The organism is Kribbella sp. NPDC006257, from assembly GCF_040613535.1.
GTDB lineage: Bacteria > Actinomycetota > Actinomycetes > Propionibacteriales > Kribbellaceae > Kribbella.
Genome location: NZ_JBEXSJ010000004.1, coordinates 1 through 224,912, shown reverse-complemented (window position 1 = coordinate 224,912; position 224,912 = coordinate 1). Strand labels below are relative to the sequence as shown.

224 protein-coding genes and 1 riboswitch (1 of these 225 running past the window's edge) are annotated in these 224,912 nt (G+C 67.2%); of the genes, 132 read left to right on the top strand and 92 right to left on the bottom strand.

The genetic code is table 11. The annotated features are described in order from the left end of the window. On the top strand, positions 1 to 1,316 hold the 3' portion of the coding sequence (locus tag ABZ004_RS07205) for a transglycosylase domain-containing protein (RefSeq protein ID WP_355678879.1). The gene continues 925 nt to the left of window position 1, outside the view; the window shows 1,316 of its 2,241 coding nt (coding positions 926-2,241); its start codon lies off the left edge, out of view; it ends in the stop codon at positions 1,314 to 1,316. 6 nt (positions 1,317 to 1,322) lie between these two features. Beyond that, on the top strand, positions 1,323 to 2,507 hold the full coding sequence (locus tag ABZ004_RS07200; protein ID WP_355678878.1) for a mannosyltransferase family protein: 1,185 nt from the start codon (positions 1,323 to 1,325) through the stop codon (positions 2,505 to 2,507). Here ABZ004_RS07200 and ABZ004_RS07195 read toward each other — a convergent pair. Further along, positions 2,504 to 3,733 (bottom strand): transglutaminase domain-containing protein, encoded by a 1,230-nt coding sequence (locus ABZ004_RS07195; protein ID WP_355678877.1) that lies wholly within the window; start codon positions 3,731 to 3,733, stop codon positions 2,504 to 2,506. The genes ABZ004_RS07200 and ABZ004_RS07195 overlap by 4 nt on opposite strands. Positions 3,734 to 3,971: 238 nt before the next feature. After that, positions 3,972 to 7,940, bottom strand: coding sequence for a GH92 family glycosyl hydrolase (locus ABZ004_RS07190; protein WP_355678876.1), 3,969 nt, complete (start codon positions 7,938 to 7,940; stop codon positions 3,972 to 3,974). A gap of 278 nt (positions 7,941 to 8,218) precedes the next feature. Between ABZ004_RS07190 and ABZ004_RS07185 the strand changes: the two genes are divergently transcribed. After that, positions 8,219 to 9,136 (top strand): NAD-dependent epimerase/dehydratase family protein, encoded by a 918-nt coding sequence (locus ABZ004_RS07185; RefSeq protein WP_355678875.1) that lies wholly within the window; start codon positions 8,219 to 8,221, stop codon positions 9,134 to 9,136. Continuing rightward, entirely contained in the window at positions 9,112 to 11,337 is a 2,226-nt protein-coding gene (locus ABZ004_RS07180; protein ID WP_355678874.1) for a glycosyltransferase family 2 protein, read from the top strand. Before ABZ004_RS07185 ends, ABZ004_RS07180 begins: the two co-directional genes overlap by 25 nt. Here the strand turns inward: ABZ004_RS07180 and ABZ004_RS07175 are convergent. Together ABZ004_RS07175 and ABZ004_RS07170 are read right to left on the bottom strand one after the other, a co-directional pair. Then, the gene (locus ABZ004_RS07175; protein ID WP_355678873.1) at positions 11,329 to 12,048 is read right to left on the bottom strand and encodes a methyltransferase; all 720 of its coding nucleotides are present in this window, start codon (positions 12,046 to 12,048) and stop codon (positions 11,329 to 11,331) included. The genes ABZ004_RS07180 and ABZ004_RS07175 overlap by 9 nt on opposite strands. Positions 12,049 to 12,065: 17 nt before the next feature. After that, positions 12,066 to 12,503, bottom strand: a complete 438-nt coding sequence (locus ABZ004_RS07170; protein WP_355678872.1) for a GtrA family protein — start codon at positions 12,501 to 12,503, stop codon at positions 12,066 to 12,068. A gap of 139 nt (positions 12,504 to 12,642) precedes the next feature. Between ABZ004_RS07170 and ABZ004_RS07165 the strand changes: the two genes are divergently transcribed. Then, positions 12,643 to 13,800, top strand: coding sequence for an NAD-dependent epimerase/dehydratase family protein (locus ABZ004_RS07165; protein WP_355678871.1), 1,158 nt, complete (start codon positions 12,643 to 12,645; stop codon positions 13,798 to 13,800). Positions 13,801 to 13,820: 20 nt separating this feature from the next. Here the strand turns inward: ABZ004_RS07165 and ABZ004_RS07160 are convergent, their stop codons facing one another. Genes ABZ004_RS07160 through ABZ004_RS07150 form a run of 3 tightly spaced genes read right to left on the bottom strand, consistent with a single transcriptional unit; the run spans position 13,821 to position 16,723 of the window. Then, positions 13,821 to 14,543: a methyltransferase domain-containing protein gene (locus tag ABZ004_RS07160; RefSeq protein WP_355678870.1), complete on the bottom strand. Its 723-nt coding sequence runs from the start codon at positions 14,541 to 14,543 to the stop codon at positions 13,821 to 13,823. A gap of 42 nt (positions 14,544 to 14,585) precedes the next feature. Then, positions 14,586 to 15,587 (bottom strand): alanine racemase, encoded by a 1,002-nt coding sequence (locus ABZ004_RS07155; RefSeq protein WP_355678869.1) that lies wholly within the window; start codon positions 15,585 to 15,587, stop codon positions 14,586 to 14,588. Between the two features lie 5 nt (positions 15,588 to 15,592). Beyond that, positions 15,593 to 16,723, bottom strand: a complete 1,131-nt coding sequence (locus tag ABZ004_RS07150) for a peptidoglycan bridge formation glycyltransferase FemA/FemB family protein (protein ID WP_355678868.1) — start codon at positions 16,721 to 16,723, stop codon at positions 15,593 to 15,595. A gap of 121 nt (positions 16,724 to 16,844) precedes the next feature. On the opposite strand from ABZ004_RS07150, the gene ABZ004_RS07145 reads away from it, so the two are divergent. From ABZ004_RS07145 to ABZ004_RS07135, 3 genes are all read left to right on the top strand, one after another. After that, positions 16,845 to 17,402 carry a TetR family transcriptional regulator gene (locus tag ABZ004_RS07145; protein WP_355678867.1) on the top strand — a complete coding sequence of 186 codons (558 nt, stop codon included), beginning with the start codon at positions 16,845 to 16,847 and terminating at the stop codon, positions 17,400 to 17,402. 26 nt (positions 17,403 to 17,428) lie between these two features. After that, positions 17,429 to 18,145: an SDR family oxidoreductase gene (locus tag ABZ004_RS07140; RefSeq protein WP_355678866.1), complete on the top strand. Its 717-nt coding sequence runs from the start codon at positions 17,429 to 17,431 to the stop codon at positions 18,143 to 18,145. Positions 18,146 to 18,277: 132 nt separating this feature from the next. Then, the gene (locus ABZ004_RS07135) at positions 18,278 to 19,492 is read left to right on the top strand and encodes an MFS transporter (protein ID WP_355678865.1); all 1,215 of its coding nucleotides are present in this window, start codon (positions 18,278 to 18,280) and stop codon (positions 19,490 to 19,492) included. Positions 19,493 to 19,586: 94 nt separating this feature from the next. On the opposite strand, the gene ABZ004_RS07130 is transcribed toward ABZ004_RS07135, so the two are convergent. Beyond that, on the bottom strand, positions 19,587 to 20,126 hold the full coding sequence (locus ABZ004_RS07130; protein ID WP_355678864.1) for an NUDIX domain-containing protein: 540 nt from the start codon (positions 20,124 to 20,126) through the stop codon (positions 19,587 to 19,589). Between the two features lie 34 nt (positions 20,127 to 20,160). On the opposite strand from ABZ004_RS07130, the gene ABZ004_RS07125 reads away from it, so the two are divergent. After that, positions 20,161 to 20,535, top strand: coding sequence for a hypothetical protein (locus tag ABZ004_RS07125; protein WP_355678863.1), 375 nt, complete (start codon positions 20,161 to 20,163; stop codon positions 20,533 to 20,535). Between the two features lie 184 nt (positions 20,536 to 20,719). Here ABZ004_RS07125 and ABZ004_RS07120 read toward each other — a convergent pair whose 3' ends face one another. Next, a complete protein-coding gene (locus tag ABZ004_RS07120) occupies positions 20,720 to 21,523 on the bottom strand; it encodes a deoxyribonuclease IV (protein ID WP_355678862.1) in 804 nt (267 codons plus the stop codon). A 383-nt stretch (positions 21,524 to 21,906) separates the two neighbouring features. Between ABZ004_RS07120 and rpsF the strand changes: the two genes are divergently transcribed. From rpsF to rplI, 4 genes are all read left to right on the top strand, one after another. Further along, positions 21,907 to 22,197, top strand: a complete 291-nt coding sequence (gene rpsF, locus ABZ004_RS07115; protein ID WP_112245171.1) for a 30S ribosomal protein S6 — start codon at positions 21,907 to 21,909, stop codon at positions 22,195 to 22,197. Between the two features lie 92 nt (positions 22,198 to 22,289). Further along, positions 22,290 to 22,883 (top strand): single-stranded DNA-binding protein, encoded by a 594-nt coding sequence (locus ABZ004_RS07110; protein WP_355678861.1) that lies wholly within the window; start codon positions 22,290 to 22,292, stop codon positions 22,881 to 22,883. A 74-nt stretch (positions 22,884 to 22,957) separates the two neighbouring features. After that, complete coding sequence (gene rpsR / locus ABZ004_RS07105; protein ID WP_012924539.1) at positions 22,958 to 23,191, top strand: 30S ribosomal protein S18; 234 nt, start codon at positions 22,958 to 22,960, stop codon at positions 23,189 to 23,191. A gap of 14 nt (positions 23,192 to 23,205) precedes the next feature. After that, a complete protein-coding gene (rplI, locus tag ABZ004_RS07100) occupies positions 23,206 to 23,652 on the top strand; it encodes a 50S ribosomal protein L9 (protein ID WP_355678860.1) in 447 nt (148 codons plus the stop codon). 525 nt (positions 23,653 to 24,177) lie between these two features. Here rplI and ABZ004_RS07095 read toward each other — a convergent pair. Further along, positions 24,178 to 25,608 carry a hypothetical protein gene (locus tag ABZ004_RS07095; protein ID WP_355678859.1) on the bottom strand — a complete coding sequence of 477 codons (1,431 nt, stop codon included), beginning with the start codon at positions 25,606 to 25,608 and terminating at the stop codon, positions 24,178 to 24,180. Between the two features lie 246 nt (positions 25,609 to 25,854). Here ABZ004_RS07095 and ABZ004_RS07090 point away from each other — a divergent pair, with 246 nt between their 5' ends. From ABZ004_RS07090 to ABZ004_RS07065, 6 genes are read left to right on the top strand one after another with little or no spacing between them, the layout of a single operon-like run. Next, positions 25,855 to 26,481: a DUF6668 family protein gene (locus ABZ004_RS07090; protein WP_355678858.1), complete on the top strand. Its 627-nt coding sequence runs from the start codon at positions 25,855 to 25,857 to the stop codon at positions 26,479 to 26,481. A 12-nt stretch (positions 26,482 to 26,493) separates the two neighbouring features. Further along, a complete protein-coding gene (locus ABZ004_RS07085) occupies positions 26,494 to 26,763 on the top strand; it encodes a conjugal transfer protein TrbC (RefSeq protein ID WP_355678857.1) in 270 nt (89 codons plus the stop codon). 26 nt (positions 26,764 to 26,789) lie between these two features. Continuing rightward, positions 26,790 to 28,298, top strand: a complete 1,509-nt coding sequence (locus ABZ004_RS07080) for an SCO6880 family protein (protein ID WP_355678856.1) — start codon at positions 26,790 to 26,792, stop codon at positions 28,296 to 28,298. A 16-nt stretch (positions 28,299 to 28,314) separates the two neighbouring features. Next, entirely contained in the window at positions 28,315 to 30,009 is a 1,695-nt protein-coding gene (locus tag ABZ004_RS07075; protein WP_355678855.1) for an ATP/GTP-binding protein, read from the top strand. Continuing rightward, positions 30,009 to 31,865 (top strand): TraM recognition domain-containing protein, encoded by a 1,857-nt coding sequence (locus ABZ004_RS07070; protein WP_355678854.1) that lies wholly within the window; start codon positions 30,009 to 30,011, stop codon positions 31,863 to 31,865. The genes ABZ004_RS07075 and ABZ004_RS07070 overlap by 1 nt, the downstream gene beginning before the upstream one ends. Further along, a complete protein-coding gene (locus tag ABZ004_RS07065) occupies positions 31,855 to 32,229 on the top strand; it encodes a DUF4913 domain-containing protein (protein ID WP_355678853.1) in 375 nt (124 codons plus the stop codon). The genes ABZ004_RS07070 and ABZ004_RS07065 overlap by 11 nt, the downstream gene beginning before the upstream one ends. Here ABZ004_RS07065 and ABZ004_RS07060 read toward each other — a convergent pair. Beyond that, positions 32,215 to 32,901: a TetR/AcrR family transcriptional regulator gene (locus tag ABZ004_RS07060; protein ID WP_355678852.1), complete on the bottom strand. Its 687-nt coding sequence runs from the start codon at positions 32,899 to 32,901 to the stop codon at positions 32,215 to 32,217. The genes ABZ004_RS07065 and ABZ004_RS07060 overlap by 15 nt on opposite strands. 129 nt (positions 32,902 to 33,030) lie before the next feature. On the opposite strand from ABZ004_RS07060, the gene ABZ004_RS07055 reads away from it, so the two are divergent. From ABZ004_RS07055 to ABZ004_RS07045, 3 genes are read left to right on the top strand one after another with little or no spacing between them, the layout of a single operon-like run. Continuing rightward, on the top strand, positions 33,031 to 33,375 hold the full coding sequence (locus tag ABZ004_RS07055; protein ID WP_355678851.1) for a YrdB family protein: 345 nt from the start codon (positions 33,031 to 33,033) through the stop codon (positions 33,373 to 33,375). 45 nt (positions 33,376 to 33,420) lie between these two features. Beyond that, a complete protein-coding gene (locus tag ABZ004_RS07050; RefSeq protein ID WP_355678850.1) occupies positions 33,421 to 33,756 on the top strand; it encodes a MerR family transcriptional regulator in 336 nt (111 codons plus the stop codon). 36 nt (positions 33,757 to 33,792) lie between these two features. Continuing rightward, the gene (locus ABZ004_RS07045) at positions 33,793 to 34,761 is read left to right on the top strand and encodes a zinc-binding dehydrogenase (RefSeq protein WP_355678849.1); all 969 of its coding nucleotides are present in this window, start codon (positions 33,793 to 33,795) and stop codon (positions 34,759 to 34,761) included. Here ABZ004_RS07045 and ABZ004_RS07040 read toward each other — a convergent pair. Next, positions 34,758 to 36,074 (bottom strand): MATE family efflux transporter, encoded by a 1,317-nt coding sequence (locus ABZ004_RS07040; protein WP_355678848.1) that lies wholly within the window; start codon positions 36,072 to 36,074, stop codon positions 34,758 to 34,760. The two genes, ABZ004_RS07045 and ABZ004_RS07040, sit on opposite strands and share 4 nt — an antisense overlap. Positions 36,075 to 36,506: 432 nt before the next feature. Between ABZ004_RS07040 and dnaB the strand changes: the two genes are divergently transcribed. Continuing rightward, positions 36,507 to 38,300 carry a replicative DNA helicase gene (gene dnaB, locus ABZ004_RS07035; protein ID WP_355678988.1) on the top strand — a complete coding sequence of 598 codons (1,794 nt, stop codon included), beginning with the start codon at positions 36,507 to 36,509 and terminating at the stop codon, positions 38,298 to 38,300. 11 nt (positions 38,301 to 38,311) lie between these two features. Here dnaB and ABZ004_RS07030 read toward each other — a convergent pair whose 3' ends face one another. Beyond that, positions 38,312 to 38,881 carry a TetR/AcrR family transcriptional regulator gene (locus ABZ004_RS07030; protein WP_355678847.1) on the bottom strand — a complete coding sequence of 190 codons (570 nt, stop codon included), beginning with the start codon at positions 38,879 to 38,881 and terminating at the stop codon, positions 38,312 to 38,314. Between the two features lie 80 nt (positions 38,882 to 38,961). Here ABZ004_RS07030 and ABZ004_RS07025 point away from each other — a divergent pair, with 80 nt between their 5' ends. Next, the gene (locus ABZ004_RS07025) at positions 38,962 to 39,303 is read left to right on the top strand and encodes a DUF2218 domain-containing protein (protein WP_355678846.1); all 342 of its coding nucleotides are present in this window, start codon (positions 38,962 to 38,964) and stop codon (positions 39,301 to 39,303) included. A gap of 21 nt (positions 39,304 to 39,324) precedes the next feature. On the opposite strand, the gene ABZ004_RS07020 is transcribed toward ABZ004_RS07025, so the two are convergent. Then, complete coding sequence (locus ABZ004_RS07020; protein WP_355678845.1) at positions 39,325 to 39,957, bottom strand: MerR family transcriptional regulator; 633 nt, start codon at positions 39,955 to 39,957, stop codon at positions 39,325 to 39,327. A gap of 84 nt (positions 39,958 to 40,041) precedes the next feature. Here ABZ004_RS07020 and ABZ004_RS07015 point away from each other — a divergent pair, with 84 nt between their 5' ends. Then, the gene (locus ABZ004_RS07015) at positions 40,042 to 40,449 is read left to right on the top strand and encodes a hypothetical protein (protein ID WP_355678844.1); all 408 of its coding nucleotides are present in this window, start codon (positions 40,042 to 40,044) and stop codon (positions 40,447 to 40,449) included. A gap of 40 nt (positions 40,450 to 40,489) precedes the next feature. Next, complete coding sequence (locus tag ABZ004_RS07010) at positions 40,490 to 41,437, top strand: deoxyribonuclease IV (RefSeq protein ID WP_355678843.1); 948 nt, start codon at positions 40,490 to 40,492, stop codon at positions 41,435 to 41,437. On the opposite strand, the gene ABZ004_RS07005 is transcribed toward ABZ004_RS07010, so the two are convergent. After that, positions 41,322 to 42,293, bottom strand: coding sequence for a WYL domain-containing protein (locus tag ABZ004_RS07005; protein WP_355678842.1), 972 nt, complete (start codon positions 42,291 to 42,293; stop codon positions 41,322 to 41,324). The genes ABZ004_RS07010 and ABZ004_RS07005 overlap by 116 nt on opposite strands. Before the next feature lie 52 nt (positions 42,294 to 42,345). Here ABZ004_RS07005 and ABZ004_RS07000 point away from each other — a divergent pair, with 52 nt between their 5' ends. Further along, positions 42,346 to 43,644, top strand: coding sequence for an FAD-binding oxidoreductase (locus ABZ004_RS07000; RefSeq protein ID WP_355678841.1), 1,299 nt, complete (start codon positions 42,346 to 42,348; stop codon positions 43,642 to 43,644). On the opposite strand, the gene ABZ004_RS06995 is transcribed toward ABZ004_RS07000, so the two are convergent. From ABZ004_RS06995 to ABZ004_RS06975, 5 genes are all read right to left on the bottom strand, one after another. Then, positions 43,641 to 44,036, bottom strand: coding sequence for a RidA family protein (locus ABZ004_RS06995; RefSeq protein WP_355678840.1), 396 nt, complete (start codon positions 44,034 to 44,036; stop codon positions 43,641 to 43,643). The two genes, ABZ004_RS07000 and ABZ004_RS06995, sit on opposite strands and share 4 nt — an antisense overlap. 31 nt (positions 44,037 to 44,067) lie before the next feature. Next, a complete protein-coding gene (locus tag ABZ004_RS06990) occupies positions 44,068 to 44,883 on the bottom strand; it encodes an alpha/beta hydrolase (RefSeq protein ID WP_355678839.1) in 816 nt (271 codons plus the stop codon). After that, positions 44,880 to 45,743 carry an alpha/beta hydrolase gene (locus tag ABZ004_RS06985; protein WP_355678838.1) on the bottom strand — a complete coding sequence of 288 codons (864 nt, stop codon included), beginning with the start codon at positions 45,741 to 45,743 and terminating at the stop codon, positions 44,880 to 44,882. Before ABZ004_RS06985 ends, ABZ004_RS06990 begins: the two co-directional genes overlap by 4 nt. Positions 45,744 to 45,876: 133 nt before the next feature. Next, positions 45,877 to 46,479, bottom strand: a complete 603-nt coding sequence (locus tag ABZ004_RS06980; RefSeq protein WP_355678837.1) for a hypothetical protein — start codon at positions 46,477 to 46,479, stop codon at positions 45,877 to 45,879. A 34-nt stretch (positions 46,480 to 46,513) separates the two neighbouring features. Next, positions 46,514 to 47,413 (bottom strand): LysR family transcriptional regulator, encoded by a 900-nt coding sequence (locus ABZ004_RS06975; RefSeq protein ID WP_355678836.1) that lies wholly within the window; start codon positions 47,411 to 47,413, stop codon positions 46,514 to 46,516. Positions 47,414 to 47,495: 82 nt separating this feature from the next. On the opposite strand from ABZ004_RS06975, the gene ABZ004_RS06970 reads away from it, so the two are divergent. Then, positions 47,496 to 48,725 (top strand): MFS transporter, encoded by a 1,230-nt coding sequence (locus tag ABZ004_RS06970; protein ID WP_355678835.1) that lies wholly within the window; start codon positions 47,496 to 47,498, stop codon positions 48,723 to 48,725. Positions 48,726 to 48,735: 10 nt separating this feature from the next. Beyond that, positions 48,736 to 49,446 (top strand): dienelactone hydrolase family protein, encoded by a 711-nt coding sequence (locus ABZ004_RS06965; RefSeq protein ID WP_355678834.1) that lies wholly within the window; start codon positions 48,736 to 48,738, stop codon positions 49,444 to 49,446. On the opposite strand, the gene ABZ004_RS06960 is transcribed toward ABZ004_RS06965, so the two are convergent. Next, positions 49,443 to 50,387 (bottom strand): AraC family transcriptional regulator, encoded by a 945-nt coding sequence (locus ABZ004_RS06960; RefSeq protein ID WP_355678833.1) that lies wholly within the window; start codon positions 50,385 to 50,387, stop codon positions 49,443 to 49,445. The two genes, ABZ004_RS06965 and ABZ004_RS06960, sit on opposite strands and share 4 nt — an antisense overlap. A 94-nt stretch (positions 50,388 to 50,481) precedes the next feature. On the opposite strand from ABZ004_RS06960, the gene ABZ004_RS06955 reads away from it, so the two are divergent. The 4 genes from ABZ004_RS06955 to ABZ004_RS06940 all read left to right on the top strand — a co-directional run bounded on the left by ABZ004_RS06955 (position 50,482) and on the right by ABZ004_RS06940 (position 53,479). Next, positions 50,482 to 51,330 carry an NAD(P)H-binding protein gene (locus ABZ004_RS06955; RefSeq protein ID WP_355678832.1) on the top strand — a complete coding sequence of 283 codons (849 nt, stop codon included), beginning with the start codon at positions 50,482 to 50,484 and terminating at the stop codon, positions 51,328 to 51,330. Further along, a complete protein-coding gene (locus ABZ004_RS06950; protein ID WP_355678831.1) occupies positions 51,327 to 51,911 on the top strand; it encodes an anthrone oxygenase family protein in 585 nt (194 codons plus the stop codon). The genes ABZ004_RS06955 and ABZ004_RS06950 overlap by 4 nt, the downstream gene beginning before the upstream one ends. 117 nt (positions 51,912 to 52,028) lie before the next feature. Continuing rightward, the gene (locus tag ABZ004_RS06945) at positions 52,029 to 52,877 is read left to right on the top strand and encodes an alpha/beta hydrolase (RefSeq protein ID WP_355678830.1); all 849 of its coding nucleotides are present in this window, start codon (positions 52,029 to 52,031) and stop codon (positions 52,875 to 52,877) included. A gap of 170 nt (positions 52,878 to 53,047) precedes the next feature. Continuing rightward, entirely contained in the window at positions 53,048 to 53,479 is a 432-nt protein-coding gene (locus ABZ004_RS06940) for an SRPBCC family protein (protein ID WP_355678829.1), read from the top strand. A gap of 22 nt (positions 53,480 to 53,501) precedes the next feature. Here the strand turns inward: ABZ004_RS06940 and ABZ004_RS06935 are convergent, their stop codons facing one another. Continuing rightward, positions 53,502 to 54,314: an ABC transporter permease gene (locus tag ABZ004_RS06935; RefSeq protein WP_355678828.1), complete on the bottom strand. Its 813-nt coding sequence runs from the start codon at positions 54,312 to 54,314 to the stop codon at positions 53,502 to 53,504. After that, positions 54,311 to 55,285 carry an ATP-binding cassette domain-containing protein gene (locus ABZ004_RS06930; RefSeq protein WP_355678827.1) on the bottom strand — a complete coding sequence of 325 codons (975 nt, stop codon included), beginning with the start codon at positions 55,283 to 55,285 and terminating at the stop codon, positions 54,311 to 54,313. The genes ABZ004_RS06935 and ABZ004_RS06930 overlap by 4 nt, the downstream gene beginning before the upstream one ends. Before the next feature lie 87 nt (positions 55,286 to 55,372). On the opposite strand from ABZ004_RS06930, the gene ABZ004_RS06925 reads away from it, so the two are divergent. Together ABZ004_RS06925 and ABZ004_RS06920 are read left to right on the top strand one after the other, a co-directional pair. Further along, entirely contained in the window at positions 55,373 to 56,329 is a 957-nt protein-coding gene (locus ABZ004_RS06925) for a WYL domain-containing protein (RefSeq protein WP_355678826.1), read from the top strand. 43 nt (positions 56,330 to 56,372) lie between these two features. Beyond that, the gene (locus ABZ004_RS06920) at positions 56,373 to 56,876 is read left to right on the top strand and encodes a VOC family protein (protein ID WP_355678825.1); all 504 of its coding nucleotides are present in this window, start codon (positions 56,373 to 56,375) and stop codon (positions 56,874 to 56,876) included. A 9-nt stretch (positions 56,877 to 56,885) separates the two neighbouring features. Here the strand turns inward: ABZ004_RS06920 and ABZ004_RS06915 are convergent, their stop codons facing one another. From ABZ004_RS06915 to ABZ004_RS06905, 3 genes are all read right to left on the bottom strand, one after another. Next, positions 56,886 to 57,572 (bottom strand): 2OG-Fe(II) oxygenase, encoded by a 687-nt coding sequence (locus tag ABZ004_RS06915; protein ID WP_355678824.1) that lies wholly within the window; start codon positions 57,570 to 57,572, stop codon positions 56,886 to 56,888. A gap of 25 nt (positions 57,573 to 57,597) precedes the next feature. Further along, on the bottom strand, positions 57,598 to 58,428 hold the full coding sequence (locus ABZ004_RS06910; protein ID WP_355678823.1) for a UbiA family prenyltransferase: 831 nt from the start codon (positions 58,426 to 58,428) through the stop codon (positions 57,598 to 57,600). 163 nt (positions 58,429 to 58,591) lie between these two features. Then, complete coding sequence (locus ABZ004_RS06905) at positions 58,592 to 59,461, bottom strand: virginiamycin B lyase (protein ID WP_355678822.1); 870 nt, start codon at positions 59,459 to 59,461, stop codon at positions 58,592 to 58,594. A 48-nt stretch (positions 59,462 to 59,509) separates the two neighbouring features. Here ABZ004_RS06905 and ABZ004_RS06900 point away from each other — a divergent pair, with 48 nt between their 5' ends. From ABZ004_RS06900 to ABZ004_RS06890, 3 genes are all read left to right on the top strand, one after another. Beyond that, the gene (locus tag ABZ004_RS06900; protein WP_355678821.1) at positions 59,510 to 60,115 is read left to right on the top strand and encodes a TetR/AcrR family transcriptional regulator C-terminal ligand-binding domain-containing protein; all 606 of its coding nucleotides are present in this window, start codon (positions 59,510 to 59,512) and stop codon (positions 60,113 to 60,115) included. A 66-nt stretch (positions 60,116 to 60,181) separates the two neighbouring features. Beyond that, on the top strand, positions 60,182 to 61,003 hold the full coding sequence (locus ABZ004_RS06895; RefSeq protein ID WP_355678820.1) for a phosphotransferase: 822 nt from the start codon (positions 60,182 to 60,184) through the stop codon (positions 61,001 to 61,003). Positions 61,004 to 61,057: 54 nt separating this feature from the next. Next, positions 61,058 to 61,630, top strand: a complete 573-nt coding sequence (locus ABZ004_RS06890; RefSeq protein ID WP_355678819.1) for an SDR family NAD(P)-dependent oxidoreductase — start codon at positions 61,058 to 61,060, stop codon at positions 61,628 to 61,630. 112 nt (positions 61,631 to 61,742) lie between these two features. Here the strand turns inward: ABZ004_RS06890 and ABZ004_RS06885 are convergent, their stop codons facing one another. From ABZ004_RS06885 to ABZ004_RS06875, 3 genes are read right to left on the bottom strand one after another with little or no spacing between them, the layout of a single operon-like run. Further along, positions 61,743 to 62,240, bottom strand: coding sequence for a hypothetical protein (locus tag ABZ004_RS06885; RefSeq protein WP_355678818.1), 498 nt, complete (start codon positions 62,238 to 62,240; stop codon positions 61,743 to 61,745). Further along, positions 62,237 to 62,746 (bottom strand): SigE family RNA polymerase sigma factor, encoded by a 510-nt coding sequence (locus ABZ004_RS06880; protein WP_355678817.1) that lies wholly within the window; start codon positions 62,744 to 62,746, stop codon positions 62,237 to 62,239. Before ABZ004_RS06880 ends, ABZ004_RS06885 begins: the two co-directional genes overlap by 4 nt. 56 nt (positions 62,747 to 62,802) lie before the next feature. Further along, positions 62,803 to 63,786 (bottom strand): LacI family DNA-binding transcriptional regulator, encoded by a 984-nt coding sequence (locus ABZ004_RS06875; RefSeq protein WP_355678987.1) that lies wholly within the window; start codon positions 63,784 to 63,786, stop codon positions 62,803 to 62,805. A 108-nt stretch (positions 63,787 to 63,894) separates the two neighbouring features. On the opposite strand from ABZ004_RS06875, the gene ABZ004_RS06870 reads away from it, so the two are divergent. Further along, positions 63,895 to 64,827, top strand: a complete 933-nt coding sequence (locus ABZ004_RS06870) for a phosphotransferase (protein WP_355678816.1) — start codon at positions 63,895 to 63,897, stop codon at positions 64,825 to 64,827. On the opposite strand, the gene ABZ004_RS06865 is transcribed toward ABZ004_RS06870, so the two are convergent. Next, entirely contained in the window at positions 64,812 to 66,266 is a 1,455-nt protein-coding gene (locus tag ABZ004_RS06865; RefSeq protein WP_355678815.1) for an LCP family protein, read from the bottom strand. The two genes, ABZ004_RS06870 and ABZ004_RS06865, sit on opposite strands and share 16 nt — an antisense overlap. A 394-nt stretch (positions 66,267 to 66,660) precedes the next feature. Here ABZ004_RS06865 and ABZ004_RS06860 point away from each other — a divergent pair, with 394 nt between their 5' ends. Next, entirely contained in the window at positions 66,661 to 67,560 is a 900-nt protein-coding gene (locus tag ABZ004_RS06860) for a DUF3152 domain-containing protein (RefSeq protein ID WP_355678814.1), read from the top strand. 85 nt (positions 67,561 to 67,645) lie between these two features. Here ABZ004_RS06860 and ABZ004_RS06855 read toward each other — a convergent pair whose 3' ends face one another. Further along, positions 67,646 to 68,011 carry a VOC family protein gene (locus ABZ004_RS06855; protein ID WP_355678813.1) on the bottom strand — a complete coding sequence of 122 codons (366 nt, stop codon included), beginning with the start codon at positions 68,009 to 68,011 and terminating at the stop codon, positions 67,646 to 67,648. Between the two features lie 274 nt (positions 68,012 to 68,285). Next, positions 68,286 to 68,864, bottom strand: coding sequence for a MarR family transcriptional regulator (locus tag ABZ004_RS06850; RefSeq protein ID WP_355678812.1), 579 nt, complete (start codon positions 68,862 to 68,864; stop codon positions 68,286 to 68,288). A 270-nt stretch (positions 68,865 to 69,134) separates the two neighbouring features. On the opposite strand from ABZ004_RS06850, the gene ABZ004_RS06845 reads away from it, so the two are divergent. The 4 genes from ABZ004_RS06845 (at position 69,135) to ABZ004_RS06830 (ending at position 72,390) form a co-directional block, all read left to right on the top strand. Then, a complete protein-coding gene (locus ABZ004_RS06845) occupies positions 69,135 to 69,365 on the top strand; it encodes a hypothetical protein (protein ID WP_112245252.1) in 231 nt (76 codons plus the stop codon). A 424-nt stretch (positions 69,366 to 69,789) separates the two neighbouring features. Next, complete coding sequence (locus ABZ004_RS06840; RefSeq protein ID WP_355678811.1) at positions 69,790 to 70,155, top strand: VOC family protein; 366 nt, start codon at positions 69,790 to 69,792, stop codon at positions 70,153 to 70,155. Positions 70,156 to 70,165: 10 nt separating this feature from the next. Beyond that, positions 70,166 to 71,092, top strand: coding sequence for a GNAT family N-acetyltransferase (locus ABZ004_RS06835; RefSeq protein ID WP_355678810.1), 927 nt, complete (start codon positions 70,166 to 70,168; stop codon positions 71,090 to 71,092). 119 nt (positions 71,093 to 71,211) lie between these two features. Then, positions 71,212 to 72,390 carry an epoxide hydrolase family protein gene (locus ABZ004_RS06830; protein ID WP_355678809.1) on the top strand — a complete coding sequence of 393 codons (1,179 nt, stop codon included), beginning with the start codon at positions 71,212 to 71,214 and terminating at the stop codon, positions 72,388 to 72,390. 3 nt (positions 72,391 to 72,393) lie between these two features. Here the strand turns inward: ABZ004_RS06830 and ABZ004_RS06825 are convergent, their stop codons facing one another. Continuing rightward, complete coding sequence (locus ABZ004_RS06825) at positions 72,394 to 73,008, bottom strand: M23 family metallopeptidase (protein ID WP_355678808.1); 615 nt, start codon at positions 73,006 to 73,008, stop codon at positions 72,394 to 72,396. Positions 73,009 to 73,388: 380 nt separating this feature from the next. Here ABZ004_RS06825 and ABZ004_RS06820 point away from each other — a divergent pair, with 380 nt between their 5' ends. Both ABZ004_RS06820 and ABZ004_RS06815 read left to right on the top strand, forming a co-directional pair. Beyond that, a complete protein-coding gene (locus ABZ004_RS06820; RefSeq protein ID WP_355678807.1) occupies positions 73,389 to 75,155 on the top strand; it encodes a histidinol-phosphatase in 1,767 nt (588 codons plus the stop codon). Further along, positions 75,113 to 75,733: a hypothetical protein gene (locus ABZ004_RS06815; protein WP_355678806.1), complete on the top strand. Its 621-nt coding sequence runs from the start codon at positions 75,113 to 75,115 to the stop codon at positions 75,731 to 75,733. Before ABZ004_RS06820 ends, ABZ004_RS06815 begins: the two co-directional genes overlap by 43 nt. On the opposite strand, the gene ABZ004_RS06810 is transcribed toward ABZ004_RS06815, so the two are convergent. Next, positions 75,727 to 77,976, bottom strand: a complete 2,250-nt coding sequence (locus tag ABZ004_RS06810; protein ID WP_355678805.1) for an ATP-binding domain-containing protein — start codon at positions 77,974 to 77,976, stop codon at positions 75,727 to 75,729. The two genes, ABZ004_RS06815 and ABZ004_RS06810, sit on opposite strands and share 7 nt — an antisense overlap. 162 nt (positions 77,977 to 78,138) lie before the next feature. On the opposite strand from ABZ004_RS06810, the gene ABZ004_RS06805 reads away from it, so the two are divergent. The 4 genes from ABZ004_RS06805 to ABZ004_RS06790 all read left to right on the top strand — a co-directional run bounded on the left by ABZ004_RS06805 (position 78,139) and on the right by ABZ004_RS06790 (position 81,994). Continuing rightward, the gene (locus ABZ004_RS06805; protein WP_355678804.1) at positions 78,139 to 79,491 is read left to right on the top strand and encodes a M4 family metallopeptidase; all 1,353 of its coding nucleotides are present in this window, start codon (positions 78,139 to 78,141) and stop codon (positions 79,489 to 79,491) included. A gap of 89 nt (positions 79,492 to 79,580) precedes the next feature. Then, complete coding sequence (locus tag ABZ004_RS06800; protein WP_355678803.1) at positions 79,581 to 80,114, top strand: NAD(P)H-dependent oxidoreductase; 534 nt, start codon at positions 79,581 to 79,583, stop codon at positions 80,112 to 80,114. Between the two features lie 134 nt (positions 80,115 to 80,248). Beyond that, on the top strand, positions 80,249 to 81,253 hold the full coding sequence (locus tag ABZ004_RS06795; protein WP_355678802.1) for an LLM class flavin-dependent oxidoreductase: 1,005 nt from the start codon (positions 80,249 to 80,251) through the stop codon (positions 81,251 to 81,253). Positions 81,254 to 81,262: 9 nt separating this feature from the next. Further along, positions 81,263 to 81,994: a sulfotransferase domain-containing protein gene (locus ABZ004_RS06790; protein ID WP_355678801.1), complete on the top strand. Its 732-nt coding sequence runs from the start codon at positions 81,263 to 81,265 to the stop codon at positions 81,992 to 81,994. A gap of 85 nt (positions 81,995 to 82,079) precedes the next feature. On the opposite strand, the gene ABZ004_RS06785 is transcribed toward ABZ004_RS06790, so the two are convergent. Continuing rightward, positions 82,080 to 82,853 (bottom strand): class I SAM-dependent methyltransferase, encoded by a 774-nt coding sequence (locus ABZ004_RS06785; RefSeq protein ID WP_355678800.1) that lies wholly within the window; start codon positions 82,851 to 82,853, stop codon positions 82,080 to 82,082. 102 nt (positions 82,854 to 82,955) lie between these two features. Next, positions 82,956 to 83,471: an Lrp/AsnC family transcriptional regulator gene (locus ABZ004_RS06780; protein WP_355678799.1), complete on the bottom strand. Its 516-nt coding sequence runs from the start codon at positions 83,469 to 83,471 to the stop codon at positions 82,956 to 82,958. A gap of 126 nt (positions 83,472 to 83,597) precedes the next feature. Between ABZ004_RS06780 and ABZ004_RS06775 the strand changes: the two genes are divergently transcribed. Continuing rightward, the gene (locus ABZ004_RS06775) at positions 83,598 to 84,740 is read left to right on the top strand and encodes a PLP-dependent aspartate aminotransferase family protein (protein ID WP_355678798.1); all 1,143 of its coding nucleotides are present in this window, start codon (positions 83,598 to 83,600) and stop codon (positions 84,738 to 84,740) included. On the opposite strand, the gene ABZ004_RS06770 is transcribed toward ABZ004_RS06775, so the two are convergent. Beyond that, positions 84,737 to 85,309 carry an ATP-dependent Clp protease proteolytic subunit gene (locus ABZ004_RS06770; protein WP_355678797.1) on the bottom strand — a complete coding sequence of 191 codons (573 nt, stop codon included), beginning with the start codon at positions 85,307 to 85,309 and terminating at the stop codon, positions 84,737 to 84,739. The two genes, ABZ004_RS06775 and ABZ004_RS06770, sit on opposite strands and share 4 nt — an antisense overlap. A 124-nt stretch (positions 85,310 to 85,433) precedes the next feature. Between ABZ004_RS06770 and ABZ004_RS06765 the strand changes: the two genes are divergently transcribed. The 3 genes from ABZ004_RS06765 to ABZ004_RS06755 are packed head-to-tail and all read left to right on the top strand — an operon-like array spanning position 85,434 to position 87,198. Further along, complete coding sequence (locus ABZ004_RS06765; RefSeq protein ID WP_355678796.1) at positions 85,434 to 85,793, top strand: helix-turn-helix transcriptional regulator; 360 nt, start codon at positions 85,434 to 85,436, stop codon at positions 85,791 to 85,793. After that, a complete protein-coding gene (locus tag ABZ004_RS06760) occupies positions 85,794 to 86,804 on the top strand; it encodes a pyridoxal-phosphate dependent enzyme (RefSeq protein ID WP_355678795.1) in 1,011 nt (336 codons plus the stop codon). A gap of 1 nt (position 86,805) precedes the next feature. Continuing rightward, the gene (locus ABZ004_RS06755) at positions 86,806 to 87,198 is read left to right on the top strand and encodes a GNAT family N-acetyltransferase (protein WP_355678794.1); all 393 of its coding nucleotides are present in this window, start codon (positions 86,806 to 86,808) and stop codon (positions 87,196 to 87,198) included. On the opposite strand, the gene ABZ004_RS06750 is transcribed toward ABZ004_RS06755, so the two are convergent. Further along, positions 87,141 to 88,064 (bottom strand): hypothetical protein, encoded by a 924-nt coding sequence (locus ABZ004_RS06750; RefSeq protein ID WP_355678793.1) that lies wholly within the window; start codon positions 88,062 to 88,064, stop codon positions 87,141 to 87,143. The two genes, ABZ004_RS06755 and ABZ004_RS06750, sit on opposite strands and share 58 nt — an antisense overlap. Positions 88,065 to 88,136: 72 nt before the next feature. On the opposite strand from ABZ004_RS06750, the gene ABZ004_RS06745 reads away from it, so the two are divergent. Together ABZ004_RS06745 and ABZ004_RS06740 are read left to right on the top strand one after the other, a co-directional pair. After that, complete coding sequence (locus ABZ004_RS06745; protein ID WP_355678792.1) at positions 88,137 to 88,736, top strand: DUF4865 family protein; 600 nt, start codon at positions 88,137 to 88,139, stop codon at positions 88,734 to 88,736. Between the two features lie 91 nt (positions 88,737 to 88,827). Then, a complete protein-coding gene (locus tag ABZ004_RS06740; RefSeq protein ID WP_355678791.1) occupies positions 88,828 to 90,027 on the top strand; it encodes an MFS transporter in 1,200 nt (399 codons plus the stop codon). Here the strand turns inward: ABZ004_RS06740 and ABZ004_RS06735 are convergent. After that, on the bottom strand, positions 90,013 to 90,825 hold the full coding sequence (locus tag ABZ004_RS06735; RefSeq protein ID WP_355678790.1) for a hypothetical protein: 813 nt from the start codon (positions 90,823 to 90,825) through the stop codon (positions 90,013 to 90,015). The two genes, ABZ004_RS06740 and ABZ004_RS06735, sit on opposite strands and share 15 nt — an antisense overlap. 282 nt (positions 90,826 to 91,107) lie before the next feature. Here ABZ004_RS06735 and ABZ004_RS06730 point away from each other — a divergent pair, with 282 nt between their 5' ends. Continuing rightward, the gene (locus ABZ004_RS06730; protein ID WP_355678789.1) at positions 91,108 to 92,211 is read left to right on the top strand and encodes a DMT family transporter; all 1,104 of its coding nucleotides are present in this window, start codon (positions 91,108 to 91,110) and stop codon (positions 92,209 to 92,211) included. Here the strand turns inward: ABZ004_RS06730 and ABZ004_RS06725 are convergent. Next, positions 92,136 to 92,837, bottom strand: a complete 702-nt coding sequence (locus ABZ004_RS06725; protein WP_355678788.1) for a TetR/AcrR family transcriptional regulator C-terminal domain-containing protein — start codon at positions 92,835 to 92,837, stop codon at positions 92,136 to 92,138. The genes ABZ004_RS06730 and ABZ004_RS06725 overlap by 76 nt on opposite strands. A 30-nt stretch (positions 92,838 to 92,867) precedes the next feature. Here ABZ004_RS06725 and ABZ004_RS06720 point away from each other — a divergent pair, with 30 nt between their 5' ends. Beyond that, positions 92,868 to 93,923, top strand: a complete 1,056-nt coding sequence (locus ABZ004_RS06720; protein WP_355678787.1) for an SDR family oxidoreductase — start codon at positions 92,868 to 92,870, stop codon at positions 93,921 to 93,923. A 578-nt stretch (positions 93,924 to 94,501) separates the two neighbouring features. Here the strand turns inward: ABZ004_RS06720 and ABZ004_RS06715 are convergent. Then, on the bottom strand, positions 94,502 to 95,389 hold the full coding sequence (locus tag ABZ004_RS06715; protein WP_355678786.1) for an MBL fold metallo-hydrolase: 888 nt from the start codon (positions 95,387 to 95,389) through the stop codon (positions 94,502 to 94,504). 15 nt (positions 95,390 to 95,404) lie between these two features. Then, the gene (locus ABZ004_RS06710; protein ID WP_355678785.1) at positions 95,405 to 96,004 is read right to left on the bottom strand and encodes a LysE/ArgO family amino acid transporter; all 600 of its coding nucleotides are present in this window, start codon (positions 96,002 to 96,004) and stop codon (positions 95,405 to 95,407) included. A gap of 72 nt (positions 96,005 to 96,076) precedes the next feature. On the opposite strand from ABZ004_RS06710, the gene ABZ004_RS06705 reads away from it, so the two are divergent. Next, positions 96,077 to 96,964, top strand: a complete 888-nt coding sequence (locus ABZ004_RS06705; RefSeq protein WP_355678784.1) for a LysR family transcriptional regulator ArgP — start codon at positions 96,077 to 96,079, stop codon at positions 96,962 to 96,964. Here ABZ004_RS06705 and ABZ004_RS06700 read toward each other — a convergent pair. Next, positions 96,918 to 98,126 carry an FAD-dependent monooxygenase gene (locus ABZ004_RS06700; protein WP_355678783.1) on the bottom strand — a complete coding sequence of 403 codons (1,209 nt, stop codon included), beginning with the start codon at positions 98,124 to 98,126 and terminating at the stop codon, positions 96,918 to 96,920. The genes ABZ004_RS06705 and ABZ004_RS06700 overlap by 47 nt on opposite strands. A 94-nt stretch (positions 98,127 to 98,220) precedes the next feature. Between ABZ004_RS06700 and ABZ004_RS06695 the strand changes: the two genes are divergently transcribed. Both ABZ004_RS06695 and ABZ004_RS06690 read left to right on the top strand, forming a co-directional pair. Then, a complete protein-coding gene (locus ABZ004_RS06695) occupies positions 98,221 to 98,808 on the top strand; it encodes a TetR/AcrR family transcriptional regulator (RefSeq protein WP_355678782.1) in 588 nt (195 codons plus the stop codon). A 25-nt stretch (positions 98,809 to 98,833) separates the two neighbouring features. After that, entirely contained in the window at positions 98,834 to 99,031 is a 198-nt protein-coding gene (locus tag ABZ004_RS06690) for a hypothetical protein (protein ID WP_355678781.1), read from the top strand. On the opposite strand, the gene ABZ004_RS06685 is transcribed toward ABZ004_RS06690, so the two are convergent. Continuing rightward, complete coding sequence (locus tag ABZ004_RS06685) at positions 99,028 to 99,879, bottom strand: hypothetical protein (RefSeq protein WP_355678780.1); 852 nt, start codon at positions 99,877 to 99,879, stop codon at positions 99,028 to 99,030. The two genes, ABZ004_RS06690 and ABZ004_RS06685, sit on opposite strands and share 4 nt — an antisense overlap. Positions 99,880 to 99,934: 55 nt before the next feature. Between ABZ004_RS06685 and ABZ004_RS06680 the strand changes: the two genes are divergently transcribed. After that, positions 99,935 to 100,330: a VOC family protein gene (locus tag ABZ004_RS06680; RefSeq protein ID WP_355678779.1), complete on the top strand. Its 396-nt coding sequence runs from the start codon at positions 99,935 to 99,937 to the stop codon at positions 100,328 to 100,330. On the opposite strand, the gene ABZ004_RS06675 is transcribed toward ABZ004_RS06680, so the two are convergent. Next, the gene (locus tag ABZ004_RS06675) at positions 100,327 to 100,821 is read right to left on the bottom strand and encodes a GNAT family N-acetyltransferase (protein WP_355678778.1); all 495 of its coding nucleotides are present in this window, start codon (positions 100,819 to 100,821) and stop codon (positions 100,327 to 100,329) included. The two genes, ABZ004_RS06680 and ABZ004_RS06675, sit on opposite strands and share 4 nt — an antisense overlap. A gap of 69 nt (positions 100,822 to 100,890) precedes the next feature. Here ABZ004_RS06675 and ABZ004_RS06670 point away from each other — a divergent pair, with 69 nt between their 5' ends. After that, complete coding sequence (locus tag ABZ004_RS06670) at positions 100,891 to 101,991, top strand: ionic transporter y4hA (protein ID WP_355678777.1); 1,101 nt, start codon at positions 100,891 to 100,893, stop codon at positions 101,989 to 101,991. 55 nt (positions 101,992 to 102,046) lie between these two features. Here ABZ004_RS06670 and ABZ004_RS06665 read toward each other — a convergent pair whose 3' ends face one another. Further along, positions 102,047 to 103,483: an ankyrin repeat domain-containing protein gene (locus tag ABZ004_RS06665; RefSeq protein WP_355678776.1), complete on the bottom strand. Its 1,437-nt coding sequence runs from the start codon at positions 103,481 to 103,483 to the stop codon at positions 102,047 to 102,049. A 224-nt stretch (positions 103,484 to 103,707) separates the two neighbouring features. On the opposite strand from ABZ004_RS06665, the gene ABZ004_RS06660 reads away from it, so the two are divergent. From ABZ004_RS06660 to ABZ004_RS06645, 4 genes are all read left to right on the top strand, one after another. Then, positions 103,708 to 104,742, top strand: coding sequence for an amidohydrolase family protein (locus tag ABZ004_RS06660; protein ID WP_355678775.1), 1,035 nt, complete (start codon positions 103,708 to 103,710; stop codon positions 104,740 to 104,742). A gap of 96 nt (positions 104,743 to 104,838) precedes the next feature. Beyond that, positions 104,839 to 105,303, top strand: a complete 465-nt coding sequence (locus ABZ004_RS06655; protein ID WP_355678774.1) for a hypothetical protein — start codon at positions 104,839 to 104,841, stop codon at positions 105,301 to 105,303. A 3-nt stretch (positions 105,304 to 105,306) separates the two neighbouring features. After that, on the top strand, positions 105,307 to 105,732 hold the full coding sequence (locus ABZ004_RS06650; protein ID WP_355678773.1) for a DCC1-like thiol-disulfide oxidoreductase family protein: 426 nt from the start codon (positions 105,307 to 105,309) through the stop codon (positions 105,730 to 105,732). Continuing rightward, entirely contained in the window at positions 105,704 to 106,372 is a 669-nt protein-coding gene (locus tag ABZ004_RS06645) for a TetR family transcriptional regulator (protein ID WP_355678772.1), read from the top strand. Before ABZ004_RS06650 ends, ABZ004_RS06645 begins: the two co-directional genes overlap by 29 nt. Here ABZ004_RS06645 and ABZ004_RS06640 read toward each other — a convergent pair whose 3' ends face one another. Then, positions 106,373 to 106,894: a DinB family protein gene (locus ABZ004_RS06640; RefSeq protein WP_355678771.1), complete on the bottom strand. Its 522-nt coding sequence runs from the start codon at positions 106,892 to 106,894 to the stop codon at positions 106,373 to 106,375. A 189-nt stretch (positions 106,895 to 107,083) separates the two neighbouring features. Here ABZ004_RS06640 and ABZ004_RS06635 point away from each other — a divergent pair, with 189 nt between their 5' ends. Then, positions 107,084 to 108,799 carry a DEAD/DEAH box helicase gene (locus ABZ004_RS06635; RefSeq protein WP_355678770.1) on the top strand — a complete coding sequence of 572 codons (1,716 nt, stop codon included), beginning with the start codon at positions 107,084 to 107,086 and terminating at the stop codon, positions 108,797 to 108,799. A gap of 70 nt (positions 108,800 to 108,869) precedes the next feature. Beyond that, the gene (locus ABZ004_RS06630) at positions 108,870 to 109,502 is read left to right on the top strand and encodes a histidine phosphatase family protein (RefSeq protein WP_355678769.1); all 633 of its coding nucleotides are present in this window, start codon (positions 108,870 to 108,872) and stop codon (positions 109,500 to 109,502) included. Between the two features lie 38 nt (positions 109,503 to 109,540). Here ABZ004_RS06630 and ABZ004_RS06625 read toward each other — a convergent pair whose 3' ends face one another. Next, on the bottom strand, positions 109,541 to 111,391 hold the full coding sequence (locus ABZ004_RS06625; protein WP_355678768.1) for a DUF222 domain-containing protein: 1,851 nt from the start codon (positions 111,389 to 111,391) through the stop codon (positions 109,541 to 109,543). Positions 111,392 to 111,525: 134 nt separating this feature from the next. Here ABZ004_RS06625 and ABZ004_RS06620 point away from each other — a divergent pair, with 134 nt between their 5' ends. From ABZ004_RS06620 to ABZ004_RS06605, 4 genes are all read left to right on the top strand, one after another. Continuing rightward, complete coding sequence (locus ABZ004_RS06620) at positions 111,526 to 112,329, top strand: hypothetical protein (protein WP_355678767.1); 804 nt, start codon at positions 111,526 to 111,528, stop codon at positions 112,327 to 112,329. Continuing rightward, on the top strand, positions 112,314 to 112,445 hold the full coding sequence (locus ABZ004_RS06615) for a hypothetical protein (protein ID WP_355678766.1): 132 nt from the start codon (positions 112,314 to 112,316) through the stop codon (positions 112,443 to 112,445). Before ABZ004_RS06620 ends, ABZ004_RS06615 begins: the two co-directional genes overlap by 16 nt. Next, positions 112,442 to 112,810 carry a DUF1304 domain-containing protein gene (locus ABZ004_RS06610; RefSeq protein WP_355678765.1) on the top strand — a complete coding sequence of 123 codons (369 nt, stop codon included), beginning with the start codon at positions 112,442 to 112,444 and terminating at the stop codon, positions 112,808 to 112,810. Before ABZ004_RS06615 ends, ABZ004_RS06610 begins: the two co-directional genes overlap by 4 nt. Positions 112,811 to 112,876: 66 nt before the next feature. Then, the gene (locus ABZ004_RS06605) at positions 112,877 to 114,256 is read left to right on the top strand and encodes an MFS transporter (protein ID WP_355678764.1); all 1,380 of its coding nucleotides are present in this window, start codon (positions 112,877 to 112,879) and stop codon (positions 114,254 to 114,256) included. A gap of 43 nt (positions 114,257 to 114,299) precedes the next feature. Here the strand turns inward: ABZ004_RS06605 and ABZ004_RS06600 are convergent, their stop codons facing one another. Next, the gene (locus ABZ004_RS06600) at positions 114,300 to 114,938 is read right to left on the bottom strand and encodes a LysE family translocator (RefSeq protein WP_355678763.1); all 639 of its coding nucleotides are present in this window, start codon (positions 114,936 to 114,938) and stop codon (positions 114,300 to 114,302) included. 137 nt (positions 114,939 to 115,075) lie between these two features. Next, a riboswitch (cobalamin riboswitch) is annotated at positions 115,076 to 115,142 on the top strand. 55 nt (positions 115,143 to 115,197) lie between these two features. On the opposite strand from ABZ004_RS06600, the gene ABZ004_RS06595 reads away from it, so the two are divergent. The 3 genes from ABZ004_RS06595 to ABZ004_RS06585 all read left to right on the top strand — a co-directional run bounded on the left by ABZ004_RS06595 (position 115,198) and on the right by ABZ004_RS06585 (position 116,773). Beyond that, the gene (locus ABZ004_RS06595; RefSeq protein ID WP_355678762.1) at positions 115,198 to 115,392 is read left to right on the top strand and encodes a CbtB domain-containing protein; all 195 of its coding nucleotides are present in this window, start codon (positions 115,198 to 115,200) and stop codon (positions 115,390 to 115,392) included. Between the two features lie 65 nt (positions 115,393 to 115,457). Further along, on the top strand, positions 115,458 to 116,231 hold the full coding sequence (locus tag ABZ004_RS06590) for a CbtA family protein (RefSeq protein ID WP_355678761.1): 774 nt from the start codon (positions 115,458 to 115,460) through the stop codon (positions 116,229 to 116,231). Further along, on the top strand, positions 116,228 to 116,773 hold the full coding sequence (locus ABZ004_RS06585) for a histidine phosphatase family protein (protein ID WP_355678760.1): 546 nt from the start codon (positions 116,228 to 116,230) through the stop codon (positions 116,771 to 116,773). The genes ABZ004_RS06590 and ABZ004_RS06585 overlap by 4 nt, the downstream gene beginning before the upstream one ends. 4 nt (positions 116,774 to 116,777) lie before the next feature. Here ABZ004_RS06585 and ABZ004_RS06580 read toward each other — a convergent pair whose 3' ends face one another. Genes ABZ004_RS06580 through ABZ004_RS06565 form a run of 4 tightly spaced genes read right to left on the bottom strand, consistent with a single transcriptional unit; the run spans position 116,778 to position 119,373 of the window. Further along, complete coding sequence (locus tag ABZ004_RS06580) at positions 116,778 to 117,155, bottom strand: VOC family protein (RefSeq protein ID WP_355678759.1); 378 nt, start codon at positions 117,153 to 117,155, stop codon at positions 116,778 to 116,780. Next, on the bottom strand, positions 117,152 to 117,778 hold the full coding sequence (locus ABZ004_RS06575; RefSeq protein ID WP_355678758.1) for a methyltransferase domain-containing protein: 627 nt from the start codon (positions 117,776 to 117,778) through the stop codon (positions 117,152 to 117,154). The genes ABZ004_RS06580 and ABZ004_RS06575 overlap by 4 nt, the downstream gene beginning before the upstream one ends. Before the next feature lie 31 nt (positions 117,779 to 117,809). Further along, positions 117,810 to 118,658: a fumarylacetoacetate hydrolase family protein gene (locus tag ABZ004_RS06570; protein WP_355678757.1), complete on the bottom strand. Its 849-nt coding sequence runs from the start codon at positions 118,656 to 118,658 to the stop codon at positions 117,810 to 117,812. A gap of 10 nt (positions 118,659 to 118,668) precedes the next feature. After that, positions 118,669 to 119,373 carry a GntR family transcriptional regulator gene (locus tag ABZ004_RS06565; protein ID WP_355678756.1) on the bottom strand — a complete coding sequence of 235 codons (705 nt, stop codon included), beginning with the start codon at positions 119,371 to 119,373 and terminating at the stop codon, positions 118,669 to 118,671. 139 nt (positions 119,374 to 119,512) lie between these two features. On the opposite strand from ABZ004_RS06565, the gene ABZ004_RS06560 reads away from it, so the two are divergent. The 6 genes from ABZ004_RS06560 to ABZ004_RS06535 are packed head-to-tail and all read left to right on the top strand — an operon-like array spanning position 119,513 to position 126,156. Further along, a complete protein-coding gene (locus tag ABZ004_RS06560) occupies positions 119,513 to 120,610 on the top strand; it encodes a sugar ABC transporter substrate-binding protein (protein ID WP_355678755.1) in 1,098 nt (365 codons plus the stop codon). A gap of 27 nt (positions 120,611 to 120,637) precedes the next feature. Then, positions 120,638 to 121,738, top strand: coding sequence for a mandelate racemase/muconate lactonizing enzyme family protein (locus ABZ004_RS06555; protein WP_355678754.1), 1,101 nt, complete (start codon positions 120,638 to 120,640; stop codon positions 121,736 to 121,738). Next, complete coding sequence (locus ABZ004_RS06550) at positions 121,735 to 122,814, top strand: ABC transporter permease (protein WP_355678753.1); 1,080 nt, start codon at positions 121,735 to 121,737, stop codon at positions 122,812 to 122,814. The genes ABZ004_RS06555 and ABZ004_RS06550 overlap by 4 nt, the downstream gene beginning before the upstream one ends. Next, positions 122,811 to 123,806 (top strand): ABC transporter permease, encoded by a 996-nt coding sequence (locus ABZ004_RS06545; RefSeq protein WP_355678752.1) that lies wholly within the window; start codon positions 122,811 to 122,813, stop codon positions 123,804 to 123,806. Before ABZ004_RS06550 ends, ABZ004_RS06545 begins: the two co-directional genes overlap by 4 nt. Then, complete coding sequence (locus ABZ004_RS06540) at positions 123,803 to 125,317, top strand: sugar ABC transporter ATP-binding protein (RefSeq protein WP_355678751.1); 1,515 nt, start codon at positions 123,803 to 123,805, stop codon at positions 125,315 to 125,317. The genes ABZ004_RS06545 and ABZ004_RS06540 overlap by 4 nt, the downstream gene beginning before the upstream one ends. Continuing rightward, positions 125,314 to 126,156 carry an amidohydrolase family protein gene (locus ABZ004_RS06535; RefSeq protein ID WP_355678750.1) on the top strand — a complete coding sequence of 281 codons (843 nt, stop codon included), beginning with the start codon at positions 125,314 to 125,316 and terminating at the stop codon, positions 126,154 to 126,156. The genes ABZ004_RS06540 and ABZ004_RS06535 overlap by 4 nt, the downstream gene beginning before the upstream one ends. 58 nt (positions 126,157 to 126,214) lie before the next feature. On the opposite strand, the gene ABZ004_RS06530 is transcribed toward ABZ004_RS06535, so the two are convergent. Next, positions 126,215 to 126,853, bottom strand: coding sequence for a hypothetical protein (locus ABZ004_RS06530; RefSeq protein ID WP_355678749.1), 639 nt, complete (start codon positions 126,851 to 126,853; stop codon positions 126,215 to 126,217). A 104-nt stretch (positions 126,854 to 126,957) separates the two neighbouring features. Next, positions 126,958 to 128,022: a DNA polymerase IV gene (locus ABZ004_RS06525; RefSeq protein WP_355678748.1), complete on the bottom strand. Its 1,065-nt coding sequence runs from the start codon at positions 128,020 to 128,022 to the stop codon at positions 126,958 to 126,960. Positions 128,023 to 128,111: 89 nt separating this feature from the next. Here ABZ004_RS06525 and ABZ004_RS06520 point away from each other — a divergent pair, with 89 nt between their 5' ends. Continuing rightward, positions 128,112 to 128,972 carry an NAD-dependent epimerase/dehydratase family protein gene (locus tag ABZ004_RS06520; protein ID WP_355678747.1) on the top strand — a complete coding sequence of 287 codons (861 nt, stop codon included), beginning with the start codon at positions 128,112 to 128,114 and terminating at the stop codon, positions 128,970 to 128,972. Here the strand turns inward: ABZ004_RS06520 and ABZ004_RS06515 are convergent. Beyond that, a complete protein-coding gene (locus ABZ004_RS06515; RefSeq protein WP_355678746.1) occupies positions 128,969 to 129,439 on the bottom strand; it encodes a GNAT family N-acetyltransferase in 471 nt (156 codons plus the stop codon). The two genes, ABZ004_RS06520 and ABZ004_RS06515, sit on opposite strands and share 4 nt — an antisense overlap. A gap of 232 nt (positions 129,440 to 129,671) precedes the next feature. Between ABZ004_RS06515 and ABZ004_RS06510 the strand changes: the two genes are divergently transcribed. Together ABZ004_RS06510 and ABZ004_RS06505 are read left to right on the top strand one after the other, a co-directional pair. Continuing rightward, positions 129,672 to 132,065, top strand: coding sequence for an immune inhibitor A domain-containing protein (locus tag ABZ004_RS06510; RefSeq protein WP_355678745.1), 2,394 nt, complete (start codon positions 129,672 to 129,674; stop codon positions 132,063 to 132,065). 157 nt (positions 132,066 to 132,222) lie between these two features. Next, positions 132,223 to 132,537: a WhiB family transcriptional regulator gene (locus ABZ004_RS06505; protein ID WP_355678744.1), complete on the top strand. Its 315-nt coding sequence runs from the start codon at positions 132,223 to 132,225 to the stop codon at positions 132,535 to 132,537. On the opposite strand, the gene ABZ004_RS06500 is transcribed toward ABZ004_RS06505, so the two are convergent. Next, a complete protein-coding gene (locus tag ABZ004_RS06500) occupies positions 132,538 to 132,912 on the bottom strand; it encodes a zf-TFIIB domain-containing protein (RefSeq protein ID WP_355678743.1) in 375 nt (124 codons plus the stop codon). Between the two features lie 191 nt (positions 132,913 to 133,103). Between ABZ004_RS06500 and ABZ004_RS06495 the strand changes: the two genes are divergently transcribed. Further along, positions 133,104 to 133,880 (top strand): aminoglycoside 3'-phosphotransferase, encoded by a 777-nt coding sequence (locus ABZ004_RS06495; protein WP_355678742.1) that lies wholly within the window; start codon positions 133,104 to 133,106, stop codon positions 133,878 to 133,880. Here ABZ004_RS06495 and ABZ004_RS06490 read toward each other — a convergent pair. Further along, on the bottom strand, positions 133,858 to 135,180 hold the full coding sequence (locus ABZ004_RS06490) for a glycosyl hydrolase family 18 protein (protein WP_355678741.1): 1,323 nt from the start codon (positions 135,178 to 135,180) through the stop codon (positions 133,858 to 133,860). The two genes, ABZ004_RS06495 and ABZ004_RS06490, sit on opposite strands and share 23 nt — an antisense overlap. Positions 135,181 to 135,295: 115 nt before the next feature. On the opposite strand from ABZ004_RS06490, the gene ABZ004_RS06485 reads away from it, so the two are divergent. Continuing rightward, a complete protein-coding gene (locus ABZ004_RS06485; RefSeq protein WP_355678740.1) occupies positions 135,296 to 136,009 on the top strand; it encodes a pirin family protein in 714 nt (237 codons plus the stop codon). Here the strand turns inward: ABZ004_RS06485 and ABZ004_RS06480 are convergent. After that, the gene (locus ABZ004_RS06480; protein ID WP_355678739.1) at positions 136,006 to 136,329 is read right to left on the bottom strand and encodes an L-rhamnose mutarotase; all 324 of its coding nucleotides are present in this window, start codon (positions 136,327 to 136,329) and stop codon (positions 136,006 to 136,008) included. The genes ABZ004_RS06485 and ABZ004_RS06480 overlap by 4 nt on opposite strands. Positions 136,330 to 136,454: 125 nt before the next feature. Between ABZ004_RS06480 and ABZ004_RS06475 the strand changes: the two genes are divergently transcribed. Continuing rightward, the gene (locus ABZ004_RS06475; RefSeq protein WP_355678738.1) at positions 136,455 to 137,222 is read left to right on the top strand and encodes a VOC family protein; all 768 of its coding nucleotides are present in this window, start codon (positions 136,455 to 136,457) and stop codon (positions 137,220 to 137,222) included. Between the two features lie 72 nt (positions 137,223 to 137,294). Further along, positions 137,295 to 139,202 carry a penicillin-binding transpeptidase domain-containing protein gene (locus ABZ004_RS06470; protein WP_355678737.1) on the top strand — a complete coding sequence of 636 codons (1,908 nt, stop codon included), beginning with the start codon at positions 137,295 to 137,297 and terminating at the stop codon, positions 139,200 to 139,202. A 371-nt stretch (positions 139,203 to 139,573) separates the two neighbouring features. On the opposite strand, the gene ABZ004_RS06465 is transcribed toward ABZ004_RS06470, so the two are convergent. The 3 genes from ABZ004_RS06465 to ABZ004_RS06455 form a co-directional block, all read right to left on the bottom strand. Continuing rightward, a complete protein-coding gene (locus ABZ004_RS06465; protein ID WP_355678736.1) occupies positions 139,574 to 141,001 on the bottom strand; it encodes a trypsin-like peptidase domain-containing protein in 1,428 nt (475 codons plus the stop codon). Between the two features lie 130 nt (positions 141,002 to 141,131). After that, positions 141,132 to 142,862, bottom strand: a complete 1,731-nt coding sequence (locus tag ABZ004_RS06460; RefSeq protein ID WP_355678735.1) for an ATP-binding protein — start codon at positions 142,860 to 142,862, stop codon at positions 141,132 to 141,134. Then, complete coding sequence (locus tag ABZ004_RS06455) at positions 142,859 to 143,551, bottom strand: response regulator transcription factor (protein ID WP_133980052.1); 693 nt, start codon at positions 143,549 to 143,551, stop codon at positions 142,859 to 142,861. The genes ABZ004_RS06460 and ABZ004_RS06455 overlap by 4 nt, the downstream gene beginning before the upstream one ends. A 132-nt stretch (positions 143,552 to 143,683) precedes the next feature. Here ABZ004_RS06455 and ABZ004_RS06450 point away from each other — a divergent pair, with 132 nt between their 5' ends. Beyond that, positions 143,684 to 144,676, top strand: a complete 993-nt coding sequence (locus ABZ004_RS06450; RefSeq protein ID WP_355678734.1) for an acetamidase/formamidase family protein — start codon at positions 143,684 to 143,686, stop codon at positions 144,674 to 144,676. Here ABZ004_RS06450 and ABZ004_RS06445 read toward each other — a convergent pair. Continuing rightward, complete coding sequence (locus ABZ004_RS06445) at positions 144,673 to 145,608, bottom strand: DMT family transporter (RefSeq protein WP_355678733.1); 936 nt, start codon at positions 145,606 to 145,608, stop codon at positions 144,673 to 144,675. The two genes, ABZ004_RS06450 and ABZ004_RS06445, sit on opposite strands and share 4 nt — an antisense overlap. Positions 145,609 to 145,682: 74 nt before the next feature. Between ABZ004_RS06445 and ABZ004_RS06440 the strand changes: the two genes are divergently transcribed. Together ABZ004_RS06440 and ABZ004_RS06435 are read left to right on the top strand one after the other, a co-directional pair. Then, entirely contained in the window at positions 145,683 to 146,168 is a 486-nt protein-coding gene (locus ABZ004_RS06440) for an Lrp/AsnC family transcriptional regulator (protein WP_355678732.1), read from the top strand. A 113-nt stretch (positions 146,169 to 146,281) separates the two neighbouring features. Then, positions 146,282 to 147,493, top strand: coding sequence for a pyrophosphate--fructose-6-phosphate 1-phosphotransferase (locus tag ABZ004_RS06435; protein WP_355678731.1), 1,212 nt, complete (start codon positions 146,282 to 146,284; stop codon positions 147,491 to 147,493). A gap of 52 nt (positions 147,494 to 147,545) precedes the next feature. Here ABZ004_RS06435 and ABZ004_RS06430 read toward each other — a convergent pair whose 3' ends face one another. From ABZ004_RS06430 to ABZ004_RS06415, 4 genes are all read right to left on the bottom strand, one after another. Further along, on the bottom strand, positions 147,546 to 149,009 hold the full coding sequence (locus ABZ004_RS06430) for a M1 family metallopeptidase (RefSeq protein ID WP_355678730.1): 1,464 nt from the start codon (positions 149,007 to 149,009) through the stop codon (positions 147,546 to 147,548). A gap of 79 nt (positions 149,010 to 149,088) precedes the next feature. Then, entirely contained in the window at positions 149,089 to 149,523 is a 435-nt protein-coding gene (locus tag ABZ004_RS06425) for a low molecular weight protein-tyrosine-phosphatase (RefSeq protein WP_355678729.1), read from the bottom strand. Between the two features lie 5 nt (positions 149,524 to 149,528). Continuing rightward, a complete protein-coding gene (locus ABZ004_RS06420) occupies positions 149,529 to 149,912 on the bottom strand; it encodes a phage holin family protein (RefSeq protein WP_355678728.1) in 384 nt (127 codons plus the stop codon). 521 nt (positions 149,913 to 150,433) lie between these two features. Further along, the gene (locus tag ABZ004_RS06415) at positions 150,434 to 151,102 is read right to left on the bottom strand and encodes a GntR family transcriptional regulator (protein ID WP_355678727.1); all 669 of its coding nucleotides are present in this window, start codon (positions 151,100 to 151,102) and stop codon (positions 150,434 to 150,436) included. A gap of 165 nt (positions 151,103 to 151,267) precedes the next feature. On the opposite strand from ABZ004_RS06415, the gene ABZ004_RS06410 reads away from it, so the two are divergent. The 5 genes from ABZ004_RS06410 to ABZ004_RS06390 all read left to right on the top strand — a co-directional run bounded on the left by ABZ004_RS06410 (position 151,268) and on the right by ABZ004_RS06390 (position 156,198). Beyond that, complete coding sequence (locus ABZ004_RS06410; protein ID WP_355678726.1) at positions 151,268 to 152,452, top strand: phage tail tip lysozyme; 1,185 nt, start codon at positions 151,268 to 151,270, stop codon at positions 152,450 to 152,452. Between the two features lie 6 nt (positions 152,453 to 152,458). Beyond that, complete coding sequence (locus ABZ004_RS06405; protein ID WP_355678725.1) at positions 152,459 to 153,052, top strand: S-layer protein; 594 nt, start codon at positions 152,459 to 152,461, stop codon at positions 153,050 to 153,052. 155 nt (positions 153,053 to 153,207) lie between these two features. Then, entirely contained in the window at positions 153,208 to 154,098 is an 891-nt protein-coding gene (locus tag ABZ004_RS06400; RefSeq protein WP_355678724.1) for an arginine deiminase family protein, read from the top strand. Positions 154,099 to 154,225: 127 nt separating this feature from the next. After that, positions 154,226 to 155,341 (top strand): histidinol-phosphate transaminase, encoded by a 1,116-nt coding sequence (gene hisC, locus ABZ004_RS06395; protein WP_355678723.1) that lies wholly within the window; start codon positions 154,226 to 154,228, stop codon positions 155,339 to 155,341. Then, on the top strand, positions 155,338 to 156,198 hold the full coding sequence (locus ABZ004_RS06390) for an SDR family NAD(P)-dependent oxidoreductase (RefSeq protein WP_355678722.1): 861 nt from the start codon (positions 155,338 to 155,340) through the stop codon (positions 156,196 to 156,198). The genes hisC and ABZ004_RS06390 overlap by 4 nt, the downstream gene beginning before the upstream one ends. Positions 156,199 to 156,543: 345 nt before the next feature. On the opposite strand, the gene ABZ004_RS06385 is transcribed toward ABZ004_RS06390, so the two are convergent. Together ABZ004_RS06385 and ABZ004_RS06380 are read right to left on the bottom strand one after the other, a co-directional pair. Further along, a complete protein-coding gene (locus ABZ004_RS06385; protein WP_355678721.1) occupies positions 156,544 to 157,131 on the bottom strand; it encodes a hypothetical protein in 588 nt (195 codons plus the stop codon). A gap of 490 nt (positions 157,132 to 157,621) precedes the next feature. Then, entirely contained in the window at positions 157,622 to 158,593 is a 972-nt protein-coding gene (locus ABZ004_RS06380; protein ID WP_355678720.1) for an EamA family transporter, read from the bottom strand. A gap of 660 nt (positions 158,594 to 159,253) precedes the next feature. Here ABZ004_RS06380 and pdhA point away from each other — a divergent pair. The 6 genes from pdhA (at position 159,254) to ABZ004_RS06350 (ending at position 166,591) form a co-directional block, all read left to right on the top strand. Beyond that, positions 159,254 to 160,417 (top strand): pyruvate dehydrogenase (acetyl-transferring) E1 component subunit alpha, encoded by a 1,164-nt coding sequence (gene pdhA / locus ABZ004_RS06375; RefSeq protein ID WP_133980063.1) that lies wholly within the window; start codon positions 159,254 to 159,256, stop codon positions 160,415 to 160,417. A gap of 1 nt (position 160,418) precedes the next feature. Then, entirely contained in the window at positions 160,419 to 161,396 is a 978-nt protein-coding gene (locus tag ABZ004_RS06370) for an alpha-ketoacid dehydrogenase subunit beta (protein ID WP_355678719.1), read from the top strand. Then, positions 161,396 to 162,769: a dihydrolipoamide acetyltransferase family protein gene (locus ABZ004_RS06365; protein WP_355678718.1), complete on the top strand. Its 1,374-nt coding sequence runs from the start codon at positions 161,396 to 161,398 to the stop codon at positions 162,767 to 162,769. The genes ABZ004_RS06370 and ABZ004_RS06365 overlap by 1 nt, the downstream gene beginning before the upstream one ends. A gap of 212 nt (positions 162,770 to 162,981) precedes the next feature. Next, positions 162,982 to 163,641, top strand: coding sequence for a hypothetical protein (locus tag ABZ004_RS06360; protein WP_355678717.1), 660 nt, complete (start codon positions 162,982 to 162,984; stop codon positions 163,639 to 163,641). Between the two features lie 116 nt (positions 163,642 to 163,757). After that, complete coding sequence (locus ABZ004_RS06355; RefSeq protein ID WP_355678716.1) at positions 163,758 to 165,716, top strand: NPCBM/NEW2 domain-containing protein; 1,959 nt, start codon at positions 163,758 to 163,760, stop codon at positions 165,714 to 165,716. Positions 165,717 to 165,757: 41 nt separating this feature from the next. Next, on the top strand, positions 165,758 to 166,591 hold the full coding sequence (locus ABZ004_RS06350; RefSeq protein ID WP_355678715.1) for a DMT family transporter: 834 nt from the start codon (positions 165,758 to 165,760) through the stop codon (positions 166,589 to 166,591). Here the strand turns inward: ABZ004_RS06350 and ABZ004_RS06345 are convergent. Beyond that, positions 166,588 to 167,934, bottom strand: a complete 1,347-nt coding sequence (locus tag ABZ004_RS06345) for a serine hydrolase domain-containing protein (protein ID WP_355678714.1) — start codon at positions 167,932 to 167,934, stop codon at positions 166,588 to 166,590. The genes ABZ004_RS06350 and ABZ004_RS06345 overlap by 4 nt on opposite strands. A gap of 92 nt (positions 167,935 to 168,026) precedes the next feature. Here ABZ004_RS06345 and ABZ004_RS06340 point away from each other — a divergent pair, with 92 nt between their 5' ends. Continuing rightward, a complete protein-coding gene (locus tag ABZ004_RS06340) occupies positions 168,027 to 171,254 on the top strand; it encodes a BTAD domain-containing putative transcriptional regulator (RefSeq protein WP_355678713.1) in 3,228 nt (1,075 codons plus the stop codon). Position 171,255: 1 nt separating this feature from the next. On the opposite strand, the gene ABZ004_RS06335 is transcribed toward ABZ004_RS06340, so the two are convergent. After that, positions 171,256 to 171,882, bottom strand: a complete 627-nt coding sequence (locus ABZ004_RS06335) for a TetR/AcrR family transcriptional regulator (RefSeq protein ID WP_355678712.1) — start codon at positions 171,880 to 171,882, stop codon at positions 171,256 to 171,258. A gap of 116 nt (positions 171,883 to 171,998) precedes the next feature. On the opposite strand from ABZ004_RS06335, the gene ABZ004_RS06330 reads away from it, so the two are divergent. Both ABZ004_RS06330 and ABZ004_RS06325 read left to right on the top strand, forming a co-directional pair. Then, positions 171,999 to 173,549, top strand: a complete 1,551-nt coding sequence (locus tag ABZ004_RS06330; RefSeq protein ID WP_355678711.1) for an AMP-binding protein — start codon at positions 171,999 to 172,001, stop codon at positions 173,547 to 173,549. A 72-nt stretch (positions 173,550 to 173,621) separates the two neighbouring features. Then, positions 173,622 to 174,359: a GNAT family N-acetyltransferase gene (locus ABZ004_RS06325; RefSeq protein ID WP_355678710.1), complete on the top strand. Its 738-nt coding sequence runs from the start codon at positions 173,622 to 173,624 to the stop codon at positions 174,357 to 174,359. Here the strand turns inward: ABZ004_RS06325 and ABZ004_RS06320 are convergent. Continuing rightward, entirely contained in the window at positions 174,356 to 175,366 is a 1,011-nt protein-coding gene (locus ABZ004_RS06320; RefSeq protein WP_355678709.1) for a sigma-70 family RNA polymerase sigma factor, read from the bottom strand. The genes ABZ004_RS06325 and ABZ004_RS06320 overlap by 4 nt on opposite strands. Positions 175,367 to 175,523: 157 nt before the next feature. Between ABZ004_RS06320 and ABZ004_RS06315 the strand changes: the two genes are divergently transcribed. Both ABZ004_RS06315 and ABZ004_RS06310 read left to right on the top strand, forming a co-directional pair. Then, a complete protein-coding gene (locus ABZ004_RS06315) occupies positions 175,524 to 176,246 on the top strand; it encodes an SDR family NAD(P)-dependent oxidoreductase (RefSeq protein ID WP_355678708.1) in 723 nt (240 codons plus the stop codon). Positions 176,247 to 176,426: 180 nt separating this feature from the next. Further along, positions 176,427 to 177,089 (top strand): DUF4304 domain-containing protein, encoded by a 663-nt coding sequence (locus ABZ004_RS06310; RefSeq protein ID WP_355678707.1) that lies wholly within the window; start codon positions 176,427 to 176,429, stop codon positions 177,087 to 177,089. Between the two features lie 248 nt (positions 177,090 to 177,337). Here ABZ004_RS06310 and ABZ004_RS06305 read toward each other — a convergent pair whose 3' ends face one another. The 4 genes from ABZ004_RS06305 to ABZ004_RS06290 all read right to left on the bottom strand — a co-directional run bounded on the left by ABZ004_RS06305 (position 177,338) and on the right by ABZ004_RS06290 (position 181,286). After that, on the bottom strand, positions 177,338 to 178,165 hold the full coding sequence (locus ABZ004_RS06305) for an ABC transporter permease (protein ID WP_355678706.1): 828 nt from the start codon (positions 178,163 to 178,165) through the stop codon (positions 177,338 to 177,340). After that, entirely contained in the window at positions 178,162 to 179,145 is a 984-nt protein-coding gene (locus tag ABZ004_RS06300) for an ATP-binding cassette domain-containing protein (RefSeq protein WP_355678705.1), read from the bottom strand. The genes ABZ004_RS06305 and ABZ004_RS06300 overlap by 4 nt, the downstream gene beginning before the upstream one ends. A 96-nt stretch (positions 179,146 to 179,241) precedes the next feature. Continuing rightward, positions 179,242 to 180,558 carry an MFS transporter gene (locus ABZ004_RS06295; protein WP_355678704.1) on the bottom strand — a complete coding sequence of 439 codons (1,317 nt, stop codon included), beginning with the start codon at positions 180,556 to 180,558 and terminating at the stop codon, positions 179,242 to 179,244. Then, the gene (locus tag ABZ004_RS06290) at positions 180,555 to 181,286 is read right to left on the bottom strand and encodes a GntR family transcriptional regulator (RefSeq protein ID WP_355678703.1); all 732 of its coding nucleotides are present in this window, start codon (positions 181,284 to 181,286) and stop codon (positions 180,555 to 180,557) included. The genes ABZ004_RS06295 and ABZ004_RS06290 overlap by 4 nt, the downstream gene beginning before the upstream one ends. A gap of 111 nt (positions 181,287 to 181,397) precedes the next feature. Here ABZ004_RS06290 and ABZ004_RS06285 point away from each other — a divergent pair, with 111 nt between their 5' ends. From ABZ004_RS06285 to ABZ004_RS06255, 7 genes are all read left to right on the top strand, one after another. After that, the gene (locus ABZ004_RS06285) at positions 181,398 to 184,160 is read left to right on the top strand and encodes a BTAD domain-containing putative transcriptional regulator (RefSeq protein WP_355678702.1); all 2,763 of its coding nucleotides are present in this window, start codon (positions 181,398 to 181,400) and stop codon (positions 184,158 to 184,160) included. A 257-nt stretch (positions 184,161 to 184,417) separates the two neighbouring features. Further along, entirely contained in the window at positions 184,418 to 184,783 is a 366-nt protein-coding gene (locus ABZ004_RS06280) for a hypothetical protein (protein WP_355678701.1), read from the top strand. Then, positions 184,776 to 186,704, top strand: a complete 1,929-nt coding sequence (locus tag ABZ004_RS06275) for a DUF6571 family protein (protein WP_355678700.1) — start codon at positions 184,776 to 184,778, stop codon at positions 186,702 to 186,704. Before ABZ004_RS06280 ends, ABZ004_RS06275 begins: the two co-directional genes overlap by 8 nt. 95 nt (positions 186,705 to 186,799) lie before the next feature. Next, positions 186,800 to 187,267: a hypothetical protein gene (locus ABZ004_RS06270; RefSeq protein ID WP_355678699.1), complete on the top strand. Its 468-nt coding sequence runs from the start codon at positions 186,800 to 186,802 to the stop codon at positions 187,265 to 187,267. 95 nt (positions 187,268 to 187,362) lie between these two features. After that, the gene (locus ABZ004_RS06265; RefSeq protein WP_355678698.1) at positions 187,363 to 187,830 is read left to right on the top strand and encodes a hypothetical protein; all 468 of its coding nucleotides are present in this window, start codon (positions 187,363 to 187,365) and stop codon (positions 187,828 to 187,830) included. 85 nt (positions 187,831 to 187,915) lie between these two features. Then, entirely contained in the window at positions 187,916 to 188,374 is a 459-nt protein-coding gene (locus ABZ004_RS06260) for a hypothetical protein (RefSeq protein ID WP_355678697.1), read from the top strand. Between the two features lie 149 nt (positions 188,375 to 188,523). Further along, positions 188,524 to 189,981, top strand: coding sequence for a S8 family serine peptidase (locus ABZ004_RS06255; protein WP_355678696.1), 1,458 nt, complete (start codon positions 188,524 to 188,526; stop codon positions 189,979 to 189,981). 44 nt (positions 189,982 to 190,025) lie between these two features. On the opposite strand, the gene ABZ004_RS06250 is transcribed toward ABZ004_RS06255, so the two are convergent. The 7 genes from ABZ004_RS06250 to ABZ004_RS06220 form a co-directional block, all read right to left on the bottom strand. Continuing rightward, positions 190,026 to 190,484 carry a MarR family transcriptional regulator gene (locus tag ABZ004_RS06250; protein ID WP_355678695.1) on the bottom strand — a complete coding sequence of 153 codons (459 nt, stop codon included), beginning with the start codon at positions 190,482 to 190,484 and terminating at the stop codon, positions 190,026 to 190,028. Positions 190,485 to 190,530: 46 nt separating this feature from the next. Next, a complete protein-coding gene (locus ABZ004_RS06245) occupies positions 190,531 to 190,950 on the bottom strand; it encodes an SRPBCC family protein (RefSeq protein ID WP_355678694.1) in 420 nt (139 codons plus the stop codon). A gap of 68 nt (positions 190,951 to 191,018) precedes the next feature. Then, the gene (locus ABZ004_RS06240) at positions 191,019 to 191,522 is read right to left on the bottom strand and encodes a DinB family protein (RefSeq protein ID WP_355678693.1); all 504 of its coding nucleotides are present in this window, start codon (positions 191,520 to 191,522) and stop codon (positions 191,019 to 191,021) included. Further along, positions 191,519 to 192,049, bottom strand: a complete 531-nt coding sequence (locus ABZ004_RS06235; protein ID WP_355678692.1) for a DinB family protein — start codon at positions 192,047 to 192,049, stop codon at positions 191,519 to 191,521. Before ABZ004_RS06235 ends, ABZ004_RS06240 begins: the two co-directional genes overlap by 4 nt. 142 nt (positions 192,050 to 192,191) lie before the next feature. Further along, the gene (locus ABZ004_RS06230; RefSeq protein WP_355678691.1) at positions 192,192 to 193,724 is read right to left on the bottom strand and encodes a long-chain fatty acid--CoA ligase; all 1,533 of its coding nucleotides are present in this window, start codon (positions 193,722 to 193,724) and stop codon (positions 192,192 to 192,194) included. A gap of 122 nt (positions 193,725 to 193,846) precedes the next feature. Then, positions 193,847 to 194,962, bottom strand: a complete 1,116-nt coding sequence (locus ABZ004_RS06225; RefSeq protein ID WP_355678690.1) for a DUF5938 domain-containing protein — start codon at positions 194,960 to 194,962, stop codon at positions 193,847 to 193,849. Continuing rightward, positions 194,962 to 195,759, bottom strand: coding sequence for an SDR family NAD(P)-dependent oxidoreductase (locus tag ABZ004_RS06220; protein ID WP_355678689.1), 798 nt, complete (start codon positions 195,757 to 195,759; stop codon positions 194,962 to 194,964). Before ABZ004_RS06220 ends, ABZ004_RS06225 begins: the two co-directional genes overlap by 1 nt. Before the next feature lie 175 nt (positions 195,760 to 195,934). Between ABZ004_RS06220 and ABZ004_RS06215 the strand changes: the two genes are divergently transcribed. After that, positions 195,935 to 196,546, top strand: a complete 612-nt coding sequence (locus tag ABZ004_RS06215; RefSeq protein ID WP_355678688.1) for a TetR/AcrR family transcriptional regulator — start codon at positions 195,935 to 195,937, stop codon at positions 196,544 to 196,546. 253 nt (positions 196,547 to 196,799) lie between these two features. Here the strand turns inward: ABZ004_RS06215 and paaK are convergent, their stop codons facing one another. Genes paaK through paaI form a run of 3 tightly spaced genes read right to left on the bottom strand, consistent with a single transcriptional unit; the run spans position 196,800 to position 199,750 of the window. Then, positions 196,800 to 198,113 (bottom strand): phenylacetate--CoA ligase PaaK, encoded by a 1,314-nt coding sequence (paaK, locus tag ABZ004_RS06210; RefSeq protein WP_355678687.1) that lies wholly within the window; start codon positions 198,111 to 198,113, stop codon positions 196,800 to 196,802. A gap of 10 nt (positions 198,114 to 198,123) precedes the next feature. Next, positions 198,124 to 199,329, bottom strand: a complete 1,206-nt coding sequence (pcaF, locus tag ABZ004_RS06205) for a 3-oxoadipyl-CoA thiolase (protein ID WP_355678686.1) — start codon at positions 199,327 to 199,329, stop codon at positions 198,124 to 198,126. Next, positions 199,319 to 199,750, bottom strand: coding sequence for a hydroxyphenylacetyl-CoA thioesterase PaaI (gene paaI / locus ABZ004_RS06200; RefSeq protein WP_355678685.1), 432 nt, complete (start codon positions 199,748 to 199,750; stop codon positions 199,319 to 199,321). The genes pcaF and paaI overlap by 11 nt, the downstream gene beginning before the upstream one ends. Before the next feature lie 125 nt (positions 199,751 to 199,875). On the opposite strand from paaI, the gene paaN reads away from it, so the two are divergent. From paaN to ABZ004_RS06185, 3 genes are read left to right on the top strand one after another with little or no spacing between them, the layout of a single operon-like run. After that, entirely contained in the window at positions 199,876 to 201,561 is a 1,686-nt protein-coding gene (gene paaN, locus ABZ004_RS06195; protein WP_355678684.1) for a phenylacetic acid degradation protein PaaN, read from the top strand. After that, the gene (locus ABZ004_RS06190; protein ID WP_355678683.1) at positions 201,554 to 202,936 is read left to right on the top strand and encodes a serine hydrolase domain-containing protein; all 1,383 of its coding nucleotides are present in this window, start codon (positions 201,554 to 201,556) and stop codon (positions 202,934 to 202,936) included. Before paaN ends, ABZ004_RS06190 begins: the two co-directional genes overlap by 8 nt. Before the next feature lie 26 nt (positions 202,937 to 202,962). Next, complete coding sequence (locus ABZ004_RS06185; protein ID WP_355678682.1) at positions 202,963 to 203,481, top strand: flavin reductase family protein; 519 nt, start codon at positions 202,963 to 202,965, stop codon at positions 203,479 to 203,481. A 6-nt stretch (positions 203,482 to 203,487) separates the two neighbouring features. Here ABZ004_RS06185 and ABZ004_RS06180 read toward each other — a convergent pair whose 3' ends face one another. After that, complete coding sequence (locus ABZ004_RS06180) at positions 203,488 to 204,243, bottom strand: phosphotransferase (RefSeq protein WP_355678681.1); 756 nt, start codon at positions 204,241 to 204,243, stop codon at positions 203,488 to 203,490. Positions 204,244 to 204,278: 35 nt separating this feature from the next. After that, positions 204,279 to 204,785: a sugar O-acetyltransferase gene (locus ABZ004_RS06175; RefSeq protein WP_355678680.1), complete on the bottom strand. Its 507-nt coding sequence runs from the start codon at positions 204,783 to 204,785 to the stop codon at positions 204,279 to 204,281. A gap of 122 nt (positions 204,786 to 204,907) precedes the next feature. Here ABZ004_RS06175 and ABZ004_RS06170 point away from each other — a divergent pair, with 122 nt between their 5' ends. The 8 genes from ABZ004_RS06170 to ABZ004_RS06135 all read left to right on the top strand — a co-directional run bounded on the left by ABZ004_RS06170 (position 204,908) and on the right by ABZ004_RS06135 (position 216,416). After that, positions 204,908 to 205,165, top strand: coding sequence for a LysR family transcriptional regulator (locus ABZ004_RS06170; RefSeq protein WP_355678679.1), 258 nt, complete (start codon positions 204,908 to 204,910; stop codon positions 205,163 to 205,165). Beyond that, positions 205,162 to 206,193: a zinc-dependent alcohol dehydrogenase family protein gene (locus ABZ004_RS06165; RefSeq protein ID WP_355678678.1), complete on the top strand. Its 1,032-nt coding sequence runs from the start codon at positions 205,162 to 205,164 to the stop codon at positions 206,191 to 206,193. Before ABZ004_RS06170 ends, ABZ004_RS06165 begins: the two co-directional genes overlap by 4 nt. Positions 206,194 to 206,395: 202 nt before the next feature. Further along, on the top strand, positions 206,396 to 207,673 hold the full coding sequence (locus ABZ004_RS06160; protein WP_355678677.1) for an ABC transporter substrate-binding protein: 1,278 nt from the start codon (positions 206,396 to 206,398) through the stop codon (positions 207,671 to 207,673). Between the two features lie 44 nt (positions 207,674 to 207,717). Next, positions 207,718 to 208,617 carry a sugar ABC transporter permease gene (locus tag ABZ004_RS06155; RefSeq protein WP_355678676.1) on the top strand — a complete coding sequence of 300 codons (900 nt, stop codon included), beginning with the start codon at positions 207,718 to 207,720 and terminating at the stop codon, positions 208,615 to 208,617. Continuing rightward, complete coding sequence (locus ABZ004_RS06150; RefSeq protein WP_355678675.1) at positions 208,614 to 209,519, top strand: carbohydrate ABC transporter permease; 906 nt, start codon at positions 208,614 to 208,616, stop codon at positions 209,517 to 209,519. Before ABZ004_RS06155 ends, ABZ004_RS06150 begins: the two co-directional genes overlap by 4 nt. A gap of 149 nt (positions 209,520 to 209,668) precedes the next feature. Then, positions 209,669 to 211,297 (top strand): hypothetical protein, encoded by a 1,629-nt coding sequence (locus tag ABZ004_RS06145; protein ID WP_355678674.1) that lies wholly within the window; start codon positions 209,669 to 209,671, stop codon positions 211,295 to 211,297. Positions 211,298 to 211,422: 125 nt separating this feature from the next. Next, complete coding sequence (locus tag ABZ004_RS06140) at positions 211,423 to 214,440, top strand: TrlF family AAA-like ATPase (protein ID WP_355678673.1); 3,018 nt, start codon at positions 211,423 to 211,425, stop codon at positions 214,438 to 214,440. A 197-nt stretch (positions 214,441 to 214,637) separates the two neighbouring features. Continuing rightward, complete coding sequence (locus ABZ004_RS06135) at positions 214,638 to 216,416, top strand: NHL domain-containing thioredoxin family protein (RefSeq protein ID WP_355678672.1); 1,779 nt, start codon at positions 214,638 to 214,640, stop codon at positions 216,414 to 216,416. Here the strand turns inward: ABZ004_RS06135 and ABZ004_RS06130 are convergent. From ABZ004_RS06130 to ABZ004_RS06120, 3 genes are all read right to left on the bottom strand, one after another. After that, a complete protein-coding gene (locus tag ABZ004_RS06130; protein ID WP_355678671.1) occupies positions 216,406 to 216,654 on the bottom strand; it encodes a DUF6458 family protein in 249 nt (82 codons plus the stop codon). The genes ABZ004_RS06135 and ABZ004_RS06130 overlap by 11 nt on opposite strands. A gap of 143 nt (positions 216,655 to 216,797) precedes the next feature. Next, positions 216,798 to 217,571, bottom strand: a complete 774-nt coding sequence (locus ABZ004_RS06125; protein ID WP_355678670.1) for a DUF4097 family beta strand repeat-containing protein — start codon at positions 217,569 to 217,571, stop codon at positions 216,798 to 216,800. A gap of 556 nt (positions 217,572 to 218,127) precedes the next feature. Beyond that, on the bottom strand, positions 218,128 to 219,987 hold the full coding sequence (locus ABZ004_RS06120) for an acyl-CoA dehydrogenase (RefSeq protein ID WP_355678669.1): 1,860 nt from the start codon (positions 219,985 to 219,987) through the stop codon (positions 218,128 to 218,130). Positions 219,988 to 220,097: 110 nt separating this feature from the next. On the opposite strand from ABZ004_RS06120, the gene ABZ004_RS06115 reads away from it, so the two are divergent. The 4 genes from ABZ004_RS06115 to ABZ004_RS06100 all read left to right on the top strand — a co-directional run bounded on the left by ABZ004_RS06115 (position 220,098) and on the right by ABZ004_RS06100 (position 224,049). Continuing rightward, the gene (locus tag ABZ004_RS06115; protein ID WP_355678668.1) at positions 220,098 to 220,610 is read left to right on the top strand and encodes a histidine phosphatase family protein; all 513 of its coding nucleotides are present in this window, start codon (positions 220,098 to 220,100) and stop codon (positions 220,608 to 220,610) included. Between the two features lie 87 nt (positions 220,611 to 220,697). Continuing rightward, positions 220,698 to 221,987 (top strand): MFS transporter, encoded by a 1,290-nt coding sequence (locus tag ABZ004_RS06110; protein ID WP_355678667.1) that lies wholly within the window; start codon positions 220,698 to 220,700, stop codon positions 221,985 to 221,987. After that, entirely contained in the window at positions 221,984 to 223,144 is a 1,161-nt protein-coding gene (locus ABZ004_RS06105; RefSeq protein ID WP_355678666.1) for an anhydro-N-acetylmuramic acid kinase, read from the top strand. Before ABZ004_RS06110 ends, ABZ004_RS06105 begins: the two co-directional genes overlap by 4 nt. A gap of 26 nt (positions 223,145 to 223,170) precedes the next feature. Further along, positions 223,171 to 224,049, top strand: a complete 879-nt coding sequence (locus ABZ004_RS06100) for an alpha/beta hydrolase (RefSeq protein ID WP_355678665.1) — start codon at positions 223,171 to 223,173, stop codon at positions 224,047 to 224,049. Here the strand turns inward: ABZ004_RS06100 and ABZ004_RS06095 are convergent. Continuing rightward, complete coding sequence (locus tag ABZ004_RS06095) at positions 224,039 to 224,518, bottom strand: AAA family ATPase (RefSeq protein ID WP_355678664.1); 480 nt, start codon at positions 224,516 to 224,518, stop codon at positions 224,039 to 224,041. The genes ABZ004_RS06100 and ABZ004_RS06095 overlap by 11 nt on opposite strands. 77 nt (positions 224,519 to 224,595) lie before the next feature. On the opposite strand from ABZ004_RS06095, the gene ABZ004_RS06090 reads away from it, so the two are divergent. Next, the coding region (locus tag ABZ004_RS06090) for a MerR family transcriptional regulator (RefSeq protein ID WP_355678663.1) at positions 224,596 to 224,912 on the top strand (317 nt) is incomplete at its 3' end.

Genomic DNA, 224,912 nt, shown 5'->3' with positions numbered 1-224,912 from the left:
TGAAGATCACCACGACCTTCGACGTCAACCTGCAGAAGAAGATGAACGCCTCGATCGCGGAACGCCCCAAGAAGAAGGGCGATCTGCACATCGGGATGGCCTCGGTCCGGCCGGGCACCGGCGAACTGGTGGCGATGTACGGCGGCGGCGACTACCTGAAGAACCAGCTGAACTGGGCAACGCTGCGGGCCAGGCCGGGTTCGTCGTTCAAACCGTTCGCGGTGTCAGCGGCGTTGGAGAACGACTTCACCATCTACTCGACCCTCCAGGGCGACAGCCCGATCATCGTCCAGGGGCAGAAGCTCAAGAACGAATTCAACAAGGACTTCGGTGACGTCACGCTGAAGGAGGCCACCGAGCAGTCCATCAACACGGCCTTCTACGATCTGATCGACAACCAGTTGCCGGATGGGCCGGACAAACTGGTCAGCGAAGCCGAGAAGCTGGGCATCCCGAAGACGACCGCGCTGGAGCGAGGCCGAAACAACCCGTCGACCGTGCTCGGTCCAGACCCCTACGCGAGCCCTGTCGAGATGGCGAACGCCTACGCGACCTTCGCGGCTCGTGGGTGGTACGTGCCGGTGCACACCATCAAGAAGGTCGACTACCCGGGCAATGCCAAGGACTGGACAGAGGCCCAGTTGCCGGGGAAGCAGGTCATCAGCCAAGAGGTTGCCGACCAGGTCAACTTCGTCCTGAAGGATGTCGTCGAGGGCCCGAACGGTACCGGCAAGCTGGCCGAGGACCTCGATCGTCCGGTGGCCGGCAAGACCGGTACCGCGGGTGGTGTCGCGGTCGAGCATCGGGCGGCCAACGCCAAGTGCGACGGCTGTAAGGACGGTTCGGACACGCTGACCTCCTGGTGGACCGGTTACACGGCGGGCTACAACTCGCCGACCGATTCGAAGGGTCTGTCGACCTCGGTCCTGTACCGCGCCGGGAAGACTGGTGAGAGCGACCTCGACCCGTTCAGCGACGACCCGGCCTTCTTCGGCGGCAACTGGCCGCTGCGGACCTGGCTCGCCTACATGGACCCGGCGCTGGCCGGCTCGGACAAGGCCGACTTCACCGAGCCGGACCCGAGCGACATCAAGGACACGACGACGCCGAGCTACACCCCGTCGAACACGCCGACCAACACCCCCACGAACACGCCCACCAACACCCCGACGAACACGCCCACCAACACCCCGACGAACACGCCGACGGGGAAGCCGACCGGCAAACCGACGGGCAAGCCGACCAAAACACCCGGCTGGCCGCCTATCCCGACCGGCGGTCCAACCCCTCCCGACAACGGAGCCGGCGGCCAGTAGTGGCCGGTGTTTGAGCGAGTGGCGGGAGAACAGCCTCGCCGGGCCAGGAGGGCCCGCGAGGCCGCCGGACTGTTGCGGCTCCGACCGGACCCGAGCGCCCGCGAGACGCTCGGCTGGTGGCTGGTCAGCCGGATCGGGATCTTCGTCATCTCCGTCTCCGCGCCGCTGCTGTTCAACCGCGGCACCGACTACCCGAACGTCTGGCGGGCCTGGCTGCAGTGGGACGTCTGGCACTTCAAGGCGGTCGCGGAGTTCGGCTACAACCAGGGTGAACCGTCGGGCGCGCCGCTAGCCGCGTTCTTCCCGGGTTTCCCGGCGCTGATGCGGGTCGCGAGCTGGCTCGGCATCGGGTACGTCGGCGGCGGCATCCTGGTCTCGCTGATCGCCAGCGCCGTCGCGGGGATCTATCTCGCCCGGCTCGCGCAGTACGAGTTCCCGCAGTTGGCGAACCTCGGCCCGAAGGCGGCGTTGATCTGGTTCAGCGCACCGGTCGGCGTCTTCCTCGCCGCGCCGTACACGGAGGCCTTGTTCTGCGCCTTCGCCTTCCCGGGCTGGCTGGCCGCGCGCCAGGGCCGCTGGGGGAGGGCGGCGGTCTTCGTCGCGCTCGCGTCGACCGTGCGGGTGTCCGGGATCTTCCTGATCTTCGCCCTCGGCGTCGAGTTCCTGACGTCGAAGAAGCGCGACTGGTCCTCGCTGCCGTGGCTGGTGCTGCCGGTGGTCCCGGTGGTCGCGTTCATGGCGTATCTGAAGAAGATCCACGGTTCCTGGTTCGCCTGGCAGCAGGCGCAGGAGAAGGGCTGGGCGCGCGAGTTCACCTGGCCGTGGACCTCGGTGGTGCACACCGTCCAGGCCGCGACCACGGGCCACTTCCCGGGTGACCACAGCGACTGGACCTGGATGTTCCGCGCCGAGCTGGTCGCGTTGTTCGTAGGGCTCGTCCTGCTGGTCTGGTTGCTCTGGCGCCGCTCCTGGGGCGAGGCCGCCTGGGTGGCGGCGACGCTCGGCGCCTTCATGACGTCGTTCTGGGTCTACTCGCTGACCCGCGCGACGCTGCTCTGGTGGCCGCTGTGGATCGGCCTGGCCGTCCTGGTCGAGAAACGCCGCTGGCTAGGCCGCCTCTACCTGGCGATCGCCCTACCCCTCGCCGCCATCTGGGCCGCCGCCTTCTTCACCGGCCGCTGGACCGGCTAGCCACGCACCAGATACCGGAGATACTGCGGCGCAGTCTCGCCGTACGGCGTAGCGATGGTGACCGCGAGTTCGTGGGTGCCGGGAGTCATGTCGAGTGGGTAGTCCTCGACGGGCTCGCCGTTGACCGCGATCCCGGTGCCATACGGGTGCGCGTGGGTGAAGCTGACAGTTGGTGCGTCGACCTTCCCGCCCAGACCGGTGGTGAGTGCGGAGAGCGAGGGATAGGCCAAGTCGCCGTCGTGGACGAGCCGCGGCGTACGGATTATTCCGATGCCCTGGAAGACCGGTGCGAACGGACCTTCCGACCAGGTGTAGCCGGTGGTTGTCACCGACGCGAAGTAGCTGAACCAGGAAGCGGCCTCCTGTGTGCTCAGCGACTCGACTCCCCGCGCCCCGACGAAGGCAGGCGGCTCGGTCAGCTGCTGAAGATCCCGTACGCCGAGCGGCTGCCCGTCGGCTCCGGCCCAGTACGACCCGTTCTGCCCGTCGAGCAGCACCCATCGGTCGAGGTCGTCGATCCAGGCCTCGCTGACGACGTGACCACGGCCGACTCCGACGTGATGGTTCGCCTGGCGCAGTTCGAGGCGCCGGGCAGGGATCCTGACCGCGTTCAGCACCTGGCTGAGCACGATGGAGTATTCGACGCAGGCGAACCGGGCGCCGGCGTCGACCCGCTCCAGCACGTTCAGCGCGTCCGGATTCTCGACGTGGTCGTTCGCGTGCTCCCACCGGGTACGGACCCACTCCAGCATCCGGGTCGCGGTGTCCCAGGCCGAATCCGTCGCCGCCGGTAGCCGGTCGAGCAGCGCGCTCTCGCGGTCGGCGTCGATCGTGTACAGCTCCAACGGTCCGACCGGGCCGGCGTCCGGCCAGTCGGTCAGCTCGAGTGCCGGCAGCGGGATGTTCTCTTGCATCTCGCGGTGCAGCCGCGACCAGTCCGGGTCGGCACCGAAGGCCTCCTCCAATTCGCCCTCGAAGAGTTCCGGCTGGCTGAACCCGGCGGCGACAGCCTCGGCGAGCAGGGCCGATGCTTGCGGCGAACCGAGACGATGGGCTGCCAGTGCGGCACCCGGCCCCCAGAGATGAGCCCACCACTGATCGTCGCCGCGCAGGTCGACGACCAGGTCGAGCAGGGGCTGGTCGTTCTTGTCGCGCAGGAACTGCTCGGCCCGGAGGCGCAGCTCGGCCAGTTCGCGGGGCGGGAGGTCGTCGCGGAGTTCGCTCACCGCGCCATCCTCACCCGCCCGGGGCTCATCAGGAAGGCGGCAATACCTGCAACTTGTCCAGGATGTGGACAGATTTCGGGCGAGGCAACCTATCCGGAGGCCCGGTCGTCAGTACGGGTGTGAAGGGGTGGCAGGCCGGGCGGGGTCGCCACCCCTTCCATATGTTTCTGAACTGAACAAACGGGACGAACATCCGGCGGAACCTCTCAGGGGCAGGTTCCGCCGGACATTTTTGTGCTCAGCCGTAGTTGCGGTCGATCGACTGCGACGGCGTCGGAGTCGGCTTGGCCTCGGCCACCCGCTGGTCGCTCGGGTGCGTCCCGGCCTCGACGCCCTTCAGAGTGCCGAGCAGTTCGAGCTCGGACAGCGTCACCCCGTCAGCGCCTGCCGCCGGCGTCAGCACCAGCCGGTACTGCGTATAGGCCTTCGGTGAAGCGACGCTGAACGACCTGGTGTACGCCGGGAACGGCCAGTTCTCGCCGGTCCGCTTGTCCACCTGTGTCCAGCCGGTCCCGTCGTTCGATCCTTCCAGCACCCAGCCCGACGGTGCCGCACCGGTGTTCCCGCTGGTCAGGCTGTACATCGTGACCGGCCGGCCGGTCGTCAGGTTGACCGTCACGGTCGGCGTGGCCCCGGTCAGCGTGACCTGGGTCTTCGAGTCGTTGTCGGTCAGCGCGCTGACGTCGGTACCGCCGGCCGCGGTGACCGCGCCCTCGTCCTCGGTCGAGTCGCGCCACGTCATCGGGTCTTCGCCTGGCTTCGTGATCGACGGCGGCGCGTCGCCCAGGCCGGTACCCCAGTTCGACGGCTTGTCGGTCATCTCGAACTCGATCTTGCCGCCGTCGGCGATCAGAGCGTGCGGCAGGTTCGTCGAGGTCCACTTCTTGCCGTTGACCTTGACGCCCTTCACGTACAGGTTCTTCGCGCTGTTCTTCGGCGCGCTGACGGTCAGCTTCTTGCCGTCGGCCAGCCGGATGGTCGCCTTGGTGAACAGCGGCGCGCCGATCGCGTACGTCGGTGAGCCCACCTGCAGCGGGTAGAACCCGAGCATGCTGAACAGGTACCAGGACGACATCTCGCCGTTGTCCTCGTCGCCCGGGTAACCCTGGCCGATCTCCGACCCGAGGTACAACCGGTTGAGCACCTCGCGCACCTTCTCCTGTGTCTTCGACGGCTGACCGGCGAAGTTGTACATGTAGGCGATGTGGTGCGACGGCTGGTTCGAGTGGCCGTACTGGCCCATCCGGACGTCCCGCGCCTCCAGCATCTCGTGGATCGTGCCGCCGTACCCGCCGGTGTGCAGGGCGTCCTCCGGCGTACTGAAGAACTCGTCGAGCTTCTTCGCCAGCCCGTCGCGACCGCCGTACAGAGCGGCCAGTCCGGCGCCGTCCTGCGGGGCGGAGAAGGCCATGTTCCAGGCGTTCGTCTCGGTGTAGTCGTGACCCCAGTCCTGGGGGTCGAACGTCGACGGCGAGTTGCCCCAGACGCCCTGCGGATCCTTGCCCTGGAAGAAGTTCAGCGCCGGGTCGAACAGGGTGACGTAGTTGCGGGCCCGGTTCAGGTAGTACTTGTAGTTGTCCAGGTACTCCTGCTTGCGCGGGTCGTTCTTCTTCGCCTTGTCGTACAGGGCCTTCGACATGTTCGCGATGCCGAAGTCGTTGATGTAGCCGTCCATCGACCAGCTGAAGCCCTCACCCGTGGTGTTGGCCGTGTAGCCGTTGAACACGGACCGGTCGAGACCTTTGCGGCCGACGTTGTCCGTCGGCGGGCGAGCCGCTGCGTTCTTCAGAGCAGCGTCGTACGCCGCTTGGACGTCGATGCCCTTGATCCCCTTGAGGTAGGCATCGGCGAAGGCCACGTCGGAGCTGGTGCCCACCATCAGGTTGGCGTAGCCCGGCGAGGACCAGCGCGAGATCCAGCCGCCGTCCTTGTACTGCTGGACGAAGCCGTTCACCAGCGCGGCCGCGTCGTCCTGCGAGAACAGCGAGTACGCCGGCCACACGGTCCGGTAGGTGTCCCAGAACCCGTTGTTCACGTAGGTCTGGCCGGCCACGATCTTGGAGCCGGTCTCCGTCGGGGTGTCGGCGCCAACCTTGGGGGAGGTCGGCGAGGCGTAGGTGATCACCGGCTTCTTCGCCGTACCGGTGTTCTCCGAGCCGTTGTTCGGGTAGAGGAACAGCCGGTACAGGTTCGAGTAGAGGGTGTGCAGCTGGTCGGCCGTCGCGCCCTCGACCTCGATCGTGCTGAGCTTGTGGTCCCAGGCAGCCTGGGCCGCCTTCTTCACCTTGTCGAACCGGCTGCCCTCGCCCAGCTCCAGCTCGAGGTTCTTCTTCGCCTGCGCAGTACCGATCAATGAGGTCGCGAGACGCAGCTGGACCTGCTTGACCGACGGGTCGAAAGAGAAGTAGCCACCGACGTTGGCACCGCCACCGTTCGAGAGCTTGCCGGAGGCAACCACTTTCTGGTCGACCACGCCGTACACGAACAGCCGGCCGGCGCCGGTGGACAGGCCGGACTTGATGTCGCTGTAGCCGGTGACCACGCCGGTCGCCGCGTCGAGCGTCAGTCCGCCGAGGTTGCTGGCGTTGTCGAAGACCAGCGACGCCTTGCCCGCCGGGAACGAGAATCGGAGCATCGCCGCGTGGTCGGTCGGCGCGATCTCGGCCGCGTTGCCGTTGTCGAACGTGACGCCGTAGTAGTACGGGCGGGCGACCTCGTTGTCATGGCTGAACGCCCAGGCCCGGGCCTCGCGGTCCGCTGTCGGCGTGTCGGCGGTGGACGGCATCACCTGGAAGGTCTGCCGGTCACCCATCCACGGGCTCGGTTCGTGGCTGATCGAGAGCGCCTGGATCTCCGGCTTGTTCTGGTCGTTGTTGCCCTTGGCATAGTCGTACAGCCAGGAGATCGAGCCCGCGTTGGTGACCGGCGTCCAGAAGTTGAAGCCGTGCGGTACGGCGGTCGCCGGGAAGTTGTTGCCCCGGGAGAAACCGCCGGTGGAGTTCGTCCCGCGGGTCGTGATCGCCAGATCCGACGGGTGGTTGCGGGCCGTCTTCTGCGCGGCGGCATCCGGGTCCTGCGCCTTGCTGATCCGTACGTCGTCGATCCAGCCCCGGAAGTCCGCGGGACCGGCCGGCTTGTCGTACCCGACCAGGATCCGGGCGATCGTCTTGCCCGCGGCGACCTTGCCGAGGTCGGCGTCGATGTTGTTCCACTGGTTCGTGGACAACCCCTTCGCCTCGCCCTGACCGCGCGGGCTGAGCGGGAAGCCGTGGTTGTCCTTGGCCTTCAGGTCGCTCAAGTAGGTGCCGTCGGTGAACGCCAGGTCGACCGCCGCGTAGGTGCTCGGGTAGCTCAGGTCACCCTCGACATGCTCGGGGAAGATCTTGTACCCGAGCCGGGTGTCCTTGGTGACCTTCAGCGAGACGTCGGCGATCTTGTTCCAGGTGTAGCCGCGGCCCTCGGCGGTCTGGTGACCGGCGTACCGGAAGGACTTCACGCCGGTGAAGCCGGTCCGCGCGCGGGCGTTGTAGGCGCTGGTCGGGCCGGAGTCGAGCCGCGACTCGGCGGTCGGGCCGGGCGGCGGCAGCGGGTCACCGTTCGACAGGTACCAGTCGGCGAGCTGGACGATGCCGTCGCCGTGGTTCTCGGTGATGTCGAGCTTGTAGTACGTGTACGGCGTGGCGTTGGCGAACGTGTACTCCTTGGTCTGGAACCGGTTCGGGAAGTCCTCGCCGGTCCGGGTGTCCAAGGTGGTCCAGTCGGTCCCGTTGGTCGAGCCGGACACGGTCCAGTTCTTCGGGTCGCGGCCGTCGGCGTCGTTCGCCGAGGTCAGTGCGTACTTCTTGATCGTCACCGGCACCGAGGTCTGGTAGGTCAGCCAGCCGGTCGGCTCGAACACCAGCCACTTGGTGAACTTGTCCCCGTCGGCGGCGTTGGTCGCGATCTCACCGCCACCGGTGTTCTCGCCGTTGGCCTCGACCTTGGTCACCTTGTCCATCTCGCTGCCGCCGATCCCGGTCGGCGTCGGGCCTTCGACCCCGTCGGTCCGGGGTTTCCCGTCCGGACCGGTCTCGACCGCGTCGGTGTAGCCGGGCTGCGGCTGGCCGGGTTCGAAGGAGGTGAAGAAGGAGGAGCCGGAGACCACCGGTTGCGCGGGGGCGGTGGCGGCCTGGCTCGCGGTGGGTGGGGAGGCACTCGCTGACGTCATGGCAGACATTGTCACAACAAGACCGAGGGACGTGACGAGCCCCAGAGGGCGGCGGAGATTCATCTACGCTCCTTGCACGGCAGAACCGGCGGTCGGAGGTTCCCGTTCGCCGGAGGTTTACGCGGCCCCGATGACAAGGTTGTCAGCCCGCGTCCGGGGTGATCCTGCCCATCATCGTCACCCTTGGTCAAGAGTTCGTAGCGGACCGTCCGAACGTGGTCGTGTCGGCAGGGCCGGTGGCACTGCCCGGTTGTGCCCCCGGCGGTAGGTTGATCCGCATGGACGACTACGCGGACAGGGTGCTGGTCACCGGGGCGGCCGGCTTCATCGGCCGAGCGGTGGTCGCGGCGCTGCGGGCCCGCGACATCCCGGTGACGGCGGTCGACCGGGAGCCGCCGGAGGCGTCCTGGGACGAAGGGGTCACGGTGATCACCGGCGATCTCGCCGAACAGGAGGTCTGCATCTCGGCCTTCGAGACCCGGCCGCGTGCCGTAGTCCACCTGGCCGCCCTCACCTCCGTACTCCGGTCCGTCGACGCCCCGATGCGGACCTTCGCCGAGAACGTGACCATCACCCAGGTGCTCCTGGAGCTCTCCCGCGGCAGCGGCGTCGGCTCGTTCGTGCTCGCCTCCAGCAACGCCGTCGTCGGCGACGTCGGCACAGCCACCATCACTGCCGACCTCCCACTCCACCCGCTCACCCCGTACGGCGCGACGAAGGCGGCCGGCGAGATGCTGCTCTCGGCGTACTCAGGCAGCTACGGCCTCAGCACTGCCGCCCTGCGCTTCACCAACGTCTACGGGCCAGGCATGTCGCACAAGGACAGCTTTGTGCCGCGTCTGATGCGCGCCGCACTCACCGACTCCGGCGTGCGTATCTACGGCGACGGAAAGCAGCGCAGGGACCTTGTGTACGTCGACGACGTGGTCGGTGCGATCCTGCTGGCTCTGGAGACCGGCTACAGCGGCCGGGCGATCATCGGCTCCGGCAACTCGGTCTCTGTGCTCGACTTGGTCGACGCAGTACGGGAAGTGACCGGTTCTGCGATCCCTGCCGAACATGTGGACGCTCCAGCGGGGGAGATGCCCGCAGTGGTCGTCGACATCTCGGCCAGCGCTGAGACGCTGGGCTACAAGCCGAGTGTCTCTCTCGCGGACGGTCTGGCACGGACGTGGCAGTACTTCAAAACGCAGTGACCTCGGTACTGCGGAAGCACTGGCTCCTCACCACCTTCCTGGTGTTCGGCCTGGTTCTCCGTGTCCTCGCGACCGTCGCCTACCGGCCGGCGATCATCTACACGGACTCGGTGCAGTACCTGACCAACATGAGGCTGCTCAAGCCGGACCAGCTCAACCCGATCGGCTACGACTTCGTACTGCGTCCGTTGGTCAGCCTCGGCGGTCTGACGACCGTGGTGATCGTCCAGCACCTCGCCGGACTCGCACTAGGAATCGCCATCTACGCCCTTGCTCGGCGGCTCGGTGTCTACCGCTGGCTCTCGGCGCTGGCTGCAGCACCGATCCTGCTGGATGCCTACCAGGTCCAGATTGAGCAGAACATCATGGCCGAGACCCTGTTCGACGTACTCCTTGTCGCGATCCTCTGGCTCCTGCTAGGCAAGGGAAAACCGAGCTGGCAGCGTGCTGCGCTGGCCGGCCTGTTCCTGGGCGCAGCCTTTGCAGTCCGGACGATCGGCTTGACCCTGATTGTCGCCACCGTCTTCTACCTGGTTGTGGTCGGCAACGCCTGGCGCCACCGCCGCAGACAGCTCGTACTGCGCACCGGCGCCGCCCTGGCTGCCTTCGCCCTCGTGTTCGGCGCCTATGTCGGCTACTTCCACGCCGAGACGGGAAAATGGGCCATCTCGGGCGCCGAGAACCAGGTGCTCTACGGACGGACCGCAGTTGTCGCCAACTGTGCGAAGTTGCCGCTCAACGAAGGCACCAAACTGTTCTGCCCGAAGGAGCCGCTCGGTCAGCGGTTGGGCGTCGACAACTACGCGCACAACCACTACGGCGATCCGAACTGGCCGGGCCCGCTGCCGCCCGGGACGACCAAGCAGCAGCTGGCACAGGAGTTCAGCGCGCTGGTCATCCGGCATCAGCCGTTCGATGTCGCTTGGGCCGTGTTCAAGGACTTCCTGAAGGGCTTCGCCCCGACCAGGACGACCTCGCCGGACGACGTACCGCTCAGTCGGTGGCAGTTCCAGCTGACCTATCCGAACCTCGCCGACCCACACACAGCCCAGGCCGCTGAGGAGTGGGGCGGGACCGCGCCGTACGTGAACCATGGTCCGGCAGTCCTACTGCGGGCCTACCAGCTCAACGGCGGCTACACCTCCGGACTGCTGCTCGGCTTCGCAGCCCTGATCGCACTAGGTGCTGTCGCGGGTATTGGGCGAGCTAGGAAGTCCGGGCTGCAAGCGGCCGCGCTGCTGCCGGTCGCCGGCGGGGTAATCCTGCTGCTGGGCTCCGCGGCCTTCGAGTTCTCCTGGCGCTACCAGTTGCCGGGGCTCGTGCTGTTCCCGTTGGCAGGAGCCATCGGTCTCCGCGCGATCCTCGGTGCTGATCAGGGACGGCCGCCGATGGACGCCTACCCGGACGAGGTGGATTCAGAAGCGCTGGACGACTTCCGCGGCAGGCACGGCGAGCCGTCGTTCGCCCCGCTGGTGGTGGTGATTGCCGCGTACAACGAAGCGGGTGGGATCGGCCCGGTCCTCGCGAACATGCCGAAGACTTGCTCGGGCCTGCCGGTCGACGTACTGGTCGTCGTGGATGGTGCAGAGGACAACACTGCCGAGATCGCAGCGGCTGAAGGCGCCTTTGTGATCATTGCCCCAAGCAACCGTGGCCAAGGCGCTGCACTGCGGCTCGGGTATCACCTTGCCGCACAGGGCGGAGCGGAGTACATCGCCACCACCGATGCGGACGGGCAGTACGACAACGACGAGCTGGACGTACTGCTGCAGCCGATCCTGGAAGGGCAGGCCGACTTCGTCACCGGGTCGCGCAGGCTGGGTGCGGAGGACGCGGACAGCCGGTTGCGCTGGCTCGGCGTACGGGTTTTCGCTGCTCTGGCGTCGATTCTGACCCGGCGCAGGCTCACCGACACGTCGTTCGGGTTCCGGGCGATGCGGGCCGGGCTGGCCTCCAGCGTGACGTTGCGCGAGCCGCAGTACCAGTCGTCGGAGCTGCTGCTCGGCGTACTGGCCAGTGGTGCCCGCGTGGTCGAGTTGCCGATGACGATGCGGCGGCGCGGCGACGGTTCGAGCAAGAAGGGTCCGGGGCTCGTGTACGGCGCCAACTACGCGCGGGTGATGACGACGACCTGGTGGCGCGAATACGTCCTGGCCAAACGCCCCGTACTCCGAAGCAGGGCAGCCCGAATCTCAGGATGAAACGCGGGCGACGCAGAGCACGGTCTGACCGAACGGCACCTGGATCCGGCTCTCGATCGCGCGGGTCGCCGGGACCACGAACCGGTCGTAGAGCGCAACCAGCCTGGGATTCGGTGACGTACTGCCACCTCGGCGCACCGCTGCCCACCAGGCGATGCCGCCCAGCAGGTTGACCGGTTTGGCGACCTCGACCTGCAGCCCAGCGCGTCGTACGGCATCGGACACGGTCGCCGGCGTGTAGCGGCGGACATGGCCGACGCGGCGATCGAACTCGCCGTACAGCTGTTGATAGCCAGGCACCCAGAGCACGATGGTGCCGCCCGGTACGACCAGGTTCGCGAGTGAGCGGAGCGCCTCGGCGTCGTCCTCGATGTGCTCCAGCACGTTGATCGCGACTACCGAGTCGACTGGCTTGTCCAGGGCAACCTCGCCGCCGAGCGCAAGTTGTCGCGCCTCCACCTCGGACCGGTCGGCGAAGCGGGCCGCGAGCAAATCGACCGCTCCCGGGTCCGCATCGGTGACGACCAAGCGGTCCAGACCGGTGAAGCCGTGCGCGAACTCACCCAGACCGGCGCCCACCTCCAGGACCGAGCCCCCGCAGTACGGCGAGATCAGGTCCAGCTGGAAGCGGCGGTAGCGCGGTTGGTCCGCACCACCTTGCTCGAGGTCGCGCCCGGTGGCGTTGCTGAAGGCTCCGGTGTGTTCTTCCACCCGGCCCACTATGCCCGCTATCGGGTGACGTGCGTAGCGACCTTCGTGTCCTGCGGCCGCGCGAACAGGTACCGGTCGAAGATGACGAACTTCAGCACGAAGGTCAGGCCGTTGGCGGCCAGATAGGCGGTGCCGGCGAGCAGGGTCCGGGCCGAATGCGCGTACGTCATCGCCCGGATCCACTCGTCGGCCACGGTGGTCAGGTAGGTGATGACGAAGCCGGAGGCGATCGTGATCAGCACGTACGGCAGCAGTTCGCGGGTCGGGTGCGACGGGCCGGTCCGGCCCCAGGCCCACTGGCGGTTCAGCAGGTAGCTCGGCACGGAGCCGGCGGCGAAGCCGATCACGGCAGCAGCAGTCGCCTGGGTGCCCGCCGCGTAGCAGACGAAGAACACCAGTTGACTGATCGCTGTGGCTACAAGCGATGACGCAGAGTAGCGAAGGAGGAGCCGCACGGCCCCCATTGTGCACGTTCCAGGGAAACGCCTTCGCCGATTCACAGGAAATTGCCAGCAACTGCCCAGCTGAATCCTGTCCGCAATGGGTACACAGGGAGGTGAAGACACGATTTTTCCGCCGAAAAGGGGTCCCCTCGTGCGAGTTCTCGTCCTAGGTGGTGACGGTTACCTAGGGTGGCCGACCGCGCTGCATCTGTCCGACACCGGCCACGAGACGGCGGTGCTGGACAACCTGGCCCGGCGCGGCTACGACGAAGAACTCGGGGTCCGCAGCCTGGTTCCGATCGAAGACCTGGAGACCCGGATCGCGGCCTGGCAAGAGGTCTCCGGGCAGCCCATCACGGCGTACAAGGGTGATCTGCTCGACGCCGACTTCGTCTACCGGGTGCTGACCGAGTTCCGGCCGGAAGCGATCGTGCACTTCGCCGAGCAGCGGGCCGCGCCGTACTCGATGATCGACCGGCAGCACGCCGTCTATACCCAGCAGAACAACGTGATCGGCACGCTGAACCTGATGTACGCCGTGGCCGAGATCGATCCGTCGATCCATCTCGTCAAGCTCGGCACGATGGGCGAGTACGGCACGCCGAACATCGACATCGAGGAAGGCTGGCTGGAGGTCGAGCACAACGGCCGCAAGGATCGGATGCTCTACCCGAAGAAGCCTGGCTCGTTCTACCACCTGAGCAAGGTGCACGACTCGCACAACCTGGAGTTCGGCTGCCGGGTCTGGGGACTACGGGTCACCGACCTCAACCAGGGCATCGTCTACGGACAGCAAACGCCGCAGACCGCGCAGGACCCGCGGCTGGCCACCCGCCTCGACTACGACGCGGTGTTCGGCACAGTGCTGAACAGGTTCGTCATCCAGGCCGTTCTCGGCGAGCCGCTCACCGTCTACGGCACCGGCGGCCAGACCCGCGGACTGCTGGACATCCGGGACACGGTCGAGTGCATCCGGCTCGCGGTGGAGCATCCAGCCGAGGCCGGCGAGTTCCGGGTCTTCAACCAGATGACCGAAAGCTTCTCGGTCGCCGAGATTGCCAAGGTCGTCAGTGAGGCCTTCCCGGGTCCGGTCCAGATCGATCACCTGGAGAACCCGCGAGTCGAGCAGCCCGAGCACTACTACAACGTCAAGCACACCGGTCTGGTCGGCCTAGGCCTCGAGCCGCACCTGCTGTCGGACACCCTGATCGAGTCCCTCTTCGACATCGTCGCCGCCAACAAGGACCGGGTCGACCTGCACGCCCTCCTCCCCACAGTCCGCTGGCGAGGCCCCCTCAAGGTGAGCTGACCAGCTCGTCGGACTGGCCCTCAGCGGGTCGCGGCGACCAGGAGAGTCGGCAGGATAGCCAGGAATCGGTCGTGCCGGCCGCGGTCGGCTTGATCGGCGAGCCACTCGTCGGCGTCCTGGCGGGTGATCAGCGCCTTCTCGACCGCGGCGGTCGCTGCCGACTCCAGCTGCCGGGTCAGCTGGGCGTAGTCGGTGACGACCTCGTTGTGGACGGCGACTTCCGGATCGCGGAAGCCCTGGTCGAGCAGGAGGTCGCGATAGCTTCTGGCTGCTCGCGGCGCCGGCGTACGGGACTCGAGGCCGAGCAGGACCACGTCGGTCAGGTCCTGGTCGGTGCCGTCGAGGAGCAGGAAGCCGTAGTCCTGGCCGACGAGCACGATCCGGCCACCTGGTCGTAGTACGCGCTGGGCCTCGATCAGGGTCGGCAGCGGATCGGCGAGCAGGTGGAAGAGCCGGGCGGCGCGGTAGCCGTCGACCGACTCGTCCTCCAACGGCAACTCGTCGGACCGTGCCACGTGAAACATTCCATCCGTACTCCGTGCTCGCGCGGCGGCGATCGCGTCGGGATCCGGGTCGACCCCGATCACCTTGAGTCCGGAGGCGACCAGTTCGGCCACTGCATGGCCGGCGCCGCAGGCGACATCGACCACGGTGTCGCCGGGTGAGAGGCCCAGGAGCTCGTACGACGTCGCCCTCAGCGCCCCCGCGCCGGGCGTCTCCTCGATCCGATCCAAGAAGCTCATACCAACCACCGTGCAACTTCAGGTCCACCTGAAGTCAAGGAATCAGTCCATCGACACCTTGTCGAAGGTGGTGGTGGTGTAGCGGACGTCAACGCCGACCTCGTCGCCGACGGCCGGCGGGGCGACCGAGGCGGGGAGGAAGAGCATGCTGGCCTGCATGTGCGGCGGTTCGGCGAACCAGCGCTGCTTGCCCTCGATCGTGAACGGCGACAACGCCAGGCCGGCCGCGTCGAGACTGCCCTTGGCCATCGCGATCGCGCGCTGCCGGACGGTGGCCGCCGCGGTCGGCGCCTCCAGGCCGACGCCGTGCGCGGTCCCGCCGGAGACCACCAGGACGTGACCGTCACCAGTGACCCGGCGCTGGCGATAGCCGACCCGCTCGCCACGGCGTACGGAATGAACGTCGAGGACGGTCGCGCGGACGTCGAAGGCGCCGCGGTCGCCGAGCCAGAGCGCGGTGCCCATCCGGAGCTTCACGTTGTCGCCGATATCGGCCAGCTTCTGAGCAGGGACGTGCGACACCCAGAGCGTGCCCGGCCGGACCGCCCAGGCCGCCTTGGCGAGTTCCTGCGCCTCCCGGACGTTCGCGGACGTACCGCCCGCGCCCATCGGGAAATGCAGGGACCAGCCCTCGAACCGGATCCGGTCCAGCGCGTTCAGCAACATCGTGTGCCGCAGTTCGCGGGCGCCGATGCCGTGCCGGCGCATCGAGGTCTGTACCTCGATCAGCACCCGGCTGCCGGCCGGGATGGAGACCAGGTCGGCCAGCCGGCTGACCGTGTGGATGACGTTCTTGCCCTGCGGGACCTCCAGGAACGGCCGCCACGGCGTCAGCACGACGACGTCGTCCTTGCCGTCCGGCGGCACCTCGTTGTAGGTGCCGACCGCGATCGTGCGGGCACCGAGCGCCCGCGACTCGGCGATCAGCCGCGGGTTGCCGACGCCGTACCCGTTGCCCTTGGCGACCGGGATGATGTCGGGGTTCCAGGTGGAACGTAAATGGTCGCGCCATCGATCGGAATCGATGTGCAGGATCAGGGGCATGGTCGTTATCGCCGTCTCATGTAGAGGTCGAATGCGGTGTAGAGCGCCTTGTTCAACGGCAGATCCCACTCACCGACGTACTCGACGGCCTCGCCGCCGGTGCCGGTCTTGAACTGGATCAACCCGACATGCGAGTCGTTCGGGTCCAAGGTGTCGGTGATGCCCCGTAGGTCGTACACGAACGCGCCCGCTGCGAGCGCATCCGACATCATGCGCCACTGGACCGCGTTCGATCCACGGACGTCTCGCTTGGCGGTCGAGCTGGCCCCGTAGGAGTACCAGGAGTGCCCGCCGACCCGGATCCAGATCGTCGAGGCGACCAGATCCCCTTCGTGATAGGCGTTGTAGAGCCGGAAGTCGCTGCAGTCGCCCGGCTGGTTGGCCATCGCCTCGTACATCTTGACGAAGTACGGCAGCGGCCGCGGCGTGAAGTGATCCCGCTCGGCCGTCTCGACGTACAGCGCGTGGAAGGCCTTCAGGTCCTCCGGGGTCCCGACGGTGACCTCAACGCCGAGCTTCTCGGCCTTCTTGATGTTGCGCCGCCAGAGCTGGTTCATGCCCTTGAGCAGATCGTCCGGCGTCTTACCCGCGAGCGGGACCTGGAACACGTACTGCGGCTGGCCGGCCGCGAATCCCTCGGTGGCCTTCGGTGCCTTCCAGCCGAGGGCACGCAGCTGCGCCGCCACCGTCGCGCCGGACGGCTCGATCACGTCCGGGCGGACGTCACCCAGCTTCGGCTGCTGGCCACCGGCGATCGCGTCCTTGATCGTCTTGGCAGACCACCGCCGGGCCGGGACGGGCGGGCCCATCCGCAGCCCGAACGCACCAGCGGCCTGGGCATGCTCGGCGAGCGGCCGCAGGTACCGGCCGAGGTCGATCGCGTCCCAGTCGATCACCGGGCCCTCGGGCAGGTAGGCCAGGTAGCGCTTCACCTTCGGCATCTGCCGGTAGAGCACCAGCGCCACGCCGACCAGCTGCTCCGGAGCGGCCGGATCGAACCAGCCGAGCGACTCGGCCTTCCACTCGCTCTTCACCGCCGCCCAGCCCGGGGTCTGCAGGAAGCTCGCTGACGGCTGCGCGTTCAGATAGGCAGCGTGCTCGTCCGCGGAGATGGTCCGGATCGTCAAGTCACTCACGGTCGGTCAGGTTACCGGGCGGGAGCGCAAGACCCCAGCCGAGCCGGAAACCCGACCTCATTCCGATCAGGCAATGTCGGCTAGGTTCTGGGGGTCGATGCAGCTGCGGAGGGGGAGTGGGATGACCGAGCGTCCGTTGCGGGCCGACGCCCAGCGCAACCGCGATCTCCTGCTGTCGGCAGCCGTCGAGGCGTTCTCCGAGTGCGGGCTGGAGGCGACGCTGGACGCGATCGCCAAGAAGGCGGGGGTCGGCATCGGCACGCTGTACCGGCATTTCCCGACTCGGGAGGCGCTGGTCGAGGCCGCGTATCGCAACGAGCTCGCGGTGGTCTGCGCTGCCGCGCCCGAACTGCTCGCCACGTTGCCGCCGGCCGAGGCGACCCGGGCCTGGATGGACCGCTTCATCGACTACATGACCCGCAAGCTCGGCATGGCCGACGCGCTCCGCGGGATCATCGCGGCCGGCGCCGATCCGTATGCGCACAGCTTCGAACTGCTGGTAGGCGCGATCCAGCCGTTGCTGGCGGCGAGCGCCGAGGCCGGTGAGATCCGGTCCGATGTCGCGGCGGCCGACGTACTGGTGAGCCTCAGCGGCGTGGCTCTCGCCGCGGGCGCCAATCGCGAACAAGCCGATCGCCTGCTGGACCTGCTGATGGACGGGCTTCGCTACCGAGGCTGATGTCGGGCGTTTCCTAAGGTGGTCGTGTGACGAAGGTGGCGTTGGTGACGGGGTCGGCGAGCGGGATCGGTGAGGCGACGGTTCGGCGGCTGGCTGCCGACGGGATGACAGTGGTGGTGCATTCCCGGACCAGTCGAGCGGCCGGCTCGGCGCTGGCGGCCGAGTTGGGTGGTAGCTACCTCCAGGCCGATCTGGAGAACTCGGCGGAGGCCTCGGAGTTGGTGCCGCGCGTGCTCACGGCGTACGGGCGTCTCGATGTTTTGGTCAACAACGCCGGCATCAGTTGGCCGGTGCCGCATGACGACCTAAACGGGTTGACCGCGGACGACTGGCGGCGGCTGCTCGAGGTGAACCTGATCGCGCCCTGGTTGCTCTGTACTGCGGCTCTTCCGGCGTTGCGTGAGTCTCGCGGCGCCATCGTCAACGTGACGAGCCATGCGGGTGTGCGACCGAAGGGGAGCTCGATCGCGTACGCCGCGAGCAAGGCTGCCCTGAACCACGTCACCAAACTGCTCGCGGCGGCGCTCGGACCCGACGTACGGGTGAACGCTGTCGCTCCCGGACTGGTGGATACCGCGATGACCGCGTCGTGGACGGATGCGCACGAGTTGTGGAAAACCTCGAGCCCGATGCGACGGGCGGCACAACCTTCCGACGTGGCCGACCTGATCGCGGCAGTGCTGGCCAACACCTATCTGACCGGCGAAGTCATCCTCCTCGACGGCGGCCTGAACCTCCGCTGAGCCTGAACCTGCGCCGAGCCTGGGCTCGACCTGGGGTGAGGATGGGGGCGGGCGCGACCTGTGCCAGGCGCTTTCTAGCGGCCGCGGTTCAGCGTTCGCGGGACTGTCGGCGGCGGGTTCTACGCTCGGCTGATGTCGTCAACGCTGGGTCCCGACTTCCGGCGGTTGTGGACCGCCTTCGCCGTCAGCGCGCTGGGCAGCGGGATCGGGGCGGGCGCCTTGCCGCTGGTCGCCGTCCTCGCGCTCGACGTGAGCACCTTCCGGGTGTCATTGCTGGCCGCGCTCTCGGCATTGGCCGGTGCCGCGATCGCGCTGCCCTCGGGTGCGTTCATCGAGCAGCGGCACAGAAGACCGATCATGATCGCGGCCGACCTCACCCGCTTCGTCGCGCTGGGGAGCGTGCCGATCGCGGCGGTGCTCGATCTCCTGACCTATGTGCAGTTGTGCGTCGTCGGCGTACTTCAGGCCGCCGCCCTGATCGTGTTCACCTCCGCCGGCGGCGCGCACCTCAAAGCCCTCGTCCCGGCTGAAGGGCGCGTGGAGGCGAACAGCCGGTTCGAGGCGACAAGCTGGACGACGCTGAGCATCGGACCGCCGATCGGTGGCGCGCTCGTCGGATTGGTCGGCGCAACCGCGACGCTCGCGGTCGATGCGGTCTCGTTCCTGCTGTCCGCGCTGGGAATCCGCCGGATCCGGTTGCCAGAGCCGGTCCCATCCCGGTTGACGACCCGGCCTGATCTACGGGACGGCTGGAGGTACATCCTGCGACACCGCGGTTTACGCGCGCTGTTCTGGAACTCACAACTGTTCGGCGGTCCGGTCATGATGACGTCACCGCTGCTCGCCGTACTGATGCTGCGCGACCTGGGGATGAAGCCATGGCAGTACGGCGTGGCGCTCGGCGTGCCCTGTCTCGGTGGAGTGCTCGGAGCCCGGCTCGCGCCGCCGCTGACCCGCCGGTTCGGGCTGCATCGGATGCTCATCATGTTCGGCGTACTCCGCACGCCGTGGTTGCTGTTGTTGCCTTTGGCAACACCTGGTGCTGACGGGATGGTGGTGATCCTGATCGCCGAGACCTGTCTGCTGATCGCGGCGGGTGCCTTCAATCCGTCCTTCGCGACCTACCGGATGGAGGCGACCGACGACGGCTTCATGGCGCGTGTCCAGTCGTCATGGTCGATCACCTCCCGGACGGTCCAGCCGGCCTTCATGGCACTGGGCGGCGTACTGGCTGGGGTCACGAGTCTCCGGACGACCCTCGTGATCGCGGGCGCCCTCTGCCTGGTCAGCGCTCTCGTACTGCCATGGAAGGCGGCCAGATCAGCTCCGGTTCCCCTGATCGCCTAGATCAGCTCCGCTGCCCTTGGCCGCCTAGACCTCTTCTGCTGCTCTTGGTCGCCTGGACCAGTTCCGCTGCCCTTGGTCGCCTGGACCAGATCGCCTAGATCAGGTCCATTGCCATCGCGAGCCGGACCAGGTTCGCCATCAGGCCGTCGTTGTCGTTCATGGCGTCGAGGAACTCGATCGCCTTCTCCGGCGGAAGGACCAGGACCTCGACCACCTGCTCGCCGTCCGGCGGGTTGGTCGGCTGCCGGTCCACCACCACGTCGGCGACCACGTTCACCCAGTACGACACCGGGTGCGGCAGATGCGGCCGGTACGGCGCCGGCCGCCGATGGTCGGCGCGATGCCCACCGAGCCAGGTCAGTGGGCCGGTGAGACGGGCGCCGGCCTCCTCGATCAGTTCGCGGCGGGCGGTCTCCTCGATCGGCTCGTCCGGTTCGCGGGTACCGCCCGGCAGGAACCGCCAGCCGAGATCGTTGCGGCAGACGACGATCCCGCCCTCGGCCCGGGCGACCACGTGCACGTTGCTGATCAACTCGTCCGGCGGCTGCTCCAGCGTGAACTGCGTGTCGAGATCACCCCAGTGCCAGAACGCCGGTGCGAACAACTCAGGAAACTGTTCTTTCCAGGTCTGCATACCTCATTCTCCCTTGCTGAGGTACCGTCCGCGCATGGCGGCCGCTGAAGCACGTGCACACATCTACTGGGCCTGCTCCGCCCTGAGCGCCCTCACCCTGCTCTTCATCGCAGCGAAGGTCACCAGCTCCTTCAGCACCCTCGCCTGGGTCTGCACAGCCCTGATAGTCCTAGCCACCGTGACCCTTGCCGCCCTGTACGCCGCCTGCGCCCTCGGCCGCCTGCAGCTGTCCACGTCAATCGCCGGCCGCGCCACGGTCTTCCAGCTCTCCGTAGCGCCACTCCTGATCGCAGTAGCCTCAGCCGCCGCCCTCCCAAACCACTACACCGGCACCTTGGCCCTACTACTCCCCTGGGGCATCACCTACTGGCTCCACAACCTCAACGAAACCAAACCCACAAACCAATAGCCCCGCCCCGACTACTCACCCTGCGGCCGGCCGCGTGCCTGCAGCCGCGCCAGCGCCTCGCAGTACCAGCGAACTACGCGCCAGCAGTACGCCGCACTCGTGCTGCAATCCCTCGCGTGCCTCCGCAGTAAACCCGCACCCGACTGCTCACCGGCAGCCGCGTTAGCGTTCGTAGTACGGGGGATTAGTTCAGGTGGGATCGGAGGTAGTCGATGTCGGCCTTCTGGCCGTGATCGCCGTTCGGGGTTTCGACGACGACCGGGGCGCCGGCCGACTTCACGACCGCAACGATCTTCGCGGGGTCGATCTCGCCCTCTTCGAAGTTGCTGTGCCGGTCGGCCCCAGAACCGAAGGCGTCCCGCGAACCGTTGGCGTGCACGAGATCGATCCGCCCGGTGATCGCCAGCACCTTCTCGACGACCGTGTCCAGGTCCTCGCCACCGGCGTGGAAGTGACAGGTGTCCAGGCAGAACCCGACGTTGGCGAGATTGTCGTTCCCGGAATCCTGCACCGCTTCCCACAACCGCGCGATCCGGTCCAGCTGCCGCGCCATCGCGTTGTCGCCACCTGCGGTGTTCTCGATCAGCAACGGCACCGGCAGCTCCGCGCGCTCGATGCACTTACGCCAGTTGTCGAACCCGGTCTCCGGGTCGTCCCCCTTGCCGACGTGCCCGCCGTGCACGATGACGCCCTTCACACCGACCTCGGCCGCCTTGTCCAGCGTCTGCTGCAGCAGCTTGCGGCTCGGGATCCGGATCCGGTTGTTCAGCGTCGCGACGTTCAGCACGTACGGCGCGTGCACGTAGAGATCGACACCGTCCGCGGCAGCCCGCTCACGCAGGGCGTCGGCCCCGTCGGCGTACGACACCTTCGGGCCCTTCCACCCCTGCGGATCGCCGAGGAAGAACTGGACCAGGTCCGCACCCCGGTCCGCGGCCTCCGCCAGCGGGTCGTCCTGATCGACGTGCGCACCAAGTTTCAAGCTCATACAGGCACCCTATGACCGCCCACCGACAGTTCCACAACCACACCACGATGCCGGAATCCGAGCGGCGCCCCACGAGCTGCCTGACCTGCTGCGACGCCCACGCCCGAGACCTTCCGCGCGCTGAGACCGGTATCCGGTGCGCGGATGGCTGGGGCGGCTGTTGAGGCGGAAGTGACTTCTGGGAGCGCGATATCGCCCGGTCAGTCCTGTGGATAAGTGGTCAGGGGGCTGTCCGGAGACTGGTATTCTGTCAGTGTTGGCCCGGTCCTTCGACCGGGCTTACTGCTTGAGCCGACGGCGATTGTCGGCGAAGAGCGCACCGCATCGCCCTCCTGCCACGGAGAGACCGTGGCCGCCAAGTCCGAAGGAGGTGGAGTTCGCGCATGCGTCGTTATGAAGTCATGGTGATCCTCGACCCTGAGCTCGAAGAGCGTACCGTCGAGCCGTCGCTGGACACGTACCTGAACATCGTCCGCAAGGAAGGTGGAACGGTCGAGAAGCTCGACATCTGGGGCCGCCGCAAGCTGGCCTACGACGTCAAGAAGAAGTCCGAAGGCATTTACGCCATCATCGACCTGACTGCCGAGCCGGCAGTGGTGAAGGAACTCGACCGTCAGCTCACGCTGAACGAGTCGATTCTCCGGACAAAGGTCATCCGTCCGGACCAGCACTGATCCCTGAGGGTCGTCAAACAGCCTTCGGTGTCGGTCGTTACCGGTATTGATAGCTGTAGACACAGACACACCCGATTGCAGGAGGAACGGCAATGGCAGGCGAACCCCCCATCACCCTGATCGGAAACCTGACGGGTGATCCGGAACTGCGGTTCACGCCCTCGGGCGCCGCGGTGGCGAATTTCACCATCGCGTCGACCCCGCGGACGCTGGATCGGCAAACCAACGAGTGGAAAGACGGGGAGACCCTCTTCATCTCGTGCGCCGTCTGGCGTCAGGTTGCCGAGAATGTTGCCGAGTCTCTGACCCGCGGTTCCCGGGTCGTCGTGCACGGCCGGTTGAAGGCACGTAGCTACGACGACCGCGAGGGGAACAAGCGGACCGTCTTCGAGTGTGACGTCGAAGAGATCGGCGCCAGCATGCGGTACGCGACGCTGAAGATCTCCAAGACCTCACGCTCCGACGGCGGTGGCTTCGGTGGTGGCGGTGGTGGCAACCAGGGCGGTGGTGGTTTCGGCGGCGGTGGCGGCAACCAGGGTGGCGGCTTCGGCGGCGGCCAAGGTGGCGGCGCCCCGCAGAACGACCCCTGGGCGACCCCGCAGGGTGGGGGCGGCCAGGCCGCCCCGGCGAACGACCCCTGGGCAGGTCAGGGTGGCGGCGGCTCGATGGAAGAGCCTCCGTTCTGATCCGCTGCAGGACATTTTTCCGAGTGACCATTCCGGCAGTAGCCGGGCTCTAGTAGTAGGAAGAGAGCACCACAATGGCCAAGATCATTCGGAAGCCGAAGAAGAAGGTCTGCGGCTTCTGCAAGGACAAGGCAACGTACGTCGATTACAAGGACACCGCGCTGCTGCGCAAGTTCATCTCCGACCGCGGCAAGATCCGCGCGCGCCGGGTGACGGGCAACTGCGTGCAGCACCAGCGCGACGTGGCCACCGCAATCAAGAACGCTCGTGAGGTCGCTTTGCTGCCTTACACGAGCACCGCTCGCTGAGGGAGGTCTGAGACATGAAGCTCATCCTGGCGCAGGAAGTAGAGGGCCTCGGAGCCCCCGGCGACATCGTCGAGGTCAAGGACGGCTACGGCCGGAACTACCTCGTACCGCGTGGTCTGGCCATCGGCTGGACCCGTGGAGCCGAGAAGCAGATCCAGTCGATCAAGCGGGCGCGTGACGCCCGGGCGATCCAGGGCAAGGAGCACGCGAGCGAGGTCAAGAACCAGCTCGAGCAGCTCACTGTCTCTCTGGACGTGAAGGCCGGCGAGACCGGTCGCCTGTTCGGCTCGGTCACCCCGGCGGACGTCGCCGGCGCGATCAAGTCGGCCGGCGGACCGCTGCTCGAGAAGCGGGTCATCAACATCGGTTCCCCGATCAAGACGACCGGCAAGCACGCCGTCTCCGTCCAGCTACACCCCGACGTGGCCGCCACGGTCCGCCTAGAGGTAGTAGCAGTCTGACCCAGCACCACCAGCCCGGCCCGCTCCCTCCCAGAGGAAGCGGGCCGTTCTGTTTCTCCGCGTCGACACGACGCCCTTCTCCGGAGAGCGAACCGCTTCCCAACCCCTCACACCTGCCGGCCCTATCCGGCTTGGACCGTTTTGCGTTCCCCATCTCTCTCGACTCAGAAGACCGGGAGTTGTCGGCTGCGCTCTAGGGCGGTCAGATCTGTTTTGGGGCGGGCCAGTCGGGTGGTCTTGGGTCTTCGTCGTTCACCACGTCCGGTGGTTTGACGGTTGGTGGGATGGTGGGGCGGGGGTCGGATTGGTCGGGGCCGCCTTTGGTGGGGGGCTGGAGGGTTGGCCAGTCGGGTGGGCGGGGGTCGTTGTTGTCGGCCGAGGCGAGCAATGGCGTCGTTCCGAATCCTCCGAGAAGTAGCACGGCAGAAACCACGGCCGCTGCTCGCCGATGCCGCGTCGCCTTCCGGCGTACGGCGTGATCTGGTCGGGCGACGCGGTCGGGCGGCGGGGGGCGGTGTCGCGGGGTCACTTCTTGGCCAGGGCGTAGAGGACGGAGTCGTGGACGACTATGGCGTGGGTGCCGGCGACGCCCCAGGGGCGCGCGGTGTTGGGCTGGAGGTGGATGAGCTTGCCGCCGGGCACGGTTGAGACCAGGTCGCTCTTGATCTGGCCGAAGATCGTGGTCTGGGTTATCGAGAGCGGCTGGAACTGGGGGACCACGGAGGTCTTGCCGGTGGCGAAGTTGATCAGGCACTCACCGAGCGCGGCGACCTTGCCGGCCTGGTCCGGGAGCCACACCCAGCCTTTTGCCTGATCGGCGGCGACCTCCGGGCAGGTCGCGAGGACGGCGCCGTTGGCGGTCGAGTTCACCGTGACGAGCACCTCCTTGGGGTTGGCGGTGTTCCAGTGCACGATCACCCGGCCGGCGCTCGCCGCGACGAGGTGGTTGATGCCCTTGGCCCCGATCGGCGGCTTGAGCGGCAGTTCGACCAGATTCTTGTCCGGCTCACCCCAGTACAACGGACCGGCGTACCGCGCCATCAGCGCACGGTTGCCATCGGCAAGCAAGATCGTCGACAACCGCGGCTGCTTCGGTACGGCGTGCAGTTGGCCGCCGCTGACCACGCTCGCGCCGGCCTCGCCGCCCATGTCGACCAGCGGGGACGAGCCGAAGAACTGGACCTTTGCCGCATCCGGCAGTTCGATGGTGGTCCGCAGCGCGCCGCCCCCGGGCCAGTAGTACAAGAAACCCTGTGCCGTTGCCGCGAGGACCGGCTTGGAGTCGACGGTGGTGTAGACCGGACTGGTCGTGTCGCGCGGCACGTTGTCCTGGTAGATCACCTTGCCGGCGCTGTCGAGTACGACGAGCTTCTGGTCAGGCGTGATCACCGCGACCTCGCGGCCGTCCGGCGAGACGGCCGGATGGGTTTCCGGCTTGATGTCGATGGTCCACGCGGCGTCGGTCGTCCAGCCAGGCGGCGCGGGCCGGGCCGCGAACTGGTCCGGCTTGATCTCCGGCTTCGGTAGCTCGGGAAGCCTGGTGCGCCCGGCCGACGGCGGCTTCGCCGGGCCAGGATCACGGATCACCAACAAATACAACGCCGTACCGCCGATCAGTACTACGGCGAGCGCAACTGCAGCAACGACAGGCCAGATCGGCTGCTGTCGCTGAGGACGCTTGTCCCGTTGCTTCTTCTTGCTCGCTACCTCGACGGCTTCGACCTGACCGTCCGGGTGGATGATCAGCGGCCACGACGTACCGTCGGGGTCGATTGCGGTGGCCCGCACCGCGCGACCGAGCTGGGCGGAGCGCTCGGCCACCAAGGCGATCGCTGCCTGGCGTGGATCCCGATGATTCACCGGGTGACTGCGCCCGGCGATCTTCACGTCGGCGGTGCGGTCGTCCACCAGCCGGATCGTGACCTTCGGCCAGGACGGGACGTCCTTGTCAGCCACGGTCAGCCCTCGTCCCAGCCACAGAACTCCCTCGGTAGTCGGCCTTCAGCGCTACGTTCTAGCACTTCTTCCGGCCGAAAACATGGCGTTGTCCACAGGCCCCTGATTCTTCACCCGATGCGGGGCTCGTCCGGCGCTGATCGAGGGCCAAAATCGTTGCCTGTGGATAAGCCACATCAGGTCAGCTGGAAAAGCGAGACAATACTCTGGGCGACTGCCCGTGAGATTGCCGCGAGAGGAGGGGCCATGACGCAACCGCAACAGAACCCGTGGAATCGGCAACAATCGCCGGTCGAGGCACAGCAGGGTCCCTCGCAGCCGGGGGACACCAGCCTGCCGGGGAGCTTGTCGGCTCCTCGGTACGGGGCGTCCGCGTCGGCCGAGGACCAGCGGCTGCCGAAGTTCGCGATTCCCGCTGCCGACACGCTCTGGTGGGTCGGTGTGCACGGTGGTTCCGGGGAGTCCACACTCTCCCGGTTGCTGCCGGGGAGCAGGGCCGCCGATCATCGGTGGCCGATCCCGCCGCCACCGGTGCCGACTCCCGTCGTACTGGTCGCCCGGACCCACGGCTCAGGTTTGCGGGCAGCGCAGCGGGCTGCGAGCGACTGGGCGTCCGGTGTGGTCCAGGGTGTGGCGGTGCTCGGCCTGGTGCTGATCGCTGATGCCCCGGGCCGATTGCCCCGGGTGCTCGACGACTTCGCCGACATCGTGGGCGGCGGCGTTCCGCGGGTCTGGGACATCCCGTGGATCGAGGAATGGCGACGAGGTGAAGACCCGACGCCGGACAACACCCCGGACGAGGTTTTCGAAGTCCTGGAGTCTGTCTACGCGCTGCGCGCGGCGAATCCGGCGGACTATCCCTCCCCCTACTGAGAGGTTCTTCTGATGTCGGCAGAATTCGTTCCGCTGCTCGCCCCACTGATCGGGATCCAACCGCCGGCCGACGCGGCCGACGGGATCAACACGGTGATCGGCTGGGTGACCTGGATCGCCTTCTCCATCTGCATTCTCGGCGTCGTGATCGCCGGCGCGATGATGGCCATGGGGCAGCGCCGGGGCGAGGGTGGCGAGCATGCCGCCCGGCTCGGCTGGGTGCTCGCGGCCTGCATCGTGATCGGCTCGGCCACGGGGCTCGTCAAAGCACTGCTGGTGTGACAACCGGCTGACGGGCTGGAGACCAGGTGGCAACGGCTGAAGGTCCGCGGAGTACACCCAGGACCTACGGCAACTGGCGTCGGCCGGCCTCGGCGGGCATCGCAGGACTAGGGACGCTCGGCACCGCCCTCATGATGGGCGGCCTGGTGGTGACGCTGATGGCCACCATGGCCGGCGGCATTCCCGGCGCGGTCGTCTCCACGACGGCAGTCGGTGCCGCGCTGCTGATGCTGATGACCAAGGACAAGCACGGGCAGTCCAGCCTGCAGAGGCTGTCGACCCGCATTGGATGGCAGCGAGCAAAGATGGCCAGGCACAACGTGTACCGATCCGGACCACTCGGCCGTACGGCGTGGGGCAAGTTCCAGCTGCCCGGGCTGGCAGCCGCCTCCCAACTCAGCGAGTTCGAAGACTCCTACGGTCGCCCGTTCGCCCTACTCTTCTACCCGAGCACCCGGCACTTCACCGTCGTCATCAACGCAGAGCCGGACGGAGCCTCGCTGGTCGACGAGGACCAGGTGGACGTCTGGGTCGCGCACTGGGGTCAGTGGCTCGCATCGCTCGGGCACGAGCCGGGCATCGTCGCCGCCTCGGTGACGGTAGAGAGCACACCCGACACGGGCATCAGGTTGCGGCGCGAGGTCACCCACAACCTGCAGGACGGCAGCCCGGCGATCGCCCGGGCCATGCTGGCCGAGGTGATCCAGACGTACCCCGAGGGATCCGCGCTGGTGAACGCCCGGGTCGCCCTGACCTTCAAGGGGACCGACCGGCAGGGCAAGCGCCGCAAGGAGGAGGACATGGGCCGTGAGCTCGCGTCCCGCCTGCCCGCACTCACCCAGAGCCTGACCTCGACCGGTGCCGGCGCGGCCCGGCCGGTGACCGCACAGGAGCTCTGCGAGACCGTCCGGATCGCCTACGACCCGGCCGCCGCAGTACTGATCGACGAGGCCCGTAGTCAGGGCATCTCGCCGGAGCTGCAGTGGACCGATGCCGGCCCGGCCGGCGCACAGTCGTACTGGGACAAGTACCGGCACGACAGCGCCTGGTCGGTGACCTGGCAGATGTCGCAGGCGCCTCGCGGTGAGGTGTTCTCGTCCGTGCTGTCGCAGTTGGTCGCCCCGCATCCGGACGTCGACCGCAAGCGCGTCACCATGCTCTACCGGCCACTGGACGCGGCTACCTCGGCACGCATGGTGGAAGCCGACAAGCGCAACGCCTCGTTCCGGGCGACCGCGTCGGCCCGTCCATCGGCCCGCTCGCTGGCCGAGGCACGAGCAGCGGACCGTACGGCGATGGAAGAAGCGCGCGGCGCCGGCCTGGTGAACTTCGGCATGATCGTCACCGGCACGGTGATGTCCGTCGAGCAGCTGCCCGACATGATCGCCGCGATCGACAACCTCGGCGCCACCGCCCGGGTGCTCCTGCGGCCGGCGTACGGATCGCAGGACTCCGCCTTCGTCGCCGCGCTGCCGCTCGGCATCGTCCTGCAGAGCCACCTGTCGGTCCCGGCCGGCATCCGGGAAGCCCTATGAGCCCGCGGGAGGCCCGGTGAGCAAGGTGGACCCGATGCGGGGTGGCAAACGCCCGATGCCCCGCGGCTGGCCCGGCAGGGGCGGTGGTTACTCGACGTACTTGCAGGCACCGGACGAATGGCGCGGTACGACGGTCCAGGTCTGCGGGATGTGGCCGTTCGCGGCCGGCACCGGCAGCCCGATGGTCGGCGTACCGATCGGCCGCAACATCCTCTCCGGCGCCACCATGTGCTGCGACCCGATCAGCTGGTTCATGCGCGCCAAACTGATCTCCAACCCTTCGGCCTTCGTCCTCGGCAAACCCGGGATCGGCAAGAGCACCATTATTCGGCGGATGGCGCTGGGGTTGGCTGGGTATGGGGTGGTGCCGTTGGTGCTTGGGGATTTGAAGCCGGACTACAAGGATCTGATCGAGGCGCTCGGTGGGCAGGTGATCGAGCTGGGTCGTGGCCGGGGGCACCTGAATGTGCTTGATCCCGGTGAGTCGCGGAAGGCGGCGTTGCGGCTGACCGGGAGCGCGCGGCAGGCGATTCAGGCCGATGCGCACGGGCGGCGCTCGACGATGGTGTCGGCGTTGATCTCGATCATGCGCTCGGCGCCGCCGACCGATCGTGAAGAGACCATCATCGACGAGGCGCTCAAGGTCCTCGACGAACGCCATCACGGCACGCCCGTACTGCGGGATCTGCTGCGAGTGGTCCAAGATGCCCCGGACCGGGTTCGTCACGTCGCCCTGGACCGCGGCAGCATCGAGCGCTACCGGCAGATCACCGAGGGCCTCGAGGCGTCTCTCATCGGGCTGGCCGGCGGTGGCCGCCTCGGTGAGATCTTCTCCGAGCAGACCGACCAGCCGATGGCGATGGACCGCCCGGTCGTGTTCGACGTGTCCAACATCGACGACTCCGAGACCAGCCTGCAGGCCGCCGTGCTGCTCGCCTGCTGGTCGTACGGCTTCGGCGCGGTCGCGGTCTCGCAGGCGCTGGCCGACGCGGGGCTGGAGCCGCGACGGCACTACTTCGTGATCCTCGACGAGCTTTGGCGCGTACTACGGGCCGGCCGCGGCCTGGTCGACCGGGTCGACGCCCTGACCCGGTTGAACCGGCAGCGCGGGGTCGGGACGGCGATGATCTCGCACACCATGTCCGACCTGCTCGCGCTGGAGCACTCCGAGGACCGGATGAAGGCGAAGGGTTTCGTCGAGCGGTCCGGGATGGTGATCTGCGGCGGCCTGCCCCGGGCCGAGATGGAGAACCTGACCGCCGTCGTACCGCTGTCCGGCGAGGAGCAGAACATGCTCATCGGCTGGCAGGATCCGCCGGCCTGGGATCCAGCCACCGGTGAAGAGGCGGCGCCGCCGGGCCGGGGGAACTTCCTGGTCAAGGTCGGTGGCCGGCCGGGGATCCCGGTGCACGTCGCGCTCACCTCGGTCGAGCGGGAGATCAACGACACCAACAAGCTGTGGAAGACCGGCGCCGACGGCCGCCCGCTGAAGGTGGAGATCGGCGAGGACGGGACGCAGGAGGTCGTCGCCGAGTACACCTTCGACGACCCGACCACCTTGCCCCCGCCGGACCCGGCCACCCGGATCACCACCAAGGCCGGCGTGGAGGAGTACCGGATCACCGCCAAGGCCGGCGTGGGGGAGGGAGTGTCTACCATCCGGAGCCAGCACACCGGGGCCGAGGCACTGACTCCGGGCGGAGGACTCTGATGGCCCAGGGCAAGAAATCCACGGGGCCGGTGGGGCTTTCTGGCGAGTCGATCCTGGTCTTCGTCGGCATTGGATTGTTCGTGGTCCTGGTCGGCGGGATCTGGTCATCGCTCAAGATCGCCGCGGCGATCAACAGCACTATCGGCGTACGAGGCAATCCGGTCGGCGCGATCATCGACCTGGTCAACGACCGGCTCGAGTGGTCGGGCGCCGCGTCCGGCGTACTGGTGCTTGAACTTGTCGTCCTCGCCGCAATCGTCGGCGGCGGCTACTACCTCGTCGTCAGGATGCGCAGGCTTGGTTCGCGCGTCGACCGCTCTGCCCAGCTGATGTCGAAACGCAGCGAGATCTACAAGCTGACTCGGCGAGGCGCCCAAGAGATCGCCGACCGGCTCGGCGCCGGCCAGGCCGGTCCCGGCGTCATGATCGGCCGCACGGTCCGCGACAACCTCGAAGTCTTCGGCTCCTGGGAAGACCTGCACCTAGATATCTGGGGACCAAGAAGTGGCAAGACCAGTTCGCGGGCAATACCAGCGATTTTGGATGCGCCCGGAGCGGTGATCGTTACCTCCAACAAGCGGGACATCGTTGACGCGACCCGGGATCCGCGGGCGGCCAAGGGGCCGGTCTGGGTGTTTGATCCGCAGGAAGTGTGCGGTGAGGAGCCCCGCTGGTGGTGGAACCCGCTCAGCTACATCACCGACGAGACGAAGGCCCGCCAGCTCGCGGAGCACTTCGTCGCATCGCAGCGGTCCGAGACCGCACGCACCGACGCCTTCTTCGATGCCGCCGGCACCGATCTGCTGGCCGGCCTACTGCTCGCCGCCGCCGTCGCGAAGCGCCCGATCACCCAGATGTACTCCTGGCTGGCCGATCCGCGCAACGACGAGCCGGAGCGGATCCTGCGATCCACGCCAGGTCTGCAGCTGTCTGCGGACGCGCTCGCCGGTGTGATCAGCGCGCCGGACAAGCAACGCGGTGGCATCTACGGCACCGCACAGCAGAGCGCGCACTTCCTGATCAACCGCAACATCACCCGCTGGGTCATCCCGAACGGGCCGAAGGACAACCGGCCGCAGTTCGACCCGTACCAGTTCGTCCGCGAGGGCGGCACGCTGTACAGCCTGTCCAAGGAAGGCGCCGGCACTGCGGGCCCGCTGGTCACCGCGTTGACGGTGGCCGTCGTTGAAGCAGCCGAGGACTACGCGAAGACCTGCGCCGGTGGGCGGATGCCGAGCCCGCTGGTCGGCGTACTGGACGAGGCCGCCAATGTCTGCCGCTGGAAGGACCTGCCCGACCTCTACAGCCACTTCGGCTCCCGCGGCATCGTGCTGATGACGATCCTGCAGTCCTGGGCGCAGGGTGTGGAGTGCTGGGGCGAGCGCGGCATGGAGAAGCTTTGGTCCGCGGCGAACATCCGCGTGTACGGCGGTGGTGTGTCCGACGCCAACTTCCTCGAGCGGCTGAGCAAGCTGATCGGCGACTACGACATCACCGTCAACTCGGTGTCGTACAGCAAGGGCGAACGCAGTACCAGCAAGCAGACCCAGCGGCAGCACATCATGGAGGTCTCCGATCTCGCCTCGATGCCGCCCGGACGCGCGGTGGTGTTCCCGTCCGGGATCCCCGCGACGATGATCAAGACCGTGCCCTGGATGAGCGGCCCGTACGCCGGTGCCGTGCGCGCCTCGCTCGCGCACCACGACCCGGGTGCGTCCGGGCCGGCCAGCGTCGGCGCCTGGATCGCGGCCGGCCGCAACCAGGTGCTGGCCCCGCGCCCGCAGTACGGGCATGAGGCGCCACCCGCGTCGGTCGCGGTCGGGGGGCAGAGCGAGGAGCGACGCCGTGGATGGTGAACAGGAGCTCTTCTATCCGCACGTCGCCGCCTTCGTCGAGGACCGGCTGGTTCACCTGTACTGCCGGCGGATCGGGCAGCAGTTCGTCTGGTGCCCGGAGTGGTACCGGCACGCCGAGGCGCTGAGCCGGCTGGACTCGATCTGGCGCGCCTGGGAGCACCTGCGGCTCGACCCGGCGACCGGTATGTCGGTCTGGTGGCGCGATCACGCGGACCCGCAGATGATGGCGTTGCTCGACCCGGACGGCCCGTTCGCGGCCTGTCGCGGCTCGCACAGCGACTACCCGATCCCGCCTTTGCCGGTGGAGGAGCCGCCCGCCGGTCTGTTCATAGACCAGCGTCAACCCGATCTACGCGGGGTCTAGTCCGAGCAGAGCGCCCAACCTGGTCAATTGGTGGTCCAGGTGGGCCGGGAACTGAGTCACCGTGTTGGTGAACTGGCCGAACAGCTCCAGGCTCACCAGACCGCAGAGGGACGAGAAGGCGAGTAGCCCGCGCGCAAGGATCTCGGGTGGGAGCTCGCCGGGCAGGGACGGCCTGACGCGCTCCAGTTCGCGGTGGAGTGCCGCCGTCATCGGCGGATCGTCCTGGGACGGCTCCAGTTCGGCATCGGCGAGCAGTCCAAGAATGAGCAGCGGCACCCGGCTTCCGGCCGCCGTGGTCCGCTCAGGTGGTGCGTGGTACCCAGGGACCGGGCTGCCGTAGAGCAAGGCCCACTCGGCCGGATTGGCGACGGCCCACCGGCGTACGGATCGGCCGATCGCCTGCCAGCGGCGGCCCAGTTCGTCGCGACGGCACCGGGCCTCGGCGGCCTCGACCGCGTCGCCGAACGAGTTGTACGACTCCTCGATCAGCAGCGTGAGGAGCTCGTCGCGACTCGGCACGTACCGGTAGATGGCCGACGAGACGAGGCCCAGCTCGCGGGCGATGGCCCGTAGCGAAAGCCCGGCCGAACCCTCGGTGCTGAGCTGCTGATGAGCTATCCGGAGGATATCGTCCATCGTCTGCTGATGCGCGCGCTGTCTCGGCGTCGTCATCCTCCGATCATGACCTCTTTCGCGAGCAGCAGCAACTTGGGAGAGCGCTGCTCTTGCATTCGGCGCGCCGATCGCTCACACTCGTAGCAACAGAGAGCAGTGCTCTCGCAAAGTGAGGGAGTGGCAGCGATGCAGGAAATCTGGCGGGTCGGCAATCTGGGGTTGTTGTTCTTGGTCGAGCTGGCCGGGCTGGGCATCTTCGCCTGGTGGGGCTGGCGGACCGGTCCCAACACGCCGGTGAAGCTGCTGCTCGCGATCGGACTGCCGCTCGTGGCCGCAGTCATCTGGGGACTGTTCGCGGCACCCAAGGCTGACTACGGCAGCCCGGTCGTCACCGCCGTCGTCAAGGTCGCCTTCTTCGGCCTGGCGGTCCTGGCCCTGTGGTCACTGGACCACTGGGTGCTCGGCGCGGTATTCCTGCTGGTCGTCGTGGCGAACTTCCTGGCCGTCCGCCTCGGTCACCTCACGGTCTGACAGAGACCGGGAAGCGTTGGCCGGCGCGTGTTGTTGGTTAGCGGTATGAGGATCGGAGCGGCCGCTCAGGCCAGCGGGGTGAGCCCGAGATCGCTGAGGTACTACGAGGACGAGGGCCTGATCGTCCCCGGCCGGTTCAGCAACGGCTACCGCGACTACTGTCAGTCCACCATCGACAGAGTCGCGGCGATCCGCTCGCTGCTGGAGTCCGGGCTGCCCGTCCGGCTGGTGCGCGACCTGCTACCGCATCTCGGCGCAGAGACGGTCTGCGCCGAGTTCGTGAACGAGGTGACGCAGTACCGGGATCGCCTCGCCGAGCGGGTCGCAGTACTGACTGCTCAGCAGGAGGCGCTCGACGCCTATCTGCGCGAGGTCACTTGACCTTGACATCTGTGTGAGGGTTCTACGTTCCCCTGCATGGAAATGATGCGTGCACTGGTCCAGCGGTCGTACCGCGGGCCGGAAGATCTGGTTCTGACCGACGTACGCCGCCCTGTGCCGGGACCAGGTGAGTACCTGGTGCGCGTGACTGCTGCGGGAGTCAACTTCGCCGATGTCAGCCAGACATATGGGCGCTACGGGGGAGGACCACAGCCACCGTACGTCGCAGGCTTCGAGGCGGCGGGGGAGATCGTCTCCGCAGGCATCGAGGGTCTACTGCCAGTCGGTACTACGGTTGTCGGGACCGGTGCGGGCGCGTTCGCGGAGTATGTCGTGATGCCGGCCGCTGGGGCACTGGAGGTGCCGCCGGGATGGAGTGCTGCCGAGGCTCTCGGTCTGGTACTGAACTGGGCGACCGCGTTGGCTGCTCTGAAGCCACTGGGCGCTGTCGAGTCGGGTGAGACTGTGCTCATCCATGCCGCGGCAGGGGGAGTGGGGCAGGCTGCTGTTCGCCTCGCTCATCACTACGGCGCTCGGGTGATCGCTACTGCTGCGCCGACGAAGCATGACGCCGTACGGGCGCTCGGTGCTGACCTCGTCTTGGACAGCACGTCGCCAGAAGAGCTTCTGGGTATGACCGGCGGTGTTGACCTAGTACTTGAATCAGTAGGTCGAGCTACATTCGGTGCCAGCCTGGCTGCCGCTAGGCCGATCACGGGGCGAGTGGTTGTCTTCGGCGCGTCTTCCGGCGAGGCTGCGCTCACTACTCACGACCTGATCTTCACTCATCCGGTGCAGGTCAAGGGTCTTCACATCGGCGTACTGGCTGACAGTGCTCCTGCCGTCTATCGCTGGTTGCTCAAGGAACTGTTGGAACTCGTTGCTCAGGGCGTCTACACGCCGGGTCGCCCAGAGGTGCATGCATTGGCGGACGGGCCTGAACTGCTGGTTGCGCTTGAAGCAAGGCGAACCAGCGGCAAGCACGCTCTCGATCCCTGGAGCTAGCGGACGGCGCCCGTGACGAGCCACCTGTCGCTGCGCTCCCGCAGAGTGAGAGTGAGGAAGCGGAGCAGCATGTATCCACTGAACGCCCACCACAACGCGACGATGCCACCGCCGAACCACTGCACGCTGAGCGCGAGTGGCACGAACAGGACCAAGGCGATGATCCCAGCGACGGCCAGGTAAGGCCCGTCACCCGCACCGATCAGTACGCCGTCCAGCACGAACACCACGCCGTTGATCGGCTGGGAGATGGCCGCGACCAGCAGCACTGCCGCCAACGTGTGCCGTACGGCGTGGTCCGTGGTGAACAGAGGCACGTAGAGATCTCGCAGTCCCCAGAGAGCGAGTCCGCCGACCACACCGGATCCCAAGCCCCACCACATCATCCGGCGGGTGATCGCTCGTGTCCGTTCGACGTCTCCAGCACCCAGTGACCGACCTGTCAGCGCCTGGGCAGCGATGGCGATCGCGTCCAGCGCCAGGGCGAGGAACGACCAGAGTGTGAAGGCGACCTGGTGCGCTGCGACTGACGTAGTACCGAGCGAGGTGGCTACGAAGGTGACCAGCACGATGGCTACGCGCAGCGTCAGGGTTCGTACTACGAGCGGGATGCCGGCGTGTGCCGAGGCGATGATGCCTGGACGGTCCGGGCGGAGTTTGGCGCCGTCCCTGCGAGCACCGCGGACGACCACGACGACGAGTGCGATACCGGCGGCGGTCTGGGCGAGCGCCGTACCGAGGGCTGAGCCTGCGATGTTCAGGTCGAGGCCGTAGACCAGGAGAAGGTTCAAGCCGATATTGGCCAGGTTGGCCGTGATCGCGACGACCATCGGCGTCTTGGTGTCCTGTAGACCGCGCAGTACGCCGGTGGCGGCCAGGAGGAGAAGCATGGACGGTATGCCGAGGCAGGAGATCCGCAGGTAGGTCACTGCGTAGTCCGCGACGTCCGGTGAAGGGTTGAAGCCAGCTATGGCGAGTGGGGCAAGCAGTAGACCGGCAATCGCCAGTACAACGCCTAGGAGGAGCGCTAGCCAGAGTCCGTCGATGCCCTGTGCGAGTGCGCCCTTGTGGTCGCCTGCACCGATTCGCCTGGCAACCGCTGAGGTCGTGCCGTAGGCCAGGAAGACGCAGATCCCGACCAGGGTCTGCAGGATCGTTCCTGCCACTCCAAGGGCGGCCAGTTGCGGCGTACCGAGGTGTCCGACGATCGCCGAGTCGGCCAGCAGCATGAGTGGCTCGGAGACCAGCGCGAAGAACGCCGGCACGGCCAGCCGGAGGATCTCCCGGTCCTGGGCCGGCCAGGTAAGGGGCATGGGGATCATTGTGCCTGGCGCGCCCTGTGCACAACGCGGCGGACCCCTGGGTATCGAATCTTTTTCTTCTCCACAGTTGTGCGCAGGCAAAACCGCAGGTCAGAGCCGGGTTGTGGATGTTTGTCCCCAGATATCCACAGGGATATGCCCAACCTGTGCACACCCCATCCCGGGGTTATGCACGGCTTGTCCACACCCCCTGTGGACGACCGGCTACCAGGGTTCGGCCCGCTCGGCGTACGGTCGCGTGACTGACACCGTCCGCCCGCAGTCTCGGGGTGAGAACGCCTGCGGATGCTGGCAGGAAATTGTCGGCGCGGCTGGTTAAGATTCGATCAGTTGTTCGAAGTGGCGGACGAGGAGGTCGGACCAGTGAGCGTTGCGGAGTTCCGCGGGGGGCCCGGGGGCGGGAACGAAGAGCGCGACCCACAGCTGGGGTTCGACCGCACGCCACCGCAGGACCTGGCCGCCGAGCAGTGCGTGCTCGGCGCGATGATGCTCAGCAAGGACGCGATCGCCGACGTGATCGAGACCCTGCGCGGGACGGACTTCTACCGGCCGGCGCACGAGATCGTCTTCGACGCGGTCACCGACCTGTATGCCCGGGGTGAGCCGGCCGACGCGATCACCGTCGCCGCCGAGCTGACCAAGCGCGGCGAGATGGCCCGGATCGGCGGCGCGCCGTACGTGCACACCCTGGTCGCCTCGGTGCCGCTCGCGGCGAACGCGGGGTACTACGCGCACATCGTCCGGGAGAAGGCGATCCTGCGCCGGCTGGTCGAGGCCGGCACCAAGATCGTCCAGATCGGGTATGCCGGCGAGGGCGAGGTCGACGACGTCGTCGACCAGGCACAGGCGGAGATCTACTCGGTCACCGAGAAGCGCACCACCGAGGACTACGCGCCGCTGAAGGACATCATGGAGGGCGCCCTCGACGAGATCGAGGCGATCGACTCCCGCGGCGACGCGATGGTCGGCGTGCCGACCGGCTTCACCGACCTCGACGAGCTGACCAACGGCCTGCACCCGGGCCAGATGATCATCGTCGCGGCCCGGCCGGCGATGGGGAAGGCGCTCGCGCTCGACACCGAGCTGCCGACGCCGACCGGCTGGACCACGATGGGCGAGGTCCTGGCCGGCGACTCATTGATCGACGCTGACGGTCAGCCCACCCGGGTGGTTGCCGCCACCGAGGTGATGTACGACCGGCCCTGTTTCGAGCTCACCTTCTCCGACGGGAGCACGTTGGTTGCTGACGGCAATCACCAGTGGGTGGTCGAGGACGGCGGGCAGTCGGTCGTCTGTACGACGTTCGACCTGCACAGCGCGATGGGCGGCGGCTCCGGGCTGACTCCGCCGATCCCGCGCTCGGCTCCGCGCGAGGTCGTCGGACACGGTGTGTCGACCGGCTTCATCGGCGATCCGGACCGCCGGATCGAGCGGGTGGTCGCGGTCGAGAGCGTGCCGGTGCGGTGTGTGGAGGTCGACAACGCCGATCACCTGTATCTGGCCGGCAAATCGATGATCCCGACGCACAACTCGACGCTGGGGCTGGACTTCGCCCGATCGGCGTCGATCAAGCACGGGCTCACCTCCTGCGTCTTCTCGCTGGAGATGAGCCGCAACGAGATCACCATGCGGTTGCTGTCCGCCGAGGCGAAGGTGCCGCTGCACCACATGCGCAACGGCAAGATGACCGACGAGGACTGGGCCCGGCTGGCCCGCAAGATGGGCGAGGTCTCCGAGGCGCCGCTGTTCATCGACGACTCGCCGAACCTCACCATGATGGAGATCCGCGCCAAGGCCCGCCGGCTGAAGCAGCGGCACGACCTCAAGCTCATCGTCATCGACTACCTCCAGCTGATGACGTCCGGCAAGAAGGTCGAGTCCCGCCAGCTCGAGGTCTCCGAGTTCTCCCGCTCCATCAAGCTCCTCGCCAAGGAACTCGAACTCCCCGTCATCGCCATCTGCCAGCTCAACCGAGGCTCCGAACAACGCTCCGACAAACGCCCCATGGCCTCAGACCTCCGCGAATCGGGATCACTAGAACAGGATGCCGACGTTGTCATCCTGCTCCATCGCGAAGATGCCTATGAACGCGAGTCTACCCGCCCGGGCGAAGCGGACTTTATCGTGGCCAAGCACCGCAACGGGCCTACGGCTGACATCGTTGTCGCGTTCCAAGGGCATTACTCGCGCTTTGTGGATATGGCGCACGACGGGTGAGCTGACAAAGGTTAGTGCTGGGGGGTGAGGGCGCTCAGGGTTACCGCTACCAGGCGGTGGGTGGCGGCCTTGGTGGGGAGGGTGGCGGCGGCGGTGAGGGCGTGGAGGCAGTAGGTCGCTAGTTCGCCCGGGGTGACGTCGGTGCGGATGTCACCGGTCGCGGCGGCATCCGAGATGATGGCGCGGAGGTAGGCGTGGAGTTCTCGGCGGGCCTGGCTGACGTGGTCGGCTCGGTGGAGGGACGCGGCTAGGTCGGACCGCGGGTGTTGGTGGGAGAGGATGGCGTACGCCGTCAGGACTGCGGCCAGCCGGTCGGCGGGTGGGCCTGGTCGGGAGCCGATCTCTGTGAGTTGATCGAGGTGCGACTGGACCTCTCGCTCGTGCCATGCGGTGAGGATCGAGTCGACATCGGGGAAGTACTTGTACAGCGTCGCGCGGCTGATGCCGGTCTCTTCGGCGATGCGCGACATGGTGACCGCGGCGGGGCCGTGTTCGGCTACCAGGGCTGCGGTGACGTCCAGGGTGGCCTCGCGCACCGCGCTGCGATGCGCCTCGATCGTTTCGTTCCACAACTTCGGCACGAATCTGACTCTACAGGTCGTCACTGGTATAGACAGATTGCACCTAACTTGACACTCTGTTCAGCAAAAAGGAGATGTCGATGGTGACTTCGGAGGCGCTGGTCACGACTGGGCGAGCGGATCGGTATCTGGAACAGTTCGCCAAACACTTCGATCACCAGCCGGGTGGCATCCAGGCCCGGCAAGATGGCGACGGCCGCTTGGTGGTCGATTTCGGTGCAGCTACCTGCGCGATGCAGGCGACGGGCGAGGGTTTGAAGCTGAATGCCGAGGCTGCGGAGGTCGAGGAGCTCGGTGAGGTTCAGGCTCGGTTAGCGGAAAGGATCGAACAGATCGGTCGCCGGGACGGGATCGCCGTACGGTGGACGCCCGACTTCACCGCGGTGTCCGGACAACGCTCAGCCGGCCATCGACGCCACTGAGGCCAACCGACGCGCTGGTGGCTATTGGTGCCAGCGGTGGGCCGAGATCGACTCTTGGGCCAGGAGGCGTAACGAGCTGATGAGGGTTTCGCCGAGGATGGTGCCGATGATGACGCTTTCGGCGATTTGGTCGGGAGTGGGGTGGTTGGCGGTGACGGCGGCGATCTCCAGGTCGGTGAACTTTTCGACCGCGTCGGCGTAGGCGTTCACGAGGTCGGCGAGGTGTTCCTGGCCCAGCGAACGCATGGTGGCGATCGTTTCGGTCAAGGTGGTGAGGGCAGGGGCGTCGGAGTCGACGGTCCACTTGCGGGACGCGAGCAGAGCATCCACCTGGGCGGCAGCAGCTTCGGTGTCGGGCGTGCACGAAGTGAGCTGGCGGTGGGAGGTGATTGCCCGGTGGGCGCGGCCGATCTGGTCGTGAAGGGACATCGTGTCCGAGTCCAGACCTTCCAGGACCTCCTTCACCTGCGCGACCGGGACGCCGGCCAGGTCGACGAGTGCGCGGATCAGCCGCAACCGGCGTACGTGAAGATCGCCGTAGCTCGCCTGGTTCGGGCTGGTGAGTTCGCCCGGGGGCAGCAGATTCTCGCGCAGGTAGTACTTGATCGTCGGCACCGGGACCCCGGAGACCCGGCTCAGCTCAGCGATTCGCATATTCCCTTGCCTCCGCGTCGGCTGCCATGGATAGTATCAATATCCATAAACGGATACCCTGACTATCTATAACAAAGGACCAGCATGGAACTGACCGACCCGTCCCGCCTGATCGCCGGCGCGATCCTGTTGACCATCGCCACGATCGAGGTCGGCGGCTGGTTCATGACGAAGATCGTCCGTGGCGACGTGCCGATGACCGAGTTCCAGAAGTCCTTCGCGCGGGCCGGCCACGGGCACGCCGGGGTGCTGGTGATCCTGAGCCTGGTCGGACTGCTGTACGTCGACTCGACCAGCCTGTCCGGGTTCTTCCTCTGGGTCGGCCGGCTCGGCGTCCCGGTCGCGGCGATCCTGATGTCCGGCGGCTTCTTCGCCTCGTCCGCCGGCAAGGATCGCACCCAGCCGAACCAGTTCATCTGGATCCTCGGCGTCGGCGCCGCCAGCCTGGCAGCCGGTGTCATCACCCTCGGCATCGGTCTCCTCACGGCCTAATACCCCGACCGTAAGCTGGCGATGTCGAAGAAGGGGAACGATGTCGCTGATTGGTACGCATGTCGCGGTCGCCGGTGGATTGGTGAAGAGTGGGCTGGCCGAGGCGAGCGAGGTGGGTGCCGAGATCATCCAGTTGTTCGGCGGCAATCCGCGCAGCTGGGTGCAGCGAGCGCCCGACCCGGCCGGTGATGACGCCTTCCGGGCAGCCTGCGCCGACCGCGGGCTCCCGGTCGTGGTCCACGCGCCGCACCTGATCAACCTCGGTTCGCCCTCGGACGTGGTGCTGAACCGATCGCTGACCGGCCTCGAAACCACCCTCCAGCGGGCAGCGGCGATCGGCGCAACCGCTGTCGTCGTGCACGCCGGCGCGCTGGTGGTCAAAGGCCGCCGGCCGACAGTTCTCGCCGGCCTGCACGATGTCCTCGCCCCGATCGTGGACCGGGCGGAGGTTCGGTTGCTGATCGAACCGACCGCAGGCGCCGGGGAGGCGATGGCGTCGACCGTCGAGAGCACCATCGAGCTGATGGTTGCCCTGAACGACGAACGGATCGGTCTCTGCCTCGACACCTGCCATCTTCACGCCGCCGGTGAAGACCTGGCCGAGCCGGGCAAGCTGGTCAACAGGATCACCGATGCGGTCGGTCCGCAGAGCATCGGCCTGATCCACGTCAACGACAGCCGCGATCCGATCGGCTCGCATCGCGACCGGCACGAGTCGCTCGGCAGCGGCACCCTGGACCCCTCGGCCTTCGAGGCGCTCCTGAAGGTCCCCGCACTACAAGACGTCCCGATGCTCGTCGAGACACCGACCCACAACAGCGACGTCGCGATCCTCAAATCCCTTCGCAGCAAGAGCGCAGACCACGAAGCGACTACAAAACACCCAGTAGCCGACGGCCGACCTCGCCGATCAGGGCAGTCAGTTCCTCGGAGGCTTCAAGCCTGTACTCCGCGCCTAGGGAAACCACGCCCGCGACGTACTGGATGAGGAGCGACGGCGAGTCCGCGGTGACCCGTAGTACGCAGGCGTCGTCGCCGTTGGGCTCCAGTTGTCCTGGGATCAATCCGAAGAAGGCGGCTCGCACCGCAGCGGCCGGAAGCTGCACCTCGAGACGGACCCAGTGCCGGTAGTTCGCCGACGCAAACGATGAAGCCAGGTACGACGCGGCGTCCGCAGCTGGGAGCTCCCGCGGTTCGAAGTGATGCCGAGTCGGGGCGACGTCCGAGATCCGGTCCACCCGGAACGTTCGCCAGTCCGATCGATCCGGGTCGTAGGCCAGCAGATACCAGCGCCCGTGCAACGTCACCAGCCGATGCGGCTCCACCCTGCGAAGCGAAGGCTCACGCCGCCGGGTCGAGTAGCCGAAGGCAACGATCTCCAGATCGCGGCAGCAGGCGGCCAGGACGGCGAGCAGCCCCGGATCCACCTGCGGACCATCTTCCCGTACGACGACTTCGGTAGCGCTCACCGCTGCCACCTGCGGCCGCAAGCGCGCCGGCAGCACCTGCTCCAACTTCGCGAGCGCACTCATCGAGCTCGCCTCGATCCCGGCGACTCCGCCCGCCGCCGCACCGGCGAGTCCGATCGCCACCGCGACGGCCTCGTCGTCGTCGAGCAACAGTGGCGGCACGTTCTTCCCCGAGGCCAGCCGGTAGCCGCCGGCGAGGCCCGTCGTACCGGTGACCGGATAGTCGAGGGAGCGGAGTCGCTCGACGTCACGCCGGACGGTGCGGTCCGTGACGCCGAGGCGCTCGGCCAGTTCGGCGCCGGACCACTCGCGACGGCTCTGCAGCAGCGCGAGCAGCCGGAGCAGCCGGCCAGGCAGATCCTTCCGAGAACTCACTCAGGAGACTTTAGGACAAGATGAGTCCGGAAGGACCTCTAGCGTCGGTCCTATGATTACCGAACTGAGCAGCATCGACGGACTGGTCTGGACCAAGGACTCGGCCGGATATGACGAGGCGCGGCTGGGATTCCAGCGCCTCGACCCGCATCAGCCGGCGTACGTCGTGGGCGCCGCGAGCGCTCAGGACATCCAGCAAGTGGTGCGCTTCGCGAGCAAGAACCGACTCAAGCTCGCGGTCAAGGCGAAGGGGCACGGCCACCTGAATCGGCTCGACGGCGGCGTCCTGATCACCACCGACCGGCTGACCGGCGTCACCGTCGACGCCGACGAGAAGACCGCGGTGATCGAGGCGGGCGCAACCTGGGCGCAGGTCATCGAAGCCGCCGCGCCTCACGGGCTCGCCCCGTTGTCCGGCAGCTTCCCGAATCTCGGTGCCGTCCCGTACATCCTCGGCGGCGGTCTCGGCCTGATGGCGCGACAGTACGGCTACGCGGCCGATCACGTCCGCCGGATCGAGGTCGTCAGTCCCGATGGGGTACTACGGCCCGCCGAGCACGACCCCGATCTCTTCTGGGCCTTGCGCGGCGGCATCGGCAATTTCGGCATCGTCACCCGCGTCGAGGTGGACCTGTTCCCGGTCAAGACCCTCTACGGCGGAAGCCTGTACTACGACCTCACGGCGTACCCGGATGCGCTCGAGACCTGGCGCGACTGGACCCGCACGGTCCCCGACACCATCACGTCGGCAGTCGCACTACTGAGGTTCCCCGACTTCCCGCAGGTCCCTGCGCCCCTGCGCGGCAAGCACGTCGCTCAACTTCAGCTCAGCAGCCTGGCCGACGACGGTGAGGAACTCATCCGCCCACTGAGGGAGATCGGCGAGCCGCTGGTCGACACCGTCGGCGAGCTGCCTTACACGGAGTCGGCCAAGATCTTCGCCGAGCCCGATCATCCCGGTTCTTTCAGTACTCGCAACATCCTGCTGAGCGAGCTCGACCCGAAGGCGCTGGACACCGTGCGGGCCGAGACGCAGTGCATCATCGGCATCCGGCACCTCGGCGGAGCGCTCGCCAAAGCACCAGAGGTGCCGAACGCGCTGGGTCACCGCGACGCGCAGTACTCCGTGACTGTGCTGTCCATCAGTGAGAAGGACGAGAGCAAGCGGCAGCGCCAGGTCCTCGAACCGTTCGCCGACCAGACGATCGGCCGGCTGCTCAACTTCAGCAGCGCGCCCCTCGACGAGGCCGAACTCCGCGCAGCCTTCGACGACGGCGACTACGACCGCCTGAAGAAACTCCGCGCCAACTACGACGCAGAAGGTCTACTGCAGCCCAACCATCCGTTCTAGAGCGCGGCGGTGACGTCGACCTCGACGAGTTGGCCCGGGAAGCCGAGCTGGGCGACGCCGAGCAGCGTGCTCGCAGTACTGAATGCGGGCGCGAGCGGCGACTCGGTCAACCGGGCCCACACCGCGCTGAGGTCCTCCCGCACCGGGCTGACCACATAGATGACAGTCCGTACGACGTCCTCCGGGCGCGCGCCGACGGACTCCAGCGCGACGAGGATGTTCCGGACCACCTGGTCGGTCTGCCCCAGGAACCCGCCGGAAGCCAGCTCGCCGGCCTCGTCCAACGGACACTGCCCGGCCAGGAACACCAGGTGTGCCGCCTCGACCTTCGTCACATGGTGATACCCGGGAGTCGCATGCAGCCCGGCCGGATTGGTTCGCTCGATCGCCACCCCCCGAGCCAACGACATCCACGCACGACCGTCAACCGGATATCAGCTCGGCCAGCCGGTGCGGTTGGTCGAGCGGGATCAGGGTGTAGCTGTCCTCGACCTCGACCAGCTTGCCCTGGGGGAGAAGCTCGGCGAGCCGCCGTCCATGCGCGGGCGGCATCACGCGATCATCAGCAGCCCAGACCACGAGCGCCGGCCGATCGAAACTGGGCAGCTGCTCGGCTGCTTTGATCAGGAGCTCCCTGTCGGCGAAGGCTGTTCGTAGTACGCGTACTACGTCTCGCCGGATCGCCGCGTCGCCAAGTACGGGCTGCAACCAGCGCGCGGTCGCAGCGTCGCCTCGTTTGGTGAGCCAACCGAAGGTGATCGGCAGTCGGCGCATCGGGCGGAGCCGGAGTTGCTGCAGGAAGAGACCGAGCATCCGCGGCGAGAGCTTGCCGACCAGCGCGAGCGTCTTCCCGGTGAGTCCCGGCGGCAGGTTGTCGAACGCCTCGCAGGAGACGAGCACGATTCGGCCGATGCGATCACACGAAAGCATCAGCTGGACGATTGCTCCGCCGGTGTCGTTGCCCACCAGCGTGACGTCCGTCAGCTCCAGGCGTTCGAGGAACTCCTCGACCAGCCGCGCGACGCCGGGCAACGAAAGGTCGGCAGCGGGCGACGTCGCCCGCCGATGTGCACCGAGCGGAAGAGTCGGTACTACGCAGCGATGGCCGGCCGAGAGTTCCGCGACCGGGCCGGCCCAGAGCGACGAGTCCATCATCAACCCGTGCAGCAGGACGATCGTCGGCCCCGACCCGACGTCGTCGTACTCGATCGTTCCGGCCGACAACTCGATCTCGTTCACGCTCGTTGGCCGGCGGTGGACAGGACGTGGGTGCGGAGGAAGGCGAGTTCGGCTTCGACCACGACCTCGTGTTGTTCGAGGAACGGCGCGTAGTGACCGCCGGGGACGCGAACGAGTTCGCCACGGGGTGCGCGACCGGCCGCGGCGATCGAGGGTGCCGCGAGCGCCGATTGGTCGTCGTCGGCAACGACCACGAGCAGCGGCACCTTGACCTGCGGCGCATGACGACCGGCTCGGTAGAGGGTGATCCTCAGCGCGGACCGGGCGGCCACGAACTGCAGCCAGTCCGGGTACTTGTTGCCCGGGTTCAACGCCTCGTTGGTCCGCTGCGCATCCGGTGTCGTGAGTAGCGCGACCGTGCCAGGCTCGGCGACGAGCGGGACCAGTCGTGGCGGCCTGCCGATGAGACTCCCCACCGCGTCGAGGATCGCCCGGCCGGCGAAGTGCAGCATGGTCAACGGCTTCTGATAGCTCGCCGCGTTCCGGGCAGCGGCCGGCCCGTCGGCGTTCGGGGTCTGGGCGATCGCGGCCGCGAGCTGTGGATTCCGCGCCGCGACCGGGAAGATGTAGCCGCCCGACAACGAGAACGCCCAGATCGCGATCTTTCCCGGATCCACCTCGGGCAGCGTTCCGGCGTACTCGATCGCCGCCTGCCAGTCAGCGAGTTGCTCCCCGACGCGTGCCACCTGCCGCGGTTCGCCGCCGCTCTCGCCGAGATGCCGGTAGTCGAAGGCGAGCACCGAGAACCCCGCCTGGTGGAACCGCCGCGCGAACGCATCGGTCCCCGGCTCCTTCGTCACGGCGAACCCACCCGCCATGATCACGCACCCACCGTTGCTCCCCGGATAGTGCCAGGCCACGCACTCCACGTCCCCGCTCCGAAACCGCACCCGCTCCATGGCAACGCCCTTCCCCTCGAGTCCCTTGGAGAAAGTGAACCACCTGGTTCGCAAACTGTCCATGCCTGTATGTCGAACAGCTGCACACAACTCCTTAAGCGGACTCTTCGGCAGTCAGCGCGCGATCCAGTGCCGCGAAGCCGGCCTCGATTCCGGCCGCGTCGCCGCTGGTTCGCCACTCGACCAGGAAGCCACGCAGTACGCCGAGGATCAGCTCCGCGACCTCGTGTTTGCGCTGCGCATCCCAGTCGGCCGGGCAGATCGAGAGCAGGAAGGGCAGGTACTGCTTCGACGCCTCCCGAGCCAGTTGCGCATACCGACCCGAGTCGTACATCGCCAGACCGATCGCCTGGTCGAGCACCCAGGCCTCCTCGCCGATCAGCACCGGCCACATCGCCCGGACCCGACCGGCCAGCGTGAGGTCGGCCGACGCCGCAGCCGCCATACTTCGGTCGATCCGGCGGGTGCGAAGTCGCAGTACGGCCTGGGTGAGCAGGTCCTCGGGACCGTCGAAGTAGTAGAGCAGCACCTTGTGCGTAGTACCGGCTGCGCGCGCAGCCCGACGCAGCGAGAAGTCGACCAGCCCGTTGACGCCGAGCTCATCGGAAACCTTCTCGAGCAGCTCGAGCCGCCGCGCTTCCCCCCGCGCCGACCCAGCCGACCGCCGATACCCAGCCCGCCCCGCAGTCCCATCCACCGCGCCAGTATCCCGGGCCGGCAGCCGATCTGGGCTAGAAGAGGGCGCCGGGGCGGATCGAGTCTGCCATCAGGTCGAGCAGGGCGGTTACCGCTCTGCTCGGTCGCTTGCCGGTCAACGTGATCGCCGACAACGTCCAGGTCAGGTCCACGTCGGTGAGCCGTAGCCGGGCCACGCCAGGTTGTTTGCCGATATCGATCGCCGGTACGACGGCCACTCCCAATCCGGCGCGGACGTAGTCCGGCACGGTGGTCAGATCAGGGACCTCCACCTGCACCCGGCGAGGGATCCCCGCGTTGTCGAAGGCGCGATCGACCGTGATCCGGTTACCGAAGCCGCGCAGCATGTCGACGAACCGTTCACCGGACAGTTCCCGCAGCTCGACCTCTTCGCGACCGGCCAGCGGATGGGCGGCCGGTACGAGCACCTCGAAGGGCACCGCCGCCAGTTCCCGGACCTCGAAACCGGTCAGCTCGGCGGCGCTCAGGCCGATCAGGGAAAGATCGAGCCGGCCGTGCCGGACGTCCTCGGCCAGCCCGCTGGAGCCGGTCGGCGACGTGGTCACCTGGACCTCTACCAGCGGATACCGCTGGTAGAAGGCGCCGAGCAGCCCGGCCAGATCGATCATCCCGATTCTGGTCATCGTCCCGATCCGGATGCTGCCGCGGAGCCCGGTCGATGCTTCCTCGACCACCGCCCGAGCGCGATCCAGGGCCTCCAGAGCAGCCTTTGCCTCCGGCAACAATGCCTCCCCGGAAGTCGACAACGTCACCTGCCGGGTGGATCGGTCGAACAGGGTCGTCTTCAGATCCGTCTCCAGGGCCCGGATCGCGGCCGAGACGGTCGACTGCACCGTGAACAGCCGCTGCGCAGCCCGGGTGAAGCTGAGTTCCTCGGCTACCGCGACGAAGTACTCCAGCTGACGTGAGTCCACAAGGGCAATTATCGCCAGGCTCGATAAGTGAGTGCAAGAAGATTCGTTGGACTCGATAGATCAATCGGGTCACCCTGAAGACATGACAACTCTGACCGACCGGCCACGCCACCAGGTCGGCTCGCGCGTGCGGTTCGCCCATGGCACCGGCTTCTGGGTGATCGCCGCAGCCTTCTTGATCACGATGGCCTTCTCGACCGTTCCCACTCCGCTCTACGCGATCTACCAACGCCGGGACGGCTTCCCGACCTTCCTGATCACGGTCATCTTCGCGACCTACGCGGTCGGCGTGATGGCGAGCCTCTACCTGGCCGGCCACGTCAGCGACTGGCTCGGGCGCCGGCGGGTCGCGCTGCTCGCCGTACTGGCTGAGGCTGTGTCGGCCGCGATCTTCCTGCTCTGGCAAGACGTGCCGGGTCTGTTGCTGGCTCGCTTCATCTCAGGGGTCGGCGTCGGTGCGCTGACCGCGACCGCGACGGCGCACATCTCCGAGCTGCGGCAGATCGCCCGGCCGGAGCAGGACCCGAGCCGGTCGGCGTTGATCTCGTCGATGGTGAACCTCGGTGGGCTCGCGTTCGGTCCGCTCGTCGGCGGCATCCTCGCGCAGTACGTGTCGGCGCCGCTCGAGCGTCCCTACGAGGTGTTCCTGGTGCTGCTGCTCCTCAGCGCGATCGGGATCGCCCTCGTCCCCGAGACCGTCGAGCGGCTGGAGGAGCGTCCGGCGTACCGGCCGCAGAAGGTAGCCCTGCCGAGTGCCGCGAAGCCGCAGTTCTTCGCGACCGCCGCGGGCGCGTTCGCCGCCTTCGCGATCTTCGGACTCTTCACCTCGCTCGCGCCGACCTTCCTGGCCGGCACCTTGCATCACACGTCGCGGCTGCTGGCCGGTGTGGTGACGTTCGCCGTCTTCGTCGCGGGCGCGCTCAGTCAGGTCGTCTTCGTGCAACTGAGCCGGCAGCGCCAGTTGCAGCTCGGCCTCGTGCTCATGTCCGCAGGCCTGGTCGGTGTCGCGATCGGTGGCTTGGCGCCGAGCCTGTGGCTGTTCGTGGCGGGCGGAGTCGTCGCCGGCGCCGGCGTCGGACTGGTCTTCCGCGGTGCGGTCGCGACTGCAGCCTCACTGGCCGACGCCGGCTCGCGTGGAGAGGTGCTCGCTGCTCTGTTCCTGATCGCGTACGCCGGACTCGCGGTCCCCGTCCTCTCCATCGGTATCGCGATCGCGTTCCTCCCGGACCAGATCGCGCTGCTGCTCTTCTCGGCGATCATCCTGGTGATGGTGAACATCGCCGGCGTACGGATGCTGAAGGCGCAGCGATAACCTCGCGGGCATGAGCATCGAAACATCGACTGTTTCCGTTGGGGATCTCAGCGCTTACCTGGCCCGCCCGGCCTCGGCCGGTGCCGGGCCAGGTCTGTTGCTGCTGCCGATGATCACCGGGATCGGTGAGCAGATCAGGGCGTGGGCGGACGAGCTGGCGGGGCGGGGGATCACCGCGCTGGTCTGGGATCCGTTCAAGGGCCGTAGCACGGACAACTCCACCCGCGACGAACTGGCCGAGTTGATGAGCGGGTTCGACGACGACGCCCTGCTGGCCGAGCAGGTTGCGCTGCTCGATCACCTGCTGGGCGAACTCGGCTGCTCGAAGGCCGGCGTGATCGGCTGGTGCCTCGGCGGGCGGTTCGCTTTGTTGCTGGCAGCAAGGGATCACCGGCTCGCGAGCGTCACGGCGTACCACCCGACCACGCCGTCGGAGCTGCGGCCGCACCACACGTACGACGCAATCGCGGAAGCCGCCGCGATCACCGCACCGGTGTTGGTGGTCTACCCGGGCAGCGATGCCGCGGTCCCGGTCGCCGACTTCGAGGCACTGCAGACTTCCTTGCAGGGAAGGGCGACCGGCGCGACCATCACCCAGTTCTACCCGGGCGCCGAGCACGGCTTCACCGACAGCTCCCGTCAGGACAAGCAGGTCAACGCCGACGCTTACAAACTCTCCTGGCCCACAGGTCTCTCGTTTATCGAGGCGACCATCCGCTAGGCAGACTGCAGCGCCGTACGCCGGTGCGCGGTCGGGCTCGTGCCGCGGACTCGTTTGAAGGCGACCGACAGGGCGAAGGCGTTCGCGTAGCCGACCCGGCGCGCGATCGCCTCGACCGTGTCGGTCGTCTCGCGCAACATGTCCGCGGCGAGCGCGATCCGCCAGCCGGTGAGGTACGCCATCGGCGCCTCACCCACCAGCGCAGTGAATCGCCGCGCCAGACTCGCCCGCGACACCCCCGTGCGGTTGGCGAGCTCGACAACACTCCACGGGTACGCCGGGTCTTCGTGCAGCAACCGGAGCGCCATCCCGACGACCGGGTCGCTCTGCGCCTGGTACCACCCCGGCGCGTGCGACTCCGGCCGGGCGAACCACGCGCGCAACGTAGTGATCAGCGCCAGATCGAGCCACCGATCCAGCACGCTCTGCTGCCCCGGCTCGTCGCGCTGGATCTCGCCCAGCACCATCGCCATCACATGCCCGGCGACGTCGCCGGCCGGTACGACGAGCACCGACGGCAGGGCGGTCAGGAGGCGCCGGCTGACGTCCCCCTCCAGCTGATAGGTGCCGCTGACAACCATCGCCTCACCCCCGAGCCGGCCGCCATACGTCCGTACGCCGAGTCGCGCGCTGTAGTCGATAGGTGCCCCGGGCAACGGTTCGCAGATGCCGCCCGGATGGATCCGCAGTTGCGGCTGGGTCTCGGTCGAGTCGCCGACGACGTACGGCTCGGGACCGTTGAAGATCGCGACGTCACCTTCCTCCATCCGGACCGGCTCGATCCCGTCCCGGACCACCCAGGCGGAACCGCGGACCAGAGTCGCGAGCGCCAGCTGCGCCTCGTCGCGGATCTCGAGTGCCCAGGGGGTGTCCATGATCGTCAGGTTGAATACCCCGCCGCGCGCGCGGGTGCCGGCCAGCAGGTCGTCGAGCACATCCATGCTGCTGAGCCTACCTCGGGTCGTGAGACGTTCGGACATGGAATTGCGCCGGACAACCATGGTTTGTCTCACTCGGACGCGATGAACTGACGTCATGACAACGACACAGCCCATCCTCATCCTCGGCGGCCAAGGCAAGACCGGACGCCGCGTCGCAGCCCACCTCACCGCCCGCCAGCTCCCGGTCCGGCTCGCCTCACGTTCGGCCGAGCAGCCCTTCGACTGGTACGACGAGAGCACGTGGCCGGCGACCGCGGCCGGTATCGACACGGCGTACCTGGCTCCGCCGGTCGGTCCGACGGGGATGACCCAGGCCGGCCGATTCATCCAGCAAGCAGCCGCCGAAGGTCTTCGCCGAGTAGTGATGCTGTCCGGCCGCGGCGTCGGCAGCCCGGGCCGCGACTTCGCGGTCTACGAGAGCAACCTCGAACTGGAGCACACGGTCAAGGACAGCGGCGTCGATTTGACCATCGTCCAGTCTTCCTGGTTCGCCCAGGGTTTCAGTGAGGACTTCTTCCTCGACTACGTGCTGGCCGGCGAGCTCCGGTTGTCGGCCGGCGAAGGCGGCGAGGCCTGGATCGACCTGGACGATGTCGGCGAGGTGATGACCGCCGTGCTGCTCGATGACCGGCACATCGGCCAGACCTACGTGCTGTCCGGTCCGCGCGTTCTGACTCTCCCTGAGATCGCGGCAGAACTCAGTACGGCGATCGGCCGGCCGGTCAACTACGTCGATCTCGAGCCGGAGGAGCACGTCGCGGAACTGGTCGCGTACGGCGTACCGGCAGAGGACGCCGAAGCGGTTCGCGATCTGTTCGCCGTGATCCGCAACCACCGGTCCGAGTACGTCTCCGACGGGGTCCAGCAGGTCCTCGGCCGGGCTCCCCGCGATTTCCGTGACTACGCGCGCACCGCCGCGCAGACAGGAGTGTGGTCCGCATGAACCTCACCAAGATCCTCACCCTCGCCGCCCTCGTCGGCACCGCACTGATCGGTGGCGTCTGCTTCTGCTTCGGTACGGCGATCATGGGCTCGCTGCAGCGGATGCCGGCCGGACAGGGCGCCACCGCGATGAATCTGATCAACGCACGGATCCAGAACCCGCTGTTTCTGCTGATCTTCATGGGCACTGCGCTGATCTGCGTGGCGCTCGGGATCGTCGCGCTCGTCAAGGACTCGCCCGGCAAGTGGTGGCTGGTCGCCGGTGCCGCGCTCTACTTCGTCGGCGTGATCGTGGTCAGCTTCGCGGTCAACATCCCGCTGAACGAGAAGCTCGCGGCGATCGACCCGAACTCGGCGGCCGGCGCGGCCGAGTGGACGAAGTACCTGTCCAACTGGAACCCGGCCAACAACATCCGCACCCTCACCGCCGCCCTAGCCGTCCTCGCCTTCGGCCTAGGCCTGGCCTCCGGCACCACCTCAACCCGTCAGTCCGCCCCCACCCAGCAACCCCAAATGCAGTTGCCTAACCCGGGGTGGCAGGCGCCGCAGCAAGTTGCGCCCCGGCCCCAGTCCTGGCAGTAGCCGCCGATGTCTCACCCAGTTGCCAGGCCGCCTCCGACGCGGCCTGGCAACGTCGCAGTCCACAGAGATTCCACATCCACCCTGGATATGGTCGGCGCTCGGACTGAGGAGGGGCGAATGGAACAACTGCTACCGGTCAACGGTGTCGAACTCTGTGTCGAGACCTTCGGCGCGAAGACCGACCCGGCGATCCTGCTGATCCACGGTGGCTCGGCCTCGATGGACTTCTGGGAGACCGCGTTCTGCGAACACCTGGCGGCCGCGGGACGCTTCGTCATCCGGTACGACCATCGCGACACCGGCCGCTCGGTGAGTTACGAGCCCGGCAAACCGCAGTACACGTCGGCTGATCTGCAGTCCGACCCGATCGGCATCCTCGACGCGCTCGGCATCGATCGCGCCCACCTCGTCGGCCTGTCGATGGGCGGCGGTATCGCCCAGACCATCACCGTCGACCACCCCGAACGCGTCGCCTCCGCGACCTTCATCTCCACCAGCCCGATCGCCACCGCGGAGCCGATCGAGTACCCGCCGATGGCCGAACGCCTGCAGGAAGCCTTCGGCACCGAACAGCCACCCACCGACTGGTCCGACCCCGAGGCCGCCGTCGACGCCTTCATCCGCGACGAACGCCTGTACGCCGGAACGTTCCCGTACGACGAACCGGCCCGCCGCGAACTCATCGCCGCGATGATCGCCCGCACCACCAACGTCGAGTCCGCCATGACCAACCACTGGATCCTCGAAGACGGCGAGGAAAAGGACCGCAGCCTCGCCGACATCGCCGTACCGGTCCTGGTCATGCACGGCTCCGAAGACCCCATGTTCCACCCAGCCCACGGCGAGGCCCTCGCCCGCGAGATCCCCAACGCCCGCTTCGTCCTCCTCGAAGGCGCCGGCCACGAACTCCCCCACCAGACCTGGGACACCGCAATCCCCGAAATCATCACCATCACCACCCCCTGAGCCAGCGGGTGGGCCGACGGACATGAGGTATCGGTGTCGGAGGTCGGGATACACGCTCAGGGTGGTTCGAGTGAGGGGCGGTGTGGGGGATACCTCATGTCCGTCGGTACGCCGGGCGGAGCGGGCCGTCGGTGCATAGGTTTTGTTGAACCGGTCGGTAGCGTGACGGGGTGATCACCATTGAACGTGTTGTCACCGTGAGCAAGCCCGTAGAGACCGTGTTCGGGTACCTGTCCGACTTCGAGAACACCGTCGAGTGGGATCCGGGGACGGTGGCGACGGTGAAGGTGGAAGGTGATGGTGGCGTCGGCACGAAGTACAAGAACACGTCGTCGTTCGCCGGTCGCGAGACGGAGCTCGAGTACGTCGTACAGCAGCTCGAGCCGGGCCGGATCTTCCAGCTGCGCGGTGAGAACAAGACGGTGACCGCTCTCGACACGATGACGTTCGCCGAGACCGCGGATGGCACGCAGGTCACCTACCGGGCCGAGTTCGAGTTCAAGGGCGTCACCCGGCTGATCGAGTCGCTGTTCCGCGGCCAGTTCAAAAAGCTTGGCGACGAGGCCGAAGTCGGCCTCGCCGCCGCACTCGACAAGCTTTAGAATCGAATGCAGTCAAGGGAAACTAATCAGCCGAGCGAAGAATCGTCCGTACGCCGACCGCGAGCCCGGCCGCGGCGGTGAGAATCGCGGCGAGCCAACCCCAGAGCGCCGCCATCGAGCCGACGTCACCGGCGAACAGCGCCCGCTCCGCGTCGACCAGATAGGACAGCGGGTTGAACTTCGACGCCACCTGCATCCAGCCCGGCCCGGTCTCCAGCGGCAGCAGCATCCCGGACAGGATCATCAACGGGAACAGGAAGGTCTGCTGCACCACCCAGAACATCCAGTCCTGCTTGCGTACCGCGATCGCCAGCGCATAGCTGAACGCACCCAGCCCGATCCCGAAGACGGCCAGCAACGCCAGCCCGACCACCGCACCGGCGACATGCAGGTCGAACCCGAACGGCGTCATCACCGCGATCACGATCAGCGCCTGCCCGAACAGCGGCACCATCTCCTTCAACGCCCGCCCGATCAGCAGCGACGACCGGGACAGCGGCGTCACCATCATCCGTTCGTGCGCCCCGGTCTGGAACTCCGACAGCAGGTTCGCCCCGGTCGTCGAGGTCCCGAACAGCATCGTCATCACCAGGATCGACGGCACGAACCATTGCCAGACGCCGTCCCCGAACGACGCGCCCATCGAGCCCCGCAGCAGCGGCCCGAACAGGCCGAGGAAGATCAGCGGCTGGATCATGCCGAACAGCAAGGAGAACGGATCCCGCAGTACGGGCTTGAGCTCGCGTGCCATCACGATCCGGATGTCGCGCAGGAGATTCCGGTCCGCGGGGCCTTGAGCCTGGACAGAGACGGTATGGATCGTGAGGGTGCTCATGCTGCTGCCTTTCCGTTGGTGCCGGTCTCGCGCAGGCTGCGGCCGGTGAGGTTGAGGAACACGTCGTCGAGAGTCGGCCGATGCACCTGCGCAGCAGCCACCGGTACGCCGAGTTGGTGTGCACCACCGAGGAGTTCGGGCAACGCGGCCGGCCCGTCCGTCACGCGAACCGTGAGCTGGTCGCCGTCGGTTGCGACCTCCCGCGCGCCGGGCAACCGGCCGGCCAACCGGCGTACGGCGGACTGGTTGCTAGGGGCAATTGTCAGGATCAGCTGATCACCGGCCAAGGAAGCCTTCAGCGCATCGGCGGTGTCGTCGGCGATCACCTCGCCGTGGTCGACCACGACGACCCGCTCGGCCATCGAGTCGGCCTCGTCGAGGTAGTGCGTGGTGAGCACGATCGTCATCTCGTACTGCGTCCGCATCCGCAGGATGTGATCCCACAGATTCGCCCGGTTCTGTGGATCGAGCCCGGTCGACGGCTCGTCCAGGAACAGCAGCTTCGGCGCATGCACCAGGCCCATCGCGACATCGAGTCGCCGGCGCTGACCGCCGGACAGGTCGGACACCTTGCGCCGGGCGAGATCCTTCAGCTCGAGCGATTCGAGCAGCTCCTCCGCGCGAAGTTTCGCCGAGCGCCGGTCGAGTCCGTAGATCACGCCCTGCCCGGCCAGCTCGTCGCAGACGCGCTGCGAGTGGCCGGCTCCGTTGCCCTGACCGACGTAGCCGATCTGCCGGCGAACCTGGCTCGGCTGCGCGACGACGTCGTACCCGGCGACCTTCGCAGTACCGGAGGTCGGGGCGATCAGAGTGGTGAGCATCCGCAAAGTGGTGGTCTTGCCGGCGCCGTTCGGGCCGAGGACGGCGACCAGCTCGCCGGGTTCGACGGTCAGGCTGATGCCGCGGACGGCGTGCACGGTTTCGGTCCGGCTCACCTCGAAGTCCTTGGTGAGCTCTCGGGTGCTGATCACGATGTCTCCTTGGTCGGGGGCTCTTGAGGACGACATTTCCAGCAGTAGAGGACAGGTTCTGGCCGTTACTCATGGCAATCTGAAGTCATGTCCGAAACCTCGGCTCGACTTCTCTCGCTGCTGTCCCTGCTCCAGGCGCGCCGCGACTGGCCGGGCGGGCTGCTGGCCGAACGGCTGGAAGTCAGCCCGCGCACGGTTCGTCGCGATGTCGACCGGCTGCGCGACCTCGGCTATCCGGTCCGTGCGACCAAGGGCCCGGACGGCGGCTACCGCCTCGACGCAGGGGCGGATCTTCCACCGCTGCTCTTCGACGACGACCAGGCGATCGCGGTCGCCGTCGCTCTCCAGACCGCAACCACGACAGTGACCGGCATCGAGGAAGGTGCGCTGAGAGCGCTCGCCACGGTTCGCCAGGTGATGCCGGCCCGCCTGCGCCAACGGGTGGATGCGCTGCAGGTGACGACGGTCGACAAGTATGCCGACTCACGGCGTACGAAAGTGGACTCGGAACACCTCATAGCGATCGGTACTGCGTTACGCGCGCACGAGGTTCTCCGCTTCGACTATGCATCGCCCGGAGTCACCGAGTGGGTTCCGCCGCGGAAGGTGGAACCGCATCACCTCGTGACGTGGGGCGGCCGGTGGTACCTGGTCGCGTGGGACCTGGACCGCGACGACTGGCGGACTTTCCGGGTCGACCGGATGCTGCCGAAGACCCCGACCGGGCCGCGCTTCACGCCACGTGAGTTGCCCGCGCCGGACGTCTCGACGTACATCGCAAGCAAGTTCACCGGCAAGAACCAGTGGCCGTGCCGCGGCGAGGCGATCCTGCAGGCGAAGGCGGCCGACATCGCCCAGTGGGCCGGCCGCGACGCGATCGTCGAGGAGATCACCGAGACCAGCTGCCGCCTCATCCTCAACGGCTGGTCGTGGACCGGGCTGGCCGCGACCTTCGGCATGTTCGAGGCCGAACTGGAGTTCGTCGGCCCGGCCGAGCTGAAGAACGCCGCCGCCCAGTTGGCGATCCGCTACGCGAATTCTTGAGTAGAGGCCAGAACCTGGCCGCTACTCCCGCGAGACTGAGGGCATGACGAATCCAGGTGGCAAGGGAACTGTGACTCCGTATGTGGCCGTGCGTGGTGCGGCTGATTGGCTGAAGTTCGTGGAGCAGGTGTTCGAGACGAAGCCTCCGTTCGTAGTACAGAACGAGGACGGCACGATCGGGCACGCGGAGATCACCATCGGCGACTCGGTCGTGATGGCCTTCGACGCGCAGCCGGACTGGCCGGACCTGCCGAGCCTGCTGAGTGTGTACGTCGACGACGCCGACGCGGCCGTCGCGCGCGCGGTCGAGGCGGGGGCGACGATCGTCACCGAGCTCACGACCTCGAAGATCGTCGGCGACCGCGGTGCCCGGATCAAGGATCCGGCCGGGAACATCTGGTGGCTGATGCATCACGTGTACGACGTGGACCCGGCGACCCTGCCGGCCTTGTTCGCCGATCCGGAGGAAGCCGCCAAGATGGCCACCTTGCAGGAGTCGTTCGCGGCCGAGATGCGGTCCCGGAATAAAGCCTTTCGAACGTGGTGAACTTCAGGCTCAGGCGGCGTCGTGGAAAACCAGGCCGAGCGTATGCCGGATACCGGAGCGCACCGTGCTGACCCCGTGCCGGACCGGCGCTGCCGACCAGCCGCGCGCGGATTCCACCGGCCGATCCCTGGTCGTGAAGATCAACCCTTGTCCCTGCGGCAGCGTCGTCACCGTCCCGCGCGACTGCGCCCTGGGCCGCTGCTCCACCAGCAGGAACTCCCCGCCTTCATGATCGACACCCGGCTTGTCCAGGCCGATCACCACTTGCAGCGGGAAGACCAGGTCGCCGTACAGATCGCGATGGAGAGCGTTCCAATCGCCGGCCTCGTATCTGAGCAGGATCGGCGTCGGCCGGTTCTGGCCGGCGCGATGACAGTCGTCGAGCCATTCGGCGAGGGTGTCCGGCCAGGGTGCGGGCCGGCCAAGCTTGTCGGCCCACTCGCGCGCGATCGGCAGCAGGTGGGGATAGAAGGCCTCACGGAGTTCGGTGACGAGGCCGGGGAGCGGGTGGTCGAAGTACCGGTACTGCCCGGAGCCGAACCGGTAGCGCTGCATGTCGATCGTCGCCCGGAACCGCTGCACTTCGTCGTACAGGCCGGAGACCTCGCGGCATTGCGCCTCGGTGAGCAGCGGCGGCGTCAGTGCGCATCCGGCCTCGTCGAGTTCTGCCGTCAGCTGCTTCCAGTCGAAGTCCATGGTGATGGAACGTGATGGGGCGCCTTCATGTGAGGAAACCGACGTAGGTGAGGGCGAAGGCGGCACAAGGGCAGAGGAAGAGGAAGGAGACGGTGATGACGCCCTTGAAGGTCTGACCGGGCCCGATGTAGCGCCGGTACGCCGCGATCAGCACGGGGACCATCACGATCTCCAGGACGAGCATGCTGCGCGGGATCACCAGGTCAGCCGCCGCCAGTACTACGGACAGCGCTGCCGCCGCGATCCAGGCAGCGAACCCCAGCCGGTACGTCGTACTCGCGCCGAGGCGGACCGCGATCGTGCTGTACCCGGCGGCTCGATCGGCCTCCAGGTCGGCCAGCGTCGTCGGGAGATAGAGGCCGATGGCAACCAATGTTCCCTGGAGTGCCATCAGCCAAGGGAATCCGTGCAGGTCCTTCGTGACGGCTGCCCATCCTGCGAGTGGGCCGAAGGCGCCTAGGGCAAGGGAATTCACGGCGACGTCGAAGCCTGCGCGGGTCTTGAGTCTTATGGGCGGGACGCTGTAGGCGTAGCCGAGGACGACGGCGAGCAGGACGCCGAGCGCGAAGACCGGCCCGACGGCGAGACCTGCTGTCAGGGAGGCGATTCCGGCGATCGCCGCGATCCAATTGGCGGCGCGGACCGAGACGCGGCCGTCGAGGAGCGGGGACTTCGACTTGCGAGGGTTCAGCAGGTCGCCCGGGAGGTCATGCGCGTCGTTGATTGCCAGCACCGACAACCACAGCAACGGACCCATCACCAAGGCGCCGAGTGCGAGTCGGGGCCAATCCGCCGGCGCTGGCACCAGTCGATGCGTAGCCAGCAGAACCCCAACGTAATAGGGCAAAACCGACACCGCCCAAAACGCCGGCCGCCCCACCGCGAGAACATCCCGCGCACGACTACGAAGTACTGAATTGTTCTGTAGTCCCACCACTGTGGTCACATCACCACAGTGCTCCTGCGTCGACTCCTCGCGCCTCCCTCCCCGGAGTGAGTCGCCTCACTCCGGGGAGTTGTCAGACGTGAATGTGAGCAAGGGAACCCGATTCGAGCGCGACCCACACCGACCCGTCCGCCCCGACCGCAAGCCCGTGCGGCTCGGTCCCTGCACCGAACACCACCTCGTCCAGTACCTCACCCTCCGCATCCATCCGCAGCGCGGATCCCGAACCCCACAAGGTGATCCAGCAGCCGCCGTCATCGAGCGCGACCACCGCGTGCGGCTTCGAGGAACGATCCGGCAACGGGTACATCCGGATCTTCCCCTCGGACGTGATCCGCCCGACCTGACCAGCCATGATCTCCACGAACCACAACCCGTCCGGTCCCGCGCTGATCCCGACCGGTCCGGCGCCTTCGGTCGGCAGCGGATAGGTCGTCACCGCGCCACGAACCGTCATCCGGCCGATCGCGTTCCCCTGGTTGAGTGCGAACCAGAGCTCGCCTCCGGCGCTCGTGATCATCGCCGGGAACCCACCCGCCGTACCGATCGGGAACAGCGAGATCTCACCGTCGACCGTGATCCGGCCGACCTGGTCCACATTCATCAACGTGAACCACAAGGCCCCGTCCGGTCCGGCGTAGATTCCGTACGGCGCGCCGACCGCCTCGAACTCACTCACCGTCCCGTCACCCGTGATCCGCCCGATCCGATCGTCCCCGTTCCGCGTGAACCACACCCCACCGTCCGGTCCTGCCACAATCACCATCGGCCTACTCCCCTCACCCCCTGCCTCAAACCGCTCAACTGCCCCGCTCCCGGGGTTGAGGCGGGTGACGGCTCCGGCGTGCACCAGGGTCGTCCACACGTCGTCGCCGGCCAGCGTCACGCCGTACGGGCCCTCGCCCGGCGTGCCGACCCTGACCTCGGTCCAGTTCGTAGACATGCACCACGCTCCCTGTTAATGCGACGGCTGTTGCATTAAGATCGTGCCATGAGCACAGCCGACGACGCAACCCGCACTTCCCGCCCCGGCGGCCGAACGGCGCGCGTCCGGGCCGACGTACTCGCCGCCGTCCAGCACGAACTCGCCGCGACCGGCTACGACAACCTCACGATCGAGGCCGTCGCCACCACGTCCGGCGTCCACCGCACGACGATCTACCGTCGCTGGGGCAGCGTCGCCGGCCTGCTGGTCGACCTGCTCGCATCCGGCGCCGACGACAGTTGGGAGCCGGCCGATAGGGGTTCGCTCGAAGCCGACCTGATCCGCCTCAACCGCGAGGTCCGCGATTCCCTCGCGCAGCACCCGTCCCTCACCGGCGCCGTCATCGCTGCGTCCTTCCGTACGCCGGAAGCCGCCGAAGCGCTCACCGCCTTCTGGCAGGACCGGTACGAGCGCAGTGCGATCGTCGTCCGTCGAGCGATCGATCGCAGCGAAGTCCCACCGGAGACCGACGCCCAGCGCGTCCTGATGGCGTCGACCTCGCCGGTCTACCACCAACTCGTCCTGCTCCGGCAACCGATGCCTAGGGCAACAGCTGATCGCGCGGCCAAGGACGCCGCCGCAGCCGCCCGCGCGGGTGTCTACGTTCGCTGATAAACGGGCGGCGCATTCTTGGTGATCTTGTTACGGTGCCGGAGTCCGCCGGAGAGAGGGAGACCCTTGCAAGCGTCAGAGGCTCAGCGTGCCATCACTGCGGCGACCTTCACCGCCTCGTCGCTCGGTCTGACCGCCGACGAGGCGATCGTCCTGCAGGACTCGAACCGGCTCACGCTGCGCCTGCTCCCGTGCGACGTCCTGGCTCAGGTCTCGCCGGCGACCCGGGCCCCGCAGTTCGAGATCGACCTCACCCAGCACCTCCTCGAGGCAGGAGCTCCGGTCGCCGCACTCGACCCCCGGGTGGAGCCCCGCGTCTACGAACGGGACGACTTCCGCATCACGCTGTGGACGTACTACGAACCGCTCGCCGCCGAGATTCCCCCGGCCGACTACGCCGATGCGCTCGCCCGATTGCATGCCGGCATGCGCAAAGTGGACTACCCGACGCCACACTTCACCGATCGAGTCGATGAGGCTCAGAAGGTCGTGGCCGACCGCAACATCAGCCCGACGCTCTCCGAGGCGGACCGCGAATACCTCGGCAACGCGTTGCGAGACCTGCGCCGGGTGGTCACCGAACGCGGCGCCGCCGACCAGCTGCTGCATGGCGAACCGCACCCGGGCAACCTGCTGAACGCGAAGGACGGTCCGCTGTTCATCGACCTCGAGACGTGCTGCCGCGGACCGGTCGAGTTCGACCTCGCGCATGCGCCGGATGAGGTCGCCAAGTATTACCCAGGTGTCGACGAGGATTTCCTCCGCGAATGCCGGATCCTCATGACGGCAATCGTCACTGCGTGGCGCTGGGACCGCAGCGATCAGCTGCCCGACGGCCGCCGGCTCGGCGTGGAGTGGCTCGGCAAGCTGAGAGAACAGCACCCCTAGTGTTCTGAGAGTCGGAGGTCGTTGCTCCGAACACCAGTTTTCCAGGAGGCTCAAGTGTCCGGTCGTCTTGCCGATGAGGTCGTACTGGTCACTGGAGCCGCTCGCGGCATCGGAGGTGCGGTCGCCGCCAAAGCCGCCGAAGAAGGTGCCGCCGTCGCGCTGCTCGACGTACTGGCCGACGAACTCGCCGCCACCACGGCAGCCCTCGAACAGACGGGTGCGCGGGTCGCGGCCGCAGTCGGCGACATCACCGACGAACACGCCGTACGCCGGTCCGTCGATCTCCTGGTCGCCGAACTCGGTCCTGTCACCGTGCTGGTCAACAACGCCGGCCGGAACGCGTACGCCGACGCCACCGCGATGACGGTCGCCGAATGGGACAGCGTCTTCGACGTCGACCTCAAGGGCGCCTGGCTGATGGCGCGCCAGGTGTTGCCGTCGATGATCGCGCACCGGCACGGCTCGATCGTCAACATCGCCTCGATCCACTCCCAGCTCACCACCGCCGGGATGTTCCCGTACGCCGCGGCGAAGTCCGGCCTGGTCGGAATGACCCGCAGCCTCGCCCTCGACGTCGCCCGGCACGACATCCGGGTGCCTACGTCACCGGCGCCAACTGGTCCGTAGACGGCGGCCTAGGAATCCGCTACGCGTAGGGCGGGGCCGTCACGCCGGCCCGAGCCGCTGTGCGTCGGGCGTCGGACGGATTCGTCAGCGGAAGGCTCGGGCACTCCGGGCGTCAGCGGCCGGGTGTCTGGGGTGGTACCGGCGGGGTGCTGGGCGTTTGCGTCGGGTACGTCGGGGGAGTCGTGGGTGATCCCGGTGTGTGGGGTGACTCCGGGGGCGTGGCGGTGGTTCCTGGGGTTCGGGTTGGCGGCCCGGGAGGCGTGTTCGGCGTACCGGGAGGGGTTTGGGTCGGTGTTGCCGGCGGCACGTTCGGAGTGGCCGGCAGGCTCGGGGTTTGCGTCGGGGTGCTCGGTGGCGCGTTGACCGTGGGTGGGTTGGCCGGCGGCGGGGTGGGGCCGCCGTGGGTGGTGGCGGCAACCGCGGTGATCGTCGCGCCGGTGGCGACGACCGCGAACACCGCCGCGGAGACCAGCTTGAGCGTGGTAGAGCGACGCAGGCGCCGTTCGCCTCCTTGTAGTACGGCGTCCAGCGGCAGCTCACGCGGAGCATCGCCCTCGTGGCGCCGGAAGATCGATCGCATCTGTTCCTCGAGTTCCTTCTCGTCGGTCATCGGACAACCCCTTGCAGCTCGAACTCCGTCGTACGCCGGATCGCCTTGAGCGCCGCCGACGTGTGCGCCTTGACCGTTCCCTCGGCGCAGCCCATCACCGCCGCCATCTCGGTCACACTCAGGTCGTCGGCGAACCGGAGGATCAGCACCATCCGCTGGCGTTTCGGTAACCGGCTCAGCGCCCGGGCCAGATCGACCCGGTCGTCCGCCGCCTCGTCGGCCGTCGCCACGACACCGGCGGCCGGGTCGTCACTCGGCCGTTCCCGGCGGCGCCACATCCGTCTGGTCTCGCTCAGATAGACGTTGACGATCGCCTTGCGGACATAGGCGTCCGGACTGTCCGCCGCCGCGACCTTCGGCCAGACCACGTACAGCTTCTCCAGGCTCTGCTGGACGAGATCCTCGGCGAACTGCCGATCGTTGCAGAGGAGGTACGCCATCCGCAGCCAATGGCGCTGCCGGGCGACGACGAACTCGGCGAAGCTCTCCCGCGATCTGTGGGGCATACCGACATAGACGCTCCGAGCGCGCCATTCGGTTTAGTGCCGGCGATCCGTTGCTGTCAGCAACCGCACGAGTTGCGGTGAACCAGGGTCGGATCGAGCCGGATGCGGCGCGCGGGCTGGTCCGGGTCGTCGATGCGCGAGGTGATCAACTCGAGCGCCTTGGCGGCGAGCTCCTGGTGCGGTTGCGCGATCGTGGTCAGCCGTGGCTCGCAGAGATCGGCCCAGGCGAAGTCGTCGAACGCGACCAGCGCGATATCCGCCGGCACCGACAGCCCGGCATCCCGCAAGGCGCGCATCGCCCCGATCGTCATCTTGTTATTCGCCACGATCAACGCGGTCGGCGGATCCGGCATCTCCAGCAGCTGAGCGGTCGCCCCGCGAGCCGGCTCCGCGTCCGACGAACCGCCGCGCAACAGCGCATCGTCGTACGGGAGCTCGGCCCGCTCGAGTCCGAGCCGGTACCCGGCGACGCGTTCCAGCGTGGTCGCCAGTCCGGCCAGCCCGCTGACCATCGCGATCCGGGTGTGACCGCGACTGGCCAGGTGCTCGACCAGATGCGAGGTCGCCTCGACGTTCTCCGTCCCGACCTCGTCCAGATCCGACCCGATCAACCGGTCGACCAGCACCACCGGGACCTGCCGCATCCGCAGGTACTCCAGCGTCCGGCCCGGATCCGGCGACGCGGCCAGGATGATCCCGTCCGCCCGTCGCTCGTGCAGATCCCGGGCGACCTTGAATTCGCGCTCCGGGTCGTCGCGGGTATCGCCGATCAGGATCGAGTACCCGTACCGCTCGGCTTCGGCCTGTAGATAGTGGGCCAGCTCGCCGAAGTACGGATTGGAGATCGACGACAAGGCCAGCCCGATGGTGTCCGTCTTCGACATCACCAGCGACCGCGCGACGGTATTCGGCACGTACCCGGTCTCCCGGACTGCGGTGAGCACGGCTTCCCTGGTATCCGGCGCCACGAACCGGGTCTCGTTCAGCACATGGGAAACCGTCGTCACCGAAACCCGAGCCCGCCGCGCCACATCCGCCATCTTCACCACCAACCCATTCTCACCCGCCTCCCTATACTCCGGCTGGCATCCCGGCGAGGCCCAGAAATCGATTGGCTGAGGTCCGCGGTTGCGGGGAGACTCACAGCCATGGCCGCCTCCGACGTATCCGACCTGGTCCGGCCCTGGAATCTGGGGACGCCGACTGAGGTGACCCGTCCGGACCGAGGTACGAACAATCTGGTCTGGCTGGTTCAGGTAGCCGGCGACACCTTCGTCCTGCGGGTCCACCGCAACGCTGGACTTGAGCAGATCGCGCTCGAGCACGTGCTGCTCGCCGAACTCGGTCGGCGCGAGCTGTCGTTCGCAGTACCGGCACCGATTCCAGCTCACGACGGGCGCACCGTCGTACCGACGAACCTCGGCCCGGCGTCGCTCTACCGTCGCCTACCGGGTGACCATCCACCGCGGGACACGGCCGGGCTGATGCTGACCGGCCAGGCGCTCGGTGAGCTGGATGCGGCCCTGGCAGATGTCGATGCCGAGTTGGCGCCGATCGATTGGCGACGGGCGCTGAACGCCATCCACCCGGCGGTGCCCGACCTGGACGAGTTGGCGGCCGACCTGGACCGTGAACTCTCCTCCTCGGCGGAGACGACGTGGTTCGAGCGACAGGTCCGCGACATCGATGCACGGGTCCGGGAGTGGCGTACCAAGCTGCCGACACAGGTGATCCACTGCGACTTCGGGCCGTCCAACCTGCTGGTCGAGAACGGCACGGTGACCGGCGTACTGGACTTCGAGCTCGCGGGGCTCGACCTGCGCGCGTTCGATCTGGCGGCTGCTTTGGGGCAGTCGACCGACGAGCTCGCCACCGAGCAGGTCGAGGCGTTTCGCGCGGGCTACGACCGCTTCATCACCTTGTCCGCGGCCGAGGGGGCTGCGTTGCCGGATCTGGTGGCGCAACGCGCGCTCGGCTCAGTGATCTGGCGCGCCGGTCGCTGGCGGCAGGGGCTTTCGACCGTCGCTGAGGTTGCTGACCGGCTTACCTCGGCGTACCGGCTGGCTCATTGCGGGTTGTAGGCGCAGGAGCTTTCGAGGTCGCCGGGGTCCGGCTTCGCCGGCGGCTTGGGTTTGCCGGTGGGTTTGGTGGTGGTCTTGGCGACAGGCCTTGGGGCGAGCGCTTTGGCGACGATCTCGCGCATGGCTGCGTAGTTGGGGTTGCGGCCGTTGGGGAAGTTCTTCTTCTTGTCCAGGTCGATGTTGGTGATCTTGGCCGACTTCACACGTTCGCCAAGGCCGACTAGCTGGCCCAGCAGGTTCTGCGGGAGGTCGGTGCGGATCAGCTGCTTGCCCGCCTTCGCGATCGACTGGTAGTTGGCGAGCACGTTCTGCGGAGTGGCGCGCTCGACGAGAGCCTGGATGACACAGTGCTGACGGTCCTGCCGAGCCAGGTCCGAGCCCTGTACGTCGTACCGGCCTCTGGCGAACCAGAGTGCGTCATGGCCGTTCAGGTGCCGGTTCGGACCGGGCTGCAGATAGCCGGTCGGCAAGATGTCGTCCGCCTTGCCGGGGCCTCTGTAGTCGCCGCCGATCGGAACCTTGTAGTTGATGTTCACGGTGAGCCCGCCGAGTGCCTCGACCATCTGCTCGAACCCGGACAGGTTGATCTGCAGGTAGTAATGCAGCTTCAGCCCGAGCGCCTCGCCGACCGACACCTTCAGCACGTCGGCGCCCTGGTTGTCGGACGGCCCGAGAATGCCGTCGTGATCGCGCGGGACGTTCCGGTACATCGCGTCCAGGTAGAACTCGCTCTGCTCCTTGTCACCGAGCTTCGGGTTCCAGTAGCCGGTGGGATAGAGCTTGTGTAGCGGCGAGTCTTCGGGGAACGGCATCCGCATGAAGTTCCGGGTCAGCGAGATCAGCTTCGTGTCACCGGTCCTGGTGTCGATGCTGGCGACCATCACGGTGTCCGTCCGGGTGTCCTTGCGGCCCACCCCGTCGTCGGCACCGAGCAGCAGCAGGTTGAGCCGGGGGATCGAAGCCCACGGATCCTTCTTGTTCGCGATCGTCGGCCGGGTCGCGCTCTTGGAGTTCCCACCCGCGAACACATGCGTCACCAGGTCGCGCTGGGCGAGCAGGTTCTGCGCCCCCAACGCAGTCCCCGACGCGATCGTGCAACACACCAGCCCGATCACGAACGCCCCACCCAGCCGCGTCCCGACCCCCGATCCCAGCGGCCGCAACATCTTGTACGACGTGACGATGGTCGCCACCCAGAGCAGCGCGACGACCGCGAGCCCGCCGATCATCCACAACAGCAGATTCGGATCGACCGCCCACTTGATCACGTCATCCCGCCGCGCCACCCCGACGTACGCCGCAGCCCCCAGCAACGCGACGGTCATCCCCGTGACCAGGCTGCCGAGCTTCCTCCGCCCCGCCACCAAGTACGCCGTACCGGGAACCACAGCGCCCAGCACCGCGATCACCAGCGCCCCGAACGCAGACCGCTGCCTCACCGCCCTCCGGGCACCCCGTGGCTTAGCTCGTCTAGCCCTACTCGCGTTCGGGGACATAACTCCACTCACGTCCGGCAACAGAACCCTGGGCCCGTCCCCTGTATCGCGCCCATCCCTCAGACTCCTTGTCCCATCAGAAAGTTCGCCCCCGAATGCCACCAACTCTTTGTGGTGCTCGTGTCACGGAGGGCATTGGCGGCGGACGGCTGGCGACGACTTTGTGCCCCAGCTGGTCGTCTTCTCGCCGTGGAAACGGTCGGGTGGGGCACAGAGTGACTCGGAGCGGGTGTGAGGAGCTCGATGAGTGGGGATTGGGAGAAGGGTTTTGGGGTCGGGTGGCAAGTAGGGGGTGAGGACGTGCTCTTCCGAAGGGTGCGGGGTGAGGAGTTGTGGGATGCGTAGGACGAGGATCGCCGCGTTGGGGATCGTGGTCGCTGTCGCGGGGGTCGCGGTGTACGAGTTGCCGGCCAGCCCGTTCGATCGCAGGGAAGATCCCGCTCGCGTCGCCGCCGCGCACTCGTCGGTCGACCCGGACGACCCCACCGGCAAGGACAGCCCCGACGGCACCGACGCCGAACAGGACCCAGGCGCCAAAGACCCGGGCGCCAAAGACCCAGGCAAGACACCAGGCGACCAGGGGGCAGGTAAGACGCCTGGCGATCGGGCGTCGCGGTCGACGCCGGGCGACGGGGCATCGCAGATCACCTATCCGATGCGCGGTGCCGTGTCCTACTCGATCCTCCCCGGCGACCCGACCACGATCGGTACCGCGGGTCAGCTGATGAAGTTCCAGATCGGCATCGAAGGGGGCATCCGGGGCGTCGACGGCGCCGCGTTCGCCAAGTTCGTCCGTGATACCTACGCGGCCCCGAACGGCTGGACCTCAGCCGGTCAATGGCAATTCCGCCAGGTCGGTCCCGGTCAGGCGGCCGACTTCCAGCTCATGCTCGTCACCCCCGAGACCCGCGACATCCTCTGCGGTGGCGGCCCCGATCGCTACACCAGTTGCCGCATCGGCGACCGCGTCGTACTGAATGTGGCTCGCTGGGCGCACGGCGTACCGAACTACGGCGCCTCGCTGACGGCGTACCGGCAGTACATGGTCAACCACGAGACCGGTCACCGCCTCGGCAATCATCACGAGCTCTGCCCGGGGCCGGGGCAACCCGCGCCGGTCATGGAGCAGCAGACGCTCGGCCTGCACGGCTGCGTCGCCAACTCCTGGCCGTACCTCCACGGCACCCGCTACAAGGGCCGCCCCGGCCAGTACAACGACCCAATCCCCACCAATTAGCAGTAATGCGCGCGGCAATGGGGCCGACCAGTTCGTACTACGCGCGCAGTCGCGCGGCCAGGGCGTCGATCGCCGTACCTGTGAGTTACGCCTGGATGATCGACAGGATGTTGCCGGCCGGATCCTTGAACCAGGCGATCAGCGGGCCGCCGCCGCGGACGATCCCCAACTCGTCGTGCTTGTCGTTGTACCGCTCGAACACGACGCCCCGACCTGCGAGTTCCTTCGCGGCGGCCTCGATGTCGGGCACCGGGAAGTTCAGGATCGTGTACTCCGCGGGTGTGTGCTCCGGCTTCGGATAGACCAGGACCGGGATTCCGCCGGCGATCTGCAGCTGCAGCATCCCGTTCTCCTCGGTCACATCGAGCCCGAGCGTGCCGGCGTAGAACTCCTTCGCCGCGGCGATGTCGTCAACCGCGAACCCACTGAACGCCTTCGTCTCCTTGAACATCTCACCCTCCACCTCCGAAGCACCCCACCGGCGCCTCTCACCCAGTACGTCGACACCACCCGCGAGTCTTCGACACCCAACCCACCCAGACTTTCAAGACGCCCGCTGACGGGTTTATAGCGCGCCATCGGACGAACATCCGGCCAGCGGCGCCCGGCGAGGCGCTCCGGTGAGGAGGCGCTTCGGCGAGTGGCACCAGCCGAGCCGCGCTCCGGCGAGCCGCGCACCGCGGAGCCGCGCTTCGGCGGGCGATGTTCGGGGGAGCGGTGGGGGGTTAGTTGTGGAGGGCGGCGGTTTGGTTGGTGACGGCGGCGGTTACTGCGGCGGACTCGAGGCCGTCGGCGACGGTGTGCAGGAGGCGGGCCAGGTGGGCGGCGTCGGCGGGGCCGAGGATGCCGGTGATGACGTCGAGGACGCGGACCGTCAGGCCGTCGAGCTGGGACAGCCGCGCCTGACCGACACCGGTGACGGCGAGCTGCGGGGTGGTCCGGACCAGCCCGAGCGCGGCGAGCTCGGCGATCGCCAGCTCCGCCTCGCCCGGCGTCGTACCGACCTGCTCCGCGACAGCCTCCGCTGTGTCGCGCCCGTTGGAGATCGCACTCAGCACCAGCGCGGCCGGCATCTTCATCCCGACCGCGTCCTGCAGGCCGAGGATCAGCGGATGGGCGTGTCCGCGGACCCGCTCCACCGCGTCGAGCAGCCGGAGCGCGTCACCGACGTCGCCGATCAGCTGCTCGGTCTGGACAGTGGCGATCCCGGTGGCCGGCCCGACCCGGTCCGGGGCGATCCGGTCGGCCTGCGCGATCCGGTCAGGGAGGGCCAGTGCCTTGGTTCCAGCGTCTTCGATGGTCACGTCTTCCAGCCTACGGAGTCGTTCCGACAGCTCGGCGTGTCGTAGCTGAGGAAACGCTATGAATTGCCGGTGAATCGACATTCGAAAAGCCTTTCGAAGCAGAACGGAAAGACTTTCAGATTTTCTGGACAACTGCCCAAAAAACGTCCGTGACTTACCGTCCGCGTCGTCCGTTGGACTTTGCGTGACGGTGAACACACGGCTAACCGACACCGCGCTCGCCCGCGAATCCCGGCCGACCACCCCAAGAGACACCAGCCAGGAGGACCAGTGACAACCGCCACCGCCATCCAGACGTCTGAGCGCCGACGCGTACGAGTCTGGTTCGGTGAGCACGTGATCGCCGACTACAACGCCGAGCCGGCGTTGGCCGAGCGGTACGCCCACGCCATGAGCCGTCGCTTCGCCGGACTGCGGGTCACCAACGACCCGATGCCGGCCGTGGACCGTCTCCCCGATCCCTTGCCCGGCGAGCGCATGTGGGACGTAGCCCCCCGATAGAATCACAGTGTCCTGAGCCGGAAGTTGCTGCTTCAGCTCCGGCGCCCAGGCACGCACCTCACGGCACTGGCGAAGCATCCACGATGCTCCGCATCGAGGACGCTCCTCCAGCACCGCGATGCACGCACCTGAACACCGGAGCTGAAGCAGCAACTTCCGACTCAGGACACTAGATCGGCGGCAAGCGAGCGTGGGCGCTCTGCCCCTCGCTTGCCGCCCTCAATCCCCTCAACCCCTGCCCCCTCGATCGACGTCCGCACCCCTTCCAGCATGACGCGGTGCGGACGTTTCTTCTGCCCGTACTACGGGCGCCGGGCGGCCTCACCTGCTGCAGGCGCCGCGGCGCTTCGTAGTACGGGGTGTCGAGCCGCGGACATCGGCTCCGACGTCAGCAGAAAGTCCGACTGACTGAGGAGACCGAACGATGGACAAGCCGGTTCTGAACAGCATGTTGCTCGGCAGCACCGATCCTGAGCGGCTGAAGAAGTGGTACCTCGATGGATTTCACGCCGAGGTCGACGGCTACGGCAACCTGAACCTCGGCGGTTTCGGCATGGTCGTCGAATACCGGGACGACGTCGAGACCCGCACCCTCGAGCCCGGCCGCGTAGTACTGAACTTCGCCGTCGAGGACATCGAAGCCGCCGCCGCCCACCTCCGCACCCTCGACGTCACCTGGCTGGTCGAACCCGAGGACCGCGGCAATGGCTGGTTCGCCACCTTGATCGACCCCGACGGCAACTATGTCCAGCTGATCCAGATGAAGCCTGAGTACTACGCCAACCTCTAACCTGTCGGCCATGGTGACCTGGCCGGCAGGACTAAGCATCAAGCCGTTGATGCAGGCGGAGGTGGACCAAGCCGTCGCCTGCCTCAATGCGATCGCGACCGCCGACAACAGCGGCGAGTACGTCACCCGCGCGGACGTCGAAGACTCCTTGGCCTCGTCCGAGCACGCCCTCGGCGTCTGGCGCGAAGACCAACTCGTCGCCTACGCCATGGTCATGCACCCCGACGACGACAGCGATCTCGCGATCGTCAATCAGAAGGGCGGCGTCCACCCGGATCACCGTCGCCATGGCATCGGCGGTCCGCTCCTCGACTGGATCAACAACCGGCCGGCCCCAGCGATCGAGACCGAGATCCAGGCATCCAACCACGGCGCCCTCGTCCTCTTCCGAAGCCGCGGCTACCAGCCGATCCGGTACTTCAGCGTCATGCAACGCCCGTACGACGCCACCCCGATCCCCGCCGGCCCCGTCCCACCCGGCTTCGACCTGATCCCCTTCGACCCGGCGTACGACGAATCGCTCCGGCTGGCGCACAACGAGATCTTCCAGGATCACTGGCGATCGCACCCGAAGAGCAAGGCCGACTGGCAGAAGTGGTTCACCGGGCGAAGCGTGTTCCGGCCCGGCCTGTCGTACCTGGTGCTCGACGGCGACCGGATCGCGGCGTACACGCTGGCCTACGAATTCGACGTGGACACCGAGCAGACCGGCGTACGGGAGCTTTGGGCCGGCCAGGTCGGCACCCGACGGGAGTATCGCGGTCGAGGGCTGGCGCGAGCGGCACTGACCGCAGTACTCCGTGCTGGTGCCGCGGCCGGCTTCGACCGCTCCGGCCTCGGCGTCGACGCGGACAGCCCGACCAGCGCCTTCCGCCTCTACGAAAACCTCGGCTACCGCAACATCACCAGCAAGATCCTCCACCAACGGATCCAGTAACCCCCGATGTCGTCGAGGAAGCCTCGACCAGACCACCTGTGGATAACCTCGCCGCTCGCCCGGTCCAAACGGATAAACTCAACAAGGAAGAACAGGGGCGGCGCACTAGGGTCGCAGCCATGGACGAGTTCCGGATCGAGATCCCGCAACCCGACATCGAAGACCTGCGCGATCGCCTACGCCGCATCCGCTGGCCCCGGTCGCTTCCCGATGCGAGCTGGGATCGCGGGGTGCCGGTCGAGTATCTGCGCTCGGTGGTGGACCGCTGGTTGGAGTACGACTGGCGCGAGTGGGAGGCGCGCCTGAACGCGTACCCGCAGTACCTGACCCGCATCGACGACCAGCCGATCCACTTCCTGCATGCCCGCTCGCCCGAGCCGGATGCGCTGCCGTTGATCCTCACCCACGGCTGGCCCGGCTCGATCGCGGAGTTCCTCGAGATCCTCGGTCCGCTCACCGATCCGCGGTCGTACGGCGCGGGCCCTGCCGACGCGTTCCATGTCGTCGCACCCTCGGTTCCGGGACACGGCTTCTCGGTCCCGCTCGAACAGCCGGGCTGGAACCACGAACGGATCGCCAGAGCATGGGCGGTGCTGATGAGCCGGCTCGGCTATCGCCGGTACGGCGCGCAGGGCGGCGACACCGGATCGGTGGTGTCACCGTTGCTGGGGCGGATCGATCCGGAGCACGTCATCGGCGTACACATCAACGGTGGTCTCGCGTTTCCGAATGCGCGACCGGGTGATCTCGACGACCTGGAGCCGCGGGATCAGGCGAAACTCCAAGCGGCCGAGCGCGTACGCCGTACCGGAACCGGCTACGCCGAACTGCAGTCCACCAAGCCGCAGACCGTCTCGTTCGCCTTGAGCGATTCGCCGGTCGGCCAGCTCGCCTGGATCCTCGAGAAGTTCCACGACTGGACCGACCCGGCGCACAGCTTGCCGGAAGATTCCGTTGCCCTAGGCCACCTTCTGACGGATGTCTCCATCTACTGGTTCACCAACACCAGCGCGACCAGCGCCAACCTCTACTACGAGAACCGGGTGGTTGCCGACAGCGCGGCCTCCGCGTCGTCGACGCCAACCTGGCCGCACTCGCCTGACCCGACGACCTTGCGGTCAGCGGTTCCCACTGGTGTGGCGGTGTTCCCGACCGATCCGGCGATCCGGCACATCCTCGATCGTGAGCACATGATCACCCAGTGGACGGAGTACGACCGTGGTGGTCACTTCGCCGCGCTGGAGGCTCCTGATCTGTTGATCGACGACATCCGGGCGTTCTTCCGCACGGTTCGGTAGACGTCAGCAGTAGGAACGGCAGCCGCGGTCGACGCCGTACGCACGCTCGGCCCGGGCGACCACGGTCGCCGGTGAGGCCGATTTGCCTTGCTGCCAAGCGGTCAGGAAGGGCTGTGGTGCCACGGCTCCACGGCGAATCCACCACTTGCCAGGCGAAGTCGGCCAGCTGATGCCGAAGTGGAGATGTGCTGGGGTGAAGCGGGCACTCCCTGTCTTGCCGGTCAGTCCGAGAATCTGGCCAGCTCGAACCTGCCGCCCGGGTTCGATCCCCGCGGCGATCGCGGACAGGTGCGACCCGTAGTACCGGACGCCGTCGACGCCGACCACGGAGACGGACAGTCCACCTCGGTCGCGCCCGACGTTCGTCTTCGGATTCCAGGGGTCTACCCGGGTCACCTCGTCCACCCGACCATCCACTGGTGAGACGAACTGGCAGCCGACCTTGGTGAAGATGTCCGAGGCGGGATAGTCGTGGTGACTCTGCGACGCCGATGCGTGACAGCCGCCCACTGGGAACACATACCTGGTCGTCGCCCCAGCCAACCGCTCCGGCTGCGTCGACTCGCTCCGGCCCGGCACCGGCGTACCCACCGGAGTACCGGCCTTCGTCGGAGACACCGGAGTCCCTGCTCTCGTGGGAGCGCTTGGTGCCCTGACGCTGCCAGGCGCCTCCGGCGTCGCGGTGGAACCGGCGACCGGTCCTGGTGGGCTCGCATTGTCCGCTGCCCCACAGGCCGACAAACCCAGACTCAGTCCAACGGCAGCCGCCAGCACCGCCGTCCTGCCGGACCGACGCCACATAGCTGGCTCCCTTCGCCTGAGTGCGGTCAGCTTACGCACTAGGTGGCTGAGCCGAGAATGTGCGGACAAATGCGACACCGTCGCAGAACAAGGGAATTCGGGCGATCTGCGGCTTGAGCGGTTCACCTGGACAACACCTGGAAGTCATCGGGAAAGGCGATGATCCCGCCGGATTCCGCCAGGCGAGAGGAAATACGATGGGACACTCCCACGACGGTCACACCCACGATCACGGACACGGTCACGGGCATGGCCACGGGCACGGTCATGGGCACGACCATGACCACCACCACCCGAACACCGAGCTGGACGCCTCGACGACGGCCGCGCTGGACGAGTCGATCCCGGACAGCGAGCTCTCGCCGACCGAAGTCTCCCGTCGTACGCTGCTCCGTTCGGCCGGCATCCTCGGCGGTACTGCCGCTCTCGCCGTCGGCGGCGCGGGGCTGGCAGCTGCCGCACCGAAGGCTGACTCGTCCCTCTTCAAGCAGGGCAACAAGCCGCGGGTCTGGCTGTCCGGTGACCACCACATTCACACCCAGCTCAGCTCCGACGGCCTGTACCGGGTGATCGACCAGGCCCGGCACGCGGCCGCGTTCGGCCTCGATTGGCTGGTCATCACCGACCACGGTGGCGCCACGCACGCCCGGATCGGCGTCGACCTGGTCAACCCGCAGATCAAGTCGGCCCGCTCCGAGCTGAAGGACACCCTGATCTTCCAGGGGCTGGAGTGGAACATCCCGGCTGCCGAGCACGGCACCGTCTTCGTCGCTCCGGGGTCGCGTGAGGTCGAAGTACTGAAGCAGTTCGAGAACAGCTACGACGGCAGCGTGAACAACGCGGGCTCCAACAGCCCCGCCAATGAGCAGCTCGCGCTGGACGGGATCCACTGGCTCGGTCAGCAGGTGGACCGCCGGCGCGTCCAGGACGCGCTGTTCCTGGCGAACCACCCCGCCCGCAACGGGGTCGACAGCCCGCACGAGATCCGCAACTGGCGCGACGCCGACCCGCGGATCGCGATCGGCTTCGAGGGCGCCCCCGGTCACCAGGCCGGTGGTCTGCCGAAGGGCATCGGTGCCGGCGGTGCGCGCGGCCTGTACGGCAACGCGCCGAACGCGAACTCGTTTCCCGGCTACCCGGCCGAGAGCTACCGCACCTGGGGCGGCTTCGACTGGATGACGTCGACGGTCGGCGGTCTGTGGGACAGCCTGCTCGCCGAGGGCAAGCCGTGGTGGGTCAGCGCCAACTCCGACTCGCACCAGAACTGGAACGAGACCGCGCGTCGCCCCGACGGTTCGGACCAGGCGCAGTTCGACCGCGACGGCCGCTACATGGACCCGGTCTACGGGAACACGGTCATGTCGCTCAACAACGACTTCTGGCCGGGCTTCTACAGCCGTACGCACGTCGGTGCCGAGCGTCGCGACTACCTGTCGGTGATGGAAGGCATGCGCAGCGGCCGGATGTGGGTCGACCATGGCATGCTCGCCAAGGGCGTCGAGGTGGAGGTCCGCGAGGTTGGCCGCAAGCACGGCGAGCCGCTCGGTGGTGCGCTCCTCGTACGCCGTGGTCGCGCGGTCGAGTTGGTCGTCCGGATCACCGCCCAGACGATGCCGAACTGGGCCAACTTCGTGCCGTCGCTCAACCGGGTCGACGTGATCCGCGGTGCGGTGAAGGGCGCGGTCAGCGACCGGGACACCTTCGTGGCGCCCGACACCAAGGTCGTCCGGCAGTGGGACACCTCCGGCAAGCGCGGCACTTTCGAACTGGTCCTGCCGCTGGGTGATGCGGAGGAGGCGTACTACGTGCGTGTCCGGGGCACCGACGGCAACCGCAGCCAGCCGGGTTACCTCGGCGCGGCGATCGACCCGCAAGGCCCCGCGCTCGACGTCATCGGCGACGCGGACCCGTGGACGGACCTGTGGTTCTACACGAACCCGATCTGGGTCCTGCCGACCAAGTGATCATCGCCGTCGACGCCAACAGCCGCGACACCACCGAAGCCGAGCACCTCCTCCATGAGCTGCTCGGCCCGGAGGCCGCGGATGTGGTTGCCTGCACCCACGTAGTCACAGGCGAGCGTCCTCATATTGCCGTATCTGTTGTCAGCACTACTGATGCAGTAGGAGAGCTCGCTGACCGTACTCGGGCCTGGTCTGCAGAAGGATCTATCGGTTCGGCGATCACCTGGCCGGGTGCTTCTGGACCGGAGTTGTCGGGGCCTAGCGCATTGGTTCGCGGCGCGTATCTCGCGGCGATCGAGAGTGCGTTGGGGAGTACCGGGCGGCTGGTTCGGTTTCCGGGTTCCGAGCAGGCAAGGGGTGTGATGACGGCGTTGGAGCTTCGGGAGCGGTGTGGGATCGATCAGGTGGAGGCGCTCGGCGGGCAGGCTGTTGAGGACAACAGCCTGGTCGACACCCGCGACTTCATCCGGCCGGTACGGCGTGACGGCAAGGTGGTTCTGCTGGTGCAGCCGGCCGCGGGCGGGGTACTGATTCCGTTCGAGGTCGAGCACCAGCAGAAATGCTGCGCCGATCACTGACCCCGGGCATCCCAGCCACCTGCGTCACGGAGTACCGGCGGAAGTTCGCCGACGACGCCGAGACGCTGTGTACAGCGGGTCAGAGCGACATAGAGGTCGCGCAGGCCACGCGGGGACTCGAGCAGAATGCCGTCCGGGTCGACCACCAGGACGGAGTCGAACTCGAGTCCCTTCGCACCGGCCACCGTCAGCACGGTGATGTCGGGATGCTCGCCGATCGCCTCCTGGACGAGTTCGAGCCGCGACCGCGAGGTGATCACCCCGACCTGTCCGTGCGCGACCTCCTCGCGCGCGACCTTCCCGACGTACTGCGCCTGATCGGTCGCGCCAACCTCTTCGTACCAAGGCCGTACGCCGGTCGACCGCACCGACTCGGGTGCCTTTGCGTTCGGATCGACCTCGGTCAGCACGTGGGCCGCGAGGTCCATCACCTCGGCAGGCGTCCGATAGTTGACCGTCAGCTCCGCCAGCCGCCAGCGATCTCCGAACGTCGGCGCAAGTGCCCGCTGCCAACTCGTCCCGCCACCCGCCGCACCGGTCTGGGCGACATCGCCGACCAGCGTCATCGATCGCAATGGGCAACGTCGGCCGATCGCTCGCCACGCCATCGGCGACAACTCTTGCGCTTCGTCGACGATCACGTGTCCGTAGGTCCAGCGGCGATCGGAGCCGGCTCGTTCGGCGAGCGTGCGGTCGTCGTCCGCCTCGTACCGCTCGGCGAACGCCTCCGCGTCGAGAATGTCCTTCGCAGTAAGGACTTCCGCCTCGTCCTCATCGTCGAAGTCGGTGGATGCCGAGCCGCTCAGAACGTCCAAAGACCCTTGTGCATAAGCGATTGCGCGAGCCCGCTCGGCCTTGCGGCGGGCGAGATCCTTGTCGTCCTCGCCGAGCAGTTCGGCCGCTTCGTCGAGCAGCGGCACGTCGGCCGGGCTCCAGTCGTCGCCGTACCGGAGCAGGTGTTCACGGTCGAGTTCGGTGAGCTGCGGTGCTGCCGACGCGAGCCGTTCCTCGCTGCCGAACAGATCGACCAGGAGGTCCTGCGGGCTGAGCATCGGCCAGAGCAGGTCGAGCAGTTTGCGGATCGCCGGTTCGGCGAGGACCTCTTTACGCAGCTCGGCCAGGTCGTACTCGTCGAGCAGGTTCTCGCCGTCGAGCGGATCGGTGCCGATGATGTCGGCGTACTGGTTGGTGAGATGGTCGACGACTTCCTTCAGGAAGAACGGCCGCGCTTGGTTGTGGGTCGTCTGGCGAGCCCTCGCGCTGCCTCGGGCATCCTGGACGACGGCGGGATCAAGCCGCAGTACGGTCCGGTCGACAGTCACCTCGATCGGCTCGGCCGGCACCCATTGGCGATCCGCGACCGCCTTCCGGATCACCTCGGCCATCACCGCCCGGCCCTTCACCTCGGCGACCTCCGCGGGCTCCGGCCGGGTCGCGACCAGACCCGGGTACAGCTCGGCCAGGGTGACGAGCCGGACGCCGTCCTCGCCGAGTGACGGGAGCACCTGGCCGATGAACTTCAGGAACGTCGGATTCGGTCCGACGACGAGAATTCCGCGCTTTTCCAGCTGATCACGATGGGTGTACAGCAAATAGGCCGCCCGGTGCAGCGCGATCGCGGTCTTGCCGGTGCCCGGACCGCCTTGGACGACGAGGATTCCGGCCAGGTCCGACCGGATGATCCGGTCCTGGTCGGCCTGGATCGTCCGCACGATCGACTCCATCGTGCCGGTACGCCGTGCGTTCAGCGCGCCCAGCAGGATCTCCTCACCGACCACGCCCCGACCCGGTTGCGATGCGCCGGCAGCGGTGCGGGAGTAGTCGAGCTGCTCGTCCTGAACGTCGACGACCTTGCGGAGCCGGGTCTGGATGTGCCGGCGCCGGACCATACCGTGGTTCTCGATCGCGGTGGCGATGTAGAACGGCCTCGCCGCAGGCGCGCGCCAGTCGGTGAGCAGCGGTTCGTACTCCTCGTCGTGCAGGCTGAGCCGGCCGATGTGCAGCACCTCGCCGTCGGCGTCGTCGAGCCGGCCGAAGCAGAGACCCTCCTCGGCCGCGTTCAGTCTGGACAGCCTGGCGTTGAGGTCACGGACGCGGCCGTCGCGCTGGTGCAGGGCCTGCCGGTTGCGGGTCCCGGCGACCTGCTCGTCCGCCCGGCGGCGCTCGGTCAACGCCCGCTCGTGGTCGAGCGTGACGTAGAAAGCCGTCAGGTGAACCTGTTCATCATCGACCGGATTCAGCAATTCCTGCCCCTTGTGATAAAATGCGGGCGCCTGTTAACCACACTGTGCCGCGTAGGTTCCCAGAGTCGAATTCGGTGAATTCTCTGGTGGCAGCCACAAATACCGAAGTTTAACGCATTTCGCCCTTTGCGCGGCAGTCCGAAAAGGGCACCATCTGTTGGCATGACGGTCCATCACATCATCCCGCCGTACCTGCTCGAACACCTCGAGCGGACCGCGCCGGACCCCACCCTGCGGGCTCGCTACCGCCAGTCCCTGCAGCACGACGCTACGTTCCGAACCAGGCCGGCAACCGACGCAGCTGCTGCGGAAATCGCAGGTGGTTTGCATCGCTCGGTGCACGATGCTCAGCACGAGACGTCGTTGCCGGGGACATTGGTTCGCGCCGAGGGTGCAGAGGCCGTGGAAGATGCCGCGGTCAACGAGGCGTACGACGGGACCGGCGCGACCTGGACCATGTACAAGGAGTGCTTCGACCGTGACTCGATCGACGGCGCCGGGCTGCCGCTGATCTCGACGGTGCACTACGACCGCGACTATGCGAACGCCTTCTGGGACGGCAGCCAGATGGTCTTCGGCGACGGTGATGGTGAGATCTTCGGCGGCTTCACCGGATCGGTCGACGTCACCGGGCACGAGTTGACGCACGGCGTCACGCAGTACACGGCGAACCTTGCCTATGAAGGGCAGTCGGGCGCGCTCAACGAGTCGATCTCGGACGTGTTCGGCTCGCTGGCCAAACAGCATCACCTCGGTCAGACGGCGGCCGACGCGGACTGGCTGATCGGCGCGGGCATCTTCCGCCCCGGCGTACAAGGTGTTGCGCTGCGCTCGATGGCAGCACCTGGTACGGCGTACGACGACCCGCGGTTGGGCAAGGACCCGCAGCCGGCGCACATGTCGGACTACGTGGAGACGACTGAGGACAACGGCGGCGTCCACATCAACTCGGGCATCCCAAACCGCGCGTTCTACCTGGTCGCGACAGCACTCGGCGGCAACGCCTGGTCCGAAGCCGGCCGCATCTGGTACGCCACCCTCACCTCCGGCGACCTCCCGGAAACCGTCGACTTCACCACCTTCGCCACGGCCACCCAAGCCGCCGCCACCACCCTCTACGGCCCCAACTCCCCCCAACAAACCGCCGTAACCACCGCCTGGCAACAAGTAGGCGTCCTAACCCAGCCCACCGACCCCTCCACCAACCAGCCCACCGACGAGCCCCCTGCTGATCAGTCGCCGACCGATCAGCCCCCAGCTGATCAGTCGCCCACCGACCAGCCCGCTGGCGAGCCCCCCACCGACCAACCACCGGCCGAGCCGTCGACTGATCAACCACCCGCGGCGCCGTCCTCGGGCAACCCGACCTCGGACGACTCGACGCCTGATGATGCTGTCTCGGATGAGGCGCTTGCGGCGGAGTCGGCTGAGCTGATGCGGGCAGCCAATGCGCTCGACACCAGTACGCCGCCCGCCCCGCCAGCGCCACCTGCCGCGTCGCCGTCCACCGACTGACGGGTGTACGGCGCCGAACCGCCGCATCCCCTCGGCTGATTGAAGGTGTGGTTGACCTCAAGTGTGGTTGAGGTCGTAGCGTCCGGCGGGTGAGTGTTCACCCGTTGGTCGTCGCCGTGCTGGTGCGGTCGATGGAGCCCGGGCGGTTCGGGACGGTCGCCACCGCGTGGTTCGCGCGGCAAGTGGAGCAGCGGGACGACTTCAAGCTCGACCTGATCGACCTCGCACTCACAGAACCCGAGTCGCTGAGCACCCGGATCGACGCTGCCGACGCCGTGGTGATCGTCTGCCCGGAGTACAACCATTCCTACCCGGGCGAACTGAAGATCGCGATCGACTCCGTCCGGCGACCCTGGTACGCGAAACCGGTCGCCTTCATCGTGTACGGCGGGCGCTCAGGCGGACTCCGCGCCGCCGAGCAGCTCCGACTCGTTTTCGCCGAACTCCACGCGGTCCCGATCCGCGAAACCCTCAGCTTCCACCAGGTCCCCACCTGCTTCACCCCCGAAGGCGAACCAGTCGAACCCGGCACCACCCAAGCAGCAACAACCCTCCTCAACCACCTCGCCTGGTGGTCCCGAGCCCTCCGAGACGCCCGCACCACCACCCCCTACCCGGCCTAACCACCCAGCTTCCACCACCACCTCGTAGTACGGGCAATGCCGCCTGACGACCCACGCCTGCCGTCACCTCGTGGTGCTGGAAAGGAATAGGGGGTGGGGGAGGTGGGTTGGGTTTGGGAGTGAGCCTTGAAGCGATGCCGTTGTCTGTGCTTGATCTTTCGCCGGTGCCGACCGGGACGCGACCGTCCCAGGCGCTGCACGAGACCTTGGAGCTCGCCCGTACGGCGGAAGCGGCCGGGTATCACCGGTACTGGCTTGCCGAGCACCACAACATCCCGAGCGTGGTCAGTTCCAGCCCCGAGATCATGATCGCGGCCGTCGCCGCGGCGACCTCGACCATCCGCGTCGGCTCCGGCGGCATCATGCTGCCGAACCACCCCCCGCTCAAGGTCGCCGAATGGTTCCGCGTCCTCGGCGGCCTCTACCCCGACCGGATCGACCTCGGCCTCGGGCGCGCGCCCGGCACCGATCAGCGCACCGCGCTCGCGCTCCGCCGCAGCCGGGAAGCGCTCGGCGCCGACGACTTCACCGAGCAGTACGCCGAACTTCGCGCGTACGCCGAGGGTTTCCCCGCCGATCACCCGTTCGCGCCGATCTCCGCGCAGCCGGACGACGTCCCGTTGCCGCCGGTCTGGATCCTCGGCTCGAGCACATACGGCGGGCAGGCGGCCGCGGTCCTCGGCACCGGGTTCGCGTACGCCGGGCACTTCGGCACGCTCGACCCGGCCGACGTGATCGGGACCTACAAGAAGTTGTTCCAGCCCTCCGCCGAGCAGGCCGAGCCGAACGCGATCCTCGCCCTTGCCGCGATCGTCGCCGAGACCGAGGAACGCGCCCAGGAACTCGCCCTCGCGAACGCGCTCTCGATGCTCCGCCTCCGCTCCGGCCGACCTGGCCCGCTCCCGTCCGCCGAGGAAGCCGCGGCGTACCCGTGGTCCGAAGGCGAACGCGCCGCCGTCGAGGAATGGACCGGCCTCGTCTCGGTCGGCACCCCCGACCAGGTCGCCGCCGACCTCAGCCGCCGCGCGAACGCAGCCGGCGCCGACGAACTCATCATCACCACCTCGATCCACGACCCCGCCGAACGCCGCCACTCCTACACACTTCTGGCCAGCGCGTGGGGACTCAAGCCCCGCTAGTTTCTGTCGGTGGGGGCTCGTAAGGTCCAGCAGATGATCGTCTGGGTGTCCTCCTTTCCTCGTTCGGGAAACACGTTTCTGCGGATCGTCCTGCACCGTCTGTACGGGATCCGTGCGTCGGTTGTCTACGACGTGGACGGGGTCGCCGAACGTCTCGGCGGCGAGCTGATCGGCTTCGAGGAGAGAGCCGCCGGGTACGCCGAACTGCGCGCCTCCCAGGAGGTTCACTTCATCAAGACTCACCGTCGTCGCGACGACCTCGTGGACGAACAGGACCCCGCGATCTGCCTGGTCCGCGACGGCCGCGACGCCCTCGTCTCCTGGGCACGAATGACCAGCGAGCCGGATCCGAGCCGCTTCGAAACCGAACTCCGAACGATGATCGGCCGCCCGTCGGACGAACCAGGCACCGGCAGCTGGGGTCACAACGTCCTCAGCTGGCTCCAACCCGCCGCGCCCCACCGGGTCCTCCTCCGGTACGACGACCTCGCGCGCGACCCGCATGCATCGGTCGACCACGTCCTCACCGCCCTCCTGCCAGGTCTCCGCCCACTCCCGGGCGCGACGATCCCCACCTTCGACCAACTCCACGAGGTCGACCCGGCCTTCTTCCGCCGCGGCCGGACCGGGACCCATCGCGACGAACTGACGCCGGACCTCCACGACCACTTCTGGTCCAAACCCGACAACCGCCAAGCCATGGAACTACTCGGCTATAACCGAGGAGTGCCGTCGAGCTAGGGCTTCGCGACCCGGCCGATCGCGGGGTCCGCGGGGCGCACCACCCCAGCTCCACCACACGCTGCTCGGAAGCGAAGGTGCCCGATCAGTTGCGGGTCGCCTTGATCACGTAGTACGCCGGAAGCTTGGCTGCGATGTCCCCCGACCCGCCGTACATGTCTGGCTCGGGTGCTTCGAAGAACGTATCCAGCCGGAGTCCGGCACGGACGAACGCCATCACCACATCGCTCACCGGCCAGACAAACGCCGAGAACAGCGGCGGGCTCTCGGTTCCGCGTGCTCCGACCGGCCGTTTCGCGTCGTCGGGCTCGTGCTGTGGTGCTCCCCTGGCGAAGTAGTCGCCGGCCACACCGAACTGGTTCTCGCCGTGGACGGCCAGGACTTCCCAGACCGGGTGATGTTCGGCCATCAGTACCGAGCCACCCGGTCGCAACCGGTCGGCGATGATCGCGGCGAACCGCTCCAGGTCGGGCGCCCAGCAGATCGCGCCCGCGCTGAAGTAGACGAGATCGAACGCGGTCAGCCCGGCCGGCAGATCGAACATGTCGGCCCGGTGGAACTCGGCCTCGATGCCCGCCTCACTCGCCTTGCGCCGCGCCATCTCGATGCCCACGTCCGAGATGTCGATACCGACAGCGTGCGCGCCGAGATTGGCCCACGACAGCACCTCGTCGCCGCACGAACACGCGAGTTGCAGAACCCGCTTTCCACGGACCTCCCCGGCCAACTCCACCTCGAAGGCCTCCAACGCGATCCCACCACCGCGAAAAAACTCAGCCGGCTGTCCAAGCCGTCGCGGCGCGATCTCGTTCCAGCTCTGCCGATTGGCCTCGGTCACACTCCGCACCGAATCAACCATGACCCCTCCTCAACTCGCCCGGAGCGTATCCACGCACCGCCTCAGCCGCCTGCGATTTACGTAGGTCCGCCCTCCTGTCGTCTGGAAGGTATCCGGTTCGGGTCAGGAGGGGCGGGGGTTATCCACAGGGGTGCCGCGGAGGTGTTCGAAGATGAGGCTGGTTTCGGCGTGGATGACGGCGGGGTCCGCGGTGAGGTGGTCGAGGACGAAATCGCGGAGGGCGTCGGGCGTGGCCGCGGCCACGTGCAAGAGGTAGTCGTTGGCGCCGCTCACGTGGTAGAGCGCCAGTACGCCGGGTAGCCGCGGCGCCTTCGTGCGGAAGCGGTCGATCTCGTCGCGCGAGTGGGCGCCGATCCGGATCGCCACCATCGCCTGCAGCGGCAGCCCGAGCGCACCCAGGTCCACGTCAGCGTGGAAGCCGCGGATCACGCCGCGGTCGCGCAGAGCCCGGACCCGGGTCAGGCAGGTCGAAGGAGCGATCCCGGTCGCCTCGGCCAGCGCGTTGTTCGGCATCCGCCCGTCGGCGGTCAGCAGCCGGACCAGCTCCTGATCGACCTCGTCGAGCGCAGCCGGTACCGGCCTCGGGGCCGGTCCGGGCGTCCGGCGATCCTTCGGCATGCCCCCACTGTAAGCCGCGTCCACAGAATCCACAGCGTGTGGACAAGCCTGTGGACGAATTTTCTTCGGAACTCTTGCCGTGAATCTGCAGAAGATTTCATCCTCAAGGCGACTGAGGAGGCTGTCATGACCCGACTGGACACCCGTTCCGTACACGCCGGCCGCGACGACCTGACCGCGCTGGGCGTGCACGTCCCACCCATCGACCTGTCCACCACCTACCCGCTCCCGGGCGTCGAGGCCGGCGGTACGTCGTACGACGAACTGGCGGTCGGCAACGGCCCGGACGGCGGCAGCCTCGTCTATCAGCGACTCTGGAACCCGACAGTCGCCCGCCTGGAAACAGCCCTCGCCGAGCTGGAGCACTGCGGCGGCGCAGTCGCGTTCGGCAGCGGCATGGCAGCGCTCACCGCCTGCCTGCTCGCCACTGTCGCCGCCGGCAAACCACACGTGGTTGCAGTCCGCCCCCTGTACGGCGGCTCCGACCATCTTTTGTCCACAGGCCTTCTCGGTACTGCGGTCAGCTGGGCGACCCCGGACGGTGTAGCGGAAGCAGTTCGCTCTGACACCGGGCTGGTTCTCGTAGAGACTCCAGCGAACCCGACCGTGGAGCTTGTGGATATCGCCGCCATCGCTCGTCAGTCGAACATCCCGCTGCTTGTGGACAACACGTTCGCGACCCCGGTGCTGCAGCAACCTGTGGATCATGGCGCGACTCTGGTGTTGCACTCGGCTACCAAGTACCTCGGCGGCCACGGCGACGTGATGGGCGGTCTCGTCGCCGGTCCGACCGAGTGGGTCGCTCGGCTCCGTCAGATCAGGGCGGTGACTGGCGGCTTGCTGCACCCACTAGCGGCGTACGAGCTGCACAGGGGGCTGCAGACGTTGCCGGTGCGCGTTCGGGCCCAGCAGTCGGTTGCATCGAAGGTTGCTGGGTGGCTGAGTGATCACCCGGCTGTGGACAAGGTGTTCTACCCGGGACTGCCCGAGTGTGACCCGCTAGGACTCGTCGGGCGGCAGCAGTCGGGGCCCGGCGCAGTACTGGCGTTCACGACGAAGCAGGCTGCGCGGGTCGCGGCCTCGACGCGGCTGATCACGCATGCGGTCTCACTGGGTGGGGTGGACACGTTGATCCAGCACCCGGCAGGGCTGACGCATCGGCTGGTAGCGGCCGAGGCCAGGCCGGGCCAGGACCTGCTGCGGCTCAGCATCGGGCTCGAGGACGCAGAGGACCTGATCGACGACTTGGCGCAGGCCCTGGAGGCTTAGACCGGGACCGGTGAAGTGAGGACCTTGTCGACGATGCCGTAATCGACGGCCTCTTCGGCGGTGAACCAGCGGTCCCGGTCGAAGTCGGCCTCGATCCGGCTCACCGGCTTGCCGGTGCGTTCACTGAGCAGCTTGGCCAGGTCCTTCCTCGCCAGGATCGCCTGTTCGGCCTGGATCTTGATGTCGGACGCGGTGCCGCCGATGCCGCCGAGCGGCTGGTGCATCATGATCCGCGCGTGTGGCAGGGCGAACCGCTTGCCGGGAGCACCGCAGGCGAGCAGCACCTGGCCCATCGACGCGACCATGCCCATCGCGTACGTCCGGACGTCGTTGCTGATGAAGCTCATCGTGTCGTAGATCGCCAGCCCGGCCGAGACCGAGCCGCCCGGGGAGTTGATGTACAGCGAGATGTCCGCCTTCGGGTCCTCGGCGTTCAGCAGCAGGAGCTGGGCGCAGAGAGCGTTCGCGTTCTCGTCCTTGAGCTCGTCGCCGAGCACCAGGATCCGCTGCCAGAGCAGTCGCTGGTAGATGTGGTTGTCGAGGGCATTCGGAAGGGTCGTCTCGCTCATGTTCTCCAGCGTGACCCCGCGCTGCCGCGGAGTCCCGGGAATCTGCCCGTGGCAGATCTGCCCACCGCAGACCTCCAGGGGATGGCACACTCGATACAGGACCAAAGAACCAGGGAGGCCAGACGTGTTGCTACGCCAGGTGATCGGGAACGTCTTCCGCCGGCTGCGGCGCGAGCGGGGCATCACCCTGCGCGAGCTGGCCGAGCAGGCTCAGGTCTCCGTGCCGTACCTCTCCGAGATCGAGCGTGGCCGCAAGGAGCCCTCGTCGGAGATCCTGGCGGCGATCTGCCGGGCGCTGGACCTGGAGCTGGCCGACCTGCTGCACGAGGTCCAGTACGACCTGGCCACGGTCGCCCGTACCGCGCTGCCGATCCGCCTGCAGACCGCGGCCATCCAGGTGCACGAGTCGCAGTCGGTGCGCGTCTCGTCCTCCGGGCCGGCCGCCTACTCCACCACTGCGCAGGCTTTCGCGCTGGTCGCGTAGGTGCTCTGGTACTACAACGACGCTGCGCGCGACTGGCGGTGTCCGGCTGCGCCTGAAGAAGTGAAGGCGTTCCACGAAGGCCTGGCCGACTATGCGCCGACGCCGCTGCGAGACGTGCCGTCACTGGCGGCTGAGCTCGGAGTCGGCCGGCTCTTGGTGAAGGACGAGTCAGAGCGGCTCGGCCTGGGAGCTTTCAAGGCGCTTGGTGCCTGGTGGGCGATCCACTGCGCTGTCTCGGAGTCCAGCGGCCCGCTGGAGCTTGTCACAGCAACTGACGGCAACCACGGTCGCGCAGTGGCTCGGATGGCAGCAATGCTGGGGCTGCCCGCGCACGTGTTCGTTCCCGACGTGATCAGCGACCGCGCTGTCGAGGCCATCCGCGCGGAGGGCGCGACCATCACAGTCGTGCCTGAGTCGTACGACGCAGCGGTGGCTGCCGCGGCTTCGACGGCGACAGGGAGTCGCCTGCTGATCCAGGACGCCGCCTGGCCGGGGTACGAGGTGGTGCCGCAACGCATCGTCGACGGGTACTCCACGCTGTTCCGGGAGATCTCGGTGCAGCCGGACCTGGTCGTCGTACCGATGGGGGTGGGTTCGGTCGCACAGGCGGCGGTGACGCATTACCGAAGTGGCGCGACTGCGCCCGTAGTACTGGGTGTTGAGCCTGAGCGTGCTGCGTGTGTCCTGGCGAGTCTGCATGCGGGTGAGCCTGTCTCGGTCAGTACTGGCACCACAGTGATGGCCGGGCTCAACTGCGGTACGCCGTCTAGCCTCGCTTGGCCCGTACTGCGAGCTGGGCTGAGTGCCGCGATCACCGTGGAGGAGGACGAGGCGCTGGCTGCCGAGCGCGATCTCGGCGCGGCAGGGATCTCTTCGGGCGCCAGTGGAGCTGCGACCTTGGCAGGTCTCCGCGCTGCCCTGGCAGCAGGTCACCGCGATGAGCTAGGACTGCAGGAGGGCAGCACTGTTGTTCTGATTAGTACTGAGGCTTCACCGGACTTCAGGAGCTGACATGGAGATCAAGGTGCGGTTCCCGGTCGACGACGAGGAGTTGTCGACGCTGCATGCGCTTGCCTTCGAGTCCGAGGTCGAGGTGCAGCCGTGGGCGTCTAGGCTCGAGCGGCACGCGCTCACGTGGGTCGGTGCTTTTAGCAACGATCTGTTGGTCGGGTTCGTACAGGTCTGTTGGGATGGTGGCGCGCATGCCTTCGTGCTCGACACCGCTGTGCACCCGTCGTACGGGCGGCAGGGCATCGGCAAGGAGCTGGTGCGGGTCGCTGCCGCAGAGGCTGCGGCAGCTGGCTGCGAGTGGCTGCACGTCGACTATGAGCCGCACCTCGCCGACTTCTACCTGAAGGCCTGTGGCTTCTCGCCTACCGACGCTGGACTGCTCAAGCTGCGCTGAGTGCTGTCAGCCGTTCCGTGGAAGCGCAGGAGATCAGGCAGCGCTCCTTCGCGTCGCCGAGCAGGTCGGCAGTCCACCGGGGTGAAGCCGCCGTCGCCCAACTCGGCGCTGCCCAGACCAATGCCTAGCGCTGTGTCAGAGTAGTAGTTCAACCCCTTGGTCCTGGCGAGATCCTCTTTGAAGTCCACCTTCAACCCGGGCCGCACGGTGTCTTCGATGCGTTCCCGTACTGCTGTTGGGTTGATCGTGGTGAAGGCCAGGTCAGCTTGCTCACCTAGTACGTCGGCCCAGAAGCCGAGGTGGTCCAGCAGCATCTCCGCCTCTGCCCTGCCCGACCCGGTGTCCCTTGTGCTCGACACCAGGACGAAGAGCTGGAAGTGCGCGAACATGCCGGGTGCGTCGACCGACTGGGCTCGCACGACCCGCTGGCACGCGGCCAGATCTACGCGAGGAGCGCCGGCCTTCCGGCGTACGGCGGCTTCGATCGCCAGTTCGTTGGTCGGATCACTCGCCACCTCCGTACTGCGGTTGGTCGTCACCACCTTGTTCTGGTCGACGGTGGCGATCGCCGAGCACGTCCCAAGCGGCGTCAGGGGTGAGAGCTCGACACCGTCGAACCTGTCCGGCAGGCGTTCCCAGAGCATCGCCTGGGTCTTCACCAGTTGCCGGGGATCGACAGTCGACGGGCGGACGAAGCGGTCCTCGCGCCAGCGCTGCATGACTCGTGCAGGTGTCACCTTTGCGGCGCGGGCGCGGCTGACGTCGAGCAGCGCGCTCTGCAGCTCGGACGGACTCAGGCCGTCGACCAGAGCCTCCCGGGTCCCCGTCGGTAGTCGTCGCCAGATCCGCTCGGTCACGTCGCTCATCACCCAAGCTTGACCGGCTTCGCTGGTCTTCGCCTGCCAATTAAGCCTCTGTACCTACTAGTATGTCTGCTGATGTTCCGACGCGAAGGAGTGGCCGTGTACGCGATGCAGTACGAGATCAATCTGCCGACCGACTACGACATGGGGATCATCCGGCGACGGGTGGAGACGCTCGGGGACCGCACCGACGACTTCGACGGGCTGGGAATCAAGGCTTATCTGGTGCAGGACCAGGCGAACGGGGCGATCGTGAACCAGTACGCGCCGTTCTACCTGTGGAACGACTCCGCTGGGATGAGCCGGTTCTTGTGGGGCGGTGGCTTCTTCAGCGGGATCTGCAAGTCATTCGGTCGGCCGGCGGTTTCGCACTGGACGGGGGTTGAAGCGCGGCCGGGTGTGGCGGTGGATCAGCCGGCGGTGGCTGCGACGAAGCACGTTCAACTGTTGCCGCCCGACGTCGATCCGGCCGAGCCGGTCGCTGCCGCGGTGGATCTGCTGGCTACGACGGCTGCTCTGGACGGTGTCCACAGCTCGGCGATCGCGGTGGATCCGAGCCGGTGGGAGCTGGTTCACTTCACCTTGTGGAGTGGCGAGCCGGGGATCGTGCCGGGGACGCGGTACCAGGTTCTGCACTTGTCCACACCCGGGACAAAAACTCTGTTGGGGCGGTGACTTCCCGGATACCTTCTGAGACATGAGATATCCGAGCCCGCATCTTTGACGTCCTGACCGCCTGACCGTCCGCATCGTCGCCTACGCGGCCTTGCAGGACTTCATCCCGCTGTATCCCTTGTACCAGTTGCTGTTCAGGGATCACGGGCTGTCGACATCGCAGGTGTCGACGCTGTTCATCATCTGGTCGACGACCGCGTTCCTGCTCGAGGTGCCGTCGGGCGCTTGGGCCGACGTGTTCTCGCGCCGCAAACTGCTGATGTTCGGTTCAGCGCTAAGTGGCCTCGGCTACGCCAGCTGGATCCTGCTGCCCTCGTACGCCGGGTTCGCGCTCGGCTTTGTGCTCTGGGGAATCAGCTCCGCGCTGATCTCGGGCACGTTCGAGGCCTTCGTGTACGACGAGTTGGCGGCGCGTGGGCGCACCGAGAGGTACGCAGGGTTGATCGGGTGGGCCAGGGCGGCCGCGCTCGTGATGAACCTGGCGGCGACCGCGTTGGCGGCACCGCTGTATCAACTCGGTGGCTATCGGCTGGCGGGCATCGTCAGCGTGCTCAGCTGCGCTGCGCACCTGCTGCTCGCAATGTCCCTTCCCGAGGCGGCTCCCGTCGCCACGGTCGACGAAACGGAGGAGGTGGAGCACGGCGCGAGGCACGGCGCTCTCGGACGGTATCGGTTGATGTTGACGACCGGACTGGCCGAGGTGCGGACCAGTAGGACGGTTCGCAAAGCTGTTGCCCTGGTCGCGCTACTGGGTGGGTTTCTGGCGTTCGACGAGTACTTCCCCGGTCTGGCCGGCGATATGGGTGTGCCGACGGCTTCGGTGCCCTTGCTGATCGCGGGGACGGTGGCTGCACAGGCGATCGCTGGTGCGCTGGCGGGAGCGGCGTACAGGCTGCGGGCGTCGGTGTTCGCGATCGGGCTGGCGGCGACGGCCGGACTGATCGCCTGGGGTTCGTTGAGTGGGACGGCGCTCGGGTTCGTGCCGATCGCGGTCGGCTACGGGGTGATGCAGTTGGTCATCATCGTGTCCGAGGCGCGGTTGCAGGACGCGATCACCGGCCCGGCCCGGGCGACGGTGATCTCGGTGTCAGGGTTGTTCGCCGAGGTGTTCGCGGTCTCGGTGTACGCGGGCTTTGCTCTCGGCTCATTCTGGTTCACCCTGCCCGTCCTGGTAGCGGGCCTGACCGTGCCGGTGTTGTTCACGGCGTTGCTGACTCCGTTCGCCTTGCCACCACCTGGTTCGGGAGCTGCCGCGGTAGAGGTGGGCGAGCTGGAGTCAGAGCGCGAGTAGGTCGGTCAGGGACTTTGCCATCCGGGTGACGAAGCGGGAGCGGGTGGTGTCGTCGGTGAGTTCCAGGGAGAGGAAGGGGTTGAGGTCTTCTAGTTCGACGAGGAGGAGTTCGCCGGCTGCGGTGCGGCAGGCGTCGACGCGTTGGATGCCGTGGTCGATCGTGTTCCAGTCGACGAAGCGCTGGGCGAAGGCTCGGTCGTCGTCGGTGGGTTCGTAGCGCTCGAGTTCCCAGCGCTTGGCCGGATCCGGTGCGTACAAGGCGTACTGGAGGTCGCGGTCGATGAAGTAGAAGGACACCTCGTAGCGGAAGTCGATCAAAGGCTGGGCAAGCTGGCCGTCGAGAGAAAGGTGGGTGAGTTCGTCGCGGGAGACCTTCCGGAGTCCGATCGAGTCGGAGCCCAGCTTCGGCTTGACGACATAACTGATTGCCTCGGGCAACTTCGCTGGATCGCTGTCGGTGGTCGGGATCACTGGGTAGCCGGCGTCGCTCAGGTCGACCAGGTACTGCTTGCCGATCATGTCCGCCTTGCCGGTCAGCTGGGTGAACACCCGGGTGCCCTGGGCGATCGCGGCCGCGCGGAATTCGTCGTACTCGGTCTGTTGGTGGATCACCGGACCGCTGTTGCGCACGACGACCGCGTCGAAGCTGTCCATCAGGGCGGTGGCGTCGAGCGGGTGGCAGAGCGCGAGATCGAAGTGCTCCCGGAGCTGGCGGGTCAGATACGCGTCCTCGTCGCCGTACCGGCGCCCGTTGGCGGGGTAGGTGAGATCGGTGACGTACAGGATCTTCGCGCGCATAGGAACCTCCGGGTGGGTGGACGGTGGGCTGGTGCCGGCTAGGTCGGTGGATGGACCACGGTTCCGGCTGTGTCGGTGGGTGGATCGCGGTTTCGCTCGTGGTGCTGGTGCGGTTCACGGCCCCTGGTGATGCTGGGATCCGCAAATGGTGCTGCTCCGGTTCACGGCCCAGGTGATGCTGGGATCTGCAAAGCTCATCGCGTTGTGGTTGGCGGGCGATGGGGTGGTCCGTTGGTTGATTATTCGGTGTCGGCCGAAGGGTGCGGGACTTACGGTCAGCATGTGATCAAGACCGAGGGGCGCCAAGGGGTTCTGGCTGCGGGCGCGGCGGCTGTGACAGTACTGCTGTGGGCTTCGGCCTTCGTCGCCATCAGACACGTCGGCCACGAATTCACCCCCGGCGCCCTCTCCCTCGGCCGCCTATTAGTCGGCAGCCTCCTGCTCGGCGCCTTCCTCCTGGCCCGTCCCCGTCGCCAACTGCCGGATGGGGCGCCCGCGCCGCGTCCGGCGGACGCGGAAAACCGGCGTGCCGTGGCCGGCTCCGCACTTCCAGCAGGCGAAGAACACCGGCGTGCGGGGGTCGGCTCCGCGCCTCTCGGGGGCGCGGAGAGTCGGCCCGCAGCGGCTCGTCGGGCGACTTGGCCTTCCAAGGGTGACTGGAAGTTGTTGTTGGTGTGTGGGTTGTTGTGGTTCGGGGTATACAACGTGGCGTTGAATGCGGCTGAGAAGCGGCTCGATGCCGGGACCGCGGCGATGCTCGTGAACATCGGGCCGTTGCTGATCGCGTTGCTTGCCGGTCTGTTGCTGGGCGAAGGATTCCCGCGACAGCTGGTGATCGGGAGCATCGCCGCGTTCGGTGGCGTCGTGGTGATCGGTACGTCGTCGTCGGAGGGCAAGGCCGAGACCTGGGGAGTGATCCTCTGCCTCGTCGCCGCAATCGCCTATGCGATCGGAGTGGTAGCGCAGAAGCCGCTGCTGTCCCACATGCCCGCGCTGCAGGTGACTTGGCTCGCCTGCACGATCGGGGCGATTGCCTGCCTGCCGTTCGCGCCGGCCTTGATCCGCGAACTCGGTGACGCGCGACTCTCCACAATCTGGTGGATCGTGTTCCTGGGTGCGTTCCCGACCGCGTTGGCGTTCACGACCTGGGCCTACGCGCTGGCGAGGACGAGCGCGGGGAAGATGGGCGCGACGACGTACCTGGTGCCGCCGATCGCGATCTTCCTCGGCTGGCTGTTCCTCGGTGAGACGCCGGCGCCACTCGCCTTCGCCGGTGGTGCGTTGTGTCTGCTCGGAGTCGCGATCTCCCGCTACAAGCCGAAGCGCGCCGCGATGCCGGCGACGAACACACTCAGCCCGATCGCGAAGCCGTCGTCGAACTCGTAGTGCAGCCCGTCCGCGCCTAGTTCGTCGACGATCCGGATCAACGTCGGCGCCTGGCCGGGCTTCAACTTGCTGACTCGATCCACCAGATCGGGCGCGAGTTCGAACGTCTCTGCGCGCACCGATGCCTCGCCGAGACTGAACCCGTGGATGAAGTCGATCAACGTGTTCACCGCCTCGAAGATGTCCCTTGGCGCGAGGCCGGCTCGATCCAAGGCGCGATAGAACGGTTCGACGGTCACCACGACCACGTCTGACACCGCCGCCGCGTCTGCCAGCACCTGGAACGCCAGATTCGGATGTGCCCTCAACGCGTTGCGGTAGGCGTTCGCCGCACCTAGTAATTCTTCCTGCCAACTCTCACCAGTCGGTGGAGTCGAGTTGTTCAGCTCGGCGAAGACGAGTTCGGCGAGGCCGGCGACCACCGCTGCCTTGTTCGGCAGGTGGTGGTAGATCGACATCGGGTTCACGCCGAGCGTGGCGGCAAGCCGGCGCATCGTCATCGCATCGAGCCCCTCGTCGTCGACGATCCGCAGAGCCGCCTGCAGAATCGCGTCCCGGCTCAGCCGCTCCTCGCCCACCCGCGGACGCCCCGACCGCCCAGCAACCGCCTTGCCGCCCTTAACCATACGTCGTATGGTAGCGAAATCATACAACGTATGGCTAACCGGGAGACGAAGATGAACACGCAGGAGCAGCACCCGATGAGCGAGAAGGGTCGCGCGGAGGCTGAGCCGGTCGGGATGCCGGTGGGCGGCGAGGGCGACGCGAGGCAGGTGGTGACGCCGGATGAGTCGGTGGGCGGGAAGGCCTTGGTGGGGAAGGTGGCGTTGGTTGCTGGGGGGACTCGGGCTGCTGGGCGGGGAGTGGCGGTGCAACTGGGGGCTGCGGGGGCGACGGTTTATGTGACTGGGCGGAGTACTCGGGCGGGGCGGTCGGAGATGGATCGGCCGGAGACGATTGAGGAGACCGCGGAGCTTGTCGATGCGGCGGGCGGGCGCGGGATCGCCGTACGGGTTGATCACACCAAGCCTGAGCAGGTACGCGCGCTGGTTCAGCGGATCGAGGAGCAGCAGGGTGCGCTGCACATCCTGGTGAACGACATCTGGGGGCAGGCCGGCGAGCCCGAGTGGGACAAGACCGTCTGGGAGAGCTCGCTCGACAGCGGTTTGCGGTTGCTGCGCCTCGGCGTCGAGACGCACGCGATCACCAGCCACTTCGCGTTGCCGTTGCTCCTCAAGACACCTGGCGGGCTCGTCGTAGAGATGACGGACGGCACCGACGAGTACAACGCGGCCAACTATCGCGTCTCGTTCTTCTACGACGTCGCGAAGGGCGCGGTAAGCCGGATGGCGTTCGCGCTGGCGCACGAAGTCCGCGACCGCGGCGCAACCGTCGTGCTGCTCACGCCAGGCTGGCTCCGGTCGGAGGCGATGCTCGACGGCTTCGGCGTCACCGAGGAGAACTGGCGCGACGCGACCGAGAAGATCCCGCACTTCGCCATCTCCGAGAGTCCCTCGTACGTCGGTCGCGCGGTCGCCGCTCTCGCAGCGGATCCCGAGGTGGCGCGCTGGAACGGCAAGTCGACCTCCAGCGGAGATCTGGCGAAGATCTACGGCTTCACCGATCTCGACGGCAGTCAGCCGGACGCCTGGCGCTACATCGTCGAAGTAGAAGCCCAAGGCAAACCCGCCAACACCGCCGGCTACCGCTAACCCCCGAAGCCGGAGGCCAACACAGGACGCTGGGGGTGGGGACAACTCGCACCTTGTTCACAACCCCAGTTTGTTGTCCCAACCACCCGCGAGGCAGCGGGCACCTTAGAGCTGGGGGGTGCGGACAGCTCACTGCTTGTTGAGGGTCCCCGGGTGGTTGTCCGAGCCTCCGGGTGGTGGCGGGTGGGTTGGAGCTGGGGGGTGCGGGCAACTCACGGCTTGTTGAGGGTTCCGGGTGGTTGTGCGGACCTCCGGCTGGTGGTGGTTGGGGCGAGAGCCGGTTGGGCGGCTGGGCTGATCGACCGGGATGTGCGACCGGGGCCGCCGCAGGGCTACAGCTGGTGGGGTGAGCCGAGGTAAAGGTGGTGGGGTGGGCGAGGCGGGTCGACTGGGGTGGTGTTGCCGGGGGTCGGGACAGGCTGTTGGGGGTGTGGACACCTCATAGCTTGTTCACGGGCCCGGGTTGTTGTCCGGACCTCCGGGAGGTGGTGGGTGGGGTGGAGATGGCGGGGGTCGGGGCGGGTCGACGGGGGTGGTGCGGCCGGGGTTGCAGGGGTTAGAGGTGGTGGGGTGAGGGGTTAGAGGGGGTGAGGTGGGCAGGGTGTGGTGGGTGGGGCGATAGGTGGGGTGTTGGACGGGGCGGTGACTTCGGCGGTGGTCGCGTGCGTGGGGGGATGGGCGGCGGTGTTGGTGAAGGGGTGGGCGGCGGCTGTTGGGGTGGCGGTGTTGGTGAGGGGGTGGGTGGGGTGGGAGGCGGCGATGGGGGTGCCGGTGGTGGCGGCTAGGGCTAGGACTTCTTGGCGGGAGGTAGTGGCGATGGCGGGGGTGTGTTCGTAGAGGTAGGTGAGGTTGGGCCAGCGGGCTTGGGCTGGGTGGACCAGGACGTCTCCGCCGAGGATGGCTACGTCGGTGATCACGCACTGGTGGCCGGGAGTGTGTCCGGGCGTCAGCAATAACTGCAGGTTGTCCAGAGGGCCGGAGCCTGGCACGGCGCGGAGTTGGCCGGCTGCGGCGATGGGCTGGAGGTAGCGCTCGTACGTCGGGCCGTCGCCGAGGTGGTCCAGTTCGGCCTGCTGCACCACGTACGTCGCATTGGCGAAGCGTGGACGGTCGTCGGAAATGTTCCATCCCGCATGGTCGAGATGCACATGCGTGAGGATCACCGTGTCGATCTCATCCACACCGACGCCGGCCCGGCCAAGCAGCGTCGGCAGTCGACCAGCCGTACTGAGCCACTCCGCTGCCTGACTTCCGGCCGGCCCGATCCCCGTGTCCACTAAGACAGCGCCGCGATCAGAAGTCACCAGATAGCTGTGGAAATGCAGCAACCACCCACCGTCCGCAGCCACGTTGCCGGGAAACGAGGCCGCGGTCCACGCCGCATGCGCAGCAGACCACCCCGGCATCGCTGTTTCCACAGGCTCCGGGAACACAGCGACGGCATCGCACAACACTGTGACATCCACCCGCCCATTGTGCTGTCAGGCGGGGATCACCAACCAGGTCGCCAACGCCGCCATCACAACCGCGATCCCACCGTCCAGAAACTGCCACGCCCGCGGCCGCGCAAAGATCGGCCCCAGCCTCTGAGCCAGGAACCCCAATGCAAAGAACCACGCGGCACTCGCACCGAGAGACCCCAGCCCGAAGATCCATCGCCCGTCCGTACCGCGCTGATTGGCCAGCGATCCCAGCAACACCACAGTGTCCAGATACACGTGCGGGTTGAGAAAGGTGAAGCCCAAACAAGTCAGTACGACGCTGCGCAGCGCCGCCGGAGCGTGATCCGCCGGGCTCATCGCATTCGGCCGGAATGCCCGCCGGGCCGCGATCGCGGCGTACCCGAACAAGAACGAAGCACCCCCGTACTTCGCGATGCTCAACGCGGTCGGGCTGCTCTCGATCAAGGCGCCGAGTCCCGCGATTCCGCTGGATACAAGCAGGGCGTCTGAGCAGACGCAGATCAGTACCACGGGCAGGACGTGTTCCCGGCGCAGGCCCTGGCGCAGTACGAAGGCGTTCTGTGCTCCGATCGCGGCGATCATCGCAATGGTCGTGGCGAAACCTGCTAGGAGCGGCATGACTCGACCGTAAGCACCAGATGATCCGCAAACCAGCTAAAGATTCTTCAGCAGCATTAGCATTGCTTCATCATGCAGATCGACTCCGCACAGCTCGACACGTTCGCGGCCGTGATCGACGAAGGAAGCTTCGACGCGGCCGCCCGGAAGCTACACATCACCCCATCGGCGGTGAGCCAGCGGATCAAGGCCCTGGAGAGCCGGCTCGGTCACGTACTGATCCAGCGGACGAAGCCGGCCCGGAGTACGGCGGCCGGTGAGGCGGTACTGCGGCTGGCGCGCCAGGTCGATCTGCTCGAGGTCGAGGCGGTCGCCGCGGTCAAGGGCAAGCTGGAAGGGCTGCGGCTGCCGGTCGCGGTCAATGCCGACTCGCTCAACGGCTGGTTCCTGCCGGCCCTGCTCGACGTACCGCCGGAATTGGTGACGGCCTTCGACATTCGCCAGGAGGATCAGGACCACTCCGCCGAACTGCTCCGCAACGGCACCGTGCTGGCCGCGGTCACTGCCGACCCCCGGCCGGTGCAGGGCTGCCGCGTCCGTGCACTGGGGAAGATGCGGTACCTGGCGATCGCCACCCCTGAATTCGCCGAGCGTTGGTTGACCGGACGGCCCTTGCCGGAGGCCCTGCAGACCGCGCCGATGATGGTCTTCAACGCCAAGGACAAACTGCAGGAACGGCTGACCCGCAAGGTGACCCGGCGCCGCCTCGATCCGCCGGTCCACACCATCCCCGCGCCGGGGGCGTTCGTCCGGGCGATCAGGCTGGGCCTCGGCTGGGGAATGATCGAGGAAGAAGCGGTCGAGGCGGACCTGGCCGCCGGCCGACTGGTGAACGTTGCCCCCGGCAAGTATGTCGACGTCCCGCTGTACTGGCAGCACTGGAAGCTCGACTCCGCCGTCCTGGACGCGCTCACTACTGCGGTACTACGGGCTGCCGCGTCGGGGCTGCGTAGTCCCTGATCTCGACCTTGTTGCCGACCTTGAGCGGCATCTCCTCGATCACCTTGCGCCAGGGCAGGTACGGCATCAGCCGGAAATTCAGGTTGCGGAACGCGATGAACCAACGGCTGCCCGGGATGAACCACATCGCTCCGTCGGCACCCTGCTTCTGGCAGGCCTCGACGAACCCGCGCATCACCTCGTCGTACTCGTGGAACGCCTTCGCGTGGTCGCCCGCCGCCGCGTGGAGCTCGCCTGCCAGGACATACGCTCCGACGATGCCGAGGCTGGTGCCCATCCCGGACAGCGGCGAGGCGCAGTACCCGGCGTCGCCGACCAGGGCGACCCGGCCGTTCGAGTAGCTGTCCAGCTTGATCTGGCTGACCGAGTCGAAGTAGAAGTCCGGCGCCTCTCGCATGCCGTCCAGTAACTTCGGTGTCTCCCACCCCTCGCCTTCGAAGGTTTCGGCGACGATTTGCTTCTGGGTCGCGAGGTCGCGACGGTCGTAGTCGAGTGATTCGGAGGCGAAGTAGAACAGCGCCTTCGCTTCGGTGTTGTCGCGGGCACTGTAGGTGCCGACGGTCTTGCCTGGTGAATTCATCAGCTGCCCAGTGTGGTTCAGGCCGAGGTGGTTCTCGACCGTGCAGACCGAGGCGTAGTAGCCGAGCTCGTGGAGGAAGTTCTTCTCCGGCCCGAAGGCCAGTCCCCGGACATTGGAGTGCAGGCCGTCCGCACCGACGGCGAGATCGAACCGGCGGGAAGTGCCGCGCTCGAAGGTCACATCGACGCCGGTCGCGTCCTGGCGGAGCGACGTGATCGAGTCGTCGAACACGTACTCCACCCGGGCCCGCGTCGCGTCGTACAGGATCTCGACCAGGTCGCCGCGGAGGATCTCGAGCTCCCCGCTGATATTGCCGGCCGGTGAGGTGGCGAGCTTTTTGCCCTTCTTGTTCACGTAGATCATGTCGCCCATCTGGGTGGCTTCGGCCTCGACAGCCGCCAGCAGGCCCATCCGGTCGAGCACCTTCAGCGAGGCGCCGCGGAAGTCGACCGCGTAGCCGCCCGGCCGGGGCGCCGGAGCCCGCTCGACCACGGTCACGGCATACCCGTATCGCTCCAGCCAGAAGGCCAGGGCCGGGCCGGCCACGCTCGCTCCGGAGATCAACACCGTCTTCTTGCTCATATCCAGCTCCCTGAGTTGTCGGTAAGATGACTGTACGATCGTCTTAGACAATTGTGCAAGACGTTTGTGTCAGACGATTGCTAGGCTGGCCGGCATGGGAAACCGCGAGGCCTTGATCGAGGGCGCCAAGACCTGCCTGATGGAGAAGGGCTACAACCGGACCACGGCCCGCGACATCGCGACCGCGGCCGGCGTGAGCCTGGCGGCCATCGGCTACCACTTCGGCTCCAAGGACGACCTGCTGAACGAGGCGATGCGTCAGGCCCTGGACGAGTGGGGCGTCCAGGTCGGCACTGCGATGGCTGCCGGGCTCGGCAGCGACGCAGGGGCTCGCGAGCGATTTGTGGAGACCTGGCGACTCGCCGTGGGGACGCTGTCGACGCCTAGTACGCGGGCACTGTGGACCACACAGTTCGAGGTTCTCAGTGCGGGGACTAGTCAGCCGGCGCTGCTCAAGGAACTGTCCGACCTGCAGGGGGAAGCACGGGAAGGTCTAGCGTCGCTGTTCGGCGTAGTAGGTCCGGATGCGCCGCAGGGCGAGGTGCAGCTCGTCGGCTCGTTCCTCCAGGCACTACTGCTCGGCGTAGTAGTCCTGTGGCTCTTCGACCCCGCCAAGGCTCCGACTGGCGACCAGCTAGCCCAAGCACTAGAGCTGGTCTCAGCACGCATCCAAGACAGCTAGTCTCAGCAGGTCGAAGGGACTAGGGATGAAGAAGGTCGTACTGACCGCGCTCGGAGTGCTGCTGACCGTTGCCGGTGTGGTGTGGGCACTGCAAGGGCTCGGGTACATCGGCGGCAGCTCGATGAGCGGACAGAGCTTCTGGGCGATCGTCGGCCCACTCGTCGCCGCCCTCGGCGTCTCCCTGATCTACGTCACCTTCCGAGGACCGCAGCAACGCCGCTAGTCCCAGCGCAACCCCATCGGGTTGTCCGCTGGAACCAGGCCGGACTCCATGATCGCGCGGCTGATCGGACGGATCAGGGAGTCGAGCTCCTCAGTCGCTGCGTCGCCCAGCTTCGACCAGCCCTGCTCTGCCAACGCGTCTGTCGTGTCCTCGACCTGCTGACGCAGACCACGACCTGCCGAGGTCAGGCTTCCGTCGGCCGCAAGCAGTCCACGACTGCGCAGGTCCTCCTCAGCCGAGGCCCACTCCTCGTCGCTCCAGCGCCGACTCGCCTGGTAGACCGCCTTGGACGGGCCTCCGGCAGCCGAGAAGGTGAGGTTCGCCTGGCATGGGCTGAGGCCGGCAGCGACGAGTGCGGCGACGTGCCCGTCGCCTCTGGATTCCCTGAGGATTGTGGTGGCGTGCCAGAGCGCCAGGTGTGGCTCCTCAGGCCAGTCCAGCGCCGCGTTCGCTGCCGCGATCGCGCGTCCGCCGAGAGGCGCCACTTCGGCAGCCTGGCGAGCCAGCTCCGCAGTACGGCGTAATGACTCGACCGGCGCGGGCAGCATCCGGCGTACTGCGGTGTCGACGGCGGCCAGCCGTGCTGCCAGGACCTGGTCGGGTGTGGCGTAGTTCCATGCGTCCGGGATTGCGCGGGCGACCATCGCCGGATGGAAGTTGTAGAAGACCGCCGTGACGACCTCGGGGCCGACAGGACCGAGAGGAGCAGCCCGGCAGGCGAAGTAGCTCATCCAGCCACCGCGCAGCCCGAGTGCGTCGGTCACCTGCCGCGTCTCCGGCGCGAAGTAGGTGATCGCGTGATACGGCTCGAGGGCTTTCCACATCCGGCGTGCGCGGGTCTCCGACATACCGACGAGTAAACCAAGTGGACGCGGGCGGTGGTGGCCAGAGAGGGTGTCGGCCATGAGTATTCGTGTGCAGTGTGTGATTTACGACGCCATGGACCCGGCCGCCCAGGGCCGGTTCTGGGCCGAAGCGCTGGGGTGGCGGATCACCCATGAGGTCGAGAAGGAGACCGTGCTCGAGCCGCCGGCCGGTAGCCCCGAGGACGGCATCGTGCCGGACATCCTGTTCGTCCGGGTGCCGGCCGACGAGACGAAGACGGTGAAGAACCGGCTGCACATGGACCTGCGCCCGACCGACCAGGCCGCCGAGGTGGCCCGGCTCGAGGCACTCGGCGCCAAGCGGGCCGCGGTCGGCCAGGACGACTCGGTCTCCTGGGTCGTGATGACCGACCCCGAGGGCAACGAATTCTGCGTACTCCGTGCCTTCACCCCCGAGGAACTCGCTTCGTTCTAAAGCCTGCGGTGCATGACGTGGAGGCCGACGTAGCCGTGGGTGGCGTGCAGGAACGCCTCGGGGACGGTGCCGATGATCTCGAAGCCGAGGTCCTGCCAGAGCTTGACCGCCCGCTCGTTGGTCTCCACCACCGCGTTGAACTGGATCGACCGGAACCCCGAGGCGGCCGCCCAGTCGATCATGTCCTGGCAGAGTGCCCGGCCGACGCCGCGGCCGCGCTGCGAACCGTCGACCATGAAGCTGGCACTGGCGACGTGCGCGCCGGGACCCGGACGGTTCGGGTACATGTTGGCACTGCCCATGACGGTCCCGCCGGCATCGACAAAAACCGTGGTCCGGCTCAGCTTCGCGCTGGACGGTGACATCCAGAGCGCGCGAGCCTGCTCCTCGGTGAGGTCGGGGTCGTAGGCGTAGGTCTCCCGGGCGGTGACGATCTCGCGGAAGAACGGCCAGATGGCCGCCCAGTCGTCAGCCACCGCATCTCTGATCATGCGAAAAGCATCACCTGTACGGCGGAAGTTGCCAACCGAATAGCTTCAGGCCTAATAGACTCGCTGGGGATGACAGAGACGGTTGTCCATGGGTTGCCGCGCTGGAGTCTGGCCGTGCCCCCGCTCGCCCTCGTCGTACTGGTGCTGTCCTGGGGACGGGACCTCAATGTCTTCCTGCTGATCCTGGTCTGCGCCGGCCTCGGTGCCGCCGTGATCGCGGCCGTTCACCATGCCGAGGTGGTCGCGCACCGGGTCGGTGAACCGTTCGGCACGCTGATCCTCGCGCTCGCGGTGACCATCATCGAGGTCGCGCTGATCGTGACGCTGATGGCGTCCGGCGGCGACAAGGCAGCTTCGCTGGCGCGCGACACCGTGTTCGCCGCGGTGATGATCACCTGCAACGGAATCCTCGGGCTCGCCTTGGTGGTCGGGTCGCTACGGCACAAAACCCAGGCGTTCCGGGTGCATGCGTCCGGTAGCGCGCTCGCCGTGATGACCGCGCTGGTGACGTTGAGCCTTGTCCTGCCCACCTTCACGACCAGTACGCCGGGAGCCACCTTCAGCTCAGCCCAGCTCGCCTTCGCCGGAGTGACGTCGCTGGTGATGTACGGCGTCTTCGTCTTCGTCCAGACCATCCGCCACCGCGACTACTTCCTCCCGGTGCCCGCGGAGGAGGTCGAGGATCCCGATGAGGTGCATGCGCCTGCTCCCAGCGCACGAGTCGCCCTGGTGAGTCTCGGGCTGCTGTTCGCTTGCCTGATCGCAGTGGTCGGCCTGGCGAAAACGGTCTCGCCGAAGCTGGAGTCGGCGGTCGAGTCGGCAGGTGCACCTCTCGCGGTCGTTGGTGTAGTGATCGCGTTGCTCGTACTGCTGCCCGAGACAGTCGCCGCCGTACGGGCAGCGTTGAGGGACCGTTTGCAGACCAGCCTGAACCTTGCGCTCGGGTCGGCGCTCGCCAGCATCGGCCTGACGATTCCCGCGATCGCCATCGCGTCCATCTGGCTCGACGGACCGCTCGTGCTCGGCCTGGGCAGCAAGGAACTCGTGCTGTTCATCCTGACCGTGGTGGTGAGCATGCTGACCTTGGCGACCGGCCGTGCCACCTTGCTGCAGGGCGCAGTACACCTGATGATCTTCGGCTCGTTCCTCTTCCTGACGGTCAGTCCATGAAGGACGAGTACGAGTTCTTCCAGACGGACGACGGCTGCGTGATGCTGGAGATCCGCTACACCGTGTCCAGGTAGTCCACGACGTCCTGGTGGCCGGCGTGGACGGCCCAGCCGCGTGGCGTGGCGTGATAGCCGGGATCCTCGACCGTCGGGTCCGCGCCGAGCTCGATCAGCTTCCGCACGGTGTCGAGATGTCCGTTCACCGCGGCCATGTGCAGCGGCGTTCTCATTCGCCCGACGTTCAGGTCGAAGCCCAGTTGCTGCAGTGGTTCCAGCGCGTGGGTCGCGCCGATCTCGGCGACCCGGATCGGCAGCAGGCGGTTGCGTTCGACGGCTCGGGCGGCGAGCTCCGGATCCGGGTGGACGGCTTCGCCTCGCAGTACGGCGGCGTAGAGCTCACCGACATCGTCAAGGCCCTGGGCTCCATGAGCCAGCAGGAGTTCCGCGATCTCGGTGTGGCCCTGGATCGCGGCCAGTTCGTAGGCCCGATGACCGGCGAAGGTCGGGTGCTCGGTACCACGCCCGTCGGGGTCGATGCCCTGGGCAAGCACCAGTTCGACCCGGTGCAACAGCCCTTCGTGCGAGGCGAAGACCAGCTCGTCCTCGAGCAGTTGCCGCGGTGTCGGATGCGCGGTGGTCATCCGCTCGTGCCAGGGACCGCCGTCGCCCTTGCCGAGCCCGAACTCCAGCAGGAGTTCGAGATGCGCATCGTCGTACGGCGGGGGACAGCCGGGACCGCAGTTGTACATGGTCTGGCTGTCGTTGGCATCGGCTCCTGCGGTGAGGAGCAGCCGGGCGAGTTCCAGCCGGTTCTGGTGCGGTGGCTGATCGTTCTCGCCGCGGCCGAAGGCGCCGGTGAGCGCGGTGAACGGTGATGGCATGCCTTGCCAGAGATATCCGGCGTTGGGGTCCGCGCCCTTGTCCAGCAGGAGTTTCGCGACGGCCACGCGATCGTCTGCGGGCAAGCGCGAGTAGGTGAGGTAGACCAACGGCTCCCAGCGATACGGGCCGCCCTCGCGGCTCGCCGCTCCCGGATCGGCGGCCAGCGCTTCGGCGACAGCGGCCGGTGGCGCAGCGACGGCCATCGTACAGATGTTGCTTAGGGCAACTTCGGGGAACTCTGTCAGCAGTTGCTGCGCGGATCGTTGCCGAGCCGGATCGTCGCCGCCGTAGTGCAGGGTGGCGAGCCGGAGGAACTCGTCGGCGCGTTGCTCGGGGGTGTCCAGCGGACCGCCGACCGATTGACGGTGCGGCGAACGGCTGTAGCGATCGACCAGTTCGAGGTGATGGACAAGCCTTGCCCAGCTGGCGAAACCGTAGCTGCGGGCAACCACCAACTGCGCCCCGGCCAGACCGTCCACACCGGACGGATGGAACTCGGCGACCAGCGAGAGTGCCTCGGGATCGGCTGCCTGGACCTTCTTGAGCAGGGCCTTGGCCTGCTTCTTCAGGTGCTCGAGGCTCGGGTCGTTCGGAAGATTTCGGGTCGGCATAGCGACCTCCTCTCTACGTGCCTGCTGTCCGCGTCGTCAGGCGAGAAAGGAGGTGGGTCCTACCGCACAACCTTGCTGTCAGGTGGGCTGAGCCCTTCCCGCGGACCGGTGGCACCCTGAGTGCCTGGCAACGACTGTACTGCGGGCAGCCGACATTTGTCAGGCCCTGAAGCTCCAGCAACAAGGTCGAGGCGCTGAACCCACTGCGAGGCACGATGGCCGGTATGACGCGCTGGATGTTCGACGGAATCGGGTTGCCGGATGGGGAGCAGGTTCACTTCGAGATAGGCGGCGGTGATCCGGAGGTGTTGCCGGGCCGGTTCGCCCTGCCGGGGCTGGTGGATTCGCATTGCCACCTGACCGTCGGGATGGGCGAGAAGACGCTGGTTCCGCTCGGTGAGGACGCCGCCCGGACGATGCTCGACGAACTCGGGCAGGCCGGCGTCCGCGCCGTACGGGATGTCGGTGGGGATCGGTCGATCACGTTGAAGCTCGCCGCCAACCCGGAGGACGGGAAGCCGTTGATCCTGGCTGCCGGGCGCTTCGTCGCGCCGGAGGGGTCGTATTTCCCAGGTCTGTACGAGCCGGTGCCGGCCGGGCAGCTGGTGGCCGCGGTCGAGGCCGAACTGGATGCGGGAGCGACCTGGATCAAGCTGGTCGCCGACTTCCCGCCGGTGGGACCTGACGGGCCGATCCGGGGCAGGGCGATGACGCCCAACTACGAGATCGGCGCGGTCGAGGAGATGATCGCGGCGGTGCACGCCCGGGGTGCCCGGGTCGCGGCGCATACCCAGACCGCGCTGGTCAGCGAGTTGATCCGGGTCGGCATCGACTCGGTCGAGCACGGCGAGGTGATCACCGCCGAGGACCTCGAAGTACTGGGTGCTCGGGGTGGCGGCTGGACGCCGACGCTCACCGCTTACGGCCCGCCCGACCCGAAGGCGACTCCGGAGCAGGCCGAGCGGCGTCGGCGGCGGGTCGAGCACATGACCGCGATGCTGCCGTTGGCCCGCCAGTACGGCGTACATGTGCTGACTGGGTCAGACGTCTTCGGCACCGTCGCGGGGGAGGTCGACCAACTCGTCAAGCACGGGCTGACCGTGACTCAGGCGCTCGAAGCCGCGACCACGTCGGCCAGTGAGTTCCTCGGCCTGACCGGCAGCGAGGACCTCGTCACGGACGACGCCGATCCCCGGGACAACCCGGAGGCGCTCGCCACCCCGGCTGCCGTCGTGCTGCGAGGTCAGCGGATCCGTTAGGTGACGGGGGTCACCGTGCCGCCTTCTTGAACATGTTCAAAACGTCGGCCTATGCTCAGTGCAGCCGAAGAATTGAACGTGTTCAAGAATGGAGCGATGAGTGCGATGACCGTGCTGTCCTACCTGCTCTACCTGGTGATCGCGGTGCCACTCACGATCTGGGTGGCCCGGACGCTGAGCCACAACGGCCGGATCTTCCTGGTCGACGTGTTCGACGGGAACGACGACTTCGCCGACGCGGTGAACAAGCTGCTGGTGGTCGGGTTCTACCTGGTCAATCTCGGGTTCGTGACGCTGTTCCTGCGGACTCGCGGCACCGTCGACGACGCCCGGGGTGCGATCGAGCAGCTGAGCGTGAAGCTCGGCACAGTCCTCGTCGTGCTCGGCGTACTGCACCTGCTGAACGTCTGGGTCTTCAACGCGATCCGTCGTCGCAGCCGGCAGCAGGAGCTGACGACGCCACCCGTGCCGCCGAACGATGTCATCCAGCAAGGCGCCCAGCTCCAGCCGGTGCCCGCACCCTTCGCCGGACCGCAGTACCCGATGCACGGTGGCTACTGAGCCATGCAGTCCCTGGTAGTTCTGTACGACGCGCAGTGCGGCCTCTGCCGGCGATTCAAGGAGTGGCTGGCGACCCAGCGGCCGGCCAGGAACGGCAGTGGTGGGGTGCTTCGGTTCGAGTTCGTCGCGGCGGGGTCGGCGGACGCACGAAGGCTCTACCCGGCCCTGGATCACGAGGCAACGCTGCGCGAGGTGACAGTGGTCGCCGACGACGGTTCGGTGTACGTCGGCGACCGGGCGTGGATCGTGTGTCTCTGGGCGACGGCGGATCACCGGCACACCGCAGTACGGCTTGCTCGTCCTTCGATGCGGCCGGTGGCCAAGGCGATGGTGCAAGCGGCAGCGGGGTTGCGGAGCATGCTGCGCAGTGGTGCAGAAGGGGGTGGCTACGCTGACGGATGTGACGGACAGTGCGACCGCCAAGGGTGAGCAGACCCGTGAGCTGATCCTGTCGACCGCGCTGCGGCTGTTCCGCGAGCAGGGGTACGGCAAGACCACGATGCGTGTGATCGCCGCAGAGGCAGGTGTCTCGGTCGGCAACGCGTACTACTACTACAGCTCCAAAGAGCACCTCATGCAGGCGTACTACGACCACCTGCAAGCCCAGCACCGCGAAGCCGTCGTGGACATCCTGGAAAGCGAGAAGTCCTTCACCAAGAGGCTCGGCGGGGTGCTGCACAGCTGGCTGGAGGTGTCCGCGCCGTACCACGAGTTCGCCGGCACCTTCTTCAAGAACGCGGCCGAGCCGAAGAGTCCGCTGTCACCGTTCAGCGAGCAGTCACGGCCGGCTCGTGACGCCAGTGTCGAGGTGTTCCGGCAGGTGGTGGACGGATCGGACCTGAAGCTCGCGCCCGACTTGAAGGCGGAGCTGCCGGAGCTGCTTTGGTTGATGCAGATGGGGATCGTGCTGTTCTGGGTGCACGACGACAGCGACGGTCTGCGCCGGACCAAGGCGCTGATCGATCGCTCGGTCCCACTGGTCGACAAGCTGCTCCGGCTGACCCGGATCCCAGGCGTCCGCGGTGTGACCAACGACATCGTCGGCCTGGTCCGCTCGATCAAGGCGTAGCTATTCGCCGGTCTGGCCGTCGAGGCGTTCGCGGAGGAAGTCGGCGTGGCCGTTGTGCCGGGCGTACTCCTCGAGCATGTGAAGGTAGAGCCAGCGCACGGAGTACTGCTCGGACTGCCGCGGGTGCGGGCGGTGATACACGTGGTCGAGGTCGAACTTGGCGCAGATCTCGTCCGAGATCTTGATGACGTCGCGGTACTGGGCGAGGTCCTGCTCCGCGGCGGCAGGATCGACCAGGTCGAAGTCGCCGTCGGGAGACTCGTCCGTCCACAGGAGTGGCATGATCGGCCGCTCGTCGAGGCAGATCTGGAACCAGTAGCGCTCCACCTCGGCCAGATGCCGGACCAGCCCGAGCAGGCTCATCTTGGACGGGTCCACGTTGGGCTGCACCAGTTGCTCGCCGGTCAGCCCGGCGGTCTTCCACAGCAGGGTGCCGCGGTGGTAGTCGAGGAACCCCTGCAGGAGTTCGCGTTCGCCGGCTGTCGTGGGCGGGTCGGTCCGGAAATCTGCGTCGTTGGGCACCGGCCGACCGTACCCAGAGTGGTAACTCTCTGCCAATGGTCCGGCAGTGCCGTACACTAACCGTGACGGCGCGCCCAGTTCTGCCTCGCGCCGGTTCAGTGCATACGCTGCGCTAGCAGTCGACCACCACGCGCCGCGGCCCACCTGGCCGCGCCGGGCAGGACGACCCCCGATCTTTTGGAGTACTTCATGGCGGCACGCCGCCCCAGTAGCACCACGCCCAATTCCACTGTTCCTTCGACCACCGTTCGGCGCGCCCAGGGTGAGGCCCCTGCGCGGCCGCGGCGCCGGCGCCGTACAGGTGCCACCGGCAACAATCCGGAGCGCACTCAGCAGAGCACCGTCCGTGAGGAGACCTTCACCGAGGCTCCCGCGACCGTGATCGACGAGAACCTGACCTTCGACGACCTCGGCGTACCGGCCGGGCTGGTCAAGGCGCTGGCCGCGGCCGGCATCCTCAAGCCGTTCCCGATCCAGGCGGCGACGCTGCCGGACTCGCTGGCCGGCAAGGACGTGCTCGGTCGCGGCCGGACCGGCTCCGGCAAGACCTACGCGTTCGTCCTGCCGGTGCTCGCCCGCCTCACCACCAGCACCAGCAAGCGCCGGCCGAACCAGCCGCGCGCGCTGATCCTGGCGCCGACCCGCGAGCTCGCGACCCAGATCCAGGCCTCGATCACGCCGCTGACCGACGCGCTCGACCTGCGCACGATGACCATCTTCGGTGGCGTCGGCGCCGGTCCGCAGATCACCGCGCTGCGTCGCGGCGTCGACGTCGTGATCGCCTGCCCGGGCCGGCTCGAGGACCACGTCAAGACCGGTCACGCCAAACTCGACCAGGTCGAGATCACCGTGCTGGACGAGGCCGACCACATGGCCGACCTCGGCTTCCTGCCCGCCGTACGGCGCATTCTCGAAGCGACTCCGGCCAACGCCCAGCGACTGTTGTTCTCGGCAACGCTGGACGCCGGCGTCGACGTCCTGGTCAAGCGATTCATGAAGTCACCGGTGACGCACTCCGTCGACTCGGCGCAGTCGCCGGTCGCCAAGATGACCCACCACGTGCTGCACGTGCAGGCCGACACCCGGTTGCCGGTGCTCGTCGACCTGACCGCGGCACCCGGCCGCACGCTCGTCTTCACCAGGACGAAGTACGGCGCGAAGTCGCTCACCAAGAAGCTCATCGCGCAGGGTGTCCCGGCCGTCGAGCTGCACGGCAACCTGTCCCAGGGTGCCCGGACGCGGAACCTGGAGGCCTTCTCCGACGGTTCCGCCAAGACGCTGGTGGCGACCGACATCGCGGCGCGGGGTATCCACGTCGACGACGTCACGCTGGTGATCCACGCGGATCCGCCGATCGAGCACAAGGCCTACCTGCACCGTTCCGGCCGTACTGCGCGCGCAGGCGCCGAGGGCACCGTCGTCACGCTGATGACGGACGACCAGGTCCGCGACGTTCGCGACCTGACTCGCAAGGCGGGCATCGCGGCAACAGTCACCAAGCTCCGCGTCGGCGACCCGCTCCTCGCGAAGCTTGCTCCCGGCGAGCGCACCTTCGTCACCCCGACCGTCAAGGTCATCGAGGACGACGTACGCCGTACCGGTAGCTCCGGCAACGGCCGAGGCCGAGGCGGCGGCGCCGCAACCGGTCGCACGGCCTCAGCCGGTCGCGGTGCGTCCAGCGGTCGCGGTGCAGCTGGTGGCCGCGGCGGCGCTGGCGGTCGTGGCGGTTCTGCTGCAGCCGGTGGCCAGTCCACACGGGGCGCAAGCGCCGGCGTCGGTCGCTCCAAGGGCCGCGGCGGCTCAGAAGCGCCGAAGACCTACAGCACCACCACCCCAGGCTCCAGCTCCCGCCCCGCAGGTGCTGCAGCCTTCTCCGCCGGCACCCGAGCCGGCCGCAGCCGCTAACACCCGGCTAGTAAGAAGGGCCCAGTCTCCGGACTGGGCCCTTTCTGCTGGGGCCTGATCAAGGAGGGTTATGAGATACATCTATCTCGTTACGCATCCGGAGGCGCAGCATCACGTGGACGGGCTTGTCGGAGGGTGGTACGACTCCGAGCTGACAACCCGTGGGCGGCTGCAGGCCGAGAGCATCGCCGACGTGCTGGCGAGCAGGATCGGGCAGCAGCCGGTCGAGGTCTACTCGTCCGATCTACGGCGAGCCAGCGAAGCAGCAGAGCGGATTGCGCGGCGGTTCTCGGTCGAGGTTCGGAGTGATGCGCGGCTTCGGGAGAGGTCCAACGGCGAGGCGGACGGGAAGCCTCAGGCGTGGCTTGACGAGCGCCGGATTCCCCTTCCGGAGTACGGCGATCGACTTGGTCATCACGATGGGCCGGCTGGTGCCGAAACGCGACTGGCGTTGGTCGAGCGGCTGTACTCAGCGCTCGACGACATCGTGAGTCGGCCGGTCGAGACGCAGATCGTGGTGTCGCACGGATCCGCGTCGAGTTATCTGATCTCCGCCTGGATCGGGATGCCGATGCTGGCGACCGATCGCGGGTTCTTTCCGCTGAAGTCCGGAAGCATCACCACCCTGCGCCGCAACGACACCCACTTCAGTCATCAAGTTGTTGCCCTCAACGACATCCAGCACCTTCAGGCGGCGGAGTAGAGGAGGCCGGCCGGTCAGGCGACGCCGGGCATTGCCGGTCAGGCGGCGTCGGGTATCGCTGATTGGCCGGGTGGTGCTGTTTGGCCGGGTGGTGCTGGTTGGTCGGGGAGGGTGGGTGGGTCGAGGTAGGCGCGGCCGGTGGGGCTGATGAAGACGAGGGTTCCGGTGTCGGTGGTGTAGAGCTGCCAGTTGCCGTGGTGCTTGAGCCGGTGGTGGTGCCGGCAGAACGCTGCGAGGTTGTCTTCGTCGGTGGGGCCTTGGGGGAAGGGGGTGCGGTGGTCGAGGTCGCAGTAGTGCACTGGTGCGTTGCAGCCGGGGAATCGGCAGGTGCGGTCGCGGTCGCGGACGTGCTGGTCCAGTCCGGGGCTCGGGGTGTACCGGGCGGGGTCGGACTTGGGTGAGCGATCGGTCAGGCGGTATCGGAACTTGGCGCGGGTGAATGCCATCGCGAGCGCGTCTTGTGGGAGTCCGCCGTAGCCGTCGAGTTCTCCGCCGGTGCTGATCGTTCCCGTCGCGAGCGCTTCGGCTTCGGCGTAGGTGCAGTGGATCACCACCTGCACTGCCACGGCTGGGTTGAATCCCGATTCCGGTACCAGCAGTTCCTCTCCCGGACCGCTCACACCTGGATCACCATCACCGGCCGCGAACACGACGGCTCCGATCCCCGCGTCACTGGTGGCAGCGGTGGAGCCGCTAGCGGTGGCGCCGCTCGCGGTGGTGGCAGCGGTGGCGCTGATGCCCGGAGCACTAGTGGTGCCGCTGGCGTCGGCAGGTGCGGCGGGTGTGGCACAGGCGGGAGTAAGAGCGGCTTCAGGCACAGGCGCGGAGCCGGAGCGCCGCTCGGGTGCGGCCGGTGCGCCTGCGGGTGCGGACGCCGAGCGCCGGTTGGGCGCAGTGGGTGCCTCTGCGGGTGCAGATGCCGAGTGCCGGTTGGGTGCGCCGGGTGTCTCTGGGGGCGCGGACGCGGACCGCTGGTTGGGTGCGGCGGGTGTTTCTGTGGGTGCGGGTGCGTGGGTCTGATCGGGAGTTGGCGCCGCTGCGGGTGTGGGTGCTGTCGTGGGGGTGGGTGCCGGTGTGGCAGCGGGTGTGGTGGTGGGGGTGGTTTGGTCTTGGCCTAGGAGGCGGTGGACTGCTAGGTCGGTGCGGAGTTGGTCGAGGGTGCGGGGGTCGCCTGCTTGCTGGAGTTCGCGGCAGCGCTGGGTGAGGGCGGTCATGATGGCGGTGATGTCAATTGCCGAGGTGGACACGACCAGGTCGGCCATGCCGCCGTCGTGGGACTTGGTGTAGGTGGTGCGCTCGTATTGCCGCTGGGCGTGCAGCAGGGATTCGTATTCGGCCACGACCTTGCGGGCCTCGCGGTGGGCGATCTTCTTGATCTTGGACCAGCCGTAGCGGCGGCCCCAGGCCAAGACGATCTGTTCGACCGCGGCGCGGAGCCGGTCGTCGGTGATGATGGCCAGGGCGCGGGCGATGTTGTGCGCGGCGCTGACAGGCAGACCGCCGCGGCGCAGCAGGTCGAGGGTGGCGGGTAACCGGTCGACCAGGAGCGCGGCCAGGTTCAGCCAACGGGCCGCGGTCCGGCGGTGGGCGCCCATGACCAGGGCGATCTCTTCCGACACCGATCGCAGCACGTCGCCTGACCAGCGCCGCTCGGCCGGCCCGGCGAGCCGGTCACCGGGGCGGGGCTCGGAGTGGCCGAGGTCGGCCGACGGGCCCGACAACGTGCAGTGCACCCCGACCATCAGCTCGGCCTTGCGGGCGGCCAGCACCGATTCCAGTTGCTGGATCTTCGACAACTCGCTCAAAAGGTCATCGGTGGACAGCGTGGCGACCGGCGCGGTGACCACCGAGGTCAACGCGTCCGTCATCTCCACCAAGCTCTCGAACATACTGTCGATTATAGACCAGAATCCGACCCGCTAACCAATCGTCGGGAGACCTGTGGACAAGTCGAAATCCCAATCCAGCAAGGAAAAATGAGGGCTAAGGATCTCCTGGCCTCCGTCGGCAGGACAATGGGTTCGTGAAGGTGCGAACTGTTCTGGGTGACGTGGCGGCGGGCGAGCTCGGGGTCACCGATTCGCACGATCATTTGTTCTTCAGGAGTGCGCTGCTGGCAGGGCAGGAGCTGGATGATCCTGACGCTGCTGTGCAGGAGGCCAAGGACTTCAAGCAAGCGGGTGGCCGGACGATTGTGCAGTGGACGCCGTACGGGTTGGGGCGTGGGGCTGAGTGGCTGGCGAAGGTGAGCGAAGAGGCCGGCGTACATGTTGTCGCGGCGACGGGGTTTCATCGGGCTGAGCATTACGCCGTCGAGGTGGTGGAGCGGGTTCGGCCGAGATTGGCGGAGTTGTTCGTCGACGAGCTGACCAGCGGGATCGGCGCGACCGGGGTCAAGGCCGGGATGATCAAGGTCGCCGGGGGATTCCACGTGCTCGACGAACATGCGACGTACGTGTTGAGAGCTGCGGCGGAGGCGCATCTGCAGACCGGGGCGCCGATCGGGGTCCATCACGAGTTGGGTAGCGGGCCGGACGCAGTACTGGATCTTCTGACTGAGCAGGGCGTGCCGCCGGCGAGTGTGATTCTCGGGCATCTGAATCGCTTTCCCGATCATGAGCTGCATCTCGAATTGGCTGCGCGTGGGGCCTTCTGGCGTTCGACGGGCCGTCGCGGGCGAACAACGCGACGGATCCGCACCTGTTCGAGTGCCTGGCGGCGCTGGTCGATGGCGGGTACGCCGGGCAGTTGCTGCTCGGCGGCGACACGACCACGGCGCGAGCGCGGGCGGCCACCGGTGAAGGGCCGGGGATGCCCTATCTGCTGACCGGCATCAGGCCGCGGCTGATCCGCCGGTTCGGCGAGGACCTCGCCACCCAGGTGTTCGTCACCAACCCAGCTTCCGCGTTCGCGGCGGCCTGGGGCGGTACGGTTCGCTCGTGAATACCGTCGCGCAGATCTTCGTCGGCCTCGCCGGCGCCTTCCATTTGGCTGTCTTCGTGATGGAGAGCCTGCTGTTCACCAGGCCGAGTGTCTACCGGCGCTTCCTGGTCCCGAACGAGACCGAGGCCGCGGTCGCGGCTCCCTGGGCGCTCAACCAGGGCTTCTACAACCTGTTCCTGGCGATCGGTGCCATCGGCGGTCTGATCGCGGGCGGCGACAAGGGACACGCGATCGCGCTGTTCGCCTGTGCCTGTATGGCGGGCGCCGGGCTTGTGCTGGTCGCGACCAACCGGAAGATGGTCCGCTCTGCCGTCCTGCAGGCCGGTCCGCCGATCATCGCCTTGGTCCTCGCCGCCGTCCTCTAAACCTTCAAGTGCACTTGAAGCCGACTGCTTGACTTCAAGTGCACTTCAACAACAACGCTTCTCGGCATGACCGCAATCGCTGAGATCCCCACCGAACAGTCCACCGGCAAGGCGCCCGGTGTTCTTGCGCCGCCGTACCGGGCCTTGACGATCGGGATGGTCGCGCTGACCACCTTGATCGCGTTCGAGGCACTCGCGGTCGCGACTGCCATGCCGACCGTCGCGCTGGCGCTGAACGGACTGCCGCTCTACGCGCTGGCCTTCGGTGGTCCGCTGGCCTCCGGCGTGGTGGGCATGGTCGTGTCCGGCACGTGGAGCGACCTGAAAGGCCCGGCTCGCCCGCTGTGGCACGGGACCGCCTGGTTCCTGGCCGGCCTGCTGATCGCCGGGCTCGCACCCTCGATGGAAATCCTGGTCATCGGACGTTTCATCCAGGGCTTCGGGGCCGGCCTGCTGACAGTTGCCATGTACGTCGTGGTCGGTCACCTCTACCCGGCTGCGCTCCGGCCGAAGATCTTCGCCGCCTTCGCCACCGGCTGGGTGGTGCCGTCCCTGGTCGGCCCGGTGATCGCGGGACTCATCGTCGAGCACACGAGCTGGCGGATCGTCTTCCTCGCCGTACCCGCGATGGCGATCCCGGCCGCGCTGGTGATGCGCCCGGGCCTCTCGCAGGCCGGGAAAGAGACTCAGCAGAGCGACCAGCGGATCTGGGGCAAGCAAGCACTCTGGGCGGTCGCCGCGGCCGTCGGTGTCGGGGTACTCAGCTACGGCGGGCAGCAGCACGGAGCTCTGCAGATCGCGCTCGTAGCAATCGGCCTGGCAACAGTCGCCGTCTTCGCACCGAAGCTGCTGCCGAGCGGAACGTTCAAGCTGCGCCCCGGACTCCCCTCGGTGATCGCGCTGCGAGGGCTGGTCGCCGCGTCCGGATTCGGTGCCGAGGTGTTCCTGCCGCTGATGCTCACCCGCCAGCGCGGACTTTCGCCGGCCTTCGCCGGACTGGTCCTCACCGTGAGCGCACTGAGCTGGACCGCCGCCTCCTGGTACCGCGGACGCCCGAAGCAGCCCTTCTCGCATGCGGTCTTCCTGCAGGCCGGGATGATCCTGATCGTGCTCGGCATCGTGACCGCAACGCTTACGCTGAACCAGAACGTGCCGGTCCTGGTCGGTGTGCTCGGCTGGAGCCTCACCGGGCTCGGGATGGGCACCGTGTTCCCGACGGTCTCGGTCCTGACGCTGGAGTACTCGAGCCTCGCGGAGCAGGGCGCGAACAGCTCGGCCCTCTCGCTCAGCGACTCGTTGTCGACGGCAACGGTCCTGGCGATCGGTGGCTCTCTCTTCGCCGCCATCGAGCCGCACTGGCCGATCCCGGCCTACCTCACCGCCTTCGGGGTGCCGGCCGTCATCGCCCTCATCGGAGTCCTGGCGGCCCGTCGTACGGCCCGCTAGTACGCCGCACGCGGTCGCCAGTACGCCGTACGCGGTGTGAGCCTTACTCCTTCGAGCCGGTGACCGCGATGCTCGCGCCGAGGCCGATGATCATCAGCCCACCCGTGCCGCCGACGAGTTCGAGGCGGCGCGGGGAGCTGGCGAACCACTCCCGGGCGGTACCGGCGACCAGCGCCCAGAGGCCGTCCGAGCAGAGCGCGATGGTGATGAAGATCAGCCCGAGGCCGAGGATCTGCAGCGACGCGGGCCCGGCGTTCTTGTCGACGAACTGCGGCAGCACCGCCGCGAAGAACACCGCCGTCTTCGCGTTCGTGACGCCGACCAGGAAGCCCTGCCGCAGCACGCGCCGCGCGCGACCCGGTTTGACCTCGCCCGCCAGAGCCGCCGCGAGTGACTTGCGGGTGCGGACGGCGTGCACACCGAGATAGATCAGGTACGCCGCGCCGGCCAGCTTCACGACCGTCAGGACGACGGCGCTCGCGGCGATCAGCGCGCCGAGACCGAGGGCGACGGCGACCAGCATCACGGCGGCGCCGGCGGTGTTGCCGAGCATGGTCAGGACGGCCTCGCGACGGCCGACGGCGAGCGCCCGGCCGACGATGAACAGCACGCTGGGCCCGGGCACGACGATGATGACCAGGGCGGTGATCGCGAAGGCGATCAGGTGATGAGCGGACGGCATGAGCCCACTGTAAGTTGCGTCAGCCCAGGACGCAGCTGGGTTTCACCGGGTGGGAAAGATCACCCGCCACGCCGTTGTCCGTTGCCCTGGCCGATCGCGGCGGCTACGGTTCGGGAGACAACCTGCGGTGCCATGAGGGAAACCGGTGAAAGTCCGGTACGGCCGCGCCACTGTGAGCGAGCTCCGGCTCGTGAGTCAGGACGCTCGGGCACCAGCAGCCTTTCGAAGGGGACGCGCACTTCCCTAGGAGGTTTTTCCCATGGCCGCACCTGTTTCCGCCGCCGTACCGGCGCTCTCGCCGCGCCTGCTGACGCTCGCTCTGCTGACCGTCGGCCTCGCGCTGATGCTCGCCTACCTGGTCGGCTTCGACCAGGGCGCGCTGTCCCGCTCCGGGATGTACATGCACGAGCTGATGCACGACGGCCGGCACCTGCTCGGCGTGCCCTGCCACTAGGCAGCTCTGTCTTCACTCCTTTCACCACACCTCGCCCCTAGGGCGATCGGAAAGACAGGTCTGCCATGCGTACCTTCGGATCCCTACTGGTGCGCGGCCTGATCGTCGGCCTCTTCGCCGGTCTGCTGGCCGGAACCTTCGCCTTCGTGACCGGCGAGCCGCGGATCGACTCCGCGATCGCGATCGAAGAGGCCAACGGAGCCGCGCACTCCCACGACGCCGGCGCCGAGCATGAGCACGAGCACGCCGCGGAGGAGAAGCCGCTCGTCAGCCGTGACGGTCAGCGCGCCGGACTCTTCCTCGCCACTTCCCTGTACGGCGTGGCGCTCGGTGGCATCTTCGCTGTCGGCTTCACCCTGTTCCGCCGCAAGCTGCGGACCAAGAGTGACACCTACGCCGCCCTCGGCCTGGCCGCGGCCGGGTACGTCGGGATCGTGCTGGTCCCGTTCTTCAAGTACCCGCCGAACCCGCCCGCGGTCGGCGATCCGGACACGATCACCAAGCGCACCGTGACCTACCTCCTGACGCTCGTGATCGGGCTGCTCGCGGTGTGGGCCGGTGTCGCAGCGTCCCGCTGGGTGCAGCGGTTCGGCGAGGTGCAGTGGATCCGGCTGGCCGGCGGCGGACTCGCGGTCGTCGCCACCGTCGTGGTGGCGTACCTGATCCTGCCGAAGATCAACGAGGTGCCCGAGACCTTCCCGGCCACCTTGCTCTGGCAGTTCCGCCTTGCCTCACTTGGTACCCAAACGGTGCTGTGGACGTTACTCGGAATCGGCTACGCTGCGGCGATCGATCGGCGTACGCCGGTAGTCGCTGACTCGAAGGTGGTTGCCGCTTGACCGCGCTGACACTCGTCGCCCACGCCCTCACGCCGGCGTTGCGGGGACTCGTTCTCGGCGGTGCTGCCGAGCCGGACGTGGCCAGTCTCGAAACAGCCCGCGAACTGAAGTTCGACGGGGATCTGGTGTTCGCCGGCCCGGAGCCTGCCGCGGTGAAGACCGCCGAGGCGTTCGGGCTGACCGCTCAGGTGGAGCAGGCGCTGCGTGATCGTGAGTACGGCGACTGGACCGGGCGCAGCCTGGAGGAGTTGCTGACCGCGGACCCGCAGGCCGTGGCCGGCTGGCTGGAGCACCCGCACACCGCTCCGCCCGGCGGCGAGAGCGCGAACGACGTGCTCACCCGGGTCGCCGACTGGCTGGGTGACATCGCTTCGGACGCTTCGGAGACCGTGGTCGCCGTGGTGCACCCGGCCGTAGTACGGGCTGCTGTTCTTTACGTGCTCGAAGCGCCGGCCGAGTCTCTTCGTCATGTCGATGTGCGACCGCTGTCGGTGGTCCGGTTGTCCGCGCACACCGGGTCCTGGTCACTCGTCTTCGGATAGGCGGTCAGCTGCTGGCGGCCCGTTCTGCGGCGCTGCGGAGGACGCAGAACTCGTGCTCTTCGGGGTCGAGCATGACGACGAAGCCCAGGCCGTTGGGCTCACGGTGGTCGTGGGCGATGGTGGCGCCCAGAGCGAGCAGGCGCTCCACCTCTTCGTCGCGGGTGGTGTCCGGTTCCAGGTCCAGGTGGACCCGGTTCTTCGCGGCCTTGACGTCGTTGTTCTGCTCGAACAGCAGCGACACCGAGTCCGTGACGACCGCGGCGTACGGATCGCCGGGATGATCGTCGTCCGGGCGTTCGACGCCGAAGACCTGCAGCCAGAATCCGGCCAGCTGGTAGGGATCGCGGCTGTCGAAGGTGACGTTGCGCACCTTGGAGGTCATGAGTCTTCCTTGTCGAACAGCAGGCAAGCGCCGGGTCGATCGCCGTCCAGGTCGAGGCCGATGGTGGTCTGCAGGACGAAGCCCGCGTCGGCCGCCACGGCCGAGATCTGCTCCGGCGTCCGGCGGTGCACATGGACCGACATCGGATGGCCACCGTATCCGGAGGTCTTGTGCGTGCTGTCCGTCCCGACGTGGAAGCCGACCAGCAGCCGGCCGCCGGGTGCGAGCACGCGATGGAACTCCGCGAACGCCTCGGCCAGCGCCTCCGACGGCAGGTGGATGACGGACCACCAGGAGACGATGCCGCCGAGTTCGCCGTCCGGCAGGTCCAGCGCGGTCATCGAGCCGACCTCGAACCGGAGCTCCGGATGATCGCGGCGGGCGACCTCGATCATGCCGGGGGACAGGTCGATGCCGAACGCGTCCAGGCCGAGGGACCGCAACAGTGCGGTGACCCGGCCTGGTCCGCAGCCGGCATCGAGAACCTGTCCACCCGCGCCGACCAGCGAGGCGAAGTTGGTCAGGATCGGGAGCTCCTCCGGGAAGCCGCTGTCGACGATGCGCGCATAGTCGGCCGCGACGGTGTCGTAGGAGACCCGGATGTCGTCGAGATAAGTAGTCACGTGGCAGACGCTAGAGCCCGCCGTCGACAATTCAGGCCTTGCCGAGCGGCTGCTTCTGCCGGCCGAGGCCGTCGATCTCGCACTCGACGGTGTCCCCGGGCGAGAGATACGGGAACCGGCCCGACAGGGCGACGCCTTCCGGCGTACCGGTGTTGACGAGGTCGCCCGGATCCAGGGTCATGTACTGCGACAGGTCGCGGATCACCGCCGCCACCGAGAAGATCATGTCGCGGGTGTTCGAGTCCTGCCGGATCTCGCCGTTGACCCAGGACCGGAGTCCGAGATTCTGGGCGTCGACCTCGTCGGCCGGGACCAGCGAAGGGCCGAGCGGGTTGAAGGTCTCGCAGGCCTTGCCCTTCGACCACTGTCCGCCGGACACCTCGAGCTGGAGGGCCCGCTCGGACACGTCGTTGGAGACCGTGTACCCGGCGATGCAGGCGAGGGCTTCCTCGTCGGTCTCGAGGTACCGGGCGGTCTTGCCGATCACGACGGCGAGCTCGACCTCCCAGTCGGTCTTGGTGCTGCCGCGCGGAACCAGCACCTCGTCGTACGGGCCGACGACCGTGTTCGGGTGCTTGAAGAAGACGACCGGGTTGGCCGGCGGTGCGACGCCGGACTCGGCAGCGTGCGCCACGTAGTTCAGGCCGATGCAGACCACCGCACCCGGCTTCGCGATCGGGGCGCCGGTCCGCAGGCCGTCGACGGAGGTCGCAGGCAGCGAGCCGGCCGCCAGCGCGGCGCGGGTCCGGGCGATCCCGTCCGAGGAAAGGAAGGCGCCGTCGATCTCGGCGGTGACGGAGCTCAGGTCGTAGACGGTGCCGTCGGCGTCGCGCACATACGGGCGCTCCTCACCGACCGCGCCGAGGCGCAGCAGTTCCACAGACTCTCCCTTAAGAGATCGCTTCTTGGTCGAACACGGGACGCAGTCGCGCCCGTGAGGCTTCGATGTGGGATCGCATCGCGGCGATCGCCTCGTCCGGCTCACCCTTGCGGACGGCCGCGACGATGGTCTTGTGCTCGCGCAGCGCCTTGGTGGCGATCCCGCCGCCGTAGTACAGGCGGAACAGGTGCAGGTGGCAATGCGTGCGCGCGAAGGACTGCCGGGCCGTCTCGTTGCCGGACAGCTCCAGCACCAGGTCGTGGAAGCGCTGGTCGTGCGCGGCCATTGCCTTGTAGCTGTCGTAGTCGGGACGGTCCGGTACGTCGGTGTAGCTCAGCATCTCGTCCTTGAGCCGGGCCAGGTCCTCGGTTGCCGCACGCTCGGCAGCACGCCCGGCCGCCCAGGGCTCGATCAGCAACCGGTACTCGAAGAGGTCCTCGAACTCTTCCCGGGTCAGCTGGGAGGAGACCCGGTAGCCACGCAGCGGCTCCTTGATCACCAGGCCGTCGGACTCCAGCCGGGCCAGCGACTCGCGGATCGGCGTCTGGGAGATGCCCAGCTCCCGGGTCAGGGCGTCGATGTTCAGCCGGGTGCCCGGCTCCACGACGCTGTCCATGATCAGGCCCTTGACCGTCTCGTAGACGTCGTCACTCAGTACCTGGCGCTGGGGCAGGCGGCTGAGCTGCCCCGCCAGACCCGCATGAGCATCTGTCACAGTCGCTCCTCCCGAAGCCCTCATTCTGCCGGATCGCCGGGTATACACAGTCGTTGCCTACGCAACTCTTGACGGCACCAGTGTGAACCGGCAGCATCAGCTACGCAATATCCTATAGGATCTATGAGGAGTCGGCCCCATGAGCACCCCATCGTCGTTGTACCGCAGGACCGCCGCCGGGCTGGCTCTGGTTGCGCTGGTCGCAACGGGCTGTAGCACCAAGAACTCGGGCGACACGGCCGGTGGAACCAGTGGAGACGACGCCTCGACCGGTACGTCGGGCGGCCCCGTGGTGCTCAAGGACGGCTCCAAGGTGAAGCTAGCCCTGATCCCGGGCGGCGCGCACCCCTATTTCCAGCCGTGGAAGACGACCGCCGAGCAGGACAAGACCGACTTCAAGCTGGCCGGCGCCACCTTCAACGAGACCGGCGAGTGGGACCAGGGCAAGCAGAACAACGTGATCAACTCGCTCGCGGCGCAGGGGTACAACGCGTTCGGCATCTTCGGGGTGTCGCCGACCGACATCAACTCCACCTTCGAGGACCTCAAGTCCAAGGGGTTCGCGGTCGGCTCGCTGGCGTCCTGCCCGGCCGGGGACACCAACTCGGCCGACTTCTGTCTGTCCACGGACGTCGAGGCAGCGGCGTACAAGGCGGCCAAGGCAGCCATCGACGCGATGGGCGGCGAGGGTGCGCTGGTCCACCTGACCGGCAACAACGTCGACTCCAACACCCAGCGGCGGATCGCCGGCGTCCGCAAGGCGATCGCCGAGACGAACGGCAAGGTCACCGAACTGTCCGTGATCACCGACATCGACGAGGACCTGCAGACCGCGCAGAAGGCGGTCGCCGACCTGCTCGCGTCGAAGGGCAAGGACATCAAGGGGATCGTCACCACGGCGTACAACCCGGCCGTCGCCGCGGCCGACGGGGTGGCCAGCAGCAAGCTGCCGATCAAGGTGGTCGCGATCGACGACGACGCCAAGATCCTGGCCGCGATCAAGAGCGGTGGGGTGGCCGCGACGGTGACCCAGAACCCGGTCGGCCAGGCGTACGTCGGTGGCTGGCTGCTCGCGCTGCTCGGCTCGAAGCAGTGCACGATGAAGACGCCCGGCGTGATCGTCGACTCCGGTTCCTTCATCGTCACCAAGGACAACGTCGACACCTACGACACCGAGCGGAAGGCGAAGACGGCCCAGCTGCAGAAGGACTTCGCAGCGCAGCTCAGCTGCCAGTAGCCGTAACACCCCTCGATGAACGGACCGATGAGCTTGCCCAAGACAACGATCACCCGCGCCGAGGCCTTCCTGGTGGACCTCGAGGTGGAGACTGTCCGGACCGACGCGGTGCAGGCGTTCCTCAAGCAGGAAACGGTCTTCGTCGAACTGGAGACGACCGAGGGGCTGACCGGGCTCGGCTACTCGTACACGATCGGGACCGGCGGCACCGCCGTACTGGCGATGCTGCGCGATCACCTGTTGCCGCGCCTGGTCGGGGCGGACGCGCGCAACCTCGAGGCGATCTGGTTCGATCTCTTCGCGTCGACGCGAGCCACCACGGTCGGTGCCATCACCTCGCTGGCGCTGGCCGCGGTCGACACCGCACTCTGGGATCTGCGTTGCCTGCGCGCCGGTGAGCCCTTGTGGCGGCTGGCCGGCGGCTATCGGCGCAACGTGCCGTTGTACGACACCGAGGGCGGTTGGTTGCATCTGACAACGGATCAGCTCGTCGCCGGTGCGCTGGCCTCGCAGAAGGCGGGCTGGCCCGGAGTGAAACTCAAGGTGGGTAAGCCTCGCGTGCATGAGGACGTCGAGCGGCTTACCGCAGTACGGGATGCTGTCGGTCCCGCGCTCGACATCATGGTCGATGCGAATCAGTCGATGACGTACGCCGAGGCGAAGCGCCGGGCGCATGCCTTCGAGCCGATCGACCTCACCTGGTTCGAGGAGCCGATGCCGGCCGATGATCTGACCGGGCATGTCCGGCTGGCCGAGTCCACCTCGATCCCCATCGCGGTCGGTGAGTCGATGTACTCGATCTCGCAGTTCCGCGAGTACGTCGCCTCCGGCGCCGCCGGGATGGTCCAGGTCGACGTCGCGCGGATCGGCGGCATCACGCCGTGGCTGAAGGTGGCGCACCTGGCCGAGACCTTCAACCTGCAGGTCTGCCCACACTTCCTGATGGAGATCCACGTCAGCCTGACGGCCGCCGTGCCGAACGGCCGGTACGTCGAACACATCCCGCAGCTCCGGGCGATCACGCACACCGAGATGGAGATCGTCGACGGGCACGCGGTCGCGCCGGACCAGCCTGGCCTCGGGATCGACTGGGACCGCGACGCGATCGACAACCGGCGGGTCTCGTGAGCGCGCCGGTCTCGGAAACGGCGACGGCGGCGCTCCAGGACGCCCCGGTCGAACAGCCACAAGGCGGCCGGACGCCATGGTGGGCGAACCAGCGGATCGGCCTGCTGATCCTGGTGGTCGTGCTGTCGGCGCTGTTCGGCATCCTGCGACCCGCCTTCTTCAACCAGCAACTCGTCGTCTTCCCGTTGCTGCGGGACATCGCGATGTTCACGGTCGTCGGACTGGCCCAGTTGTGCGTGCTCTCGATCGGCCACATGAACCTCGCGGTCGGCCGGATGGCAGCCTTCTCGATGATGATCACCGGCATCTCCTACGACCTCTGGCACTTCAGCCTGTACGCCGGGTTGCTGGTCGGCCTCGTCGCCGGAACCGCGATCGGCGCGCTCGCGGGCTGGGTGATCGCACGGACCGGGGTGAACTCGTTCGTCGTCACGCTCGCGCTGGACTTCCTGCTGCTCGGGTTGATCCCGTTGGTCTACACGGCGTTGACCGACAACGCAGCCTTCGTCACCAAGCCGCCCGGCATGCGTGAACTGCGGAACTACTCGTTGGGCGATGTCTGTATCGGCAACGTGTGCGGTTCGCCGGCCGTGCCGCAGCTGACTCTCTTCGCGGTGATCGCGATGGCCGTCGTCGGCTGGATCTACAGTCGCACCAAGCTCGGCCGGGAGCTGCTGATGACCGGGACGTCGGTGAAGGCGGCCGAGCTGTCCGGGATCCCGACCGCGCGCCGGGTGATCACGGCGCACGCGATGTCGGGCTGCCTGGCCGCGCTCGCCGGATTCATGCTCGCGGTCAGCACTGGGTCGATCAAGGCGACCATCGGTGACGAGTTCATGCTGCCGTCGTTCCTCGGGCCGATCCTGGGCGGGACGTTGCTGGCCGGCGGGTTCATCTCCGTCTGGGGCACGCTGCTCGGGACCGCGCTGACCACGGTGATCCGCAAGGGGCTGGATCTGCTCGGCGTGGGCCTGGAGAGCCTGAACATCTATCTCGGCCTGATCCTGCTGGTGGCGTTGTCCACCGACCGGATCCGAACAGTGCTGTCCGACCGGCAGGGGGTGCGGAAACGATGAAACGCTTCGCGCGGTCGACCGAGATGACGCTGCTGGTGATCTGCGTGGTCTTCTTCGTCGGGCTGGTGATCGCCTCCGACGGTGACCTGCTCTCAGCGAATTCCTTGAGAGTGCTCCTTCAGTTCCTGGCGGTGCCCGTCCTGATCGGATTGGCTCAGATGGTGGTTCTCGCTGTGGGACAACTCAACCTGGCCGTCGGTGCGATCGGTGGATTCGCCGCGGTCTCCATGGGCGTGCTCATGGCCGAGCACGGCGTACCGGTCTTCCTGGCACTGCTGATCGGCTTCCTGCTGGCAATGGTCGCCGGGTTGGTGAACGGGCTGCTTGTGGTGCTGACCCGGATCAACGGGTTCATCGTCACGCTCGCCACGATGACGGTGCTGCTCGGCGTGCAGTACAGAGTCGTCGGAACGCGTACGGTCGACGACTATCCACAGAGCTTGAAGAGCTTCGGCTCGTACGCCGTGTTCGGGGTGCTGCCGTTGATCTTCCTCGTCGCCCTGGTGGTCGCCGGGCTGCTCGCGATGATGCTGCGCCGGACCGTGCCTGGACGGCAGCTGCTCGCTTCGGGCGGGAACCCTATCGCTGCAAGGCTTTCCGGGATCTCGAACGATCGCTCGGTGATCATCGCCCACACACTCTCCGGGGCGATCCTCGGCGTGGCGGCCATCCTCACCGTCGCGTCGTCGCCGGGGGTGAACAAGAGCATCGGCGGCGACTGGCTGCTGCCGAGCTTCGCGGCGCCGATCATCGGCGGCGCCTTGCTCACCGGTGGATCGGCGGTCATCCTCGGCACGGTGCTCGCGGCCTTCATCGTGCGCTTCGTCGATACGGCCCGGGCGGAGTTCTCGCTCGAACCGAGCTGGGTGAACTTCGTGGTCGGGGCGGTCGTGCTCGGCTCGGTGGTCCTTGGTCAGCTCCGGACCCGCCGGCAGGAACGCCGTACGGTCGTGAAAGCGCCGGACGCGGCCGTAGCCGGAGGTGTGTCATGACGTTGTTCCTGGCTGATCGCGTGGACAAGTTGTTCCCGGGTGTGCGGGCGCTCGATGGGGTGACGCTCAAGCTCGAAGCCGGGTCAGTGCACGCGTTGCTCGGCGAGAACGGTGCCGGGAAGTCGACGCTGATCAAGGTGATCACCGGGCTCTACAAGCCCGATGGTGGGCGGATGGTGCTGGATGGCAACGAGGTGCACTTCGGGTCACCGCACGAGTCGGCCTCGGCCGGGATCGGCGTGGTGCATCAGGAGCGCAACCTGATTCCCGGGTTCACCATCGGCGAGAACATCCTGCTGCAGAAGCTGCCGACGTCGCGTGGCCTGGTGGACCGCGCTGCGATCCGGACCGAGGCGGCGCGCTGGCTGGCCGAGCTGGACCTGGATCTTGATCCGGACCTGCCGGTGACCGAGCTGTCGGTCGCGCAGGCGCAGCTGGTCGAGATCGCGAAGGCACTGTCGGTGGAGAGCCGGGTGTTGCTGCTGGACGAGCCGACCGCGTCGATCACGCCGAACGAGGCCGAGCGGCTCTTCCGGGTGGTCGAGAAGCTGAAGAACGACGGGCGTTCGGTGCTCTTCGTGAGTCACAAGCTCGAAGAGGTCTTCCAGATCTGCGACACCGTGACGGTGCTGCGGGACGGCTCGTCGGTGCTCGAAGCGGGTCCGCTGGCCGACCTGACCCGCGACCAGGTCGTCGACCTGATGGTCGGCCGGGTGCACGAGGCGCTCACGCTACCTCCGCGGACTGTTGCCGACGGGGCGCCGCTGCTGGAGCTGTCAGGAGTCGGTACGGCGACGGGCCATGCGGAGGTGGATCTCAGCGTCCGGCCGGGGGAGATCGTCGGTCTCTACGGACTCGTCGGCGCTGGGCGGAGCGAGCTCGCGAAGGCGTTGCTCGGGCTGGATCGGATCACTGCGGGCGAGGTCCGGGTGCGTGGCGAGGTGGTGCGGATCCGGAACGTCCGGGATGCGCTGCGCAACTACAAGATCGGGTACGTCACGGAGAACCGGAAGGAAGAGGGCGTCTTCCTCGAACAGTCGGTCAGCCGCAACATCGCGGTGACCGTCTGGGATCGGCTGCGGAAGGCACTCGGGTACGTGCCCGCTAAAGCCGAGGCGGCGATGGTGGCGGAGTATGTCGAGCAGCTCGGGATCCGGATCGCCTCGCTGGCCCAGCTCGCCGGGACGCTGTCCGGTGGGAACCAGCAGAAGGTGTCGCTGGCGAAGTGGCTGGCCGCGAAGACCGAGATCCTGATCATCGACGAGCCGACGGTCGGCATCGACGTACGGACCAAGGACGCCTTCCACACCTTGATCTGGGACCTGGCGGCGAACGGGCTGGCGATCCTGTTGATCACCTCGGACCTGCCGGAGATGATCACGCTGGCGGACCGGGTCGTGGTCATGCGCGACCACCGGGTCCAGGGCGAGGTAACCAACGACCACAACTACGACACGATGAGCCAACGAGTCATCCGACTGATCCACGCGGAAGGAACAACAGCGGCATGAGCGGGCGGGTGGATGCGCATCATCACATCTGGGATCTGGCGGTGCGGGAGCAGACCTGGATGGTGGGGGCGGAGTTGGAGCCGATCCGGCGTAATTTCTCGATCGACGACCTGGCGCCGCTGACGGCCGACGCCGGGGTGACCGCGACCGTGCTGGTGCAGACGGTCGGCGTACCGGAGGAGACACCCGAATTCCTGGAAGTTGCTGCCAGCAACGATTTGGTGGCCGGGGTTGTGGGCTGGGTCGATCTGACCGCCGACGATGTCGCGGATGCGCTGGCCGCGTTGAAGGAACGCGCCGATGGTTCGTGGCTGAAGGGCATCCGGCATCAGGTGCACGATGAGCCGGACCAGCGCTGGCTCTGTCGGGACGACGTACGCGCCGGGCTGAAGGCGGTGGCCGAGGCGGGCTTGGTCTACGACTTGCTGACGAAGACGCCACACCTGCCATCCGCGGTCGAGACAGCGGCGGCGTTGCCGGAGCTGACCTTCGTGGTCGACCACATCTCGAAGCCCGTCGTCGGTGGAGATCTGGAGCCCTGGGCAACAGACCTGCGCGCGCTGGCCGCGTTGCCGAATGTTTCCTGCAAACTCTCCGGGATGGTCACCGAGGCATCCTGGACTGATTGGAAGGTGTCGGACCTCAAGCCGTACGTCGAGGTCGTGCTCGACGCATTCGGCCCCGACCGGGTGATGTTCGGCTCCGACTGGCCGGTCTGCCTACTGGCCGCCTCCTACGCCGAGGTAGTAGAAGCCGCCGAAGCCCTGACCTCCGACCTCACCCCCGACGAGCAAACCGCAATCTTCGAAACCACCGCCCGCCACACCTACCAGCTCTAACCACAGGTCCCCCCGAACCGAGACTTCCCCCGAGTCGCTGCCCCTCCAACCTGGTTGGCTACGGGAGGCGGACGTAGTCTCGGGTGGCTGTGTTGACGACTGCTTCGAGGCCGGGGCGGTCCTGCGGGCGGCCGCCGGCGCTCAGCTCGAGGTCGGTGGTGTTGGCGCCGAACGCGTTGGTGAAGCGATCCACCACCAGGCGGGTCGTGCTGCCGTCCGTGTACGAGTAGACCAGCGTCGTGTAGTGGAAAACGACACCCTCGAACGACGGGTTCGTGGCCTTCATCGAGCCGTTGGTCTGGGAGATCAGCTTGTAGCCTTTCACTCCCTGCAGTGCCGCTTTCTTCTGCGCCACGACCTTCGCGACCGGCGTCGCCCCCTGGTAGACGCCGTTCACGCGCAGGTTCCACAGCTTGTTCGAGCTGGTGAACTTCGCCTCGAACGTCGACAGCTTCACCATGTTCCAGCCCTTCGGCGCCAAGATGACGACACCGAGCTCGGTCTTCGGATCACCCCAGGACTGGTGGACGTACTTCACCTGCGCCGGCGTGAGTGCCGGAACAGCCGCCTGTGCCTGAGCGACAGTCTTGGCAGCGGCGTTGCCGGTGCTGGCGACCGCTGCGGTGGCGAGCCCACCGCCGGCCAGTACTGCGACAGCCGCCGCGAGTCCGGCGGTGCGGGTGAGGTTGAACTTCATGGTGATCTGCCCCCAAGGCTTTCATTTCGGTTGGTTACGAAGCCTTGGATGTCCCGGTCGCCGGCAAAGTTCGGAAGAAACTTTTCGGTTGGGTCTCGTATCCGCTACCTACTGCCCGAAGGGGCGAACTCCACCCGTACGCCGAGCAACCGCACCGGCCGGCGGAACTCGAATTTCGCCAGCACCTCGAGCGCCGCCGCCGCGACCACCTCGGGATCCTGCGTGCTCTCCTTCAGCTTGCGGCTCTTGATCGGTGTGTAGAACGAAATGAACCGCACCTTCACGTGCACCCGCTGCACCGACCGCCCCTCGTCCACCACCTCACGCGTCAGCGCGAGCGCCATCGACCGCACCTTGTCGGCGATCTCCACCGGATCCGAGAGGTCCTCCGGATAGGTCACCTCATGACTGCGCGACACCGGCTCGCGCGGCACATCGGTCACCTCGGCATCGCCCAGTCCACGGCCGAGCGCGAGATACCAGGTCCCCATCTTCGGCCCGAACCGCTTCCGCAGTACGTCGGGATCGGCCGCCCCCAACTCGGCCACGGTCTGGAGACCGAGTTCGGCCAGGTTCGCCGACATCCGGCTGCCGATCCCCCACAGGTCACGGACCGGACGATGGTTCATCACCTCGGCCCAGTTGTCCGCGGTCAGCCGGTAGATCGCGACGTCGTCGACCGACGGCGGACCCTCAGGTTTCGCGAAGCCGGTCGCGAGTTTCGCCCGCACCTTGTTGTCGCCGATCCCGATCGAGCAGGTCAGACCGGTGCGTTCGAGCACGGCCGCCCGCAGCTCCGCAGCGAGTCGCTCCGGGTCGTCGACCGAGGCGCCGACGAAGCACTCGTCCCAGCCCCAGACTTCAACCACCACAGGGAATTCGCGCAGAGTGTCCATCACCTCGGCCGACGCCGCGTCGTACGCCGTCGGGTCCGTCGGAAGGAACACCGCCTCGGGACACTTCCGCGCGGCGGCGCGCAGCGGCATCCCGGAGTGCACCCCGAACGCACGGGCCTCGTACGACGCGGTCGCGACCACCTGCCGCGCCTGACTCGGATCGCCCGAACCGCCGACCACCACCGGGAGACCGCGGAGCTCCGGCCGGCGGCGTACCTCGACCGCGGCAATGAACTGGTCCATGTCCACATGCAGGACCCACCAGCGGCTCATACCCCAGGGGTATCACAGCCGCCCGAACAGGTCTTGGAAATCACTGCCTTCCCGACCGCACGCTGGAGACAAAGAAGAGGAGCAAAACTGTGAAGGTATTTCTGACCGGAGGATCCGGTTACATCGGGCAGGCGACGATCGAGGCGCTGGTCCGGCACGGCCACGAGGTCACCGCGCTCGCCCGCAGCGACCGCGCCACCGGGATCGTCACCGGCCTCGGCGCGAAGGCCGTCACCGGCGACCTCACCGATCTTTCCGTACTCCGGAACGCCGCCTCCGCAGCGGACGGCGTACTCCATCTCGGGTGGTCGGCCGAGCGGAGCGCCGAGGTCGACCTGGCGGCCGCGGAGGCGTTGCTCGATGGGCTCGGCGGCCGCGGTCCCTACGTCCACACCGGTGGCGTCTGGGTCTACGGCGACACCGAAGGTCTGGTGGACGAGGACGCCCCGAAGAACCCGCCGGAGGTGACGGCCTGGCGGCTCGAGAACGAGGCTCGGGTGCTTGGGAGCGAAGGTTCGCACCCGGTGCTCGTGATGCCCGGTGTGGTGTACGGGCGGGGGAGCGGGTTGCTGGAGTACTTCTTCGTCGAACCGGCTCGCGCGACAGGCGCCGTACGGGTGATTGGTGACGGGAGCAATCACGTCACGCTCGTGCATGTCGACGACATCGCTGAGTTGTACGTGCTGGCTCTCGGAGCTCCCGCTGGCTCGGTGTACAGCGGAGTCGCCGAGAACTTGCCGTTCGCCACCATCGCGCCGGCATTGGCCGCGGCGGCCGGCGTACCGGGCAAGGTGGAGCACATCAGCTTCGCAGCGGCGTACGAGCAGATGGATGTGATCGCGGGTGCCTATGCGTTGGACCAGCAGCTCACCAGTGAGCGGGCCAGGCGTGAACTCGGCTGGGAGCCCAAGCACCTGGACGCTGTCGCCGACATTGCAGCAGGTCGCTAGAGCACCTTGCGCATCGACTGGGCGACTGTGACGTAGCCGAGTGAATCGTAGAGGCGGACCGCTGTCGGGTTGTCGTTGAAGACGTTGAGGTCGAGCCGGTCGAAACCCAGGTCGCGGCAGGCCTGCTCGCCGGCCAGCATGATCGCCCGGCCGTAGCCGTGCCCACGCTGGGCGGCATCCACCTCGACGTTGAAGATGAACGGCACCGGTTTGCGGGCCTGGATCCACAGGTTGCCGACCACGCTCCCGTCCGGGGTGCAGGCGGTCCACACGAGATGGTCCTTGGTGGCCAGGCCGTCGGGCAGGAGAGTCTCGATCTCCTTGCGGGCCTGGGCGAGGGCCTCCTCGTCGGTGAGTGCCCGGGCCGGGCCGATCGCGCCGGCGTACCCGACGATGGTCAGCTCGTACCACTCGGCGAACTCGTCCTCGGTCATCGGACGCAGGCTGACCTGCGGTGTGCTGCTCATCGCCCGACGATAACCGTCAACGGGGCCCAGATGGAGGTCTCGTTGCAGTCTGATGGCGAATTTGACGCGAAGGGTGGGGCAAGGGTTATCCCGCGGCGGTGAGCCTTCCGGTCGCACCCTGTGCTCACTTAGTGTCCTAGCGTCTCCGGTCACTGGTTGCCCTCGGCCACCTCTTGACCGGAGACGCTGCTGCGCCGGGGAGAGAGCCTGGCGGAACCGATGAGGAGGAACCGTGCACCTGTTGCCCGCACGTACGACGGCCCTCGGCGTATTGGGGATCGCCCTGGTGGCCGGGCTCGGCCAGGTGCCCCAGTCCATCGCGAGCCCGGCGCCCGCGGACGGCACCGCGCCGACCGGGCCGGCCGCCGTCAAGGCCGGACCGGACGAGCTGCCGAACGCTCTCGAGGACAAGCGGCGCGACCTCCGCCAGGAAGCGATGACCAATGTGCTCACCGGCTCCGCCAAGGTCGAGCAACGCGGTACGAGCAAGGTCGTCAAGGTCGGCCAGGAGGTGGCCACGCCGGCTTCGCGCGATGCGCGCGGCAAGCTCAAGGCGGCCAGGATCGGCAAGAACCAGTACGTCGAACTAGCGCGCGAGAAGACCGACAAGATCTTCGTCATCCTGGCCGAGTTCGGCAACCAGCGGCACCCGGACTTCCCGGACAAGGACACCGATCCGGATACGCCCGGCCCCTCGACGTACGACGGACCGGTGCACAACGCCATCCCGGCGCCCGACCGGACCCAGGACAACTCGACAGTCTGGCAGGCCGACTACTCCCGGGCGCACTACCGGGACCTGTACTTCGGCAAGGGCGACTCGGTGAAGACGTACTACGAGAAGCAGTCGTCCGGCCGCTACTCGGTCGACGGCACCGTCTCGGACTGGGTGAAGGTGCCCTACAACGAGGCCCGCTACGGCCGGTCGAACGGCACCCCATGTGCCGACAACATCTGCTCCAACACCTGGAACCTGATCGCCGACGCGGTGAACCAGTGGACGGCGGACCAGAAGGCCAAGGGTCAGACCGACGACCAGATCCAGGCGACGCTGAAGTCCTACGACCAGTGGGACCGCTACGACTACGACGGTGACGGCAACTTCAACGAGCCGGACGGCTACATCGACCACTTCCAGATCGTGCACGCCGGTGGCGACCAGGCGAACGGCGATCCGCACCAGGGTGAGGACGCGATCTGGTCGCACCGCTGGTACGCGTTCCAGAACAACACCACCGGGCCGGCCGCGAACAAGCTCGGCGGCGTACAGATCGGTGCCACCGGGCTGTGGATCGGTGACTACACGATGCAGCCGGAGAACGGCGGGATGAGCGTCTTCGCGCACGAGTACGGGCACGACCTCGGACTGCCGGACCACTACGACACCTCTGGGCAGCCGAGCCAGAACCCGGTGAACTGGTGGAGCGTGATGGCGCAGAACCGGGCCGGTGCGAAGGGTGACATCGGGATCGGCCTGAAGCCGCAGGACATGGGCACCTGGGACAAGCTGCAGCTGGGCTGGCTCGACTACGAGACGGTGAAGGCCGGCCAGACCAAGTCGATCGACCTCGGCCCGCACGAGTTCAACACCAAGAAGGCCCAGGGCGTCGTTGTGGTGCTGCCCAAGAAGAAGGTCACCACCCAGCTGGCCAAGCCGGTCACCGGCACCAAGTCGTGGTGGAGCGGGACCGGCGACAAGTACTCCGGCACGCTCACCCGCAAGGTGACCCTGCCGGCCGGGTCGTCGTCGCTGACCTTCCAGGCGAACTGGAAGATCGAGGACTGCGGCGCAGACCCGTGCGACTACGCGTACGTCGAGGTGAACGACGGCTCAGGGTTCAAGGCGATCCCGGGCAGCATCACCAAGTCGGCCGAGGCGAACGGGATCGACGGCGACAGCGCGGGCTGGAAGCCGGCCACCTTCGACCTGTCCGCGTTCGCGGGCAAGACGATCGACCTGCGGTTCCGGTACGCGACCGACGGGGCGACGCACGAGCTCGGCTTCTTCGCCGACGACATCAAGGTGGTCGCGGGCAGCCAGACGCTGGTCGACGACGGGGCCGAGAACGGCGACAACGGCTGGACCGCGGCCGGGTTCAAGGCGAGTGGCGAGTCGGTCACCAACGAGTACGACAACTTCTACCTGGCGTCGAACTACACGTACAGCTCGTTCAACAAGTACCTGAAGTACGGGCCGTACAACTTCGTCGGCGCACCCCGGCCGGACTGGGTGGAGCACTACCCGTACCAGGACGGTCTGCTGATCTCCTACTGGGACACCTCGCAGAAGGACAACGAGACCGCTGTACACCCGGGGTCGGGCCAGTGGTTGCCGATCGACGCGAACCCGACGCCGCGGGTGAACCTGACCGGCGCATTCTGGAAGTCCGCGGTGCAGAGCTACGACTCCACCTTCGGGCTGCAGAAGTCGGACTCGTTCAACCTGACCGTCAAAGGCCAGCAGAACTACGTCCGCGGCGCCGACCCGGTGCCGGTGTTCGACGACCGGAAAGACTTCTGGTCGGCCGACATCCCGTCGTACGGCGTGAAGGTGCCGCACGTGGGCGTCAAGATCCGGGTGGTCACCCAGCAGGGCACTTCGATGCGGATCCTGATCAGCAAGTGACGCGGTGAAAGGGCCCGGGTGCTCCGGGCCCTTTCAGGGTGTGACGACGTTTGCCGGCGGGTACCTGGATCGACGACCCGCGGCTCGGAAGGCAGCCGTGGGGTTTGCCGACAAGTCCGAGGTGTTCGTCGATGGCCAAGCTCAACCGGGTCCGTCCGTGAGGCGGCGCAAGCCGCCCGCCGGCGCGGTCACGAAGGCGCCGGACGGCCTGCCCTCCCCGCTGATCCAGAACTGGGAATGGCAGGACTACGCCGCCTGCAAGGACGTCAATCCCGAGCTGTTCTTCTCCGCCGAGTCCGAGCGGGGGATGCGCAAACACGCCCGCGAGATGCTCGCCAAATCGCTCTGCGGCACCTGCCCCGTACGCCGGGAGTGCCGTCGGCACGCCGAGCTCGTCGGCGAGATGTACGGCGTGTGGGGTGGCACCACCGAAGAGGAACGCGAGCCGGCCTTGCACGGCCGGTCGCGCTGATCAGTCGAAGAGCTCCTCGAAGAAGGACTTCTTCTTCTTGCGCGGGTGCTGCTGGTTGCCGTACTTGTCGTAGCCGCCGCGCTCGTCGTACCGGCGATCCTTGTCGTACCGCTTCTCCTCGTACCGCTTCTCCTCGTACCGCTTGTCCTCGTACCGCCGGTCGTCCGGGCGGCGGTCGTCGTACCGCGGCTGCTGCTGGGCGAGCGGCACCGCCGGAGCCGTCGCGTTGAAGGCAACCTCGGCGTCGACGAGCCGCTCGAGCTCACCCCGGTCGAGGAAGATCCCGCGGCACTCCGTGCACTGGTCCACGGTGATGTTGCTGCGCTCGTACGTCCGCATCGAGCCTTGGCACTTGGGGCAGGTCAGGGTCTCCATTCGACAACCCTAGGTGACGAAAACCCCATCTCACCTGACCCTCAGTAAACTCTCAGCCACTCCTTAATCTGTCGAGCCCGACCCTCAGCGATCAGTTCCGAATCCGATCGAACATCGGTACGACGACCCACCGAGCGGCCGCAGTTCTGTTTTTTGCTCAAGAGCTTGTACTGCTGAGTGAGGATGGCGGGGTGGAGTTCTTGCGGCGTGGTGGGTGGGAGCGGGTGCTGGTTGGTGAGTCGGGGGCGGAGGTTTATCGGCGCGGCGAGATCTACGCGAAGTGGTGTCAGCCGGGTGGGGTTGCCGAGCTTCGGGGTGAGCGGGATCGGGTGGAGTGGCTGGCGGGTACCGGGATTCCTGGCGCCAGGGTTGCCGACTGGATCGAGTTGGTGGACGGGGCTGCGTTGCTGACTACGGCTGTTCCTGGGGTGAGCGGTGACGAGCTTCCCGCGTCACGCCGTACGGCGGACAATCTCGCGGCCGTGGTCAAGGCGTTGCACGAGATCCCGACCGACGATTGCCCGTTCGAGCGGCGGCTGGACGATGTCATCAGCCAGGCGGCAGACGTCGTACTGCGGGGTGCGGTGAACCCAGAGTTTCTGACCGACGAGTGGCGGTTGGTCCCGCCGGAGCAATTGCTCGCCGGTCTGTACGCCGAGTTGGCAGAGGTCGAAGCGAAGGCGGAGCTGGTCGTCTGCCACGGTGACGCCTGCCTGCCCAACTTCCTCTTCGACCCCGACACCCTCGAGTGCACCGGCGTGATCGACATCGGTCGGCTCGGCGTCGCCGACCGCTATGCCGACCTCGCGCTGCTCAAGGCCCAGCTGGAAGACGAATGGTCTGTCGACGCTGCCGACTTCCTGCAGACCTACGGACTCACCGAGCCGGACGCCCAGCGCCTCACCTTCTACCGGCTCCTCGATTCACTCACCTGGCCACGACCGGTCAGCGGCCCTGAAGGGACTTGACGTTGTTGCCGAAGGTCCAGGATTTTGAGCCGTCCCAGTTGATGGACCAGGTCATCACGCCTTTGAGGCCGGGGACGCTGTTGTAGGCCTGGGAAACCAGGGAGGGGCTCATATAGCCGCCGCCTGCGCCGGATTGTGCGGGGAGGCCGGGCACCTGCTTGTCGTACGGGACTCTGATCGTGACGCCCTGGATGGTGAGGCCGTTGTTGAGGCACTGGGTCTGCACGGTGAAGCCTTGGACCGTGCCGGCGGAGTACGAGTCGCCGGAGCAGCCGTACATGCTGCCGTTGTAGTACTGCATGTTCAGCCACCACAGTCGCCCGTTGTCGGCGTACTTCTTGATGATCGGCAGGTACGAACCCCAGATCGAGCCGTAGGTGACACTGCCACCGGTGACGTACGCCGTTTCGGGGGCCATCGTCAGCCCAAAGTTCGACGGCATCCGGGCCAGTACGCCGTCGATGATCCGGATCAGGTTGGCCTGCGACGTCGAGAGCTGGCTGATGTTGCCGCTGCCGGTGAGCCCGGTCTCGATGTCGATGTCGATCCCGTCGAAGTTGTACGCCTTGAGGATCGGTACGACGGTCGCCACGAACCGGTCCGCCACGGCCGACGAGCTGAGGTCGATCCCCGCCGCGGCGCCGCCGATCGACATCAGGATCGTCTGGCCGGCCGCCTTCGCGGTGCACATCTCGGCCGGGGTGGCGACCTTCACCCCCGCGTCCATGCCGTCCTCCCACTTCACCGTTCCGTCGGACAGGATCACCGGGAACGCCGCGTTGATCACGTTGTAGCCGTGCTGGGCGATCGCGGTGTTGGTGATCGGGGTCCAGCCGAAGGGCGGATGGACGCCGTTCGACGAGCCGTCCCAGTTCTCCCAGTAGCCCTGCAGCACCTTGCCACTCGGCCGCGACTTCACCGCACACGTCGTCGACCCGGGCGGCGGTGTCGTAGGCGGTGTAGTCGGCGGTGTAGTCGGCGGTGTAGTGGGAGGTGTGGTGGGCGGCGTCGTAGGAGGCGCACCGTCACAGGCGCCGAGGTCGAGCCACAGCGACGCAGCAGCGACCGGGTTCCAGCCGGCACCCGGGATGGCCGTATGCGCGGACCGCGCCGAGTAGGTCCGGTTCAGATAGGTCACCTTGTCCCCGACGGCATAGGTAGTCCCCTCCGCCCAGACAGGAGCACTACAAGCCGCCTGAATCGCCGACTGCTGAGCCTGGGCCGCCACCAGCCCCGCCGACCCGAGCAGCAGTCCGGTTGCCATCGCACTCGCGAGCAGAACGCCGACCCGTCGGTTCATGGCGACTCCCAATCCAATACGAAGAGACCTTTCGTTAACGGTAGGGCCCACACCACGACCGCCGCCACGACATGTCGGAAACCCGCCTCGCGACGGAGCGGTCAGACTGGTGCGCATGAGTGTGGACATCCGGCGGGCTGCCGACAGGTTCCGGACCGAGAGCGAATGGCTCGACTCGCACCATTCGTTCTCCTTCGGCCCGTACTACGATCCCGCCAACGTCGGGTTCGGCCTGCTGCTCGTGCACAACGACGAAGTAGTTGCCCCCGGCACCGGATTCGACACGCATCCCCATCAGGACCTGGAGATCGTCACCTGGGTACTACGCGGCGCTCTCGTCCACCAGGATTCCGAGGGCCACCACGGCGTCGTCTACCCCGGCCTCGCCCAGCGAATGAGTGCCGGCAGCGGGATCCAGCATTCCGAGAAGAACGACGCGGGCGAACCGGTCCGCTACGTCCAGATGTGGGTCCGGCCGGACGAGGTCGACCTACAACCGTCGTACCAGCAGGCGGAGGTCGACGACGCCTTGTCCACCGGCGAGCTCGTGCCCATCGCCTCGGGTCTTCCCAAGCATGCGTCGACGAGCGCCATCCGCATCAACCAGCGAGGCGCAGGCCTGTACGCCGCCCGCCTGCCCGCCGGCGCCGAGGTCCAGTTGCCCACCGCTCCTTACGTCCACCTCTTCGTGGCCCTGGGCACCATCACCCTCGAGGGCGCCGGTGACCTCGGTACGTCGGACGCCGCCCGCCTGATCGCCGCCGATGGGCCGCGGGTAACCGCCGGCCCGGCCGGCGCCGAACTCCTCGTCTGGGAGATGCGCCCCTAGTCCTTCTGCTCGGACATCGTCCAGACGTGGTTCAGCGGATGGGTGCCGTCCTCGTTCTGGGCGAAGGACTCCACGAACTGGCTCATGTGGATCTGCCAGCGCCGGTCGACCGGGTCGTTGGCGAGCTGGGCGACGGCGGCCGGGTAATCGTCGCAGTCGACGAGATGGAACAGGTCCCGGCCGCTGCGCCAGATGCTCCAGTCGCGAATGCCGACCCGGTTCATCACCGTGATCAGCTCGGGCCAGACTCTGGCGTGCTCGCGTTCGTAGGCCTCTTCGGTACCGGGGATCAGCCGGCTGTGCAGTGCTAGGCGGGTCACAACGCAGCAGGATACGCCCGGGGAGTGATCGAACCGTTATTCGATCACTCCGCGATCGTCTCGACGTGGCCGATCGTCCCTGGCAGGGTTGCGGGCGGCTTGGTAAACGACTTCCCGGAGGGTTGATGGTCGAGCGGAACAGTCCCTGGCCACCCGGTACGCCTAACTGGGTCGACCTCGCCGCGGACGACCCGGTCGCAGCTGCGGAGTTCTACGCCGGCCTGTTCGGCTGGGCCACCGAGCACCGGAGTTCGCCGGAGTACTTCGTCTGCAGCCTCGACGGCGAGGACGTCGGCGGGATCGGCCCGAAGCAGCCGGGGACCGAGCGCCTGCCGAGCCGGTGGACCACCTACCTCGCCACCGACCAGGTGGAGCACACGCTGGCCGCCGTACGGGCTGGAGGTGGCCGCGAGGTCCTCGAGCCGTGCGACATCGCCGCGCAGGGCCGGATGGCGATCGCGGCCGATCCGAACGGCGCGCTTTTCGGACTCTGGCAGGCTGCCGATCATGTCGGTGCCGAGCGCCGGGCGACACCCGGTTCACTGGTCTGGAGTGAGGCGCTCAGCCGCGATCACGAGGTCGCCAAGAAGTTCTACACGAGCGTGTTCGACTACCGGTCGGAGGAGGTCGGCGGGTACGACACGCAGTACGCGGCCCTGTACGCCGATGACCGCCCGGTCGCCGGGACGGGCGAGCTGCACCCGAGCATGCCGCCCGAGACGCCAGCGCACTGGCTTCCGTACTTCGCGACGGCCGGCGTCGACGCCACGGTCAACCAGGTCGTCGGCAACGGAGGTGCGCTCCAGGGCGACCTGCTGGACACCGATTTCGGCCGCTTGGCCGTCCTCAACGACCCCGAAGGCGCCCGCTTCGCAGTCATCCAGCTCGGCTGATCATTTTTCTTTGCATGGCACGCTGGTCACTTCTTCTCAGTGTGTACCCGTTGCCGTGCGAGAGTTGAGAGCGTGAAGCGAACTGCTGCGATCGTCTGCCTGAGTGCCGTCCTGGTCACCGCCGGCTGTTCCGACAGCAAGTCGGGTAGCGACGGAAAACCTGATCCCAACAACGAGAAGCAGGCCTCCGCGGCCGCCGTCAAGGCGTTCGCCGCTGCCTGGGTCAAGGCGTGGGCGCCGGACGGCAAGCCGGACGAGGCCGCCGCGCTCACCGATGCGCCGACCACCTTCGGTCCACGGCTGGACAGCGTCGACACGGCGCTGGTCGCACAGTCCGTGACGGTCACGCCACAGGGCGACCCGAATTGCTCCGACGGCAGCAACTGCACCCAGGACCTGGCCGTCGAGGCCGTACTCCGGGGTATCGGCACCATGAAGTGGACCAGCACCGCGACCGCCGTGAAGACCGGTGATGCCTGGAAGATCAAGGCGTCCGGCGACACGATCTACCCCGGTCTCGGCGACGCCAACTACCTGAAGCGGGTCCGGACGGTCCCGGCCCGCGGCTCGATCCTCGACCGCACCGGCAAGCCGCTGACCTCGAACCGGCCGGTCGTCATCGTCGGTGTTGCCTCCGGCAACGTGGCCACCGCGGCGACGTACGCGGCCTTCACCAAGAACCTCGACGTCGACGGCGCCAAGCTGTGGAAGCGGGCCAAGGCGTTGCCGCCCGGTCAGTTCGTCGACGCGATCACGCTGCGCGCCGAGGACTGGGACAAGCTGCGCAACACGGTCGGCAAGCTGCCCGGCGTACTGACGATGGGCGGCACCGCGTCGCTGCCGGAGAGCCCCACCTTCGCCCGGTCCGTGATCGGCACGATGAAGACGGCGACCGCGGAGACCCTGAAGAACGCGGGCCCGACGGCGTCCAGCGCCGACCAGGTCGGCACCACCGGTCTCCAGTACGCCTACCAGCAGCAACTCGCCGGTACGCCGGGCGGAACCGTGACGCTGCGGGACGGCAAGACCAAGATGGCGATCAAGGAGGTCTTCAAGCAGACCGGCAAGCCCGGTGCCGCGGTGAAGACCACGCTCGACACGAACCTGCAGCGCTTCGCCGAAGCCGCCCTGGCGACGAGCAAGCTGCCCGCCTCGCTGGTCGCGATCCAGCCGTCCACCGGTCAGATCCTGGCCGCGGCGAACGGCCCGACCGCCACGAACTACAACCGCGCGTTCCAGGGTCACTACGCGCCCGGTTCGACCTTCAAGATCGTCACCTCGGCCGCCCTGCTGGGCGTCGGCGAGACCAAGGACACGGTCCTGCCGTGCTCGAACACGATCAACGTCTTCGGCAAGACCTTCAAGAACTACGATGCGCTCGCGTCGTACGGCAACGGCACCATGGAGAAGGCGTTCAACGTCTCCTGCAACACCGCCTTCATCTCCCAGCACGGCAAGCTGCCCGCCGACGGGATGACCAAGGCGGCGGCGATGTTCGGCCTCGGTCAGGAGCTGAAGGTCTCCATCCCGGCGTACGGCGGTGAGGTGCCGGCGCCGAAAGATGCCGTCGCCGAGGCGGCCTCGATGATCGGTCAGGGCACCGTCACCGCGAGCCCGCTGGGGATGGCACTGGTCGCCGCCGCGGTCAAGAACGGTACGGCGATGAAGCCCGTGCTCGTCCCCGGCAAGGACCCGGCCGGCGCCGCGGCAGCTCCGTTGCCGCCGGCAACGACCAACGCTCTGCGTGCGATGCTCCGCAGTACGGTCGTGAACGGCACCGGGAAGATCCTGGCCGGCAACGGCGCGGTCTCGGCCAAGACCGGTACCGCTGAGGTCGTCTCGAACGGCAAGGTGATCACCAACGGCTGGATGGTCGGCTACCGCGGCGACGTGGCGTTCGCGGTCATCGTCGAAGGCGGCACCTCCGGCGGGCACGCAGCCGGCCCGATCCTCCAAAACTTCCTCGGCCGCTTCAAGTAAGAACCGTGAGACCCCGGTGCAACGCCGCCGGTGCGTCGCCTTCTCCCTCCGGATGCAACCCGACCAGCGCTGGTCCGAACAACACGTCATCGCGGAGGGCGACCTGGTAGTCCTGTACGGCGTACGCACCGCCAGCTGGCAGGGCACGGAGTTCCGCGGCATCCCCACCCCCCAAGGCCCCGTCTCGGTCGAACTGGCCCGCGCTTCCCATGGCGGAGACCTACCTGTCGTATATCTCCTGCCGGGATCACACCGAAACAGGTCTCTATCTGAATCTGACGAGGCTTGCAGGCTGTGAAAGGCCCACGAAAACAGGACCGCGGCTGCTCGGTGGGCAGTCGCGGTCCTGGTCTTGGGCGGAAAGGAAGTCTTCAGCCGGTGGGGTTGCCGTTGTCGGAGCCCAGGGTGGCTTTGACGGTTTGGGATTTGCCGGCCCGGGTGAAGGTGATGCTCACCTCGTCGTTGGGGCGGTGCGAACGGACTGCGGCGACCAACGCGTCCCCTGACGCGATCGCCTTGCCGTCGACAGAAGTGACGATGTCGCCCTTCTGCAGACCGGCTTTGTCCGCCGCACCGCCCGCCGTCACCTCGCCGAGGGTCGCTCCCTGCAGGAGCCCGTCGGAAGACTGCGCGTCGCCGACCTGTACGCCGAGCCGTGCATGCGTGGCCTTGCCCTTGGCCACCAGCTCGTCGATGATCGGCTTGGCCTGGTCGATCGGGATTGCGAAGCCCAGGCCGATATTGCCGCCTTCGGATTGTCCCGATCCGCCGGCGGTTTTGATCGCGGAGTTGATTCCGACCACCTGGCCGGCGAGGTCGATCAGTGCGCCGCCGGAGTTTCCGGGGTTGATGGCGGCGTCTGTCTGGATTGCTGGGAAGACTGTCGTGCTGTCCTGGTCCTCACTGCCCGAGGTGACCGGCCGGTTGAGCGCGGAGACGATCCCGCTGGTCACGGTCTCCTCCAGCCCGAACGGCGAACCGATCGCGACCACACCCTGCCCGACACCGAGGTTCCCGCTCTTGCCCAGTACCGCGGGCTTCAGGTCCTTCGCGTCGGCCCGGATCACGGCCAGGTCGGTCAGTGGGTCGGTGCCGACGATGGTGGCCGGAACGGTCCGGCCGTCGCTCAGGTTCACCGAGATCTTGCCGCCGTTGCCGGCTCCGGCGACGACGTGGTTGTTGGTGACGATCAGCCCGTCCTGGCTGATCACGATGCCCGAACCGGTGGCCGCGCCCTGCGAGGTGGCGACCCCGATCTTCACCACACTCGGCAGCACCTTCGCGGCCGCTGCCTGGACCGAACCGTCCGGCGCGGAGACCGGTGCGGCCTGGCTGCCGTTCAGCGGTGCCGTCACCGACGGCGAGCCGTTGGACGAGTCGTTGGTCGCCGAGTAGACCGCCGCGCCACCCACACCGCCCGCGGTGCCGACCAACAGCGCGGTGGCTGCCACCAGAGCCAGACCGCGCCGCTTGGGCTTCGGGGGCTCCGACTGGGCCGGCTGCGGGCCGAACGGCCAGCTCGGGCCCGGTGACGTCCCCTGATGCGTCCCGGCCGTCCCGAACTGCCCGCCTTGTGGGTAAGCACTCCCACCTGAGGGGTGCTGACCGATCCGAGGTTGCCCGCCCTGCGGCGCGTACTGCTGTTGCTGATGCTGGCCGTAGCCCTGCGTCGGCAACTGCTGGGTGCGCTCCGGCGGAGTCGAGCCGCCGTACGACGGCTGGTTCCCGTACGTCGAACCCTGCGCCGGGGCGTCCTGCCCTGGCTGGTTCTGCGGCTGGTGCGGCTGGTTCTCGGTCATGGGTAAACCTTGGCGGCTCCACCTGAGAGAGCCCTGAAGATCCCGTCAGAGCAGCCGAAGAACTCGATGAAGATCCCCTGAAGACCCTGTGAGGCTCTCCACACCTCAGTACGGCGGGAGGCCTGCGTGGTCAGCGGGTCTGGGTGGCGGCGTGCGGGAGCCACAGGGTGAACTGGGCTCCGCCGGTCGGCGCATTGCGGGCGTAGATCATGCCGCCGTGTTGCTCGGCCGCGTGTTTGACGATGGCGAGGCCGAGCCCGGAGCCTGGGCGGCTGCGGGCTTCGCTGGAGCGGTAGAACCGTTCGAAGACGTGCGGGAGGTCTGCCTCGGAGATACCCGGCCCGCTGTCGGTCACAGTGAGCACGCCGTCCCGCAGGTGCACACTGACGCGCCCTGCCGGCGCGGAATCGCCTGTACTACGGTCCGCCACGTCCGGCGTACTGTACTTCGCAGCGTTGTCCAGCAGGTTCGTCACAGCCCGTCCAAGCAACCGCTCGTCGCCCCAGACCGGGAACGGCTCCAGCTGAACGTCCCACTCCAAGGACTGAGCCCGGCGGCGCACCTTGATGACCGCGTCCTCGACCACGTTCTGCAGCTCGATCAACTCGGCATTGCGAACCTGCGGCGTATCCCGAGCCAGCTCAGTCAGATCCCCGATCAGGTTGGTCAGCTCATCCATCTGAGCGCGTACGTCGTCCAGCAGTTGCTGACGGTCCTCGGCCTTGAGGCCACCCTTCTTGTCTGCTTGGGCAAGCAGGTCGAGGTTGGTCCGGATACTCGTCAACGGAGTCCGCAGCTCATGCCCGGCATCACCCACCAACCGCCGCTGCCGATCCTGCGATCTGGCCAGTGCGGTGAGCATCGCGTTGAACGCCAGCGCGAGCCGGGAGATCTCGTCCGAACCGCTGACCGGGATCGGTTTCAGCTCCTCGGTCCGCGCAATCCGCTCCGCCTCACCCGTCAGCCGCGCCAACGGCCGCAGCCCGGATTGCGCGATAGCGTTCCCAGCCAACGCCGCCCCGATCACGCCGAGCAGCCCAACGGCCCACAACACGATCCCCAGGTTGTGCAACGTCCGGTCGATCGGCGTCAACGACTGCGCGACCACGAGCGCCCCCGGCACGTTGTAGTCCGCGTCGGTGCAGAACTGCGCCTGCTTCAGCGAACAGAAGTTGGCGTGGACGGCGATCACCCGGTAGTGCGGACCGCCGCGAACGCCAACGGTGCGGAGGCTGAAGTCGCCGGTCGCCTGAGGTTGCGCGATGGAGAGTTCAGGCTTTTCCATCGGCGGGAGGACGTCACCGCCGACCTTCGCCCCGCCCGCGGTATAGACCCCGAGCTGGATGTCGCTGAGCCCCAGCGCATCCGGGGGGACATTCTCCACGTTCACGAGTCTGGTCAGCACGTCCTTGCTGGCGGCCTGAGTCGCCCGAGCTTCCAGGCTGTCGTCGAGATTCCGGTACATCTGTTGCCGGACTGTGGCATAGGCCGCGACGCTCACGAACGCTACCGCCAGACCGACGGCCACGGCGGCGAGCAAGGTGACGCGAGCGTGCAGGCTCAGGTCGTGCAGCTTCTCCTGCCACCAAGCCTGGGTCTGGGTGACGCCGGCCGCAAGCCGATTGGCCCCGGTCCCATTGCTCGCCGGCTCACCTGTTCCTTGACCGGGAACACCCTGACCAGGTGCACCCTGACCCGGGCTCGCCGGGCGTGGGCCCGTTGTGGGTCGGCCGGCGGGCGGTGAGTCGGGGGCGCGGACGGCGTACCGGTCGGTGGGGCCGCCGACTTCGAGGGTCTCTTCCGGTGGGGGGATGGGGCCGGCGTACCTGGGGAAGTCGTCGGCGGGGGGTTGCGTGGTCACGGTGGGGTGTCTCTCAGGACGTAACCGATGCCGCGGACGGTGTGGATCAGGCGGGGGAGGTTGTCGACCTCGGTCTTGCGGCGGAGGTAGCCGATGTAGACCTCGAGGGAGTTCGCCGTGGTGGGGAAGTCGTAGCCCCAGACCGCGTCCAGGATCACCGCGCGTTCGAGCACCCGGCGCGGGTTGCGGATCAGCAGTTCGAGCAGCGAGAACTCGGTGCGCGTCAGCGGGATCGGGATGTTGCCGCGGTGCACCTCGTGTGCGTCCACGTCCACCACCAGGTCGGCGTACTGCAGCACCTCGCCGCGCGGGCCGCCCTCACCAGGCGTCGTACTGCGGCGCAGCAGCGCTCGCAGGCGGGCCAGTAGCTCCTCCAGCGCGAACGGCTTGGTCAGGTAGTCGTCGCCGCCGGCATCGAGTCCGTCCACCCGGTCGGCGACCGCGTCGCGCGCGGTGAGCACCAGGATCGGCACGTTGTTGCCCGCGGCCCGGAGCGCCTTGGTGGTCTCCAGCCCGTCGAGGCGCGGCATCATCACGTCCATCACGACCACGTCCGGTTCGACGTTGCCGATCACCGCGAGCGCCTCGGCGCCGTCCGAGGCGGTCACCACCTCGAAGTCGTTGAACTCCAGCGAACGGCGCAGCGAATCCCGGACCGCCCGGTCGTCGTCCACCACCAGTACCCGCATGTCGTGCTCCGTTCGCCGGACCGGTCCATCCGGCCTACCTCCGACCACCGAATCTATGCGCTCTATTTGAGAATCGGCTGAGAACCCGCTGATCTGTCGCGAAACAAACGCTACCGGGCGTAGTTTTCCGGCGTGGACATCGTCGAATTCTCCCCCCAGCCCGAGCAGTTCGCCTGGACCTTCGGCGGCGTCGCCCCGGTCCGACGGGTCACGCCGGGAACCATGCTGCGGCTGTGGACCGAGGACGCCTTCTGTGGCAGCCTCCGCAGTACGGCGGATCTCGCCAGCGCCTCGCTGACGATGCCGTTCGTCAACCCGCAGACCGGTCCGTTCTACGTCGAGGGCGCCGAGCCGGGCGACACCCTGGTGATCCACTTCGTTGAGCTGACTCCGGCGCGGAGCTGGGGTGCTTCAGCAACCATCCCGTACTTCGGTGGGCTCACCAGTACGGACCGTACTGCGACGTTGCAGGACCCGTTGCCGGAGCGCACCTGGATCTACGAGGTCGACAGCGCCAAGCAGACTGTCGGCTTCCGGGCACAGGGGAGTGATCTCGAAGTCGCCCTCCCGATCGAGCCCATGCTCGGCACCGTCGGGGTGGCTCCGGCAGCTGGAGAGGTGCGTTCGTCGCTCGTCCCGGACACGTTCGGCGGCAACATGGATACGCCGGAGATGAAGGCGGGCGCCACCTGCTATCTACGGGTCAACGTGGAAGGCGCGCTGTTCTCTGTCGGCGACGGGCACTACCGGCAAGGCGAGGGCGAGTCCTGCGGTACTGCGGTCGAGGGCGCGATGAACGTAGTACTGGTGATCGATCTGCTGAAGACGCCTGGACCGGTCTGGCCCCGGATCGAGAACGACGACTACCTGGCTGTGGTGGGATCCAGTCGTCCGCTGGAGGACGCATGGCGTGCTGGTCAGGTCGACATGGTCGGCTGGCTCGGTGACCTCTATGGTCTCGACAAGCTGGATGCGTACCAGCTGCTGAGTCAGATCAGCGAAGTGCCGCTCGCCAATGTGGTCGACGCCAACTACAGCGTGGTCACCAAGGTCCCCAAGCGCCTACTGCCCACCGCAGAGGTCTACGGCGGCATCCACGCTCACCTGCGTAGTACGGCGAACTAGGCGTCGACCAACGCCGTACTACGTTCGCTCCGGCTCCGGCGGCGGGAGATGCTGACGCCGACGAGGCAGATCGCACCCCCTGCAAGGGCAAGAGCCGCAGGCCGCTCGCCGAGAAGTACCCAGGCGAGGACGATGGCGACTACCGGGACCAGGTACGTCGTGGCGCCCAGCCGACCCGCGGTCGTGCGGCGAAGGGCGAAAGCCCACGTGCTGAAGCCCAGCGCTGTCGGAACCGCACCGAGGTAGACCACCCACCAGATCGTCGCAGCGCTCGCCTTGGGCAACTCGTGGATGAGCGCAGGCGCGAACGGCAAGCAACCGACGGCACCGATGGTGCAGGCGAGCCAGGTGACCTCTGCAGCCGGCAGGCGATCGAGTAGCGGCTTCTGGCTGACCACGCCGACGGCGTACGAGACGGCGGCGATGACGCAGAGGACGACTCCCCAGAGCTCCGCGCCGCCGGCCGAAGTCGACGTACCGATCAGCAGAATGCCGCCGAACGCGACCAGGCTGCCGACGACGAGTTGCCGGGGGAAGCCTTCACCGAGGGTGAGCCCGGCCAGTACGGCGATCAGGAGCGGCGCGATGTGGACGATCATGGCTGCCGTCCCGGCGTCGAGGCGGCGCTCGGCGGCGTTCAGGGCGACGTTGTAGACGCCGAACCAGAGCAGGCCGCAGGCGAGTAGTTGCGGCCAGTCCCGCTTGGCCGGCCAGTGGCTGGTGCGAACGGCCGGTCCGGTAGGCCGCCGGACGAGGAGAAGAATGCCGAGCGCGAGGCTGCCGACCAGGAGGCGGGCCAGTGCCAGCGCGCCGGCTGAGAACTCGGTGCCGACGTGCCGGATCGCCACGAAGGCCGACGCCCAGAGCAGTACGGTCACGGCGGCAGCTCCGGCCGCTGGCAGGTTCTGAGGAGATTTGACGGTCCTGGTCACTCGTCTAGGCTAGAAAGAGTTCTTTGCCTCTTCCATGCCGAAATGAATGCGCGAGGTGCCAGATGGTTTCCGGTATGAATGCTTTGACTGGCCCTGACCAGCGGATCGAGAAACCGCAGCTGGATGAGATCAATCTCCGGCTGCTGGCCGAGTTGCAGCACGACCCGCGGTTGCGGACCACCGAACTGGCCCGCCGGCTCGGTGTGTCGGCGCCGACCGTCCGCGAGCGCCTTGCCCGGCTGGAAGAGTCCGGGGTGATCCGTGGCTTCCGCCTCGAGCTCGACCCTGCCGCGCTCGGGCTGCCGGTGGCTGCGTGGATCCGGCTGCGGCCGGGTCCGGGTCAGAATCCTAGGATCATCGAGCTGGCCGGCCGGACGCCGGAGGTGGTCGAATGCCACCGCATCTCCGGCGAGGACTGTTTCCTGTTTCGCGTGCAGGTGGGCTCGATCGGCGACCTCGAGACAGTGCTCGACAAATTCACCGTGCACGGCCAGACGACCAGTTCGTTCATCGTCTCCACCACGGTCGAGCCCCGCAACGTACCGCTGCCGCCGTACTGACCCGGGTCGTCTGTGAGCCGGGTGCCGTCCGGACAGTGAGCCCAACCACTGTCACGAGTGGTCCCCATCACTAGGCTGGGGGCGACTTCAGCGACCCCTGGAAGGACCTGCCCATGGCTGCCGACAAGTCTGTCCGCAGAGTTGCCCTGCTCACCGCCGGTGGCCTCGCGCCCTGCCTGTCGTCCGCCGTCGGTGGACTGATCGAGCGATACTCCGAAGTAGCGCCCGACATCGAGATCATCGGCTACCTGAACGGGTACCACGGCCTGCTGAGCGGCCGGCACATCGACGTGACGCCCGAGGTGCGGGCGAAGGCGTCGGTGCTGCACAAGTTCGGCGGCAGCCCGATCGGCAACAGCCGGGTGAAGCTGACCAACACCGCCGACCTGGTCAAGCGCGGCCTGATCGCCGACGGCCAGAACGCGCTGCAGGTGGCGGCCGAGCGGCTGGTGGCCGACGGCGTCGACGTACTGCACACGATCGGCGGCGACGACACCAACACGACGGCGGCCGACCTGGCGGCGTACCTGCACGAGCACGACTACGACCTGACCGTGGTCGGCCTGCCGAAGACGATCGACAACGACGTGATCCCGATCCGGCAGAGCCTGGGCGCCTGGACCGCGGCCGAGCAGGGCGCGCTGTTCGCCCGCAACGTGATCGCCGAGCACAGCTCGAACCCGCGGATGCTCGTCGTCCACGAGGTGATGGGCCGCAACTGCGGTTGGTTGACGGCGGCAACGGCCGCGGAGTACCGCAAGTGGCTCGCGGAGCAGGAGTGGAACCCGGGGATCGGCCTGGACGAGAAGAGCTGGGACGTGCACGCCGTTTACGTGCCGGAGGCAACGATCGATCTCGATGCCGAGGCGGAGCGGCTGAAGGCGGTGATGGACGAGAACGACTGTGTCACGATCTTCCTGTCCGAGGGCGCCGGCGTACCGTCGATCGTGGCGGAGCTGGAGGCGCGCGGCGAGGAGGTCCCGCGCGACCCGTTCGGGCACGTCAAGCTGGACACGATCAATCCCGGTGCCTGGTTCGCGAAGCAGTTCGCGGAGCGGATCGGCGCCGAGAAGACGATGGTCCAGAAGAGTGGCTACTTCAGCCGGTCGGCGGCCGCGAACCAGCGTGACCTCGAACTGATCAAGCAGTGCACGGACTACGCGGTCGACGCGGCCCTGCGCGGCGAGAGCGGCGTGGTCGGCCACGACGAGGAGCGCGGCGACGAGTTGCGCGCGATCGAGTTCCCGCGGATCGCCGGTGGCAAGGAGTTCGACCCGACGGTCGACTGGTTCACCGCACTACTGAGCGACATCGGCCAGGCCTGACGCTTGCGCCCGTAGTACGGGATCTTCCGTCCTGTACTACGGGCGCTCGGGTTCAGCGCTGGTGTGGTGCGGGCTGGGCCCAGTCGGGGTGGCCGAGGGGGACCGGCGTGGTCTTGCCGTAGATCCAGCTCTTGATGAGCGCGGTCAGGTCCTTGCCGGAGACCTCGTTCGCGACGTCGATGTAGTCCTGCGTCGACGCGGCCTTGTTCCGGTAGCGCTCGAAGAACGTGTGCTCGATCTCGCGGAACTTCTTCGCGCCGACGACGTGATTGACGTCGTTGAGCATCAGCAGCCCGCCGGCGTTGGTGCCGCCGAGGACCTCGAGGGTGTCGGCCGGACGACCGGGCGGTCCGTACGTCGCGCGGTTCTCCACCTCGAAGTTGTAGGCGTTGTGCATGAAGTCGTCCAGCTTCACCAAGCCCTTGTCAGCTTGGTAGACACCTGAGTAGTAGCTGGCGTGGCCTTCGCTGATCCACATGTCGTCCCAGGTGCGAACGGAGACGGCGTTGCCGAAGTACTGGTGGATCAACTCGTGGACCATCGTGGCGACGTCTTGAGTGTTCGGCTGAGCGAGGTAGTCCACGTTGAACATGGAGAGGGTCGCGCTCTCCAGGGCGTAACCGGTGACGCCGCCGACGCCTAGTACGCCGTATGTCTCGAACGGGTATTTGCTGCCGAGCTGGTGCTCCACCCAGCGCAGCTGGTCGGGAACGAGGCCTACGCGAGGACCTGCTGCTTTGGCCTTCGAGCTGTCCACGTAGCTTCTGAGCGGAAGGCCGTGCGGGCCTTTTCCCTTGATTTCGGTGAGATGGCCGACCGCGAGCTGGGCGACGTGGGTGGGGATGGGATCGCGGGTACTGAAGACGTACGTGGTGCGGTTTCCCTTTGTCTGCTTGCTTTGCAGGGTGCCGTTCGCGGCGGCTTGAAGGTTGCTCGGAACGGTGACTTTGAAGCTGACCCGGGCCTTGTCGCTGGGGACGTCGTTCATCGGGAAGAACAGGTGCGAACGGTCCGGCTGGCCCATCAGCTCGAAGCCACCGGCCCAGTCGGTCCAGTGGTCGAAGTGATCCAGCTCCGGGAAGTTCGGCGAGTGCGGCTCGAGCGCGCGGTCGGCGGCGAAGACGATGTGCACGCGGAACGGCAGGTTGTGGAGCAGCGGGACCTTCGGAGTGACAACCAACTTCTCCTTGGCGTTGTCCAGTTGGAAGGTGGCTGGCAGGCCGTTCACGGTGACTTCGCTGACCTGCTTGGCGACCGCGTCGAGGCTGAAGCTGGAGAGAGTTTGCTTGGCCTGGGCAACGATGTCGACGGAGGAGGCCATCTGCGTCTTGCCGGGTTGGTAGTCATAGGCAACGTTGTACGACTGCACGTCGTACCCGCCGTTGCCGAGGCCAGGGAAGACGCGGTCGCCCGCGGTCTGTGCTCCTGGCGTGGGGATTGCTGGGGTTGTGGCTGCTGCTGGACCGGCGACTGCGGTCGACAGCAGGACCGCTGTGGCGAGCTTTCCGAGGTGCACGGGCACGCACTCCCTTTCACTGCTTGACGATTGCTTCCGTCCAGCAGGTAATCAGGTGCGGCCTATCGTCCCCGTATCGTTATTCCGAAAGCTTTTCGATCCAGCGGTCGGCAGCCTTCTCGATCTGCGCGAGCACCTGGTCGAATCCGGCCTCGTCGCCGTAGTACGGATCCGGTACGTCGGCCTCCGCAAAAAGCTCAACCGGTACGACGAGGTCGCGGCCACCCCGCTTGCGCAGGATCGCCAGGTGACCGGAGTCCATCGCGAGCACCAGGTGGTGGTCGGCGAAACCCTCGAACCGGCGGGCCCGGTGCGCGCTTCCGTCGTACCCGTTGCGGGCCAGCACCGCCGCGGCGCGATGGTCCATCGGGTCGCCCTGGTGCCAGCCGTCCGTTCCCGAACTGGTCACCACGACGTCGTCGATCCCGGCCTCGGCGAGCTTGGCGCGCAGCACCACCTCGCCGATCGGCGACCGGCAGATGTTGCCGGTGCAGACGACCTCTACATGCCTCACCGCTATTACAGCTCGGCGTCTTCCGGCAGCAGCGTGTTCAGCAGCATGCCGACCAGGGTGATCACGAGCGACCCGAGCAACGCGGAGCCGAACCCGGAGACGTGGAACTGGACGTCCAGTTTGCCGGTGATCCATGAGGTGAGCAGCAGCATCAACGCGTTGATCACGAAGATCAGCAGCCCGAGGGTCAGGATGATGAACGGCAACGAGAGCAGCTTCGCGACCGGCTTCACCACCGCGTTCACGATGCCGAAGATCGCCGCCACGATCAGCAGGGTCAGGATCCGCCGCCCGGTGGTCGCCCCCTGCAGCGTGATCCCGCTGACAACCCAACTGGCAACAGCCAACGCCACAGCATTGGCCAGCAACTTGATCACCAAGTTCTTCATACCCCGATCCTCCCACCTACCGGTCCACCCCACCGCTCCCAGCCCCAGACACGCCGCAACCATCGAGCTCGTCAGGCAGCAGATGCGCTTCCCCCGGGGCTCGCCGGAACGTACTCACCTCGCTCACCGCCCCACACCAAGCTCCCGCATCCACTCGCCACCCGCGCCCCACCGGATCACCCGCCCCACTTACCCCCACAACCCGCCGCCCCGCTCCCACCGGATCAGCTGGGCCCACCTGCCGGACCGACCCGCCATCGAATTCCCACCTACCGGCTCGACTCGCTGGTTTTGCTCGACCTACCGGCTCGACTCGCTGGTTTTGTGGCGGAAAAGCGGCGAGTCGAGCCGGGTGGTCGGGGCGGGACAGGCTGATCGATCCGGCAAGTGGAGGGCGCCGCGAGTCGATCCGGCAAGTGGAGGACGGCGCCGCGAGTCGATCCGGTGAGTGGAGGAGGGCGCCGGGTGGGCGACCGGGGCGACGTACGGGCTGCGGGGTACGGGGGTACGGCGTACCGGAGTTAGTTCGGGGGTGTGGTGATGGCTTCCAGGAGGGACTCTTCGGCGCCGGCTAGGTGGCGGCGGAGTTCTTCTACGCACTCGTCGAGGTCACCTTTTTCGAGGAGGCGGACGAGTTTGCGGTGCGAGGCGACCTGTTGTTTGGCGTCCTGGCGCAGCGCGTCGACGCGGGCGAGGGCGAGGCGGGCTTCGCCGGTGATGGAGTCGGCGGTGGCGATCAGGCGGGCGCTGCCGGTGAGCGCGACGAGGCTGCGGTGGATCGCCAGGTGCGTCTCGGTCATCGCCTCCGGGTCGGCTCCTTCCTTCGCGGTGGCGGCGAAGGTGCGCATCGCGGCGCGGACCCGCTCCCGGGCGAGCTCGTCGGCGTCGAACCAGGCGCGGATGCCGGCCGACTCCAGCACGAACCGCGCCTTGCAGATGTCGGCGACCGCGGCCGGGTGCAGGATCGCGACGCTGACGCCCTTGTTCGGCTCCCGGACCGCGAGTCCCTCGGTGACGAGCATCGTCATCGCTTCCCGGACCGTACTGCGCGCGACGCCGAGCGCCTCGGCCAGCGGCTGCTCGCGCAACGGCGTACCGGGTTCCAGGTCGCCTGCGAACAGGGCGGCGCGCAAGGCGTCGACCACCCGGTCCACCGTGGTCGAGCGGTCCACTCGCAGCCGTTCGTACATGAACCGATTCTCGTCTAGTCAGCGGCCGTTGTCGCGCGGGCGCACCCGATGGACCCCAGCCTGTGGATAACTCCCGACGTCTCGGGCGGATTTTCGGCAGTCTTTTCCTTGGCATCCGCTCCTGTCATGGGAGCGGCCAGTCATAGATCGCAGGGAGGAGGGGCCATGGAAGGCAAGGCACTGCTGGGCGTCGTCGGCCTGATCCTGGCGCTCCCGCTGCTGATAGTTCTCGCCATGTTGGCCGGAGCGCTGGCTGCCGTCGGCAGTGACTCGTGCGCCGACGCGAGTTCGCAGACCTGTAGCTGTGGTGGATTGCTGAGTGGCTCCAACAACCAGCAGAAGGCCTTCAACTACTTCATCTCCAACGGGTACTCCAAGGAGCAGTCGGCCGGCATCGTCGGCAACCTGATCGACGAGTCGTCGGTCGAGCCGATGCGCAAGCAGAACACGTTGCCCGGGACGAAGACGCTCGCGGCCGAGGTCGACGGGCCCGGTACGGCGAGCGACTACTCCGGCGGCTGGGGCATCGTCCAATGGACGCCGGCCAGCAAGATGATCACCGCATCCAGGAACGCGGGCGCGAAAGACGAGCAGATCGAGACGATCGAGTACCAGCTCGACTTTCTGAAGGTCCAACTGACTGGCATGGGTCATGTGCCGGAAGGTGAGGCGGGCAGCATGGTGCGGGCGGCGAGGAGTGTCGAGAACGCGGCGGTCGCCTTCGGCCGGTACTACGAACGCTTCGACGGCAGCGAGAACCCGCACCACCCGCGCTACGCGAAGAGCAAGGCCTCGGCGAAGGAGGTGCTCGCAAACTTCGGCGACGCCGCCGTCACGGCAAGCGTCGGCGGTTGTGCAGGTGGGGGGAACGGGAGCATCGTCGAGACCGCCTTTGCGCTTGCCTGGCGCGATCGGGGCCACGGGCAGGAGAAGGAGGACGCCACCCCGGCGTACCAGAAAGCGATGCCCGAGTTCAACGGTTCCACTGGGACGTGGCCGTTCAGTGACTGCGGTGTCTATGTCGCGACGGTGATGGTGATGAGCGGTGTGGACAAGGAGTACGTCCGGAGGATCACCAGCAATCAGCGCGCCTACGTCCGGGGCTCGACGAAGTATCAGACGTTCGAGAATCTCAGCAATGTCAGTCAGCTGCAGCCGGGGGACATCTTCGTCCACAACCACCACACGTACTTCTATGTCGGGTCCTTCAAGGGCGCCGATGGGAAGACCTGGAACGCGCTGTCGGCATCGCTCGGATCCAATGCGGGGAATGGGCGGGTGCCACAACCGTCCATCGTTCAGTTTGCCGACGACAACGGTCAGTACACCGTCGCCCGGATCAAGAAGTAGGTGTCGGTGGACAGGCGACGGTGGGTGCTGAGAGGGACGGTGGTGCTTCTGCTGGCGATACTCGGCGTCTATCTGGCGTTCCGCGGCAGCACGGAGCACAACGTCTTGGTGCGCTCGGTGCCGAACGATCTGGCGCTGACCCTGGACGGCAAGCCGGTCGCGGCGAACGGGGAGCTCAAGGTCAAGCACGGCAAGCACACGCTGACCGGTGAGCGGCGTGGTTTCGAGAGTCACACCCAGACTGTCGAGGTGCGGGGCGACATGCAGCTCAAGATGTACCTGTTCTCGAACAGCCAAGCCGGTCGGCAATGGGAGAAGGGTCACCCGGAGCAGGTGCTCGAAGCCGAGGAGGAGGCGAACCGCAAGTACCAGGAGCGCACCGAACGGCTCACCCAGAACTACCCGATCCTGCAGGAGCTGCCGTACGTCGGCCCCGGCTTCACCGTCAACTACGGCGCCTCCAAGTCTGACCCCACCAACCCAGAAAAGCTCGCCCTCTACATCAAGCTCACCTACCCCGACGGCAAGCAGGCCGCCACCGACTGGCTAGCCGGCCACGCCCACAACCCCACCAACCTAGAACTCATCTACACGAAGTAGCTCCACCTGTGCGCTTCCTTCGAGCCCGCCCACCCGGGAAGTCAGGGGACCGGGTTTTGGGTCGTGTTGACTCCGGTCGGGTCGACCTGCACACTGACTGATTGTCGGACAATCAGAGGATCCGTCAATGACGGACGAGTGTGTAGGGGTGGTTCATGGGGCAGCAGCTGGGGTGGGGCCGGAAGTACTTGATGGTCCGGCCGGACCACTTCCGGATCGACTACGTGATCAATCCGTACATGTCGACCCAGGACCAGCCTGACCCCGAGCTGGCGTTGCGGCAGTGGAGCGCGTTGCGGCTCGCGATCATCGACGCCGGCGGTGAGGTCGAGGTGCTCGACCAGCGCCCCGATTCACCCGACATGGTCTACGCGATGAACCTCGGCCTGGCCGCCGCGCCCACCGAGGAGTTCGCAGGCGGCCGGGCGATGCTCTCGCACATGCGGTTCGAGCCGCGCCGCAAGGAGTCCGTGACCGCGGCCGGCTGGTTCACCGAGCACGGCTTCGCGCTGGACCGGACCGGCGCCGAAGGCGTCGGCCCGCACTTCGAGTCCGGCGACGCGTTCGTCTTCGGCGACAGCCTGGTGGTCGGGTACGGCCCGCGCACCGAGGAGGAGGCGCTCAAGCACCTCGCCGCCGGCTGGAACATCCGGGTCCGCGGCCTGCGCATCACCCACGAGGGGATGTACCACCTCGACCTGCCGTTCTGCCCGATCGACAGCACCCACGCGCTGGTCTACCCGCCCGCGCTCGACGCGGCGAGCCAGGCCGAGCTGTTCGGCATCGTGCCGGACCCGATCGTGCTCACCGACGAGGAGGCGTTCGCGTTCAGCGGCAACTCGCTGGTCGTCAACGACACGGTGATCATGCCGGCCTGCTCGGCCCGCCTGCACGACATCCTCACCGGGCTGGGCCTGCGCATCGTCGTACTGGACCTGTCGGAGTTCCACAAGGGTGGCGGGTCGGCGCGCTGCCTGACCAACCCGCTCGATTTCGACCTTGCCGCCGCCAGTGTCGTCGGTGGCGAGGTTGTTCTTCCCGGCTGATCAAACTGAACAGCCGGTACTGCGCATCGCGGGTCTGCGTTGAGCGCTGTGTCGCCGTTGCTGGACAATTTGTAGAGCCTCGAAGCACGGGGTTCTACACCGGCGACGCAGCGATTAACCTGCCGACATGACCGCCCCCGAAGATGAGGCCCAGTTCCGGTTTCGCGCCTGCCTGGACGACGTAGCGGCGTACAAGCCGGGTAAGCCGCCGGAGCGCACCGACGGACGGCCGACGTACAAGTTGTCCAGCAACGAGAACCCGTACCCGCCGCTGCCCGGCGTGCTGGCCGCGGCGACCGCGGCTGCCGCAGACATGAACCGGTACCCGGATATGGGCGCGTTCGATCTGCTCGAGGCGCTGTCCGAGCGACTCGGCGTACCGGTCACCGACCTCGCACTCGGCACCGGATCGGTCGCGGTGCTCTACCACCTGCTGCAGGCGTCGGTGAGCGAAGGCGACGAGGTCGTCTACGCCTGGCGGTCCTTCGAGGCGTACCCGATCGCGGTCCAGCTGACCGGTGCCACGTCGGTCCAGGTCCCGCTGACGGCGGACGCCCGGCACGACCTCAAGGCGATGGAGGCGGCGCTCACCGAGCGGACCCGGGCGGTCATCGTCTGCTCGCCGAACAACCCGACCGGCCCCGTCGTGCATCGCGACGAGCTGATCGCGTTCCTCGACGCGGTGCCGCGCGACGTGCTGATCGTGCTCGACGAGGCGTACTACGAGTTTGTCCGCGACCCGGAGGTCTTCGACGGCGTCGAGATCTACCGCGACCGGCCGAACGTCGTCGTACTCCGGACGTTCTCGAAGGCGTACGGGCTGGCCGGTTTCCGGATCGGGTACGCGATCGCGCATCCGCCGATCGTCGCGGCGATCCGCAAGTGCGCGCTTCCGTTCGGCGTCAGCCAGATCGCGCAGGCGGCCGCGTTGGCGTCGCTGAAGGCGAAGGATGAGCTGCTGGAGCGCGTCGATGCTTTGGTGACCGAGCGGACGCGCGTCGTCGGCGAACTGCGGGCGGCCGGCTGGGACGTCCCGGAGACGCACGCGAACTTCGTCTGGATGCCGCTCGGCGACGAGACCGTGGCGTTCGCCGAGGCGGTCCAGGCCGAAGGCGTCTCGGTCCGCCCGTTCCCGGGCGACGGCGCGCGAGTGACCATCGGCGAACGCGAAGCCAACGACCTGTTCCTAGAGGTCGCCTCCGCCTGGCACAAAGGCCGCGCCGGTTCGCCGACTGTCCGGTGAGGTCGCTGGTCTGGATTTCGGGCGCCTCGGGTGGGATCGGCGCGGCGTTGACCGCGAGCGTGCCGTTCCCTGAAGCGCGGGTGATCGACCTGTCGCGTCGCGGTGGGATGGTCGAACACTTTCCGGCGGATCTGTCCGATCCCGCTGACTGGGTGCGCGTCGAGCAGCACTTCGAGGAGTCGCTCGCTGGGTTCACGGGCGAGCGGGTCGTGTTCGTGCACAACGCGGGCACGGTGGTGCCGATCGGACCGGCAGACGCGGTGGATCCCGAGGCATACACCCGCGCCGTCCTCCTGAACTCGGCTGCCCCACAGGTGCTCGGCCGGGCGTTCCTCCGCGCGACAGCCGACCTGACCTGCGAGAAACACCTGGTGATGCTGTCATCAGGAGCAGCCAGTACGGCGTACGCCGGCTGGTCGTCATACAACGCCGGCAAGGCAGCCGTCGACCACTGGGTCCGCACCGTCGGCACAGAACAACCTCCACTGAACCCTGCCCCCGCTCAGGACGAGCCCGAACCCGGAGCCGAACGCCGCCCTGTTGCCGCGGACGAGCTCGAGCCCGAGGCAGGACGCGGTGCTGTTGCGGCGGACGAGGTGGGGCCCGAGGCGGGGAATGGGTCGGGGAGGCAGGTTGGGTGTCGGGTGATTGCGGTTGCGCCGGGGGTGGTGGATACGGCGATGCAGGGGGAGATCCGGGCTGTGGGGGAGGAAGCGTTCCCGGCGGTGGAGCGGTTCCGGGAGCTCAAGGAATCGGGCTCATTGATCAGCGCTGAGCAAGCCGCCCGAGGAATCTGGTCCCTGTTCGACCGGGACTTCCCCAACGGATCAGTACTCGACCTCCGCACCCTGCCTTAACTCCGCCTTGCCAACCTCAGCGCCCTCCGTCCGCGGGGTCATCCCCTGAAACCGTGGGTTGCCCCCGTGGATACCGCAGGGCAACCCACGGTTCGGGGGTATCCCCTCAAACGGGGGGTTTGCCGGGTTGGGCAGTGTTGCTGGGGTGGAGATGGCGAACGCCCGGAGGCGGCTGGGACCGGTCCGGGCGTTCGGGAGAGCTTGGAGCCACCTAGAGCAAAGAGTGAAGCGGCATCGGGAAGGAGTGAGGCTTACTTCCCGATGCCGCTTCGATGGTGCTACCGGTTCAATCGCCCCACCGAGGCGACTGGTCTCCGGTGTCCTGCATCACTGACCAGGGAGAGGTCAGTTGTTCACGGAGTCCAGCTCGCAGGTCTTCAGCGAGTCGACCGTGTTGCCGCCCTGGTTGAAGCCCAGGATCCCGGTGATGTCGCTGACCGGGACCTGCCCGCCGACGGCGTTGACCGGAACGGTGTTGTGGCAGGCCTGGAACGGGCCGACCGCGTTGTCGCTCACGGACAGGAGGCCGTTGTTGCCCATGCGGTACCACTTGCCGGTGTTGTTCTTCGACGTGGTCTCACAGGTCTTGACCGCGGTCGCGGAGTTGCCGACCTGGTTGAAGCCGATGATGCCGGTGATGTCCTCGACGGGCACCTGACCGCCGACGGCGTTGACCGGGACGAAGTTGTGGCACGCCTGGAACGGGCCGACGGCGTTGTGGTCCACTGCGACGAGCGAGCCGTTGCGGAGCACGCCGTACCACTCGCCTCCGTGGCCGCCGTAGCCCTTGCTGGCCAGCGAAGCGGCGTCAGCAAGGCCGGTGGAGCTGGCCGTCGGGTTGTCGAGCATGTTCGCCGACACGACGGTGGCCAGGCCCAGCGTGGCAACGGTCGCCACTGCCGCTGCAGCGGCGATCTTGCGTGTTACCTGCATTATGCGAGGTTTCCTTTCGGGTATGACGGATTCGTCTTAGTGGGTAACGACACCTGATGGCCCCGGTTACTGAATTCGTCGAAAAGTTTTTTTGCTGCCGCCTGATCCAGGTGGCAGCCGCAGCCGATCGGTGATGTGTTCATTGACTCGGCAACAAAAGGCCTCTGACCAGCCAACTTGCCGGTAGTAGACGCGTCAGGGAGTTGTTGCCATGGGCCCGTAACCGATCCGGGACTTCGTCGTTGTCTGTGCGCGGGTGACGGATGACCCGGGCATGGCGAGGGGTAATTTCGGCGGTCTCGGTGGTCGCCGAACGGGTATTACCACGGCATGCCGGAATGTCGACGCAATAGTGCCGGAGTTGCGCGCCTTGTTTTTTCGGGGCAAGGCGCCGGCCTGGCAACACACGGACCCGCTGCCGCGCGCATCGGCAGCGGTGGGAGACCCGGGCACCCCATGGGGGCCCGGGTTCTTCCTTTCTAGGGCAGGCCTACTTCTCTGAGGAATCCTGGTTCGGTACGGCGGACGGCGTACGGCGTCGTTCGGCGGTGACCACCAGGGCGACGCCGACGACCACGACCAGGCCGCCGAGCATGATCTTGGTCGTCACGTGCTCGTCGAGGATCAGCCAGCCGAGGAACACCGCGACCACCGGGTTCACGTAGGCATAGGTGCCGATCAGTGAGATCGGGGCGTTCGCCAGCAAGTAGGAGTAGGCGCTGTAGGCGAGCAGTGAACCGAAGACGATCAGGTACGCGAGTGCCAGCCAGCCCTTGGTGTCGATCGCGCCGACGTGCAGTCGCGCGGGTTCCCCGCGCAGTACGCCGATCAGGACCATCGCCGTGCCGCCGAAGAGCATCTCGTAGAGCGTCGCGACCAGCGGGTCCTTCGGGAGTCCGAGGCGCGGGGAGTAGCGCGAGCCGACCGCCCAGCTGATCGTGCCGATCACCAGGATGCCGACCGACCACGGCTTCGCGCTCGTGTCGCCGCCGGAGAAGCCGAGGAGTGCGGCGCCGCCGAAGCCGATCAGTACGCCGAGCCAGGTGAGCGGGCGGGGACGCTCGCCGCCGCCGACACGCAGCAGCATCAACCAGAGCGGGACCGCTGCGATCAGGAGCGCGGCGAGGCCGGACGGGACGGTCTGCTCGGCGATCGCGACCGCGCCGTTGCCGAAGGCAAGTAACAGCAGGCCGACGACGGCTGAGCCGGCTAGTTCGCGGCGGGTGATCTTCAGGCGGGCGGTGCCGGATTTGAGGGCCAGGAAGGCTGCTAGTAGTACTGCCGCTACCAGGAAGCGGGAGGACATCCCGAGCATGGGCGGGATGTGTGCGTCGACCACGATCCGGATCGCCAGGTAAGTAGAGCCCCAGACCACGTAGACCACCGCGAGTGCCGACCAGATCATCGCGGCCGACGCGGTCCGGGTCCCGGTCTCGGGCAGTACGGCGGAAGCGGCGGCCATCGGCGTCCTCTCGGGCGTGTCATGTGTGTAATGCGCGAACGATCCTGACGGTAGTCGGTCGAGAGATCGGACCACAAGCCGATATCCGCCAGTTGAGCCGCGAGATCCAGCCACGAAGCACACAGAAGGAACGCGGCGGCCGGGGAAAGTGTGAGGGGTGCGGGGGTGAGGAGGGCTCAGGGGTGAGGTGGGTGCGGTTCTGCGGCGTGCTGGTTGCTGTCGATGAGGGGGAGGGCACGACAGGTGACGGTGGGCGGGAGGGGACCAGCTTCGGACTGGTACGCCTTGACGGTGAGGCCTGATCGGTATGGAGCTGTGACGCAACTCGCATGAATCACGCCGCTGGTGTTACACCGGGGTGATTCGAGCGTGCGGACGGGGCCTGATAGGACCACTGGTTGGACTGGTGTCTCAGCATTGGACGGGTTTCGGTACCGGCGTACAAGTCGGCGTCCTGACAGTTAGCGGATCAGCAACCTCATCGGTACGGTGTCCGGCAAGATGGGCAGTGATACCAGTGAGGAGGTTCACTGCCATGCGGTGTGCATCAACCCTGGATCCACGCGGTCCTAACCCTCGAAGCCTCACCCGGCTGGTTGGGCCGGGACCCGTGCAACGTTGCGGTCGCGGCGATCCCGCGCTCGAACCCGAGGAGTGCATGTGAGTGAGTCGGTGCCGGGCCTTGCCCCGGAAGTGTTCGCGCCCGTCGAGGCGCCGGTCAGTCCGTCCCAGGCCTCCGAGGAGGTCGAGTTCGTCCAGCTGCTGACGCCCGAAGGTGAGCGGATCGAGCACCCGGACTACTCGTTCGACCTCGACGACGAGGCGATCAAGGGGTTCTACCGGGACATGACCCTGGTCCGCCGGATCGACACCGAGGCGACTGCGCTGCAGCGTCAGGGTGAGCTCGGCATCTGGGCCTCGCTGCTCGGCCAGGAGGCCGCGCAGATCGGCTCCGGCCGCGCCCTGAACAAGAAGGACATGGTCTTCCCGACCTACCGCGAGCACGGCGTCGCCTGGTGCCAGGGCGTCGACCCGCTCAACCTGCTCGGGCTGTTCCGCGGCGTCGACCAGGGTGCCTGGGACCCGCGCGACAACAACTTCCATCTCTACACGATCGTGATCGGCGCCCAGACGCTGCACGCGACCGGGTACGCGATGGGTCAGCAGCGTGACCACGCGGTCGGCGACGCCGACAACGGCGAGGCGACGATCGCGTACTTCGGCGACGGTGCCAGCAGCCAGGGTGACGTGAACGAGGCCTTCATCTACGCCTCGGTCTTCAACGCGCCGGTGGTCTTCTTCTGCCAGAACAACCAGTGGGCCATCTCGGAGCCGATCGACCGGCAGACCCGGATCCCGCTGTACCAGCGCGCGGCCGGCTTCGGTTTCCCCGGCGTCCGCGTCGACGGCAACGACGTCCTGGCGACGTACGCCGTCACGCAGCAGGCACTCAAGCGCGCTCGGGAGGGCAGCGGCCCGACCCTGGTCGAGGCCTACACCTACCGGATGGGCGCGCACACCACCTCCGACGACCCGACCAAGTACCGGCTGTCCGAGGACCTGGAGTACTGGAAGCTCAAGGACCCGATCGAGCGCGTGAAGGCGTACCTGGCCCGCTCCGCCGGGGTCGACCACGACTTCTTCGACGAGATCGAGGCCGAGGCGGACCAGATCGCCGCCAAGCTGCGCGAGGGCTGCCTGTCGATGCCCGATCCGACGCTGACCGACTTCTTCCAGCACGCGTACGTCGAGCAGACTCCGCAACTCGTCGAGCAGCAGGCGCAGTACGCCGCCTACGCCGCCTCGTTCGAAGGGGAGCACTGAGATGGCGAAGATCAGTCTCGGCAAGGGCATCAACATGGGCCTGCGGGCCGCGATGGAGAACGACCCCAAGGTCCTCATCATGGGTGAGGACATCGGCAAGCTCGGCGGGGTCTTCCGGGTCACCGAGGGTCTGCAGAAGGACTTCGGCGAGGGCCGGGTGATCGACACCCCGCTGGCCGAGTCCGGCATCATCGGCACCGCGGTCGGCCTGGCGCTGCGCGGGTACCGGCCGGTCTGCGAGATCCAGTTCGACGGGTTCGTCTTCCCGGCGTACGACCAGATCATCAACCAGGTCGCCAAGATGCACTACCGGTCGATGGGCAAGCTGAAGATGCCGATGGTGATCCGGATCCCGTTCGGCGGTGGCATCGGCGCGGTCGAGCACCACTCGGAGTCCCCGGAGACGCTGTTCGCGCACGTGGCCGGCCTCAAGGTGGTCGCCTGTGGCGACCCGGTCGACGCGTACTGGATGATCCAGCAGGCGATCGCCTCCGACGACCCGGTGGTGTTCTTCGAGCCGAAGCGCCGGTACCACGAGAAGGCGGAGCTGGACGAGGACGCTACGTCGACGTACCCGCTGTACAAGGCGAAGGTGGTCCGCGAGGGCACCGACGCGACGCTGTTCTGCTACGGCCCGATGGTGAAGACCTGCCTGCAGGCGGCCGAGGCGGCGCTCGAGGACGGCCGCAACCTGGAGGTCGTCGACCTGCGCTCGATCGCGCCGCTCGACCTGGCGACGATCTTCGCGTCGGTCAAGAAGACCCGGCGCGCGGTCGTGGTGCACGAGGCGCCGCTGTCGCTGGGGACCGGCTCCGAGCTCGCCGCGCGGGTGACCGAGGAGTGCTTCTACCACCTCGAGGCGCCCGTACTACGGGTCGCCGGGTACGACACCCCCTATCCGCCGTCGCGGATGGAAGAGGAGTACCTGCCCGACCTGGACCGGGTGCTCGAAGGTGTCGACCGGGTGATGGAGTACTGATGGGCATCCAGCAGTTCCGCCTCCCGGATGTGGGAGAAGGCCTGGTCGAGGCAGAGATCGTCAGCTGGAAGGTCAAGGTCGGCGACACGGTCAAGCTGAACGACACGATCGTCGAGATCGAGACGGCGAAGTCGCTGGTCGAACTCCCGGTCCCGTACGCCGGTGTCGTCACCGAGCTCCTCGTCCCCGAGGGTGAGACGGTCGACGTCGGTACGCCGATCATCTCGGTCCGGACCGCCGACGCCACGCCCGGTGACCTCGCCCCCTCGGCTCCCGGAACCGGCGCCGAGGACATGGTCCCGACGATCCCCGACGGCGAGGAGATCGAAGCCGGCAAGATCGGCGGCGCCGCCCCCGGTGGCCGCACCGCAGTCCTCGTCGGCTACGGCCCGAAGACCACCGAAGCAAAGCGCCGCCCCCGCAAGGGCGGTGCACCTGCTGCCCCGGCGCCAGAACCAGTAGTTGCCCCTGTCCCTGAACCAGTAGTTGCCAAGAGCAATGAAGGTCCTGTGCATGTGCTGGCCAAGCCGCCGGTGCGGAAGTTGGCTAAGGATCTCGGGGTTGATCTGGGGGCTGTGACGGCGACCGGGCCGGGTGGAGTGATTACCCGGGCGGATGTCGAGAACCACACGGCGGCGGCTCCTGTTGTGCAGGCTGCTCCGGTGGTTAGTGCGCAAGGTGATACCCGGATTCCGATCAAGGGTGTGCAGAAGGTGATGGCGCAGGCGATGGTGAGCAGTGCGTTCACCGCTCCGCATGTGACCGAGTGGATCACCGTCGACGTCAGCGCCACGATGGAGCTGGTCGAGAGACTCAAGCAGGACAAGGCGTTCCGGGACCTGCGGGTGTCGCCGTTGCTGATCGTCGCGAAGGCGGTCACGCTGGCTGCTCGCCGTACGCCGATCATCAACGCGGCGTGGGACGAGGCCGCCCAGGAGATCGTGCTCAAGGGCTCGGTCAACCTCGGCATCGCCGCCGCCACCCCGCGCGGACTGATCGTGCCGAACATCAAGGGTGCCGAATCGCTCACCCTGCCCGACCTGTGCGCGGCACTGAACAACCTGGTCGCCGTCGCCCGCGAAGGCAAGACCGCACCGGCCGACCAGGCCGGCGGTTCGTTCACGATCACCAACGTCGGCGTCTTCGGCGTCGACGCCGGTACGCCGATCATCAACCCGGGTGAGGCCGCGATCCTCGCCTTCGGTGCGGTCCGCAAGCAGCCCTGGGTGGTGAACGACGAGATCGTGCCGCGCTGGATCACCACGTTGGCGCTGTCCTTCGACCACCGCCTGATCGACGGGGAGAAGGGTTCGATCTTCCTCTCCGATGTGGCGAGCATCCTCGAGGATCCCGCTCGCGCATTGATGTTCTGAGCAACAACAACGCATCGCCCGCACGCGGCGCCGACGGAGGAATCCGCCGGCGCCGCGTACGTCGTACGGGATGCTGCTCAGAACATCAGCAACTGGCGGGTAGACCTTGCTGCCCGATCGGGACGGGCTTCGCGCTGACCGCCGTCCGGGCCGTTTCCCTTGCTAGCTTCGGATCTCGACTGCTCTGCCGTGTTCCCAGAGGGAGATCCGAAATGCTGACTGCTCGTCGCGGTCGACTCGTTGCCGCCACGCTGCTCACCGGTGTACTGGCGCTGACCGCCGCCGGCTGTGGCGACAAGGACAAGGCCGATGCTCCGGCCCCGACGACTCAGCCGACGAACGACGCCGGGACGGCCAGTACGCCGGGCGACGGCGACACCCCGAGCGACGAGCCGTCGGGCGACCCGAGCACCCCGGCCGACGACCCGACCACCCCCGCCGGCGACGAGACCGGTGCGGCCGGGGATCTGCCCGACCCGTGCAAGGGCTGGACCGATGCCGACATCACCAAGCTGACCGGTTTGCAGATCTTCATCGGCGAGGGCGCCGAGAAGGGTGGCGCCCAGCCGTTCGCCGCCGGTGACACCCAGCGCGAATGCATCTGGGGCGTCAAGGGCGGCCACTTCCTGATCGGCACCCAGCGCACCAAGGCCGATGAGTTCTCGCCGCCCGGCGACGGCAGCGGCGAAATCGTCGACGGCATTGGTGACCAGGCGTACTTCATCAAGGCCAACAACGAGCTGCACGTCCGCAAGGGCGAGCTCGAGATCGTGGTCTCCTTCACCAAGGACGAAAGCCCGTCCGGGGACCTCACCCTGATCCCGGTCCAGAAAACCATCGCCACCAAGATCCTCGAGACCATCGGCACCTGAGGCCCAGCCTTTGTTGTTTTCTGAGTTTTCTAGGTGATTGATGTCTTGTCAGACCGTCACCGTCCGTGTAGCTTCCATCGCAGTGAGTGCCGCCCCGCCCACCGATGGAGTCCGCCATGCGCCGACGTCTACCTGCCGCCCTGCTCGGAATCGCCTTGATCAGTGGGTTTCTGGCCCTTCCGGCGCACGCCGCGCCGACCGCCAAACCTGATCTGGCGCCGACCCCGCCGATGGGCTGGAACAGCTGGAACACCTTCGGCTGCAACATCAACGAACAGCTGATCCGGACCACCGCCGACGCGATGGTGTCGTCCGGGATGGCCGCCGCCGGCTACAAGTACGTCAACATCGACGACTGCTGGATGGCACCGCAGCGCGACGCCGAAGGCCGGCTCGCCGCGGACCCGGTCCGGTTCCCGAACGGGATCAAGGCCCTCGCCGACTACGTGCACGCCAAGGGTCTCAAGCTCGGGATCTACTCGTCGGCCGGTTCGCACACCTGCGCCGGGAAACCCGCGAGCCAGAACCACGAGACCGTGGACGCGCAGACCTGGGCGAGCTGGGGTGTCGACCTGCTGAAGTACGACAACTGCAACGTGCTCGACGGAGTCCCCGCGCAGACGCGGTACAAGGCGATGGGCGACGCGCTCGCCGCCAGCGGCCGCAACATCCTCTACAGCATCTGCGAGTGGGGTTCGAACCAACCGTGGTTGTGGGCCTCGGGCGTCGGCGGTCACATGTGGCGGACCACCGGCGACATCGCCAACAACTGGCCCAGCGTGCTGTCGAACCTCGACCAGCAGGTCGGCCTGGAGGCGTACTCCGGCCCGAACAAGTGGAACGATCCGGACATGCTCGAGGTCGGCAACAGTGGGCTGACGGCCGGTGAGAGCCAGGCGCACATGAGCCTCTGGTCGATCCTGAACTCACCACTGATCGCAGGCAACGACCTGCGCAACATGTCGGCGACGACCCGGGCCCAGCTGACCGATCCCGACGTACTCGCGGTCAATCAGGACTGGGCAGGCCAACAGGGCAAGAAGATTCGCGACGACGGCGACTTCGAGGTCTGGTCGAAGAAGCTGTCGGACGGCTCGGCGGCCGTTGTCCTGCTGAACCGTTCGCAGAGCCCGGCGACGATCAGTACGACGGCAGCGGCGCTCGGGCTGCCCTCGTCGTCGGCGTACACGGTGAAGAACCTGTGGACGAACGTCGTACGGGCGTCGGGCGGGACTGTTCGTGCCCAGGTAGGTTCGCATGAGGCCGCGATGTTCAAGGTCACACCTGGTGCGTCCAGCACTGTGCCGCCGCTGATTGTGGTGGAGGCGGCGCCGGCGAAGCCTTATGTCACCACGGCCGGGCGCACCGACGTACAGGTGAAGGTGCACAACGACGGGCCGGTCGCTGTGACGTCGGCTCAGCTCGCGTTGGGTGCGCCGGGTGGATGGTCTGCGACTCCGGTGGGGTCGACGCGGGTGGGCACGATCGCGGCTCGGTCGACAGGTGCCGTGACCTGGCATCTGCGGGCCAGCGAGCCGTTGCCCGGTCCGGTGGATCTCAGTGCCGTTGCGAGTTGGCGGTGGCGTGAGGTCAAGCAGAGCGGTTCGGGAGGCGGCCGGTTCGTGGTCGCCGATGCGCCGCCGGCCGGGCTGTCGACCTTGTCCGACCAGAGCTGGGTGTATTCCGAGAACTTCTGGGGGCCGGTCGAGCGCGACATGAGCGTCGGGGAGAAGGCAGCCGGGGACGGCAAGCAACTCACGGTCGCCGGCACCGTCTACCCCAAGGGGCTCGGTGCTCATGCGCCTGGCCGGGTCGGCTTCTTCCTGAACGGCCAGTGCACGAAGCTCGCGGTGTCGGCCGGAATCGACGACGAGGTCGGAGACCAAGGGCAGGTCACCTTCGAGGTCTGGGGCGACGGGCAGCGGCTGGCGCAGGCCGAGGCGACCGGGATGGGTGGCGCCGTGCCGCTGAACGCGAACCTGACCGGCGTCGACGTCGTGGAGCTGCGGCTCGATCCCGGCGACTCCCCGAACTACGACCACGCCGACTGGCTGAATCCTGAGATCACCTGCTAACTCAGTAGTGGCGTCACCCTCTCGTGGGAGAGGGTGACGGGGTGGCGGTGTTGCTTGCGGTACTCGGTGCGGCGGTACTCCATGCGGCGTGGAACGCCATGGCGCACGGCGTACCGGATCGGCTGGGTGGCTTCGCACTGCTCGCGTTGTCGTCCGGAGCGGTAGCATTCGTCACCATCGCGATCACCGGGTTGCCGCCGGCCAAGGCGTGGCCGTACATCGTCGCGTCACTACTGCTGCACGTCGTGTACTACGCGGGCCTCGTGGTGTCGTACAACCTCGGGCAGTTCAGCCAGGCCTACCCACTGGCCCGCGGTACTTCGCCATGGGTGGTCGCTGTTGTCGCGATCGTGTTCCTGCACCAGCACCTCGTCCCCCTCGAGCTGGCTGGAGTACTGCTCATCTCAGCCGGTCTGATCGCCCTGGTGTTCATCGGCGGCCGTCCTACTCGCAGTCAGTCGCCAGCACTCCTCGCAGCCTTCGGCACTGGTCTCCTGATCGCGGCGTACACAGTCGTGGACGGCATAGCGGTCCGCAAGGTCCCGCTGGCGTCCTACATGGGCTGGACCTTCGCCCTGCAGAACGTGATCCTCATCCTGTTCGTCCTCTGGCGCCGCGGTCTCTCGTTCCTCCGAGTGGAAAAGCGCTACCTGTACGCCGGTCTCGGCGGCGGCCTGGTCTCCCTGGCCGCCTACGGACTCGTCCTCTGGGCTCAGACCCGAGGCGCCCTGGCCGCCATCGCCGCCCTCCGCGAAACCAGCATCATCTTCGGCGCCCTCATCGGTGCCGTCTTCTTCGGTGAACGCTTCGGCCCCAAACGCGCGATCGCAGCTGCCGTGGTAGTCACCGGCATCACCCTCATAGCGCTCGGCTAGCGGAGTTGGCTGAAGGCCAGCGGCTGCCGGGTGCACAGGTAGGTCGCCCAGTGGAGACTGGTGGGAGTGCCTGCTGAGTCCCGTGTAATGCGCAGGAGCTCACCGGTCTCCCGGCCCGAGACGGTGCGGTAGATGTCAGGGGAGACGAGTTCGAAGACCGCCGGCCCCTTGTACTCCGGGGCGCCGGGCGCGGCTGCCTCCAGTTGCCCCTGGCGGACCGAGAAGACGAACGGCTGGCCCTCGGAGAACCAGGTGCCGAGGACGCCGGCCAGCTCCTCGGGAACCGACGTACCCGGGAGCCACGCCGACGGCGGAAGCGGGTCGTCGTCCAGCACCTTGTTCGCGAGATCGGTGGCGAGCGCGGCCGGGTCGGGAGCCGACGTGGTGTTCATCAGCGCGATCCCCGCCGTACCGGACGAGCGGTGCACGAAGCTGCCGGTGATGTGCCCGGGCATGCCGCCGGTGTGGCCGACGAAGATGCGTTCGCCGATCCGGAGCAGCATGAAGCCGAGGCCGAACCCGAGGTTCCAGCGGTCCACGTCCGCCATGATCTGCGGCTGGCACATCTCGTCGACGGTGTCCTTGGACAGCACCTCGTCGACCGGGTCGGCGATGAACGCCATCCACTTCGCCAGATCCTCCGCGGTGCTCGCAAGGCCGCCGCATGCGTCCATGGCACCGAGGTCGAGCAGCCCTTCCTGCACCGGCACGTCCGAGAACGGCGGCACGTAGTAGCCGGTCACCGCCGGGCCGCCGTCCATGCCGACCGTCGTACGGCGCATCTCCAGCGGCTGCAGGATCCTCGCCCGGACCGACTCGTACCAGGACCGTCCGTCGAGCCGCGCGACGATCTCGCCGAGCAGCGAGTACACCAGGTTGGAGTAGTGGAAGCGGTGATGCGGCTTGCCGATCCGCTCGGCCTCGTTCCAGCCGGAGACCAGTTCTTCGCGGTCCGGGAACTTCAACTGGTCCCAGACGTCGCCGACAGGCTCGCGCTGCATGCCGCTGATGTGACTGAGCATCTGCCGGATGGTGATCCCCGCGTGCTTGCTCTCCGGGATGAACTGCTCGATCCGGTCGTCGAGGCTCAGCTTGCCTTCGTCGCGCAACGCCATGATCGCGACCGCGGTGAAGGTCTTGCTGTGCGAGGCGATCAGGTACTGCGTATCGGCGGTCGGCGCGACACCGGGGTCGGCCAGATCGGCCGATCCCACGCCGTCGGCCCAGGCCAGCGCACCTTCCCGGACGACGGCGCCCACCAGGCCGGGCACGCGATGCTTGCTCTGACGCCCGGCGATGATGCGGCGCAGATCGGACTGGGTCTTGGCGGCGATCTCGGTCACCCGGCCGACAGTAATGCACCATCACAGCGAGATGACAAAAGGCAGGGGAGATGAGCGGGGTGGTGTGGGAGGCTTGAGGGGTGCGCATAGCGGTGCTTGGGCCTCTCGCGATGTGGGCGGCCGACGGTAATCCGCTGGACGTCCGCGGAGTCCGGCTGCGTGGACTCCTGGCCCGGCTGGCGCTGGACGCGGGTCGCCCGGTCGGCGTGGACAGCTTGGTCGACGGTCTGTGGGGCAGTGAGCCACCGAGCGCCAACGCTCTGCAGTCGCTGGTCTCGCGGCTTCGGGCCAGCCTGCCGGCGACCGAATCGAGCATCTCGGTGCAGTCCGGCCCCGCCGGTTACACGCTGACGATCCCGCCGGAGTCCGTCGACGCACTCCAGTTCCAGGACCTCGTACTCCGCGGTCGCCGGATGCTCACCACTGATCCGGCCCAGGCCAGAGCCCTGCTGACCCAGGCCGACCGCCTCTGGCGCGGCGATGCGCTCACCGACCTGCGGGATCTCCCGTTCGCCGGGATCGAGGCCGACCGACTGGCCGAACTACGGCTGAGCGCCACCGAAGACCTCGCCGAGGCCACCGTGGCGAGCGGGCACGGCCGCGACATGATCGCCGAACTCGAGCGCCTCGCCCCGGCGTACCCGCTCCGCGAACGCCTGCACGAATTGCTGATCAGAGCCCTGTACGCCGATGGCCGGCAAGCGGAGGCCTTGTCGGCGTACGAGCGGGTCCGGACCACCCTCGCCGAAGAGCTCGGCGCCGACCCGGGGACCAGGCTGCGCGAGCTGCACGTCGCGGTACTGCGCGGCGACGAGATCGACCCGGCGGCGGTATCGGCTCCGGTGGTGGAGTCGGCGCCGCGGAGCAACCTCCGGACACCCTTGACCAGTTTCGTCGGCCGCTCCGAAGACGTCGCCGAGCTGACGAGGCTGCTCAGCAACGGCACCCGGCTCGTCACGATGGTCGGTCCGGGCGGCGCCGGGAAGACCCGGCTGGCGACCGAGACCGGCCGATCGCTGCTGGAGCAGGGCGGCGACGGCATCTGGTTCGTCGAGCTGGCTCCGCTCGGTGATGCGGCCGATGTCGCTCCGGCGATGCTGACAGCGCTGGGCGCGAGCGAATACGTCGACAACATCAAGGCCTCGATGACGGCGCCGCATCTGCCGACGAGCCGGGCAGCGACCGAGCGGCTGGTCGAGGTGATCGCCGATCGCCGGGTGCTGCTGGTGCTGGACAACTGCGAGCACCTGGTCCAGGAGGTAGCCGGGCTGGTCGATTCGCTGCTGGCTGTCTGTCCCCGCCTCCGGGTGCTGACCACCAGTCGCGAACCACTCAGCATCCAGGGTGAACATCTGCATCAGGTCGGCCCGCTCGGGTTGCCGCCGGAGGACAGTGAGACCGACGCCTGGCCGTCCATCCAGTTGTTCGTCGACCGCGCCCGCGCAGTACGGCCGGACTTTGCTGTCACCGAGGCCAACCGGAAGGCGATCGGCGAGATCTGCCGCCGGCTGGACGGGATGCCGCTGGCGATCGAGCTGGCCGCGGCGCGGTTGCGCGCGTTGACGCCGATGCAGATCGTGGAGCGGCTCAACGACCGATTCCGCTTGCTGACAAGCGGTTCCAGGACCGCCCTGCCGCGGCACCAGACCCTGCGGGCGGTCGTCGAGTGGAGCTGGGAGTTGCTCGACTGCGACGAACAGGCCGTCGCCCGCCGGCTGTCGTGCTTCTCCGGCGGCGCCACCCTCGAAGCCGCCGAACAGGTCTGCAGCGGCCCTGGTCTCCCGCCCGAAGCGGTGCTCGGCGTGCTCGCGTCCCTGGTCGACAAGTCGCTGGTGGAAGCCGTCGCCGGGGAACGATCGGTGCGCTACCGGATGCTCGAGACCGTCAAGGCGTACGGCGCTGAGCAGCTTGCCGGATCGGGTGAACTCGACCAGGTCCGGCAGGCGCACACGAAGTACTTTGCCGAGCTCGTTCGCCAAGGCAGCAAGGAGTTGCGGAGCGGCGCGCAGCTGCAGTGGATCGCCCGGTTCGACGCGGACAACGAGAACCTGCTCGATGCGCTCCGGACCTCGATCGATCAGGGCGACGCCGACACGGCGACCCGGGTCGTCTCCACCCTCGGTGAGTACTGGAACATGCGCGGCCGGCCGGCCGAGGCGGTCACCTGGTTCGAGGCGGCGCTGGCCGTACCGGGGCCGACCGATCCGGTGATCAAGGCGTTCACGCTGATGATGTACGCCCTCGGCACGATGTCGAGTGGCGAGGATCCGACCGCCTCTTTCGCCCAGGCCGTGCGCGGGCTGGCCAAGGTCAGGATGCTCAGCCGGCAGTACTCCGAGGTTGAAGTTTCAGGCGTGGGGCGGTTCACCAACGCGCTCTGGGCGGCGGTCCGGCGCGACCGGGCAGCCTGCTTCCGCGAGCTGGACGAGGCCCGGACCCACGAGGACGCCTGGACCCGGAACATGGCGGTGATGCTGTCGGCGATGTTCCGCGAGAACGAGGGCGATGTCGAGCAGATGGCCGCCGACCTGACGATCGCGCTCGACGGTTTCCGCGCGCTCGGCGATCGGTGGGGAATGTCGCTCGCGCTCCGCGGTCTGGCCAGCTACCAGGGCAGCCACGGCGACCATCAGGGCGCTCTCGAGTCCCTCGAGGAGGCGCTGAAGCTGACCGCCGAGCTGGGCACCACCGAGGGCGTCGCCCAGTTCCTCGCCCAGAGCGCGATGAGCAGGTCAGAACTCGGCGACGACGGGGGTGCGCTGCAGGATCTCCAGCGGGCGCGCAGGCTGGCCGAGGAGACTGGGAGCCGGGGCGGCGAAGGACTGGTGGAGCTCGGGATGTCCGTGCTGGCTCGCCGGGCCGGCCGGCTGGACGAGGCGCTCGCACTGGCCGAGTCGGCGTACGGATCACTCGATCTGATGGCCGAGCGGATGGCCCCGCACGGGCAGGCGATGATGCTGGCCCAGCTGAGCCGGGTCCGGGTCGCTCGCGGGGAACTCCCGCAGGCCCGCGAACACGGCCGGCATGCGGTCGAGCTGGCGCTCAGCAGCGAGGACATGCCGCTTGCCGCCGGTATCGTCGAGGCGCTCGCCGACGTCGAGCTGCTGGCGGGCGATGCCGAGTTGAGCGCGCGAACCGTGGGGCTGGCGGCGGCGTTGCGCGGGATGCGGGCCATTGGTGACTCCGACGTACGCCGGACGCACGAACGGCTGCGCGCGCTGCTCGGTGAAGAGGCCTTCGAGGCCGCCTACGAAGCGGGCGCCGGGATCAGCCGCGAAGAGGTCGTGGCCGAACTCCGCGCCCGGCTGAAAGCGATCTGAGTCAGTTCACCATCAGCGCGACGGCGAGATTCCGGAGCGCTTCGGTGATCTCGGTCTCCGGCGGCCGCGGATCGGCCAGCATCCAGTCGTAGACGACCGTGTTCACCGCGCCGATGAAGCACAGACCGAGGAAGCGGAAGTCCTTCGGCGCGATCTCCTTCCGGGCGACCGCGGCGTCGCCGACCTGCACGACGCTGGAGATCAGCAGCTCGCGGAAGGCGATCCGCTGCTCCTCCACCGCGGGGCTGATGCCGACCACCTCGACGAACGAGATCCGGGCCCGGCGCAGGTCGGTCATGATGGTCTGCAGGTAGCCGTCGACGGCCGCGACGATCCGCTCCCGGACCGGTGCGTCGGCGATCGCGGCCAGCGCGTCACTCGTACTGCGGACGCCGACCTCGATCAGCTGGGCGTGCAGTGCGAGCAGCACGGCTTCCTTGTTCTGGAACTCGTGGTAGAAGTGCCGGGTCGACACTTTCGCCTGTGCACACAGGCGTTCCACCGAAGTCGCCGGATAGCCGTCGGTCCCGAACAGCTCCAGCGCGGCGTCCAGCAGACGCTCCCGTCGCGCCGCCTTCCACTCGTCGACCGAGCGCCCGGAGTAGCGGCGTACGGAGGGTTCGCTCATTGCACCTCTTGTCGATACCCCGTGCCTGAACTCTTGCCATCTTAGCCAGACGCGCTCTAGATTACTCACCAGTTCACAAGTGAAAAGACCGCTTTTCGCTTGACCTGGGAGGCATCGTGAGGCTTGCCGACAACGTCCGCGCCCTCGCCGTCCTGCACGGCGCCGGGATGGTCGACCTGCGCCACCCGGTGCCTGGTGTCCGGAAGTCGCTGGCAATCCGCAGGCTCGGCCCGATCGCCGGGGCGGCGGCGCATCAGGATCCACAGCGACTTGCGCTGATCGACGAGTTCGGCGGACTGACCTATGGCGAGCTGGACCGGCGGGCGAACTCGATCGCGCGCGGCTGGGCGACGCTCGGGTTGCGACCCGGTGACGTGGTCGGGGTGCTCTGCCGGAACCACCGCGGCCTCGTCGACGCGATGATTGCCTGCGGCAAGTTTGGTGCGCGGTTGGTGTTGCTGAACACCGGGTTCAGCCAGGTGCAGCTTGCCGATGTCGCTGCCCGGGAAGGGGTTTCGGCACTCGTCTACGACTCGGAGTTCGAGGACCTGTTGTCCGGCGTACCGGCTTCTGTGCATCGCATTGTCGACCTGGAGGAGCTCATCGCGTCGTACTCGTCGGCGCCCTTCGATCCACCTGCCCGGCAAGGCGGGATGGTGTTGCTGACCGGCGGCACCACCGGTACGCCGAAAGGCGCGCCGCGGCAGGTGCGGTCACCGTTGACGGCGGCGCAGTTCCTCGACCGGGTGCCGCTACGGCGCGGCGACGTTGTGCTGATCTCGACGCCGGTGTTCCACGGGACCGGGCTCACCCAGCTCATCATGACGTTGGCGCTCGGGTCGACCCTGGTGTTCCAGCGTCGCTTCGATCCGTTGGCGGTGGTGGAAGGAATTGCGGAGCATCGCGCCACCGCGTTGATCGTGGTGCCGACGATCCTGCAGCGAATCCTTGCCTTGGGCCCCGAAACTCTTGGTCGCTACGACCTTTCCAGCCTGCGGTTGATCATGAGCGCCGGCGCATTACTGCCGACCGATCTCGGCAACCGGACGATGGAGACCTTCGGGCCGGTGTTGCACAACCTCTACGGTTCGACCGAGTGCGCGGTCGCGACCGTCGCGACACCCGCCGACTGGCTCGCTGCTCCAGGGACCGCCGGCCTGCCGCCGGTGGGCTGCCGGGTCCGCTTGTACGACTCGTCGGGCCGCGCGATCGTTGAGCCTGGGGTGACTGGGCGGATCTTCGTCGGCAACGGGCTCAGCTTCGGCGGGTACACCGGGGGCGGGCACAAGGACATGATCGACGGTCTGCTCAGTACCGGGGATCTCGGTCATCTGGATGCGGCCGGGCGGTTGTTCGTTGACGGCCGTGACGACGACATGATCGTGTCCGGTGGCGAGAACGTCTTCCCGATCGAGGTCGAGAACCTGGTCGAGGCGATGCCCGGGGTCGCCGAGGTCGCAGCGGTCGGCGTACCCGACGAAGACTTCGGCCAGCGGTTGCGGCTGTACGTCGTACTGGCTGATGGAGCCTCACTCGATGGTGATGCGATTCGTGGCCATGTCTGGGAAAACCTGGCCCGGTTCAAGGTCCCGCGAGAAGTGGTCTTGCTGCCTTCGCTGCCGCGTACCGCGACCGGAAAGCTCGCCCGCCGCGAACTACCCTGCTGAGGTAGGGCCCCACGCCGGCTGCGGCGGGGTGCGGGCTCTTCCGGTGGAGCGCGGACGGGCGCATGGTGAGTCATGAATTCCATTGCTGTACTGCCCGACGGTTACACCGTTCGTTCGCCGGAGCCGGCTGATGCCGAGGCGTTGTTCGCCATGCTCGCGGCTTACAACGAAGGCGTGGTCGGGTTCGCCGACACGACGTTGGAGGAGGTCGCCTACTGCATCGACAGGCCCGGCTTCGAGCCCGCGACCGACGGCTGGCTCGTGCTGGCCGCGGACGGCCGACCGGCCGGATATGCGACCACGCTCGGCCTCGGTGACCGCCAGTTGCTCGATGTCGAAGTGACGTCGCAGTACCCGGAGGTCGCCGGCTGGCTGGTCGATCGGACGCTGCAGCGCGCCGCGGAGATGGGACGCGAGCGTGGCCATGCCGAGGTGACTGCCGCCGCGGCCCCGTACGACGAGTGGTTCGAGAGGCACGAGGACGTCCCCATCTTCGACTGGTCCCAGCTCACGCTGCTCGAGATCGACGGCCGGGTGGTCGCGATCCGCGAGTGCAACGACAAGTACGTCGAAACCGACAACTGCGGTCACATCGGCATGCTCGGCGTACTGGAAGAGTTCCGGGGCCGTGGCCTGGCCACCTTCCTCCTCCGTGACGCCTTCACCGACCACGCAGCCAGCGGCCGAGCAGGGACGATCCTGCACGTCGACACCAACAACCCCACACCGGCCCTGGACCTCTACCTGTCAGTCGGCATGACCCCCACAGTCATCTTCGACGGCTGGCGCCGGGTGCTTTCCCTCAACTAGGAGCTAGGTAGGGAGCGCGGGAGGCCGAACCAAGGGAGGACGGTGTTTTCGAAACGGGTCACGGCTGAGATCCGGTCCCCGGCAACGGTGAGGACGACAAGCCCGATCCCGCGCCGGATGCCGTCGGTGGGCGCGCGCAGATACGTGCCGAAGGCCGGCTGGCCATTGGCGCGCGTGGGGACCAAGTGGTACTCGCGGCCGGCGCTCATGAGGGCGGCGTAGAAACCGGCGACGGCGTCGCGACCGAGGTATTCGAGCGGCATCGGCGGCATCGAGACCCGAACGTCGTCGGTGAGCAGGGCAACCAGGGCATCGATGTCTCCGGCTTCGTAGGCGCGGGCGAACTTCGCTACCAGTGCCTGTTCGGCCGGTGAGGTGGGCGCGGGCGATGAATCGGCGGTTCCGTCGGATGGGAGGCGCCGTTGCAGCGTGGCGCGAGCCCGTTTGAGCGCGCTGTTGACCGATTCGACCGACGAGTCGATGGTCTCGGCGACCTCGGTGGCCGGGTAGCCGAGCACCTCGCGCAGGATCAGCACGGCCCGCTGACGGGCGGGCAGGATCTGCAGCGCGGTGACGAACGCCAGCGAGATGGACTCGGTCTGCTCGTAGCGTGCTTCCGGGCCGGGCGGCGTAGCGATGGCGCCGTCGACGAGCACGTCGGGGTATGGCTGCAGCCAGACGACTTCGCCGTGCCGGGTCGGTTCAGGTGGTTCGATCTCGGGCACGTCCCACTCCTTTGCCGGCCGGCGGCTGGCCGAGCGAATCGCGTTGAGGCACTGGTTGGTGGCGATCCGGTACAGCCAGGTGCGGATCGTGGACCGACCCTCGAACCGGTCGAGACCGCGCCATGCGGCCAGCAGCGTGTCCTGCAGAACGTCCTCGGCGTCCTGGAACGAGCCGAGCATCCGATAGCAATGCATGTGCAGCTCCCGGCGATGTGGCTCTGTCAGTTGCCGGAACGCCTCGTCGTCCCCGTCCCGCGCCCTTGCGATCAGTTCGCTCGGCATCACGTGTCATCACCTCGCCTGGTGTCAGGTTCGTCAGTCTTCCTCAGTTGTGACACCAGCCGGGCAGGAAACTGGGCGCACCTCGCGCCGCCTAATGTCTCGACGCTGTGGTGTCTGCACTCCCGACAGTTCGATTTCCACCTGACAGGGAGAACACATGACACTCGCGGGCAAGACGATCCTGGTGACCGGAGCCGGCCGCGGCATTGGGAAGGCGCTGGTCAACGAGGCGCTGAGCAGAGGCGCCAAAAGGATCTACGCCGGCACACGACAGCCCCTCACCCACCCGGATGAGCGCGTCACGCCGCTGACCCTCGACGTGACCGACGCCGAACAGATCGCCGCCGCTTCGGAAACGGTTGGTTCGCTCGACGTCCTGATCAACAATGCGGGTGTCTACGGCTACGAAGACCTGGCCGACCGAGCCGGCCTGGAGCGGCATCTCGGGGTGAACCTGTTCGGCCCCTTTGGCGTCATCCAGGCATTCTTGCCTCGACTTGTCGAGTCGCAGGGCGCGATCGTCAATGTGCTGTCGCTGGCAGCGGTGGCTGCCGTGCCGATCAGTCCGGCGTACTCGATCTCGAAGGCGGCGGCGTTCTCGCTGACCCAGTCCCTGCGGGCCACGCTCGCCGGCCAGGGCGTCGACGTCCATGCCGTGCTGCCCGGTCCCGTGGACACCGACATGGTCCGTGACCTCGACATTCCGAAGGCATCCCCGCAGTCGGTAGCCCAAGCCATCCTCGACGGGCTCGCCAAGGGAGAAGACGAGATCTTCCCCGACCCCTTCTCCCAGACACTCGCCGACACCTGGAACACCGGCGTCGTCAAGACCCTCGAACGTCAAAACGCAACCCTCCTCTCCACGACGCAGACCCAATGAGCCCGAGTTCGCTGCTCCAGAACAAGACCGCCGCGATCCACGGAGCCATCGGCCACACCGTCGCCAGGAAACACAAAAGCTCAGGCAACCACTTGTTCGCCGCTTGACCCCTGGACCTGCGGTGCTGCTGGAGATCTTGGGCGACTTGTCACGGCGACTGCGCCGCGGAACGCTGTACGCATGCCATCGACACCAACCGCTGAGGCCATGGCGAAAATCGTCGCGGTCGCCGCGCCGCTGCTGAAGTCGGCGGGATTCAAGAAGCGACGCCACACCTTCAACCGTCGCGTCGAGGACGGGCTGGTGCACCTGGTCAACTTCCAGATGGGCCCCTACGACCCGTCGGGGCGACCCGACGTCTTGGCCGGTATCAGAGTCAACATGCATGGACTCTTCACCATCAACCTAGGCGTGTTCGTGCCCGAAATGGATCGCAACGGACCACCCCGATCGTCATGGATCAACGACTACAACTGTCAACTCAGAAAGCGCATCGGCGAACTGATGCCAGAGCAGAACGACGTGTGGTGGCCGCTCGACTTCGAGCCATCCAAGGAGCAGGCCATAGACGCCATGCAAGAGACAGGTCTGACTTGGCTCGGCCAGTTCACGAACCGACAGGTCATTCTCGACAAGTTCCAGGCCGGCGACGAAGAAGAACTCGGCATGACACCATCAGCAGCCCTCGACGTCGCCGACCTTTTACTTGCCACGGGCAACATCCCGGCAGCCGAGCAAACCGTGCGCGACTACCTCGCACGAGACGACGTGCGATGGCCGCACCGCGACTACGTCGAGAACGAGTACCTCGAGCAGCGCAACCTTCGCCACCTGCTCGACTAGGCACAGCAGCGGATGGTTGGGGTTGGGTGTCCCGATCGACAGGATCAATTGGCGCGGGGTGCGGGAGTTCAGGCTCAGCTGGGGATGGGTGGACGGTGATTTGGCGCATTGATCCTGTCGATCGGGACGCCCAACCGACAACATCAGCCACGCACAGGTTTCAGCACGCGACGTAGGAGCGCCTGTAGGCGGTGGCTGGGGTTAACAACCTCAGCCACGGCTTCGGGCGCTCCTGGGCTGTGCGATTTCTACGTGCGGCGGCGGTAGGCGCGGATGGCTAGGGGGGCGAAGACGGCTACCAGGCCGATCATCCACGCGAGGGTGGTGAGGAGGGGCTTTTGGACGGGGCCGCCGAGCATCAGGCCTCGCATGGCGTCGACGAGGTGGGCGATGGGGTTGACGTGGACCCAGGACTGGAGCCAGCCGGGGAGGGTGTCGGTTTTGACGAAGATGTTGCTGCCGAAGGTCAGCGGGAACATCACCAGGAAGGCGATGCCCTGGACGCCTTGGGCGGTCTTCATCGTGAGGCCTAGCCAGACCCAGATCCAGCAGAGGGAGAGGGCGAAGCCGAGTATCAGTAGCAGAGCAGCAAGGCCGTTCAGGACGCCGTCGCCGAAGTGGAAGCCGAGGATCAGGCCGGACGTCATCAGGATCACGATCGACAGGATGTAGCGCACCGCGTCACCCAGTACGGCGCCGATCAGTGGGGCGACCCGGGCGATCGGCAGGCTGCGGAACCGGTCGAAGACGCCCTTGGCGAAGTCGTCGTTCAGGCCGACGCCGGTGCCCATGGTCGAGAACACGACCGACTGGACGAGGATGCCCGGCAGCACCAGCGGCAGGTAGTCCTGCCACCGGCCGGTGGTGGAGATCGCGCCGCCGAAGACGAAGACGAACAGCACCAGGAAGATGATCGGCTGGAACGTCACGTCCGCCAGCGCTTCGGGGTTCTGCTTGATCCGGACAATGTTGCGCCAGGCAAGCGTCAGGCTCTGCTCGACCCAGGCGAACGGCCGGCTCCGCCGGCCGGCATGCGGACCAGGTGAGGTGGCCGGTTCCAACGTGACGGTGCTCATCGGCCCGCTCCTTCCAGTACTGCGGTGTCTTGGACGGCGGTGTGGCCGGTGAGGGCGAGGAAGACCTCGTCCAGACTGGGCAGCCGCAGGGACAGTTCGGTGACGGCGATCCCGGCCTCGTCGAGCCGGCGGACCACGATCGGCATCGAGGTGCCGTCCGGGACCGGGGCGCTGACGACGGCGTTCACCACGTCGACGGTGGGCCGGACGCCGACGGACTCGGCGACGATCGCGGCGACCCGCTCCAGATGACCAGGCTCGGCCGGCCGTACGTCGAGCGTCTGGCGACCCGCCTGAGCCTTCAGCTCAGCAGGGCGCCCCGAGGCCACCACCCGGCCTTTGTCGAAGACCATCAACGAGTCGGCCAACGCGTCGGCCTCTTCCAGGTACTGCGTGGTCAGCAACACCGTGGTGCCGTCGAGGACCAGGTTGCGGATGGTCTCCCAGACCCCGTTGCGGGCATGTGGATCGAGCCCGGTGGTCGGCTCGTCGAGGTACAGGATGCTCGGGTCGCCGACCAGGCTGGCGGCCAGGTCGAGCCGGCGGCGCATACCGCCGGAGTACGTCTTGGCGATCCGGTCGCCGGCCTCCACCAACTCGAAGCGTTCCAGAAGCTGATCGGCCCGCGCCTTCGCCTGCATGCGGGGCAGCCCGAGCAGCCGGCCGATCATGACCAGGTTGCGGCGGCCGGACATGTCCTCGTCGACCGACGCGTACTGCCCGGTGAGGCCGATGATCTCGCGGACCCGGGGTGCCTCGCGGACGACGTCGAACCCGCCGACCGTGGCGTGCCCGGCGTCCGGGCGCAGCAGCGTGCCGAGGATCCGGACGGCGGTGGTCTTGCCCGCGCCGTTGGGTCCCAGTACGCCGAGCACGGTGCCGGTCGGGACGGTCAGGTCCACGCCGTCCAGTGCCGTGGTGGTGCCATATTTCTTGACCAGACCTTCGGCCGAGATGGCGACCTGGTTCGTTGTGGACATCGGTTCCTCCCAGATGACTGTTTCTGGGACTACCGTGCGCCTGGTCGCTGGTACCGCTCTGTCAGCGGGCTGAGAGCGCGTCTCAGCCCGCTGGTATCAGCTCGTCAGCGGGACGACCTGGTTCGCCCGGAGCGCTTCGTAGACCTCCGGGTTGTACCGGGCGAGCGTCGCGCGCGCCCGCCGCCGGTACCGCAGGATCTGCACCGTGCCGAGCCCCCAGAGCACGTACTGGAAGGTCAGCGCCACCTTGAAGTCGCCGATGCCCTGCGCGGCGCCACCGGAGGAAGCGTCCAGCAGCACGCCGACCATGCCGATGCAGATCAGTGTGGCGATGAACCCACCCGTGTTCACCATCCCGTTGGCCGCGCCGAAGCGGGTCGTCGGGTTGAAGGTCCGCGCATAGTCCAGCCCGAGCATCGAGCCAGGACCACCAGCAGCCTGTACGACGATCAACAGGAGCAGCACCGGCATCGGAGCGCGCCCCGGCCACACCAGTACGACGGTCCACATCGTCACGGAGCCCGCGATCACCGCGAGCACGATCCACGAGCGGTAGAAGGGGAACCTGGCGGCGTACCGGCCGACCAAGGGTCCGTAGCAGAGGCCGGCCAGCACGGGCAGGATCAGCATCGAGGCCGCGGTCGTCGGCGCGAGCCCTTCGCCCCGGACCAGGAACGGGTAGCCCCAGAGCAGGCCGAAGGTGCTGCCGGAGAAGCTGGTCGTGAAGTGTGTCCAGAGACCCAGCCGGGTGCCCGGCTCCTTCCAGGCCCTGCGCAGGTTGCGTCGGACCTCGGCCAGCGACTGCTTCGTGCGGTGCACCGGTTCGTCGTACGGGCTGTTCTTCAGCAGGAAGATCACCGCGAGACCAGTGATCAGGCTGAGCACGCTCGCGGTGGCGAAGGTCGTGGTCCAGCCGAACGCGTTGAACGCGGCGGCCATCGGCACGGTCGACACGATCGCGCCGATCCCGCCGAGCATCCCGGTCGCCTGCGACATCACCGGCTGCCGGAGCGCCGGGAACCAGGACATCACCACGCGCAGGACGCTGATGAAGACGAGGGCGTCACCGACACCCAGTACTGCGCGAGCGGCAAGCGCGGCCGGGTAGGAGTCGACCAGGCTGAACGCGGACTGGGCAACGAAGAGCAGCCCGGACGAGGCGATCAACAGCCGACGCGAGCCGTATCGGTCGAGCAGGATGCCGACGGGAACCTGCATCGCGGCGTACACGGTCAGCTGGACGACGGTGAAACTGGCGAGCGCGGAGGCGGAGATGTGGAACCGCTCGGCCGCCTGCAGGCCGGCGACGCTCATCGAGCCGCGGTGCAGGATCGTGACGAGGTAGGTGAAGACTGCTGTCGCCCACACCGCCCAGGCCCGGCGACCACCCAGGGGGAAGCGGAGCTCGGTCACTGCACGCCTCGCAGATCCGTCGCGGCGACGTGGATGTGCGCGATCACGAGCTCGCGGAACCGCTTGGCGCTGTTCCCCCCGAGGGCGTCGATCATCTCCTGGTGCGCGGCGACGGACTTGTCCATCCGGGCCGGCTGCACCTCGATGCCGGGCACGCCCATCCGGACCTGCCGGTCGCGGAGACTGTTGTAGAGCTTGGCCAGGATCTCGTTCCCGGCGGCGCTCACGATCGCCTCGTGGAAGGCCCGGTCGGCCTCCAGGAACGCCTTCGCCTCGCCGGCCTTCTTGTGCTTGCGCATCTCCTGGACCAGCGGGACCAGCTTCTCGACCAGCTGCTTGCGGCGCGGCCAGACCTTCGCCGCCGCGTGCGTCTCGATCAGCTCGCGCGCCTCGAGGACGTCGTTGATCTCCTGCGGCAGCACCGGGAGGACCAGCGCGCCCTTCTTCGGGTACAGCTTGACCAGGCCGGACTCCTCCAGCCGCAGCAGCGCCTCGCGCACCGGCGTACGGGAGACCCCGACCGCGGTGGCCAGCTCGCCCTCGGTCAGCAGCTCGCCGCCCGGGTAGACCCGGTCCAGGATCGCCGTCTTGACGAACGCGTAGACCCGCTCCGCCGCCGGGATCCGCTCGGCCGCCGGACCCTCCTCGGCGACGATCCGCGCGATCTCGGTCGTCTCGTCCCCCAGTACAACCCTCGCCGGCTCTTGCTCCGGCACCCCGTGACTCACGCCTCACCCTCACCCATGCATCTCGTATCTCTGTTGTATCTATCTTACACGCAACAGTTCACGCCCTGGACTGCATTCCGCCGGCCGACGGCTTCGTGGGATCATGGCGCGATGGATACTGGGGGATCCGGGTTGGGCGTCAACTGTCTGGGTCGGCTCGAGATCACGCTCGACGGCAGGCTTCTCGAGCTGCCCGGGACCAGGGCGGTCGCGGCCCTCACCCGGCTCGCGCTGTCGGCCGGCACCCCGGTCGGCGGCACCGATCTGATGACCGCGATCTGGGACGAGGACCTGCCCGACGACCCGCGGGCCGGGCTGCACACCGTGATGGCGCGGCTGCGCCGGCTGGTCGGCGCGGACCGGGTCGTCACCGAACCGACCGGCTACAAGCTCGTCATCGATCCCGACCGCGTCGACGCGATCCGTTTCAACCGCCTGCTCGACACCGCGACGGCTGCCGGATCGGGCGAGGCGGCGGTGCTGGACGAGGCGTTGGGGCTGTGGCGTGGGCGGCCGTTCGCCGATGCGGGCTCGAGCTGGCTGACCCGGTTCGAGGCACCCCGGTACGCCGAACGCAGGCTGGCCGCCGTCGAACGCCGCGCCGACCTGGCCCTTGCCGAGGGCAACGAAGCGGCCCAGCTGCCCCGGCTGCTCGAGCTGGCGACCGAGAACCCGTTGCGCGAATCCCTGTGGAGCCGGCTGCTGCTCGTGCTCGACGCGTCCGGCCGCTCGGCCGAGGCCTTGGAGCGCTACGAGGAGATCCGGCGCCGGATCGCCGACGAACTCGGCGGCGACCCCGGCCCCCAGCTGCAGGAGGTGTACCGGCGACTGCTGGTGCGGACGCCCGCACCCGCCGGTCCGCCACCCGTGGTGCCGCCGCAGCTGCCGGTGGTTGTGCCCCGTCAGCTGCCCGGCAGCAGTGCGCCGCTGGTCGGCCGGAAGCGCGCCCTGAAGATCCTCGACGGTCTCGCCGTCCGCGATGCCGGTCCGCGGATCGCCGTGATCATGGGAACGCCCGGCGCCGGCAAGACCGCGCTGGCCATCCACTGGTCCCACCAGGTCGCGGACCGCTTCCCCGACGGCCAGCTCGCGGTGAATCTGCGCGGCTTCGACCCGACCGGTGTCCCGGCGACCACGGACGAGGTCATCCACGGCTTCCTCGACGCGCTGCAGGTCCGGCCGGAGTCCAGGCCGCGCGGCATCGAGGCGCAGGCGGCGCTCTATCGCAGCCTGGTCGCGGACCGCCGGTTCCTGATCGTGCTGGACAACGCGCGCGACGCGGACCAGGTCCGGCCGTTGCTGCCTGGTACGCCGAGTTGCGTGGTGGTCGTGACGAGCCGTCGCCAGCTGGACGGATTGATCGCGGCCGGCGCCGAACCCGTCGTACTGGACCGGCTGTCCACGGACGGCGCCCGGCTGCTCCTGATCAGCCGCCTCGGTGCGGAGCGGGTCGCGCGCGAGCCGGCGGCGGCCGACGAGATCACGGCGCTCTGTTCTGGTTTGCCGCTGGCGTTGACCTTGGCTGCCGCTCGCGGAGCCATTCATCGCGACCTCGAGCTGAGCGAGATCGCGGCCGGGCTCCGCGACGCCGGGACCCGGCTGGGCGAACTCTCCGGCGGCGACTCGCTGACCGACGTACGGTCTGTCTTCTCGTGGTCCTACAACGCGCTCACGCCCGAGGCAGCGCGACTCTTCCGCCTGCTCGGTGCGCATGCCGGCCCGGACATCAGCGTCGCAGCAACGGCTGCGCTGCTGGGCGTGTCTGCTGATGAAGCAATGCCCGTACTGCGTGATCTGCTGCGAGCGCACCTGGTGGAGGAGACCGGGCCTGGCCGCTTCGGCTTCCACGACCTGCTCCGCGCCTACGCCGTCGAATTGTCCGCAGCCGATCCGGACCCGCAGGCCTCCGACCGCGTGATCGACCACTATCTCGTCACTGCGTATGCGGCAGGCCGGCAGATCGCGCCGCATCAGCAGTTCACGATCACACCGCGAACACCGGACGTCGAGGCCGAACCCATCGCGGACAAGGAACAGGCGTTCGCCTGGTTCGACGCCGAGCGGCAGGTGCTGATCACCGCGCTCAAGAACGCGGCCGGCCGGCCCGAGGAGGCAGACCGGGTCTGGCAGCTGGTCGGTGCCATGAGCGCCTATCTGGATCTCGGCGGTCATTGGCCGGAGTACTACGACGTCGCCAAGATCGGTTTGACGGCTGCCGAACAGTGCGAGGACCTCGTCGCCGAAGAGCTGACGTTGCGCTGGATGGCCTGGGCCGCGGGCAGGCTGGATCGGCAGGACGAGTGCCTGGTGCTGTCGCAGCGCGGTATCGACTGTGCCCATCGGCTCGGTGATACCCGCGCCGAGGCGCTGCAGACGATGACGCTGTCGGCCACATACCACCAGACGGAACAGCCCGAGGAGTCGTTGCGGGTGAGCCGGCGCGCGCTCGAGCTGTACCGGTCGATCGGCGATGACCGGGGGATGGCTCAAAGTCTCAATGGGATGGGCTGGGTGGAGGCACAGTTGGGGCAGTTCGAAGAAGCTCAGGTGCACTGCCAGGAAGCGCTGGAACGGCTGGAGAAGGTCGGCGACGAGTGGCGGATGGCCGCCACGCTGGACAGCCTCGGTCACATCGCGGCGCGGCTCGGCCGGTCCGAAGTCGCCATCGAGAGGTACCGGCGGTCGGCCGAGCTCTACGCACGGTGTGGCGACCGCAGTTACGGGGCGGCGACCCGCAACCGGCTCGGTGACGTGCTCGCGACCGTAGGGCGGCGCGAAGAGGCGAGGGTCGAGTGGGCTCAGGCGCTGGATGTGCTGAGCAGCCTGGGTGATCCGCGCGCGGACGAGATCCGGGAGAAGCTGAGCGCAACGTAGTACGGGCTGTGGACAAGTCGGTGTCAACAGGGTCTGCGCGCCTGGAGAGGCTGTGGACTCCACAGGTTGTCCACTTGTGAAGGCGTCTTGTCCACGGGTTATCCACAGGAGCTTCCACAGCTGTGGGCAACACGGCGCGGAGCGTGACGAATTCGCTGCAACTTGCTGCAATCCACCCCCGAAAGGGCCCGGTGAGGCTGCTCGGCCGGGATAGATTGCACGTCCGCGCGGCGTTCACACAGCAAGGGGGAAGCCTGATGAACACGACGTCCAAGCCCACAACAGCGGGAACCGAGCCGAACGCCTTCAAGGACACCGTGGCCACCGCGATGAATCTCAAGGTCCCCGCTCAGCGGGACGCGGTCTACCACGGACCGGGCAACCCGATCGATGCCGTGATCGCCGACCTGAGCTCAGGCGGCTGGGTCTGCAAGGCGGCCACCGACACGAGCTACGCGCTGCGCCTCGAGGCGGGAGGCATCCTCCACGCGTTCGACGACGCGATCGGCGATCTCCGTGCGGCCTGGTCGCGCGAGCCCGAGGAGGTTCCGGCAGGCGATCACCGCGGCCTGGCGTTCGCGCGGAGCTGGCGGCTGGATCAGCGCCTGGGCGACCATGGTTGACACGGTCAAGATCGAGGTCGCCAAACTCAGCTCGGCGATCACCAAGCTGACCACCCTGGTCGATGCGGTCGACCGGCACCGGCGTACGGCGGCAGCCGCCTCGCCGATCGGGCTGTCCTCGCTCGGCGACACCGAACTCGGCCTGAAGGTGACCCGGCTGCGGGATCGCCTGCCCGAGCTTCAGACCCGGCTCGACCTCGCCAAACTCCTCGACGAGCAGGGCACCGGCCAGGTCAGCTACTACGTGCCCGGTCAGGACACGCTCGAGGAGACCAAGCTCCTGGTGGGCACGGAGCTGGCGAAGAAGCTGCAGGAGTTGAAGGTCAAGGACCCGGGCAGCCGCGAACGAGCCGTGGAATTGGCCGCGCTGCTGGCGCGGTACGGCAAGGATCCGCTGGTTTCGAAGCGGATGATGCAGGCGCTCGGGCCTGACGGGCTGACGAAGGCCATGCGCGGACTGCGCAGCATCACGGCGGCCCAGCCGCCGTACTGGGTGGGCCTGAAGGATCAAGCGGGCGAGCGCAAGGCTGTGCTGGCGATGCAGGACCAGCTGGCCAACTCGCTGGCGCTCATGCTGTCCACCGCCTCCAAGAGCCTCAACCGGGACTGGGGCGCGAAGTTCGCGCACGACCCGTGGGTGGCCGGCGTCCTGCTCCGGTACGCCGACAAGCAGAACCTCTCGTTCGGCAAGGAGTTCTTCCGCGGCGTCGGGCATTCGCTGAAGGAACGCGAACAGGGCGATACCGATGCCTGGAGCAACCTTTCCGTCGACCCTGACAATGCATCCTTCGGCACCGAGTCGCTGACCGGTACGAACCCGATGCGGGAGTACCTCAACACCGCCGACAACAGCACCGAGACCTCGCAAGCGGTCATGGGCGACGGCGAACTCCGCGAGTACTTCCTGCGCGGACGTCGTTACATGTCAGGCGATCCGCTGCTGGATCAGGCCGGCAAGGTGCTCGAGAAGGCGACGGTCGGCGCGGCCCGCAGTACCAACGACGACGAGGCGAGGACCGCCGCCGACATCTCCTCGCACGTCCTGTCGATGACCAACGACAAGCTGAAACCCAACGCCGGCTTCACCGACGAGGTAGGCGCCATCATGGGCACCTACATCATGGACATGGACGAGGCCTTGGCCGGCGTTGGCGAGAACCCGGCGGACGGTCCGGGCGCGACCGCCATCGACGAGTACCGGCTGGGACTGGAGGCGAAGGACGGCCTGCCCAGATTCGGGCTCAATCTGGACGAGGACACCGCGAAGAGCGCGATAGGGTTCATCCGCGACGACGAGACCGCGATCCGGAAGTTCGGCCAGGCGGTCACCCTGTACAACCAGACCCGGATGGATTGGGGCGCGATGCACCACCACCCAGGCGACTACAGCCAGGGTGATCCGTTCCAGAAGACGGTCCGCGAGTCGGCCCAGCTGCAGAGTGTGGTCACTGACGAACTGATCCAGGGCGACCTCAAGAACACCGAGAAGCGGATCAGGACGATGGAATTGCTGACGGCGCCGCTGGACAACCTGAATCCCGTGCTCGGGATTGGTATTCATGGCGTCGACATTCCGCTGGGTGAACTCATCAACGACGGGATCGTCGGCGTTGGGAAGGATGCGGCCGGCGACCACCTGCTGCAGCAGGCACTGCGCGATGCCAACGAGAAAGACGGCAGGGCGAGCAGCATGGTCAAGCTGCAGGCCGTGTACGCCGCCACCCGGGCGCTGCCCAACGATCCGAGCCTTCCGGACTGGCCGGCCGATCACGGACGTCTCAAGGCCCCCAACGAGCTGAACGACCGCGAGATCTGGGACCTGCTCAAGCACATCGAACGTCCCGCCGGCCTGACCGGGGCGACATCGGCCGGTATCGAGGATGCTTGGAAGACTGTGGACGACAGATACAAGGAACGATGATGCGGACTCGAGGTCTGGCGTGCCTTTTGGCGGCTGTGTTGTTGATCTGTTCTGGTTGTCAGCCGGAGGAGGCGCCGCAGACGTTGTGTGGGGATATGCCTGGTTCTTGGTTCGCGGAGGCGACGGGTAAGACGGGGTTGAAGTCGTCGGTTCAGGTGAAGGAAGGCACGGGTACTCTGCCGTTCCGGTGGGATGCCCAGCATCCGTTCGTGTACAGCAAAATCCAGTGCCGGGTGACCGCCGGGGATGACGAAGTCGTGGAGTTCGACGCCGAGCTGAGGCAGAGCACCGACGTCGAGTTCGTGAAGAACTCCGTGAACGAGGATCCCGCCGACTCCCAGTTCAAGGCTGCGGGCGGTCTCGGCAGCGTCGACGTCACCGATCCACCGGACGGCGTCGTCTACAGCAACTGGTACTGCGGAAGCAGTGTCCTCGGGCTGACGCTGAGAAAGACCGCCTCCGACGACCAAGCAGGCCTGGCCAAGCAACTGTCCCAGCGGATCGCCGAGCGCGTCGGCTGCACCCAGCTCTTTACCGCGCCCACGCCAACCCCCAGCAGTTGATGCGGACTCGGGGTCTGGCGTGTCTTTTGGTGGCTGTGGTGTTGGTCTGCTCCGGCTGTCAGCCGCAGGATGCGCCGGAGACGTTATGTGGGGATATGCCTGGTTCTTGGTTCGCGGAGGCGACGGGTAAGACTGGGTTGAAGTCGTCGGTCGAGGTGAAGGAAGGCGCGAAGACTCTGCCGTTCCAGTGGGATGCCCAGCACCCGTTCGTCTACAGCAGCATCCAGTGCCGGGTTACCGCAGGGGATGACGTGGTCGTCGAGTTCACAGCCGAGATGAAGCAGAGCGCGGCCGTCGAATATGTGAAGAACGCCGTAGACAAGGCTCCTGCCGACACCCAATTCAAGGCTGCTGGCGGTCTCGGCAGCGTTGACGTCACCGAACCACCGACCAAGGTCGTCTATACCTATTGGTACTGCGGAAGCAGTGTTCTCGATCTCACGCTGAGGAAGTTCGCCTCGGACGACAAGGTCGGCCTCGCCAAGCAGTTGGCCCAGCGGATCGCCGAGCGCGTCGGCTGCACCCAGCTCTTTACCGCTCCCACGCCAACCCCCAGCAATTGATGCGGACTCGGGGTCTGGCGTATCTTTTGGTGGCTGTGGTGTTGGCCTGCTCCGGCTGTCAGCCGCAGGATGCGCCGGAGACGTTATGTGGGGATATGCCTGGTTCTGGTTCGCGGAGGCGACGGGTAAGACTGGGTTGAAGTCGTCGGTGCAGGTGAAGGAAGGCGCGAAGACTCTGCCGTTCCAGTGGGATGCCCAGCACCCGTTCGTCTCCAGCAACATTCAGTGCCGCGTCACGGCCGGGGACGATGAAGTCGTCGAGTTCCGAGCGGAGCTGCGGCAGAGCACCGACGTCGAATACCTACAGCATGTCGTGGCCAAAGCTCCTGCCGACTCTCAGTTCAAGGCTGCGGGCGGTCTCGGCAAGCACCAGGCTCTACGAAGAACCAGTGGTCCTCGTCGACGCTCCTGGTACTGCGGAAGCAGCAGTCTCGTAGTAACCCTGAAGAAGTTCGCCTCGGACGACAAGGCCGGCCTGGCCAAGCAGCTGACTCAGCGCATCGCCGAGCGTGTGGGGTGCACCGAGCTGTATGCCGCGCCTTAGGCGACTGCGGAGGGTGAGGGTGGGGACTGTGGGTGACGGTGGATGCAGGGTTTCCCGTGTGTTCGGAGGGTGGGGGCGCCGGTGTGGGTGAGGCGCTCTAGAGTCGCCAGAGCGTTTCCGTCCACTCGCTGTCGCCCCTAGGAGAGAGTGTGTCCCGAAACATTGGTACCCGTCGGCTGAGCGCCGGCCTGGCTGCGGTCGCCTTGGCGTTCACCGCTGCCGGTGCCGCCACAGCCGCCCACGCCACGCCGTACGCGCCGACCGGTTCCAGCAGTGCCGCGGCCGAGCCCGGTCTGCTGATGAACTACGTGGTGAACACTAAGGCGACCGGCTTCCACGTGAAGCGGGTGGAGCAGGCGGTCAAGGCTGCCGGCGGCACCGTGGTCTCGTCGTACAACCAGATCGGCGTCGTGGTCGCGCAGTCGACCAACCCGGACTTCCGGACCGATGTGAAGAAGGGCCGCAACGGCCGCGAGGTCCAGTCGGTCGGCGCCACCCGGACCGCGGCGGTCAGCGAAGGCCCGGTCGGCTCCGCCTCCGCCCAGCTCACCACGGCGAAGAGCCTGATGGCCGGCGACGCCGGCCCGGTCGCGGATCCGCGCGAGTCCGAGCAGTGGGACATGCAGCAGATCAAGGCCGACCAGGCGCACAACATCACCGACGGGTCCCGCCGGGTGCTGGTCGGGATCAACGACAGCGGTGTGGACGACACCCACCCGGACCTGGCGCCGAACTTCGACGCGCGCGACTCGGTCAACTGCGTCAACAACGGTGTCCCGGACACGACGGCCGGCGCCTGGCGGCCGACCACGAGCTCGCACGGTACGCACGTCGCCGGTACGGTCGCGGCTGCTCGCAACGGGATCGGCATCGTCGGGGTCGCCCCGGGCGTCCGGATCGCGTCGGTGAAGGTGGTGAACGACGACGGGTTCATCTACCCGGAGTACGCGATCTGCGGTTGGATCTGGGCCGCGCAGCACCACATGGACGTGACGAACCACAGTTACTACATCGACCCGTGGACCTTCTGGTGCAAGGACGACGGCGACCAGGGCGCGGTCCAGGAGTCGGTCCGGCGCGCGGTCGAGTTCGCCACCAAGAAGGGTGTGCTGTCGGTCGCGGCGGCCGGCAACTCCAACTACGACCTGGCGAACAAGACGACCGATGACAGCAGCCCCGATGACAGCACCACGGTCACCCGGCAGATCGACAACAACTGCGTCGACATGCCGACCGAACTGCCCGGCGTGATCACCGTTGCCAGCACTACCCAGACCCGGGTCAAGAGCGGATTCTCCAACTTCGGCCTGAACAAGATCGACGTCGCGGCGCCGGGTAGCAGCATCCTCTCGACCCTGCCCGGTGGCGGCTACGGCACGATGAGCGGTACGTCGATGGCGTCGCCGCACGTCACCGGCGTCGCCGCGCTGATGAAGTCGGCGCACCCGTGGTGGACCCCGCGTGACCTGGAGAAGGCGCTCCGCAATGAAGCCGACGACACCGCGTGCCCGACCACCCCCGACGCCCGCTGCACCGGCACCACAGCCAACAACGCCTTCTTCGGCGAAGGCATCGCCGACGCCCTCGACGCGGTAACCCGCCACTGATCAGAGCCAGGGGGCCCTCCGCCCAGGACCCCCTGGCTCCTCCCTCAGCCCCTCGACAACGTCGAGGGGCTTTCTGCATGTGTGAGCTTGGTGAGGGTGGTGAGGAGGGTTTGGGTGTTGATGGGGGCGAAGAAGGCTTGGTCGGTGGCTTCTACTGCGGTGATGGCTTGGCGGGCCAGGGATTTGCCGGTGGGGGTGGGGTGGACGGTTTTGGCTCGGGCGTCGGTGGGGGAGGGGCGGCGTTCGAGGAGGCCCTTGGTTTCCAGGGTTTTGAGGACCTGGGAGGTCATTTTGATGTCGGTGCCGGCCTGGGTGGCGAGGTCTTGCTGGTTGGGGGTGTGGCCTTCTTCGGTGAGCCACCAGGTGCAGGCGAGGAGGACGAACTGGACGTGGGTGAGGTCCAGGGGAGCTAGGGCGGCGGTGACGGCGCGTTGCCAGCGGAGGGTCACGTGCCAGAGAAGGAAACCGGGGCTCTCGGCGGGGCCGCCGTCGTACCGGGTCACCCGCGGCCGCCGGTACGACGGGTCGCCCGCGAGCCGGTACGGCGGATCATCCGAGGGATCCGGCGTACTTGATCAGGCCGTCCATCGCTTCGGGGAAGTCCTCGGTGATCTGCGGGCCGATCTCCGGGCCGAGTTCGTCGGCGGCGTCGCCGGTGATCTCCAGCCGGTGCACGATTCGGGTGCCCTCGGCAACCTCCTCCAGCGTGTGGCTGAACCGGAGCGTCACCCCGCCGAAGCTGGTCTCATCGGCGTACAAATGTCCGTCCACGATCTCCACGATCGTGGAGACGATCGGGTCCTGGCCGATCGGCGTCATCGCCACGGTGCCGCCGACCTCGAACGGTCCGGTCAGCTTGATCTCCTGCATCGACGTGTCCCAGGCGGTCCAGTTGTCGATGTCGGCCAGCGCCCGCCAGACCAGGTCCCGGCGTACGGCGGTCTCGACGGCGTGTTCGTGAATCCACATCTCAAGGGCTCCTCACGTGATTTAGTCTTCGCGAAGATTATCTCCGCGAAGGCTAAATCGCGCAAGAGCTACCCAGTCTTTCCGTCCAGCAGTTCGCGCAGGATGTCGAGATGCCCGAGATGACGGGCGGTTTCCTCGATCATGTGGCAGAGGATGAACCGCAGCGAGGCAGGCCCGCGCATCGGCAGCACGGCCTGCTCCACAGCGTCGAGGCTGTGCCGGGCTATGATCTCGTTCGATCGCGCGCATTCGGCATCGTAGTTGTCCAGCAGGACAGCCAGCGGCACGTCGTCGACGAACATCTCGGCGTCGGGATGCCCGCCCTCGGTGAACGGCGTCTGGCCGGTATCGGGAGTGTTGATCAGGTTCTCGCTGAACCACGAGTACTCCACCCACCGCAGATGCGAGACCAGCCCGGCGACCGTGGTCAGCGGCGAAGTCGGCAGTAGTTTCCGATGCGCCGCCTCTTCGGTCAGACCCTCACACTTCCCGCGGACCAGCGATCTCTGCAGGTCGAGCCAGCCGATGAGCTGGGTCCGCTCGTCGCCGGTCAGCGGAGGCCGGCCCGTCATGCCTTCAACCGGTCGTAGCTGGTCGCACCGTCCAGGAGTTCCCGGATGATGTCGAGGTGACCCACGTGCCGGGCGGTCTCCTCGATCATGTGGCAGAGGATGTACCGCAGCGAGGCGGCTTCCCCCTGTACGGCGTACGGGCCCGTCTCCACGTCGTCCAGGGATCGCGAAGCGATCGCCAGGTTCGACCGCGCGCACTCCTCGTCGTAGGAATCCAGCAGTTCTCCGAGCGGTACGTCGTCGACGAACATCTCCGCGTCGGGATGGCCGCCCTCGGTCCACGGCGTCTGGCCGGTGTCCGGTACGCCGAGCAGGTTGAGCTGGAACCATGAGTACTCGTTCCAGCGCAGATGGGCCACCAGTCCCGCCATCGTCATCAGCGGTGAGGTCGGCAACAGCTTGCGATGCGCGTCGGCCTCGCTCAGGCCTTCGCACTTCGTCCGGACGAAGGATCGCTGCAGATCCAGCCAGCCGGTCAATTGGGTCCGCTCGTCGGAAGCGAGCGGCGGACGCGAAACAGCAGTCATTCAAAAGCTCCAAAAGGGAAGGGAGCTGCCCGGAACTCAGTCGCGGGTGCGACGGACAGGCAGCACGACGGAGAAACTCGACATCGCGCTCACCTCCCTTCCGTCGCTCGAACAGAACAATAGCGACACCCGGGGCCACCGCCTACTGCTTTAGCAGGCGCGCCTTGACCTCGTTCTTGAGCACCTTGCCGACCTTCGACCGCGGCAGATCATCCCAGACCACCACCTGCTTGGGCGTCTTCACCCCGCCGAGCCGGCTCTTCACGAAGTTCCGTACTTCGGACTCGGTCACCGTCAGTCCCGGGTGCAGCTGGAGTACGGCGGTCACCCGCTCGCCCCACTTCTCGTCGGGCAGCCCGACGACCGCGCAGTCGCGCACAGCCGGGTACGCCATCAGCGCCTGCTCGACCTCGGCCGAGTAGACGTTGAATCCGCCGGTGATGATCATGTCTTTCGCCCGATCCACTATGAAGAGGTAGTTGAACTCGTCGAGGAACCCGATGTCCCCGGTGTGATGCCATCCGTACTGCGAGGCTGCCGCCGTCGCCTCCGGGTCGCGGTAGTACCCGGCCATCACCAGCGACCCCCGGACGACGATCTCGCCCCGTTCGCCGCGCTCGACCAGCCGGCCGTCGTCGGCCATGATCGCCACCTGGGTCAGCGGACTCGGCCGGCCCGCGGAGGTGAACCGCTCGACCGCGGGCGACCCGTCGGCCCGGAAATGGTCGGCCGGCGCCATCGTGGCGATCATCATCGGCGCCTCGCTCTGACCGAACAGCTGCGCCATCACCGGCCCGATCCGGGTCAGCGCCTCCTCCAGGCGAGCGGCCGACATCGGCGCGGCGCCGTACCAGAAGCACTGCAGAGAGCTCAGATCCGTTGTGGGTAAGGCATCGTGCGAGAGCAGCAGGTAGATCAGCGTCGGCGGGAGGAAGGTGTGCGTGACCCGATGTCTCTCGATCAATCCCAGGAAGTCGCCCAGGTCTGGCACCGGCATGATCACCACCTCGCCGCCGAGGGCGAGGATCGGGAAGCACAGGACGCCGGCCGCGTGCGTCAACGGAGCCAGCGCGAGATACACCGGCCGGCCGTCGAACGGGTAACTCATCAAGGTGATCGCCGACATCGTCTCGATGTTCTGCCCGGTCAGCATGACGCCCTTCGGCCGCCCGGTCGTCCCGCCGGTCCCGACCAGGAGCGCCGTGTCGTCGAGGGCCGGCGCCTCCCACGGATCAGCCGGTACGCCGTCCAGCCAGTCGGCGAGTTTCATTGCTATCGGCAACGAGTCGTCGAGGCAGATCACCGTGCTGAGCTTCGGCAGGTCCGGCCGGATCCGTTCGACCAAGGGCAGGAAGGCGCTCTGGAAGATCAGGCAGGAGCAGTCGAAGGAGTCCAGCAGTTCGCGGTTCTCGGCCGCCTCGTTGCGGGGGTTGATCGGGCACCAGATCGCACCGGCCCGGGCGATCCCGAAGACGCAGGCGAACGAGATCGGATTGTTCGCCGACAGGATCGCGACCTTGTCGCCCGGTGAGATCCCGGACTTCTGCAAGGCCCGCGCGACCTGGAAGGAGAACTCCTGGACCTCGGCATAGCTGAGGCTGGTGCCGTTCATGGTCAGGCACGGCTCGGCAGGCCCGAGTTGGGCCCCTTTGTCGAGGTAGTCGAACAACCGCACGCGATCTCTCCCCTGGCTGACAGGTGATGCAGGTGCGGGAGCGCCCGGGGGATGGGTAGAACTCCCGCACCTGGCTGGTGGTCCGCGCCGGGCCGATGGGGGTGTAGCCCGGCGCGGACGGTCTAGTGCTGCACGGTCACGACAGGTTCGAGCACGAGGCCGAAGCTCCGTAGTACGCCGAGCAGTTCGCGGTGCCCGAAGGCCTGGCACGCCGAGGCGAGTCCCGCGCGACGCGGCGGCTGCTGGAGCAACGAGTACGCCGCGTAGGCCTGCAGTGCGCCGGTCTGCTTGTAGTTGCTGTTCCCGTGGATCACGCAGTGCGCCCTGCCGAGTGGTCCTGACGCGTGCACGGAGTCGAGCGAGGTGTTGATCCGCGGATTCTCTCGGGGCGGCATGCTCGCCTGAACTGACGCGGCGACCTCGGCCAGCGCCGCATCCTGCTGATCGAGCGGGAGGGTCTTGATCTGGCTCTCCACCATCTTGACCGCTTCGACGACACCCTGCATGACGGTCCGGTCGAAGACACCACCGGCGACCTTCACATTCGCCACCCGCGGGTCGTTCTTGAACCAGACCGGGTGACTCGTGCCGCCCCATGGCAGGGCAAGCGCGGTCGCATGCTGACCTGGCACGTTCACTTCGAAAGTGGTCAGCGGATCCCACTTCACCAACTGGTTCTGCTCGAGGTAGTGCCAATCCGCCTTCAGAATGGTGAAGATCGTCTGGGTCGACGCGTACGTCGGGAAACCCTTCCACAGCACGAGAATGTCGAGGGTGTCGAGTCCCGGCGTCTCCAGGCACAGGTTCGCCGCGATCTCTCCGGTGGTGTACATCTGCGCGACGCCCGGCGAGAGCAGGAGCCCTTGCGCGGCGAACTTGTCACCCCAGTTCTTCTCCGCGTCGAGCATCCAGTCCTGCTCGCCGGTGGTGTCCAGGTAATGGCAACCGGCCGCCAACGACGCCTCCACCACCTCGGGCCCGTACTTCACGAATGGGCCGACCATGTTGCTGACCACCTTGGCGCCGCTGAACAATTCGGTGAGCGCGGCGACGTCGTGCTCGACCTCGACCACCTCGTGCTCGACGGTCTCGATGCCGGGGACCTTGTCCAGCACCTCTTGCACGCGCGCCTTGTCCCGCCCGGCCGCGATGAAGGGAACGTTGAATTCGCGCAGGTACTCACAGACCAGCCGCCCGGTGTAGCCGGAGGCGCCGTAGACGACCACAGGTTTCGTCATCACATCCCCATTCCGCCGTCGACCGGCAGGCCGGCGCCGGTGATGAACTTCGCGGCGTCGGAGGCCAGGAACACCACGGCGTCGGCCATGTCACCGACCTCGCCGAGCCGCCCGAGCGGGGTCAGCCCGATCACGTCGCCGACAGCGGCTTCGGCCGACGGCCAGAGTCCCAGCGTCACCATGTCCGCGGCCAGCTTCATGCCCATCTCGGTCGGGACCAGCCCGGGATACACACAGTTGACGCGTACGCCGTACCCGAGCTTGCCGGACTCCATCGCGGCCACTCTTGTGAGCCGGTCCACGGCGGACTTGGTCGCGGAGTACCCGGCGATGCCCGGGAACGGGATGGTCGCCGCGACGCTGGAGATGTTGACCACCGAGCCACCAGACCCCGCCGGTCCACCCGGGCGCATCGCCCGGAACGCGTGCTTCACACCGAGGGCGGTGCCCAGCACGTTGATCTCCAGCATCTTGCGGACGTCGGCTGGGTCGAGCTCGACGACCAGGCCGGAGAGTTCGATGCCGGCGTTGTTCACCAGGATGTCGAGACCGCCGAGCTCGCTGATCGTGGCGGTGATCGCCGCCTCCCAGTTGGCGTCGTCGGTCACGTCGAGGGGTACGAAGGCCGCCGTCGCACCGGAATCCTTCAGGCTGTCCGCGGCCGCCTTCCCGAGGTCTTCCGCGATGTCGGCGATCACCACCGAGGCGCCGGCCTTCGCCAGCGCTTCCGCCATCCCTTGACCGAGCCCACGAGCGCCCCCGGTCACGAGCGCCTTCCGTCCTTTGAGGTCATACATGCACCCACTCCTCCCTGCGTGGTGCCCCGATCACCGGTGAGGTGCGGTGACCGGAGCGTTGCCTCACAGGGTTGTGTGTTTCTGGACAGTCGTCAAGAGTTTCTTGGACAACTGTCAAGAAATCGGTCCGCGGGGTAAAGTTTTCAGTGACCCAGGAGGCTTGACCGTGACCGAGGTGAGCGATCGCATCTCGCGCCGGCAGGTGGACAAGTTCGCGGAGCGCCGCTCCCAGCTGGCCACCTCGGCGCTGCAGACGCTGTCTCAACTCGGGTACGCGCGCACGAGTCTGCGGGAGATCGCGCAGAACTCGGAGTTCTCGCACGGCGTCCTGCACTACTACTTCCGCGACAAGGTCGAGCTGATCATGTACTGCGTCAAGCAGTACAAGGCAGAGTGCGTCAAGCGCTACGACCAGATCGTCGCCACCGCGGAGGAGGCAGACCAGCTGAAGGTTGACTTCGGTGCCGCCCTTGCCGTCACCTGCGAAGAAGACGCCACCATGCACCGCCTCTGGTACGACCTCCGCAACCAGTCCCTCTTCGAGGAATCCTTCCGCGAGGACGCCCTGGAGATCGACAAGTCCCTGGAACAGATGATCTGGCGAATAGTCAGCACGTACGCCGACCTGGCCGGCCGCGAGATCGCAGTCACCCCCGCCACCGCCTACGGCCTCCTAGACGGCCTCTTCCAGCAAGCCCTCTTCCGCCACCTGGCCGGCGACGCCACCGCCCTGGCTACCCTCCGCACAGCCACCGAACAAACCCTCCCCAAATTCCTCCTCACCTGAGCACTCCGCCGTACAGACGGACATGAGGTATGCGGTTGGGAAGGGTGTGCTGTGGCGGCGGTGAGCGTGAGGGTCGGGAGATCGGGTGGATACCTCATGTCCGTCGGCACACGAACAGGCGGTAGGCCGGCGATTCCAGGAGAGGTGTTGGCTGACCTGCTTTGACCAAGGCAGCGGAGGGCGCGACGTAGGAGTGCCCGTAGCTGGGGGTGGGGAGCCGGGCGAACGTAGGAGCCGGCGTGGGCGGGCTTCTTTAGAGGGTTCGGCGGTCGTTGATTCGTTTTGCCTTGCCTAGGGAGCGTTCCAGGGAGTGGGGTGGGAGGACTTCGATCGTGGCGGTGATGCCGATGCGGTTCTTGATGAGGGTGGAGAGCAGTTGGGCGGGGGAGGCGTGGTTGGTGAGGCCGGGGGCGGCTTCGACCTGGACCGTTAGCTCGTCGAGGCGGTTCGGGCGGGTGAGGATGCAGAGGTAGTGCGGGGTGAGGCCTTCGATGCCGAGGATGAGTTCCTCGATCTGGGTCGGGAAGACGTTGACGCCGCGGATGATCATCAGGTCGTCGGTGCGGCCGGTGATCTTCTCCATCCGGCGCATCCCGGGGCGGGCGGTGCCGGGGAGCAGGCGGGTCAGGTCGCGGGTGCGGTAGCGCAGGACCGGGAAGGCTTGTTTCGTCAGCGTGGTGAAGACGAGTTCGCCGACCTCGCCGTCGGGGAGCACCTCGCCGGTGACCGGGTCGATGATCTCGGGGTAGAAGTGGTCCTCCCAGATGTGCAGGCCGTCCTTGGTCTCGACGCACTCCTGCGCGACGCCCGGGCCCATCACCTCGGACAGTCCGTAGATGTCGACCGCGTGCATCCCGGTCCGCGATTCGACCTCGGTCCGCATCTGCTCGGTCCATGGCTCCGCGCCGAAGATGCCGACCCGCAACGAGGTCTCAGCAGGGTCGATGCCGCGAGCAACCATCTCGTCGAGGATGGCGAGGAAGTACGACGGGGTGACCATGATGATCTCGGCGCCGAAGTCGCGGATCAGGTCGACCTGGCGTTCCGTCATTCCGCCGGAGACCGGTACGACGGTGCACCCCAGCCGCTCGGCCCCGTAGTGCGCCCCGAGCCCACCCGTGAAAAGCCCATATCCATAAGCGACATGGCAGACATCGCCCGCGCGACCACCGGCGGCACGGATCGACCGCGCGATCAGGTCGGCCCAGTTGTCGATGTCGGCGCGCGTATACCCAACCACGGTCGGGCGTCCCGTCGTACCGGATGACGCGTGCACCCGGACGACTTCCTTGCGGGGGACGGCGAACATGCCGAACGGGTAGTTCTCGCGCAGGTCGTGCTTCGAGGTGAACGGCAGCCGGTGAAGGTCCTCGAGCGACTTGAGATCGTCCGGTGCGAACCCGACGCCGTCCAGCGCCGCGCGGTAGTGCGGGACATTCTCGTACGCCGCGCGCACGGTCGCCTGCAGCCCCGCGAGCTGCCGCGCGCGGAGTTCGTCGACGGAGAGCCGTTCGCCGGCGTCCTGCAGCTCCACCGGGCAGGCCTCGCCAAGGAACCGATCCGTCATCCCAACCTCCTCAGGGGCGGGCCAGCAAGGTCGCGATGCCCTGGCCTACTCCGATGCACATCGTGGACAGCGCGTACCCGGCGTCGCGGTGGCGAAGCTCGAGGGCGGCGGTGAGGGCGAGCCGGGCGCCGGACATGCCCAGGGGGTGTCCCAGGGCGATGGCGCCGCCGTTCGGATTCACGTGGTCAGCGTCGTCGGGAAGACCGAGTTCGCGCAAGACCGCGAGGGACTGCGCGGCGAAGGCCTCGTTCAACTCGATCACGCCGATGTCGGACAGCGCGACACCGGTCCGGGCGAGAAGCTTGCCGGTGGCGGGGACCGGGCCGATGCCCATGATCCGCGGCGGTACGCCGGCCGCAGCGGTCCCGACGATCCGGGCCAGCGGGGTGACGCCGAGCCGCTCGACCGCCTCGCCGCTCATCACCAGGAGAGCAGCGGCACCGTCATTCACACCGGACGCGTTGCCGGCGGTCACCGTGCCGGGAGTGCGGAAGGGAGTCTTCAAACCCGCCAGCGCTTCGAGCGAGGTTTCCCGCGGGTGCTCATCAACCTCGACCGTCGTCACCGCCCCGCGCCTACCTGGAACCGAGACCGCAACGATCTCCTCCGCCAGCCGGCCGTTGGCCTGAGCCTTAGCGGCACGCTGCTGACTGCGCAGCGCAAAAAGGTCCTGGTCTTCGCGCGAAATGCCGAACTCGGCGGCAACGTTCTCGGCCGTCTCCGGCATCGAATCGATCCCGTACTGCTTCTCCAGCAGGGGATTCACGAACCTCCAACCGATCGTGGTGTCGAAGATCTCCGCCTGGCGAGAGAAAGCAGTCGTTGCCTTAGGCATCACAAAAGGTGCCCTGGACATCGATTCGACCCCACCGGCCAGCACGACTTCGTTGTCTCCGGCAATGATCGATCGAGCAGCCGCCGCCACCGCGTCGAGACCGGAACCGCAGAGCCGGTTGATCGTCGTACCAGGAACGTCGACAGGCAGGCCGGCCAACAGCGAGGCCATCCGCGCCACGTTGCGGTTGTCCTCGCCGGCCTGGTTCGCGCAGCCGAGGATCACGTCGTCGATCAGCGCCGGATCGAGCGCACTGTGCCGGGCGAGCAACGCGGAGATCGCCTGCGCCGCGAGGTCGTCCGGACGCACCGCGGCGAGCGCGCCGCCGTACCGGCCGATCGGGGTGCGGACACCGTCGACCAGAAATGCCTCACGCGCCATCGTTGCTCTCCTTCAAAACAGTTCCGGGCAGTTGCCGCGACCGGCCGCGGAACTCTGCGATCAGGTCGTCGCCGCGCCGGACGGTGACGTCGTAGATCCCGTTCCGCCCGTACGACGCGCGCTCGTGCGCCTCGGCGGTCAGCAGATCCCCGCGCTGAGCCGGGGCGACGAAGACGATCTCGGCGCCCTGCGCGACGGTGACCTGGTTGCGGGAGTTACAGGCGAACGCGAAGGCCGAGTCGGCCAGCGTGAAGACGAAGCCGCCGTGTGCGATCCCGTGCCCGTTCACCATGTCGTCGCGCACCGGCATCTCGAGCACCGCTGTCCCGTCGCCGACCCGGACCAGCCGCATGCCGAGGGAGACGCTGGCAGTGTCCTCTGCCCACATCGCGGCAGCCACAGCCGCGGCCACATCGGTCATCACGTTCCACCCAGCTCGGTTGTGACACTCTTCCGGCAATCTGGTCAATGACTGTAACATCACTGACACGACCAGGCCTACGCTTGTCCAAGTACGCCGGCCCTCGACCAGCATGGAGCGCGCAGATGACCACCGCACCGACCAGCACCGACTGGCTCGCCGTCCACCGCGACCGGCTGGACGGAGCGCTAGACGCGATCCGCAGCCGCGGCTACTTCTCCGCCTTCCCGGAGTCGCCCAGCCCCCGCGTGTACGGCGAGACCGCCGCCGAGGACGGCAAGGCGGCGTTCGAGGCGCACCGCGGTACGGCCTACCCGATCGAAACGCCCGGGGCGAATGGAACGGTGAGCACCGAGGAGTCGCCGTACGGGATCTCGCTCGACGTGCAGTACCCACGGACCGTCGAGGACGGCCTGGACGAGCTGCTCGCGGCTGCCCAGAAGGGCATGACTGACTGGCGTAAGGGCGGGATCGAGACCCGCGTCGGCGTCACGCTGGAGATCCTCGACCGGCTGCACAAGCGCGTCTTCGAGCTGGCCAACGCGGTCCAGCACACCAGCGGCCAGGCGTTCGTGATGGCGTTCCAGGCCGGCGGCGCGCACGCGCTGGACCGGGCGCTGGAGGCGATCGCCTACGCGTACGAGGAGATGAGCCGCTACCCGGCTACCGCCACCTGGGAGAAGCCGGCCAAGGGCGACCCGATCCGGCTGGAGAAGAACTTCACCGTCGTCGGTCGCGGCGTCGCCCTGGTGATCGGCTGCAACACGTTCCCGACCTGGAACTCCTGGCCCGGCCTGTTCGCGTCGCTCGTCACCGGCAACGCCGTCGTGGTGAAGCCGCACCCGCTGGCCGTGCTGCCGCTCGCGATCACCGTCGAGGTCGCCCGCGAGGTGCTCGCCGAGGCCGGCTTCGACCCGAACCTGGTCACGCTCGCCGTCGAGCACACCGGCGACGGGCTGGCCAAGCCGCTCGCGCTCCGTCCCGAGGTGAAGATCATCGACTTCACCGGCGGCAGCGAGTTCGGCGAGTGGCTCGAGCAGAACGCGACCCAGGCCGAGGTCTTCACCGAGAAGGCCGGCGTGAACGCGGTCCTGATCGACTCGACCGACTCGTTCAAAGCGCTCTGCAACAACCTGGCCTTCACGCTCTCGCTGTACTCCGGCCAGATGTGCACCACCACCCAGAACCTGTTCGTCCCGGCCGACGGGATCGAGACCGACGAGGGCTACAAGTCGTTCGACGAGGTCGGGGCCGGGATCGCGAACTCGATCTCCAAGCTGCTCGGCGACGACGCCCGCGCGGTCGAGCTGCTCGGCGGGATCGTGAACCACGCGGTCGTCAACCGGCTCGAGCTGGCGCCGGAGTACGGGCAGGTCGTGCTGGAGTCGCGCGCGATCAGCCACCCGGCGTACGAGGATGCGGTCGTCCGTACGCCGTTGCTGGTCTCCGTCGAGGCCAAGGACGAGGAGGTCTTCAGCAAGGAATGCTTCGGGCCGGTCTCCTTCCTGGTCCGGACGGCGAACACCGACGAGTCGATCGAGCTGTTCCGCAAGACCGTCGACGAGGGCGGCGCGATGACCGCCGGGGTGTACTCGACGTCGGCAGAGGTTCTCGAGAAGGTGCGCGACACCGCGCTCGAGGTCGGGGTGGCGCTGTCGGAGAATCTGACCGGGAGTGTGTTCGTGAACCAGTCGGCCGCGTTCAGTGATTTTCACGGCACCGGAGCGAATCCGGCCGCTAACGCCACGTACACCGACGGCGCTTACGTTGCGAGCCGCTTCCGCGTCATTCAATCTAGGCGTCATGCCTGAGGCCCTGAATCCTGAGAACGTCCGAGAAACACTCGCGTACTACGACAGCTGGCTGGCCTTCAACCAGCGCTACCGCAGAATCCCCGGGATCCAGGCGGCGGTGTACGCCGAGGACGCGGTCGCGCTCTCCTCGGCGTACGGGCTGGCGGATGTCGAAGCCGGGGTCGAACTGACCCCGCAGCACCTGTTCCGGATCGCTTCGCACTCGAAGACGTTCACGGCGACAGCGATCTTCCAGCTGGCCGAGCAGGGCAGGCTGCGGCTCGACGACAAGGCCGGTCTGCACGTCACCGAGCTGGTCGGGGCGCGGCTGGGCGAGCTGACCCTGCGCGAACTGCTGGCCCACGCCGGCGGGGTCACCCGGGACAGCCTCGAGGCCGATTGGTGGCAGCTCGCGGTCGCCTTCCCGGACCGCGAGGAACTACTCGCCGTACTGCGCTCCGATGGCTCGGCCGTGGTTCCCGAAAACGATCGCTTCAAGTACTCGAACATCGGTTACGGCTTGCTCGGCCTGGTGATCGAGGCAGCGGCCGGTACGTCGTACAACACCTATGTACAGACCTCGATCGTCGACAAGCTCGGGCTGGCCGGGCTCGGGCCGGAGCTGGATCCCCAGCGCGCTTCGGAGTACGCCGCTGGGTACAGCTCGTACAGCTACTCCGACGTGCGGGTGCCGATCGATCACGTCGACACGCGCGCGCTGGCCTCGGCGACCGGGTTCTTCGGGAACGCGCACGATCTGGTCACCTATTTCTCCGCGCATTTCCTCGGCGACGACCGGTTGCTGACCGACGGGTCGAAGCGGGAGATGCAGCACCCGATCTGGCAGACCTCGGAAGAGGAGTGGCCGCGTTACGGGCTGGGGTTGTCGGTGACGAAGATCGGCAAGCGGAAGGTGATCGGCCACGGCGGTGGATACCCGGGGCACATCACGCGGTCCCTGGCCGACGCTGAGCAGGGGATTGCCGTGTCGGTGCTGACGAACGCGATCGACGGCGCGGCCAGTGTTCTCGCGGAAGCCTTCTTCAAGCTGCTCGACCTGGCGGAATCCAAGGAGCGTGGATCCTCGGCCGAGCTGCAGCGGTTCACCGGTCGCTTTGCGAACCTCTGGGGCGTCGAGGACTTCGTGATCCTCGGCGGGCGGCTCTATGCGATCGACCCGACCTTGGGTGATCCCGCGGCCGAACCGCAACCGCTCGAGGTCGTCGGCGACTCGCTGCGGGTGGTCGGTGGGTCCGGCTACGGCTCGTACGGCGAGTCGTACCGGTTCACCTTCGGTCCGGACGGAGCTGTCGAGTCGGTGCGCGGCTCGAGCGGGCTGCTGTCCCGTCCCCTCGACGGGTTCGCACTTCCAGATCGGGTGCGGAACGCCTAGTTGGGTTCATGCCTTACCGTGCAGGCATGACGATTCACGGGGATCACCCGTTTCTCCCCCCGGAGTCGGAACGAAGCCCGGTCCGCCGGTTGCGCGGCCGGCTGCCGTCCCCGGTCGGCCTGTGGACCACCTCGTACGCCGGTGAGCGGGCCGGGCTGACCGTCTCCTCGATGCTGATCGCGGACGGTGAGCCCGGCTTCGTCCTCGGGCTCATCGACCCCGACTCCGACCTGTGGGAAACGTTGCGCTCGGCAAAGACCGCCGTCGTCAGCCTGCTCGGCGAAGGCCACCAGCAACTCGCCGACGCCTTCGGCTACGTAGCCCCCGCCCCCGGCGGCCCCTTCCGGATGCTCGAGTGGATCGACACCGAATGGGGCCCCGCCCCCGTCGGTGTCACCACCTGGGCCGGCTGCCGACTGGTTTCCGACAACCCACCCGAACTCGGCTGGGCCCTCCAGGTCACCCTCGAGATCGCGCACGTAGAACTAGCCGCAGACACCCTCCCACCCATCGTCCACCGCCGCGGCCGCTACACAGTCCTGTAAGCGGGATCAGCGGAGGGTGGCGAGTTGGTCGAGGGCGATCGCCAGGTCGCGATCGCGGCCGACGGCCAGCATCCGCTGGTAGGTCGGATCGTCGGCAGCGTTCTGGTTCATCACGGTCAGCTGAAGCGTCAGCCGTTCCGCGATCAGGTCGAGGATGTCGCCGGTGGTGCCTTGCCAGCCGTAGGCGCGGAGGAAATCGGCCAGCCGGGGCAGACGCGAGTCGAGGTCGGTGAAGCCTTCGGCGGCCACGACATGAGGAGCGTGCAGCGGCGTCCAGGAGAACGCGACCCAAGCGACATCCAACTCCCGGCGTACCGGACCGGCCATGTCCCAGTCGACGAAGCCGACCAGGCCATCACCGTTCCACACCGCGTTGTACGGCGCCGCGTCGTTGTGCGCGACGATCATGCCCGGCTGCCAGGTTTCTCCTTCGCGCCAGCGCGCACCGTCTGGTGGAACGAAGTCGGCGACGGCCGCGTGATAGCGCCGGAGCCACCGCGCGACGTCCGTCAAAGCCGATGAGCTATGCGTCCACGAGGGCCAGGGCCGGGCGTTTCCTACCGTCTGGCCGGCCAGGAAGCTGACCATCTCCCGTCCGTCGGCGTCCACGCCCAGCGCCTGCGGCGCACCGGAGAACCCACCGGCCTGCAGATGATCGAGCAGCGCATGGACCGACGGCGTCCAAGGCCCCGCGGTACGCCGTACGACACCGTTGACCAAGGAGGCGCCGCCGTCGAACCCACCGTCCAGCCGTTCACCCATAGTGCCGATCTTGCCAGCGCGATCCGCCTCGGTGGCTAGCCGAGCTCTCGGATGACCCTGGCCGGAACGCCGGCGGCGAGGGTGTTCGGGGGGACATCGCGGGTGACGACTGAGCCGGCGGCGATGACCGAGTTCTGGCCGATGGTGACGCCCTGGAGGATCGTTACGCCGGCGCCGATCCAGACGTTGTTCCCGATCCGGATCGGGGCGGCGGTGATGCCGTCGTAGCGGGCGGCCGGGTCCACGGGGTGGCCGGAGGTGATCAGGTTGACGCCGGGGCCGAGCATCACGTCGTCGCCGATCTCGATGCCCCCGATGTCGTTGAGCTGGCAGCGCTGGTTGATGAAGACGTTGCGGCCGACGCGGAGGTTGACGCCGTGATCGCAGTACACCGGTGGGATCAGCCGGAAGGTTTCGTCGACGACCTGCCCGGTCAGGTCGGTCCAGGTCGCGCGGATCGCCGGGCCGTCGTCGTACGGGAGTTTGTTGAGCCGTTCGGTCGTCCGGATCGCCTGCTCGACCCGTTCCCGGAAGCCAGTCACCTCTGTCACCCCTGCCGGGGTTCGCATCTTCACCATCGTGCGATGCAAACACCGAGAGATCAGGCCCGACAAACAACAGCAACGTCGGCGTGCCACAACTGTTGGTTGTCTAGGCTGGTCAGGTGGATCTCGAGGCCGTCCGGACGTTTGCGGCGGTCGTCGATTCCGGTCAGTTCCAGGCCGCGGCCGACGAACTCGGCGTCACCCAGCAGGCCGTCTCGAAGCGCCTCGCCGCGCTGGAACGCGAACTCGGCGTTCTGGCACCAGGACAACCCCCACCCGGCTCTCGCCGCCTTCCTCACCCGCCTCCGGACCTGCCAGGTCAGCAGCTCCGGCGAGATCTGGGCCCCGGCCTGGGACGACTAGAGTGCCGAGCATGAAGGCGACGACGATTCATGCTCCGTTCGATGTCCGGTTGAGTGACGTGCCGGACCCGGTGATCGAGGCGCCCACGGATGCGGTGGTGAAGATCGTTGCCGGATGCATCTGTGGGTCGGACCTGTGGTCGTACCGGGGCGAGAACAAGATCACTCCGGGCAGCAGGATCGGGCATGAGTACGTCGGGATCGTGCAGGAGGTGGGCGCCGACGTACGGACCGTGAAGCCGGGTGACTTCGTCGTCACGCCGTTCGTCGCGAGCGACGGGACCTGCCCGAACTGCAAGGCGGGGTTGCAGTCGGTCTGCCAGAACATCGTCGGGATCGGCAGCGCGCGGGCCGATGGCGGTCAGGGTGAATACGCGAAGGTGCCGTGGGCCGACGGCACGCTGGTCGCGACCCCGGGGCTGCCGGATGACGCCTTGGTCCCCTCGTTACTGACGTTGTCCGACGTGATGGGCACGGGCTGGCACGCGGCCCGCTCGGCACGGGTGAAGCAGGGCGACACCGTCGTGGTCGTCGGCGACGGCGCAGTCGGGCTCTGCGGAGTCCTCGCCGCCACCCGGATGGGTGCGGGGCGGGTCGTCGCTCTGTCGCGGCATGAGGACCGGCAGAAGATCGCGAAGGAGTTCGGCGCGACGCATATCATCGCGGCGCGTGGTGACGAGGCGAAGGCAGCAGTACTGGAGCTGACCGACGGGGTGGGAGCGGACGCAGTACTGGAGTGTGTCGGCACCGACCAGTCGTTCAAGACCGCCTTCGAGGTAGCCCGGCCGGGCGCGACGGTCGGGTTCGTGGGTGTTCCGCACGGTGTCGAGGTGCCCGTTCGGACCATGTTCCAGCGCAACGTCGGGCTGGCCGGCGGGGTCGCCCCGGTGCGTCAGTATCTGCCGGAGCTGATGGCGGACGTGCTGTCGGGAGCGATCAATCCGGGCCTCGTCTTCGACGCGGAGCTGCCGCTGAAAGCGGTTGCCGACGGCTACCTGGCGATGCACGAACGCCGCAGTATCAAGGTCCTGCTGCGACCCTGAACCAAGTCCGGAACCAGGCGGCCGGGCGGTTTGACTTCAGGGCGTGAAGGCCCCCAACATTTGCGCACATTAAGGTGTCACATCTACACAACGTGCGTGGGTGGAGCGTTGACACCTGCCCGGGCGCGTGCCCAGAGTTGGCCCGTCAAGGGGGCATTCATGATGTCCAGACAGCTCCATGAGCTGATCGGAGAGTGAAAAAATGCGTGGTGGTTTGAGCAAGACCTTCGCGGTCATGGGTGCCGTGGGTCTTCTCGCGGCCAGTGCCTGCGGGAACAGCGACGACAGCTCCGGTGGGGGCGGCACGGCCAGCAAGGATGTCACCGTCTTCACCTGGTGGGCCGACGGTGGCGAGAAGGCCGGCCTGGACGGTCTGGTCTCGACGTTCGGGACCGAGTGCAAGGACTACAAGTTCGTCAACTCCGCCGTCGCCGGTGGCGCCGGTTCGAACGCCAAGCAGGTGCTGGCGAACGACCTGGCGGCCAAGAAGCCGCCGTCGACCTTCCAGGCGCACGCCGGCGCCGAGCTGGGCGATTACATCAAGAACGGCCAGGTCGACGACGTCAGCGACCTGTACAAGGAGTTCGGCCTGGACAAGGCTTTCCCGCAGAGCCTGCTGGACAACCTGACCGTCGACGGCAAGATCTACTCGGTGCCCGCGAACGTGCACCGGGCCAACGTCGTCTGGGCCAACCCGACCGTGCTGAAGAAGGCGAACCTCGACGCCACCAAGGCCCCGGCCACGGTCGACGCCTGGATCGCCGACCTGGAGAAGCTGAAGGCGGCCGGGGTCAAGGCCCCGCTGGCCACCTCCAAGGGCTTCGCCCAGGAGATGGTGATGGAGGTCGTGCTGCTCGCCGAGCTCGGTCCGGACAAGTTCACCGGGCTGTGGAAGGGCGACACCGACCCCAACGGCGCCGACGTGACCGCCGCACTCACGAAGTACCAGAAGCTGCTCAGCTTCAGCAACGTCGACCGGGACGCGATCGACTGGTCGGACGCGCTCGGCTACGTCAACAAGGGCCAGGCCGGCTACACGGTGATGGGTGACTGGGTCGCCGCGCAGCAGCTGTCCGACAAGGTGCCGGACTCGGCGTACACCTACTGGCCGGCGCCGGGTACCGCGGGGAACTTCCAGTTCCTGGCGGACTCGTTCACGCTGCCGACCGGTGGTCAGGACCCTGAGGGTGCGAAGTGCTGGCTGAAGGTGGTCGGTAGCGCCGAGGGCCAGAAGGCCTTCAACACCAAGAAGGGCTCGATCCCGGCCCGTTCCGACGCGGTCGCGGCCGACTACCCGAAGTACCAGCAGTCCGCGATGGCCGACTGGAAGTCGAACAAGATCGTGCCGTCGTGTGCCCACGGTGCGGCCTGCAGCCTGGGTCAGAACGACAGCATCCTGTCCGCCATCAGCCAGTTCAGTGGCAAGCCGGACGTCGCGACGCTGCAGAAGGCCCTGGCCGCCGCGATCAAGTCGTCCTGATCCGCGTTGTCCTCACCGGTTGCTAGAGATCTGGAGTCCTGAGCATGCATGGAAGGATCCGTACCTGGGGTCCAGGAGCGTTGGTGTTGTTGCCGACGGTGTTGTTGCTCGGGTACTTCGTCTACGGGTTGATCGCCTGGACGTTCAACACCTCGTTGACGGACAAGCACAACGCCCGGCCGGTCCCGACGAAGCATGTCGGGTTCGAGAACTACGTCAACCTGTTCGGTGAGGACCGGTTCCTCAACTCGCTGAAGAACCTCGGCGTGCTCACGGTGGCGTTCATCGTGGGCACGCTGATCTTCGGCGTGCTGTGGGCGTTGCTGCTGGAGAAGGGGGTCACCGGCGAAGGTATCTTCCGGTCGATCTTCTTGTTCCCGATGGCGGTGTCGATGATCGCGTCCGGCGTCGTCTGGGGCTGGTTGCTGAACCCGTCCCAGGGCGACGACGCGCGCGGCCTGAACCGGCTGTTCGACCTGCTGCACCTGAACTTCCTGGAAAATCCGTGGTGGACCGCGGGGAGTCGGTGGACGACGATGGCGTCCATCGCGCTGCCCGCGGTCTGGCAGTTGTCGGGCTACATCATGGCGCTGTTCCTGGCCGGCTTCCGGGGCATTCCGTCCGAGCTCCGCGAGGCGGCCCGGGTGGACGGGGCGTCGGAGTTCAAGCTGTACCGGTACGTACTGTTCCCGCAGTTGTCCCCGATCGCGCTGTCGGCGCTGATCATCCTCGGGCACATGTCGCTGAAGCTGTTCGACCTGATCTACGCGATCACCGGACCGAACCAGTTCCGTACCGAGGTGCCCTCGGTCTACATGTGGAACACCTTGCTCCGCAGCGACATGGCCAAGGCCGCGGGGATCGCGATCGTGCTGCTCGCGGTCGTCGCCGTCCTTGTCATCCCCTATGTGGCCTACACCGTCCGGCAGGAGAGCGAAGAATGACCGTCGTCGACGCAACGGCTGCAACCGGTAAGGCCGCTGCGGCGATCAGCCGGAAGCCGCAGCGCAGTACGATCAGCGACGGTTCGACCAGGAAGAGCCGGACCGTCCGCTACGTCCTGCTGCTGTTGTTCCTGCTCTTCGTCCTGACGCCGGTGTACGTCGTCATCATCACCAGCTTCAAGACCTCGAGCGACACCACCGCCGCCGCGCAGTGGTCGCTGCCGCAGACCTGGACGCTGGAGCCCTGGCGCAAGTCCTGGGAAGTCCTGCAGCCGTACATGGTCCGCTCGCTGTCGCTGGCGGTACCGGCCGCGATCATCGCGTCGCTGATCGGCTCCGCGAACGGGTTCGTGCTGGCCCGCTGGCGCTTCCCCGGCGCGAACCTGGTGTTCGCGTTCATCCTGTTCGGGATGTTCATCCCGTACCAGGCCGTGATGCTGCCGCTGCGGCAGACCTACCAGGACCTGGACGTCACCCGCGGCATCCCGACGCTGCTGATCACGCACGTCATCTACGGCCTGCCGATCTGCACGCTGATCTTCCGCAACTACTACGCGACCGTGGTGCCGAACGAGATCATCGAGTCGGCCCGGGTGGACGGCGCCGGCCTGATCCAGACCTATGTCCGGATCATCCTGCCGATCTCCATCTCCGGCTTCGTGGTCACGCTGATCTGGCAGTTCACCTCGGTCTGGAACGACTTCCTGTTCGCGCTGTTCCTCACCCAGCAGAACAACGGGCCGGTCACGCTGGGCCTCGCGGCGCTGGCCGGTGGTCAGAAGGTCGACTACGCCGCCTCGATGGCGGGCGCGCTGATCACGTCGTTCCCGACGCTGCTGGTCTACATCCTGCTCGGCCGCTGGTTCATCGGCGGCCTGATGGCCGGCGCCCTCAAGGGCTAGCTCGCTCCTAGGTGCTTCCTGTACGCCGTACCTTCGGCGTACAGGAAGCACTATTTGTGTGGGCGTCGTCACGGCGTGTCGAGGGCTTCATCCACAGGACGCGCGCACCGCCCTGCGGGGAGCAGGCGATCGGCGGTAATCTCGCCAGGGTGACCAAGTCACGAGACCGGGACGGACGCGGCAGCCATTTGCGGCTGGTCGACTCCGTTCCTGGTTCCACCCCAGGGCAGCCGCCGGCGGGTGCCGGGGGTACCGACCTCGACACCACGCCGAGTGTGGCTGTGCTGGACACCTTGCAGGAAACGCTTCTGCTCGACCTGGCCGCGGCTCCACCCGCGCTGCATCCGGTGATCGCGGAGGCCTCGGTCGCGCGCTCTGCCGCGTTGCTCGCCGATCAGTTGTGGCCGGCCGGGCAGCCCGATGAGATCGGTGAGGTGGAGCGGTTCTTCTGGGCCGATGCGGCCCGGGTGCTCGGTGAGCGGCGCGACCTGGATTCCTTTGTCCTGTTGACGAGTCTGGCCCGCACGGTCGGTCCGGCGGGGCGGTTGCCGCTGCAACGAGCGCAGCTGTCGCGCGGGCGTACGCAGTACGGGACGCCTGACTGGGTTTCGCGGATCGCCGGGTTCCGGCTGACCAGCGCGATCGTGTCCGAGGACGTCACCGGGGACGGGCTGAGCGTCGTACTGGACTATGACGACGATCAGCATCCGCACACGGTTGTTGTGTTTGTGGACAACAATCAGGGTGCTATCGCGAAGGACGTCTTTGTCGGCCCGCCGGTTGATCGGGTGGTCGAGGCGTATCAGCGTGGTGGGCGGGTGACCGTGCGCACGGTTCGGCCGGCGGTGGCGGCCGGGATCATTCTGCAGGCGCTGGGGGAGACGCACGATCACGACGATCCGCCGGTGACCGAGGACTTCGAGTTCTTCTCGGGGTTGCTGGTGAATCGCCTGACCCAGTTGCCGGAGCGACCGATCCGGCCGCCGGTGCGACCGCAGCTCTCCGGTCGGCAACGCGATGAACTGGTTGCTGAGTTCCTGGCCGCTTCGACCGATCTGCCGGAGGATGCGGCGGACATTGCGCGGTTGTGGATCGATCATGCTGTCGACCGGACGGTGGGTGGGCCGTTGCGGGTCAGTGCCGTGCTGGTCGAGTTGTTCCTGTCGTACTGGCTGCCGCGGAAGGTGCTTGCCGATAGCACCTACTTCGCGGCGGTGCCGGTGGTGGTGAAGGCTTGGCTCCAGTTCGCCGGTGAGCGGACGGCGCTCGATCTGGACGCGATCGAGGAAGCTGTCGACGCGGTCGATGTCTGGACGCCGGCTCTCGAGGCGGCGGCGCTGGCGGATCCGATCGGATCGCGAGCGGTGTTTTTGGACGACACGTCGGATGACCTCGAGGATGCCTATCGCACGCTGGCCGGCCTTGGTTCACCGCCGCGTCCTGACCTGCACGGTCTCGACAAGTCTCACGCGGCGACCCTCTCCGTCCTCGCCCCGCACGCCTGGCTGCTGGCCGGCGAAACCCTCGGCACCGACTACGCCGCCGAGGCCTACGAGATCGCCGACCGCCTGGTCCGCGACGCCCCCGACCTCCTCACCAAGGCCCGCCTCTCCACCTGGCCGCGAGCCATCGTCTGGCTCCTGGCCCACCGCCACCGCCTGGTAGGCCCCGGCGAACCCCTCACCCCCCTGGCCCTGGCCGCCGAACTAGCCTCCTCCCCACCCACCCTCCGCAAAACCGCCAAACTCCTCACCGACACCCTGATCCTGCCCCGCTGACTCAACAGGTGGGCATGTGGATCCTGCCCGACCGAACACTGTAAAACGATCTGCTACGGACCGTAGTCAACTTGTAGATCAACCTCTATCGTCGAGTTGGGCGATTCAGATATCAGGGGGCTGGCATGGATTATCCGCGGGGTTCGGAGTGGCGAAAGTGGGACCTTCACGTCCACACGCCGGAATCCATCATCAACAAGTACACAGGCGATGATAAGTGGGATCACTATCTAAGTGAGCTGCGAAACCTCCCTTCGGACATCAAGGTTCTAGGGATCAATGACTATTGGTTTTTTGATGGATACAGGAAAGTTTTGGCTGAATTCAAAGCCGGGAACCTGCCGAATCTCGAAAATATCTTTCCGGTCCTAGAGGTTCGCTGCGACAGTTTCGCCGGGACGGATGGCCACTTGAGTCGCCTGAATCTTCACTTGATTTGTGATCCGTTGGTTGTGATCGACAATTTAGAGGCCCAGTTGCTTCCGCTCCTCAGTGCGACATATCGGTTGACCGCCGGTGATGCTCCGTCTGAATGGTCAGAGATAGTCACCCGAGAATCTCTAATTCGCCTCGGTAACAAAGTCATAGAGGCGGCACCTCTTGAACATCGGAACACTTATCCTGGGCCGCTCGAGACCGGGTTCAATAACCTCAACGTATCCTTCGAAGAGGTGCGGAAAGCGATTCTTGGGAATACATCGCTCCGGGATCATCTGCTGCTCGGTGTAGGTAAAGCTGAGTGGTCGAAGATAAAATGGACGCCGCAAGCTGCAGCGAATAAGAAACATTTGGTTAATAGTGTGGATCTAGTATTCACTGCCTCACCTGACAGAGCTTCCTTTGCGAAATCGCTAGCGTCTCTCGCCGAAGCGAACGTCAACCACCGCTTATTACACTGCAGTGATGCGCACAGTTGGCAAGACTCCAGCCAAGATAACCGCCTAGGGAATTGCTTAACGTGGATAAATGCGGATCCAACATTCAAAGGACTCCATCAAGCGCTCCAGGAGTACGCGTATCGCGTGACGGTTGAGGAACGACCGCCTGCTCTTGCTCGAGTCGCCCAGTCTCCGCAATCGACGATCGCGGAAGTATCAATAAGGCCAAGAACTAATTCGGAGGGTATTGAGGCCGTCTTCGATAGCCATATCCCTATTAACTCAGGTTTCAGTGTCGTTATCGGCAATAAGGGGCAAGGGAAGTCGGCACTCCTCGACGTAATCGCTATGGCGGCCAACAGTGACCGGGATGCGGACTTTTCTTTCCTGGCCGATGGGAGATTTCTGTCGAACAATGGCAGGGAAGCAGGGCGGTATCAGGCGACATTGGCTTGGCGGGATGGTGCGCTTGCCGTCCGCGGGCTGCATGAAAGACACGACCGCAGCCGTTCGGTCACTGTTGATTATCTTCCTCAATCGCTTATCGAGAAGGTCTGCTCTGCTGACCCTGATAGTATCGCCAGGCGCGAGTTTGAGACTGAAATAGAGCGCGTTCTATTCCGCCATCTTGATGAATCAAAGCGGGGCACAGCAACCAGCTTGTCCCAGTACCTAACGCAGCAGAACGAAGTCGTCCAGTCTAGGTTGGCGGAGGCACGCAGAGAGGTTGCTGCCCAGTGCCTGGAGGTGACCGATCTTGAGGCGCGCCAAGCAGAACTATTGGCGATGGACCTAAATTCGCGAGAGGCATCTCTTCTCGAACGCATTAGGAGCGTCCATGATGAATTAGATGTTGTGACGGACCTGCTCAGGACCGGCGGTTCACCTGAGCAGCAGGAGCTAACCAGGAATGTAGACCTTGCTCGGTCCGCTGAAGCGGGTGTAATAGCTGAGATAGATGCTGTCAAGAACCGACAGAACATCTTGCATTCCATGACGGTCGAAGCTGCCGAGCTCTTATCAGCAATCACTTCGCAGATTGACTCGATCTATCAAGCATCGAATCGATTAAGTGAAGTCACCGAAATTAGGTCAGGAAACTTTCTCGAAATTGACTTCGATGATTCATCGATTGTGGCATGGCAGGTGAAGCAGACCGAAGAAATAGCTCGACTTAGTGATGATCTGGCCTCATCTGGTGGGCTTCAGGATCGCCTCGCGGTGGCGTCTCGTGCAGTGACCGAACTTATGGAAGACCAGTTTGCTGCGAGCGCTGAGATCCAGGTTGCTGTACGCCGCCAGACGGACCTACGTGCGCAGTTAGCTCGACTAAGTGGCGAGCCATCGGAGCCCGACTCGCTGGCGGGCGTCCGGAACCTCATGGCAGAGGTAGCCCACATCCCGAGCATGCTAGCGCAAGCATACGATTCTCTCGAAAACTGGTTCAAGAGAACTCACGAGCTTCTTCGCGTGATGATGGAGACTCAGAAGGACGCCCACCAGCCGGCGATGAAGTTTGTCGAGGCAAATGAATTGGTCCGAAGTGTTCATCTTGAGTTCGACGTCGATTTCCGTGTACGTGGCTTTGTCGACCGGTGGCTCACCACGGTAAACCGTCAAAAGCCGGGCGGATTCTATGACGTCAGTGGGCGAGAACGAGACAAGGTGATTCTGGATGGGGCTCCGCTGGAGGATCCTGAAGCTCTCTTTGCCAGGCTTAAGGCCCTGATTTCGAGACTTGCCTCCGAAGGTGGTGTCGAAGGCGGTGCTTCGAGGTCGTTGGTTTCGATAATGCGAAGTGGATACACACCCGAGAGCCTACTTTTCAGTTTCTATGGCCTGGAATGGATGGAGAGTCAATACGTAATCCGTTCGAACGGCTCCGAACTCTCCGAGCTTTCTCCGGGTCAGCGGGGGCTAGTTTTGTTGTTGTTCTATCTCCTCGTGGACAAGTCGGAACGACCACTGCTTCTAGATCAACCGGAAGACAATCTTGACAATCAAACGGTCAAGAATTCTTTAGTCCCCGCATTGCGGGACGCGGCGCGGCGACGGCAGGTTATCGCGGTGACTCACAATCCGAACTTTGCGGTGGTTGGCGATGCCGACCAGATCATCGTTGCGGAGTTCGACGGGTCATTCACCTATCATTCCGGTTCCCTTGCCGCAATCAATGTGGGCGGAACCGCAATCGACGTGCTCGAGGGGACTAGGAATGCTTTCGTAAGCAGGCAGGCAAAGTACACCAATGTCGTGGGAGATTGAGGCCGCCGCCACTGGTAGCGCCCGTAGACGATGAACCCGGCGATCAGGAAGGCGAGAGGTCTAGCCACAGGACTGGGCGAGCGTACAGCTCAGATGCTAGAGCTACGTGGAGGTCATGGGTGCCGCCACCTCCAGGCTAGGAGGTCGGATGGTGGGCAGGTGGTGGGGGTGGTTGGGGTGGGGCGGATGATGGGGGTATGCATGTGCGCGCGCCGGAGCTCAGGGGTCGGGGATGGTTGAACACCGGGGGGCGGGAGTTGAAGCTCGCCGACTTCCGTGGACGTTTTCTTTTGATCGATTTTTGGACCTTTTGCTGTGTCAACTGTCTGCATGTGCTGGATGAGTTGCGGCCGTTGGAGGAGAAGTACGGCGATGCGCTGGTGATTGTGGGGGTGCATTCGCCGAAGTTCGCGCATGAGGGGGAAGAGGCGGCTGTTCGGGCGGCTGTGGAGCGGTATGAGGTGGGGCATCCGGTGCTGGATGATCCGGAGCTGATCACGTGGGAGAACTACACCGCTCGGGCGTGGCCGACGTTGGTGCTCGTGGATCCGAACGGGTACATCGTCGCGCAGTACTCGGGTGAAGGGCACGAGCACGCCCTGGACGCGCAGCTTGCCGAGTTGATCGCTGAGCACGAGAAGGCGGGCACGCTGACTCGCGGCAAATCGCCGTACGTCGCGCCTACGCCGGAGCCGACCGAGTTGCGCTTCCCGGCGAAGGTGGTTGCATACGGCAAGGGATTCCTGGTGGCCGACGCCGGGAACCACAGCATCGTCGAGCTCGCGGAGGATGCGACGACGGTCGTTCGGCGATTCGGCACCAAGCGGCGCGGGTTTGAAGACGGCGCGGCTGCCTCGTTCTCGGAGCCGAACGGGTTGACCCTGTTGCCGGAGGAGGTTGCCCAGCAGGTCGGGTACGACGTGGTGGTGGCCGACACCGTCAACCACGCGCTCCGGGGGATCAACCTGACGACCGGCGAGACCCAGACCCTGGTCGGTACGGGCAAGCAGTGGATGGACGGCGACGGCACCGGCGTACTGAGTTCGCCGTGGGATGTGGCCTGGTGGCAGGACAAGATCTGGATCGCGATGGCCGGCGTACACCAGCTCTGGACCTTCGACCCGTTCACCAGAACGACGGAGGTAGCAGCCGGTACGACGAACGAGGGTCTCCGCGACGGCGCCTTGGAGCAGGCCTGGTTCGCGCAGACGAGCGGTCTCGCGGTCGACGGTGAGCGCCTCTGGCTCGCGGACTCCGAGATCTCGGCGCTGCGCTGGATCGACACCGAGGTGCACACCGCCGTCGGCACCGGGCTCTTCGATTTCGGCCTGCGCGATGGCAAGGCCGAGGAGGCGCTCCTGCAGCACCCGCTGGGCGTCACGGTGCTTCCGGATGGGTCGATCGCGATCGCGGACACCTACAACGGCGCCGTACGCCGGTACGACCCGCGCGCCGGCCTGGTGGAGACGATGGCGACCGGTCTCGCGGAGCCGAGCGGAGCCGTTGTCTCAGGCAACGAGCTGCTGGTCGTCGAGTCTGCTGCCCACCGGCTGACCCGGATCCCGCTCGGCGCCTCCGCGAAGCCGGATGAGTTCTCCACCCGGACTCAACGCCCGCCGATGGAGATCGCCGTCGGCGAGGTGACCCTCGAGGTCGTCTTCACCCCACCCCCGGGCCAGAAACTCGACGACCGCTACGGCCCGTCCACCCGCCTGCTGGTCTCGTCCACCCCCGAAGCCCTCCTTCGCGAAGGGGCAGGCGACACCACAGACCTGACCCGTCGCCTCGTCATCGACGAGCGCGTAGGCGACGGCGTCCTCCACGTCGCAGTACAAGCAGCCTCCTGCGACGATTCCACCGAAGTAGAGTTCCCCGCCTGCCACCTCCACCGCCAAGACTGGGGCGTCCCCGTAGTAGTAACCCCCGGAGCCACCACCCGCGTAGAACTCATACTCTCCGGAGCAGCTACTCGGTGATGTCGCGGTGGTGTTCTTCTACTACTCGGTATTCCTCTTCTACTGCTGGGTCGAGGGCCTCGTTGGGGACGCGGCGGCGGCGGTTGGTGATGTAGAAGGAGAGGGCGATGCCGGCCAGGCCCGCGAGCATCAGGATGTAGCCGACCGCGGTCAGGTTGACGGCGTCCCAGGAGTCGCGGACCGCGAACGCGAGGATCGCGCCAACCACCATCAAGAAGATCCCCACACCGATGCTCATGCCGAGCCCTCCTCGAAACGATCCAGACACTGACGACGCTACGCCTGTCCCGACGCCGGGGTCCATCACCGACGCGTGTCGATGGTCACCCTTCGCGACGGAACAGGCTCTGACGCCCTCCTCGTACCCGCGTCTCAAACGTCTCAGCGCGAGCTGAGATCCACATCACCGGAGACCGTCGTGGCGCTGATCTTGCGGACCGCGGTCGCGTTGTCGGTGAGCTCGTTGTCGACGTCACCGTTCCGGGTGTCGGTATGGATCTGGTAGTCGCCGGCCGGAGCCTCGACCTCGACGTCACCGCTGGTACCGCGGGCATCCACGTCAGCGGGCTCGTCGAGGGAGACGTGCAGGTCGCCGGAGACCGTCTTCGCGTTCACCGGGGCACCACCCTTGAGGTGCTCCGCCCGCAGGTCACCCGAGGTCGCGTCGAAGTCGAGCTTGCCGGCGAGTCCGTCGATCGCGACGTGGCCGGAGGTGAGGTGCAGCTTCACGTCGCCGGTGACGTTGGTGAGTTCGACCCGGCCGGACTCGGACTTGGCGTCGACCCCGCTGACGCCCGCGATCGAGAGGTCGCCACTGGTGTTGTGGCCGGTGACCTTCGTACCGCGCGGCACGGTCACCTCGAAGTCGACGTGGCACCGCCAGCCGCAGTCGCTGGTCAGCCGGAGCGTCTCGCCGTCGACCTTGTACGCATCGCCGTGCTTCACCAGGAAGTAGGAGCGCTTCTCCTTGACGGTGGTCTGGTCGCCGTCGCCGACCTTGATGGTGATGTCGGCGTTCGACGAGTCGAGCCGGACCTCCGAGATCTTGCTGGTCAGCACATGTTCGCCGTTGGAGTCCTTGTCGCCCAGCGCCCAAACCGCACACACCGCCCCTGCCGCCAGTAGCAGCGCACCCAGCCTTCGCGTCTCCGCCATCGTCATCCGCCTCTACTCGTCCCCGCCCAGCCTGTCGCTCGACAGTAGGTCGCAGGTCGGCACGAACGGATCAGGCAGAACCCCACCTCCGCCCTGACCCAAACCCCAAGAACAGCTGAGGCTGAGCTGAGGGAATTCGAGGTCATGCGGCCCAAAAAACACCTGAGGGTGCGGTGAGGGGGTGGCGGTCGTATTCGTCGCGGTTGACGGTGGCGAGGAGATTGTCGCCGAGGGCGCCTAAGAAGGTTCAGGCCTAGAAGTCATAGCCGTGCCAGTACGGGCAGTCAGCCTACGACGACGGGGCCTGCGTTCGTTGAGGCTGTCCGGGCCGACGAGGGCCGGATCAGGCGCAACCCTCAGAACTGCCCGGACGCGGCCCTGGCCTGGACAGGGGAGACCAAGCCAGGGTCGCGACGGTGATACGGGCAGAAACGTTGCTACACCAGGCGGAAACTCACCAGGGCAGATCGCGGGGCAGCTGATCTGCCCCGATCTGCCCCGCCGAACCTGGGGCCTCCGGCTCGGCCCGCGCAAACGGCCGAGCCGGAGGAGTCCGTCAGAACGCGGACTCGGGCAGGTCCATCACGTCGAGGTCGGTCATCTCGGCCTTGATCCGCTCCGCGCGCACCGACGGCATCGTCGAGCGGACGAACCACTGGGCCGCCGCGACCTTGCCGGTGTAGAAGTCCTTGTCCGCGTCGGACAGCTCGCCGCCGAGCTTCTCCAGCGCTACCTCGGCCTGCCGCAGCATCAGCCAGGAGCAGACCACGTCGCCGAGCACGTACAGCAGCCGAGAGGTGTTCAGGCCGACCTTGTACACGTTCCGCGGATCGCCGTTCTCGGCCTGCGGGTTGCTCGACATCAGCGCCTGGCCCATTACGCCGAGCAGCTTCTGGGTGTCCTCGAGCCCCTTCGCCAGCAGCCCGCGCTCTTCCTTCAGCCGGCCGTTCCCGGCCTCGGAGGCGACGAACTCCTGGATCTGCTCCGACAGGTGTCCCAGCGCCTTGCCCTGGTCCTTGATGATCTTGCGGAAGAACAGGTCCTGACCCTGGATCGCGGTCGTGCCCTCGTAGAGCGTGTCGATCTTCGCGTCCCGTACGTACTGCTCGATCGGGTAGTCCTGCAGGAAGCCGGATCCACCGAACGTCTGCAGCGACTCGGTGCCGAGTAGCGTCCACGACTTCTCCGAGCCGTACCCCTTCACCAGGGGAAGCAGCAGATCGTTCACCCGCTCCGCCTCGAGGTCGTGCTCCCCGGCGTACCGGGCCTGCTCCGCGCGATCCTGGTAGGTCGCGGTGAAGAGCACCAGGGCCCGCAGCGCCTCGGAGTACGACTTCTGGGTCATCAGCGAGCGGCGTACGTCGGGGTGGTGGGTGATCGTCACCCGCGGGGCGCTCTTCGCCGGGTTGGTCAGGTCGGCCCCCTGGATCCGGGACTTGGCGTACTCGAGCGCGTTCAGGTAGCCGCTCGACAAGGTCGCGATCGCCTTCGTGCCGACCATCATCCGGGCGTACTCGATGACCTGGAACATCTGGGCGATGCCGTCGTGTACCTCGCCGAGCAGGTAGCCCTTGGCCGGGACGGTCTCGCCGAAGGTGATCTCGCAGGTGGTGGAGACCTTGATGCCCATCTTCTTCTCGACGTTGGTGACGAAGGCGCCGTTGCGCTCCCCGGTCAGCTCGCCGGTCTCCAGATCGAAGTCGTACTTCGGTACGACGAACAGGCTGAGCCCCTTCGTACCGGGACCGCCGACGCCTTCGATGCCCTGCGGCCGGGCGAGCACCAGGTGCACGATGTTCTCGGTCATGTCGTGGTCGCCGGAGGTGATGAACCGCTTGACGCCCTCGATGTGCCAGCTGCCGTCGTCCTGCAGGGTGGCCTTGGTGCGCCCGGCGCCGACGTCGGAGCCGGCGTCCGGCTCGGTCAGCACCATCGTCGCGCCCCAGCCGCGCTCGATCATGTGGTGCGCGATCTTCTTGTCCCGCTCGGTGCCGTTGCGCCAGACCACGTGCGCGAAGTTCGGGCCGGCGGCGTAGATGTGGACGGCCGGGTTCGCGCCGAGGACCATCTCGGCGGCGGCCCAGCGCAGCGACGGCGGGGTCGGCTGGCCACCGAGTTCCGGCGGCAGCTCGAGCTTGTACCACTCGGCGTCCATGTAGGCGTGGTAGCTCTTCTTGAACGCCTCGGGCATGGTGACGGAGTGCGTCTCGGGGTCGAACACCGGCGGGTGCCGGTCGGCGTCCTCGAACGACTCGGCCAGCTCGTTCTTCGCCAGCCGGTCGATCTCGCCGAGCACCTCACGCGCGGTGTCGACGTCCATGTCGGCGTACGGCCCGTTCCCGAGCACCTCGCCACGGCCCAGGACCTCGAGCAGATTGAACTCGATGTCCCGCAGATTCGACATGTAGTGGCTCACACGGATTCCCCTGCCTCTTCGCTACCTTTACTCACGAGTAACTTAAGTATATACCCGCCAGTAACAGACGCAAAGCAAGTTGACTGAGGCGAGCGAAGAAAGGCGGGGCTGTGAAGCTGATCTACGAAACCCATTCGACGACGCTCGACAACGAGCGGGGAGTGGCGACCGGGTGGCTGCCCGGGGAGTTGTCGGCCGCGGGGGAGCGCGAGTCGGTGGAGCTGGGGCAACGCCGCCGAGAAGTCGACGCCGTCTTCAGCTCCGACCTGCGCCGCGCAATCCACACCGTCGAGCTGGCCGCGATCGACGCGCCCAGGTTCCAGGACTGGCGCCTCCGTGAGTGCAACTACGGCGACCTCAACGGCGCCCCGAGAGAACGCCTCGAACCGCGCCGCCGGTACGTCGACGCCCCGTTTCCCGGCGGCCAGAGCTACCGCCAGGTCCTCGACCTCACCCGATCCTTCCTCAACGACCTCAAACCCCTGTACGCCGGCCGCACGGTTCTCCTCGTCGCCCATTCAGCCAACCGCTGGGCGATCCAGCACCTCGTCGACGGCACTCCGCTCGAAGCCCTGGTCGACGCTCCCTTCAACTGGCAACCCGGCTGGGAGTACGAGGTCTGAGGCGGTACGAGTCGCGGGCACGGCACTGATAGACCAAGATGGGACCAGGGCGGGAGGAAAGTTACGGGGGCTGACCTGAGGAGACCCATGAGCAGCACCGGACAGCTCGAGATCACCCGGAACCGGCGGTCGTTGGTGGCTGGGACGGTGGGGAACTTTGTCGAGTGGTACGAGTTCGGGGCCTATGGGTTCTTCGCGACGGTGATCGCGGCGAACTTCTTCAGCGGGAACTCGGCGAGTGATGCCGAGAGTCTGATCAAGACGTACGCCTCGTTCGCGCTGGCCTTCTTCTTCCGGCCGATCGGGGCGGCGGTGTTCGGGCGGCTGGGTGACCGGATCGGGCGGCGGCCGACGCTGATCCTGGTGCTGTTGCTGATGACGGGGTCGACCACGCTGATCGGCGTGCTGCCGACGTACGCGACTGTCGGTGCTGCGGCGCCCTGGTTGCTCACGGCGGTGCGGGCGCTGCAGGGGTTGTCCGCGGGTGGTGAGTTCGGCGGCGCGGTGTCGATCATGACCGAGTTCGCGCCGAAGACGAAGCGCGGTCTGTACGGCGCCTGGCAGTCGTTCACCGTCGCGCTCGGGCTGCTCGCCGGTGCTGGGCTCGCCGCGATCCTGGCGACGACCCTCAGCAAAGAGGCGCTGAACGACTGGGGCTGGCGGGTGCCGTTCCTCGCGGCGCTTCCGCTCGGCCTGGTCGCACTGTGGTTGCGTCTCCGATTGTCGGAGACCCCCAACTTTGACCGGGTCAAAGAGTCGCCACAACCGCCCGCGGACAAGGCCGAGGTGGCGAAGGCGATCGCGCTCGGGATCGGCCGGCTGATGGGTTGGTCGGCCGCCGGCTACACGTTCCTCGTGGTAATGCCGTCCTACCTGCAGGCGACACTGCATGCCACGTTCCAGCAGGCGTTGGTGGCGACGGTCCTGGCCAACCTCGGGTTCGCCGTGTCGATCATGCCGGCGGGCTGGTTGAGCGACCGGATCGGCCGCCGCCCGGTGATGGTGACCGGCGCGGCGCTGGTCGTAGTACTGGCGTTTCCGTTGATGAATCTCCTGCAGGACAAGGGGAGTTCGAATGCGGCGAAGGGTGCGGCCGTGTTCGTGGCCGGGCTCGTCGTCGGGTTGATGGCGGGTCCCGGGCCGGCCATGCTGGCGGAGATGTTCCCGACCAGAGCGCGCTACACCGGCCTCGGCCTCGCCTACTCGCTGTCGAACGCGGTCTTCTCGGGCAGCGCCGGACTGATCATCACCGAGCTGATCAAGCGAACGGGTAACGTCGACATACCGGCGTACTACGTGGCGGTCACCTCCGCCATCAGCGTGCTCGCCCTGCTCACGCTACGAGGCGACGACCACCGACGGGAGCTCAAGGATTGAGAGTTATCGGTTTGATGTCGGGGACGTCGTACGACGCGATCGACGCGGCTGCGGCGGATCTCCGGATCGAGGGCGACACCATCGTCCTCACCCCGCTCGGGCTGCTCAGTCGCCCCTACCCCGATGAGCTGCGCCGCGACCTGGCCAGTTCATTGCCCCCGGCAGCCACCTCGCTGGAGCAGGTCTGCCGCCTCGACACCGGGATCGGCCAGGCGTTCGCCGCAGCCGCAGCCCAAGCAGTCGAGCAACTCTGCGGCGGCCAGGCCGACCTGATCGTGTCCCACGGCCAGACCGCCTTCCACTGGGTTGACGGCGACGAGGTCCGCGGCACGCTCCAGCTAGGCCAGCCGGCCTGGATCGCCGAAGCAACCGGCACCACCGTGGTCTCCGACCTCCGCTCCCGCGACGTCGCGGCAGGCGGGCAAGGTGCCCCGCTGGTCAGCATCGTCGACGTGCTCTGGCTGCGCGGCCGTCCCGGTACGCCGATCGCCCTCAACCTCGGCGGCATCGCCAACATCACGGTCGTCACCGACGAGCCGATCGCCTTCGACACCGGACCGGCCAACGCCCTCGCCGACGCCGTCGTCAACGAACTCACCGGCGGCCGCGCGACCTTCGACGCGGACGGCGTGATGGCCTGGCGCGGCAAGATCCACCCCGAGCTGTTCGCCAGACTCCTGGCCGAGCCGTACTACGCTCGTCCGGCGCCCAAGAGCACCGGCAAGGAACTCTTCCACCTCGGCTACCTCGCGAAGGCAATGGAAGGCCTGCCCGAGATCGCGCCGGACGACCTGGTCGCGACCGTGACCGCCCTGACCGCGCGGACCGTCGCCGACGCGGTGCACGCGCACGGCGGGACCGAGGTGATCGCCGCGGGAGGCGGGATCCGGAATCCGGCCCTGATGCATCGGCTCGCCGAGGAGCTCAAAGGAGTTCCGCTCCGGAGTACGGATGAACTCGGGCTGCCGTCGGTCGCCAAGGAGGCGTACGCGTTCGCAGTACTGGGATTCCTCACCGTGCACGGACTGGGTGGCACCGTGCCGAGCTGCACCGGCGCGCGGCACGCGAGTGTCCTCGGCTCGATCACGCCCGGTGCCGGTCCGCTTCCGTTGCCGGAACGGCCCGCTGTGGATCCGGTGAGGATGCGATTGAACTGACCCGGCTCGCGTGTGACGATCCAGCGGTGATCACCGCCAAGGAAATCCAGGTCGACGGCCGGCCGGCGTTGCTGACCGTGCCTACCGACGGACCCGTCACGACCGGTGTCGTCGCGTTGCACGGTTCCAGCAATTCGTCGTACCGGCAGGTGATCTTCGAGCATCTCGCGAACACGCTCGCCCCGCTCGGCGTCGCCGTGCTCAGCTTCGAGCGGGCACCCTGGCCGCGCGACGACGTGGACATCCCGTACGACGTGCAGGCGGCGGGCGCGGTCGCGGCGTACGAGGTACTGAAGTCGTACCACGACGTGCCGATCGGGTTCTGGGGTGTGAGCCAGGGGACCTGGGTCGCCGCGCTGGCTGCTCAGCGGTTGCCGGAGACGGCGTTCCTGCTGTTGCTCGGCTGCGCCGGAGTCAGCCCGGCCGAGCAGATGCGGCACGCGACGATCGAGTCCGTGCGACGAGCCGGGTACGACGAGGAGGCGGTCGCCGGAGCCGTGGAGATCCGGGACCAGGTGGCGGATCTCCTGCGGGGCAAGGTGGATCGGGCTTCGGTGGACGCGTTGCTCAAGCGGCAGGAAGACAAGCCCTGGTTCGATCTCGCCGGCATCCCCGTCGATCTCGGGGACGAGCTGCCGGTGTGGCACGGGATCGACTTCGCGTCCGAACCGCTCTATGCGACGGTCACGTGTCCGGTCCTGCTGATGCATGGCGAGGACGAGGCGAACCTGCCGGTGCCGGAGACGCTGGAGGTCTGGCGGCGAGCCGCGGCAACCTCCGGGAACACGCAGGTCGAGAGCGTCCGGATCCCCGGCGTCGGGCACTGGCCGGGGTCGGCCGATCGCTCGCTGGAGGGGATCAGCGCGGACTACACCGAGATCCTGCGGAACTGGTTCACTCGTTGACCCAGGCAAGGATCTTCGCGGCCGACTGCTCCGGCGTCCCGTCGCCGGAGACCGAGCGCGGGACCAGCTTGCGGAGCTCGGCGGCATCGGCGAGGGCGGCGGTGATCTGTTCCTCGGACCACCCGCGCGCGGCCAGCCGCTTCCGGCGTACGGGGTCCGGGCAGTCCAGGTGCAACCACCGGCCCTCGGGCAGCTCGCGGGGCACCGCCGGCGTCAGCAGCAGCACGGGAGTACCGGATCGGCGTACCAGCTCGGTGATGCGCAGCCAGAGCGCGTTGTACGCCGGCCAGTTGGCCGCCGCGGACGAGTCGGCGATGTCGATCCCGAGCAGCCGGCCCTTCGCGTCGAGCAGTTCGTCCATGTCCATCACGACCAGCTTGCTGCTGCTCCCGCGCAGCCGCAGGAGCTCGGGCACGACGGTCGACTTGCCCGCGCCAGGCGCTCCGGTCACCACGAACAACCTCGTCACGCTGATATTTTCACCCGTCCGCGCAACCCTTTCCGGCGGTTGACCTTCGAGTTGGTCGAAGTCGGAGGATCGGCGTCATGACCGACGAACTGCTGACCATCAGTGCCTTCGCGCGCCGGGTCGGGCTGGCCCCGAGTGCGCTCCGCTTCTACGACGATTGCGGGCTGCTGCGCCCGGCGGAGGTGGACGAGCAGAACGGGTACCGCTACTACTCCCCGTCGCAGGAACCGCGCGCAACGCTCCTGCGGGATCTCCGCGAGATCGACCTGCCGCTGGCCGACGTGCGGGTCGTGCTGGACGAAGAAGCGGCGCGCGGGGCGGCGGTGGCCTCGGCAGCGGCGCACCGGGTCAGCACGCGAGCGCCGTACTGCGCCGCGGTGCGCGCGATCGCGAC

Coding starts and splice junctions, on each gene's coding strand:
- ABZ004_RS07190 (WP_355678876.1), bottom strand. CDS start 7,940: ATGACGTCAGCGAGTGCCTCCCCACCCACCGCGAGCCAGGCCGCCACC.
- ABZ004_RS07185 (WP_355678875.1), top strand. CDS start 8,219: ATGGACGACTACGCGGACAGGGTGCTGGTCACCGGGGCGGCCGGCTTC.
- ABZ004_RS07160 (WP_355678870.1), bottom strand. CDS start 14,543: ATGAGCTTCTTGGATCGGATCGAGGAGACGCCCGGCGCGGGGGCGCTG.
- ABZ004_RS07155 (WP_355678869.1), bottom strand. CDS start 15,587: ATGCCCCTGATCCTGCACATCGATTCCGATCGATGGCGCGACCATTTA.
- ABZ004_RS07145 (WP_355678867.1), top strand. CDS start 16,845: ATGACCGAGCGTCCGTTGCGGGCCGACGCCCAGCGCAACCGCGATCTC.
- ABZ004_RS07135 (WP_355678865.1), top strand. CDS start 18,278: ATGTCGTCAACGCTGGGTCCCGACTTCCGGCGGTTGTGGACCGCCTTC.
- ABZ004_RS07130 (WP_355678864.1), bottom strand. CDS start 20,126: ATGCAGACCTGGAAAGAACAGTTTCCTGAGTTGTTCGCACCGGCGTTC.
- ABZ004_RS07125 (WP_355678863.1), top strand. CDS start 20,161: ATGGCGGCCGCTGAAGCACGTGCACACATCTACTGGGCCTGCTCCGCC.
- ABZ004_RS07120 (WP_355678862.1), bottom strand. CDS start 21,523: ATGAGCTTGAAACTTGGTGCGCACGTCGATCAGGACGACCCGCTGGCG.
- rpsF (WP_112245171.1), top strand. CDS start 21,907: ATGCGTCGTTATGAAGTCATGGTGATCCTCGACCCTGAGCTCGAAGAG.
- ABZ004_RS07110 (WP_355678861.1), top strand. CDS start 22,290: ATGGCAGGCGAACCCCCCATCACCCTGATCGGAAACCTGACGGGTGAT.
- rpsR (WP_012924539.1), top strand. CDS start 22,958: ATGGCCAAGATCATTCGGAAGCCGAAGAAGAAGGTCTGCGGCTTCTGC.
- rplI (WP_355678860.1), top strand. CDS start 23,206: ATGAAGCTCATCCTGGCGCAGGAAGTAGAGGGCCTCGGAGCCCCCGGC.
- ABZ004_RS07090 (WP_355678858.1), top strand. CDS start 25,855: ATGACGCAACCGCAACAGAACCCGTGGAATCGGCAACAATCGCCGGTC.
- ABZ004_RS07085 (WP_355678857.1), top strand. CDS start 26,494: ATGTCGGCAGAATTCGTTCCGCTGCTCGCCCCACTGATCGGGATCCAA.
- ABZ004_RS07070 (WP_355678854.1), top strand. CDS start 30,009: ATGGCCCAGGGCAAGAAATCCACGGGGCCGGTGGGGCTTTCTGGCGAG.
- ABZ004_RS07060 (WP_355678852.1), bottom strand. CDS start 32,901: ATGACGACGCCGAGACAGCGCGCGCATCAGCAGACGATGGACGATATC.
- ABZ004_RS07055 (WP_355678851.1), top strand. CDS start 33,031: ATGCAGGAAATCTGGCGGGTCGGCAATCTGGGGTTGTTGTTCTTGGTC.
- ABZ004_RS07050 (WP_355678850.1), top strand. CDS start 33,421: ATGAGGATCGGAGCGGCCGCTCAGGCCAGCGGGGTGAGCCCGAGATCG.
- ABZ004_RS07045 (WP_355678849.1), top strand. CDS start 33,793: ATGGAAATGATGCGTGCACTGGTCCAGCGGTCGTACCGCGGGCCGGAA.
- ABZ004_RS07040 (WP_355678848.1), bottom strand. CDS start 36,074: ATGCCCCTTACCTGGCCGGCCCAGGACCGGGAGATCCTCCGGCTGGCC.
- ABZ004_RS07025 (WP_355678846.1), top strand. CDS start 38,962: ATGGTGACTTCGGAGGCGCTGGTCACGACTGGGCGAGCGGATCGGTAT.
- ABZ004_RS07020 (WP_355678845.1), bottom strand. CDS start 39,957: ATGCGAATCGCTGAGCTGAGCCGGGTCTCCGGGGTCCCGGTGCCGACG.
- ABZ004_RS07015 (WP_355678844.1), top strand. CDS start 40,042: ATGGAACTGACCGACCCGTCCCGCCTGATCGCCGGCGCGATCCTGTTG.
- ABZ004_RS07010 (WP_355678843.1), top strand. CDS start 40,490: ATGTCGCTGATTGGTACGCATGTCGCGGTCGCCGGTGGATTGGTGAAG.
- ABZ004_RS07000 (WP_355678841.1), top strand. CDS start 42,346: ATGATTACCGAACTGAGCAGCATCGACGGACTGGTCTGGACCAAGGAC.
- ABZ004_RS06970 (WP_355678835.1), top strand. CDS start 47,496: ATGACAACTCTGACCGACCGGCCACGCCACCAGGTCGGCTCGCGCGTG.
- ABZ004_RS06965 (WP_355678834.1), top strand. CDS start 48,736: ATGAGCATCGAAACATCGACTGTTTCCGTTGGGGATCTCAGCGCTTAC.
- ABZ004_RS06960 (WP_355678833.1), bottom strand. CDS start 50,387: ATGGATGTGCTCGACGACCTGCTGGCCGGCACCCGCGCGCGCGGCGGG.
- ABZ004_RS06955 (WP_355678832.1), top strand. CDS start 50,482: ATGACAACGACACAGCCCATCCTCATCCTCGGCGGCCAAGGCAAGACC.
- ABZ004_RS06950 (WP_355678831.1), top strand. CDS start 51,327: ATGAACCTCACCAAGATCCTCACCCTCGCCGCCCTCGTCGGCACCGCA.
- ABZ004_RS06945 (WP_355678830.1), top strand. CDS start 52,029: ATGGAACAACTGCTACCGGTCAACGGTGTCGAACTCTGTGTCGAGACC.
- ABZ004_RS06935 (WP_355678828.1), bottom strand. CDS start 54,314: ATGAGCACCCTCACGATCCATACCGTCTCTGTCCAGGCTCAAGGCCCC.
- ABZ004_RS06925 (WP_355678826.1), top strand. CDS start 55,373: ATGTCCGAAACCTCGGCTCGACTTCTCTCGCTGCTGTCCCTGCTCCAG.
- ABZ004_RS06920 (WP_355678825.1), top strand. CDS start 56,373: ATGACGAATCCAGGTGGCAAGGGAACTGTGACTCCGTATGTGGCCGTG.
- ABZ004_RS06915 (WP_355678824.1), bottom strand. CDS start 57,572: ATGGACTTCGACTGGAAGCAGCTGACGGCAGAACTCGACGAGGCCGGA.
- ABZ004_RS06905 (WP_355678822.1), bottom strand. CDS start 59,461: ATGTCTACGAACTGGACCGAGGTCAGGGTCGGCACGCCGGGCGAGGGC.
- ABZ004_RS06900 (WP_355678821.1), top strand. CDS start 59,510: ATGAGCACAGCCGACGACGCAACCCGCACTTCCCGCCCCGGCGGCCGA.
- ABZ004_RS06885 (WP_355678818.1), bottom strand. CDS start 62,240: ATGACCGACGAGAAGGAACTCGAGGAACAGATGCGATCGATCTTCCGG.
- ABZ004_RS06880 (WP_355678817.1), bottom strand. CDS start 62,746: ATGCCCCACAGATCGCGGGAGAGCTTCGCCGAGTTCGTCGTCGCCCGG.
- ABZ004_RS06875 (WP_355678987.1), bottom strand. CDS start 63,786: ATGGCGGATGTGGCGCGGCGGGCTCGGGTTTCGGTGACGACGGTTTCC.
- ABZ004_RS06870 (WP_355678816.1), top strand. CDS start 63,895: ATGGCCGCCTCCGACGTATCCGACCTGGTCCGGCCCTGGAATCTGGGG.
- ABZ004_RS06860 (WP_355678814.1), top strand. CDS start 66,661: ATGCGTAGGACGAGGATCGCCGCGTTGGGGATCGTGGTCGCTGTCGCG.
- ABZ004_RS06855 (WP_355678813.1), bottom strand. CDS start 68,011: ATGTTCAAGGAGACGAAGGCGTTCAGTGGGTTCGCGGTTGACGACATC.
- ABZ004_RS06840 (WP_355678811.1), top strand. CDS start 69,790: ATGGACAAGCCGGTTCTGAACAGCATGTTGCTCGGCAGCACCGATCCT.
- ABZ004_RS06835 (WP_355678810.1), top strand. CDS start 70,166: ATGGTGACCTGGCCGGCAGGACTAAGCATCAAGCCGTTGATGCAGGCG.
- ABZ004_RS06830 (WP_355678809.1), top strand. CDS start 71,212: ATGGACGAGTTCCGGATCGAGATCCCGCAACCCGACATCGAAGACCTG.
- ABZ004_RS06820 (WP_355678807.1), top strand. CDS start 73,389: ATGGGACACTCCCACGACGGTCACACCCACGATCACGGACACGGTCAC.
- ABZ004_RS06805 (WP_355678804.1), top strand. CDS start 78,139: ATGACGGTCCATCACATCATCCCGCCGTACCTGCTCGAACACCTCGAG.
- ABZ004_RS06795 (WP_355678802.1), top strand. CDS start 80,249: ATGCCGTTGTCTGTGCTTGATCTTTCGCCGGTGCCGACCGGGACGCGA.
- ABZ004_RS06785 (WP_355678800.1), bottom strand. CDS start 82,853: ATGGTTGATTCGGTGCGGAGTGTGACCGAGGCCAATCGGCAGAGCTGG.
- ABZ004_RS06780 (WP_355678799.1), bottom strand. CDS start 83,471: ATGCCGAAGGATCGCCGGACGCCCGGACCGGCCCCGAGGCCGGTACCG.
- ABZ004_RS06775 (WP_355678798.1), top strand. CDS start 83,598: ATGACCCGACTGGACACCCGTTCCGTACACGCCGGCCGCGACGACCTG.
- ABZ004_RS06770 (WP_355678797.1), bottom strand. CDS start 85,309: ATGAGCGAGACGACCCTTCCGAATGCCCTCGACAACCACATCTACCAG.
- ABZ004_RS06755 (WP_355678794.1), top strand. CDS start 86,806: ATGGAGATCAAGGTGCGGTTCCCGGTCGACGACGAGGAGTTGTCGACG.
- ABZ004_RS06750 (WP_355678793.1), bottom strand. CDS start 88,064: ATGAGCGACGTGACCGAGCGGATCTGGCGACGACTACCGACGGGGACC.
- ABZ004_RS06745 (WP_355678792.1), top strand. CDS start 88,137: ATGTTCCGACGCGAAGGAGTGGCCGTGTACGCGATGCAGTACGAGATC.
- ABZ004_RS06735 (WP_355678790.1), bottom strand. CDS start 90,825: ATGCGCGCGAAGATCCTGTACGTCACCGATCTCACCTACCCCGCCAAC.
- ABZ004_RS06725 (WP_355678788.1), bottom strand. CDS start 92,837: ATGGTTAAGGGCGGCAAGGCGGTTGCTGGGCGGTCGGGGCGTCCGCGG.
- ABZ004_RS06720 (WP_355678787.1), top strand. CDS start 92,868: ATGGCTAACCGGGAGACGAAGATGAACACGCAGGAGCAGCACCCGATG.
- ABZ004_RS06710 (WP_355678785.1), bottom strand. CDS start 96,004: ATGCCGCTCCTAGCAGGTTTCGCCACGACCATTGCGATGATCGCCGCG.
- ABZ004_RS06705 (WP_355678784.1), top strand. CDS start 96,077: ATGCAGATCGACTCCGCACAGCTCGACACGTTCGCGGCCGTGATCGAC.
- ABZ004_RS06700 (WP_355678783.1), bottom strand. CDS start 98,126: ATGAGCAAGAAGACGGTGTTGATCTCCGGAGCGAGCGTGGCCGGCCCG.
- ABZ004_RS06695 (WP_355678782.1), top strand. CDS start 98,221: ATGGGAAACCGCGAGGCCTTGATCGAGGGCGCCAAGACCTGCCTGATG.
- ABZ004_RS06690 (WP_355678781.1), top strand. CDS start 98,834: ATGAAGAAGGTCGTACTGACCGCGCTCGGAGTGCTGCTGACCGTTGCC.
- ABZ004_RS06685 (WP_355678780.1), bottom strand. CDS start 99,879: ATGTCGGAGACCCGCGCACGCCGGATGTGGAAAGCCCTCGAGCCGTAT.
- ABZ004_RS06680 (WP_355678779.1), top strand. CDS start 99,935: ATGAGTATTCGTGTGCAGTGTGTGATTTACGACGCCATGGACCCGGCC.
- ABZ004_RS06675 (WP_355678778.1), bottom strand. CDS start 100,821: ATGATCAGAGATGCGGTGGCTGACGACTGGGCGGCCATCTGGCCGTTC.
- ABZ004_RS06670 (WP_355678777.1), top strand. CDS start 100,891: ATGACAGAGACGGTTGTCCATGGGTTGCCGCGCTGGAGTCTGGCCGTG.
- ABZ004_RS06665 (WP_355678776.1), bottom strand. CDS start 103,483: ATGCCGACCCGAAATCTTCCGAACGACCCGAGCCTCGAGCACCTGAAG.
- ABZ004_RS06660 (WP_355678775.1), top strand. CDS start 103,708: ATGACGCGCTGGATGTTCGACGGAATCGGGTTGCCGGATGGGGAGCAG.
- ABZ004_RS06655 (WP_355678774.1), top strand. CDS start 104,839: ATGAGTGCGATGACCGTGCTGTCCTACCTGCTCTACCTGGTGATCGCG.
- ABZ004_RS06650 (WP_355678773.1), top strand. CDS start 105,307: ATGCAGTCCCTGGTAGTTCTGTACGACGCGCAGTGCGGCCTCTGCCGG.
- ABZ004_RS06635 (WP_355678770.1), top strand. CDS start 107,084: ATGGCGGCACGCCGCCCCAGTAGCACCACGCCCAATTCCACTGTTCCT.
- ABZ004_RS06630 (WP_355678769.1), top strand. CDS start 108,870: ATGAGATACATCTATCTCGTTACGCATCCGGAGGCGCAGCATCACGTG.
- ABZ004_RS06625 (WP_355678768.1), bottom strand. CDS start 111,391: ATGTTCGAGAGCTTGGTGGAGATGACGGACGCGTTGACCTCGGTGGTC.
- ABZ004_RS06615 (WP_355678766.1), top strand. CDS start 112,314: ATGCCCTATCTGCTGACCGGCATCAGGCCGCGGCTGATCCGCCGGTTC.
- ABZ004_RS06605 (WP_355678764.1), top strand. CDS start 112,877: ATGACCGCAATCGCTGAGATCCCCACCGAACAGTCCACCGGCAAGGCG.
- ABZ004_RS06600 (WP_355678763.1), bottom strand. CDS start 114,938: ATGCCGTCCGCTCATCACCTGATCGCCTTCGCGATCACCGCCCTGGTC.
- ABZ004_RS06595 (WP_355678762.1), top strand. CDS start 115,198: ATGGCCGCACCTGTTTCCGCCGCCGTACCGGCGCTCTCGCCGCGCCTG.
- ABZ004_RS06590 (WP_355678761.1), top strand. CDS start 115,458: ATGCGTACCTTCGGATCCCTACTGGTGCGCGGCCTGATCGTCGGCCTC.
- ABZ004_RS06580 (WP_355678759.1), bottom strand. CDS start 117,155: ATGACCTCCAAGGTGCGCAACGTCACCTTCGACAGCCGCGATCCCTAC.
- ABZ004_RS06560 (WP_355678755.1), top strand. CDS start 119,513: ATGAGCACCCCATCGTCGTTGTACCGCAGGACCGCCGCCGGGCTGGCT.
- ABZ004_RS06555 (WP_355678754.1), top strand. CDS start 120,638: ATGAGCTTGCCCAAGACAACGATCACCCGCGCCGAGGCCTTCCTGGTG.
- ABZ004_RS06545 (WP_355678752.1), top strand. CDS start 122,811: ATGAAACGCTTCGCGCGGTCGACCGAGATGACGCTGCTGGTGATCTGC.
- ABZ004_RS06540 (WP_355678751.1), top strand. CDS start 123,803: ATGACGTTGTTCCTGGCTGATCGCGTGGACAAGTTGTTCCCGGGTGTG.
- ABZ004_RS06535 (WP_355678750.1), top strand. CDS start 125,314: ATGAGCGGGCGGGTGGATGCGCATCATCACATCTGGGATCTGGCGGTG.
- ABZ004_RS06530 (WP_355678749.1), bottom strand. CDS start 126,853: ATGAAGTTCAACCTCACCCGCACCGCCGGACTCGCGGCGGCTGTCGCA.
- ABZ004_RS06525 (WP_355678748.1), bottom strand. CDS start 128,022: ATGAGCCGCTGGTGGGTCCTGCATGTGGACATGGACCAGTTCATTGCC.
- ABZ004_RS06515 (WP_355678746.1), bottom strand. CDS start 129,439: ATGAGCAGCACACCGCAGGTCAGCCTGCGTCCGATGACCGAGGACGAG.
- ABZ004_RS06500 (WP_355678743.1), bottom strand. CDS start 132,912: ATGGAGACCCTGACCTGCCCCAAGTGCCAAGGCTCGATGCGGACGTAC.
- ABZ004_RS06490 (WP_355678741.1), bottom strand. CDS start 135,180: ATGAACCGACGGGTCGGCGTTCTGCTCGCGAGTGCGATGGCAACCGGA.
- ABZ004_RS06485 (WP_355678740.1), top strand. CDS start 135,296: ATGAGTGTGGACATCCGGCGGGCTGCCGACAGGTTCCGGACCGAGAGC.
- ABZ004_RS06475 (WP_355678738.1), top strand. CDS start 136,455: ATGGTCGAGCGGAACAGTCCCTGGCCACCCGGTACGCCTAACTGGGTC.
- ABZ004_RS06465 (WP_355678736.1), bottom strand. CDS start 141,001: ATGACCGAGAACCAGCCGCACCAGCCGCAGAACCAGCCAGGGCAGGAC.
- ABZ004_RS06455 (WP_133980052.1), bottom strand. CDS start 143,551: ATGCGGGTACTGGTGGTGGACGACGACCGGGCGGTCCGGGATTCGCTG.
- ABZ004_RS06440 (WP_355678732.1), top strand. CDS start 145,683: ATGAATGCTTTGACTGGCCCTGACCAGCGGATCGAGAAACCGCAGCTG.
- ABZ004_RS06435 (WP_355678731.1), top strand. CDS start 146,282: ATGGCTGCCGACAAGTCTGTCCGCAGAGTTGCCCTGCTCACCGCCGGT.
- ABZ004_RS06420 (WP_355678728.1), bottom strand. CDS start 149,912: ATGAAGAACTTGGTGATCAAGTTGCTGGCCAATGCTGTGGCGTTGGCT.
- ABZ004_RS06415 (WP_355678727.1), bottom strand. CDS start 151,102: ATGTACGAACGGCTGCGAGTGGACCGCTCGACCACGGTGGACCGGGTG.
- ABZ004_RS06410 (WP_355678726.1), top strand. CDS start 151,268: ATGGAAGGCAAGGCACTGCTGGGCGTCGTCGGCCTGATCCTGGCGCTC.
- ABZ004_RS06400 (WP_355678724.1), top strand. CDS start 153,208: ATGGGGCAGCAGCTGGGGTGGGGCCGGAAGTACTTGATGGTCCGGCCG.
- hisC (WP_355678723.1), top strand. CDS start 154,226: ATGACCGCCCCCGAAGATGAGGCCCAGTTCCGGTTTCGCGCCTGCCTG.
- ABZ004_RS06385 (WP_355678721.1), bottom strand. CDS start 157,131: ATGCAGGTAACACGCAAGATCGCCGCTGCAGCGGCAGTGGCGACCGTT.
- ABZ004_RS06380 (WP_355678720.1), bottom strand. CDS start 158,593: ATGGCCGCCGCTTCCGCCGTACTGCCCGAGACCGGGACCCGGACCGCG.
- ABZ004_RS06370 (WP_355678719.1), top strand. CDS start 160,419: ATGGCGAAGATCAGTCTCGGCAAGGGCATCAACATGGGCCTGCGGGCC.
- ABZ004_RS06365 (WP_355678718.1), top strand. CDS start 161,396: ATGGGCATCCAGCAGTTCCGCCTCCCGGATGTGGGAGAAGGCCTGGTC.
- ABZ004_RS06360 (WP_355678717.1), top strand. CDS start 162,982: ATGCTGACTGCTCGTCGCGGTCGACTCGTTGCCGCCACGCTGCTCACC.
- ABZ004_RS06355 (WP_355678716.1), top strand. CDS start 163,758: ATGCGCCGACGTCTACCTGCCGCCCTGCTCGGAATCGCCTTGATCAGT.
- ABZ004_RS06335 (WP_355678712.1), bottom strand. CDS start 171,882: ATGAGCGAACCCTCCGTACGCCGCTACTCCGGGCGCTCGGTCGACGAG.
- ABZ004_RS06325 (WP_355678710.1), top strand. CDS start 173,622: ATGAATTCCATTGCTGTACTGCCCGACGGTTACACCGTTCGTTCGCCG.
- ABZ004_RS06320 (WP_355678709.1), bottom strand. CDS start 175,366: ATGCCGAGCGAACTGATCGCAAGGGCGCGGGACGGGGACGACGAGGCG.
- ABZ004_RS06315 (WP_355678708.1), top strand. CDS start 175,524: ATGACACTCGCGGGCAAGACGATCCTGGTGACCGGAGCCGGCCGCGGC.
- ABZ004_RS06310 (WP_355678707.1), top strand. CDS start 176,427: ATGCCATCGACACCAACCGCTGAGGCCATGGCGAAAATCGTCGCGGTC.
- ABZ004_RS06305 (WP_355678706.1), bottom strand. CDS start 178,165: ATGAGCACCGTCACGTTGGAACCGGCCACCTCACCTGGTCCGCATGCC.
- ABZ004_RS06300 (WP_355678705.1), bottom strand. CDS start 179,145: ATGTCCACAACGAACCAGGTCGCCATCTCGGCCGAAGGTCTGGTCAAG.
- ABZ004_RS06285 (WP_355678702.1), top strand. CDS start 181,398: ATGGATACTGGGGGATCCGGGTTGGGCGTCAACTGTCTGGGTCGGCTC.
- ABZ004_RS06280 (WP_355678701.1), top strand. CDS start 184,418: ATGAACACGACGTCCAAGCCCACAACAGCGGGAACCGAGCCGAACGCC.
- ABZ004_RS06275 (WP_355678700.1), top strand. CDS start 184,776: ATGGTTGACACGGTCAAGATCGAGGTCGCCAAACTCAGCTCGGCGATC.
- ABZ004_RS06270 (WP_355678699.1), top strand. CDS start 186,800: ATGCCTGGTTCTTGGTTCGCGGAGGCGACGGGTAAGACGGGGTTGAAG.
- ABZ004_RS06265 (WP_355678698.1), top strand. CDS start 187,363: ATGCCTGGTTCTTGGTTCGCGGAGGCGACGGGTAAGACTGGGTTGAAG.
- ABZ004_RS06260 (WP_355678697.1), top strand. CDS start 187,916: ATGTGGGGATATGCCTGGTTCTGGTTCGCGGAGGCGACGGGTAAGACT.
- ABZ004_RS06245 (WP_355678694.1), bottom strand. CDS start 190,950: ATGTGGATTCACGAACACGCCGTCGAGACCGCCGTACGCCGGGACCTG.
- ABZ004_RS06240 (WP_355678693.1), bottom strand. CDS start 191,522: ATGACGGGCCGGCCTCCGCTGACCGGCGACGAGCGGACCCAGCTCATC.
- ABZ004_RS06235 (WP_355678692.1), bottom strand. CDS start 192,049: ATGACTGCTGTTTCGCGTCCGCCGCTCGCTTCCGACGAGCGGACCCAA.
- ABZ004_RS06225 (WP_355678690.1), bottom strand. CDS start 194,962: ATGACGAAACCTGTGGTCGTCTACGGCGCCTCCGGCTACACCGGGCGG.
- ABZ004_RS06220 (WP_355678689.1), bottom strand. CDS start 195,759: ATGTATGACCTCAAAGGACGGAAGGCGCTCGTGACCGGGGGCGCTCGT.
- paaK (WP_355678687.1), bottom strand. CDS start 198,113: ATGACGGATCGGTTCCTTGGCGAGGCCTGCCCGGTGGAGCTGCAGGAC.
- pcaF (WP_355678686.1), bottom strand. CDS start 199,329: ATGGCGCGTGAGGCATTTCTGGTCGACGGTGTCCGCACCCCGATCGGC.
- paaI (WP_355678685.1), bottom strand. CDS start 199,750: ATGACCGATGTGGCCGCGGCTGTGGCTGCCGCGATGTGGGCAGAGGAC.
- paaN (WP_355678684.1), top strand. CDS start 199,876: ATGACCACCGCACCGACCAGCACCGACTGGCTCGCCGTCCACCGCGAC.
- ABZ004_RS06190 (WP_355678683.1), top strand. CDS start 201,554: ATGCCTGAGGCCCTGAATCCTGAGAACGTCCGAGAAACACTCGCGTAC.
- ABZ004_RS06185 (WP_355678682.1), top strand. CDS start 202,963: ATGACGATTCACGGGGATCACCCGTTTCTCCCCCCGGAGTCGGAACGA.
- ABZ004_RS06180 (WP_355678681.1), bottom strand. CDS start 204,243: ATGGGTGAACGGCTGGACGGTGGGTTCGACGGCGGCGCCTCCTTGGTC.
- ABZ004_RS06165 (WP_355678678.1), top strand. CDS start 205,162: ATGAAGGCGACGACGATTCATGCTCCGTTCGATGTCCGGTTGAGTGAC.
- ABZ004_RS06160 (WP_355678677.1), top strand. CDS start 206,396: ATGCGTGGTGGTTTGAGCAAGACCTTCGCGGTCATGGGTGCCGTGGGT.
- ABZ004_RS06155 (WP_355678676.1), top strand. CDS start 207,718: ATGCATGGAAGGATCCGTACCTGGGGTCCAGGAGCGTTGGTGTTGTTG.
- ABZ004_RS06150 (WP_355678675.1), top strand. CDS start 208,614: ATGACCGTCGTCGACGCAACGGCTGCAACCGGTAAGGCCGCTGCGGCG.
- ABZ004_RS06140 (WP_355678673.1), top strand. CDS start 211,423: ATGGATTATCCGCGGGGTTCGGAGTGGCGAAAGTGGGACCTTCACGTC.
- ABZ004_RS06135 (WP_355678672.1), top strand. CDS start 214,638: ATGCATGTGCGCGCGCCGGAGCTCAGGGGTCGGGGATGGTTGAACACC.
- ABZ004_RS06130 (WP_355678671.1), bottom strand. CDS start 216,654: ATGAGCATCGGTGTGGGGATCTTCTTGATGGTGGTTGGCGCGATCCTC.
- ABZ004_RS06125 (WP_355678670.1), bottom strand. CDS start 217,571: ATGGCGGAGACGCGAAGGCTGGGTGCGCTGCTACTGGCGGCAGGGGCG.
- ABZ004_RS06110 (WP_355678667.1), top strand. CDS start 220,698: ATGAGCAGCACCGGACAGCTCGAGATCACCCGGAACCGGCGGTCGTTG.